We start from the raw sequence: 225800 nt of genomic DNA, 5'->3' as shown, positions 1-225800 counted from the left end.
TATCGAAACGAACATCCCCAGCATAATCGTTAACCGACGCGCTCAACTGGGCTGGTTGCGCATTCAATTCGGCCTTCAACATCTCTGGATCAGTGGTCGCACAGGATACGAGGAAAAAGGAACTTGCAAAAACACAGCTAGCGGCAATGTTTGTTCTGGATTTCTGCACACTCGGTTGTTGTTTCATGCGAGCCATCCGGAGCCTTGCTGACTAAATGCGTTTATACCGCCGTTGACCATTGGTCAATTTATTGCACAGCGAGGGCTGGATAGCGCACATCGCCCGGGGCGCAAGTTTCGTTTCTTCTTCGAATCTCGAAGATGCTTTCACGAAGCAAAAAGGATTTCCTCCACATCAGCTCCGATAAAGCCCTCACTTGACAGACAAAAGCGGCGGACGATCACATGCGATTTGTGTCTGTGTGCAAGGTCCAGGCGCTAACAGCAGCGTATAAATTTTTGCCCCAATTTGCGTTGCGGCATCTGCGAACACCTTGGCTGGATCACTTCCGACATGGGCTCCACTCAGTCATCAGAACACGATTGTCCCATGCCCGCAAATCCACCAGAAGGTTGCAGACGGTGAACACCCTCGGGGTTCGCATTGCTCCAGCGTTGGAATTGCACAACGACAGGGCGGCCCTCTGTATCCACCGTGACATCTACGGACTGCGCAATACCTACGGACATCATGCTATACCGAGCAGTGTTTTCGTCCACAGCCTCCCTTTTGACATTTGGCCCCGGAAACAACGCTGCCGGTGTCCAGATCGCCGCCTCGTCAACATAGCGACCAAAGTCCGATCTTGTGTGATCGGTTTTTGCCGCAAAACGGGCCACCGGGACCAATCCAGCCAGAAACGTGTCCAGTGTCCGCTGTCTGATCCCGACACTCGCATCAGCTCAGACCCGCCCGACATCTTCCACACAAAGCCCACCGGGGCGGCGAGCACCTGCGACGCATGCATATTCATGTAGCCGGGGGCGTCTTTTGTCCCGAGACTGAATTGTCCTTGCATCTCGATCTCTGCAACCGTCAGGAGTGGCGTGCCCTCCATAATTGCGAAGTTAAAATACCGACGCGCTGGTTCAGGAAGGTCGGCGACCATATCGGGTTCAAAGTGGAGCGGAGCGTTTGGCTACAACGCGAGCAACCGAGCCATTTCCGCCGCGTCTGCACGGTGATCCATCATACGCCGTAAGCTCATGAAAACTGCACCAATGGCGACACAGACAAAGAGGATAGCAATCAGTTCTAGCACGAAGGCTGCCTCCTCGGTTTCCTGCTACACCGGAAACTAGCTTGCATGTCGAATTGTGGAATGCGGACACAATGCGCTACGAGGAAATCGGTCAGTATGGGCTCTGAGCCGCCTTGTGGCGCGATCACCGGCTGACCGGTTTTAGCAAACGAACAGCTGCTCCGACCGTTCGCCCGGCTCTGTATCGGGTGGTTACCCTTCTTTGCAGATTAGCCCATCGGGTCCTGCAACTTGCCAACGGCAAGAGCGGGCGAAGGTGATACCTCCGCCCGCTCAAATCGTTTATTCCGCCGCTTCGCTGGCGGCCATGCCGGCCTTGTCGCGGGCACTGTCGCGATAAAGCGCCTTGGTCAGCGACACCATCATCAGGCCCATGACCATGGTGAACGGCAGGGCACCGATGATCATCGCGCTTTTCAGCGCCTCCATCGGATCGGCTCCACCGTTATTCTTCCCTGCAATCAAGAGCGTGCCGATAACCGCGGTTAGGATTAGACCCCAGACGACCTTGTGCTTGTTGCCGACATTCTGGTCGCCTCCAGACATGATCGTGTTCATCACCAGGATTCCACTATCGGCCGAGGTCACTAGGAAGGTCATGATCAGCACGACGCACATGATCGTCAGCGCCGACAAAAGCCCGCCCTCAATCATCTGTCCGAGTGTCACAAACAACTTGTTGGTGTTGGACGCCCCGATAATCGCACCGTTTGCACCGCCGGTCAGTTCCAGGTCGATGGCCGTGGCGCCCAGAATAGTCATCCAGGCGAAACACACCATCGCCGGAGCGAAGACGCAGCCCAGAATGAACTCGCGTACGGTGCGCCCCTTCGAGATACGCGCCAAGAACAGTCCCACAAAGGGCGAGAATGCAATCCACCAGGCCCAGTAGAACGTAGTCCAGCCGGCTTGCCAGCCAAACTGTCGCCCTTGCTCGCCTGCGGTGTAGACCGCGGCCAGTGTCGCATCGTCCAGCTCGGCCGCAGCGCCTTCCAGCCCCGACTTGAAGCCGTCGAAGCTACCCCATGCATTGGTTGCGCCACCGATCAGATCATCGGCCAGCGGCTTGGCTGCCTCTGGCAATCCAGATGCAAAGGCATCGGCGGATTGCGGCCCATAGGCACCGAAGCTTAGCGAAACGAACTGGATGATGTAGTCAACGAGTGCGCTGGCATAGGTGGTCATCGCAAACAAAAACGATCCGAACAGAACGAAGGTGAATAGCAGGATCAGCGACAGAACCAGATTGAGGTTCGACAGGTATTTGACCCCGCGCCCCACGCCCGAGACCGCTGAAATGATCGACAGGCCCATGATGCACAAAAGGCCAGCAACCAAGCCAACTGTACCTGGTTTCGGTACATCGCCGGTCATGTCCATCAACCATTCGCTTCCAGTGATCGCATAGACACCATCGATGAACTGGCTGACACCAAAGCCGATAGTGACCGACACGCCCAGAATGGTGGCAACCACGCCCAGAACGTCGACCACGTGGCCAACAAAACCGTTCACGAACCGACCCAGAAGTGGCGTCAAAGCCGAGCGGATGGTAAGCGGCATATCTCGGGTATATGCGTAGTAGGCCAGGCTCAGGCCAGTCACGACATAGATGGCCCAGGCGTGAAAGCCATAATGCAGAAATGTATAGCGATAGGCCGAGATCAGCGCCTCTTCGGTGTTCGGCGCGACCTCCTGACCGACCGTCAGAGGGTTCGATCCCCAAAGACCCAGAGGTTCTGCTGTGGCAAAGACCATCAGGCCGACGCCCAAACCAGCTCCGAACATCATCGAAAACCATGAGAAATTTGAGAACTCGGGGGCTTCGCCCTCGCGTCCCATTCTTCTTTTTCCGGTTTGCGGCAGGATTGCGATAACCGCGAGAAAAAAGGCAAACAGCCCAACGATGATAATATAGAAGGAGTTGAAGCTTTCTAGCAGCTGCCAGTTGAGGCTGCCCAGAGTTCCGTTGGCGTTCGCTGGCCAGACCAGCGCCCAGATAACCAGTGCGATCATGATCCCTTTGCTGATCAAGGCAATCTCAACGCTGTGCCCCTCGTAAAAGCCGGACGCGGCCCTTCGGACCTCAACCGCAGTGAATGGTGGCTGGATAGACATTCTGTTCTCCTCGTGCTCCCTGTAACCACAATCGATGGCAACACTGCGGTTGCGGCGCTTCTCCCTTACCGCCGAGTGGTAGGACGAATGCGACACCTCGCCGCATTTTGCCTAGATCCACCCGATTTCACCTTATTCGAGCAATGCCCAAACTCATCGTGGCCGCCAACGGGGCGTTCCACTGGGTCGCATCAATCCCTGCCATTGGTCGCCACGGTCTCGTTCGCGTTTCAGACTAACGATGGCAAAACGCGGTTCAGGAACGGGCTCGCTTCCGCTGCGCTCCTTGTTCATTTTTCCTTTCGGAACTTTAGCGACCCTAAACCCGCGTTTTGGACGAGCTTTGCTGCCTTGCTCAATTTGGCGTGCAGTTTTCTCAGGCTCCAATTGAACGGATGCCGACACTGTAACTCCAACAGAACGGCCTTCCGGGGCATCCTCGAGCTCGACAAAAAGGCATCTGGCAATTGCACCTCGCTGAAAGCACTTTGGAAAACAACACGTAGCTTTCACAGAGAGCACCCGTTGCGGAAACTCAGGAACATTCCAACTGCGAAAACTGATCTGAATGCCCGTTTGGCAAAAAGGTTTCCTCAATTTGGCCAGCCATCATTGCCCGACGTCACTGGTTGCCCTACCGTTTCCGAATGTCCTACCTTCCGCAGACAGCGACAAACCGGCCAAGTTCTTTTTTACAAGGAGAAAAAATTGAAACGGCTTTCTTCAATCCTGATGGCATTACCCGCATTGTGCATTGGCCTGTCCACTGCAACAGCGGAGGAAATCGTACATGATGCCGAATTCTACGTTTTGCAGGCACAGAACGGCGAGGCTTGGGCAACCGAAGATGCCGGCCTTCAGGCGAGACTTGCGGAACTGCGCGAAAAACACGGAACGCCCCCCAACCTGATCCACATCATGTGGGACGACACCGCCTATGGCGACCTTGGCATGCCGGGGATCCAGGCGGTTCGTGGGCTTGATACACCAAACATCAATGCCCTGGCCGAAGAAGGCATGATGTTTACCCGGATGTACACCGAAGTGGGCTGCACTCCCAGCCGTGCCGCAGCCGCCACCGGGCGACTTGCGGTTCGTGCCGGCATGTACAACATCGGCATGCTGCAGGAGAGCCACGGTCTTGCCGCCGAAGAGGTCACGCTTGGCGAAGTTCTGGGAGCAGCGGGCTATGCCACCGCATTCTACGGCAAATGGCACCTCGGCGATATCGAGGAGAGCTATCCCCACAACCAAGGGTATGATGAGGCGCTCTTTACCGGCTACAATCAGATCCTGTCGCTGAATACCCGCGAAGCCGAACAGGGCAATGCCTCGATCGGCTTGTTCGAGGACATGCTCATCGAAGATCCTTACAAGCTGGATGACACGTTCATTACCAAAGACTGGGTAATGGTGGCCGAAGGCACGGCGGGCGGCGAAACTCTGCAGTGGGGTGACAACTCCACGGAAACCTATGAAGCGATTGATGGCGAAGGGCTTGAACGCATGTTCTCCTTCATGGAGCGCAATGTCGAAGCGGGCAAACCGTTCTATGTCGCGAACTGGCCGATCATGGCGAACTTCATGCCCATTCGCCCGAAATGCACCCGGGCACGTGCGCTCCTTCAGAATGGCCTGCAATGCACCATTGATCCGATGATAGCAGATATCCGTGCCAAGCTCGAAGAGCTGGGTATTGCTGAAAACACCCTGATCGTGGCTATGGCTGACAACGGCCCGATGTCGCACAACCCGCCCCCGGGCACAGGCTTTGCCGAAACCATCTTCCGCGGTGGCAAAGGTGACTTCCTCGAAGGTGGCGTGCGCGTGCCGGCCTTTGCTGTCTGGCCCAGCGTTATCGAACCCGGCTCCATGCCGAGTGACATGATCCATATCACCGACCTGTTCACCACCTTCGCCAGCCTTGGCGGCGCAATGGACCAGATCCCGACCGATCGCGTGATCGACGGCATCGACCAGACCGCGCTGCTGTTGAACGGTGATACGGCCGGACGTCGTGATTATACCTTCACCTATGCTGGCCCCACTCTGGGTGCCGTTGTGAAAGGCGACTACAAGCGCCACATGATCTCGCCCGACCCGGTGGGTGAAGCGAGCGGTATTCCGGCAGCCTTCTATTTCCTGCCGTCAGACCCGCGCGAGGTGCAGCCCATGCTGACAAACCTCATCCACTTGAAACGCCCGTTCAACCGGATGGTCTTGCGTCACAACCTGTGGAAGGAAAAGTATCCGGATCGCCCGGAAAAGCACGGAATCCCGTGGACCGGAATTGCCAATGCCTCCGAGCAGCTCAAGCGTGAGCAGAACCCGCAGCTTGTGCTCAAGGACCTGCCATTTGATCCGCTGGAATACATCGAACATCTGGATGAACTCCCGTTCGATCCCAACGGTGATCCGAGCATCGGCCAATAAACTCTGTTCCCCGCCTTTAACAAAGGCGGGGAACTTCTTTTGGGGGGTGTCATGGACCGCCGAGATTTCCTGAAATCCGGATCTGCCGGACTGGCTGTTTCAACCGTCCTTCCAAACGGTGTCTTTAGTGCGTCGCCAGATCCTCTGAGGCTTGAAGTGTCCAGCTATCTTTTGGATCGCACAGCGGCCCTTTTTGACGGGCGGGTTCAGATCGAAGGCGTAGAAGCGACTTTCTTTGAAGATACCATAGGCCAGATGAACTCTGCCCTGTTTTCGGGGACAGGAACCAGGGCGATCAGCGAAGTCGGCCTGCATCCCTACATTCTGGCCTTTGCAAATGAAGGGTTTCGCGACTATGCTCTTCTGCCGGTCCCATTGCTCCGTCAATTCAGGCACAAGAGTATCTTCGTGCACGCAGAGGCCGGGATAAATTCACCCAAGGATCTCAAGGGACGGCGAATTGGTACACCGGGCTATTCCTCGACGTCTTTGACATGGATCAGGGGCATCCTTGAGGACGAATATGGTCTAGCACCCACCGACGTCACTTGGGTGATTGCAAACAAGGACAGCTCTGCCAGCGAAGCCGGGGCCATTTCCGCGCAGGAAATGGTGCTGACTGATGGGCTTGATATCGAGAGCGGCCCTCCCGGGCTAGACGAAAGTCAGCTATTGCTAACGGGTGAGGTTGATGCCTTGTTTCATGCCGCAACGCCGGCTGCATTCCTCGAAGGTGACCCCAGCGTTGTCCGCTTGTTCGAGGACGTCAGAGGTGTCGAGCAGAACTACTTTGAACGAACGGGCATCTTCCCGATCATGCACGTGCTCTCGATCAATCGCGCAGTAGCAGAAGCCAATCCATGGCTGCCAAAGGCGGTGTTCCAGGCCTACTCACAGGCCAAACAGGCCGCGTACCGTGAGAAGGATCGCCTGACATGGGCAACAGACATGCTGCCATGGTACGGGGCGGAACTTGAAGCCACACGCCACCTTATGGGGCGCAACTTTTATCCCTACGGGTTCGAGGCCAACCGCAAGACGTTTGAGACGCTATTTGAGTATTCGCACAAACAAGGGCTGGCATCACGCGTGCTGACCGCCGAAGAAGTCTTTCTTCCGGGGACTTTGGCGTTCTCCGAATAGCCGGACCGATTGTACGGGTTGGTGCTGCTATCCAGACCTACATCATGTCAGCCGCGCATTCGCAAAAAGCACCCTGCTGCCTCTGTCCAAGTTCAGAAACCAAATGCGAAGCCGTATAGCGCACTGAATCAAGCGGTCTTCGAGCATTATTCGTTTTCAGTCACGGGGATTGTCGATAACGAACGAAGAAGGCTCAAAGGCTTCGGCAACTGTATTCAGCGCGCGAACGCTGGGGGTTAATTCTCGACTCGCCTTTCGCGCACCAAGCGGGCTTAAATGCGCTATGCCATTTGCACCAAACGTCTTCAGACATACTCCTGCGTTGCGCGGCCGGATCACACCGCCGGATGAATCCGAATTGCGGTTTGGCCAAGACAGATTTGACGAACTCGACGTGCAGGCAAAGGAAGAAGGCTGGCCGGCAGGTTGGCGGATGGATCACGACGCCCGCGAGGAAAACAGGCAACAAGTGCTTGCCGGTAGAATGCTCTCGGATCTTTGGGTATTCGCTTACGGGTCGCTGATCTGGGATCCAGCTGTGCAAGTGGATGAATACCGCTACGGCTCGCTGAACGGATGGCACCGCAGTTTCTGCATGCGCCTCAACGGTGGGCGCGGCAGCCACGAAAAGCCTGGATTGATGGCCGCGCTCGATGAAGGCGGGTATTGCGACGGAGTGGTGTTTCGCATCCCCGCAGCGCTGGTGGACGCAGAAACGCGCTTCATGTGGCGGCGGGAAATGTTTTCGGGATCCTATTGCCCGATCTTCCAAAGCGTCGAGACGCCCCAGGGCGAGGTCGACGCACTGACCTTCGTGATGGATCGGGACAGTCATCTGTATCTGCCGGATCTCGCTGAAGAAGTAGCCGCCCGGATGATTGCAAACGCAGAAGGCGCGCTAGGACCGAATTTCCACTATCTCGACACGCTCGTCCGCCATCTCGATGAACTTGGCATCACCGATGACAACATGCACAGGCTGTACGCCATAGCAACCGCTTGCCGGACGGAGAGCGGATAAATCGCCAGCATGATCACTGACCGCTAGACTGCAAGAAAACCTTAGAGCGCCAGATCGATGTTCATGGCCTGCGGCTTGCCTTGGCGCGCCCGTGTCAGAACGGGTATCAAATTTCCAAGTTCGGCCTTACACTCAATGTCGAGCAGTGTCCCGGAACGCGAAGAGATCGTGCGACATGATTGAGAAACACGACCGGGTCAGGCAACCCGATCCGCAGAGTCACAAATATCCACCAAGGCCAGATGACGGTCTTCCCCTGCTGGGCAGCATGCTGGCATTCGCCGGAAACCAGTTGGTGTATCCTGTTGAAGTCACACGAAAATATGGAGATATCGTCGATATGAACCTTGCTGGCTGGCGCACTTGGCTTGTCAGCGACATGGACGCGCTTGAACAAATCCTTGTCCGGGACCACGGCAAGTTCATAAAGGCGCCACTGATCTGGAGGCAGATCACCGCCGTGTTCGGCAAAGGGCTGCTGTCGAGTGATGGAAAGCTCTGGCAACACCAGCGCCGCCTCGCCGCGCCGCATTTCACTCCCAAGCGAGTTCAGGACTATGACTCCCTGATCGTGTCGCTTGCGCAAAAGGCCGTCGACCGCTGGCCAGAGCAACAGACGTTCGACATTCATCCTGACATGATGAACCTGATGCTTCGCATCGTCATGGGCACCGTTTTTGACGCCGATGCCGAATCCGAAGTCGAGATCATGGAACGTGCCCTCAACCTGCTTCTCGAGGAAATGTCTTACCGTTTCCGGCGACCGTTGCTGATACCTGACTGGGTGCCGCTGGCCTCGAACCGGCGTTATCTAAAGGCGATTGGCGAAATTGATGGCGTCGTGGACCGCCTCATTCAGGAACGCCACAAAAACGGAACCGAAGGTCGCACAGATTACCTGTCTGCGTTGATGGCCTCTGTCGATGAGAACGGCCAGAAAATGCCGGACAGGCAGATACGCGACGAAGCCGTGACCGTTCTTCTTGCCGGCCATGAGACCACCGCGCTCACCATGACGTGGGCCTTCTATCTTCTCGGCCAGCACCCAAAGATCCAGTGCAAGGTCATCGCCGAAATTGACGCGGTGCTCGAAGGCCGGGATGCGGGCAGCGCAGACATGCCCGACCTTCCGTTCACCCAAGCCGTCATCCTGGAATCGATGCGATTGTATCCGGCGGGGTGGATGTTCGGCCGCGAAGCGATAGAAGACTGTGAAATCAATGGCTATCACTGTCCCAAAGGGACACAGATCCTGATCGCACCATGGGTGCTTCACCGGGATGCACGGCACTTTGACAACCCCGAAGAGTTCAGGCCCGAACGGTGGCTCGACGGTCTCGCCCAGCGGCTCCCACGTTATGCGTTTCTTCCATTCGGTGGTGGGCCCAGAACCTGTATTGGCAACAGCCTCGCGTTGCTCGAGACCACGCTTTCTCTGGCAACGATCCTGCAACGCGGAACAATTGAGTGGCAGGGCGAGAAACCGGTCCAGCCCTACCCATCGGCGACGCTCATTCCGCAGGGGGGTGTTCACGTCACCTTCACGCGACACACACGCAAGGATAGGCGCGCAGAAGAACCCTCGGCAGTTTCAGCGCACGCAAAAACAACTAGCAGAGCCTACCCGGCCCAGCAGTCACGACATTGATGACAGGAAAGGATCGTGGACTGGGCAACCTTTGCCGGCCACCGTCGTGAACACTCAGCCTTGGCGCTCAGCTTCCATCTGCTCCAGCATCCTGCGGGCACGCTTACATTGCAGTTTGTCACGCAGGGGGCTGTCGGGATCGACGTCCTTGCTGCACACAACACATTTGTCAGCGCCTGAAATCGCGTTCAGACCGCCACAGCTGCCCTTGATCGTCTTTCCCATGAGAACGACGCCGAGGCTCATGCCACCCATGACCAAAATCAGCAGGATGAATGCGAGAAGAAAAGTGCTCATGTCAGTTTTCCCGTTTCTGCGGCTTCAGTTCTTGTCCAGCTCAGCCTTGAAGGCACTGCTTTGCATGATGACATAAGCATTATCATCGCCACCTTCAGCACGCGAGATGAAGAATACCGCCAGTTTGTTGGCTTCGGCAATCTCCAGACCGCGTTTTTGTCCAAGCGCCAGCATGGCCGTGGCCCATGCATCGGCCATCATTGCGTCATCGGCAAGCACCGTAACCGATGTTGTGCGATGCGTAATCGGTCGCCCGGTCGTAGGGTCTATGATGTGAGAATACCGGACCCCGTCCTGTTCAAAGAAATTCCTGTAGTCTCCGGACGTCGCCATACCGCGGTCGCTGACTGGCACGATAAGCTGAACGCCCTGCGCAGCGGGGTCCGGCCGTTCGATACCAATCCTCCAGGCTTCGCCCTTGTCATTCTCGCCGCGGGTCACGAGATCGCCGCCGATCTCAACCATGTAGTTTTCGACCCCAGCAGTCTGAAGCGTGCTCGCCACGGCATCGATGCCATAGCCCTTGGCGATGGCTGACAGGTTGATCCCGACGCTGGCCTCAGCTTTAGCCAAAGTCCCTGCATCCGCATCAAGATTCAGAAGTTTCTCCTGTCCGACACCTGCCAATGCTGCCTCGATATCGGCATCTGATGGCACCGGATCCTCTGGCTTGCGCGGGCCAAAGCCCCATAGTTCGATCAGAGGGCCAAGGGTGACGTCAAAAAGCCCGCCGCTCTGCTCATGCACAACATTGGCCGCTGAAATCACAGCCGCGAATTCTGCCGAAACCTGCTGCGGCTCGGTGCTCTCGGAGGCGGAGAAAACGGAAACTTCGGAATTGGGATCCCAGTTCGACATTTTGGCGTTAACTGCCGCAAGGGTTTCTTCGACCGAAACGCTCAGACTGGCCTCGTCAAGGTCTTCGCCGATGGCAGTGATATGATAAGTCGTGCCCATCGTCTCGCCGGACAGTTGAACGACCTCGGGCTCCGAGTCGAAAAGACAGCCGGGAAGGAACAATAGAAGGGTCAGGGCGGACCAGCGTTTCATTAGTATTTTTCTCCGGGAAACCGTTGCCGAGGCATATGCCAGCACCCCAACTGCGTGTCAAACGTGGCATCAGACCTTGAGCGGCAGAAATGCCAAGGCCAGCAGCCCAATCGCGGCAGGGACACCAAAGAACCAAGCACGCCGTTGCCAGCCCGGCAGTTTGTCTTTCCAGGCAAGGCGAAAGCGATGTCCACAGACGACAACCACAAAAAAAATCAAAGCTCCGCTGAAAGGAGTCAAATGGAGTGCCTGCAAGGGTCTGTTTTCCTTTAATTTACCGGATCTTTTCCGAGTTGGACAAAATGCACTCTGGCAAGCCGCTCACGCAACGTTAAGGTAGTGTCATAGCATCATCGCAAGGAGAAGAGGAGACCTGCGGATGGCACCAAGCTCATACCAAGCCCCAAAGCGTGGGGACAAGGCCGGCAAGACTACTTACAGCCAATCGGTCGAGTCGAATTTGTCGCACACGCAGAGCACGGTAGAAAAGTTGCTCGAAGGCAAGGGGGATGCGGTCTTTGCGGTGCGCCCTAACGACACGATCGCCGACGTCGTGGGAATTCTGAAAGAAAAGCGGATCGGCGCTGTTGTGGTAACCGACCAGAACGGGGTTCTGCAGGGTATCCTTTCGGAACGCGACATTGTGCGGCGCATGGCCGAGACACCCGGCCAAACACTGCCGCAATCGGTCGAGGACCTGATGACCAGCGACGTGCAGACATGCGCTCCTGACTACCTGCTGATGGACATTCTCAAAACCATGACCGAAGGACGATTCCGCCACATGCCTGTTCTGAAAGACGGCAATCTGTGCGGCATGATCACAATCGGGGACGTGGTGAATTTCCGCTTGCAAGAGCTGGAATACGAAGCCCTGAAACTAAAGCAAATGATCGTCGGCTAAGCGACTGGCGCGGCGGATCACCCCATCGGTCCGCCGCCTGCTTCCTGCAATTGTTCCAGAAATGCCAGCAGATCTTCAGCAGCGGCCAACGGTTCCATTTTGCGCTTGATCGCGGCCCCATAGACTTTCCACATTTTGGCACGCATTGCGGCACCTTCTTTGGTGATTTGCAGCGTCTTGCCGCGTCGGTCCTTTTCAAGCACCGTTTCCCGGATCATGCCCCGCTCCACCATCTGGTTCAGGATCCGAGACAGGTTGGACTGCTCGAACAGCAGCTTATCTGTCAGTTCGTAAGCGCGGACCCCTTCCGCGCCGGATATCTCAATCCCCCATAGCACATCATACCATCGCAAAGACGGAAGCCCCTTGTCGCGCAACTCTGCCTCCATTTCGCGATGCGCGAGGCGGTGCGCCCTATTCAGTAGGATCCAGATCTCAGTTTCGCGTTTTGTCGGCGTCATGGTCATCACGAATTGGCGAGCCGCTCGGCTTGCGGGTGTTGATGTGTAGAGTATCCCAACTAGATGCTGTAGCATCTAGTTGGGATACGGCTCTGCTGAACCATAAAGATCAACCGAAACCCGATTCAACACCGAACAGGAAGGACATGGTTATGAACAAGTTCGCCCCCCTCCTCACCGCCGCGCTGCTGGCCGCGCCCCCGACCTTGGCAGCCACTTACAAGACCGATCAGGGCCATACCGAAGTTCACTTCGGCTGGAGCCATGCCGGAGTGTCAATGCAAAGCGGCGAATTCACCGTGGTCGACGGCACACTGGTCCTCGACCCCGAAAACGTCGAAGCTGCCACCCTAAACGTCACCGTCCAGACCAACAGTGTCTCAACCGGCTTCAAACCGCTGGATGATCACTTGTCCAGCGCCGATTTCCTCGAGGTCGAAACATATCCTGAAATCACCTTTGTCAGCACCGGCGTCGAGCAAACCGGGGAAAACACCGCCAACGTGACCGGAGATCTGACGATCCACGGCACGACCCTGCCAGTGACCTTGGAAACGACAATGACTCATTTAGGCCCACACCCACTGGGTGGTGCCATCGAGTATTATCAGGGCGAATGGGCCGCGTTCTCTGCAAGTGCGACACTCGACCATTTGGCTTTCGGTGTCGGTCCTTTCTCGACCGGGCCAATCTCGATCAGGATCGTAAGCGAGTTGAAAGCTACCCAGTAACCCAAACAAAAAGGACCCGCGTTGCATTCGCATCGCGGGCCATTAATTGTTTTACCGTTTGGATCAGCCGCCGAAATCGTCGAGCATGATGTCTTCGCGGTCCACACCCAGATCCAGCAGCATGTTGATGACCGACTGGTTCATGATCGGTGGGCCACACATGTAGAATTCACAATCCTCAGGCGCCGGGTGGTTCTTGAGGTATTCCTCAAAGAGCACGTTGTGAATAAACCCGGTGTAACCGTCCCAGTCGTCGCCAGGTTGCGGGTCGCTCAGCGCCACATGCCACTCGAAGTTCGGGTTCTCAGCAGCCAGCCCGTCGAAATCCTCGACAAAGAACATCTCGCGCTTCGACCGCGCACCATACCAGAAGCTGATCTTGCGCTTCGAGTTCAGACGCTTGAGCTGATCAAAGATGTGGCTGCGCATCGGCGCCATGCCGGCACCACCACCGATAAAGACCATCTCTTTCTCTGTGTCACGGGCAAAGAACTCGCCAAACGGACCGGAGATAGTGACCTTGTCGCCCGGCTTGAGGTTAAAGATGTACGATGACATCAGGCCCGGCGGGATACCTTCCGACCCGGGAGGCGGTGAAGCTACGCGGACATTCAGCATGATCATGCCGCGTTCCTCGGGGTAGTTCGCCATCGAGTAAGCCCGTTCAATCGGCTCGGTCAACGTGGACTTGTACTGCCAGAGATTGAACTTGTCCCAGTCCTCTCGATATTCTTCTTCGACATCGAAATCTGTGTAGGAGAGCTGGTGCGGAGGCGCGGCAATCTGAATGTAACCACCGGCGCGGAAGTTGACATCCTCGCCTTCAGGCAGTTTCAGAACCAGCGCCTTGATAAAGGTCGCAACGTTCTCGTTCGACACAACCTCGCATTCCCATTTCTTCACACCAAAGACTTCTTCGGGAACTTCGATGTTCATGTCCTGCTTGACTGCGACCTGACAGGACAGCCGGTCACCGCAAGCAGCTTCGCGTTTGGTGATGTGGCTTTCCTCGGTTGGCAGGATCGACCCGCCGCCGGAATGCACACGAACCCGGCATTGTGCGCAGGTTCCGCCGCCGCCACAGGCCGAAGGAACAAAAAGTTTCTGTTCGGCCAGTGTCTGCAGCAGTTTGCCACCTGCCGGAACCGAGATGGTCTTTTCACCATTGATGGTGATGTCCACGTTGCCTGTCGATACCAGCCGTGACCGGGCCGCCATAATGATAGCAACCAGGGCCAGAACGATCAGGGTGAAGAGGACTACGCCAAGGCTAAACGTTTCCATTGCCGCCCCCTTACAGTTTGACGCCCGAGAAGGACATGAAGGCTAGCGCCATCAGTCCCGCGGTGATGAATGTGATGCCAAGCCCCTGCAGTCCGTCCGGCACATCGCTGTATTTCAGCTTTTCGCGCACACCCGCCATCGCGGTAATTGCCAGCGCCCAGCCAAAACCGGAAGACAGGCCATAAGTGGTGGCCTCGGCAAAATTGTAGTCGCGTTCCACCATGAACAACGAGCCACCGAGAATGGCGCAGTTCACAGTGATCAGCGGCAGGAAAATCCCCAGCGCGTTGTAGAGCGGCGGAAAGAACTTATCGAGCACCATTTCGAGGATCTGCACCATCGCGGCGATGACCCCGATATAGGTGATCAGCCCGAGAAAAGTCAGGTCGACATTGCCAAAACCGGCCCACTCCAGCGCGCCGGGCTTCAGCAGCCCATTGAGCAGCAGGTTATTGGTCGGCACTGTGATGGCCTGCACGACCATCACCGAGATGCCCAACCCCAGCGCAGTCGAGATCTTCTTGGACACGGCGATGAACGTACACATGCCAAGAAAGAAGGACAGAGCCAGGTTTTCAACAAATATGGCCTTTACGGCCAGTGAGATCAGCTCTTCCATCAGTGAGCCTCCACCGACTGGATCTTGTATTCACGTTCTTCAACCTGATTGGGTTTCCAGGTTCGGAAGGCCCAGATGATCAGGCCGATGATGAAGAACGCCGAGGGCGGCAGCAAAAGCATGCCGTTAGGCACATACCAACCGCCATTGTTCACGGTTTGCAGGATGGTCACGCCAAAAAGCGAGCCCGATCCGAACAGCTCGCGGATCACGCCGACCAGCATCAGGATCAGGCCATAGCCAAGACCATTGCCGATACCGTCGATGAACGAAGCCACCGGTGGGTTCTTCATGGCAAAGGCTTCGGCGCGGCCCATAACGATGCAGTTCGTGATGATCAGACCAACAAAAACCGACAGGGTTTTGGAAATCTCAAAGGCATAGGCCTTGAGGATCTGGTCCACGAGGATCACCAGCGAAGCGATGATCACCATTTGCACGATGATCCTGATCGAGCCGGGAATGTGGTTCCGCAGGATCGATATGAAGAACGACGAAAACGACGTTACGAAGGTCACGGCAAGCGCCATCACAAAAGCCACCTGCAACGAGGAGGTAACGGCCAGCGCCGAACAGATCCCCAGAACCTGAAGCGTGATCGGGTTGTTGTCGACCAGTGGATCGACCAGCATTTCCTTCTTGGTCTGGGCCATCAGATCTCTCCTGCTTGCAACTTGGCGAGGAAGGGGGCGTAACCTTGGTCACCCATCCAGAACTTAACCAGATTGTCGACGCCAACCGTGGTCAGGGTCGCGCCGGCGAGCCCATCGACATAATAGTCCGGACCGGCCGCAGACTGCGTCTTGGCCACCGTGATCTGCAAGTCGCCATTGTCGTCACGCAGCTTCTTGCCGTTCCAGAGCGCCTTCCAGCGCGGGTTGTCGACCTCGGCGCCCAGTCCCGGGGTTTCGCCATGCTGGTAGAACTGAAGACCGAAGATGTCGTTTCCGTTCGCTTCGAGCGCGATGAAACCATACAGCGTCGACCACAGGCCATATCCGTGAATCGGCAGGATCACCTTGTCCAGCGCGCCGCTCTCATTCTTCAGCAGATAGACGGTGCGGAACTTCGACTGTCGCCCTATTCCGGCCGGATCGTCGCTCAGGGCACGGCCCAGTTCGGGATCGCTGGCAGCGGCAAGGTCGTCAAAAGTGGCAGCATCGAACTGGTCGGTGAAAGCGCCGGATTCCAGTTCCAAAACACGCGGCTCAAACGCGGCGAAAGCTTCGGAAACATTCATTCCGGGTTCATAAACACCCGCCACCTGCAACACGTTGAGCTGCTTGTCCCGCAGCTTGTTGGCCTCCTGCACCGGGCGCAGGGAAACCGCTGCGGCCGAAACAATCATAGAGGCAAACAGGCAAAGCGACACCGCCACAAAGATAGTCTTGGGCACCGAATCTGCCGGCATTGCGAGAAAACGGCCGATGAGGCCCTTGTTGTCAGCTTCAGACACGACGCGCCCTCCGTTTGATGTTCGCCTGAACGACAAAATGGTCGATCAGCGGGGCAAAGACGTTACCGAACAGGATCGCGAGCATCATGCCTTCGGGGAAGGCTGGGTTGATGACCCGGATCAGCACAACCATCACACCGATCAGGGCGCCATAGATGTAGCGGCCCGTGTTGGTGTGCGAGGCCGAAACCGGTTCGGTCACCATGAACACAAGCCCAAAGGCATACCCCCCCAGAACGAGGTGCCAGTACCAGGGCATGGCGAACATCGGGTTGGTATCGGAGCCGATCACGTTGAGCAGCAGCGAAAAGCCGATCATCCCGCCCAGGCACCCGAGGATCAGCCGGAAGTTCGCGATCCTGGTGGTCAGCAGGAAGATCAGGCCTAGCGCACAGGCCAGCGTAGATGTTTCCCCAAAGCTGCCTTGAATGGTGCCATAAAACGCGCTCATCCATGTAATGCCTTCGGAGGCCAGTTGCTGGTAGCCATCTGCTGCGGACACAGCCAGCGCAGTTGCGCCCGAGAACCCGTCAACCGGGGTCCAGATCGCGTCACCCGACATGTTGGCCGGATAGGCAAAGTAGAGAAAGGCCCGCCCCACCAGCGCAGGGTTGAGGAAGTTCTTGCCGGTGCCGCCAAACACTTCCTTGCCGATCACAACCCCAAAGGAAATTCCCAGAGCGACCTGCCACAGCGGAGCCGAGGCGGGCATAATCAGCGTGTAGAGCATCGACGTGACAAGGAAGCCCTCGTTCACCTCATGGCCCCGTACCGTAGCGAACAGCACCTCCCAGATGCCGCCCACTACCAGTGTTGTCACGTAGATCGGCAGGAAATACAGGAAACCATGCGCAAAATTACCGAACAGGCTTGCCGGATCCTGCGAGATGCCCAACATCTGCAAGATCGCGATCCGCCAGCCGGTCGCGGCCTCAGGGCCCATCGCAGCCAGCGCCGAGTTGGCCTGATACCCGGTGTTCCACATACCAAACAGGATGCAGGGGATCGTCGCAATAACCACGTAGGTCATGATCCGCTTCATATCCACATACGAGCGGGCATGCGGCGCGACGGAGGTTACTGTCTTGGGCGTATAGATGAAGCTCTCGACCATCTCGTAGATGGGAAAGAGCTTCTCGTACTTGCCGCCCTTGGTGAAGTTCGGTTCGATCCGATCAAAGAAGCTGCGCAAACCCATGAGGCTCAGCCCTCCTTTTCAATCTTGGACAGGCTGTCGCGCAGCGCCAGCCCATATTCATACTTGGCCGGACAGGCAAAACCGACAAGGCCGAGATCCTCTTCGTCCAGTTCCAGCGCACCCAGCGCCTGGGCCTGATCCGTATCCATAACCAGAAGCGCACGCAGCAGCTGAGTCGGCAGGTAGTCCTGCGGCATCAGCTGCTCGAACGTGCCTGTCGGCACCATGGCGCGACGTCCGCCGTTGAGGTTACTGGTCAGGGCATAAAGCTTGCGCGAGAACGCCGAGCCCAGAACGGGCTGAACCGCATATTTCGACGGCATTGGCCGGATCCACCCCATCGGGATCTGGTCGGCATCTTCGCGGATCAACGTGATCTGACGCGCGAACCGTCCCAGAAATGCCTCGGGACCATGCGCATGTCGGCCCGACAGGATCGAGCCCGAGATAACGCGGACCGTGCCGTCAACCGACACTTCGTCTGCAGTCAGTTCATCGGTGGAGGCGCCCATCACGGTGCGGATCAGGCGCGGCTGGCGCGCAGCCGGCCCGGAGATCGCCACGATGATATTGGGATCCAGATGCCCGGTCAGTATGAGCCGGCCTATGGCAATGATATCCTGATATCCAACGGTCCAGACCTGCGATTCAGCAGTCAGCGGATGCAGAAAATGAATGTGCGTGCCGGCAAGACCAGCCGGATGCGGACCGTCGAAACTCGCCGCTTCGACGCCCGGCAGATCCGAGCCCGGTAGAGCATCGCCCGGCTTCTGGCACAGCCATGTCGTGCCTTCGGTCAGGGTGGAAACCGCCTTCAAACCTGCCGCAAATGCCTCTCCTGCTTCGGAAATGATCAAAGCTGCGTCGGCGGACAGCGGTTCACTTTCCATAGCGGTGACGAAAATCGCCTGCGGTGCATCACCCGGTTTTGGCATCTTGGAATATGGGCGCGTGCGGAAAGAGGTCCACAAGCCAGCGGCGCACAGCTTTTCGGTCAAGCCTTCGGCCGTGTCGGCATTGCCGACCGCCGAAAAATCCAGCCCGGCGTCATTCACATCGCTGACTTCGATCACGACGCTCTGCAACACGCGGCGCGCGCCCCGGTTGATTGCAACCACCTTGCCCGTCATCGGGGCGACCATCATCGCCTCCTCGGCATCCTTGTTGCAGAAGAGCGGTGTGCCACGGCGCACCTCATCCCCTTCTTTCACCAGCATACGGGGTTTCAATCCGATAAAATCCGCACCCAGAACGGCAACAGACCGATATTCCGGACCAGGTTGGACCTTTTGCTCAGGGGCGCCGGTCACCGGCAGGTCCAACCCCTTTTTCAATGTGTAGTTCTGCATGTCAGCGTCGTTCTTCCGAGCCCGCGTCCCAGTTCGGCGCAACCAGAAGTTTCGGCCACACCAGCTTCGCAAACCACAGCCTGCAACAAGACGCCGTCGCCCCGGACGGGGCGGGCATCACGCTGATCATTCTCCGGTTTGCTGCTGCTTTTATGCGGCGAACGGCTCGAACGCAAACCTGCATTTTGCAAAAAATCGCGGAATTCCCCAATTTCCTATCGAAATGGCCAAAGTGACGCAGGTGACCTCGTGTCTGCACAGAACCGCTGCAGGCTATGGCTTTGTCCGCTTCCCAATAGGCCGAGGGGCCGATCGGCAATGCCAATTCACGTAGGATCAGTGAACAAGATTTTTGACATCTTCATTGGAATTTTGACAATCGGTTTTATCGAAGCGGTAACTGGAGGCAAAAATGAAAAAACTCGCGCTCGCCCTGATTTGTCTGGGGCAACCATTGATGGCGCAGGAGATGTCTTGGCCCTATTGCATCGGGAACATGTCAGAAGCCATCAAAAGCCAAAAAGGCTTTGCCTCTTCTGTGACTTTTCTGATGGCGCAGGATGCGATTGCTGATGAACGCGCGCCGGCAGAACTGCGTCAGCGCGTGCGGGTTGATGCCGCAGAAGCAGAAGCTGCGATCCACACTCTGATGATGGGGCTTGCGGACTACTGCGAGACACTGCGCAAGTAAGCGACCCCGGAACAGCGTTCAAATAAAAGGGGCGCCCCGAAGGACGCCCCTGTTGTCACACTGCCGGTGATCAATCGACGATGGCATTCAGCGTTGCGCTTGGCCGCATCACCGCAGCCGTCTTGGCAGGATCGGTGTGATAGTATCCGCCCAGATCCACAGGCTTGCCCTGAACCGCGGCCAGTTCGGCCAGAATAGCCTGTTCACCGTCCGCCAACGCCTGAGCGATGGGCGCGAAATGCGCCGCCAGTTCGGCATCTTCGCTCTGCGCTGCCAGTGCCTCGGCCCAGTAGCGGGCAAACCAGTAGTGGCTGTCGCGGTTATCAGGCTCTCCGACCTTGCGCGACGGTGAGCGATTATCGTCAAGGATGCCTTGTGTGGCCGCTTCGGCTGCCTGCCCAAGAATACCCGCCTTGGCATTGCCCTGCGCATCGGCAAGGAAGTTCAGCGATTCACCCAGAGCGCAGAACTCACCCATCGAGTCCCAGCGCAGGTGATTCTCGCTCTGCAACTGCTGAACATGCTTGGGCGCCGATCCACCGGCCCCGGTTTCGAACAGACCGCCACCGTTCATCAGCTTGACGATCGACAGCATCTTGGCGGATGTGCCAAGTTCGAGGATCGGGAACAAGTCGGTCAGGTAATCCCGTAACACGTTGCCGGTGATGGCAATGCTATCGTCACCGGCAGTAATCGTCTTCAACGATTGAGCAGTTGCTTCACGCGGCGCCAGAATCTGAAATTTGTCAGCCACACCCGCAGCTTCGAGCGCACGCGTCACATATTTGATCAGCTCTGCATCGTGGGCCCGGTTGGCGTCCAGCCAGAAAATGGCTTCGGATCCGGTCAGGCGCTGCCGATCCGTTGCCAGCTGGATCCAGTTCTCGATCGGTGCCTTCTTGACAGTGCAGGAACGCCAGATATCGCCAGCTTCGACGTCATGGGAATGCAGCGTTTCGCCATTGGCCAGCACGATACGGATGACGCCGTCAGCAGGTGCCTCGAACGTGGTGGGGTGCGAGCCGTATTCTTCGGCCTTCTGGGCCATCAACCCGACATTGGCCACCGCACCCGCCTTGGTCACGTCCAGCGCACCATTGGCTTTGAAGAAGTTGATGGATTCGTCATAGACGGTCGAATAGCAGCGGTCGGGGATCACGCAATTGGTGTCGCCCTTGGCGCCGGTTTCGTCCCAACCCTTGCCGCCGGCCCGGATCACCGCTGGCATCGAAGCATCGATGATGACATCCGATGGCACGTGAAGGTTGGTGATGCCGCGATCGGAGTCGACCATGTACATCGACGGGCGTTCGCCATTCACCGCCTCAATCGCAGCCATGATGCCAGCGTGGCCTTTGACCCGCTCAAGGAGATCACCCATTCCGGAGTTGGGGTTGACGCCGAGCTCGGCCAGTTCATCACCGAACTGCTCAAACACAGGGGCCAGCCATGCTTTGACCGCGTAACCAAAGATGATCGGGTCCGATACCTTCATCATCGTTGCCTTCATGTGCAGCGAGAACATGGTGCCGTCTTTCTTGGTGTCCTCGATCGCTGCGGACAGGAATGCCGACAAAGCTTTCACCGACATGAAAGTCGCGTCGGTGACGGTGCCTTCTTCGAGCGGCCAGCCGTCTTTCAGCACAGTGACAGCGCCGTCTTTGCCGACAAATTCGATCTTCGCTTCACCGGCCTGTGCGCCAGAGATCGTTGCCGATTTTTCGTTTGCGTAGAAGTCGTTGCCCGGCATCGAGCTGACTTTGGTTTTGCTGCTCGCCTCCCAAGTCCCCATAGAGTGCGGGTTTGCCCGGGCAAAGTTCTTCACGGCGCGGGCGGCGCGGCGGTCCGAATTTCCTTCACGCAGAACCGGATTCACAGCCGATCCCTTGATCGCGTCATACCGGGCGCGAACAGCCTTTTCTTCGTCGGTCGACGGTTCTTCGGGATAGGCCGGAATGTTATAACCCTTGGCCTGCAATTCCTCGATCGCCGCAACCAGTTGCGGAACCGACGCCGAAATATTCGGCAACTTGATGACATTGGCCTCAGGCGTTTTTACAAGGTCGCCAAGGATGGCCAGATCATCCGACTGGCGCTGCGCCTCGGTCAGGTTTTCCGGAAAAGTCGAAATGATCCGCCCCGCCAGCGAGATGTCGCGGGTTCCCACCTCGAGATCGGCCGCCGAAGCAAAGCTGCGGATGATCGGAAGCAGTGACGCGCTGGCCAGTTCCGGCGCTTCGTCTACAATGGTATACAATATGTCGGGGCGCGATTTTTCAGCCATTTCATTCCTACCTTTTTTTATTCCTGGAAGCCTGTTGTGACCCTGTGCAGCTACGCGACAGTCCTATCCCGTGTGACATGCCCGCCATCTGAAACATCTGGTCACGATTCCGGCGACTCAAGCGGACAGCGTTCCTGTAAATCACCAGAGCCGAAGGATCAATTCTCGAGCCACCCCGAATTGCCGAGCAAATTGACGCGGGTTGGGTAAATGGGGCCCGAATTGCGTTCCGAATCCCTAGCGTCCTACACTTGCTCAAATTTCGCCGGGGCTTTGAAACTCTGCCTCGTCGGGATCTACCCGCCCCGAAGACGCTGCATGAGATAGACCTCGCTGTCGGGACCGACCGGGGCCGTCAGGTCACTGGCGATAACCCGACCATCCACCGCCACGGACACGCCCGCGTCGATGGGCTCCTGCAGTTGCGGGTGCACGCGGACCAAAGCCTGCAGGACCTCACCCACGGTGGTGGCTTCGACCTCCACCGTTTCCCTGCCCCCGATCAGAGACCGGAGGCCAGACCAGAGATGAACCTCAACCATCGCCTTTGAGAGCAGCCAGAATACGTGGCGGCGACATCGGAAGGCGGCGCATCCGGACACCTGCCGCGTTCGACACCGCGTTGGCGATTGCAGCCAAGGGCGGCACAATCCCGGTTTCCCCGACCCCGCGCACACCAAAGGGGTGACCCGGGTTTGGCACCTCGACAATCACCGTGTCGATCATCGGCAGATCGCTGGCCACCGGAATTCGATAATCGAGAAACACCGCGTTTTGCAGGCAACCGTCGTCGCCATAGATATATTCCTCGTTCAGCGCCCATCCGATACCCTGTGCGGCGCCGCCCTGATACTGACCTTCCACATAGGTCGGGTGGATTGCCTTCCCGGCGTCCTGAATGACCGTGTAACGGGTCACCGAGGTTTTGCCGGTTTCCGGATCAACTTCGGCATCAACAATATGCGTGCCGAACGAAACGCCAGCACCATCGGGGGTCGCCTCAAAATGGCCGGATATTGGTCCGCCGGTGCTCCCCATCTTCCGGGTAATCTCGGCCAGAGGAAGCGGGTCGAAATCGCCTGCGTTCGGACCTGAAGGCACCGCGCATCCGTCTTCCCACTTCACAGCTTCCTCAGGAATTCCCCACTTGACTGCTGCCCGTTGGCACAATTGCCCGACAGCATGACGGGCGGCCTTGATGGTCGCCAGACCGCTGGCATATGTCACCCGCGATCCGTGGCTTACGTCGTTGTAGCCGAGCGTCGCGGTATCCGCGACGGTCACCCGGATATTCTCATAGGGAATGCCCAGAACTTCGGCCGCCATCAGCGCCATGGACGCCCTGGATCCACCGATATCCGGCGTCCCCACCATCAGGTTCGCCGAACCGTCCTCGCTCAACGCCAGCGATACCGAGGTTTCGCCTCCGTGGTTGAACCAGAACCCGCAGGAGATCCCGCGTCCCTGCCCTGGCTTCAGCGGAGCCGAATAGTGCGGGTGCGCCTTTGCCGCTTCGAGAGTTTCAACAAGGCCGATCCGATCGTAGCGAGGGCCGTAGCTGGCCTTGCTGCCTTCGTGGGCCGCATTTTTCAGACGCACCTCGACCGGATCGAGGCCCAGTTGGTTGCACAGCTCGTCTATGACCGATTCCACGGCAAAAGCCCCCATCGGGGCGCCCGGTGCCCGGTAAGCTGCCTGTTTCGGGCGGTTCGCCAAAACGTCATAGCCCACCTGCCGCACGTTTGTCAGGTTGTAGGGCGCAAAAGCGCACATCGCAGTGAATTCACACGGGGCGCCGGGAAACGCCCCCCCCTGCAGCCGGAAGGTGCCTTCGGCAGCAGTAATGGTGCCGTCCTTTTTCATGCCGATCTTTACGTCCATCGATGCCGAAGACGTTGGCCCGGTCGAGCGGAACACCTCGGACCGGCTCATAACCAGTTTGACCGGGCGATTGGCCTTGCGCGACAGCGCCAGTGCCACAGGTTCGATGAAAACTGTGGTCTTGCCGCCAAATCCGCCGCCGATTTCCGAGGCGGTCACCCGCAACTGTGCGGTCTCCATACCCAGCAGTGCAGCACAGGTTTTCTGCACGATCCAGTGACCTTGTGTGCAACACCAGAGCTCACCTTTGCCGTCATTCCCCATCGAGGCAAGGCAAGCATGCGGTTCGATATATCCCTGATGCGTGGCCTCGGTTTCAAAGTGATCCTCGATCACCAGATCGGCTTCGGCAAACCCGGCTTCGACATCACCGTGCCCGCTTTCGTGATAACGAACGACATTGGGGTGCAGGCCTTCGGGCACCGAATGATCGGCCGTTCCCTCGCGGATGATAGGCGCGCCATCCTGCATCGCTTTGTCTACGTCGGTGACGTGGGGCAGCACCTCATACTCGACCTCGATCAGTTTCAGAGCATCCCGTGCTGCCAGAGCTGATGTCGCTGCTACGGCCGCTACGGCGTGCCCGTCATACAAGGCCTTCTCTCCGGCCATGACGTTTTCGAGCACATTCCAGAACTCTCCCTTCAACCCGGCTTCAAAGGCAAGATCTTTCGAGAAATCGGCACGGGTAACCACCGCTTTGACGTCCTTCAGTGCCTCTGCTTTCGAGGTGTCGATCCGAACGATCCGCGCATGGGCATGCGGCGATCGCAGAACTGCGCCATGCAGCATACCGGGTGCCTGTGCATCGGCGCCGAATTTGGCCCGACCTGTGACCTTGTCGAGCCCATCGGGGCGGTCGGGGCGGGTTCCTACAAATTTGAAGTCGGATTTACGATCGTCCAGAGCCATCAGACAGCCTCCCGCATTTCGGCCGCAGTATCCATCACCGCGCGAATGATCTTGTCATACCCGGTGCAGCGGCAAAGATTGCCTGCCAGCCAGAACCGGACTTCCTCTTCGGTCGGATCAGGATTCCTTTCCAGCAGCGACTTGGCCGCTACAAGGATACCCGGCGTGCAGATCCCGCATTGCAGAGCCGCATACTCAATGAATTTCTTTTGCAGCGGATGCAAAGCGTCCCCATCGGCGATGCCTTCGACAGTGCCGACATCCTTGCCTTCGGCCTCGACACCGAGAACAAGGCACGAGCACACCAGCCGCCCGTCGAGCGTAACCGAACATGCGCCACAGTCACCGGTGCCACATCCCTCTTTGGCGCCAGTCAGGTCGAGTTTGTCACGGAGGCAATCAAGCAGTGTTTCGCGCGGATCGCAGAGAAACTCGACCGCATCACCATTGACGGTTGTGGAAACGTGTATCTTGCTCATCCGTGATGTCCTTCGATGATCTCACCCTTGGCACGGGCATAGGCAATCTTGGCGGTGCGCTTGGCCAGCACCCCAGCAACTTCGGTGCGGAACGCGATGGTTCCACGCTTGTCGTCAATCGGGCTGCAGGCCGCCGAGGCCGCAGCCGCCAGCGCATCCAGAGCGGCATCGTCCAGCGTCGTGCCGACGATGGCCTTGGCGCAATCCTCTACCAGCAGCACGGTTGGCGCGACCGCACCGAGCGAAACGCGGGCCTCAGTGATGACATCGCCATCCAACTTGAGGTTCACTGCACATCCGACAACGGCAATGTCCATCTCGGTGCGCGGAATGAACCGCAGATAGGCATCCCCGGCGTTTTCACCACGGGCGGGCACATGAACAGCCGAAAGCACCTCACCCTTGGCCAGCGATGTTCGACCGGGACCTGTCGGCACCTGCTCCACCGCAAGCTCGCGCGTTCCGTTCGGGCCGGTCACCGAAACGGTGACGCCGGCGGCAACCATTGCGGGCACCGAGTCAGCAGCCGGAGAAGCGTTACACAGGTTACCGGCCAGCGTTGCCCGACCCTGTACCTGAGTCGAGCCGATCAGATCCATCGCCTCAACCAGACCGGGCCAGTCACGAACCAGATCTGCCTGTTCGCTCATCTCGGCACCAGAGGAGGCCACACCGATTGTCCAGCTTCCATCAGAATTGCGGGCGATATCGTGTACGCCGTCGATCTTCTTGATGTCGATGACCGTGTCGGGGGTTACGATATCTGCGCGCAGCTGAACGAGCACATCGGTGCCACCAGCCAAGAAACGGGTCACGCCCGTTGCGTCTGCGGCCAGCGCCGAGGCTTCGGCGAAACTGGCGGGGCTATGGTATTGCATTGATCTACCTCACACCTGTTGATCAGGTTTACCCGTTGGGAATTGCCAGCGACGTTAGACCAGCCCAAAGCCTCCGTCCATGCACAGGTGACACGAATTTCGCAAGGTCATGTCGCGAACAGTCGGCCCTGTGTCGTTTGCAAGAAACCCGAAAGAAAAAGTGCCATCTCCTCCAGCGGCCCGGCGAACCAGCTATTGCGCTACGACAATTCTCCTCTGTTCCGGGCGCCCCATGGAGATGAGAAAAGGCTCGGCATTCTGCCGGCGTTGAAACTCGGTCTTTTGTGTAAGTCCCAGCCATCCGGCGAGGCAAAGCGACTGGGCCACGGCGCCGCCAAGCGTTGCTCCGGGACCGGTGACAATGAAGAGATCAGGTGCGAATTCCCGCGCAACGGTCTGAACCGCTTGTGTGAAATCATAAGTTTCCGTCACCTGATGTCCAAACGTGTAGTCCCGAAGTCCGCCAAGATCACAGGCCCCCGGCCACCAGATCTTGCCCCGGCCATCGATCATCGGCACGCCCGGCTGCTGGAACATCTCCTGCCCCAGACGGGCCCGGCCCATGGACGCCACAGGCGCCTGCAAGCTGGTGTGAAAGGCGGCATGATTTGCCAATCGCATCGGGAAACGCTCTTGCACCACCGGCTGAGAAGCCTCAAAGGCGCTCAGCCCGGCTTCGTTTCCGGCCAGTACCAACATTCCCCCAAGATCAATCGAAAGCGCCAGATCCTGCCCGTCAATCGAGTTGATCCGGGCCATTTCCGCCAACAACTCCGCCTTGCGCGCCGGTGCATCGGCCCAATCCTCTCCGATGAACGGATAGACCAGTTGCCCGCCAATCAGGTTCTCCTGCATCAGCGTTCCCATGGTGTTGACGACTTTGAACCCGTCTTCTGGACCGAGTGCGCCTGCTGCAGCCAGAGCACTGTACCAGCCCATCGAGTTTCCGGTGACCGCCACCACTTCGATATCACTTGCCAACGCCCGGACATCGGCCAGCGAAGCCGCATAGATCAGCGGCGAAGCAATATCACCGCGCGAATACTTGGACACCGAAAAACGCGCGGACGCGTCCAAAGAGGTCACTCCCTCCTGCCCCGTTTCGGTCCGGATGGCGTCGAAACGGCGGAACAACTCAAGTTGATCCTCATGGTTGCGATGCAGATACCCCAACTCAGGCTTGTTGTAAGTCCCTCGCCCGGGGCAGATCACGACGGCAGTACGGGTCATGATCCGTCTCCGCACAGAGTAAGGGCCGCTGCAACAATTCCATCCTTTGACGGGAGCGGAACCGCATAGGCCGGGCCTGTGGCGATAAAACAATCCTCCGCCGCGATACGTGCCGTGGAGTGCATCGAGTGTTCGGCAAACAGTGCCATCAGAGCTTCGGACTGACTTCCGGTGCGACGGCACTCATCCACGATCAGGACATGCCGGCATCCCTCAGTGGCCGCCAACAGCGCCTCTGTCGGCAACGGAGCCAGCCAGCGCAGGTCGACGATCCGCGTGCCCAGACCAGCGGCCTGTAGTTCCGGCAAGGCCTGTTTCGATAGAAAGTGTCCGTTGCCGTAGGTGACAATTGCCAGATCCGTTCCCTCACCGTGCACACCAACCTCGCCCAATCCAATCCGCTGATCCAGCGATGGATAGGTGGTCATCCAGCCGGAATCCTGATCCTTGTGCAGATCGCGCATCGGATAGAGCGCGATGGGCTCTAGAAAAACCACGACGCGCTGCTCCTCGCGCGCCAGCCGGACACACTCCCGCAGCAGCTGCGCGGCATCCGAACCGGTCGAAGGGCAGGCAATGACCACGCCGGGAATGTCCCGAAGAACGGCAAGGGAATTGTCGTTGTGGAAATGACCTCCGAAACCCTTCTGATATCCGAGCCCGGCAATCCGGAGCACCATTGGGTTGCTGAACTGGCCGTTGGAGAAAAACGGCAATGTTGCCGCTTCGCCGCGAATTTGATCCTCCGCGTTGTGAAGGTAGGCGAGGAACTGTATCTCTGGGATCGGCACGAAACCGTTATGCCCCATACCAATCGCCAGCCCCAGAATAGATTGCTCGTCAAGCAGCGTGTCGATCACCCGGTCAGGTCCAAAGCGGGATTGCAGTTTCTGGGTGACACCATAAACGCCCCCCTTGCGGCCGACATCCTCGCCCATGCAGACGATTTCGCCATGCTCCAGCATCAGGTCCGTCAGCGCCCAGTTGATCAGGCGGTTCATCGGCTGCGGGTCTTTCATTGCTTTCAAATCCGCTCCGAACGTCGCGGCGCGGGTTTCTTCATCCGGTCCGTTTGTCGGCTTGCAGTCGCGCTTTGGCGGGATGAGGCTTGCCCGAACTTCGTCGGCACTTGCCAGATGGGGGCGGGTTGCGGCCTCGGCCGCGATCCGTTCAGTGCGGGCACAGGTATCCTGATAGACCTTCAGAGCAGCAGCCGGTTCCAATGCGCCCGCTTCCTGCATCAGACGCACCGAATGCAGCAGGGGGTCGTTCCCCTCATCCGCTTCGACTTCGGCTTTGCTAAGGTAGGTTGTCGGCACATCCGCTCCGGCATGCCCGTAAAGGCGCACTGTTTCGAGATGCAGGAAGGCCGGCTTGCGTCGGTTTCGCACATAGTCGGCGGCCTCGCTTGCCACCGTGAATGTCTCGAACATGTCGAGACCGTTGGCCTTGAAATACTTGATCCCGGGGCGATGCTCCATCGACAGCTGGATCCAGCCATTCGGCGTTTTGGTTGAAATGCCGATCCCGTTGTCCTCGCAGACAAAGAGCAGGGGCAGCGGCGTGGACTGGATGCTGGTCCAACCCGCCGTGTTGATCGCACCCTGCGCCGTAGAGTGGTTGGCCGACGCGTCCCCGAACGAACACATGGCGATTGCGTCCAAAGGCAGTTGCCGGTGTTCGGGACTGCGCCGCCGTGCAGCGCCGATCGAATAGGCTGCTCCCACCGCCTTGGGCAGATGGCTGGCAATGGTCGAGGTTTGCGGCGGGATCATCAGCGCCTTTGACCCGAGAACCTTGTGACGCCCGCCGGAAGTCGGATCCTCGCTTGAACAGGCAAAACTCAGCAGCATGTCCCAGGCAATTTGCTGGCCCCCTTCGATCTCAGCCACCTGATCGGAACGGGCAATCTGAAATGCCGCGTCCCGATAGTGCAGAAATGCGATATCGGATGGGCGCAGGGCGCGAGCCACGGCCGCCATTCCCTCGTGGCCGGACGACCCGATGGTATAAAACCCCTGTCCCGCCGCCTGCATCGCCCGACTGGTGCGATCCAGAGCCCGGCTGAGAACCTGCGCATGAAAAAGGGAGACCGCCTCATGCGGGCGCAATCCGGGGCGGGGCGGAGCACCGGCGGGCAGGTCACCCGAGGCAACACGGCTCAGAAAATTCTGGTGGACGATTTCGGCGCGATCCATGGCCCATATCTCCGTCGGTCAAAGCACGGCTACTGCGCGGGCAATCCGCTGCAAACCCAGCTCAAGTGTTTCTGTTGCATAGGCGAAAGAAAGGCGCAAATGCCCCGGCATGCCAAAGGCCCGCCCTGGCACCAGCGCGACCCCCTCGCTTTCTAACAAATGCTGGCAGAACGCACTGTCTTCCGGCATTGGCTCGGGGCAGCGTGGAAAAGCATAGAACGCCCCGTCCGGCCACGCACATTCAAGGCCCGCAGCGTTCAGGGACGCAACCACCAAATCCCGTCGATGACCAAGCACGGTACGCCGCTCGGCCAGCAGTTTCTGTGGGCCTGTGACCGCAGCCAGCGTAGCCGCCTGAGCGATGGAACAAGCGCCAGAAGTGATCTGACCCTGAACCGCCACCATCGCCTTTATCAGTGGGCGGGGGCCGAGGCCCCAGCCGATCCGCCATCCGGTCATGGAGTAGGCTTTCGAAACACCATTCACGGTCAGGGTTCGGTCGACCAACTCGGGCACAGCCCGGGCAAAAGGGGCAAACGGTGCGTAGGAAAGATGCTGATAGATCTCGTCCGAGATGACCCAGACATGCGGGTTGTCCATCAACACCTTTCCCAATCCCCGCAACTCATCGCGGGAATAGACCGCCCCCGTTGGATTGGACGGCGAATTCAAAAGCAGCCACCGGCTGCGGGGTGTAATCGCTGCCTCCAGCTGTTCGGGTCTCAGCTTGAACCCACGACAAGCCGAGCATCTCAGGATAACCGGCACGCCACCGGCCAGCCGAACCATGTCGGCATAGCTTGTCCAGAAGGGTGCGGGAATGATGACTTCGTCGCCCTGGTTCAGGGTGGCAAGGAACGCCCCAGCCAACACCTGTTTGGCACCGGTCGATACGATCACGTTGTCAGCGTCCGCGTCGGCCTCCGCAGCAATCACGGAACGGAGCGCCGAAATGCCCGCCGTCGCCGGGTATCGTGTCTGACCTTCCCGGGCGGCGCGGTGCGCGGCTTCGACCACATGCGGCGGCGTTGCAAAGTCGGGTTCGCCTGTGCTCAGCGCGATCACATCCCGGCCTTGGGCTTTTAGGTCTGCGGCTCTCTCGCTGATCTGCACGATCTCGGACAGCTCGATCCCGTCCAACCGGCTAGCCTTACGAAAGTCGGGGCCTTTCACTTTCATCATACCCATTTCGAAAATCTTTCCGTCACTGAGGTCAGTCAGTGTACAAATCACGCTGGAGCGCGAAAGAAGCCAGTGATAAATCATCACCAAGGCATGAGGAAAAATCATATGATGGCGCCGCGTCGGGTTTTGCCCTCGATATCTTCGCTTTTGGCTCTCGAAGCCGTTGACCGGTTGGGCAGCGCGACTGCCGCGGCCGATGAGCTATCCCTTACGCAAAGCGCCATCAGCAGACAGTTGAAAACGATGGAAGAGCAGTTGGGTGTCAATCTGATCCAGCGACAGCAGATGCGGTTGACCCTTACACCCGCAGCAAAAGACTACGTGGCTCAGGCCCGGAGCGCCCTGCAGCAACTCACGCAAGCCTCGCTCAAGCTCAAGGCCAACCCGACCGGCGGTGCTCTGGACTTGTCGATTTTGCCTGCCTTCGGGATGCACTGGCTTGCGCCACGCCTACAGGATTTTGCCCGGGCGCACCCAGAAGTTTCGATCAACCTCAACACCCGACTGGCACCATTCGACTTTGCCCTGGAACATTTCGATGCCGCGATCCACTTTGGTCAGCAGGACTGGCCCGGTGTCAATTACCTCCACATCATGCGCGAAGAGGTGCTGCCCGTTTGCGCTCCAGATCTTCGCCCTGACGCAGAAACAGATGCAGGCTGGTTTCTGTCGGCTCCACTCCTTCATCTCGACACCAGACCAGACGCTTGGGAGCAGTGGTTCGCTGCCCAGGATCAGGCCGCACCTCGAAAACGCGGAATGCTGTTTGACCAGTTTTCCACGATGATGCAGGCAACCATCCACGGGCTGGGCGTCGCATTGCTGCCAAGCTATCTGATCGCCGATGAGCCTGCGAAGGGCCGGTTGGTTCCCGCGTGGCAGGGGCCGCCCGTCAGCCTTGGCAGCTATTACCTTGTCTGGCCTCAAGACCGAACGATTTCGGCGCCGCTGTTATCTTTCCGAAACTGGCTGGCACAGCAGGTGCAAACAGGGTGACCAGATATCCCGACCGCGACTAAGCGAGTTCAAAAATTCGCCGCGTTTAGTATCTTTTCAGAGATATTAATGGAGAGGAGAATTTGATGATGAGATTTCTGGGTGTTGTTTCGGTCTGCATCCTGACTCTGGGAACTCACGCCATGGCGCAGGATATCAGTGCAGGCTCAAGGGTAACCGTGAATTCAGATTGGCATTCAAAGAACGGCGGCCCCTACAGCCCGAAAATCGTTTCCTGCAAGTCGTGTTCAAGGATTTCGGGGTCGTGTATCTATTCAACCCCGGGGGCAAAGGGACATTTCACGATATGAATGGCAAGAAAACGGGCAATTTCACGTGGTCTCAATAGCCGGAAGCAAACCGGACAATGGTTCGGCCTGACCGAACCATTGTTATCCCTTTGCGAACGCGATCGCGGCGGGCGTGAACCACCGCCAGCAGGCTTAGATATCCATCGAGCGGGCGATGAGTTCCTTCATCACCTCGTTGGTCCCGCCATAGATCATCTGCACCCGGGCGTCGGCATATAGCCGCGCGATCGGGTATTCCATCATAAAACCGTAGCCGCCGAACAGCTGCAGACACTCATGCATGATTTCATTCTGCACCTCTGAGCCCCAATATTTGACCATCGAGGCAGTCGAGGCGTCCAGTTCGCCCTTCTCCAGTTTTGCGATGCAGTCATTCACAAAGCTGCGCAGCACTTCGGCCTTGGTCTTGCATTCCGCCAGCTTGAACCGGGTGTTCTGGAAATCCATGACCCGTTGCCCGAACGCCTTTCGTTCCTGAACGTATTTCACGGTTTCGGCGATGGCAAAGTCAATCGCGCCCAGCGCCATGATACCGATGGTCAGACGCTCCCACGGCAGTTGCTTCATTAACTGGTAGAAGCCCTGCCCTTCTTCCGGACCAATGAGATTGGTCATCGGGACCTTTACGTCTTCGAAGAACAGCTCGGCGGTGTCGTTGGCCTTCATCCCCAGTTTCTTGAGGTTGCGTCCGCGGCGGAATCCTTCCGCCCCTTCGGTCTCGACTGCAATCAGCGAGACGCCGCGTGCGCCCTCGCTCTTGTCGGTCTTGGCCACCACGATCACCAGATCGGCAGTCTGACCGTTGGTGATAAAGATCTTGGAACCGTTGATCCGATAGGAATTGCCGTCTTTCTCGGCAGTGGTGCGCACCGATTGCAGGTCTGACCCAGTGCCCGGTTCGGTCATGGCGATGGCACCAACCATCTCGCCCGACGCCAGCTTGGGCAGCCATTTCGCCTTCTGGTCCTCGCTGCCATAGGCCGTGATATAGTGGGTCACGATCGACTGGATGCCATAGCCCCATCCCGCGTCCCCTCGCGAGGTCTGCTCATAGATGGTGACCGCGTCAAAACCCATGCCGCCGCCAACGCCGCCATATTCCTCGGAGATCGCCCCGGCCATCAGCCCGGTTTCGCCGGCCTTGTTCCAGAAACCGCGATCAACAACTCCATTGTCGATCCATGTTTCGATATTCGGGACCAGTTCATCGTCGAGAAAGCGGCCTGCCATCTCGGAGAACATCTTGTGCTCGTCGGTCACCCAACTTGCTGCGCTGGAAAAAAGAGTCATGACTCGCTCCTCGGATTCTGGGGTTGGGCGCAGGCTATCCGTAGCTTCGATTCCCGCCAATGCGGGTGACGCCGCGTCTCAGCGGCGCAAACGCAACGTCCATTAGCCTCTCCACTGCACGCACCGCCTAACTGAAGTCACACCTCAACGCGGTGGCGCAGCCCTTTGACCGGCGGAGTTTCCGGCCCTCCCGCAAAGCACTGCGCAATCGACATCCATTCGACTGCAACAACCCCAGATACATCGAGCGAGGTATCCCCAACGTTTCTGGTTTGCGTCACAACCTGTGCAAATTCCACTGCCGATCCCCGGATCAGATCCGCACCGGGGTCGCCGAACTCCCAAAGGGTCCCCGAGGGCGCGGTCAGTTCAAGACGCGGCATGCTCTCGGGCGGTTCCTTTCCGTGCACTTTGTAGGCCCATCCGAACGTGTTCACGCCAAGAACAACGATGTTTCGAATTCTGTCATGCTCCTGTCGCTTGACGCCGAGAATGTCGAAAACCTCCTGGCCATGTGCCCAAGTCTCCATTTGCCGCGCCGTGATCGACGAGCGCACCGACATTTCCGGCCCCGCCCATTTTACCCGTTGCTTAGGATCGAGCTCAGCCCAAGTACTGCCGATATGAGAATAGAGCTCGCGCCATGCATCGCGCAGGTCATCCCCCCGTTCGGCGATCATTTCGTTTTCGGTCACGCGAAAGCCTTTGCTCTGAATACCCGCAAACGTTCGCGCCAGTCGTTCCTGAAATGCCGCTTCGTCGGTCAGGGACAAATCCGCCATGCCGTTCCAGAAATGCAGGTGCACCAGCACGTCGTCGAGGGTCCAGCCTTTGAACTGTGTCACCGTCTGCCATTGTTCGCCGTGGACATTTGTCAAAACCGCGTGCAGCGCCTCGCTTTCTTCAAAGAAATCCCTCGCCTGTTCCATTACGGCCCCTCCAATGTCGCCATCAGCCGCTCGGCGGCCTCCAGATAATCCTGTTTGAATTCCTGAACCACGGCACCGGCCGATGTCATCTGGTTCATCAGACCAACCCCCTGCCCGACCCAATAGGTCGCCAGATCCGCCGCGCCATCGTGGCCGCTCTCGGCCAATTTTTCGATCTTGCCCAGCGCCGGTTCCGAAATCAGAGTCTGAAACGGCATCGGCAACGGGTTTGGCCCCTGCTCGTCCCAGGCTTCGGTCCACACCGACCGCAACTGGCGCGAGGTCTTTCCGGTGCGCGACCGCGACCTCACCGTATCGGCGGATGAGGCCTCCAACATTTTCCGTTTGATTACCTCCCCGGGTTCTCCCTCGGCGGTGGTCAGCCAGACAGAGCCGCACCACGCCCCGGCCGCCCCCATCGCCATCGCCGCTGCCATTTGCCGGCCGGTGACGATGCCACCTGCGGCGAGAACCGGTGTATTACCAGCGATAGAAACCACCTCGGGCACCAGAACCAAGGTAGAGATCTCGCCGCAATGTCCCCCGGCCTCGCCGCCAGCCGCGACCAGAATGTCGACGCCTGCCGCAACCTGCCGCTCGGCATGCTTTTTCGAGCCCACCAATGCCGCCACCGGAACGCCAGCTTCACGCGCACGGTCAAGCATGATTTTTGGCGGTGTGCCCAGCGCATTCGCGATCAGACGGATCGGGAAGGAAAAGGCCACGTCCAGCATTTCCTGCGCGCCGCCGCTGTTGAGATTGCGCGAGAAATGCAGCATCGCCTTGCGCCGCTCGTCCAGGTCGTCCGACGCGATCCCCTGCTGCGCAAGCACGGTTTCGGCGAACTTCAGATGCTCCGCGGGCAACCCACCGAGCAACTGTTCGTCCGACGGACCCTCGCCCTGTCGCTGAATCGATGTCGGCACGATCAGGTCCACCCCATAGGGCTTCCCGTCGCATTGCGCATCAATCCATTCCAGCTCGGTTCTGAGCTGCTCGGGCGTATACATCACCGCCCCGAAAACCCCCATGCCACCTGCGCGGCTGACCGCAGCAACGACATCGCGGCAATGACTGAAGGCAAACAAGGGGAACTCGATACCCAACTGGCGGCATAGTTCAGAGTTCATGTCTCACCCCTCTTCGATTTCAATCATCATGTCGCCGGCAGCAAGCTGCTGTCCGACGGTGACATGAGCCGCCCTCACCACGCCCGACACCGTAGCCACAATCTGGTGCTGCATCTTCATTGCCTCCAGCACGGCGAGGACATCTCCGCTGGCAACGCTGTCGCCCGGCTCAACTTTCATCTCCAGAACCAGACCGGGCATCGGCGCCGTCACGTTCCCGCTGTTTTCACTTGAGTCCTCCTGCACCCCGGCGCGCAACCGGCGCACTGCCAGCCGTTCTGCGCCTATGGCAAATTTCACCTCGTCACCTGACACCTGCGCTACGGCCCTGTGCCGTGCGCCGTTGATACGGGCGGTGAGGTGCGGCATCTCACCCGTAAGCCAAATGTCGAACATGTCTTCGCCGATCTGAACCAGCCATCCCGAGCAGGTCGCCGACACGGCAGCCGCAAATTCCGTTTCGCCGGTCACAAGGTTGACCCTGCGTGGCAGAACCCGGGCGCTGGACCAGTTGAGCTGATCCTGGGATACAAACCCAGCCCGGGAAAGCGCCCGCTCCCGTTCATCCTGCATCAAGATCGCAAGCGCCAGCGCGACATGTTCCCGCGCTGGCGCCTCATGGGGGAAACCGTCCGGGTAAGATCGCTCAAGTAACCCGGTCGTCGCTTCGGCTGCGGCAAACTCGGGCTGTTCAAGGACATCCGCCAGAAAAGCCGTGTTTGTGGTCATTCCCAAAAGAACGGTGTTTTTCACCGCCTTGACCAACCGTGACCGCGCGGCCTCGCGCGTCGAGCCATGGGCAATGATCTTGGCCAGCATCGGGTCATAGAACGGAGAAACCTCCTGACCTTCGCAGATCCCCGCATCCACCCGAACACCCTGCCCGCGAGCGGGATGCCAAAGGTCCACCCTGCCAGTTGCCGGCAGATAGGAATTTGACGGGTCTTCGGCATAGAGCCGCACTTCGATCGCGTGGCCCTCGATCCTGACCTCATCTTGCGAAATGGGGAGCGGAGCTCCCTGAGCAACCATGATCTGCAGCGCGACCAGATCCTGTCCCGTGACCATTTCGGTGACCGGATGCTCGACCTGAAGCCGCGTATTCATTTCAAGGAAATAATAGTCGCCGGAGGCATCCAGCAGGAATTCAACCGTTCCCGCACCGTGATAATTCACGGCCTGCGCTGCATTGACTGCGGCGGCTCCCATGCGGGCCCGAAGATCTTCGGCCATTACCGGGCAAGGAGCTTCTTCAACGACCTTCTGATGACGTCGCTGAACCGAGCAGTCCCTTTCTCCGAGATGGACGGTATATCCATGACAATCAGCAAAGATCTGAAACTCTACGTGCCGGGGTTCGATGATCGCTTTCTCAAGGATTAACTCCCCAGACCCAAAGGCATTTTCCGCCTCGGATCGGGCCAAAGCCAACGCATTCGGAAGCTCTGCAGCAGTGAATACAAGTCGCATGCCCCGGCCGCCTCCGCCTGCGGCGGCCTTGACCATGATCGGAAAACCTATTTCTGCCGCGGCCTGACCCAGCGCCGCGTCAGATTGATCGGCCCCTTCGTAGCCGGGCACGCAAGGTACACCGACGGAGATCATCAGCCTCTTGGCTTCGGCCTTATTGCCCATAATCCTGATCGCATCGGCGGTTGGACCAATGAAGACCATACCGGCAGCTTGGACTGCTTCGGCAAATTCAGCGTTCTCGGATAGAAAGCCGTAGCCCGGGTGGATCGCACCCGCCCCGGTATCACGCGCGACGTCCAAAATGCGGTCAGGGTTGAGATAACTCTCGGAAACCGGACCCTCTCCGATCAGCACGGCTTCGTCTGCCATTTGCACATGTGGGGCATGGGCGTCCGCATTGGTGTATACGGCCACGGTGCGCAATCCGAGCTCCTGCGCCGTGCGGATCACACGTGCAGCGATCTCACCGCGATTGGCTACCAGTATCGTGTCGAAAGCCATCACTCACTCTCCGCCCATTGGGGTTTGCGTTTATCAAGAAATGCCGCAATGCCCTCGCGGGCTTCATTGGACAGCATCGCGTCCGCGAAACATTCGGCCGCTGTCTTCCGCTGCTCCTTGCGCGTTTGGTTCGGAATCGTGGCGATCTGACGCTTGAGCGCGGCAAGCGCGCCCGGAGCAATGCCGGCCATTTGCCGACGCAACCCGACAAGGGCATCATTCATGTCACCCGGCGGGACCAACTGATCCACCAGTCCGACGCTGCAAGCCCCCTCACCTGAAACCGTGTCGCCCATCAGCATCATCCTGCGTCCGTGGCGCGCGCCCAATCGCGCCAGCACGAACGGAGCAATCTGCGCCGGCGTCACTCCAATTCGCACCTCGCTGATCCCGAACCGGGCGTCGTCTTCGGCAACCACGTAGTCACCACAGCAGGCCAGCCCGAACCCACCGGCCATCGCTGCCCCCTCAACGGCCATAACGGTGAATTGCGGCAGCCCCGATACAGCGTCGAATAGATCGGCGGCCCTCAGACTGAGACCGATCACCTCATCCTTGGTTACGGTTCCCTGAAGCAGCCCCTGAAAGGCCTTCAGATCACCGCCGGCGCAAAAGATGCCGCCCTGCCCGCGGAAGATTACCCCGCGCATGTCGCTGTTCTGAAGAGCAACGCACAAGGCAATCAATGCCTCGACGCGCTCGGCCGTCAGCGGGTTGCGACGCTCGGGTGTATTGAACCAGGCGGTCAGCCAATCTCCGTTATGATCGAGGTGCAACTGATCCGAAACCGGAAGCATCAGAACCTCGCCACGCCGTAAGTGCCGGGTATTGCCGATCTTGCGCGACCCTCTAACGCTGTTTCCAGACAGAAACCGAGCACGCGGCGCGTATCGCGGGGGTCGATGACCCCATGGTCAAGGCATCGACCCGAGGTGTAGAACGCCCCCGCCTGCCGGTCAAAATGCGTCGCGATGAGCTTGCTCTGCTGGGCAAGGCGCTCCTCGTCAACCGGCTCACCCTTCCGTTTGGCACCAACGCGGGCGACCATCTCCATCGTACCCGCAGCCTGCTCACCACCCATGACGCCGGTGGTCGCGTTGGGCCAGGCGAACAGGAAATCCGGCTCGTAGGCAAAGCCGCTCATGCCGTAGTTTCCAGCCCCGAAACTTGCGCCGATGTAGAGCGTGATCCGTGGCACATCGACCGAAGTAACAGCCTGGATCATCTTTGCTCCGTGCTTGATCATCCCGGCATGTTCATATGCGGTTCCGACCATGAAACCGGTGGTGTTGTTAAGAAAGATCAGCGGCGCATCCGCCTGCCCGCACAATTGAATGAATTGCGCCGCCTTGGTGGCTCCGGCCGGGTCGATGGGACCATTGTTGCCTATGATGCCAACAGCGATGCCGTTGATCGTCGCCTGCAGGCAAACGGTCGAAACGCCGTAGCGCGGTTTGAAATCTTCGAACTCGGAGCCATCGACAATTCGCGCCACGACTTCACGAACATCGTACGGAACCCGGTAGTCGGTGGGCACAACACCAGCGATATCATCGACCGCGAGGCGCGGCTCATCGAACGCGGCCACTTTGCGGATTGGCAGCCGCTTGTTCCAGTCGAGCCGGGCAAGCACGTCGCGGGCCATCTCGACGCCGTGCGCGTCGTCTTCGACCAGGTACTCCACCAACCCGGAAACCGAGGCATGCATCTCGGATCCGCCCAGTTCCCGGTCATCAGCCCTTTCACCGGTGGCGGCATGCACCAGCGCCGCACCGGCCAAGGCAGCCATACCGTTCTTTTTCACGCCCACGACATAGTCTGCGAGTCCCGGCATGTAGGCCCCGCCAGCGGTGGAGGGGCCATGCAGCACAGCAATATTCGGGATCCCTGCCGCCGAGAGTCGCGCCAGATTGCGAAACAGCCTGCCGCCATTGGCCCAAAGCTCGACCTTATATTCCATCAGGTTCGCACCGGCACTTTCCACAAGATGCAGAAACGGAAGCTTGTGCCGCAACGCCAGGTCCTGCGCGCTGAGAAAGGCCGCGCCGGTCATCTCGACCATAGCGCCCGCCTTGATACCGCTGTCATCGACCACAACCACACAGCGCACACCCGAGACAAATCCGATCCCGGCGATCACCGCCGCACCCGGCACTGATTTCTCCGGGTTTGGGCTGTCAACCAGATAACCGGCCAGACTGTGCAACTGAAGGAACGGCATCCCCGGATCGAGCAGGCGCGCAAGCCGTTCGCGCGGGGTGATCTGACCGCGCGCCTCCATCCGCTCGCGGCGTTTCTCGCTCAGTTCGACGGGGCGGGCTTCAAGGTGTCTGAGTTCGTCAACGAGCGCCAGCATATCGGCGCGGTTCTTTGCGAAACTCTCGCTGTCCCGGACAACCTGACTGACAAATCCCATCCAATTTCCTCCTCAGGAATTCACGATCAGCCCGACCGGAATCTTGACCGGAAGGGACAGGAGTTTCTGGGCAAAGGCCTTGCCCTGCGCGTCATTTCTGAGCGAAGCAATACCGCCCCCGCCTAGTACACGCGTCATCACGATGTTCATTGAATCGGAACCCGGCAGGTAGAACCGGCGCACCTCACCATTCAGTTCGTCGGCAAAAACTCCGGCAATCGCATCAGGCGTCAAAGCCGCCCAGACATACGGCAGATAGGCCCCCCGCCGGGCAATCACTCCGATATTGGCGCTATCCCCCTTGTCACCCGAACGCGCCCAGGCGAGATCCTCCAGCGGGCGTTCGACTACTTCGCCTGCATATTCCCCCACAGGTGGTTCACGAGCGGGTTCTGGTATCACCTCCCGCACAGGCGGAACCGGTGGATCATAAGCCACGTCTGCCTCGTTCAGCGTTACGCTAATTTGCGGAGCGGAGGCATCTACGAGAAACGAAAACAACGCGACAACGGGTGATGGTTTCGGCCGCCCACCTCCGGTAAAGAAATGCAGCCCGGGCGGCGTCGCCAATGCGCCGCCGATCAACGCCTTCAGGAACACGCCGACTGCGCGGGGGTCCTCGTGGCGAACCGCAGCCTTGAACGCAATCTCTTCGTAGGCGCCGTTCCCCTGTCTTCCCCCGAAAGCCTCAAACGATACTTCGCGAAAATCCTCCGCACCCATCCGCCCAAGCGTTTGCCGTGCCCGGTCCAATCCGGCCTGCGCAAAGACTTTTGCCTTGGTGCGCGCATCGCGACCATTCATCTGGAAAACCATCCCGGCGCGATATCCATCGACCCACGTTGCCGAAACCTTCAGTTTGCCAGTCGGTGCATGGCCCCTTGCGCCAGAGACCCGCACCCTGTCAGGCCCCTCCTGCACAATCTCAACGTCGAGGAAATCGCACACCACATCGGGCAGAACATAGGCACGGGGATCGCCGATCTCGTAAAGCATCTGTTCGGTCACCGAAGCCGGGCTCACCACTCCGGTTGTTCCCTCCGGCTTGGTCAGCACCATCGTTCCGTCGCCGGAAACTTCGGCGATCGGGTATCCGATCAACGCCAAGTCCCCGGCTTCTTCCCAATCGGTGAAATTGCCACCGGTGGACTGCGGCCCGCATTCCAGCAGATGACCAGTAAGAGATCCTGCGGCCAGAAGGTCGTGATCTGCGTGTGTCCAGCCATGATGGTGCATGCAGGCCGCCAATGTCAGCGCGCTGTCGACGCAACGGCCCGTGATCACGATATCGGCGCCTGCGCTCAGAGCCGCCACGATCGGTCCTGCCCCTAGATAGGCATTGATCGAGGCAATCTTTTCGACAGACGGCATCGGCGCGCCCGAGAACATTTCGGACATGCCGGAAAACTCATTGGCCCGGTCCAGCAGGTCGTCCCCATCCACCACCGCCACTTGCAGCGACAGACCGGCCTCGGCAATCCTTGCCCGCAGGGCTTCGGCGCATGCCATCGGGTTGACCCCTCCGGCATTGGACAGAACCTTGACGCCAGCCTCAGCGATCGACTGCAGGTTCGGCGTCATCGCATCGGTCACGAAGTCGGTTGCATATCCCAGCCCGGAATCCTTGCGACGCGCGCGGGCCATGATCGACATCGTGATTTCAGCCAGGTAATCGTAGACCAGCACGTCGACCCCGGCGCCTTGTAGTTGCGCTGTGGCATGGGGTGCCTCACCCCAGAAACCGCTGGCTCCTCCGATCCGCAAAGGCTGTGCCACGTCACGTCCTTTTCATCCTACCGACAGCCTCTATTTACAGACCGCCCGTTCTGTTTGTAGGGTCACATCAACTCCCCGGTCAACGGGGATGCCCGAAAGCGACGCCACGGAACTGATGAACAAAGCCCCGAAACCCGTCCCGCAGGACCAGCGGTCACAGGCTACGCAGGCACGGATCTGCAAGGCCGCAATCACTTGCCTCGACCGGTTGGGCTATGCCGAAACCACGTTTGCGACCATTCAGGCCGAGGCAGGCGTTTCACGCGGGGCAATCACCCACCATTTTCCCAACCGTCAGACGCTGGTCGCGGCCACCGCGAGGGACCTTCTGGCCAATGCGCTGGGACCCGTTGAACGCCCTGATCCGGAGGAGGCCCCGACGCCGGTTCGCCAGTTGATCCTGAACGCCTGGGAAAAGGTTGTGAACTCGGCAGGCGGGCGCGCCTTCGTCGAAATCCTGGTGGCCTGCCGTACCGACACCGAACTCTACCAGTTGCTTGAAGACCATCTGCGCGAATGGGATCGGGTCAGCCGACAGTCTATCTCGCACCTCTACTCCGGGAACGGAAACGTCCCTGACGATGCCGAAATTCTCTGGTCGATCGCCCGGAACTTTCTGCGCGGGCTGATCCTGCATGAGAATTTCACCGAAGATCCCGCCTATCTGGCCCGCATGGTCGCGCGGTTCGCAGACATGATGGAAACCCAGCTTTCGCCGAAGGAACTCCAATGACCTGTCCATCGCCTTTCATGACACCCGAACGGGACGCGTTTCGATCCAATCTTTCGAGGTTCTTCGACAGCGAAGTGAAACCGCATCTTGAGGACTGGGAGGCCCAAGGCAATGTGCCATGGCAGATGCACGAAAAAGTCGCCGAACTGGGAGTATTCGGCTTCGGCATCGAGGAAAAATACGGCGGCCTCGGATTTGACGATGCCTTCATGCGGGCCGACTATGCCGAACTCGCCTTTGGCTGCGGTGCTTCAGGCTTTGCCGCCGCAGTGGGCGGGCGCATGATCTCGATCGGACCGATCGCCAAGCTGGCCCCTGAGGACTTCAAGACGAGCGTTCTGCCGGACATCATCGCCGGTCGGATCAGTTCGTCGCTTGCCATCACCGAACCCGGGGGCGGATCCGATGTGGCAAATCTTTCGACACGGGCCGAACGAAAGGGCCGCGGCTGGGCCCTGAACGGGGCCAAGGCCTTCATCACGGGCGGAATGGAATCACAATGGTTCGTGGTCGGCGCCCGCACCGGCGGCGCCGGGCTGGGCGGCATTTCCCTCTTTCTCGTCGAGGCCGGCACACCCGGCTTCACCCGCACGCCCCTTGGCCGCAAGATGGGCTGGCACTGTTCGGAACAGGCGATGCTGCATTTTGATGACTGCGCGGTTCCGGAGGCTGCCTTGATCGGGCCTGAAAACAAGGGATTTCTGGCCATCATGAACAACTTCAACTACGAACGGCTAGCCATGGTTGCCGGATCGCTGGGCATGATGCGGATCTGCTACGAGTCGTCTCTCGAATGGGCTCGCGAAAGAAAAACCTTTGGCCAGAAACTTGTCGAACATCAGGTGATCGCTCACAAATTCGCCGAGATGTCGGCAAAGATCGACATGATCGAGGCCTATCTCGAGCGCATCTGCTGGGCGATAAACCAAGGGCTGATGCCAGCGGCCGAGATTGCCAAGGCAAAAGTACAGGCAACGAAATCTCTCGAATTTGTGGCTTCGGAGGGCATGCAAATCTTTGGCGGCGCGGGTTACCTGACCGGCAACCCGGTAGAACGGGTCTGGCGCGAGGTCAAAGTCATGGCGATCGGCGGCGGGTCCGAAGAAATTATGCGCGACCTCGCCGTTCGGCAGATGGGGCTGGCCGGGCAGTAATCTGCTGAACAAGTGGGATTTCGAATGGCTACGCCACGTCACAAATGAAATGCCGTTACTGTCCTGTTGGTAAATCATCCCGCCAGCCCATACGCTCCGCGGAAATCGGATCAGGAGGAGAGACGATGGCAACGCCCGCCTATATTTTTGACGCTGTCCGCACCCCGCGCTCTCGCGGCAAGAAAGACGGAACCCTGCATGAAGTGAAGCCGATCCAGCTGGCGGCCGGCCTGCTGCGCGAATTGCAGAGGCGGCACGATCTCGACACCTCCCGCGTCGGCGACGTGATGCTGGGCTGCACCGCCGCCGTCGGCGATCAGGGCGCCTGTGTCGCCAAGGCCGCCGTGCAGGCGGCCCATTGGGACGAGGCAGTGCCCGGGGTGCAGCTGGATCGGTTCTGCGCCTCTGGACTGGAGGCGGTGAACATGGCTGCCGCCAAGGTGGGCTCGGACCAGGAAGATCTGGTTGTCGCCGGCGGGGTCGAATCCATGAGCCGCATCCCGATGCTCTCGGGCGGTGGTGCGATGTTCTCCGACCCTGAATTCGTAGCCGACCAGAACTCTGCTCCGCAAGGCATCGGCGCTGACCTGATTGCCACCATCGACGGATACTCTCGCGAGGATGTGGACGCCTTCGCCGTCGAAAGCCAGAAACGTGCGGCCAAGGCCAGAGACAATGGCTGGTTCGACCGCTCGGTGGTGCCGGTGATGGACGAGAACGGCCTCACCATTCTGGAACGCGACGACTACATCAAACCCGACACGGACATGCAGAAGCTGGGTGCGCTCAACCCGTCCTTCGCACAGATGGGCGGCTTCGGCTTTGACGATATGGCATTGGCGAAATACCCGCAGGTCACACGGATCAACCATGTGCACACACCCGGCAATTCCTCGGGCATCGTGGATGGGTCTTCGGCGGTGATGATCGGGTCTGAAAGGGCAGGCAAGGATCTGGGGCTCGAGCCCCGTGCCCGCGTCGTCTCGGCCACCGTTATTTCCACCGACCCTGTGATCATGCTGGCCGGTCCCGGACCGGCGGCGCAGAAATGTCTCGACAAGGCCGGGCTCAAAGTCTCGGACATCGACATCTGGGAGATCAACGAAGCCTTTGCGTCCGTCGCGCTGCGCTACATGAAGGATCTCGATATCGACCACGAGATCACCAACGTGAATGGCGGGGCCATCGCCATGGGCCACCCGCTGGGCGCCACCGGCGGCATGCTGGTGTCGACCGTGCTGGACGAGCTGGAGCGCCGCGACGCCAAGCGCGCGATGATCTCGCTCTGTGTCGGTGGCGGCATGGGTATCTCGACCCTGATCGAGCGTCTTTGAGGAGAGAACACGATGGGTGAATTCGCATATCACAAGGACGCCGACGGCATCGTCACCATCACCATGGACATGGACGGGCCGGTCAATACGATGAACGCGCAGTTCTGGCCGCTGTTTTCCGACACGATGGACCGGATCAAGGCTGAAACAGACCTGAAAGGGGTGATCTGGACCTCGGCCAAGGACACATTCTTTGCCGGCGGCGATCTCAACATGCTGAAAAGCATCGAGCCCGACGGGGTCGGGGAGCTGTTCAACTCGGTCGAGGCCGCCAAGGCCATCATGCGGCAGCAGGAGAAACTGCCTGTTCCCGTGGTGGCCGCGATCAACGGCGTGGCGCTCGGCGGCGGGTTCGAGATCTGTCTTGCCTGCAATTACCGGATCGCCGCCGACAATCCCAAAACCAAGATCGGGCTGCCCGAAGTCACTTTGGGTCTGCTGCCCGGTGGCGGTGGCGTTGTCCGCATGACCTATCTGCTCGGACTTGAAGGCGCGATGCCCTTCCTGCTCGAAGGCCGTCAGGTCTCCCCCGACAAGGCGCTCAAAGCGGGGCTGGTCCACGAGGTGGTTCCCGCCGACCAGCTGCTGAGCCGTGCAAGGGAGTACATCCTGTCGGTTCAGGGCGATGCCGCGGCGGCAACTCAGCCCTGGGACAGCAAAGGCTACCGGATCCCTGGCGGACCTTCGACCTCGCCCAAGATGATGACGCAGATCGCGGGCGCCTCAGCGATGCTGTTCAAGAAGACCCGGGGGCTGATGCCCGCGCCGGTGAAAATCCTCGATATCATGACCGAGGCCGCGGGCAAGCTCGATTTCGACACCGCCCAGCGCTATGAGAGCCGGAAATTCGTATCTCTGACCCCGCTGGCCACCACCAAGAACATGATCGAAACCCTGTTTTTCGGCATGAACAAGGTCAATGGCGGCGCCAGCCGTCCCAAGGATGTGCCGCGCTCCAAAGTTGAGCGTCTTGGCATTCTTGGTGCAGGCATGATGGGTCAGGGCATCACCTATTCCGCCGCCATGGCCGGAATTCCGGTTGTGCTCAAGGACATGTCGATTGAGGCCGCCGAGCGCGGCAAGGCGTATACCGCCGGCCTGCTCGACAAGCGCGTCAAGAGGGGCCGAATGACCGAGGAACAGCGCAACGCGGTTCTGGCCCTTATCACCCCCACTGACAAAGCCGAGGACATAAAGGGCTGCGACCTGATCATCGAGGCGGTTTTCGAACAGATCGACGTCAAGGACAAGGTTCTCGCCGAGCACGAGGCGCTGCTGGCCGAGGGCGGCATCTGGGGCTCCAATACCTCGACCCTGCCAATCACCCGCCTGGCGACCGGATCTGCCAAGCCGGAAAACTTCGTTGGCCTGCATTTCTTTTCACCGGTCGACAAGATGCCGCTTCTGGAAATCATTGCCGGCGACGAGACCTCGGACGAAACGCTGGCCCGCGCCTTCGACTTTGCGCAACAGATCCGTAAGACGCCGATCATCGTCGGTGACAGCACCGGATTCTACACTTCGCGCACAATCGGCACCAAGATCATCGAAGCGGTGGAGCTGGTGGCCGAGGGCCATGACCCGGTGCGGGTCGACAACCTGTCGCGCCTGACCGGCATGCCCACTGGAATGCTGTCGCTGCTCGATGAAGTGCAGATCAAACTGGTCGTCGACATCTACAATACGCAGGTGGAGATGGGTCTGCTTGATCCTGAACAGGAGCAGAACCCGCGCGCCCGCGCCATGCTGGCCGAAATGCTGTCGCAGCATGGCCGCCATGGACGCGCAACCGGAAAGGGGTTCTACGACTATTCCGAAGCCGGCAAAACGGTCTGGTCCGGGCTGGAGGCATGGCGCGATCAGAACGCGGAGATCCCGGATCAGGACATTCAGGATCGCATCCTGTTTCGTGCCGTTTTGGAGAGCCTGCGCTGTCTCGAAGAGGGCGTTTTGCGCACAGTCGCGGACGGCAATGTTGGCTCGATCCTCGGGATCGGCGCGCCAGTGCAGACCGGCGGTTACATCCAGTTCGTCAACACCTACGGGCTGGACCGTTTCCTCGCACGCTGTGAGGAGCTGGCCGGGGCATATGGCCCGCGATTTGCCCCGCCGGAAATCCTGAAACGGCATGTGGCAGACGGCAAGGCCTTTGCCTAAGTAAACCGGGGGTGCCCCATCGGGCGCCCCTCCCCCGGTCAAAAAAACGCGTGAGCACACCGATCCCCCGATCGCGACCGTTACGATCCGGCACAATGCCCGCATCGACCAAGACAATGCACTTGGCCAAAACTCACAAGCAATTGCAGAGTTTCGAGCCTGTTTAACGCTTCAACTGGCTAAGTTTGGGAGGTGAACCCAGAACTGGTTAATTGAGGAGTTAGCCTTGGAATTTCTGTTAGTCACTTTCGTTTTCGCCGGCGTTCTGATCCTGGTCTTCAGATCAGGCCACTCAAAGAAAGACCGGGCGGCAATGACACCGCCCACACCGCGGCAGCAACGCGCACGAGCGACTGATGCCCAGAAATCGCGCTTCGACGAGCGGAGTTCGAGACATCTGACCCAAAGCCGCGTGGTGTCCGGGCCTGCATGGGTTGTTGATGGGGATACGGTGAAAATAAGGCGACAACAGATACGGCTTTTCGGGATCGATGCTCCCGAGCTCAACCACCCCTACGGAAAGAAAGCAAAATGGGAGCTGCACAGACTGTGCAAAGGACAAGCAATCAGAGCTGAAATCACCGACAAGGATGATTATGGCCGGGTTGTCGCTCGGTGTTACCTTCCAGACGGGCGAGATCTCTCTGCTGAAATGGTCAAGCTGGGAATGGCAATAGATTGGCCAAAGTTTTCAAGCGGAAAGTACAAAGACCTGGAAACGCCCGACGCGAGAAAGAAGCTCTTTCTCGCCGATGCTCGCCAAAATGGCCGAATGCACGTATGGAAAGAGTTCGAAGAAACGCAGCAGAAAACGCCCGCAACGCAATATCCGACATAGCAACGGCATTAATCCGGCGGAGACGGCTCCGCCGGACTTGGCGCAAGAAATCTCACCCCATCCACCGCCTTACCGGGGCATTGCTCTCTTCCAGCGGCTGCGTCACCACATCCACCAGCGTCGGCCCGTCATGGGCTACGGCCTGCGCCAGAACCCGGTCCAGATCCGCCGGATCCTGAACCCGCCAGCTCTTGACCCCATAGGCCGAGGCGATGGCCGCATGATCGGTACGCCCGAAATCCACGTTGTAGTAACGTGCGTCCTTGTCGGCGAATTGGCTGGCCTTGATCCATCCGAAATTCGCGTTCGAGAACACCACGTAAGTGATCGGCGCGCGCGACCGACAGACGGTTTCCAGTTCACCCACTGTGAACCCGAACGACCCATCCCCCATCAGCGCGACGGTCTTGGACGCGGGCCGCCCATACCACGCTCCCAGCGCTGCCGAGAGCGAATAGCCCAACGCCCCATGCGCCCGGTTGGTGATGAAATGCCGACCCGGTTTCGGCAACTGGTAATAGGCCGAGAAATAGGGGCAGCTGGTGCCGGGATCGGACACCACCGTGGCATCCTCGGGCAGCACCTTCAGCAACGCGCGGATCACCCGTTCCGGCCGGATCGGCGCCTGATCGGACAGCGCCAGCTTGTCGAATATCTCGAACTTTCGTTTCTTCTTTTCCTCCACTGCTGCCGCGCCGCCAAAGGTGTCGGCACCTTGATCGCGCGCATCAAGCACTGCGTTCACCTCGGCCAGCGCCAACCTCAGATCGCCTACCACCGCGACCTCGGTGCGGTAATTGGCGTTCATCACCATCGGGTCATTGTCAAAATGCACGATCCGCGTGCCCGGCTTTGGCGCTTCCCAACGCGCTGTTGTAGTCGAGCCAGCCCGGCAACCCATGAACACCACCAGGTCGGCCGCCTCCATCATCTCCCAGGTTTCGTCGGTCCCGCCGTTTGAACCCACGACACCAAGACAGTTGGGATGCGTCTCGGCCAAGGATCCCTGCCCCGAAATCGAAGTGGCGACCGGAATATCCAGCCGCTTTGCCAGCCGGTCCAACTCCTCCATCGCGCCTGCGATCACCACGCCGCCGCCGCAGACGATCAGCGGGTTCTTCGCGGAACAAATGGCCTCAACCGCCGCCTGCGCCGCGCCCGACTGTGGCGCCTGGGGATAGGCCGGATAGCTGGCCGTGGCCGGATCGGCCCAGATATCGGACACCTCGACCGCGTCATACTGAACGTCATAGGGCAGCCCGATATGCGCCGCGCCCGATCGCCCGGTGGTCATGGCCCGGAACGCCGCGCGCACCATGCGCGGGATGTGATCGGCACGGCTGACCACCGTGTTCCACTTGGTCAGCGGCGCCATCAACGCCTCCTGATTGACCTCGGTCAGCGGGTACTTGCCGTAAGAGGCCACCGAGATGTCTGTGGTGATCCCCAGCACCGCATAGGAGCTTTCCGAGGCTTCGATCAACCCCGGCAGGATATAGGTCGCACCGCCACCCGACGGACCCTCGGCCACACCAACCCGGCCCGTCACCCGCGAATAGCCGTCCGCCATGTAGGTGGCACTGCGCTCATCCCGTGTCAGCACATGGGTGATCGCGTGATCCAGCCGCAGCATCGCGTCGTAAAATGGCAGCGTGGTATCTCCGCACAGCCCAAAGATGTGCCGCACCCCCTGCTCTTCCAGCATGCGAACCATCGCCTCGGCGCCATTCATCTGGTTGCTCATGCGGGCCTCCGGTTTTCTGCGTTCAAAATTGTATACAGCCTTGCATCATATCTTGCGCACATGTCAATACCGCACTAGTCTCGCAACCAAAGAGGAGTGGAAATGGCAAAATCCGAAAGCAACGTGGACCGGATCTATGATGCGCTCAGGCGCATGGCGGCGGATTTTGCCTTCAAGCCGGACGCCCGGATCAACGAAAGCGCGCTGGCCGCGGAACTGGACGCGTCGCGCACTCCGATCCGTGAGGCGCTGAACAGGCTGGTGGCCGAAGGGTTCCTGACGTTCCGATCAGGGCGCGGGTTTTTCTGCCGTTCCCTGTCGCCCGAGCTGGTCATGGATCTTTATGAAGCCCGTGTCGCGGTCGAGATCGAAGCGGTGCGACTGGCCTGCGAACGCGGCAGCAATTCAGATATTTCCGCGCTGCAACAGGACCTCGCCGAGATCGCGCCCGACTACACTCCGGAGGCCGATCCCGAGAAACTGCTGGCGATGGACGAGCTGTTTCACCTCCGGCTCTGCGCACTGTCGCGCAATGCGGAATTGGCGCGTATGCTCACAAACCTTAACGACCGGATCCGGTATCTGCGTCTGATCGATCTGCGCCGGTTGCGCGAAACCGCTCCGGACGGGCAGAGTATGGTCTCAGCTCATCGCAGCATTCTCGACGCCGTGGCCCGCCGCAATGCGAAAGAAGCCGCAACCCGGATGCGCGCCCATATCGAGCGCCGCCGAGACAGTGCCACGCAGGCCGTGCGCGAGGCCTATGCCCAGCTTTACGTTCCCGATCTCTGAGGTTCCCATGGCCCTTGATCCAGCTTCGACACAGTCCGGCGGAAAAACAATCTACGGCGCGACCGTTGGCATCCTGATGCTCGAGACCCGATTTCCCCGTATCCCCGGAGATATGGGCAACGCCCTGACATGGCCCTTCCCGGTCCAGTATCGCGTGGTTCGCGGCGCTTCGCCTGACAAAGTGGTGCGCGGCGACCCGACCGAACTGCTGGACGCCTTCATCGAAGCCGGCCGCGATCTCGTCGCGTCGGGCTGCGATGGCATCACTACGAATTGCGGGTTCCTCGCCCTTGTTCAGAATGAATTGCGCACCGCACTCGGCGTGCCGGTGGTCACCTCGTCGCTGATGCAGGTGCCAATGGTTCAGGCCCTGTTACCGCGAGGAAAACAAACGGTAATTCTGACCATTTCCAAGGCTACGCTGACAAAGGCGCATCTCGTTGCTGCCGGTGTGTCGGTCGACACGCCGATTTATGGAACCGACCAGGGCCGCTGCTTTACGCGGGATGTACTGGGTGACGCGCCCCGGATCGACTTTGATGCGTGCAGACTCGACATGCTGGCCGCAGCGGACGAGATCCTCAAATGCACTCCTGATGCCGGAGCGATCGTGCTGGAATGCACCAACATGGTCCCCTACGCCGCCGACATTCGGAAACGGACAGGGTTACCGGTCTATTCGATTTACTCGATGATCAATTGGTTTCAAGCTGGACTGCTGCCCCGGCGCTTCCCGTCCGGGCTGGACGATCCCCGCGTCTAGCGGTCGCTGCTAGCCATCCATCCGGAACATCGCCTCAAGCCCGGCGGCGCTGAATTCGATCAACTGCTCAAGCCGCAGTTCCCCTGCACCGGGGCTGAGGGCCTCGACCCGCCAGCTGGTGTTGAGGTGGGCCAGCATCGCGGCCACCGAATAGACTTGCCCGGTGGCAATCCACTCTCGGTCGATTTCGGGATAGAGGGCGCAGATCTCGTCAATGAACCGTCCGGCAGTAGGGTCAAAACACTCTGCCGCGATCCAGCGCCAGCGCGGATCCGCCGAGACATGCGCAACGAGCCTGCCATAGGCAAGCCAGTGGGCGCCTTCATTCTGCGCCAGTGAAACATACGGTCGGATAAAGCAGTCAAGCAGAGCCCGCAGCGTCACATCACCGCGCGCTTTCAGTGTCTCAAGGTTTTCGAGACGGATCCGCGCAAGATCGTTGGCCCGGCGGGCGACTGTCTGATGAAACAGTTCTTCCTTGCCGCCCCCGTGATGATGCACCAGACCGACCTGAACCCCGGCCAGTGCCGCGATGTCCCGAATAGAAGCACCCTCGAATCCTCGCTCGGCAAAAACCTGCTCGGCCGCATCCAGGATTCGGGCCCGGGTTTGCAGCGAACGGGCCGACGGCGCTCTTTTCCTTTGTTTTTCCACCTAGAATTCCTTTTGTTGATTCCAGCTTGCCTTATTTTGAACGATCGTTCAAGTTAAGCGGCAACAGGGAGGAAACATGACGGATACGCGCGCGGCATTTGCCCTGATCGGGGCAGGTCCGATGGGGCTTGCTATGGCTAAGGTGCTCAAGGAACAGGGCATCGCCTTTCAGGGATTCGAACTGCACTCGGATGTGGGTGGGCTTTGGGACATCGATGGCCCGAAATCCACAATGTACGAAACTGCGCATCTGATCTCTTCCAAGAAGATGACCGAATTCACCGACTTCCCGATGGAGGAAAAGGTTGCGGAGTATCCGTCTCACAGAGATCTCAAGGGTTACTTTCACGACTTTGCCGAGCGCTATGGGCTGCGGGAGCATTATAGATTTAACGCCGAGGTTCTGCACACTGAACCGTTGGGCAGTCCGGGCGACGGATGGCGTGTGACATGGCGCGACGCAGATGGTGAGCATAACGCGGAATTTGCCGGTGTCATGATTGCCAACGGCACGCTCTCGGAGCCAAACATGCCGGAGTTTCCCGGCCAGTTCGACGGAGAGTTGATCCATTCATCAGCCTACCGCTACCCGTCGCAGTTTGACGGCAAGAGGGTGCTGATCGTCGGCGCGGGCAACTCAGGCTGCGACATCGCCGTCGATGCCATCCACCACGCCAAACGCTGCGACCTGTCGATGCGGCGCGGGTATTACTTCGTTCCGAAATACGTTTTCGGCAAACCTGCCGACACGATGGGCGGGATGATCCAGTTGCCGATGTGGATCAAGCGCCGCATCGACGGGCTCATACTGCGATGGTTCGTGGGCGACCCTCAGAAATACGGGTTTCCCAAGCCAGACTATCAACTCTACGAGAGCCATCCGGTCGTCAATTCTCTGGTCCTGTATCACGCCGGTCACGGAGACCTGCGAATCCGCGCCGACATCGAGCGGTTCGAAGGCAGCACAGTGCATTTCCGGGATGGCTCCAGCGATGACTATGACATGGTTCTCGCCGCGACAGGCTATCGTCTGCACTATCCCTTCATCGACCAAGACCTGCTGAATTGGCAGGGAGACGCACCGCATCTCTATCTCAATGCCATCCACCCCGGGCGCGACGATCTTTTCATCCTTGGCATGGTCGAGGCTAGCGGCCTTGGCTGGCAGGGCCGGCACGAACAGGCCGAGATGGTGGCCCGATATATCAAAGGTCTGCGCGGCGGTTGCCCCGTGGCGAAAGAGCTGAAAGCTGAAAAATCTGCCGAGTTCGATCGCGCCACAGGTGGCATGAACTATCTGGAACTGGCCCGCATGGCCTACTACGTCGACAAAGCGACCTATCGCAAGGCGGTCACCGGCTGGATCGACAAGTTCAGGAAGGCGGCGGCATGACTGGCATCGACGACGTCACGCTGAACTTCAGCCCTGCCTCGCTTACACTGCTGAACGCGATCCTTGCCGTCGTGATGTTTTCCATCGCCATTGATCTGCACCCGCGCGACTTCGACCGTCTGCGCCGGGCTCCGAAACCATTGATCGTTGGGCTTTGTTCTCAATTCGTGGTGCTGCCTGTGATGACCTTCGCGCTGGTCTGGTTGACCCAACCACGGCCGTCAATCGCGCTCGGGCTGATCCTTGTTGCGGCCTGCCCCGGCGGCAATATCTCGAACTTCATCACGCATCGTGCAGGCGGGAACGCCGCGCTTTCGGTGTCAATGACCGCTTTTGCCACGATCAGCGCCATCGTGATGACACCCATTAACATCGCGCTTTGGGGCGGCTTGTATCCGCCGACCCGCGAAATCTTGCAAAAGACCGCCATCGACCCGGTGCAAATCGCGATCACCGTGGGGCTCATGCTGATCCTGCCCCTGATTCTCGGGGTTCAACTCCACATGCGCAAACCGGAACTGACACGTCGCCTGCGTCAGCCCCTTCAATACCTGTCGATGGGAATTTTCGTAGCATTCATTGTACTCGCTCTGGCTGCCAATTGGGGGTTTTTCCTCAACTTCGCCGGAGCCGTTGCCGGGCTTGTGATCCTTCACAACGCCCTGGCGCTTGGGGGCGGCTGGGTTGTGGCCACTCTGACCCGGCTGTCCCCTTTCAATCGCCGCGCGGTGACAATTGAAACCGGCATCCAGAACTCGGGCCTCGGGCTGGTCCTGATCTTTGCGTTTTTTGGCGGTTTGGGTGGAATGGCCGTGGTCGCGGCCTTCTGGGGTATCTGGCACGCCATCTCGGGGATCGGGCTGGCCATGCTGATGTCACGCACCGAGGCCGCGCACGATGCGCCAAAGGGGGCCATGACATGACCCGGATCCTGATCACCGGAGCCGCAGGCATGGTCGGGCGGGCATTGCTTGCCGAGCTTGACGGTATGCAGGTCTTTGCCACCGACATCGCCCGCCCCGACAATTTGCCGGAAACAATGGCCTTTCACCGGATGGACGTTACCACCGGCGACCCCGACCGGGTGATTGCAAAGATCCAACCCGAGGTCATCGTGCATCTTGCGTCGATCGTCACCTCACCCAAAGGCGCAGACCGCTCGTTTGCCTACAAGGTCGATGTCGAAGGCACCCAAAAGGTTCTGACCGCCGCGCTTAACCATGGCGTGCGCCGTCTTGTGGTCACTTCGTCCGGTGCGGCCTACGGCTATCATCCGGACAACCCGGAGCCATTGCGTGAATGCGATCCGCTGCGGGGGAATCCCGAGTTTGCCTATTCCGACCACAAACGCCAAGTCGAGGAAATGCTGGCCAAGGCCCGCAGCTGTTCCCCGCATCTTGAGCAGGTGATCCTGCGGGTCGGCACGGTTCTGGGTGCCGAAACCGAGAACCAGATTACCGCATTGTTTCGGAAACCCCGCCTGCTGGCGGTGAACGGCAGCGAAAGCCCGTTCGTGTTCATCTGGACCCGCGATCTGGCCCGCATACTTGCCCGGGCCGCCACTGACGGGCCGGCGGGCATTTACAATGTCGCCGGCGACGGGGCGATGGGTGTATCCGATCTGGCCCATGCCATGAACAAACCGGTGCTCCGCCTCCCGGCATGGTGCCTGAAAACCGCGCTGAAACTGGCTCGGCCTCTTGGTTTGTCTCGATACGGCCCCGAACAGGTGCGGTTCCTGCAATACAGACCGGTTCTTGACAATTCGGCATTGAAATCCCGGTTCGGCTATGAGCCGGAGAAATCCAGCGCCGAAGTGTTCGACCTGTGGCGCAGGCAGGCAGGTCTGTGAAAACCGCCGTGATCTCTGGAGGCGCAGGTGGTTTGGGCCGGGCGCTGGATGCGGCTCTGCAGGAACGTGGCTGGCGTGTCATCCTGATCGACATCGACATATCGATACTGGAGCCGACTGAAACCCGTATTCCGATCCGCTGCGACCTGACCGATGCAAAAGACCTCGAAGCGGCCATGTCGCAGGTCATGGCCCTGACAGACCGGGTCGACCTTGCCGTCTACAATGCCGGTATCACTCAGATCGGAGCCTTTGAGACAACTGACGACGAAAGTCACCGCAAGGTTTTCGAAGTCAACTACTTTGGCGCTGTCTCGATGGCGCGTGCGCTGCTGCCGGCTGTCCGCACAGCCAAAGGAACGCATCTGGCAATTTCCTCGGTTTCGGGGTTCTCTCCGCTGTATCACCGCACGGCTTATGCGGCCTCGAAACATGCGCTTGAAGGCTTCTTCAAGTCCCTTCGCTCCGAGGAAAGGCCCTATGGAGTCGATACATTGATTGCCGCTCCATCCTTCGTCGCGACCAACCTCGGCAATGATCAGCGCCAGCCGGACGGAACTGCCCGGCCGGGCTCTGCTACAGACGGGATGGACTACATGAGCCCGGAGAACGCCGCGCGCGACATTCTGCGCGGTTACGACAAGCGCCGACCCATGACCCCAATCGGCCGGATCGCCCGCGCTGCATGGTGGCTCAACCGTGCCGCGCCGACGCTCTATCAACGGATCATGGAGCGTCGGATCGACGGAAGATAGCCAATCACAGGCAATACATACCGCCGGGGCCGCCGGGCCGCCAAAGCCGGAACATTGCATTGGCTGCAGATGCAGAAAAATGGCCTCTGCCCCTTGACCTTCCAGTCACGGGAACCCCCATGTAAAGCTTAGAATTGCAAGGAGCGAGTCGCATGGGCGTGCCCGGCACAACCAAACTTCAAATCACCGGCATGGGATGCGCGTCCTGTGTGGGCCGGGTTGAAAAGGCCCTCGCAGCCGTTTCCGGGGTAGAAACCGCTGAGGTGAATTTTGCCACCCGCTCGGCCGAAATTGTGCATGACCGGACAACTTTGCTTACGGATCTGAGCGCTGCACTCGACGAGGCGGGCTATCCCGCCGCCTTGCTCGAAACGGAGTTTACAGTTGAGGGCCTCAACTGTGCGTCCTGCGTGCGCCGCGCCGAAACCGCGCTGGTCGCCGCGCACGGGGTTGTTGAGGGAACCGTGAACCTCGCCACGAAAACGGCCCATGTCCGCTATGCCCGCGGGGCGACGACCCCTCAGGAAATTGGCGAAGCCCTGACCGCAAGCGGTTACCCGGCTCATCCACGCGGAACGGTTAAGGACGACTCTGCAGACGATCACGAGATAAACGACCTTGCCCACGCGACTCTGATCGCTGCTCTGCTGGCCCTGCCCGTTTTCGTTCTGGAAATGGGCGGTCATATGATTCCCGCCTTTCACCATTGGGTGCAGGCCAACATTGGCGACCAGACCAGCAAGCTTGTCCAGTTCGCCCTGACCACCGCAATTCTGCTCGGTCCCGGAAGGATCTTTTTGGCCAAGGGGCTGCCGGCGCTGCGGCGGGGGGCGCCCGACATGAACTCCCTGGTCGCTCTGGGGACAAGCGCAGCCTATGCCTACTCGGTTATCGCGACCTTTTTCCCGTCCCTGCTTCCGGCTGGCACGGCCAATGTCTACTTTGAGGCGGCCGCTGTCATTGTCGTCCTGATCCTTCTCGGCCGCCTTCTTGAAGCGCGTGCCAAGGGGCGCACCGGGGCAGCAATTCGCGCTCTGGTTGGCTTGCAGCCACAGACCGCTCAGGTGGAAAAGGGTAAAGAGGTCCTGGATCTGCCGCTGGGCGAGATTGCGCAGGGGGACGTGCTGCGCCTGCGCCCCGGCGAAAGGATCGCTGTCGATGGTGTGGTGCTTGAGGGCCGGTCGCATGTGGATGAAAGCATGATTACCGGCGAACCAATACCGGTGGCGAAAGGCAAAGGAGACCAGTTGATTGCAGGCACGGTGAATGGCACAGGGGCCATGCGCCTGCGCGCAACCGAAGTGGGTGCAGGGACGGTGCTGGCAAGGATCATCAGGATGGTCGAGCAGGCACAGGGCTCCAAACTGCCTATTCAGGCCTTGGTGGACCGCGTGGCCGCCGTGTTCGTTCCTGCGGTCATGGGCATCGCCGCATTGACCGTGCTGGTCTGGATGGTGTTCGGACCGGATCCTGCGCTGTCGATGGCACTGGTTGCCGGTGTCTCGGTTCTTATCATTGCCTGCCCCTGTGCAATGGGGCTGGCCACGCCGACGTCGATCATGGTGGGCACCGGGCGCGCCGCCGAACTCGGTGTGCTGTTCCGCAAGGGCGACGCCCTGCAGGCGCTGCAATCCGTAAAGGTCGTGGCCTTTGATAAAACCGGAACGTTGACCCTCGGTGAACCCACTTTGACCGACCTTCTTCCGGCTGAAGGAGTCGACGCCGACTCCGTGCTGCGCTTCGCCGCCGCGGCCGAGGTTTCCTCAGAGCATCCGATCGCCCGCGCTATCACCGCCGCTTACCACGGAGATCTGCCTCTGGCGGAGGACGTCGAGGCAGTGACCGGAATGGGGTTGCAAGCCCGCGTCGAAGGACATGACGTGCTGATCGGAGCCAAACGCCTGATGCGCGCGCATCACATTGACCCGGGTACGCTGGCAACCCAAGCCGAGCGTCTGGGGGCTGCCGGAAAGTCCCCTCTGTTTGTTGCAATCGACGGGCAGATCGAAGCCGTCATTGCAGTTTCCGACCCGATCAAGCCCGGAGCCCCCGAAGCCATCGCCGCACTAAAAGCTCAAGGCTTTCAGGTTGCGATGATTACCGGCGATGCAAAAGGCGCGGCAAATGCAATCGCCGCACAACTGGGCATAGACCATGTCACCGCCGAGGTTCTCCCCGGTGGCAAGGTCGAAGCGCTGGATGCCTTGCGTTCGGAACATGGCAACCTTGCCTTTGTCGGCGACGGCATCAATGACGCGCCAGCTCTGGCCTCCGCCGATGTGGGCATCGCGATCGGAACCGGCACGGATGTGGCGATCGAAGCCGCCGATGTTGTTTTGATTTCGGGCGACCTTCAGGCTGTTCTCAGGGGTTTCGCCATCAGTCGCCAGACCATGCGCAACATCAAGCAGAATCTTGTCTGGGCCTTTGGCTACAACATACTGCTGATCCCCGTGGCGGCGGGAATTCTGGTGCCCTTTGGCGGTCCGTTGCTGTCTCCGGCGCTGGCAGCGGGCGCGATGGCACTGTCGAGCGTGTTTGTCGTCACAAATGCTCTGCGCCTGCGCTGGGTCGGACAGCAACCAGAGCCCACAGGCCCAGAACCACCCCTTGCCGCCGCGCCGGCCGAGTAAAGGAAGGATCTGTCAATGAATATCGGAGACGTCGCCTCGCGTTCGGGTTTGCCAGCCAAGACCATCCGCTACTACGAAGAAATCGGGTTGATCTCACCAAAGCGCAGCGCAAACGGCTATCGGGCGTTTGCCGAAAACGACCTGCACAAGCTCGCCTTTCTGGGCCGCGCCCGGGCGCTGGGTTTCACGATCGAGGATTGTCGCACCTTGCTGGGACTCTACGAGGACGACACACGTCACAGTTCGGACGTCAAACGTGTGGCCCGGGATCATCTGGCCCGGATCGAAGCCAAGATCGCCGATCTGCAATCCATGAGAGATACGCTGACCCATCTGGTCGATGCCTGCGCCGGTGATGACCGGCCCGATTGCCCGATTCTGAACGATCTTGGCGGCGAAACCTGATCGGCGGACCAAGGTGGGTTGCCCTTTGCCGCGCGCTTTGGTTTGACTCCCCCGGACAGTTTCGTGCCGTTGCCGAATTGAGCTGCGGACAACAGAAGGATCGACCAATGGCAAAACTCGCGTTTCTTGGCCTCGGCGTCATGGGTTACCCGATGGCAGGGCACCTTCAGGCCGCCGGGCATGACGTCACCGTCTACAACCGCACCGTCGCCAAGTCCGAAGCCTGGGTTGCCCAGTATGGCGGCGCCATGGAGACAACCCCGCGCGCCGCTGCGGAAGGCGCAGATTTCGTCATGGCCTGTGTTGGCAATGACGACGATCTGCGCAGCGTCTGCATCGGCAAGGATGGCGCGTTTCAGGGTATGAAACCGGGCTCCGTCTTTGTTGATCACACCACGGTTTCGGCAAAAGTTACGCGCGAGCTTTGTGACGCAGGAAAAACCACCGGTATCGCCTTCGTCGATGCGCCGATCTCGGGCGGTCAGGCTGGCGCAGAAAACGGCATCCTGTCGATCATGTGCGGCGGCGATGCCTCTGCCTATGACGCCGCCGAGCCGGTGATGGCTGCCTATTCCCGGATCTGCCGCCGGATCGGTGACAGCGGCGCGGGGCAGATGACCAAGATGTGCAACCAGATCGCCATTGCAGGGTTGGTTCAAGGCCTGAGCGAGGCGCTTCACTTTGCCGAAAAGGCAGGTCTGGACGGCCGCGCGGTTGTCGAAGTGATCAGTCAGGGTGCAGCCGGTAGCTGGCAAATGTCGAACCGATACGAAACCATGCTGGACGACCATTTCGAGCATGGTTTCGCTGTCGATTGGATGCGCAAGGATCTGGGGATCTGTCTCGATACAGCAGATGAAACCGGCGCCTCGCTGCCGGTAACTGCCCTTGTGGATCAGTTCTACAAGGACGTTCAGAAACTGGGCGGCGGGCGGTGGGATACATCCTCGTTGATCAAGCGCCTTAGGGCGATGGGCTAAACTGCGCCTCAGCCACAGCGTTGCTTGTTTGGAGTTGATACCGCACGACGCTGAGGCGGCTTTGCACATCCTGACGAAAGGGCATCCCGGGCATGTTGGACCTTGAAGCATATTGGGCAGAGATGCTGCGGCAGAACTGGGGTTTTTCTGCTGATCTGTCGCGCCTCGACGGTGAATTCGATCTGAACTTTCTGGCCGAAGCCGCAAACGGAAATGGATATGTGCTCAAGGTCATGCGTCCGGGTTGCGAAACGGCGCTTGTCGACATGCAGGTCAAAGCGCTGAATCATATCGCGTCCGCAGCACCCGGCTTGCCATTTCCGCGAACTGTGGCGGCCCTTGACGGCGAAAGACTGCTGACCCTATCGGATGACAGCGGAGATCGGCGGCTGGTCTGGTTGCAAGAGCGTCTACCCGGGCGGTGCTATGCCAAGGCAGCACCAAAAACCGATGCTCTGATCCTGAAACTGGGGCGTGTTCTGGGCGCCACCGACAGAGCGCTGGCTGACTTTTCCCACGAAGGGCTGGAACGCGAATTCAAATGGAACCTGACACGCGCCGAATGGGTGCGGGACCAGCTAGACTGCGTATCCGATCCCGACAAACGCGCGGTCCTGACAAAGATCTGCGAAGAGTATTCCCAGACCTATGACAAACTGGCCGAACTGCCGGTTCAGGCCATCCACAATGACGCCAACGACTACAACATTCTCGTTGAGGGCGAACTGGGAGAGCCACGATCGGTCTCGGGGCTGATTGATCTTGGGGACATGTGCGCAGCTCCGCGCGTTTGCGAACTGGCGATCGCAGGTGCCTATGTCGTGCTGGATCATCCAAAGCCCGAGCGGGCTCTGACGGCGCTGGTTCGTGGATATCATGCGGCCAATCGGCTGAATCCCGAAGAGGTGGATCTGGTTTGGCCTCTCTTGCAGATGCGGCTGGCGGTTTCGGTGGTCAATTCGACACTGATGGCGGCGAAAAACCCCGAAGATCCCTATGTGACCATCAGTCAGGCCCCGGCTTGGCGGTTTCTCGATAACACCTCCGTCAATGGCGGTCTGATGCCAGCCCGCCTTCGCGCAGCCTGCGGGATGCCCGTAACGGATCGGGCGGAACGGGTGCATGCCTTTCTCAAGGCGCAGCGCGGGCAGTTTGCACCACTGATCGGAGAAGGTCTGGATACCGCCCCGATGGGGTCCCTGTCGGTGGAAAACTCAGTTTGGCCGCAGAACCCGTTCCATATGCCGCTAGAAGAGGCAGCACAGGTCGGGGCAGAGTTTGGCGAAGGGATCTGGCTGGGTTACTACAACGAACCCCGGCTGATCTATGCCGAGCCGGCGTTTCGCAAGGGTCCTTGGAAGGCAAGTGACAGGCGCACTGTGCATCTGGCAGTGGATGTGTTCGCCCAGGCCGGCACTCGCCTGTATGCCCCGCTGGCGGGAAAGGTCGAAGCGGTTGAGAACCGAACCGGGCACCTTGACTATGGCGGGGTCGTCATTCTGCGCCACCAGACGCCCGAGGGAGACCCGTTTTTCACACTGTATGGGCATCTGAACCCGGAATGTCTCACCCGCCTGAAACCCGGAGATCCGGTCGCCGCCGGATCTGAATTTGCCAAATTCGGGGACGCCTCGGAAAATGGGGGCTGGGCGCCGCATGTGCATTTCCAGCTGGCGATGACAACGGCAGGCATGGAAGCGGACTGGCCCGGCGTCGGCGATCCGGACGAGCTGGAATTTTGGCATGCCATCTGCCCAAATCCGGCGGCGCTTCTGAATCTGCCGGATGAGAAACTGTTTTACCAGCCAACCGACAAGGCCCGAATCCTCGCCGGTCGGCAGGCCCACTTTGGCGGAAATCTCTCGCTGACCTATGACGACCCGGTCATGCTCGTCAGGGGATGGAAACACCACCTGTTTGACGAATGGGGCCGGCCCTATCTGGATGCCTACAACAACGTGCCGCATGTGGGTCATGCGCATCCGCGCATTCAGGCCGTCGCAGCAGACCAGCTGAAACGGATGAACTCGAACACCCGTTACTTGCATCCGGCACAGGTGGCCTTCGCCGAAAAGGTTCTGTCGAAACTTCCAGATCATCTGGAAATCTGTTTCTTCGTCAATTCAGGTACCGAGGCGAACGAGCTGGCCTTACGCCTGGCCCGCGCCCATACCGGCGCCAAGGGTATCGTCACGCCCGATCACGGTTATCATGGCAACACCACTGGCGCGATTGATATCTCTGCCTACAAATTTAACGCAGCCGGTGGTGTCGGGCAGGCCGACTGGGTTGAGCTGGTCGAAGTGGCCGATGACTTTCGGGGAAGCTTTGGCCGCGATGACCCGGCCAGAGCGCAGAAATTCGCTAACCTTGTGGACCCTGCGATCGAAGCCCTGAAGGCAAAAGGCCACGGGGTAGCAGGCTTTGTTGCCGAGACTTTTCCGTCCGTCGGTGGACAGATCATTCCGCCCAAAGGGTATCTACCGGCCGTTTATGAAAAGATCCGCGCCGCAGGCGGCATTTGCATCGCGGACGAAGTTCAGACAGGCCTTGGCCGTTTGGGCGAATACTATTTCGGGTTTGAGCATCAGCGGGCACTGCCTGACATCGTGGTCATGGGGAAACCCATCGGCAACGGACATCCGCTTGGCGTGCTGGTGACCACAAGGAAAATCGCCGAGAGCTTTGCCCAAGGGCCGGAATTCTTCTCGACCTTTGGCGGTTCGACCTTGTCCTGCCGGATTGGCAAAGAGGTTCTGGACATCGTCGATGACGAAGGGTTGCAGGCAAACGCCCGAACCATGGGCGACCGCCTCATTGCCGGCTTGCGCACCATTGAGCACGAGATTCCCTGTGTCGGCGACGTGCGTGGGATGGGGCTGTTTCTGGGCGTGGAATTGGTCAACCCCGACGGCACTGAGGGCACCGAAATCTGTCGGTACATCAAGAACCGGATGCGCGACCACCGAATCCTGATCGGGTCAGAGGGGCCAAAGGACAACATCCTGAAGATCCGCCCTCCTCTGACAATCGAAGCAGAAGACGTTGACATGATCCTGTGGACATTGCGCACAGTTCTGGAGGAAGTCGGCGACTACGCGCTTCCGCTTGATCCCGGATGCAGCCATCATCACGGAATTGGCTGCGACTGCTGCTGAGACCTGCGCGGCTTTTCACCTCCGGATCGTTTCGTTGCAATCGACGGGCACGCCGGTCAAGTCGCGCCCTGTCGCATTTCATTCATAGAGACCGATACCAGCTCAATGTAGCAAGGCCGGACGCATCGACCCGGCCCCCGCAGACGCGAAACTGGCAGCCCGATCGCGCATGACTTGGTCGCGACGCAACGCCAGCCCGAACTGTTCCGCCAGCCCTGCCAGATATGGCGCCATGTCCGGGCGCACCAGCAGGGCCGCGAACAGGGTCGCATCCTCTCTGTCGCCCATTGAAGCGGAATGAACCATGGCTGCGAAACAAGCCTCGTCCGCCCCCAGACAGGCACAGGTCACGCCATGCCGGACAAACGGACGGCGGCCGTGGCTCATACAGGCCTGACAGATCTGAGACAGGCAGGCTTCTCCGGCTGATCGTTCCGGCTCATCATCTGAGCCGCGCTGGTCCCAGCCGCGCAAAGCCCGGACTGCCTCGATCTCGACCGGAGACAGATCCCCGACATGGCCAACCGTGCGGCCGCCCCGCGCGATATCAGTACCGTTCATTTCGTCAGGATCAGTTTGCCGGCGCGGGTTATCCGCAAGGTGTAGAGCTGATCGCCCAAGGCGATATGGGCAAGGTTGCCGCCCGCTGTCAGGTCTTCGGCCCGGTGGGCGGGCAACATGGGAATCGGTGTGCCATGCAATTGGTCGGTCAGATGGGCCGTCATTTCTTACGCCTCTCGGAGTCTGGTGTCATCGGCAACAATACAGTGCGTGCCGATTGGATGGTCAGGATGAAACTCTGGCTGACCCGGTTCGGGCTGGCTGCGAACACTAAATATCTGACTAAAAGAATCGGATTTGTCAAGTTGCCCTGATTTTCGTTTTAATTCATATTTATGAATGTTAGAATGTGGAGCCGGTATTGAGGAGGACACACCGATGACACTTACAAGAAGAAGGCTGCTGATGGGCGCCGGCGCCGGAATTGCACTTGGCAGCGGTCCTGCAAGATCCCTTTGGGCGGAAACCGGGATTGATCTTGGTTCCATGCGGATCAGCAGCTTGTCCGACGGTCATCTCGTCCTACCACCCGAGTTCATTTTTGCTCCGATGCCGAAGGACGAACTCGGGCCTGTGCTCACTGAATTCGGGATCGGCAACGGCCCGCTCACACCCGACTGCAATGTAACCCTGATGCAGGATGGCGGGCGGGTCGTTCTGTTCGACACCGGCTCCGGGACCGCATTTCAGGAGAGCGCCGGCAAATTGCTGGATGCGCTGGACGCCGCAGGCGTTGCTCCTGAGGATGTCACCCATGTGGTCTTCACCCATGGTCACCCCGATCACCTGTGGGGGGTACTCGACGAGTTCGAGGATCCGTTGTTCTACGAGGCCGAGCACATGATCGGTAAAGCCGAATGGGATTTCTGGACCGATCCGAACACCGTCAACGATATCGGCGACGCACGCACCACGATGGCGGTCGGCGCGAAACGACGACTGGAGGCCATGGAAGACGCGATTACCTTTTTCGAGGACGGTGAAGAGATCCTGCCGGGCATCGCAGCGCGAGCGACCTTTGGCCATACCCCCGGCCACATGGCATTCGAGTTGCGTTCCGGCAGCGAGTCGGTGATGGTCGTCGGCGATGCTATTGGCAATCATCATGTTGCCTTTGCGCGCCCCGGCTGGAACTCCGGTTCCGATCAGGATCAGGGCACCGCTGCGGAGACACGGGTCGGCCTTTTGGACCAACTCTCTTCGGAGCAAATGCTGATGATCGGATTTCACCTGCCGCATGGCGGGATTGGTCGAGTTGAACGCAAGGGCGACGGATATCTCTTTGTCCCCGAGGGCACCTGAACCGCGCCCTCCGATTTCTGGAGTTGCAGCGCGTGCACGGATCCTTGAAGCGCCCCCATCGGGGCAACATTGTTTTCGACCTCGACGGAACACTGGTGGATAGCGCGCCTGACATTCAGGCTGCGGTCAACCGCATGCTGGAAGGGGTCGGGGCAGAGCTGCTGGATATCGCCACCACAGTTTCCTTCATTGGAAACGGTCTACCAAAGCTGGTCGAACGGACGATCCGCGCAAGGGGGCTGCCGATAGAACGGCATGCTGAACTGACCCGGGTAACGTTGGCCCACTACAATCGCGCCGCCACCGAGGCAACCCGACCCTATGCGGGTGTTGCGGAGGCACTGACAAGGCTCAAAGCCGAAGGCTACTCGCTCGGTATCTGCACCAACAAACCCAAGGCCCCTGCCCGATCCGTGCTTGCGGGTCTGGATTTATCGGGGTTCTTCGATGTCGTGATAGGCGGAGACACCCTGAGTACCCGCAAACCGGATCCGGCCATGCTGAATGTTGCGTTCGACGCCCTGCCAAATGGGGCCGGGGTCTATGTCGGTGACAGCGAAGTAGATGCGGAAACAGCCCACCGGGCCGGGATCCCTTTTCTCTTGTTTACAGAAGGATATCGGAAATCAGCCGTCGAAGAGCTTCCGCATCAGGCCCGGTTTGCCGAGTTTACAGCGCTTCCGGCGCTGGTTGGTAAGATCATGGGGCATTCTCCGGCCTGAAACCGGGAAAGGGATTCGCTGACAATCCGCGCATGTCGCGGGATCCTCTTCACGAGTCCGGCAGCATTTGCTGAGTAATCTTTTTGCGCACGTCATCGGGCCAGGGCAACGGGCGCCCCAACCTTGCGACATGCACAAGCACAGCAGAAACCGATAACCGCAACTCGTCACCACAATGGGCGGTCATCTGGTACTGCAGGCTTGTGCGGCCGAGCTTCGTCGGCGTCAGACAAAAGACCAGCATATCTCCGTGCAGGCTAGGTGCAGTGAATTTCGTTTCGATCTGCAAGGTCGGCGCACCGTTTTCCTTCACAAGCTTCTCGAACGGCAGATCAAGGGTTTGCGCAAACCAGTCTTCGACAACGTCATTGATCATCTCGAAATAGCGGGGGAAAAAGACTATCCCCGCCGGGTCACAGTGTCGAAACCGAACCCGCATTTTTGTTGTGAATGCCATTTTCGGCCTCCTCTGCCACGTCAGTGAATACCGTAAATCGCAGGCGCTCACTTGCCCAGAGCAGCCTCGCTTTTTGCGGTTGCGTTGGGCATAGTTCAGGTGAATTCACCTTTTGTGGACACCCTTATGTCACGCCGTCACTACGATCTTCCGCCGTTGACCGCTCTGGCCGCGTTCGAAGCCGCAGCCCGCCTGCTCAGCTTCAAGGATGCTGCTCGAGAGTTGGGTGTCACACCGGGTGCCGTCAGCCACCAGATCCGCGGTCTAGAGGCGGAACTGGGCTTGCGCCTGTTCGACCGTCGCCATCGGGGCGTTGCACTGACCGAAGCAGGACATGACCTTTCGACCTGCATGCAGGACGCATTCTCCAACGTGTCTGCGACCCTCCAACGGTTGCGCGGCCCGCAAGGTGTGACTGTCGGATCGACCTCGGCGGTTTCGTCGCTCTGGTTGGCTCCGGCGGTTGCCCGGTTCTGGCGCGAAAACGGCGAAATCGCCGTTCATCAGGTGACATCCGACCATGGGTTTCAGCGATCAATAATTCCGGACATCTTCATCAGGTATGGGCCAGAAGACCGAAAGGGTTGGAACCAAACACCTCTTTTCCGGGATCAATTGCACCCTGTTGGCTCCCCTGACCACGCAAGCGGCGACATGCCGCTCGATAAACTGGCGACGCAGCGATTGATCCATCTGGAATCCGATGACCGAAGCTGGACGACTTGGCCTGACTGGTTCCGGGCTCTGGGTTACGACGGCCCTATCGCCTCTGGGATCCGCGTCAACAACTACACCATCGCCCTGCAAGCCGCGCGCGAGGGGGCCGGGATCGTTCTCGGGTGGCAGCGGCTGATCCAACCCCTGCTCGCACGCGGGCTGCTGGTACCGCTGGGGCGTCATTCACTGGCGGCCCCCCACCGGTTCCACCTAATTTCCCGTACGGGAGCAGACCTGTCGCCGGACGCCCTCCTGCTTCGCGATTTTCTGTTGCGCGACGTGGCCATATTTTCGCATGAGGTCAACTCACCCGATGGCGAAGATTTCTGATATTGCGCCGCTCCGGGGTCAGCCCCACTGTCTCTCAACTCATCCACCGCCATCAGGGATCAGGTTAGATGGAAAACGGAACCGAACTCGACCAAGTCATGACCGGTATCAACCAAGCGAAGGGGTTGTCCAACGCGCATTACATCGATCGTGACACCTTCGAGGAGGAAAAACGCGCTGTTCTGTTCGCAAGCTGGTCCGGCGTTGGTTTCGGCAAGGATGTCCCCGAGCCCGGCGATGCCAAACCGGTCGATTTTCTTGGCATGCCTCTTCTGATGGTGCGGGATCGGGATGGCAGCCTGAACGTGTTCCAGAACACCTGCCGACATCGCGGCATGATCCTTGTCGAAGAACCCCGCAAGATCGAGGGCGCCATCCGTTGCCCCTATCACAGTTGGTGCTATGCCCTGAACGGCGAGCTGCGCTCGACACCACATGTCGGCGGCCCCGGTCAGAACAGGCACGACGATGTCAACCGCTCGGACCTGGGGTTGGTTCAGGTCAGGTCGCACGTCTGGCGGGATGTAGTGTTCGTCAATGTCGACGGCACGGCGGATCCGTTCGAAATCGTGCATGCCGATCTGCTCGATCGCTGGTCCGAGTTCGAACAGCCGAACTTTCACGGCGGTGAAAGCGCATCATTCAAGCTTGAGGTAAAGAGCAACTGGAAACTGGCTGTCGAAAACTACTGCGAAAGCTATCACCTGCCATGGGTTCACCCAGGCCTGAACAGTTATTCCCGTCTCGAAGATCACTATCACATCGAAAAACCCCGCGAGTACTCCGGTCAGGGCACCTTGGTTTACCGGCAATTGAAGGGCGAAGCGAACGAGGTGTTCCCGGACTATGAAGGGCTCAGCGATAAATGGGACGAAGGGGCAGAGTATATTGCGATTTATCCCAACGTGTTGCTGGGTGTTCACCGCGATCACAGCTATGCCATCCTTCTGGAGCCGAGGGATCTGGATCACACGGTAGAGCATGTCGAAATCTATTATGCGGCTCCACCGAAACAGACACCCGAACTGCAGAGCCTGCGTGACAAGAACGCTGAACTTTGGAGAGGCGTTTTTGAAGAGGATGTTTTCGTTGTTGAGGGCATGCAGCGTGGGCGACACGGCATGCTGTTTGACGGGGGCAGGTTCTCTCCGGTGATGGATGGCCCGACACACCTGTTTCACGATTGGGTTGCATCCCGGCTGGCTGTGGCCCGCGCTGGCTGACGTCATGGATCTGGCCGAGATCGAAGCGGCCTTGCTGGCCGCCCATGCAGCCGAAGATCTGGAGAAGCTGGTTGCTCTCTATGTCCGGGCCGCAGATCTTCACGAAGCGGCCCAAGACGCCGATGCGGCCGGGTTCTACCTCACCCATGCCTTTGTTTACGCGCTGGAGCTCGGCCTGCCCGAAGCGAAGCACCTGAATCGGCGACTCGCGGAACAGGGGCGCGCGGATTTGCTGACGTTCTGAGAACGCAAGGGAAAGGCGGGGGGAACTGGCCTCGATGCGGGCGATGCAGGAATGCCCCTTGAACAAGAACAAAAACAGATCAAACTCCGACGGGTCAGAAGGAATCGCCAATGCCCTATGCCCACTCGGACAAAACCATGCCTCTCGTGAACGCACCGGCCCCGGACGTCCGCTCGCGCCCAAAACTGGAGGGTGGCAGGAAATTCGTCATGCACACGGAATTCGATCCGGCCGGCGACCAACCCACGGCAATTGCCGAACTGTCTCAGGGTGTCGTGGACGGGGAACGCGATCAGGTTCTTCTGGGCGCCACCGGCACCGGCAAAACCTTCACCATGGCGAAAGTCATCGCCGAGACCCAGCGCCCTGCAATCATCCTTGCGCCCAACAAGACATTGGCGGCACAGCTTTATGGGGAGTTCAAGGGCTTCTTCCCCGAAAACTCGGTTGAGTACTTCGTTTCATACTATGACTATTACCAGCCCGAGGCCTATGTGCCGCGCAGCGATACCTACATAGAAAAAGAATCGCAGATCAACGAACAGATCGACCGGATGCGCCACTCGGCCACGCGGGCGCTGCTGGAACGCGACGACGTGATCATCGTGGCCTCGGTCTCGTGCATTTACGGTATCGGTTCGGTCGAAACCTATGGGGCGATGACGCAGGATCTGAAGGCCGGCGGCGAATATGATCAACGTCAGGTGATTGCAGATCTGGTGGCGCAGCAATACCGGCGCAACGATCAGGCCTTTCAGCGCGGCAGTTTCCGCGTGCGCGGCGACGTTCTGGAAATCTGGCCCGCACACTTGGAAGACAGGGCATGGCGGCTTTCCTTCTTTGGTGAAGAACTGGAAGCAATTACCGAGTTCGACCCCCTGACCGGCGAAAAAACCGACACGTTCGAGCAGATCCGGGTTTATGCCAATTCTCACTACGTGACGCCCAAGCCTACGATGCAGCAGGCCATTGTCGGCATCAAAAAGGAACTGCGCCAGCGGCTCGATCAGCTTGTCGGAGAAGGCAAACTGCTGGAAGCACAGCGGCTGGAGCAGCGCACAAACTTTGATCTGGAGATGCTGGAAGCCACCGGTGTCTGCAACGGTATCGAAAACTACTCGCGCTATCTGACGGGTCGCGCTCCCGGTGAACCGCCCCCGACCCTGTTCGAGTTCATCCCAGATCATGCCATTGTCTTTGCAGATGAATCTCATGTTTCTGTGCCTCAGATCGGCGGCATGTATCGGGGAGACTACCGGCGCAAATTCACGCTGGCCGAACATGGGTTTCGCCTGCCCTCGTGCATGGACAACCGCCCCCTCAAGTTCGAGGAATGGGACGCCATGCGCCCGCAATCGGTGTTTGTGTCTGCAACTCCGGCGGGATGGGAACTGGACCAGACCGGGGGCGTTTTTACCGAACAGGTGATCCGGCCCACCGGGCTGTTGGACCCAGAAGTGGAAATCCGGCCAGTGGAGATGCAGGTCGACGATCTGCTCGACGAGGTTCGCAAAGTCGCCGAAAACGGATACCGGACTCTGGTGACCACGCTGACCAAACGGATGGCCGAGGACCTGACAGAATACCTGCACGAGCAAGGCATCAAGGTTCGCTACATGCATTCGGACATCGACACGCTTGAGCGTATTGAGATCCTGCGCGACCTGCGCCTTGGCGCCTTTGATGTGCTTGTCGGTATCAACCTGCTGCGCGAGGGGCTCGACATCCCCGAATGCGGGCTGGTCGCCATTCTGGATGCCGACAAAGAGGGGTTCCTGCGCTCCGAAACCTCATTGGTCCAGACCATCGGCCGCGCAGCCCGCAACGCTGATGGCCGCGTCATCATGTATGCCGACCGGATAACCGGGTCGATGGAACGCGCGCTGAATGAAACCAACCGCCGACGCGAGAAACAGATCGCCTATAACGAGGCGCATGGAATTACGCCCGAAACGGTGAGGAAGAATGTCGAAGACGTTCTGGCTGGGCTCTACGAAGGCGACACGGATATGAGCCGGGTCACCGCGAAGGTCGACAAACCGATGCACGGTGCCAACCTCGAAGCGCATCTTGATGGTTTGCGCAACGACATGCGCAAGGCTGCGGAGAACCTCGAGTTCGAAGAGGCCGCGAGAATCCGCGACGAGATAAAGCGATTGGAGGCGGTGGATCTGGCCGTTGCCGACGATCCGATGGCGCGGCAATGGGCCGTGGAAAAAGCCGCCGAGGATGCCGTAAAGTCGAAAGGCCGGTCCACAGCAGGGCGGCCGGGCCAACGCGGCGGGAACGTGAAAAGGCGGCGGCGGTAAATGGTTCCAGACCGCCCGAGTAATTTGCGAATGCTGGATCCGGCATATACTTGTTGGTCAGAAATCGAAGGAAAATGGCCGTGAAAACAATTATGTCTGCAGTGGCCGGGTTGACCATTGCCTTTGCTGCGCCCGCTTTCGGGCAATCGGCTCAGGAGCGCGTGGACGAAACTGCGGCCGCCGTGAATGCCGCGGTGATCGAACATGGTCTGGCCCCTGTCACCGAGGTCGACCATGCCCGACTTGCCGCCGCCGAGGGTGTGGAAATGCCGCCTTCGCGCGTTTCGATATTCTCGGACCCCGAGATCAATTCACGGCTTTTGCGACAAAACGTTCGGGCCGGTCTGGATTTGCCGTTCCGGGTCTTGTCATTCTCTCAAGACGGCGCGCCATCAGCCATTTATACGTCGTCGAGCTTTCTGAGGCTCCGGCATGTGCTGGACGACACGGATGCATTGGCAGCCTTTGATGATCGTCTGACACCTGTTCTTGGCGCAATAGCGAACCCGGAGCCAAGGCCCGTGCCCACAACTGGGCTGACCCGCGACTTTGGCATCATCGAACTTCGTAGTTCTCACGACACATCAATCACTGTCAGCAAGCTCAAGGCAACGATATCAGCCCAGCCCGACACGGTTTGGTTCGGTGAAATGGACTTCTCCGCACAGGCAAAAGCTTCCGGTGCCGACATCGTGCCTGCAGTTCTCCTGCTCTTTGGCGGCCCCGCGCCTGGCGGTGTTGCGATGGCTGATTTTCCGTCCATCGGCATCGACGCCTTTTGTCAAAAACTGCTGGTCTATGCGTCACCCGATGGTGGGTCTGTTGTGATCTTCAACGACATCGCTGCAATGGCGGAATTGCACTATGGCAGGTCGGCTCCCCCGCATGCCGCACTGAATGAACGCCTGACCGCGACATTCTCAGCGGCAATCAAATAGAACCGCAGAGCGGAGCAGGACAGAACTCAAAACCTTCCCTTCGTGTTTTCTTGGCAGCGAATGGTGCCCGCCCAGCGGGACTGTGGGTCTGGACATCAGATCAGGGCAGCGGCTTTTCCATCAGCAGCCAGTTCAAGGCGGTGGTGTCCCATCCCGCCTTGACAATCGGTTCGGAAGCCGTCGTGGCGTAGCCACGCCTATCGTAAAAGGAAATCGCCTGCAGATTGGTATCCACGACCACCAGGGAGATCCGGTTTTTTTCCCCACGCCGAGCCAGATCCTCAGCCATTCCCATCAATCGGGTGCCAAGCCCCTGCCCGGCAAATGCAGGAGCCGTCGCCAACCCATGCAGATACCAGGTTCCGGCGGCTTTAGAGAACAGCCTGATCAGCGGCTTCAACATGTCATCCATCCCGGGGACATGCGGGTTTGGCGTATCTGCCATCGGGTATGAGATCAACATCGCCGCAACTGAGTCATTTAGGTCCGCGACGATCATGTTCCCTTCCTCGATGAATGCACCCTGCGCCCGGCGTCCGAAGTCATCCGCTGTTTCGCCCGGCTCCGATAGTCTTTGCCACAACTCCTCTACAAATCCGGGAACTGTTTGCCTGGCAAGGGGAAGAACCTGCTCAAGGTCCTCAGCCATTGCCTTCCTGAATGGTGCTGTCAGATGGGTGTCCTGTTCATCCATTGTTGGGTTCGCATTGTGTCGTTCCACCTCAATCCTATCACGGGCGCTCAGATCTGACCGAGGCGGCGGTGTCGGCAGGTGTCGAAATCTTCATTCACTTGCCAGATCGGTCAAGACATAGACCAAGTTTGTTCCAGAAAAACCCTTGAACTCGCAATCGACTCTTGTCGCGTTCAGGTCAGGAACGACCTGATTGAATTCTTCTGAGCACACGGCGAATACGTTCTGCTTCGATGCTTCCTCCAGCATGCGGGATGCGAAATTCACCGTCGGGCCGATCGCCGTGAAGTCCATGCGGTCGCCGCTGCCGACATTTCCAAAGAACAGATCCCCCAGATGCAGGGAGGCCCGAAACTGAATCGGTGTCGCCTCCACTTGCTTTGACAACACACTGCGGGCGCGCTCGATGGCCTGAATGGCCGCGAGCGCTGCACCCTCTTGGGCCGTTAGATCATCGGGAGTGTGGAAAATGGCCAGAACGCCATCGCCGATAAATTTCAGGATTTCACCATTGTTCTCACCAACAGACCGGTCAACCGCCGCAAAGAAGCGATTCAGTACCTTCAACACGTCTTCTGCGGCAAATGTGTTGGAAATGTCCGTGAACCCTGCAATGTCCGCAAACAGGATCACGGCTGAGATTTTCTCTCCGTCCCCCAGCCCTATACTGCCGTTGAGAACCTTTTCACTGGCAATTTCACCGACATAGGTTGCCAGTGTCATCTGCTTGTCGCGCCGTTCGGTAAAGTATTCCTTTATCCGGGCAAGCGGCGCCTGCAAACGCCGTAGCGCGAGAACCTGCTCTTCACTGAAACCACCCGCCGATTGGGTTCCGGCCTCCAGACAACCTGAAACGGTTCCATCTACATTGAAGAGAGGAAGAAAAATGAAGTCGGTGTATTTCCCCGCTTTGTAGCCATCGCGCTGTGCTCTGGCCACATCGGGGTCGTCATCGTTGAATCGGTAGCGCAGCATTCGCTGCGAAGAAACACAGGCGTATTGAGCGGTGGACAGGAAATCCCCATCATCCATGAAATCGCGGTTCATTGTCTGAACCCTCACGCCTTTTCTCTTGGACCAGATCGTGCGGATCCCGCGAAAGCCCGCATTAAGAAAGATGCCATTGACGACAAACGCATCCAGCGGCACGCCGGTTGCCATCAAACGGATCGCACATTCCTGAACGATCTCGTCCAACTCCTTTGGCGGTTGGGCACCCGTGATCAACCAATTGATCGTCGAAGATAGCTTCTGCTGATTGATCATGCTCGACCCCGCCCATGCTGCCTTAAGCTGCACCGCAGGTCACAACGAAACAAGGCAGAAGTTCCACCGATCCTCGGATCAGTCGCTTCCTGCCTCGCTTTGTTCTTGCCTATTCTTGGGTGACTTGGACCCTAGCGCACCACGTGGACGGCACATGCCGCGTGCCGGACCACCTGAGACGCGGTCGATCCGAGCAACAAATCCTGCATGCCGGGGCGATGGGACGCGATGATGATCAGGTCGGGTTTGTGTTCGTCCGCCCAATCAAGGATCGACCGGCCAGAGTGCCCTTCGATCACAATCGCCTTCCCGTTTGGAACCTTCGCCGCCATCGCATCCAGTTCTCTCTGAATCGCCTGCCGGGTTTCCGCCAGGTAGTCGGCTGGCATGTACGAGACAGCATAACCGGGAATATGCTCCACAACATGCAGCAGCGTGATATTCGCCTCGGGCGTGGCCAGCAATTGCGCAAGTTTCAGCGGCGCAGTGGTGTCACGTTCGGAATCAAACGAAATCGGTACGAGAATGTTGTGATACATATCGCAGCTCCTTTGAAGTTGTTTGCAGTATAGCCGGAATTCAGGGTCAGGCGCCTTGATCCGTGTCATACCGGATCTGGCGGCGGTTCAGTGAGATCATTGCCCGTTGCACGCTGTTAATCAAACGTGCCGACAACCTCATACATGACAGGTTCGAAACTGCGGCATAGCTCGTTTATCCGGCGGTTTCGCTCGCGCATTTCCGGTGAGCGCAGCATCGCCTGGAAATCCTCGCGGCGTTTCCACTGCGAATAGTTGGCAATGCGGGTCTGGGCGTCGTTTACGTGCAACCCCGCCGAAATGAATCCGGGCTGCTTGGAAATAAAGCCTGAGTAGGCGTCTGTCAGCGCATCTAGTAGATCCTGACAAGTGCCGGGCGTCATTTCGAAAGTGGTGATAACGGTTTGAATCTCAGCGTCCTGAGCGATTTTTGGCATCGTTTCCTCCTTCTGCGATGCCCAGCCTATCACAGCTTTTTCAAAGTGCTCTCGATTTCCATCCGCAATTTCTGAACTTCGTCATGGGCCGGTCCTTTGGGTGCCTCGAGCGCGGCTTTTCCCTGTCCCAATGTCTCGGCATAGACAACGCGGTTTGCCATCGGTGTCTCGGCAAGAGCCGCATCCAGTTGGCCAGCCTGTTCCAGAACATCCGCTGCCAGTCGCGTGCCGGGTCGGGCGCGGGTCATCACAAGCATGGCCGGGCGATGTTCACGGTCTGCGAGATGCAGAACGGCCTCGACGGCCCACAGATCCAGATGCGAAGTCGCCACCGGAACCAGAACCAGATCAGCCTCCCGCAGTGCCGGGCGCAGATCGCTGTCGGCTTTTGGTGGTGTGTCTATGATTACGATATCATTCGCTTCGGAAAGCTTGCGCACCTCATATCCGACACCCCAGGCCGAAGCGGTTGAAAACTCGATATCCGGCTCGCCCAATCTGTCGATACGGGCCATAAACCAGCGCCCTGCGCTGCCCTGAGGATCCGTATCCATCAGGGCGACCGATTTTCCGGCCTTCGAAAAGGCAACTGCAAGATTCACGGCTAGCGTGGTCTTTCCAGCGCCACCTTTCTGCTGTGCGATGGTTATAACATAGCCCATGCTTCGGCCTTTTTACTTGTTGCAGTGGCGCAAACTAGTCGCGTCACCGCGCGACGCAAGCGCAGACCCGGATAGCGGCGGATAGGCCGCAGATGGCCACTAATCCTGGCATGCTTCCCGGTTTACAGGTCGTTAACCATCAGTAGCCATGATCGTGCCGGATGCAGGCAGATTGAGGTGTGGCGGTGCGGGGATTGCTATTTCTATCCTTGCCATTCATGGCCTTGCTGCAGCCGGCTTATGCTGGGGCATGGCTGAGAGAACCCGGAACAGCATTTCTTGCAGCAACGATGACCGCACGGTCCGATCCCAACCTTCCTGGCACCAGTTCTACACTTTATGCAGAATATGGGCTGTGGCCCGCTCTGACACTGGGACTGGACATCAATGAACACGGTAATCTAACCGGACACGCGCTCGCTTTCCTGCGCCTGCCTATGGCGAGAAACCTCAACGACTGGTCTTTGGCGATTGAATTGGCAGCAGGAGCGGATCACATCGGGCCAGACTGGGCCAGAATGCAAAAACTCACTCTTTCCGCCGGGCGCGGGTTTCAATCGCCTTGGGGCAATGGATGGTTTTTAGTGGATACGGCGTTTGAATATCGCTCTGGCCTCGGGCAAGCGATCTACAAACTTGACACGACTCTCGGTCTTTCGACCGGGTCGAAACTTCGCCCCCTCCTGCAGATCGAAACTTCCCAGATCAAAGAAGGTGAATTTTTCTGGACGGTCACTCCCTCGCTGATGTTCGATTGGAAAGACACGACATGGCTCATAGGCTTTGAACGGAAATCTATCCAAAGCGGTGTTGGAGTGAAACTGGGGCTGTGGCAGACGTTCTGATCCGCTATCCATGAGTCGGAACCATATGGCGACCCAACGGAGCCCCCAATGCCATCCCCGATCCGCCCAACTGATGACGCTGCCCGTGAAATGGCCCGGAAACTGCTGACGCGATCCAGATCTGCGGTTCTGGCGGTAAACGACGATGGCTGGCCCACGGTCAGCCGGGTCGCTTTCGGGCTTGATGACGATGGCGTACCCGTGTCGCTGGTATCGGAACTCTCCGGTCACACCACAGTGCTGCGCTCCTGTCCCGAATGCTCCCTCCTTATAGGTGAACCCGGTCCAAAGGGTGATCCGCTGACGCATCCGCGTCTGGCTCTAAAGGTTCGTGCAACGTTGATCGACCACGATGCATCAGGCTATGACAAATTGGCCGCGCATTACCTGCGCGACCATCCCAAGGCCAAACTGTATATCGGGTTCGCCGATTTTCACTTTGTCCGTTTCAACCCGCTATCGGCATTCCTGAATGGCGGGTTCGGCAAGGCATTCAGGCTTTCACCGGAAGATCTCCATTTCCCTGACTGATCACTTGTCGATTCGAAGTGTTGCCGTGACCTTGCCGCTAACCGGCTTGGACCAATGCACCGAAATTGCATCCTTACCCGCACCCTGCTCCAGATCCAGATACGGCATCATGAACTCGATCCCATTACCACTGTTGCGCACGGGCTCGATGGCCGTCACGCTGTCCACCCCGCGCGCGCGTCCACCAAACGGCAATCGCGAGCCAGAACCGACCGTCCAGGTCTGGGCGACCGTCAACTGGTCGTGATGCACACGCAGTGGGTTTGCCGTGGCAAGACTGACGCCATGAAACGAGTTCGCTGCGAAAGTGATGTTCTTGTGACGGTTTCCATCTAGCGAGGAAAAGCTCGAATCAACCCGGTCGACCCGGTCTATGTAACCGTTTATCGAACGGAACTTATTGCCCGTAACCGTCAACCCGTTTAGAAAATGCCCGGCCCCGTGCGGTTTGATCACGATGTAGCTGAACCAGGGCGCCACCGATCCCGACAAGAATACGTTGTCGGTAATGCTCATCGCACTGAACGAAAACCCGGACACGAATTCTGGAGTAGCGTCGCGCTCATTCGTCCACTCCACAAAAGAGTTATCAATGTAGTTACCGGAAATCGCGGTGCTGGTATAAGCGCTCGCGATCACGATACCGGCCGTTCGCACCCCGTTCTGAACACCGTCGCCCTGAAAGAAATGGTTGCCGAGCACCACGTTGTTACTGCCGGCAAGGATTGCGAAATGCCGAAACCGGGTTGCCCGGTTGTGCCGCAACTTCACATCGTTCGCGTTGGTGTTCACCGCGATCGAAACCCGGTCGTCAACATTCAACCCATCCTCTGATGACAGAAACTGACAATTGTCGATCAACATCCCCTGACACCCCTCTCCGATCGAGGTGATGCCTCTGTCCTTAGGCCGGCTGATGTAACTGTGCTGCATCTGAAATGTGGCACCCGCCGGAGCAAGCCGGACACCGCTGCACCGGCCGTTGCACTGCAACTCCAACCCTGCCAGTTCGAATTTGCTGAGCTTGTTGAACCCAGAGAAATCCAACAAATATTTATACGAAGTGAAGGTGAACACCTGAGTTCCCGCCGCATCAAATAGTGGGGCGTTTAGGGTGACTTCACCAGTGCTGGGATCTCGGGACTTCACGTAGATCTCACGACCAACCCCACTCCCGGAAACAAGGCTGCCGACCGGAATGCTCGCCACATTGGCGACGTTCCTCAACTTGCGGGAATCGGAGGAGTCGTATGTCGCCTGAGACGTGAACACCTGAGTGTTCCACGCCGGACTCTCCAGTGCTTCAAGCTGGCCGTTGCGGATCACCCGGCGGGTTTCATAGCTCGTCTTGTTGGGGACGAAGCCCTGCATGTCCAAGGGCGCGTTCAATTGGATTTTCCGACCACCCATATCAAGCGATTCATGATCGGTGTTGTTCAGAAGCGCCTGAAAGGCTTTCCCAAAGGCCACGGCTTCGTCGCCGAAGGCATCAATGTAAGTCGGCAGATCAAAGTTTTTCGTACACAGCAACATCGCATCCGACGGCATGGTGACTCGGCCGCCAAACCGCACAGGATTCGCCAAAGAAACCGTCTGCCCCAGAAAAAAGGTTCCGCGCGGCACCCAGATTTCGCGCCCGCCGCCCGCTGCGGAATCTGCAGCTTCAAAGGCTGCCGTGTCATCCGTTACCCCGTCACCAACAGCGCCAAAATCCCGCACGTCGACCATGTTCAACATGTCGCGCAGGAAAACACTCGTAACGTCAGTGATCTGTATGTCGTCAATTCGGACGATGCCGCCGTTCTGCCCGGTCAGATCCAGCCCGAAATGGCCAAAGATTGCCCCATCGCCCCAAACCATGTCCACGCCCCCGCGAAGCCCGGTGCCGACGATCGCTGAAACTTCTACCACGTCTCCATAGCTGGTCAGCGTCACAGATGGCCCGGTTTCGTCCAAACCGCTGACATGGTTGCCGCCAGACCCGCCGGCCCAACCTGCTATGCGTACAGACGGCAGCGACCCGCTGATGGCTTTGACGCGAGCCTTGATCTGTAAATAACAACCCGGCAGGAGCTGCGTCTGCCCGATGAAACGCAACTTTTGGACCGAACTGGTTTTTTGCAATTCCAGGCACCCGCCAAAGTCCTGATCCGCCGGCACGATCACCGCGTTGGCAGCGTTTTCGTAGCTGTCAGACCCAGGTGTGCCGTCGCCACTGGACCAGACATCCAGACCGTCCGCAAACGCGGGCGGCATGAACTGAATTCCGTCGGTAATTGCCTTGTTCATGGTGTTCCCTTTCCCAATTGCACCCGCGGCTCTGACCACTGGACGCGCAGAATAATCCCCGCTCCGGGTCTGACCCGGACGCGGGAACTGGGGGTAAGGGGAATGAGTTAACCCGGGCTCAAGGCACCGTCACGACAGGCGTTGCTCAACTTCGGGATCAAGCTGCCTCATCCTGCGGCGGCAACAGGTGTACCGCGTTGATTTTCCATTCATTATCAAGATCAAGCATTTGATAATCCAATAGGTGCACGCGACCTGTGCTGTCGGTGATCATGACCTTCTGCCACAAGGATCCGGCTATTTCGCGCAGCTCTAGAAAGCGTATTTCAGATGGTCGCCACACCATTGGGTAGCCATTTCGAACCATCTGGCCGAACCGCTCCGCTGTTCCGAAAATGCCTTGGATTCCCGGGCTGGCATAGGAAAACGCGGCGTTGAAATCATCACGCTGAAAGGCCTCGATCTGGCCGTTGATCTTGGATTCTATTTCAGAATTCTGAGCCGCTGCACTGACTGACAGTGCCAGCCAAATGCACAACCCGAATATGTAGTGTCGCATGGCTCTCTCCCTGCTTTCAGGAGAGAGCTAGCGCAACACCGTTGCAGTTCAATCCGAGGCCAGTTCGCCAGCCAGCGCCTTGTCGATCAGAGCGATGGTTTCCGGCACCCCATAGAGTGCGATGAACCCTCCGAACCTTGGCCCCTGAGACGCCCCAAGCAACACTTCGTACAGGGCCGTGAACCAACTCCGCAGCGGGTCGAACCGTTCCCGGCCTACCGCATATACAACCGATTGCAGCGCCTCGTCCTCGATCGGCCCGTCATAGCCGCTCAGCATATCGCGCAGCAAGGCCAGGGCTTCCCGTTCCGCATCGGTGGGTGCCCGATAGGTGCGGGTCGGTTTCACGAAATCGTTGAAGTACCGCACAGCAAAGCCGGCAGCCTGATCGAGATCAGGATGCGTCTCGGCTGAAGCATCAGGCGCATAGCGTCGAATGAACCCCCAGAGCGCATCCTTGTCTTCAGCCCCGGAAACAGAGGCAAGGTTCAGCAGCATGCCAAATGGCACAATCAGGGTCGACTCCGGGACATCTCCGCCGTGGATATGCCAAACCGGGTTGTTGAGCTGAGCCTTCAGTTCCTGTCCCGGGAACGCACGCAACTGCTGGTGATATTCGTCCACAGCTTTGGGGATCACGTCAAAGAACAACCGCTTGGCCGTCTTTGGCTTCTGATACATGAAATACGACAGGCTCTCCGGCGCGGCATAGGTCAGCCACTCCTCCATCGACAGACCATTGCCTTTCGACTTTGAGATCTTCTGGCCGTTTTCGTCGTTGAACAACTCATAGCTGAGGCTCTCGGGCGGCTGCTTTCCCAGCGCTCGGCAAATCTTAGTCGACTGGGTCACAGAGTCGATCAGATCCTTGCCCGACATCTCGTAATCGACCCCCAGCGCCGCCCAGCGCATCGCCCAGTCCGGTTTCCACTGCATTTTGACGTTGCCCCCGGTGACCGGGATCTCAACCCGCTCGCCGTCCGGTTCTTCGTAGACGATCGTGCCTTTCGCGACATTCCGTTCCAGCGTCGGCACCTGCAGCACATGGCCTGTCTTGGGGCTGACCGGCAGGAAGCATGAATACGTTTCTCGCCGTTCCGGCCCAAGCGTCGGCAGCATGATTTCCTGGATTTTGTCAAACCGCTCCAGAGCTATCAGCAACATCTCGTCGAACCTGCCGCTGGTGTAATAGTCCGTGGCCGAGGCAAATTCGTATTCGAACCCAAAACTGTCCAGAAAATCGCACAGCATCGCGTTGTTGTGCTGGGCAAAACCCTCATGTGTGCCAAACGGATCGCGCACCTTGGTCAGCGGCAGATGCAGATCTTCCTTCAGCTCCTCCTGCATCGGAACATTGGTCGGAACCTTCCGGAAACCGTCCATGTCGTCCGAGAAACAAATTAGCTTGGTTGGAATATCGGAAATCTGTTCAAATGCATGGCGCACCATCGAAGTCCGCGCGACTTCGCCAAATGTGCCGATATGCGGAAGGCCGGATGGCCCGTATCCTGTCTGAAACAGGACATATCCTTTTTCCGGGGGCGCATTCCGATACCGTTTGAGCACCCGCCGCGCCTCTTCGAAAGGCCAGGCCTTGGACGCAACAGCGGTTTCACGCAATTCGGACATGTCATTCTCCAACGGGAAAGGATCTCGATCGCCCCATGCAATCGACCCGGCCCCTCCTATTGTGCCAGTGCAGCATGAGTCAACAAACCAAGCCGCCGCGCTCCAAAGTTTTCGATGGCGCACAAAAAAACCCTAAGGCTTCCCGCGTCAGGAAACAGTAGAACTTTCCTCCGGAGTCAAACGGTCGACCGGGCCGCAGCGAAGGATTGACGCAAAAACCCGAACCGGGTGTTGAACCCTTCCTTGCGGCTCCGTATCGTGCACAGGCAGAAAACGGCAATCAGGACAGGACAATGACCGAGACGCCTACCCATCCGATGACACCTCAGGATTGCCTCGTGGCGATCATGGTTGCTGTCTCAGCTTCGGATGAAAACATCCGCACCGCCGAATTGGTCAAGATCCAATCCGCTGTGAACATGCTTCCGGTTTTTGCCAATTACGACATAGACCGCATACAACGTGTGTCGCAAACCGTGTTTGATCTTTTCGAACAGGAAGACGGGCTGGACGCATTGTTTGGTCTGATCCGCGGTGACCTGCCGGAGCGGCTGCATGAAACCGCCTATGCGCTGGCCTGTGACGTGGCAGCTGCCGATGGGTCACTGGCCGAGCCAGAACTGAGACTGCTCGAAGAAATCCGCCACGAGCTAAACATTGACCGCCTGCATGCAGCCGGGATCGAACGTGGGGCTCGCGCGCGCCACGTGGTCTGATCGCGCGTCGCTGGTCTGACGGTCAACTACCATAGACTCGCCCCCAGCGCTCAATGAGTGCCTGCTGGAGCCTTTTCGATTGCCGGTTCCACGCTCTTGCACCCTCGGGGCGTTCCCGATCTGCACGCTTGATCCGCGACCGGGTCTTGGTGTCCGCCGTGAATATGGCAAAGGCCATTTCGGTGCCGTCGCCAGCAGTCATGTAGCCACCCAGCCCGGACACGAAATTCAACGTCCCGGTTTTGGCATCCACTCGGATCGAGTGTGATTTGTCGACCCGCCCCTTGGAATCCCGCATCGGAAACGTCTTGAGCAGAGGGCGCAGGTCGACGGTTTTTCGCGCCGCCACCAGCGCTCCAACCAGATCCTGCGGCGTCATGCGTGAAGCGTCCCCGAGCCCCGAATGGTCAACCAGCCGTGTGCCGGACATTCCATAGCGAGTCGCGGCCCAACTGCTCATCTCCTGACCCGAAGCCCGAAGGTTGGCGGGCTTTTTCCCACGCGCGACGGTCGCCGACATTCCGACCATTTCGGCGGTAAGGTTGTTGGAGTACTTCAACATGTTCTGGACGATTTTCTGCAAATCTACGCTCTCATGAACCGCCAAAACCTGACCACCCTTCGGCAGAACCCGTGTTGTTTTGGCCGCTTTCAAAACAATCCCGTTCGAACGTGCCAATGTGCGGAATACGTCCCCTGCATAGGCGGCCGGCTTACGAACCGGCAACCACCGCGCGCCTCCCTTGCCCAAAGCTCCGCTTGCCACGGTCCACTGGTCGCGTCCCTGCTTGTCGGCATAGGTGTACACAGGCAGCGACCTCTTCATGACTTTCATCCGGGCAATGTCCACCTGCGGGCGGTATTTCTCGGTTCTTGCGTCCATTGCCACCGAGTAACCTTGCCCCGAGCGTTTCCACTCGAAATGCACGCGGTTGAAGTTCAGGGCGATCCCCGACACTGCCGGGCTGTATCCGACATGATCCGGTTGATCGGGGTCGATGCTGGCAACAAAAGGAAGCGCCCCGTCACAAACCTTGAATTCACCGCGGACCTCCCGCACACCCGCAGCCTTGAGGTTTGCCGCAAGGCGCGCCAACCCATCCGTGTCCAGCGTCGGGTCGCCGCCGCCCAGCAGTATAAGATCACCTTGAACAACCCCGTTTGCCACCCCCCCGGTTGCCACCAAACTGGTCTCGAACCGATAAGAAGCACCGAGCGTTTCCAGCGCATAAAGCGCAGTCAATGCCTTTGCTACACTGGCTGGCGGCAATCCCTTTCCACCGCCCAGTGCCTCCAGTTCCAACCCGGTCTCGGCATGAGCCACTGCGCAGACGACCTCTCCCCGCAGGCCTGCCCTTGCGACAACGGATTCGACTCCGCCCGATGCCAGTTTCACCGCGCGTGCACTGCGCGGTTGCGGTCTCAGAGACGTGGCCGGTGCGTTCGCCCACGCGGTTCCAACAGGGATCAACGCGGACAAGCCGCTCAGAAAAACTCGGCGGGTTAGTTTTGCGGTCATGCTTCGATTAAATGGCAGTCAATCAAGTCAGACAAGCGCCCATTTTCATGTTTTTCTCACCTGTCGCAGCAAGGACTCTGAGCAGCATCAGCGACTGGAAACCCAAGTACCCTTCTCGCGGATTGCAGTCGAACTGTGCGGCATCATAGGCATGTTAACGAAACACCATGCCGGTGCCTCTGCGCGGCCCAGCATGTGAGACGCCTGCCCGTCCAGCCTGAATTGCCTGTAGATCTGAGCGGCCGGAGACATGCGGGCAGAGATTCGATCACCCGGGCGAGCCACAACCCCTACTGGAACCGAGTCCAGAATCTGACGCCAACGGTCCCAATTGTGGAACTGCGCAAGGTTGTCCGCGCCCATGATCCACACAAACCGCACGCCGGGGCACCGGGCCTGCAACGCATCTAGGGTGTCAATTGTTGCCCGGGTACCCAGTTGCTCTTCGATCCCGGTCACCTTGACCCTCGGATGTTGCATCAGGCTTCTGGCCGCGGCCAGCCGCTGCTCCAGCGGAGCCGGACCCCGCTCCTTGAGCGGGTTGCCCGGGCTGACCAACCACCACACCGCATCGAGGCCAAACTTCTTGAGAGACGTCCGGGTAACGTGAACATGACCCTCATGCGGCGGATCAAAAGACCCGCCGAACAGACCGATGCGCTGTCCGGGACGTGCAAAAGGAACTCCGTTTCTCATCGGACCGTTGATGCACCTAAACCGCCCGGAAAATCAATCGACGGAATGCTTACAGCTGTCCCGGATCGCCGGTCTCATTCAACGCCGCATATTGCCCTTGCCCGGCTCTGTGGATAGACAACGGCGTCGATCACATCCAAGCCCGGAGCAAACCATGGCCGCCTATCAATATGTCTACCACATGCAGGGTGTCTCCAAGACCTATCCCGGTGGCAAGAAATGCTTTGAGAATATCCACCTAAGTTTTCTGCCCGGCGTAAAGATCGGTGTGGTCGGCGTAAACGGCGCCGGTAAATCCACCCTGATGAAGATCATGGCCGGTCTCGACACCGATTTCACCGGCGAGGCTTGGGCCGCAGAGGGCGCCAAGGTCGGGTATCTGCCGCAGGAACCCGAGCTCGACCCAAACCTTTCGGTGCGCGACAATGTCATGCTCGGCGTAGCCGCCAAAAAGGCCAAACTGGACCGGTTCAACGAACTGGCGATGAACTATTCGGACGAGACCGCCGACGAAATGGCGCAGTTGCAAGACGAGATCGACAGCCAGAATCTCTGGGATCTCGACAGTCAGGTCGACGTATCGATGGAGGCGCTGCGTTGTCCGCCCGACGATGCCGATGTCGCGACACTTTCGGGTGGTGAGAAACGCCGCGTCGCGCTCTGCAAACTTCTGCTGGAAGCACCTGACATGCTGCTTTTGGACGAACCGACCAACCACCTTGACGCCGAGACCATCGCTTGGTTGCAACAGCACCTGATCGACTACAAGGGCACCATCCTGATCGTCACCCACGACCGCTATTTCCTCGATGATATCACCGGCTGGATCCTCGAACTCGACCGCGGCCGCGGCATCCCCTACGAAGGAAACTACTCCGCGTGGCTGGAACAAAAGGCCAAGCGGCTGGAACAGGAAGCCCGCGAGGACAAGGCCAAGCAGAAGACACTGGAACGCGAGCTGGAATGGATGCGTCAAGGCCAGAAGGCGCGTCAGGCCAAGTCCAAGGCCCGGATCGCCGCCTACAACGAAATGGCCAACCAGTCCGAACGCGAAAAGCTATCCCGCGCTCAGATCATCATCCCGAACGGCCCGCGCCTGGGCAGCAAAGTAATCGAGGTGGAAAACCTCGCCAAGCACATGGGCGACAAGCAGTTGATCGAGGATCTGACCTTCTCGCTGCCGCCCGGCGGCATCGTCGGCGTGATCGGCCCGAACGGTGCGGGTAAATCCACGCTGTTTAAGATGCTGACCGGTCAGGAAGAGCCCGATTCGGGCAGGATCGAACTGGGCGACACGGTGAAACTCTCCTATGTCGATCAGTCCCGTGATGATCTGGCCGACAATGACACCGTGTGGGAGGCCATCTCGGGCGGGGCGGAACTGATCGAACTGGGCGACGCTCAGGTCAACTCCCGCGCCTATTGCTCGTCGTTCAACTTCAAGGGTGGCGACCAGCAAAAAAAGGTCTCGCTTCTCTCGGGCGGTGAACGCAACCGCGTCCACATGGCGCGCCTGCTGAAAGAAGGCGGCAACGTCATCCTGCTCGACGAACCTACCAACGACCTTGACGTGGAAACCCTCCGCGCTTTGGAAGACGCACTCGTAGATTTCGCCGGTTGCGCCGTGGTCATCTCGCACGACCGCTTCTTCCTCGACCGCATCTGCACGCACATCCTCGCCTTTGAGGGCGATGCCCACGTGGAATGGTTCGAGGGCAATTTCGAGGACTACGAAGAGGACAAGAAGCGCCGCCTGGGACCGGACGCGCTGGAACCCAAGCGGTTGAAGCACAAAAAGTTCGTTCGATAAATCGCTCCGCGAATCGCGACCGGGTGCGAGGCAGCGTCTGCGCAAGCAGGCGCGTTCGCATCACGACTCACTCGAATCCTGCAACGCGCACTGCACTCACTGAACTTCAACCCTCCGCCTGCATCTTCCCTCCCGTCGCGACATACGTTCCGGGTCTGACACGCCCGGCGCATCAGGAAACGGGCCCCTGCTGGCACCAGGGGTGCATTTGACAGCTATCATGGCGCGGGAGAGATCCCGTTCCTTCTTCCGACTGGCGGCGCCGCCTTTCTTATCAGGCAATCTCCGGCACCAGACAGGACATATCAGGCACATGGGGCAAGCTAGCCCTAAAAACCCCGGCGGCCGAAGGGCGGCTCGGGCCGTCAGAGTTCGGCCACGACCTCGCCCTTCATCTCGCCGGTCAGGCGCGAGAAATCTTCGGTATGGACCTTCTCCCGCACTGCGGCGATCGCGGCTTCGGCGGCATCCCGCGTGGCGCCGTCCGGCCATTCCGTTATCGCGGCACTGGTGCGCTCGCTGGTGCGCACGACTGTAATCCGTGTCGCGCCCAACGCCTTGAGCGCCGGCATCCTCTTGTCCAGAATACTTCCCAGCGTGAGGTCGTAATCGGCCCCGTCCGCATTTTCCCAGGTGGTGATCGTCACATAGCGCATCTTTCCCTCCCCTATTCATGTTGCGGTAGGGCAAGTCTAGCAAATCCCTGAAGATTTGTCCGGGTCCGACAGCAGGATCTCGAAACCTGCACTTGTCAGACGGCTCTCTGACTGCCATATCTCTCGGTGCTAACGTTTTTCTATTTCGACCACTGTCTCCGTCCTCCGGCATTCAGTCTATCGATACAGACGACGACGCCGGGCTGCCGCAATCACGTGGGCAGCAAAAATAAAGGAGACCACGGATATGCCCAGCGGTACCGTGAAATGGTTCAACACCACTAAAGGCTTCGGCTTCATCGCACCTGACGAAGGTGGCAAAGACGTGTTTGTACACATCTCTGCTGTCGAGCGTTCGGGCCTGACCGGCCTGGCCGACAACCAGAAAGTCACGTACGAGCTGCGCGCCGGCCGTGACGGCCGCGAAAGCGCCGACGATATTGCTCTGGCCTAAGGCCTGCAGCCGGACGGGCCGCTCGGCCCGTCCAACCCACTTTCCAATTCTATCCCTGAACCCAGCCGACAATCTGCCCCGCGCGCATTGCACCAGACTGGCGTTTTTTCTCCTTACCTCGCTCAAAGGCCACCATGGTCGGAATACCGCGGATGCGATATCGTCCGCCGGTTGACTGGTGTTTCTGAGTGTCCAGTTTTACCAGACGCGCTTTGCCATTGAGGGATTTCGCAGCCTTGGCGAATTCGGGCGCCATCATCTTGCACGGCCCGCACCACGGTGCCCAGAAATCCACCACAAGCGGTAAATCGTCGTTCCGTGCTGCTTTCTCCAGCCGGGCTGGATCCACGTCCACAGCTTGCCCGGTCATCAACCCTACGCCACATTTTCCGCATTTCGGGTCCGATGAGAGTTTTGCGTCAGGCACGCGATTCAATTGGCCACAGCCAAGGCAGGTCAGGGTCTTGTCGCCCACTGATATCCTCCTCCGACGAGTTCGCAGTTAACATTCCAAAAATCAGATAGGTCTAGAAGCGCCCCGCTGCAAGCACCTAGCTTTCGACCGGTCTTGGTCGTCCGTGTTCGTCGATGGCCACAAAGGTGAACACCGCTTCTGTCACCTTTTCCCGGCCACCATGACGTTCTCGCAATGCCCATGCTTCAATCTCGATCGCCATTGATGTCCGCCCGATCCTCTGCACGTGGCTGTATATGCACAAAACGTCGCCCACACCGACCGGTCGAATGAACTTCATCGCATCCACTGCCACGGTTGCCACCCGCCCCCGGGCGCGGGCCCCGGCGGTGATCCCGGCGGCAATGTCCATCTGGCTCAGCACCCAGCCGCCAAATATGTCGCCGTTCACATTCACATCCTTGGGCATCGCCAAGGTGCGCAGAGTCAGCTCGCCCTGCGGTTGGATCTCATCCATATTCATTTCTCCTTGCTGTTGTGCCCAGTAAAGCGGGCCGAACCGGCCACCGCAACGTTCATCCGGCTCTTTACGGCCTGATGTTCAAATGTGTCACCTGTGTTCTGGGAGCCGCAGACTGAACATCACTTTTCCGAGACTTCCGCCAAATCCGTTGACCACCACGGGGCCGACCCCGACAATATGCTTTACGATTAACCAGTTCAGAGGCCGACCATGCTTACCCGCCGCTCCTTTCTTGCCGCAACGGCTGCCGCCAGTGCCTTGCCGCAGGTAGCATCGGCCAAAAAGGCGACCGAATTCGACCCAACCCCGCAAGAGGTTCGTATCAAGAAACACTATGAGCCGGGGCACCTGCTGATCCTGCCGCGCTCATTCTACCTTTATTTTGTGACCGAGCCTCGGAAGGCGATCCGCTATGGATGTGGGGTCGGCAAGGCCGGACTCGAGTTTTCTGGCTCGGCGACAATCGACGTCAAAAAGGAATGGCCGACATGGCGCCCGACGCAGGAAATGATCGAGCGCGACCCACGGACTTACGCCAAGTTCGTCGACAATGACTACATTCAACCCGGCGGACCCGAAAATCCGCTCGGCGCCCGTGCGCTGTACCTGTTCCAGAACGGTGTCGACACCTATTTCCGGATCCATGGCACCACACAGCCGCAGACGATCGGTCAGGCTGCCTCGAACGGGTGTATTCGAATGCTGAACGAACATGTCATCCACCTGTACGAACGCGTTCCGATCGGCACACACGTCACCGTTCTCTAGGTGGCGCTCGGTGTGGCAAGATCCATACTCACGGAGAGCCGCGTGATCCTTGCCCTCGCCCTGCTCCTGACCGCTTGCGTGTTTCAGCCGCTGGGGACCTATCTGCCACCACCGCCCGAACAGGTCGAGCGGGTCAAGGCGCGCTTCGCGCCGCTGCAACAGCTGTCTTTCGCCGCCCAATATGAGTATTGTGGCTACCTCGGACGGGCAGAGGACCAGACCCCCACCTTTACCGAGATGGTGCGCGGTGGCCATGACGGCTGCACGCCGAATTTGCCAAAACCGGGCATCACCCCGATCGCGTCGCTTCACACGCACGGCTCATACGATCCCGACGTTCCCGCCGAGTTTCCGACCGTCCGCGACATGGAGAGTGACCGGTTCGAAGGGGTGAACGGCTATATCGCAACCCCCGGAGGGCGGCTCTGGTATATCGACAGTCGCGCGATGGTTGCCGTTCAGCTATGCGGTTTGGGTTGCTTGCCACAGGATCCTGAGTTTCACGCCGGCGACGATGGTGAAATCGCCGAACGTTATACGTACGCAGAGTTGAAAGAGCTGGAGAGCGTGTTCTGAACGTCTTCGCCGGAAACGGCCTTACGGGCCGGACCAATCCACGCCCTTTGCCAGTTCGATATCCAACAAACCATCAGGCCAGGGCACCATCAGGGAAGAAACAGTTTCGGGAATACCCGTCAGCCAAAGCGGCACGTCTTCGGGGTGCAACAATACCCCCATTCTATGATGAACCCGGTCGACATCGGCATTTGGCGGGCAGGTCACAGTTGCCAACTGCAAAACCTCCTGCCCCCCCGGTGCAATCCATTTATCGGTGATGCAGGCAAAGTAAAGGAACCCACCGGCTTTCGGGGACAGCCGCCACGCGGTCTTGGCTCTGGCCTTCCCTGTCCATTCATACCAGCCATTGACCGGCAGAACCGCCCGGCCTGTGCCGGAAAAGGCGCTCTTTCCGAACAATGTCTCCGAACGCGCGTTGATGATGGTCTCCATCACCGGTCGTCCGCGTGCATTGACCCGCCCCACGGGGATCAGGCCCCAACGCATCCGCTGCCACCCGCGCGGAGAAAGCGCACAAACCTCCTGGCCGGGCTGAATGTTGAAACGCGGTGAATCCGGCGCCAGGTCGCCCAGCGCCGGCCCAAGTTCAGCAGCCGCTGCGGAGAGAGACTCAGTCAAAAATAATCGTCCCGGCATCCTCTTTGCCTCATTCAACGGACGCGATCAGTTTCAGAACATGCGGTCCTAACGCGGTTACGATTCGGGTCACACCTTCCGAATTTGGGTGAATTCCGTCATTCTGCATCAAGCTGCGCGCCGCCTCGGGGTCTCCACCGGCGTTCAGCCCCGCGAAAAAATTTTCTGCGTAGAATGTTCCGAACTTTTTCGACAAGTCCGGATAGATCGCTTCAAAATCCTCTTTGTAGACCGCCCCATAGTTGCCCGGCGCCTGCAACCCGACCAGCAACACGGCTACCTCGGCGGCCTCTGCAGCGCTCAAAATTGTTTCCAGATTATCCCGCGCAACCGCAGGTTCGATCCCGCGCAACACATCGTTGCCACCCAAAGCCACAATCATCGCGTCCACCTCGGGCGTGAGCGTCCAGGCCACTCGTGCCGCGCCTCCTGCCGTGGTATCACCGGAAACTCCGGCGTTGATCAGCTCCGCATCAACCCCCTGATCCAAAAGCCAACGCTCAAGCTGAGGCACAAAACCCTCTTCGGGTGGCAACCCGTAGCCCTGCGTAAGACTATCTCCCAGGGCGGCCACAGTGACCGGTCCGGCTGTTGCCGCAGCGCCCCACAAAACAGAAACCAGAACCAGCATGACCTTGCGCATGAACATTGGCGCTCCATATCCAAAGAACAGACTTTTCAGGGAACCGCGCCCGTGACGACTCCAATACTCTCCCTCAAAGATGCGACTTTGTCGCTGGATGGCAATGCCGGACGTGTGGACATCCTTCATGGCATTACGCTGGACGTTGCCAAAAGCGAGACCTTGGGTCTGGTCGGCCCATCCGGATCCGGCAAGTCTTCGCTGTTGATGCTAATGGGTGGACTTGAACAGGCCAGCGGCGGAACGATCACTGCGCTGGGAAATGATCTGACCGCAATGGATGAGGACGCACTGGCCAGATTCCGCCGCGACCATATGGGGGTGGTGTTCCAGAGTTTTCACCTGATCCCCACCATGACCGCTCTCGAAAACGTTGCCACGCCGCTTGAGCTGGCAGGTCATCGCGACGCCTTCGACCGCGCCGCCGACGAGTTGCAGACCGTTGGGCTGTCCCATCGGGCAGGTCACTATCCCGCACAGCTTTCCGGAGGCGAACAGCAACGGGTGGCACTGGCTCGTGCCTCTGCGCCGCGCCCGCATATCTTGCTGGCGGACGAACCCACGGGCAATCTGGACGAGACCAACGGCAGCGCAATCATGGATCTGCTGTTCGGTCTGCGTGACCGACACGGCGCAACTTTGGTCCTGGTGACGCATTCCAACGCGCTCGCGCAGAGATGTGACCGCGTGGTCCGGCTGCGGGACGGGCGCATCGCTGAAACAGATCAGCAAGAGGCCGCGGAATGAGCCTGGGTCTTGCCGCCCGGTTTGCCCGTCGCGAACTGCGTGGAGGACTGCGAGGTTTCCGCATCTTTTTAGCATGCCTTGCGCTGGGCGTAGCAGCCATCGCCACCGTCGGCAGCGTTCGCTCGGGCATCGAAGCCGGATTGACCCGCGAAGGCGCTGCCCTTCTCGGCGGGGATGCCGAAATGGAGTTCACCTATCGTTTCGCATCGCAACCTGAACGCGACTGGATGCAGGACACGGCACAGACCGTTTCGGAAACCGTGGATTTCCGCTCGATGGCCGTGGTGGAACGTGATGGGCAGACCGAACGCGGCCTGACCCAGATCAAGGCTGTCGATACCGCTTACCCTTTGATTGGAAAGGTGGGGCTTGAACCTAATATCTCCCTGCCCGATGCACTGTCCGGCAAGGATGGAGTTCCCGGTGCGGTCATGGAACGGGTGCTGATTGACCGGCTCGGTCTGAAGCCCGGCAACCACTTCCGGCTCGGAGAACAGGACTTTGTACTCATGGCAATGCTCACCCATGAACCGGACGGCGCCGCCGCCGGTTTTGCGTTGGGCCCGCGAACCATCGTCGCCACCGAGGATCTGTCGGCCTCGGGGTTACTTGCCCCCGGCACACTATTTTCAACCCGCTACAGGCTCGATCTACCCGAAGGAGCAGATCTTCCAACCGTCGCAAACGAAGCACAATCCCGGTTTGAGGAATCCGGCCTGCGCTGGACCGACGCTCGCAACGGCGCACCCGGTGTTGCGGAATTTGTAGCCCGCCTTGGTGCCTTTTTGATCCTCGTGGGCCTCTCGGGTCTCGCAGTTGGCGGCATTGGTGTTTCGGCGGCTGTGCGCAGCTATCTCGACAATAAAACCTCGGTCATTGCGACTTTGCGCACGTTGGGCGCGGATCGGGCCACGATATTCCAGACCTATTTCCTGCAGGTCGGAGTGCTCTCGCTGGTGGGTATCGTCCTTGGACTCGCCCTGGGCGGGTTTGTTCCGATCCTGCTGGGGCCGCTGATCGAAGCGCGCTTGCCGATACCTGCAGTCTTTGCTCTCTATCCCGCTCCGCTCGCCGAGGCCGCGCTCTATGGCGTGCTGACCGCACTGATCTTTACCCTCTGGCCCCTTGCCCGAACCGAAGAGGTCCGCGCCGCCTCCTTGTTCCGCGACGCCTTGGCGGCGACAAGGTTGCTGCCGTCGCCCCGATACCTGATCTCCATTGCGGCAGGTCTTGCCGTTTTGGTCGGCACCGCTGCCTATTTCAGCGGCTCGGCCGAGTTGACACTCTGGACCACTGGCGGACTTGCGGCAGCGTTGCTGCTATTGGCAATCATGGCATGGGTCGCTCGCCGACTGGCGCGCATGTCTAGCAAGACTTCGCGCGGAAAGCCGGCCTTTCGCTGGGCGCTTGCGGCAATCTCCAGCCCCCGCGAAGGCGCCGGTTCGGTTGTGCTGTCGCTCGGACTAGGGCTGTCGGTTCTTGCGGCAGTCGGGCAGATCGACGGCACTCTGCGCAATGCAATCTCGGGCAACCTGCCTGATGTCGCGCCGTCGTACTTCTTTGTCGATATCCAGAAGGACCAGATGCCGGGCTTCGAAAACAGGCTGACTGGCGACCCTGCGGTCAGCCGCATCGAAAGCGCGCCGATGTTGCGAGGCATCATAACCCGTATCAACGATCGTCCCGCACGCGAAGTGGCCGGTGAGCACTGGGTACTCCAGGGCGACCGTGGTGTCACCTACTCTGACAGCAAACCGGCCAATGCCACACTGACGCAGGGCGAATGGTGGCCCGAGGACTATTCCGGTCCACCTCTGATCAGTTTCGCCGCCGAAGAAGGCGCTGAAATGGGACTGTCGCTGGGCGATCGACTGACAGTGAACATTCTCGGGCGCGACATCACCGCTGAAATAGCCTCTTTCCGCGAAGTCGATTTCTCGACCGCAGGAATGGGCTTCATTCTAGCCATGAATCCCGGAGCGCTTCAGGGTGCACCACACAGTTTCATTGCAACCGTATACGCCGAAGAACAGGCCGAAGCCGCGATCCTGCGCGACCTCGCCGGCCAGTTTCCCAACATCACCGCAATTCGGGTTCGTGACGCCATCGACCGGGTATCGGGTATGCTGGCCGGTCTCGCCGCCGCGACGTCCTATGGCGCCGGCGCTGCGCTACTGACCGGTTTTCTGGTGCTCATCGGCGCCGCTGCGGCCGGGGAGCAGGCCCGCACCTATGAAGCAGCCGTTCTCAAGACACTGGGCGCCGCCCGCAACCGTATCCTGCTCAGCTTCGCCTTGCGGGCGGTTCTGTTGGGAGCCGCCGCCGGCGTTGTCGCACTCGGAGCCGGAATCGGCGCCGGCTGGGCGGTCAGCACCTATGTTCTGGATACCGAGTTCAGCGTGATATGGAGCTCAGCGCTGGCCATCGTGTTGGGAGGAATCGCCGCCACGCTTACGGCCGGGCTGCTGTTCGCTTGGCGCCCGCTGGCCGCCAGACCCGCACATGTTCTGCGGGCCCGGGAGTAGCGGCGGGACAGATCAGCGGGTGCAGCTCACCGGCTGCAGCAGCTTCATAAGGTCAAAATTGTCGCAGATCAGGGATTCAAGCGTCAGCGCGTCAAGCGAATCGTAAAACGCATGCGCTGCATCAGCCAGGGCCACACGCAAACGGCAGGCATCTGTCAGCGGACAGGTGTTGTCGGCATCGGCAAAACACTCAGCAATGGGCAAACCGCCTTCGATCAGCCGAAACACTTCTCCGATCCGGATCTGATCGGCTGGTCGAGCAAGGGTCATCCCCCCATTTCGCCCCCTTTGAGTGTTCAGAAAATCAAGTTGACTCAACTGGTTGATGACCTGAGCCAGATGGTTCTCAGAGATGTTGCAGCACTCTGCGATCTCCGCCTTGGTCACCAGACGATCCTTGTTTGCTGCACAGTACATCAAAAGACGAATTGCGATATTCGTCCGTTTTGTGATCCGCATCTCCACCCTCCTGAGGTCGCCTTGATGCCCGACCATTGCACAACGCCCTAAAAACCGGTTTGACATACATCAATCGCAGTTTCGGCAGGAACCGTATCCGCATGACAGCCACCCCCTATTTCTTTGGTTACGGAAGCCTCGTAAACGGGGCCACCCACGACTTTCCCGATCTCCAACCCGCCCGCCTGAAAGGATGGCGGCGCGCCTGGCGTCATACGGATCTGCGCCCGGTTGCGTTCCTGACCGCGATCCCCGACCCAGATACCGAAATCGACGGCATGATCGCCCATGTACCCAATGATGACTGGTCGGCTCTGGACCAGCGAGAATGGGCCTATGACCGGATTCCCGCCACCGGCTCGATCACTCACCCGATCAAGCATCCTGTGGAAATCGCTGTTTATGCGGTCCCACCCAATCGACAGGCGGAACCCTCGAACCGACATCCGGTGCTGCTGAGCTATCTCGACGTCGTGGTTCAGGGTTACCTGCGGAACTATGGAGTTGAGGGCGCACGCCGTTTTTTTGAAACCACCGACGGATGGGATGCGCCCGTGCTCGACGACCGGATAGAGCCCCGGTATCCGCGCCATCAGCAACTACGGCCCGAGGAAACGAATTTCGTTGATCGGGAGCTTGCCTGCCGCACTCGCGTGATCTCTGCTGCCGATCTTGCAGCGATCCGGGGCGCAGACAATGCGTAGAAGGCACACCAAAAATGGGCGTGCCGCTCAAACGGACGCGCCCCTCATTGTTGTCGCGACCGAGAGAACCTAACCGCGCGCCTTGATCACCTGCAGCAGTGGCAGCAAAGCCGCCATTTCCGGCCCGCGCTCCTGCCCCGTCAGCGCCTTGCGCAATGGCATGAACAGCCCTTTACCCTTGCGCCCGGTGGCCTGCTTCACGGCTTGTGTCCACGCGCTCCAACTGTCGCCATCAAGCTGGCCTTCGGGCAGCAAGGCCATTGCCTCGGCGATAAAGTCCCGATCCTCGTCAGCGATCATCGGGTCGGCGCCATCCCGACAAAGCGCCCACCACCCCTCTAGGTCGTTCAGGGTTTGGATGTTCCCACGCGCCATCAACCAGAATGCCCCTGCCAGATCGCCGGGCACGCCGATGGCCTCAAGCCGATCTGCAACGGCACTTTCTGTCAGCGTCTGCAGGTAATGCGCCGTCAAAGGAAACAGATCCTGCACATCGAACTTTGTCGGCGCGGTGCCAAACCGGGCCACATCGAACCCGTCGATCAGTTCGGCCATTTCGGAACGCAGTTCGACCGGATCCGACGATCCCAGCCGCGCCATCAGGCTCAGCAATGCCATCGGCTGAACGCCCTGCTCGCGCAGGTCGCGCAACGCCAGCGTGCCCAGCCGCTTCGACAATGCTTCGCCCTGCGGGCCCGTCAGGAGCGAATGATGTGCGAACCGTGGATGCCCATGGCCAAGAGCGGCCATAATCTGAATTTGCGTCGCGGTGTTGGTCACGTGGTCCGATCCACGCACGACGTCGGTGACGCCCATATCGGTATCGTCTACTACCGAGGCCAGCGTATAAAGCACTTGCCCGTCGCCCCGGATCAAAACCGGGTCAGAGACACTGGCGGCATCGATGGAAATATCGCCGAGAATCCCATCGTTCCATTCAATCCGCTGGTGATCCAGCTTGAAGCGCCAGACACCGTTGCCGCGCTCGGCGCGCAGCGCCTCCCGGTCGGCTTCAGACAGGCTCAGGGCCGCGCGATCATAGACCGGCGGCTTGCCCATATTGAGTTGCTTCTTGCGCTTCAGATCCAGTTCCGTCGGAGTTTCGAATGCCTCGTAGAACCGCCCAATCCCACGCAGTTGGTCGGCTGCCTCGGCATACATATCCAAACGCTCGGACTGGCGTTCGACCCGATCCCAATGCAGGCCCAGCCACTCCAGATCCTGTTTGATCGCATCGACGTATTCCTCTTTCGACCGCTCCGGGTCGGTGTCGTCGATACGCAGGATGAATGTGCCGCCAGCCTTTCTGGCAATCAGGTAATTCATCAAGGCAGTGCGCAGGTTACCCACATGGATGTAACCGGTGGGCGACGGGGCAAATCGGGTGGTGGTCATCTCGGTCTCCTGTTGGAGCGGCTCTTGTCACAGCGGAGGGGCTTTGTCCAGCAATCCAGATCCACCGGTATGGGGTTCCGCTTTTACTGCTGTTGGCCGGCCCCGAGGAGTCGGGGCTATGTCGGTTCGACCGGCCAGATACCGTTCAGGTCATCAAGCCCGGTTCGGATCAGTTCTCCCAGGACCTCCAGGTCAATATCGGCAAGCTTGTTGACATACAGGCAGGATTTTCCGGTTCTGTGTTTGCCCAGTCCGGCAAGGATTTTGGAATAGTCTGAATAACCCGGCATTATATAGATGGAAAACGCCGCTTTGCGTGGCGCAAATCCGGTGGCAAGGAAATCGCCTTCGCGGCCCGAAGCATAGCGATAGTGATACCGGCCGTACCCAACGATGGATGCCCCCCAGATAACCGGCTCGTATCCTGTGACCTGCCTGAACAGCCTGTCGAGTTCTCTGGCTTCGTCCGCACGCCGCGCCGGGTTGATCGCATCGAGGAACACACCGATATCCGTCGACGTAGCCTGTGTCTTGTTTGCATTCTTGGTCCCGCTTCTAGATTGCGCGCTCATCGGATCGCCTCCTCCCTGGCCCATGCGATGCTAGCAGCCTAACATACTGTGCTTTTGCGCACAGTTAGCCCGGCACCTCTGCACGGTTTTCCTTTCACCCTGCTGCGCTACCTCACCGAAAGGAAAACAACACGGAGGATACGCAATGACATTCAATCTGACCCGCCGCGCTGCATTGACCGGAGCGGCAGCCTTGCCGCTCGCAACCGCTGCGACACCTTCTCTTGCAGCGGGTCACGGCGGACACGCGCCCGCCAGCAATGCCCGCACCTTCAAGCTGGGCGGCATGTCGGTGACAACGCTGCTGGATGGAAATTTCCCGCGGGACGGAGTGCGCGAGATCTTTGGAGGCGGCGCCTCGGAAGAGGAATTCGCACAGGTCTCGGCCGAGAATTTCATCCCCGCCGACGTAACGCAATTCTACTTCACCCCGACGCTTATCGACAGCGGTTCGGAACTGGTTCTGTTCGATACCGGTCTCGGCAAGGGCGGTATTCAGGCCGCACTGGCCGAAGCGGGTGTCACTCCCGAAGCCATCGATGTAGTTGTCCTGACCCATATGCACCCCGATCACATTGGCGGGATGATGACCGATGGCTCCCCGAGCTTTCCCAATGCCCGCTATGTCACCGCGTCGACCGAATACGATTTCTGGGCGGCGATGGATGCCGGAAACCGGGTCGGGGACCTGGTTGCCAAGAACGTGACCCCGCTGGCCGAAAAGATGAGCTTCATCAAGGATGGTGGCGAAGTGGCCCCCGGCATCACTGCCATGGCCGCATTTGGTCACACACCGGGGCATATGACCTACATGGTCGAAAGCGACGGACAACAGCTGGTTCTGACCGCAGATCTGGCAAACCATTACGTATGGTCCTTCGCGCGCCCCGATTGGGAGGTCAAATTCGACATGGACAAGGTTGCCGCGACCGCTTCACGCCGAAAGGTGCTGGGAATGCTGGCTGCGGACAAGGTGCCGATGATCGGATACCACATGCCGTTCCCGGCCGCAGGCTTCGTCGAGCCCCGAGGCGACGGGTTCCGCTTTGTTCCAGTCAGTTATCAAATGATGGGTTAAGATCAGCAGCCGGGGTCGGGTGCGACCCTGCTGCCATCCGTAAATCGCGACAGGCGAAACGGGTGCGGGTCCACTACAGGGGCCGCACCCGTAATCAGGTCGGCGACCAACCGACCCGCGCCCGGTCCGATGCCAAACCCGTGTCCTGAAAAGCCGGTCGCAACGAACATTCCCTGCAGTGCATCAACCGGAGAGATCACCGGGATTGCATCCGGAGTGACATCGATCAGGCCGGCCCAGCTCTGTACGATCTCGGCCTTTTCAAGAACCGGAAAGCCCTTGCGTGCAGCATCCCATGCAAGGCGCAATGACCGTTCCGACGGGGCTGGATCAAGAATTCGGCAATTTTCGAACGGTGTTATCTCATCTGGCCGCCATCTCCGCGCCTGCGCTGCTTCCTCGCGCCAACGGCGGGACAGGCGAAACCGCAGCGAACGCCATTCCTGCCGATAGGAATTGAGAAACCTGTAGCCAATTCGGAGACTGTCAGGCACCAGATCGACGGTATTGTCGTTGGCGCCGGCAATCGTATACCCGCCATCGGCGCGCTTGCGCATCGCAAAGCCTCCGGACTTTACCGAAAGCTCGGGCCCACCCGCGACCGGCGAACTGCGCATCACCGTGTTCAGAACCTTGAGCTGCGGCAGAGCAATTCCGGCGTTACCAGCAAACAGCCGCGACCATGCCCCTCCGGCCAGAACCACCGCCCGGCAGGCAACACGGCCGCGCTCGGTCACGACGCCGGCAAGCCGCCCGCCTTCGACATCCAGCGTTCGGACCGCGCAACTGGTCATGATCCGGGCTCCCGCGGCACGGGCTCCCAAGGCAATCGCGGAAACCGCCCTGTGTGGCTCAACGCATCCGTCCATGGGCGTGTATAGTGCACCCTTTAATTTCATCTGATGCCCGGGCAGCAATTGGTCCAGCGCTGCACCCGAGACCATTCGGCACTCGACCTCGTGAGGATGCAGATGACGGGCCCATTGCTCGTATCGCGCAAAATCCCGGTCGCTGCCGACAGTAAACACGTTGCCTGTCCGCCTGTAGCCTGTCGCGTGCCCGGTGCGCGCGTCCAGCCCTTCCCAAATTCGGGTCGCCTCAAGCATCAGAGGGATCTCTCTTGGGTCGCGGCGCGAGATCCGAACCCAGCCCCAGTTACGCGAACTTTGCTCGCCTCCGATCTGACCTTTTTCGCACAGCAGGACAGACAATCCGCGCTCGGCCAGTTCCAATGCCGCCGACACGCCGACAATGCCGCCACCGATCACCACGACATCGACGGTTTTCGGAAGGTTCAAATCAGATTGAAAAGGCGCAAGAACGGGCCCGGGCATAAAAGTTCCTGAAAAATGGCAGCGACTTCATCAGACGCGCCCCGTTCTGAAACGCAAATACCAAATCTTCAAAGACCCTGATCCGTTGCGCTGTGTTGCCCCGCCGCCATGTCTGGCTGGGTTTCGGCCGCGCGACTCACATTTCGCGCGCTTGAGCCGCCAGTTTTTCAAATGGATCCTGATCCATCTTGGCGTGGCGGGGCTGATCCTCATCCATCAGCGGCAGCCCGATCCTTTCGCGCCAGCTGTCCGGCAAAACCCGCAAGGCCGCATCAATGCGCCGGGCCATCCGGTCCCTAAAGGCCAAAACCCGGGCGGCCGAATCTGGCGCCATCCTTTCGAACCGCAAAAAGGCCGCCTCGGAGATTTCCGAATACCGGTCTGGACCGACCGTAAGGTAGGCGACCGCAAAGGCAGACAATCCGAGAAACACCAGAACAGGGATCAGCAGCGGTGAATAAATGAAAATGGCGACCACAAGGATCAACGCGCTGTGCCACCAATGCGGTTCATAGGTTATCCGTCGGCGGCGCGCGCCGGTCGCATCTGCCGGCGCGTCGGACTGAGGCGGGGCGCTCTCTCCCGCCCCGGACCCCAACCGTCCCCCGGGCAGTTCCATGTCCACTTTATGTTGTTCACGCGCCGAGTATGCCTCGGGCATATCTCCCGCGTCTTGCCGGGTGCCCCCACCCAGATCGACCTTGGCCTTGCCGCGTTTCAAAATCACTTTGGTTCTGGCTGAGCCCGCCAAGCGGCGCTTCACAGGTTCCGGATCGGTTTCGTCAACGAACAGATTGCGGATCGCCTGATCGGTCTCCGCCTCATCGACCTCCTGACATGAGGCCTGAATGGGATCCAGTTCATCGTATAAAGATGGCTTCGAGCTGGGCATGGCGATAGCTCCGACAGTGTTTCATCCACGAACGTCCACGCGGTCTGCCGCCGCTTCAGGAGTGGCCCGTACTGCTCGAAACGAGGGCTTTGTTTCCGCCCCGTCGCCTGTCATGTGTCATTTTCGCCGCAAATTGGGCGGCCATTGGGCGAGAATGCGGCAAAATCCGGGCATACACCGCCCTGTCATCAACAAAACGCCAGTTTCGGCGGAATTCAGCCGCGGTCGCGCCAGCGGTTGACCATCGGATAGCGCCGGTCGAGCCAGAACGAACGTTTGGTGAGCCGCGCACCGGGCGCCGACTGAAACCTTTTGTATTCGCTGATATAGATCAGGTGCTCGACCCGCCGAGCTGTTTCTCCGTCGAACCCGGCGGCCACGCAATCAGCGATGGATCCATCCTGATCGACGAGAATATCGAGAATGGCGTCCAGTTCCGGGTAGTCAGGCAGGCTGTCGCTGTCCTTCTGGTCGTCGCGCAACTCTGCGCTGGGCGGCTTGTCGATAACGGAGGGTCGGATTACCTCCCCTTCCGGTCCGTTCATCCAGTTCCGGTGATTGGCATTGCGCCAGCGACAGGTCTCGAACACACGGGTCTTGTAGAGATCTTTGATCGGATTGTAACCGCCATTCATGTCACCATAAATGGTGGCGTAGCCCACTGCCACTTCCGACTTGTTGCCTGTCGTCAGCAACATCTCTCCGAACTTGTTGGACAGCGCCATCAGCAAGAGCCCGCGCAGGCGGGACTGAATGTTTTCCTCGGTCAGGTCCGGTGCCAGCCCGTCAAACAGCGGCGCAAGCGTGTTGGTCACAGCGGCCCTGCTTTCGGAGATCGGCAGATAGTCATATTTCACGCCCAGCGCCTGAGCGACCGCCTCGGCGTCATCCAGAGACTCCTGCGAGGTGTATTCCGAGGGGAGCATCACGCAGCGCACATTCTCAGCACCCAGCGCATCGACCGCAATAGCCGCCACCAGAGCCGAGTCGACGCCGCCAGACAGACCCAGAACCACCTTGCCGAAACCATTTTTTCGCATGTAGTCGCGCAGAGCTTCGACCATCACACGGTAATCCTGCTCCCAGACGTCAGGCAACGGGGCCTCATTGCCCGGCAGAATGCACCAACCCTCATCACCGCGTTCAAGGTCAACATGGGTGATTGCTTCATCGAATACAGGCATCCGAAAGGCCAGTTCGCCACCCGGGTTTAATCCGAAGGTCGCACCGTCAAAGACCTGATCATCCTGCCCGCCGACCATGTTGAGATAGATCAGCGGGAGACCGGTCTCGATTACACGTGCGACCATGTGATTGAGACGGACATCCATCTTGTCCCGGAAGTAAGGAGATCCGTTGGGCACAAGAAGAAACTCGGCACCGGTCTCGGCCAGAGTCTCAGCCACGTCTTCGTGCCAGCTGTCCTCGCAGATCGGAGACCCGATGCGGGTATTGCCAACCGAATAAGGCCCGCCCAGCGGGCCAGCATCAAAGATACGGACCTCGTCGAACACGGTTTCGTTCGGCAGGTGGTGCTTGAGCGACTTTGAGGCGATCTTGCCGCCCTTGAGGATCAGGTAGGCGTTGTAGAGCTTGCCGTCTTCGACCCAAGGCCCGCCGATTGCCAGTGCTGGCCCGTCCGCGCAAGAGGCTGCCAAAGTTTCGACTTCGGCAATCGCGGCGCGGTGGAAAACCGGCTTCGTCACCAGATCCTGAGTGTTGTACCCGGTGATGAACATCTCGGGCAACGCCACCAGATCGGCGCCTGCGGCCTTGCCTTGCTCCCATGCCTGCCGCGCTTTTGCGGCATTGCCGGACAGATCGCCGACAACCGGGTTGAGCTGCGCCAGAGTGATGCGGAAACGATCGGCCATACTGCCCTCTTGCCCATACAGTCTCACGCCATTTACCAGATCGTGGCCCGAGGAAAAGAGTTATACCGCAAAAGACGTTGCCCCCTTCGCGCTGCTCGCCTAGTTTCAAGGCGCCGCGCAAGGGTTTAGGCAACAGGGCATACAGGAACAGTCATGACAGGTATCCGCAGCGCATCGACACTTACCGGAGTTCTCCTGAGCACCGCACTTCTGGCCGCGATCGCCACAGGCCCCGTCCATGCGCAGAACGAACAGGTTCTCACCACACAGGATGAGATCGGCGGCGTCTACGAGGGCACCTTCCGAGGCGGTCTCCAGCATGGGACAGGAACTTATCGGCTTCCAAATGGCTATGAATATACCGGTGACTGGGTCGACGGAGAAATCCTCGGTCGCGGTGTTGCGCGCTTCCCGAACGGTTCGATCTACGAAGGCGAGTTCGCCAAGGGCAAACCCGAGGGTGTCGGCAAGATCGTCTTTTCCGACGGCGGTACCTACGAAGGAGACTGGAAAGACGGCGTAATCAATGGCGGCGGGATTGCGGTCTACGCAAATGGCGTTCGATACGAAGGTGGATTTCTGAACGCTCAGCATCATGGCAGCGGCGTGATGCAAAGCCCCGGCGGCTATGTCTATGATGGCGAATGGGTCGACGGGCAGAAACAGGGCAAGGCCAAGGTCACCTATCCCGACGGGGCAATCTACGAAGGTGAAATCCTCGCCGGGCAGCGTCACGGAGAGGGCAGCCTGACCCTGCCGGACGGGCTGACCTATGTGGGCCTCTGGGCCGACAACCAGATCAGCGGGCATGGTCGGCTAACCCAACCCAATGGCGATGTCTACGAAGGCGATCTGGTAGCCGGCCGCCGCGAGGGCCAGGGCAAGGTGATCTATGCCAACGGTGATGTCTACCAAGGCAGCTTTGCCGATGACCGGCGGCAGGGTTCGGGCACTTTCACCGGCACCGACGGCTATATCTACACTGGCGATTGGGTCGCAGGGCAAATCGAGGGACAGGGGCTCGTAACCTATCCTGACGGGTCGATCTACGAAGGAAACTTCAGCGCCGATCTCGCCGATGGAAAGGGCAAGATCACCTATCCCGACGGATCCAGCTACGAAGGGGATTGGCTGGCCGGAGTGATCGAAGGCGAAGGCACGGCGGTCTACGCAAACGGCATCGTCTACAAAGGTCAGTTCAGAGATGCGAGAAATCATGGCAAGGGTGTGATGACCTATGCCGATGGTTACCGCTACGAAGGTGATTGGGAGGACGGCCAACGCCATGGGCTGGGCGTCGCGACCTATGCCGACGGATCGGTTTATTCCGGGCAGTTCGTTGACGGCCAGCGTCATGGCGAAGGTGAAATCGTGATGGCAAACGGCTTCCGCTACGAAGGGCAGTGGGAAGACGGCGAAATCTCGGGGCGGGGAACAGCCACCTACGCAAATGGCGATGTTTATGAAGGCATGTTCCGCAAGGGCAAGCGGCAGGGCGAAGGCACCATGCGCTATGCCAGCGGGCAGGAGGAAACCGGGACCTGGGACAATGGTGCCCTGACCTCGGACGACGACCCCGCCTCGGACGGCTGATCCGCGCTGGCCGTCAATTCCTGGTCATTCTCCTGACGGGCACTCAGGCCACACACCATCTTGAATTTGCTCAATCGGATCAATTTCCCGCTTCCCATTATCGTGCGGGATCCGTATAAATCGACGCCATGACACGTCACGCGCATATCCATTTTCAGACCGCTGCTCACAGCGCGTCGCTGCGTGGCCTCCTGCTCCTAGTCCGCCTCTGAGCGTGCCCTAAGGCGCGCCCGCTCAGAGGAGACGCATCGCGCGCCATCAGGCTTTAGGACAGAAACGAGAGTGATACCAAAATGACCAATTCCACGGAAGCAGCCCGCGACGACTCGCGCGTCTTGATCTTTGACACGACCCTGCGCGACGGTGAGCAAAGCCCCGGCGCCACAATGACCCACGACGAAAAGCTGGAGATTGCCGAGCTTCTCGACGACATGGGCGTGGATATTATCGAAGCCGGGTTTCCGATCGCCTCCGAGGGCGATTTCAAGGCCGTCAGCGAGATTGCTGCGCGCTCCAAGAATTCCCGCATCTGCGGGCTTGCCCGCGCCAACTTTGCCGATATCGACCGCTGCTGGGAAGCCGTCAAAGGTGCCGGGAAGAACCGGATTCACACCTTTATCGGCACCTCGCCCCTGCATCGGGCCATTCCAGACCTGACCATGGACGAGATGGCCGACAAGATCCATGAGACTGTCAGCCATGCCCGCAATCTCTGCGAGAACGTACAGTGGTCGCCGATGGATGCCACGCGCACCGAATGGGATTACCTGTGCCGAGTGATCGAAATCGCCATCAAGGCCGGCGCCACGACAATCAACATTCCAGACACAGTGGGCTATACCGCTCCGGTGGAAAGCGCCGACCTGATCAAACGCCTGATCGAAACGGTTCCGGGGGCTGACGAAGTGGTCTTTGCCACCCATTGCCACAACGATCTCGGCATGGCGACCGCCAACGCACTCGCTGCCGTTGCTGGCGGCGCTCGACAGATCGAATGCACGATCAACGGGTTGGGCGAACGCGCCGGTAACACCGCGCTGGAAGAGGTGGTTATGGCGCTGAAAACCCGCCATGACATCATGCCGTGGCACACCGGGATCGACACGTCCAAGATCATGCACATCTCGCGCCGGGTCTCGACAGTGTCCGGCTTTCCAGTGCAGTTCAACAAGGCCATCGTTGGCAAGAATGCCTTTGCCCATGAAAGCGGCATCCATCAGGACGGAATGCTGAAGAACCGCGAGAATTTCGAGATCATGCGCCCCGAGGATATCGGCCTGTCCGGCACCTCGCTGCCGCTCGGCAAACACTCGGGCCGTGCCGCCCTGCGCGACAAGCTGGAGACCCTTGGCTTCGAAGTCGGAGACAATCAGCTCAAGGACATCTTTGTTCGGTTCAAGGAACTGGCGGACCGCAAGAAAGAGGTGTTCGACGATGACATCATTGCCCTGATGCATTCGGGCGAGGATGCCGAAAATGACTTTCTGCAGCTGGTCTCGATGAAAGTTGTCTGCGGCACAGGCGGCCCGGCGGAATCGACCGTGGAAATGGAGATTGACGGCAAGGATGTGTCGGCCACAGAACAGGGCGATGGCCCGGTTGACGCGACCTTCAAGGCAATCCGCAACCTGTATCCGACCGACGCGCATCTGCAGCTCTATCAGGTGCACGCGGTGACCGAGGGCACCGATGCGCAGGCCACAGTTTCGGTCCGGCTTGAAGAGGACGGCATGATCGCCACCGGCCAGTCGGCAAATACCGACACGGTCGTGGCCTCAGCCAAGGCCTATACCAATGCGCTGAACCGCCTGATCGTGCGCCGAGCCAAAGCCGGACCGGGCACCGATGCACGCGAGATTTCCTACAAGGATCTCACCTGAGGGACCGAGAACCGAGCGGGTTTAAACGGGCTGGGTAATCCACCAGCCCATGCCGTAGATGTTGAACCGACACAGGTCCGCCCTCAGCTTGGTGGGCTTTTGCCACTACATGCTCCCGAGGATTTCCTCGAGAGCATGTTCAAATTAAAAAGTTGGCCTTGGTGTAACTCCGGTCAAAGTCTGCTCAGCGGACAAAACGCCGTACGCTGCGACTACCAGAATGGTGGTATCGTGACGTCGTCCAGTCGGTACATGGATGGCGCTCAAGCGCTTGATCAGCTGTTCGGTAGTTAGGGTGTGTAATGGTCCAGCCCGATGTAAATCCAAGGGCTGGTGGCCAGGTTGACAGCTCACCTCGAGCGGTACAGTATTTATATTTTTTGGGGAAATTGGAAAGGGATTGGAGGAAAATGATTAGGCTTGCGACAGTAATCGTGGCCGCATCTACACTTTTTGTTAATGCGACTGAGGCCACAGCGGAAAACTGGAAACGTATCAAGACCGAGGCTGACTTCATGAACATAGTGGTCGGGAAATCCCTGAGCGGCGATTTTGGTAAAGCGAAAATCAAAGCTAACGGGACTGGAAGCGGCAAGACCACTCGAGGCCAATACAAAATCAATTGGGTATGGGACAATGGTCGATATTGCCGGAATTTTCGGTTTGGCAACAAAGAGCCGACAGGCACCATCTGTGCGCACATCGATGTAGCAGGCAATAAGGTCCAGTTCAGCAATACTAGCGGTAAAAAAACCGTCAGCGTCTGGACAATGAAATAGAGTCCCACTGGATTCAATTCCATGGAGGCTGCCTATCTTCTCCCTACATGATGGTCAGAACGTGTGCTTCAGGCACTTGATCTGCGTCCAAGTGTGCCCGAAACGTAAATGGAGAAATTCCAATTCAGCGGCATGGAAACAGCGGCTGTACACAGCATTCTATGCCCATTGCGAGTGGCTGCTTCGGGCTCGCAGCAGACATCAGTCGACTTTCGTCAGATGTCTGCCTCTCGAAACACAGGATCTGTTCGCTTGGATCCTATCGCATCATTTCTTAACATATGTCGCATGGGCTGGGGGTAATCCAGCCCGTTTTCTTTTGTGTATGCGCGAGACCTCTGCTCTATCCCGGACCTGCCTGGCGTAGCCCAAGCTAACTGAAATGGGACAACCAAATCTCAGTGCGATGCTGGTCGCGTGCTCCATACGCCTTGATTGCCGCGAACACGTCACGGAAATCTGGCGTCGAATGGTCTTCCGCCAAATCGGCTATCCGCATCGTATACCACGCGGTAATGCCCCCCTCGGGTGTTTCCGAAAATCTAGGGAAAGCCGGTTTCGCCAATTGATCGGCCCGCCACAATTCCGGCAAAGACGGCTCGAGAACCAAAGCCCTGGCAAGCCCAACAACATCAATCGAACCATAGGCAATTGCGTTTTCTGCCTGCGCGCGCGTTTTGAATCCGCCAGTCAGCATCAGCGGCTTGGTGGTCAACGTTCGGGCATGCTTGGCGAACTCAAGAAAGTAAGGACCACGCCCTGCACCATCCGACGCGGATTTCGCCCCCGGAAAGTAAGTGCCGCCGCTGATGTCGATCAGATCCACCGAGCTCATCTCCAGCGCGGACACGACCTTGAGCGCGTCGCTTTCCGAGAACCCGCCTTCCAGCTGATCCGAAGAATTAAGCTTCACTCCAATTGGAAACCCCGGCCCGACCGCAGCCCGAATTGCCCCGATCGTGTCGATCAGCGGTCGCATGCGGTTCTCGATTGGTCCGCCAAAATCGTCGCGCCTTTGGTTGAACAGTGGCGAAAGAAACTGGCTCAGCAGGAAACCATGTGCCGCGTGAACCTGCACCCCGCCAAAACCAGCCTGCTGCGCCATTCGAGCCGTGGCCGCGAACCCTTCCGGCAGGCGTTCGATTTCGTCTCGTTCCATCTTCTCGCAACGCAACCCCGGAAGGTCGAGCGCGCTCGGGCCCTTTGGTGTGCTGGTCGGTTCATAAGCCAGCGCTCCGGCGTGACCGAGCTGCAGCCAGAGCTGGGCTCCACCGCCTGCCCCGTGTCTGGCGAGTTCCTTGAACCGGTCAAGATCAGCTGCTTGGTTCAACACAAGATTGCCCGGCTTCTCGGCAAAACCCGGGTCACCCTGCACCTCGCCAATTATGGACAAGGCCACGCCACCCTCAGCCCATCGCCGATACAGCCTGAATTGCTCGGTTGTCGGATGACCTGTTCCATCACCCAATGAATCAGACATTGCCGACTTGGCAATCCGGTTGTTCAACACCACACCGCAAGGCAATGACAGCGGTTCGAACAACACCGAACCTCTTTCAGATTCGGATTTTTGGACCTTGTCGTTCTCCAACTTGCCAGACCTCCGGTGCGACATCCGCCGCTGTTTCAACGCATTCGGGTGCTCCGACCGGCCGAAATGCAGCCTGCATCCGGGAATTTGCCGGGTTCAATCCAGCGTGCCGTCACCGTCCCGATCAGCACCTTCGAAATCCTTGCGGATCTGGGCGTCGTATTCGCCCTTGGTGATGGTGCCGCTGCCATTGATATCGGTTGCGTCAAAGATATCCTTGCTCATAAAACTTTCGGTTTCAGAGCGTTCCAACCTACCGTTCTGATTGGTGTCCATACCACCAAAAAGCGTGTTCATACGCTCGTTGAATTCGTCGAAGCTCACGGTGCCATCGCCATCGCCATCCAGCAAAAGCAGCGCCTCGCCGGGCATGGTCTCGGCAAAAGCAACTGTCGACAGAGTGAGGGTCGAGAAGAGGGCAATTGTCATGGGCTTCATATCAATTCCTCTCAGCAGTTCATCGCCCGGACGGCGGTTGCGCCGCCGGCAAAGGCACCTGCCGCCGTGGCGATGGTCTGGCCGGTGCCGCCACCGAACCTGTTGCCGATTGCGCCGCCAATTGCAGCCCCGGTCAGGGTGCCACCGACACATGCGACTTCGTGCTGCGTCGGGTTTTGAGGGGCGCAGGCCGCCGCGGTTACGAGAACCGCTGCCAGCGCAGAAAACTTAATAATAGTGGTCAATATGCTATCCCCCAGTTCGATACTTGCACCGTCAAGTTATGCACCCAACGGATCTTTGCAACCGCCGCACACCCGAGGCGAATGGAATGTGCCAAAGATCGCTTGCGGGCAGTCACCCCAACGCCTGATACAACTGGTCTAGCTTCTTGCCTTCCTCTGCAATCCCGTAAGGTGCATTGATCACGAAAAGGCCCGATCCAATCATCCGGTGCCCTGCTCGCACGGGCGAGAAGCGGACCTCATGGCGGAAACCGCCGGGTAACGCCTGCGCTTCCAGTTTTTCCAACATTGGCAGGTGCGCGTCTGTCGTCAGGATTGGATACCAAAGCGCGATGACACCGACATTCCATTTGCGGTGCAGTTTCGTGATGCGCGCAGACATGGCGGAATAGTCGTCTGATGTCTCATAGCTCGGATCAATCAGCATCAACCCGCGGCGCGGAACAGGCGGTGTCAAGGACTGCGCAAGCGCATATCCATCCTCACGATAGACCTTGGCGCCATAAGGCCGCATGGCAGCCGCCAGCGCCGCATGTTCTCGCGGATGCAATTCGGCCAGATGCAGGCTGTCGCCCGGGCGCAGCAACTCGGCCGCCAGAACGGGTGATCCGGGATACGCCGTCTCGCCATGTTTTGCCCGCACCTGCTCAAGCGCCTCAAGCAGCGGGTGCCCTTCATCGAGCATTCCCTCAGCAAGCAGGCGGCTGATCCCAGCCTTGGCTTCGCCGGTCTTGACCGCCTCGGCTGCATCGAGGTGATACAGGCCTCGCCCGGAATGTGTTTCGATGTAGCTGAGCGGTTTGTCCTTCCGGGTCAGATATTTCAGCATCCATGCCAAAAATGCGTGTTTCTGCACGTCAGCCAGGTTCCCGGCGTGGTAAATGTGTTGATATGAGAGCATGATGCCTTTTACCCTGCCGATACGTGAGGCGAAAACGTGCTGAACTATTTGGATTCGGCCCTTTTACATAAGACCGCCGCACCCTATAAGTCTGACGTCCCTCGTCCATCGAGTCGTGGGCAAAATCAAGAATTTTGGCAAGCAGGATCACAACAACATGGCGATCTTTGGTAGTCTGGGCGGCCTGTTCACTGCGGACATGGCAATTGACCTGGGGACTGCGAACACGCTGGTCTATGTAAAGGGCCGCGGGGTGATCCTGTCGGAACCCTCAGTGGTGGCCTATCACGTGAAGGACGGTCAGAAGAAAGTTCTGGCCGTGGGCGAAGACGCAAAGCTCATGCTGGGCCGCACTCCCGGCAGCATTGAGGCGATCCGCCCGATGCGCGAAGGGGTGATCGCGGACTTCGACACCGCCGAGGAAATGATCAAGCACTTTATCCGCAAGGTGCATAAGCGCTCGACCTTCTCAAAGCCCAAGATCATCGTCTGCGTTCCACATGGCGCGACTCCGGTGGAAAAACGCGCGATCCGCCAATCGGTTCTGTCTGCAGGCGCCCGCCGTGCGGGCCTGATTGCCGAGCCGATTGCAGCCGCCATCGGGGCGGGTATGCCGATCACCGATCCGACCGGAAACATGGTTGTCGATATCGGCGGCGGAACCACTGAAGTTGCCGTCCTGTCGCTGGGCGACATCGTTTATGCCCGATCGGTCCGCGTTGGCGGCGACCGCATGGACGAGGCGATCATTTCTTATCTGCGCCGTCAGCAGAACCTACTGGTGGGTGAATCCACCGCCGAGCGTATCAAGACCTCGATCGGTACTGCACGGATGCCCGATGACGGGCGAGGTCAGTCGATGCAGATCCGCGGTCGCGACCTGCTGAACGGCGTTCCGAAAGAGATCGAGATCAGCCAGGCGCAGGTTGCCGAAGCGCTGGCCGAACCGGTTCAGCAGATCTGCGAAGCGGTGATGACCGCGCTGGAAACCACCCCGCCGGATCTGGCCGCCGATATTGTCGACCGGGGCGTGATGCTCACCGGCGGCGGCGCGCTCCTGGGCGATCTGGATCTGGCGCTGCGCGAACAGACCGGGCTGGCGGTTTCCATTGCCGATGAAAGCCTGAACTGCGTGGCCCTGGGCACCGGCAAGGCGCTGGAATACGAAAAGCAGCTGCGCCACGCGATTGACTACGACAGCTAAGGGGCGCAGGCTCGACCCAGCGGGAAATCAACCCCGCAGGGTTTAGACCCGAGCTGCGCCGAAAGGAGATCCTTGGCCAAGGACCGCTCACAGCGCGAGGAATACGGAGCCCCCCTGCGCCGTCTCCTTCTGGGGGTGATCCTGCTGTGTCTGCTTGGCATCTTCCTTGTCTGGCGCATCGACAGCCCCCGGGTCGAAAGGTTTCGCGCGCAAGTTACAGACCGAGTCGTTCCCTCGATGGACTGGGCCATGGTTCCGGTGACGGCGACCATCAATCTTGTCCGGGATTTCCAGAGCTATCATCGCCTGTCCGAACAAAACCGCGAACTGCGTAGCGAACTGCGTCAGATGCGAGCATGGAAAGAGGCGGCCCTCCAACTCGAACAGGAAAACGCGCGGTTGCTGGACCTCAACAACGTGCGACTGGATCCTCGGCTGACCTTCATAACCGGCGTGGTGATGGCCGACAGTGGGTCTCCCTTTCGGCAATCAGTGCTGCTGAATGTCGGAGCACGGGATGGAATTGTCGACGGCTGGGCCGCGATGGACGGGATCGGGCTGGTCGGCCGGATCTCGGGCGTTGGACGCAACACCGCACGGGTGATCCTGCTGACCGACGCGGCCAGCTCGGTTCCTGCAACCATCCAGCCTTCGGGCCAGACCGCGCTAGTGGCCGGCGACAACACCGCAGCACCCGTGATCGATTTCCTCGAAAACCCCGACATGGTTCGCCCCGGCGACCGGGTCGTCAGTTCCGGAGATGGCGGCGTGTTTCCCGCCGGACTGCTGATTGGACAGGTCGCAGCGTCACCCACCGGGCGGCTTCGCGTGCGCTTGTCGGCAGATTACGAACGGCTCGAATTCTTGCGGGTGTTGCGCCATCATGGCTCGGTGCCGATTGATGATCCGGGCGGGATCGTCGGGCCGGTGCGTGCGGTTCCCCATCCCGGCGGAGCCGACGCTCCGAAAACAGAAGAGGAGGCCCGCAATGAGTGAACGCGCGCCTTCGCGGATCTGGGCCATGCGGTTGGTTTATCTCGGTCTGGCACTTCTGATCATGTTCTTTCATCTGCTGCCGCTTGAAACAGTGCCCCGACGCCTTGCCCCACCGGACCTGCTTATTGCCTTCACCTTCGCATGGTCGCTACGGCGGCCCGATTTCGTTCCGATACTCAGTGTCGCTTTGGTAATGCTTCTGGCTGATCTGCTGTTCGGGCGCCCGCCCGGCCTGCTGTCGTCGTTGGTCGTCATCGGCGCGGCCTATCTGCGTGGCAGTTCCGCGGGCATGAGCGATGCAAGCTTTGTGGGCGAATGGTTGTCCGTTGGGGCCGTTCTGGTGGCGGTCACACTTTTGAACCGGGTGATCCTAGGCCTGTTTCTTGTGCAGCAAGCCCCGCTCTGGCTGACACTGAGCCAGTTGGTTCTGACCGTTCTGGTCTATCCGCTTGTAGCGTTCGCAACGCAGTACCTGTTGGGTGTTCGCAAACTGGCACCCTCGGATGCCGAGGCCTTTGGAGGTCGGGCATGAAACACAATCCGCGCGAGCTTCAACAAACTCACCGCCTGCTGACGCGACGCTCTCTTGTGCTGGGCGGCATGCAGGCTGCCTTTGTCGGCGGGTTGGCTATGCGAATGAGGTTCATGCAGGTTGATCAGGCTGACGAGTTTCGTCTGTTGGCCGAAGAAAACCGCGTCAACATCCGCCTGATCCCCCCGTCACGCGGCGAGATCTTTGACCGTAACGGCAAGATCATCGGGCAGAATTCGCCGTCTTACCGGATCGTGATCGTACCCGAAGATGCCGGCGATGTTGACAAGGTGATTGCAGACCTGTCGCAACTGATCCCTCTGGACGGCGAAGATCTGGAACGCGCCCGCACCGAAATGCGTCGCTCGCCGCCGTTTCTCCCGATCACGCTGGCTGACCAGATCCGCTGGGAGGATATCTCGAAAGTCGCGGTGAATGCCCCGGCCCTGCCCGGCATCACCCCCGAAGTGGGTCTGATCCGCGTCTATCCCCGTGGTGATGCCTTTGCCCATGTGGTCGGCTATGTCGGCCCGGTCAGTGACTATGATCTCAAACAGCTCGAGGATCCCGAACCCGTGCTGCGCATTCCGCGCTTTCAGATCGGCAAGGTCGGTCTGGAAGCCAAGCGCGAAAGCCTGTTGCGCGGCAAGGCCGGCGCCAAACGGGTCGAGGTCAATGCCGCAGGGCGTGTCATGCGGGAACTTGACCGGCGCGAAGGCCAGCCCGGCGCCGATCTGCAGATCACCATCGACGCGGATCTGCAAAGCTATGTTCAGGCAAGGCTGGGCAAGGAAAGCGCCGCCGCAGTCGTCATTGATTGTGAAACCGGTGACATGCGGGCCTGTGTTTCGGCTCCCGGCTATGATCCCAACCTTTTTGTGCGGGGCATTTCGGTTGCCGACTACCGCAGTTTGCAGGACGACCCCTATCGGCCGCTGGCGAATAAGTCAGTTCAGGGCACATATCCGCCCGGCTCAACGTTCAAGATGGTGACCGCGCTGGCCGCGCTCGAGGCCGGAATTGTCGGACCGGACGATACCGTCTATTGTCCCGGTTTCCTGAAAGTCGGCAGCCGCCGGTTTCACTGCTGGAAACGTGGTGGCCACGGCTATGTCGACCTGAACACTTCGCTAAAGCGCAGCTGCGACGTCTACTACTACGACGTGGCGCTCAAGGTCGGGATCGACCGGATTTCGGAAATGGCCAACCGGTTGGGACTGGGTGTCCGCCACGACCTTCCAATGTCCGCTGTCGCCCGAGGCCTGACCCCGAACCGCGACTGGAAGGTTCGCGTGCATGACGAAGAGTGGCTGGTCGGCGACACGGCGAACTCTTCGATCGGCCAGGGTTTCATGCTGGCATCACCCATGCAGCTGGCGGTCATGTCCGCGCGCATCGCCACTGGCCGAAGCGTCACGCCCCGGCTGGTAAAATCCATTGGCGGCGTTGAACAACCTTCGGGTGCCGGCGAGCCGATGGGCATAAATGAAAACAACCTGCGCCGGATTCGCAGGGCAATGTATTCGGTCAGCAATGACCGGCGCGGAACGGCCTATGGCAGCCGCATCATCGAGGATGCCTATCGGCTCGCCGGCAAGACCGGAACCAGCCAGGTGCGCAACATCACCGCCGCAGAACGCGCCGCCGGCGTGATCCGGAACAGCGACCTTCCATGGGAGCGGCGCGACCACGCTCTGTTCGTCTGCTTCGCCCCTTACGACAATCCGAAATACGCGGTCTCGGTGGTGGTCGAGCATGGCGGCGGCGGTTCAAAAGCGGCCGCCCCTCTGGCGCGCGATATCATGTTGCAGGCGCTCTATGAAGGACCGCCACCGCTGGAAGCCTATCCGGCGAAAGACCGCGAAAGGATCAAGGAACTGCAGGAGCGCCTGGAGCGCGAGCGCCCCGACCTGCGCCGCTCGGGGAGCGACCGGGCATGAGTTATCTTGAGTATAACGTCAAACACACGCCGACGGGCATCCGCAAGATTCTCTATCTCAACTGGCCACTCACTCTGCTTCTGATCTCCGTCGCTGGTGTTGGCTTCCTCATGCTTTATTCGGTTGCCGGCGGATCATTCACACCGTGGGCAGAACCGCAGATGAAGCGATTTGTCATGGGCTTGACCGTCATGCTTATCGTGGCAATGGTGCCAATCTGGTTCTGGCGCAACATGGCTGTTGTTGCTTACGCATTGTCGATCGTGCTGCTGATCGCCGTTGAACTGGTCGGCACCGTCGGCATGGGCGCCCAGCGGTGGATCGACCTCGGTTTCATGCGACTGCAACCTTCGGAGCTGACCAAGATCACGTTGGTGATGTTGCTGGCCGCATATTACGACTGGCTGCCTGCCAACAAGACCTCGCGTCCGATCTGGGTGCTGATCCCGGTCGTCATGATCCTTTTTCCGACCTTTCTTGTTTTGCGACAGCCAGATCTTGGAACGTCGATCCTGCTATTGGCTGCTGGCGGCGGGTTGATGTTTCTTGCGGGCGTGCACTGGGCCTATTTCGCCGCGGTCATTGCAGCGGGGGTGGGGCTGGTGACGGCCGTGTTCAAAAGCCGGGGCACGGATTGGCAATTGCTGAAAGACTACCAGTACCGCCGCATCGACACCTTCCTTGATCCTTCAACAGACCCGCTGGGCGCTGGATATCATATCACCCAATCAAAGATCGCACTGGGATCCGGTGGCTGGACCGGGCGCGGCTTTATGCAAGGAACCCAATCGCGGTTGAATTTCCTGCCGGAGAAGCACACCGATTTTATTTTCACTACGCTGGCCGAAGAGTTCGGCTTTCTCGGCGGATTTTCTCTGCTTGGTCTTTACACGCTGATCATTGTTTTCTGCACCGCCACGGCGCTTGCCACCCGGGACCGGTTTTCAAGTCTGGTGACGCTCGGGATTGCGCTCAACTTCTTCCTGTTCTTTGCCGTCAACATGTCGATGGTCATGGGGCTGGCACCCGTCGTGGGCGTGCCGCTGCCAATGGTCAGCTATGGCGGGTCGGCAATGCTGGTGCTGATGGTGGCCTTTGGTATCGTCCAAAGCGCCCATGTCCACCGGCCCCGAGCACCCGTCACATAAGGAATACCCATGCCCGTCAATGTGCTGTTTTCCGCCCGACCCGCAATCTGGCCGGACTATGAGCCGCTCTTGCGCCGCTATTTCACCGAGGCGGGACTGGACGTGGTTCTTGCCACTGACCTGTCCGCCGCCGAGGTGGATTATGTGGTCTACGCGCCCAGTTCGGGGCTGCATGATTTCACGCCCTTCACCCGGCTCAAAGCTATTCTCAGTCTGTGGGCCGGTGTCGAAAGCATAACCGGAAATCCAACCCTCAAGGTGCCGCTGGCACGGATGGTCGACCATGGTCTGACCCAAGGGATGACCGAATGGGTCACCGGGCACGTGTTGCGCCACCACCTCGGTATGGATGCCCATATCGTTAACCCCGACCATCTCTGGCAACCCGCGCCGCCACCGCTGGCAAGCGACCGCCGGGTCACGATTCTGGGCCTTGGCGCGTTGGGTGCAGCATCCGCACAAGCGCTGGCAAATCTGGGGTTCAGGGTAACGGGTTGGAGCCGCCGTGCCAAAGACATCCCCGGCATCACCTGCCTGAACGGTCAGGCGGGTCTCGACGAGGCCCTGAAGAGTGCCGAGATCATCGTGCTGCTACTTCCGGACACCCCGGCAACGGAAAACACCCTGAACGCGGACAGGTTGGCATTGCCAGCTCCGGGCGCATTCGTGATCAATCCCGGCCGCGGACCGTTGATCGACGACGAGGCCCTGCTGGCTGCGCTGGACAGTGGCCAGATCGGCCATGCCACGCTGGACGTGTTCCGGGTAGAGCCGCTGCCATCGGACCACCCGTACTGGGCCCATCCGAAGGTCACCGTGACCCCACACATCTCGTCAGAGACCAGACCGGTGACTGCCGCACAGGTGATCGTCGAAAATATCCGTCGCGGCGAGGCCGGCGAAGCTCTGCTGCATCTGGTTGACCGGGAAACCGGTTACTAGGCTCCGGGCGGGATCGGCGTCAGGCGCTGAAACTCGGCGTAGAGGCGTCAGGTGATCCCGACAAGGTGGTTATCCCAGCGGATCCCGGAAGCGATGCTGCCGATTTCCCCAATCATGCCGAACCGCAGCAATTCGCCCGCTCCGGTGGATGCAGCAAACCCCGCGCCACGCCGGCACAGACCGCAGATATCAGCGCGTTTGACAATACGATGCAATTCGCCAGAAGCCGCATCATACAGTTCAACCCGACCGCCACGGGGCGAGGACACGCCGACAATCGAACCATCACCAGAGAAGGCAACACTGCCACCATAACCGTGCATCGGTCGGCTGCTTCCAATGGCTCGCAGCGCCTTACCACGGCGATGAAGCGCGAGCACCGGAGGTGCATTGTGACGTTCGCCCTGCCACTGAAGCGCAACACCAACAAGACCGTCTTCTCGAACATCCAGATGGCGGATCGAGTTCTTGTGCCGATCAGGATCAAAGCTGACCTGTTCAAGGACCTCGCCCGTGCGGCTCAGATAACTCAGGTTGGGCCGCATATCCGGCAGATTCAGTTTGGCGCGGCCGGTATCGGGATGGGTTTCGATCCCTCCATTGGCAACGACCAGCACATCGCCTCCGGGCATAAGGCGGATGTCGTGGGGGCCAATGCCACCCGAAGGAAACTCGGCCACGCGGCGATACACTGCATCTGTCTTCCAGACGCCGATCACCCCCTGCCCGGCCTCATAATCGTTCTCGGATGTAAACAGCCAGTCGCCGTCTGCCGAGAAGCAACCGTGACCATAGAAATGGCGGCCATTCGGGCTGGAAAGTTCCGTCAGGACCGCACCGTTCCGACAGTCGAGAACCAAGGCAAACCTGCCCGGTCGGCGGGCAAAGGCCACCGCTTCCGGACGTTGAGGATGGGCGCAGGCCGCATGCCCCCGGGCCGGGATCGGATGCCGAAACAGGATTGCCCCGGCTTCATCCAGACCGAACAGATAGTTCTGACCATCCACCGTCTGACCTGCCGTCAGGAAATCCGGAGCCCCGGCATCGGCCCAGCTGCTGCGTGGTGCCATCCCCGCAGCCATCATCCCGGCCAGAAATTTTCGACGCGAGGGCATCTCAGTCGCCATCCAGCGAATTGAACCCGGCAGCGACGCCGAGCGAGGGACCCAGTCGGGACTGGGCGATCTGGCGGATTTCGTTGATGCGTTGCTGCAGCGCCTCAACCCGTATTCGACCCGTTGGCGTCGCCACTCCGGCAAAGACGGGATCATCAAGCGCTTCGGCCTCTTCCAGCGCGCGCCGGAATGCGGCATCCAAGTCCCGGGTAAGATCCGTATCGCCCTCAGCCAACGCTGTGGCCAGATCCTGCAATGCGATGACCGAGATCACAACATGGGCCAGAGACTGCCCCGACCGCCGGGCTTCGGCGCGCTTGGGGCGAGGTTTGTCAATTGACCCCAGCGGCCTTCCCAAACGAAGATCGGCATTGATTTGCAGGCCGGTCAGCACAGCCTTGAACAGTTCCTGCGTGGCTTCTTCTATAGTTTGGTATGGCCCGTCGGGTGTCGGGTTTCGCAGCAGGTCGGCGTGGCTTGTGGCCCATTCGTCCGCGATCGCCCCCGCAATCCGGGCCGCGTTTGCCGCAATTGCCCGGACCATCGCACAGCGACAGGCCGGATCGCCCAGCTCCTTCATTCGGGCGTCGAACAGCATGTATTCCAGCGCATAAAGACCCTGCACCGCGACCGAGACCTGCGAAAAACTGTCCGGATCATCAATCACCGGATCGGCTGCGCTCAGCAATGCAGCTAGGGTCTTGGACGTTTGGGCGCGCGGCTCGGGCCAAAAGGCCAGCGCAAAGCCGCGATTGTCTTTCTCGACCGGACCAAAGCGCAGGTGACTGATGCGCGTCCAGTCTGCAAACGCTGACAGGAACGCGGTTTGGAGAGTTTCTGACCCGGGATCGCAATCCGCCTGCGCAGCGGCGTCCAGCGCGGTGGTCGACGTTGCCAGGGCCGCCATATCCGGCAGAATCTGCGTTTCGATGATGCTGTCGACCCGGTCTGCATGGGCGACAGGCGCAACAAGAACAAGGGCGGCGGTCAGAATGACCCGGATCATCACAGGCTCTCCAGAAAGCGGATCAGAGCCGCGCGATCTGTAGGAGGCATCGCAATCACCGTCGCGCGGTGCGGGGCCGCCTCTCCGCCATGCCACAGAACGGCCTCCAGCAGCGACCGCGCACGTCCGTCGTGCAGAAAACGGGTATGGTCGCTGACCTGCCCGGTGCGTCCGATACCCCAAAGTGGTGCGGTGCGCCATTCTGTCGACGCGATGTTGCCGGACAAGTCCCTGTCAGCCAATCCCGGCCCCATGTCATGAAGCAACAGATCAGAATAGGGCCAGATCAGCTGAAAGCTTTGTTCGGGCTGTCCCGGAAGGCGATGCGTCACAAATTTAGGCGTATGGCAGGCAATGCATCCCGTCTCGTAGAATACGGCTTTGCCGCGCAGCACCTGCGGGTCTCCGATTGCTTCGCGGGCCGGGACGGCGAGGTTTCTGCCGTAGAAGGTCACAAGCTCCAGCGCCTCTCGGTCCAATTCCTGCTCCCGCTCATCTCCATCGCCGTGCGGAGCGGACCGGCAACCCCGCTGGACAATGCTGCAATCCCCCCACGGGTCCGGCAATAGCGGTGTGGAAATCCCGATATCCATTGCAAACGCCGATGCAGTCTGGTCGATCAGCGTTGCGATCTCGGATCGCCAGCCAAAGCGACCGGGCATCATCCGCTGCTGGTCATCGGACCAGACAAGCGGCGCCCGGCCAGAGATGGCGTCTCCGTCCAAGTCGTCCGGGTCGGCGGCGGACAGAATTTCCCCGGTTGGTATCGCCTCCAGCAGACCTAGCCCGATCATTGGCGGCGCAATTCGTGGGCTCAGAACTGTTTCCGGGGAAAGCTGTCCGTGCCCCGGTCCGTGAATTTCATAAGCGGGGATTTGAAGACGGGCCGTTTCACCACCTGACAGAGTAATGATTTCCTCGGTATAGGCCACGGTCAACCGGCCTTCGGAAGCATGCCCCGGTAACCCGAATTCCTGAACCTGGCGTCCGTAGACGGGGTGCGGCCGATAGGTGCCGGCACCCGATGGCAGGCTGACCCGGGCCACCATCGAAAGGGCGCTGTCGTCTGGCCCCTCCGGGGGATGCCCGCGGCCGTCGCGAATATGGCAACTCTGGCAGGCGCGCGCGTTGAACAACGGCCCCAGCCCGTCAGATGCTTTGGTCGACGATGGCGCAGACACCCAGAGCTTTTCGAACAGCGCCTTGCCGAGCTGGAAGTCCAGCTCGCGCTCGAACTCCATGTTGGCCGAGGGTTGAGAAAATGCGTCCGCGTCATCGCGCGCCGGAATCGTCGCGGCCCCTGCCGGCAGATCCTCGAACGGTTCCGGAACAGAAAAATCGGTGGCCGCCCGGGTCACAGCGACGGTTCGGGATGCCTCATCTTCTGTGCGGGGCAATGGAAACAGATGATCGTCCCGAACCTGCGCGGCCGCCGTCGCCGCGCCCCAGAGCGCGAAGATCATCAGAACCGGAAATGACCGATCAGGGCAAATCATCTTTAGCTGCCTTTGCTCAACCAAGCCGGGAATGCCGCGGCCCACCGCCACCGCAGGGTATTATCCACCAGTACAAGGAAAAACCAGTGCAATCTGGCCGGAAAATTTCAGCCCTGAAGGTTCATTCCGGCTCCACTGTGAGCCTGTTTTTTTACACGGCAAGTTTTGAGATGCCCCGGTGCCGAGACTTGGTTTCGGGCAAAGCACCGGGGATGTGATCGCTTACTGGAACACCGCCGACGGGTTATCAAGACTGTCGGAGCCTTCGACCTCAAGCTCGTCAAGGCCCAGCGCGACAACGATACGCTGGATAGTCCGTGTCTGGTCGGTCAATGCGGTGACCCCGGCCATGATCAGCGCTTCGCCTCCAGCGTTTCCGCGTTCCAGCATCTGGTCATAGGCGAAACCGGCCTCGGCCGCCGTTTTGATCCGGCCAAGATTGCGCATGGTCTCCGAAAGCTTTGTAATCATTTCAACGTCCAGATCGGAATCGACCGACGCCACCAGTTCGGACAACGAGGGGCCGCTGACAATCTCGCCATTCACCCGGACATAGGTGCCTAGATAGACGTTCTGGATCCCCAATCCGTCATAGTAATGGCTGTTGTGGGTGTTGTCCGAGAAGCAATCATGCTCTTCTTCGGCATCATTGAGCATAAGCCCCAGGCGCATCCGCTCGCCGGCCTGTTCGCCGTAGGACAGCGAACCCATGCCGGTCAGAATTGCCGTCAACCCGACGCTCTCATCCTCGGTTACGGCCTTGCGCGCGGCGCCGTCCCCGGCCCACTGCTCCGAGATCCAGTCGAGATCGGACACCAGTAGGGTTGTCGTCGCCTTCAGGTAGTCACCGCGACGGTCGCAATTGCCACCGGTGCAATCATCGCCGGTTGCATAATCGGTCCAGGGCCGGTTGCCCGCCCCGGTTCCGTGTCCATTCAGGTCTTGCCCCCAAAGCAGGAACTCGATGGCGTGATAGCCCGTGGCAACATTGGCTTCGACCTCATCCGCCTCGTGCAGCGTTTCAGCCAGAAGCTCCGGCGTTATTTCGGTGGCATCGATCTGCTTTCCGGACAGCTCAAAAACAGGATTTGCGATAACGTTCAGAACGGCAAGTTCGTTGTCGTCAGTCGGTCCGCCATATGATCCATCGACATAGTCGATCAGGCCTTCGTCCAACGGCCATGCGTTTACCTTGCCCTCCCAATCATCGACGATTGGGTTGCCAAAGCGAAATACCTCGGACTGCTGGTAAGGCACACGCGCTTTCAGCCATGCAGCACGGGCTGCGTGAAGTGCCTCGGCCGAAGGCGCAGCCAGCAGAATATCCACAGCCGCTTCAAGATCGCGGGCGGTTGCGGCGCTATCTTGATATGTCGCCTGGGCTATATCTGCATAGGTGTTCAGCACCTCGGCCCGTTCGACTGCCAGTGCAGACGTGCCAAATGCGGCGCCCAATGCCGATGTCCAAAACAGTCGTGATTTCATCCAACTCGTCCTTGTCAGTATCCGTAGGCCGGGCAGCAGGCAGCCAACCCGATAAACCAATCGCCTCCGTTTCCACATCGGAAAGGAACACGGGGATTACATGACTAAAAAACTCAGGAACGTCAATCCGACAAATTTTGTCAGATTAAAATTGTAGCCGACCCTAAACAGTGCCGCTAGGAAACTTGGCCACTTCGACGCCGCCGCCTTCAAGACAGGTGCGAACGGAAGCGGCGATCTGAACAGCAGTTGGTGTATCCCCGTGCAGGCAGATCGTGTCTATCGAGGTTTCCAGGCGCTTGCCGCTTTCGGTGATGATCGCACCCTCCTGCACCATGTTCAGAATGCGTGGGCCTGCCACGTCAGGGTCGTGGATCACGGCCCCGGGCAGAGAGCGATCCACCAGCGTGCCGTCGTCATTGTAGGCACGATCGGCAAAGATCTCGCCGACCCAGTTGCAGCCAAGCTGACGCGCCGCCGCCTCTTGTCTGGTGACGGCTAGGACCATGATGATGATATCCGGATCCACGTCCAGCGCACCGCGATAACAGGCAAGCGCCATTTCCTCATCGACCGAGCACATGTTGGCCAGCGCTCCATGCAGTTTCAGGTGGCGAACGCGCGTACCAAGCGCCGCCGCCATTCCCTGGGCCGCACCCAGTTGGAAACGCACCAGATTGCGCAGGGTATCGAGCGGCACTTTCATGTTCCGTCTGCCAAATCCCTGAAGATCCGGGAACCCCGGATGCGCTCCGATCCCGACGCCATTCTCGGCGGCAAGGGCCATGGTCCGAGCCATGACATCGGGATCGCCGGCATGAAACCCGCAGGCAATGTTGGCCGACGTAATGATCCTGAGCAGGCTTTCATCGTCGCCCATTTTCCAAGGTCCAAAACTCTCACCCATATCGGCGTTAAGATCCACACTCGGCATGGTTCAATCTCCCGGTTCGGTGGCAGAGATCACTCCGCCTACTAATTGGTAGGACAGCAGGTCCGGCATGTCGTTTGGATCACGCACCTGCGGCTCGGGTCGGCCCGGTAGCTTAACAAGATCCCGCTGAAAGGCTTCGTGCAGGGTCAGGGCATCAGGCAACGAGACAAATCGAAAGCGGATCTGGGCGCCCGGCTGCGCCTGCGCCGCACGCGGAATATCGCAAGGCAGCACCGTGGCAATCCGGGGATATCCTCCTGTTGTCTGGCATTCAGGCAGCAGAATGAACGGATTCCCCGTCCCGGTCATCTGGATGTCACCGGGCGTGATGACCTCGGAAAGAATGTTGAGCTGTCCGGACGCCGAAAACCCTTCGCCATCGCTTTCCAGCTGCATGCCCATCCGGTTTGCACGCGGACCGCGCCGGAAAATCGTCTCCTCAAACCGGGCCAGCGTATCGGGGCTGAAAAGTCCGGTCTGAAAACTCTTCAACACGCGCAAGGTGCCGCCCGAGAACCGATCGTCGACAGGCAGCATCATCCCGATGCGGTCCCCTCCGTCAGGAAGGGTCGGTAGTATGTCTCCTTGCTGCACGACCGTTCCCAGATGGGCGGCGAGATGGGTGGACCGGGAGTGCAACATCTCGGCAACGCCGACTCCTCCGCCCAGATGCAGGTAGCCGTAACTGCCCCGCCGGACGGCCCCGATGGTCAATCGCTGACCCTTTCCAAGCATATGAGATGTATTCCAGACCACCGGGACAGCATCGATACTGGCCAGCATCGGCGCGCCAGTCAGGGCAATGCGAGTGTCCTGCAACGCTTCGAATGATCCGCCCATACCGGCCATTTCCAACGCGGCAAGCCCCGGATCCTGACCGAGAAGAGTCGCGCCCTCGTGCAACGCCAGCAGATCGGCAGCACCGGACCGTGACAGACCCTGGTCAAGAAAACCCTCTCGCCCCATGTCCTGCACGGTACATGCCGGTCCTATGTCGAGGACGCGCAAGCTCATGCCGGGATCTCCTGAACCTCTGCACCACCATTTCCGTCAGTGGCAGACCTGCGGATGCGCGCAAACTCGGCTGGGGATACCGACTCGAACAGCATCTCGTCACCCGGGTTCAAGGGAAAGGCGTGATCCTGTTCCGGGCGAAAGCAGCGAAACGCGGTCTGCCCCACATGCCGCCAGCCCGTAGGTGTTGGGCCGGAAAACAGGACAAACTGGGAAATTGCCAGCACAAGCGCCCCTTCGGGCACCATCGGCGTCAGCTCTTTGAGCCGTGGAATGTTAAACTCGGCACCCAACGGGCCGAGATAGGGCTGTCCGGGCGCAAAACCGATGGTCAGAACCCGGACGCGGGACTGCCCCAGACGGTTCACGGCCTCTTCGACGGAAAGACCGGCAGCTTGGGCTGCATCCTCCAGTTGCGGTGCCAGATCGGTTCCGTAAACGGTGGGCACGCGCCACAGGCGTCGACCTGCCGGTAAGGACGCCTCGTACCAGTTGCGCTCTCCCAACAGATCGCGCAGCCGCGTTTCGATTTCGGAGTGCGGAACGCGTAGCGGATCGAACCGCAGGTAGGCCGATGCCAGCGACGTGGAGGTTTCCGAGACCGCACTCCAGCCCGCCGCCTGCACAGCCCCGCGAAACGCCAGCGCAGCCCTGTTGGCAGGTTCTGTCATCTGGTCGGAAAAGGTCACCAGCATTCCGTCCAGCCCGACATGCCGCACAAGCGGAAAGCGATGATCAGCCTGCGTCATAGAACCTCCGCAACAATGTCGGAGTCAGATACATCGGGAACTGATAACAGCCAAGGAAGATCAACAAGGGGTCGGATGTCTCTGGCGGCAATGCCACGAAGAACAATGCGAAATTCCGGTTTCCCGCGACGATCGCGGTTGGAACGGCATCAGGCTGCCCGCCCGCCCGCAGGATCAAGTAGGTTGCAATCTGCAGGCCAAAGTTGACGGCAAAGGCTGCCGCAAGCCAAAAGGCCAAATTGGACGGATCCTGTTCATAAGCCGGACGCACGGCCGACATCAGGCCCACGACGATAACGGCCAGGGCGATGGCGGTCAGCCCGTCGGTGGCCCGCCTGCCCCGTTCGCCAAGCCGTGGAAAACCCCAGTGACGCAATGCGAAACCCATCAGAGCTGCCGCCAATATGACGACCAGCAGTCGAGCCGCCGCAACGAGAACCGCGTCGAGCGCCCCAAACTGGGGCAACTGGGCGAAGATCGGGATGCAGGTCAGCGGCAGAGCGGCAGTGCCAAGGATCAGCAACCGCAGCGCCGGCGCCGGATCATGCCCCAGCAGAATGGAAAAATTGGCGGCTCCGGTCACCGACGGAGCAGCAAGCATCAGTGTTACCGCCAGAGCAAGCGGGGTGAACGGAAGGCCCGCGACACCGATGCCGGCCACGAACAGCAAAGGCAAGGCCAGTTGCAGCGCGACTACCGTGACCGAAGTGCGTGCAACTGCGGCGACGTTGTCCACAGTTTCCCGCGGACCAATGCGGAATGCTGTCAGAAAAAGTAAAATCGCCACCATCTGAGGGATCCACGGCCGCAAGGCCGTTGCCAATCCCGGCAATGCGATCCCGGCAACGAGGCCGGCGATCAGAACCAGCTTGCCATGTCGGGCAACGAACAATAGAGGCCCGAGCCCCGTCATGTCTGCACTGGTCCCGGAGATCCGGACAGTGGGACAGCGGCCCGACCCTGTCCGGCACGGGGCACAAAACCTATGATCTTGTCATGTGTCGGGCGCATCTCCGCCCTACCCGCCTCCGGGCGCCTGCCGGATATTGTCGGGGAGCCATGTAGCGATTTCGGGGAAGGTGATAAGCACAAAAACCATCAGCACCATAATGAGGAACATCGGGAAGGCGGCCCGGGCAATGAAGCCCATTTCATGGTGGGTCATGCCTTGCAGCACGAACAGGTTGAACCCGATCGGCGGCGTGATCTGCGCCATCTCGACCACGACCACGATGAAGATGCCGAACCAGATCAGGTCAATCCCGGCTTCGCGCACCATCGGCTCGACGACGGCCATGGTCAGCACAACCGAGGATATCCCGTCAAGGAACATTCCCAGAATGATATAGAACACGAGCAGAACCATCAGCAGCTGGAACTTTGTCAGCTCAAGCTGCGCAATCAGGTCGGCCAGCCCACGCGGTAATCCGGTGAACCCCATCGACAGCGACAGAAAGGCTGCGCCGGCGAGGATCAGGGCAATCATCGCACTTGTGCGCGTGGCCCCCATCAGGCTTTCGGTGAAACTCTGCCAGCTGAGCGAACCCTGAGAAGCGGCGAGGACCAAGCCGCCAATCACGCCGAAGGCAGCGGCCTCGGTCGCGGTGGCATAACCCAGATACATCGACCCGATCACGACAAGGATCAGGCAGATCACGGGTAGCAGAAAGCGCGAATTCGCAATGCGCTGGCCAAAAGTCAGGGGCGGTTCCGGGGCCGGATTCCAATCGCGGGACACCCGGCTTTTGATGGCGACATAGGCCATGAACATGGCGGCCAGAACCAGGCCAGGCAGGATCCCGGCAAAGAACAGCTTTGAAATGCTTTCATTGATCGTCACGCCATAAACGATGAGGGTCAACGAAGGCGGAATCATAAGACCCAGCGTCGCCGCCCCCGCCAAGGTTCCGATGATCATCGGCTCGGGATATTTCCGTTTGCGTAGTTCGGGGATCGACATTTTCCCGACTGTCGTGAGCGTTGCCGCCGAAGAGCCCGACACCGCTGCGAACACCGTGCAACCCACGATGTTGGTATGCACGAGCCCGCCGGGCAACCGCGCCATCCACGGAGCCAGACCGCGGAACATGTCTTCGGAGAGGCGGGTCCGATACAGGATCTCTCCCATCCAGATAAACAGCGGCAGCGCCGTCAGGGTCCACGAGGACGACGCCGTCCAGATTGTTGTCAGCATCACGTCGCCAACCGGCCGGGTCGTGAATAGCTCCATCCCGACCCAGGCTACGCCCATCAGGGCCAGTCCAACCCAGACGCCAGTGCCGAGCAATAGGAACAATACGAAGAGAAACAGAGTAATAATCGAGAAGTCTTCCATGTCTCACTCCCCAAAGCTCTGATCGACGAGATCGCGGCGGATCCGATGATCCCCCTTGAAAATTAGGCTAAGAAGATTGTCCGTCAGCGCGATCGCAAAAATGATCGCCCCCAGAAGCATCACCGATTGCGGGATCCACAGTGCGGTCCGGTCCTGCCCTTGGCTAATATCGTTGAACTTCCAGGACCAGTAGACGAATTTTCTACCATACCAGACAAAGTACCATGCGATTGCCGAACCGACGGCAAAGCACCAGATGTTCAGGATCCGGTTTGCTGCGGGGCCAACCGCATTGAGCAGGATCGACACCCGGATATGAGCGCCCCGGTTCAATGCGTTGGCAAACGCAAGAAACGACGCCGCAGCCATCGCATAACCCGCGTAGTCGGGCGCTCCGGGAAACACTTCGCCTGTCCACCGGGCGACCATCTGCACCACGATCAGGGCCAGAATAGTGATAAGGCACAAGGCAGCAAGGATTCCTGAGCCCAAGTAAAGCGCATCCAAGGCGCGCCGCAGCTGTTTCATGACGCTTCCCTTTCCGAGAAACTGGCGTTGCAACGAAGCTCCAGAGCCCCGTATGCGAAGTCCGGATCACACACCCCCGGGAACCTACCCGGAGCCGGTCTGGCTCCGGGTATTGGATCAATTGTGCGAATTACTGGGCAGCCTTGAAGGCATCGACGATGGACTTGCCCTCATCGCCGGCGGCTTCAAGCCACTCGGCTGTCATGGTGGCACCAATCTCCTGCAATTCTCCCTTCATCGTATCGCTGGCTGGGGCCACGTTCATGCCTCCGTCACGCAATCCCTGAAGGGTAAAACCGGTGTATTCCTTGGCCCGCCATGTACCGGCATATTCCGCCATTCCGGCGCATGCGGTGACAACCGCCTTGTTTGCGTCTGAAACACCGGACCAGACCTCGCTGTTCACCATGATGTAGTTGCGCGGCAACCAGGCATCGACCTCATAAAAGTAGTTCAGACTTTCCCAAACCTTGCGGTCATAGCCAGTGGCACCCGAACTGACCATTGAATCGGCCACGCCGGTCGCAAAGGCCTGGCTGATCTCGGCGGCTTCGATGGTGACCGGCAACATCCCTGTCAGCTCGGCCAGCCGCGCCGTTGCGTTGTTGTATGAACGGAACTTGATGCCCTTCATGTCGGCGACCGAGTTCACCTCGTCGCGGAAATACAGCCCCTGCGGTGGCCACGGGACAGAATAAAGCAGCGTCAGGTTCTGCTCTGCGAGCACCTTTTCCAACGCAGGCTTGGCCGCCGTCCAGAGCTTGTCAGCATCATCAAAGGACGTCGCAAGGAACGGGATCGAGTCCACGCCAAAAATTGCATTTTCGTTCTGGTGACCAGACAAAAGACGTTCGCCAATCGGAACCTGCCCTGTCTGGATCGCGCGCTTGATCTGCGCGCCGGGGAATAGCGAACCGGAAGGATGGGTGACGATTTCGATCTCACCCTGCGTTCCGGTGGTGACGCAATTCGCAAATTCCGCACCCGTCACCGAATGAAAATTGGAGCCGGAATAGGCCATCGGCATATCCCATTTCTCTGCCATTGCAGGCATTGCCGTGGTCGCGGTCAGGGCCGTGGCGGCCATCAATTTTGCTAGTTTCTTCATCTTGTTCTCCCTGGTTTGGTATTTTAGTTCAGCGGCTCTTTTTATTTCCGGCCTTCGTGTAGCGTGCCGGTGAATAGACGTTTAGGTCAACATTCGGTGTGCGGCCCGAAATCAGCTGAGCCACGATCCGGCCTGTTTTTGGACCTCCGGTCAGCCCGACATGGTGATGACCGAAGGCGGTAAATGCGCCTCTGAGATGGGGCAGTTCTCCGATCACGGGGATCGAGTCTGCGGGCGCCGGGCGGTGGCCGAGCCATTCCGTGACATGGCTGGCCCGCAGCTGCGGAAAAACGGCGGCCGCATTTCTGCGCAGCAGATCCAGTGGTGCATCCGAGGCGCCAGCCTCGAGCCCGCCGAATTCCACCACGCCCGCCAACCGCAAACGGCCTTCCATCGGCGTCGCAACAAACTTCCGAGCCGCCACCATAACCGGTGATCTCGGCATGACGGACGGCTCCCAGAATTCAAGGTGATAACCTCTCTCGGATTCCAGCGGGACATCCAGCCCGAGCTTTTTGGTCAGCCCGCCCGACCAGACTCCGGCGGCGATCACTGCGGCATCGCAGGCTATGGTCTGCCCCCCTGCGCGAACCCCGGTCACCTGACCGTTCTCCCGAACCAGATCCTCGACGTCGGCGCGGATCACCTTGCCGCCCTGTGCCTCCAGATGCTTCGCAAGATCCTTTACGTATCGTCCGGGATCGGTGATCCGTCCGTGATCCTTCAGACGCGCAGCAAAGGTCAGATCCTCGGCAAAAACCGGGTCGTAATCGCGAAACGCCGCCGCTTCCAACTCATCCCAGACAAAGCCGTTCTTACGCCTAAGATCCCAGCCAAACCCGTCTTCGGTATAGTGCGCCCGGTCATTGTAGATGAAAAGGTAATCGGACGGGACGATCCACTTTTCAGCCCCTGTTCCGTTCGCCAAAGCCAGATGATCATTCAGGCTGTCTCCGACGATGGGCGTCAGCGCCGCGGCCGTTCTGGCCGCATCCTCGGCATTCGCGCGACGCATATACTTTAGCAGCCACGGCATCAGGCGCGGCAGATATCCCCAGCGCAGGAACAGCGGTTGATCCTTGCCGAGCAACATCTTCGGTGCCTTCAGCATGAGACCGGGCGTCGTGACCGGCACCACCGAGCAACTGGCAAGAATGCCTCCATTGCCATAAGAAGTGCCTTCGGCTGGACCTTCCCTATCGATCAGGATCACCTTAAGACCATCCCGCTGAAGCCATATCGCCGTGGATACCCCGACGATCCCGGCCCCGACGATGGCGACGGTTTTGGGGTCCTCAATCATGCGGCGGCCCTGTGCTGCGAATAGTGATTGATCCGGTCGACGTCCGGGACCGGGCCAAGACCGGGCCCATCCGGCACGATTACCTGTCCGTTATGGATCTCGAACGGCGATTGCAGGATGTCTTCTTTGAGAAAATACTTGGCTTGGTAAAATTCGCAGCCCAGCGTGATTTCGGGCGTGGACGCGATCATATGCGTGCCGGCAAGATGCGCCAAACCAGCCTCGAACATGTCTCCGCCATAGGCCGTCAAACCATTGGCCGCGGCGATCCGGGCAACCGTCTGGGCGCGAGACAAACCACCGGACTTCATTATCTTGACCGAAACGCCGTCGCAGATTCCTTCGCGCGCGGCGCGGATCATATCCTCGGGGCCAAACACACTTTCGTCGGCCAGCAAAGGCACGCTGATCAGATCCCTGAGTCGGGCCATCATGTCGAAATGATAATGGCGCACAGGCTGCTCGATGAAATCGGGTTCGAACTCCGCCACATCCCTGACCTGTGAAATGGCCTGTTCAATCCCGAGGCCCTGATTGTAATCCACGCGTACGCGAAACTCCGGAAAATCCTGAGCAATCCGCTCCAGCCGCATGATGTCAAATGCATGGTCCCGGAACCCGGTCTTGACTTTGATCAGCCCGACCTTGTCGGCCCTTAGCCTCTCCAGCAACGCAACGTCGGCCGCGAAATCTGGGTTTGCAATGGAGCAGCTGAGCGGGATCGCATCGCGGCACTTGCCGCCCAAGAGCGCCCAGACCGGCAGGCTCGAGATACGACCCGCGAGGTCAAGCAAAGCCGTTTCCAGCGCCGCCTTTGCCTCTGTGCAATGTGCGACGGCACGGTCGGCATCGGCCATGATCGCTGTCCGGTCGCCGACCCTCCGCCCTGTCACCAACGGCCGAAGATAGCGATCGAGCGCAGCAAAGCTGGCCTCGGGCGTGCCTGTGAAAACCGACCACGGAGAGGCCTCGCCCCAACCCTGGGTGCCGCTCTCGGCCGTCAACCGAAGGACAACGACCTCGCACGAACCTTCGACACGGCCGATCCCGTGGTCGCGGGCGGATACCACCGGCAGTGACAGATGCCACAGATCGAACCCTGTAATGGTCTGCAAAAGTTCCGACATCGCGCTTCCCTCGTGACGCAACGGAAGTGTGCGAAAGCGGAGCCATCATTTCAAATACTAAGATTTTCCCCCAGCATCATTTTTTGTGATACATGTCGGCATGGCATCGAACTTTCGACAATATCAGGCGTTCCACGCCATCATTGATACCGGAACAGTCACCGGGGCCGCAGAACTTCTGGGCGTATCGCAGCCGGCCATCTCGAACCTGCTAGCGCAACTGGAACGGTCCACCCGGCTGAACCTGTTTGAGCGCAACCGCGGACGGCTGGTCCCCACACCCGAGGCGATTGTGCTCTATGAGGAAATCGACACGGTCGTGCGGGGCCTCGACCATGTCAATCAGGCCGTGGTGGACTTGCAGAACCAGAAAGCAGGCCAGTTGCAGGTCGCCACCAATCACGCGATGGCTTTTGGCTTCATGCCGGGCGAAATCCGGAAGTTCGCGGCGGACAAGCCGAATCTGACCATTGCCTTTCAGTCTCAGTATTCGGCGAAAGTTCAGGAATGGGTTATGGCCGGGCTGTTCGAGATCGGAATCTGCGAGTTGCCGGTGCGCCATGACGGGCTGGATCAGCAGCCTTTCTTCTTCGAGATCATGTGTGCGTTGCCCGAAGATAGCCCTCTGGCAGACCACGAGGTGCTGACGCCCGAGCATCTGGATGGCTTCCCGTTCATTGTCATGGGGGGCGACCACATGGTGAACCGCAGGGCCAGAGAGGCGTTTCACGCAGTCGGAGCGCATCTGCGCATTCGCTGCCAGACGGACCTGTTCCGGAACTCGCTGAACATGGTGAAACAAGGGCTCGGCGCCACGTTGGTTGACCCTTTCAACCTGTCAAGTGACGACGGGCGCGGCTATGTCCTGCGCCGGTTCCGTCCGCAGATCCTTCTGGATATCGCCATCGTTACCGCGAGGGGGCGGCCGCTTTCGGCAATCGGTGCGAATTTCATGGCTCAGGTGGCGCGGAACATGGAAAAAATGGCGGTTCAGTCTCGCCCGTCTGGGTCATCCGGCGCATCGGGGTTGGGAACCGGATCATAGCCATCTCCCCCCAAGGGATGGCATCTGCCGATCCGTTTGGCCGCCAACCACGAGCCTTTGAGTGCGCCGTGTTTCTCCAACGCCTCGAGCGCATAGGCCGAACAGGTTGGCTGATACCGGCAATTGAATCCAACCCAAGGCGAAAAGATCAACCGATAAGCGCGCACAGGCAGAGCCACGATATGCGCCAGCAGGTTCATCTGCGATCGGCCTTTCGGTTCTTGTTTGAATGCAGTTTGCGCAACGCGTAGCGTAAATCGTCCAGCATCAGCTCGAATGGACGTGCTGCCGTCTTGTCCCGCGCGCCAATGAGCACATAGTCCCAGCCATCGTGGCCAAGTTCGGGCAGGACAATTCGCGCGGCTGCGCGCAAACGCCGCTTGCTCCGGTTGCGGGCCACCGCGTTGCCGACCTTTTTGGAACAGGTAAAACCGACGCGAATACCGCTCGCCTCGCCATCATTTCGGAGTCTGGCCTGAACCAGCATCGAGGCCGCTCCCTGCCGGCGCGCCCTGGCGGCCTTGAGAAAATCGGGCCGTTTGGCAAGGGTAGAGATCTGGGTCGGGGCCGTCTGCGCATCAGGCGCGCAAACGGACGCCGCCGGGGGCGAATTCCCCTGGTTGGCCTTGCCATCCATGGGAGCCTCCGGCGGCGTCATGTTCGTTTAGATCGCAGTGGCGCGGGCCGACTGACGCTTAGGCGCTCAGCGACTTGCGGCCGCGGGCGCGGCGTGCGTTCAGGATCTTGCGTCCGGCTTTGGTGGCCATACGCGAACGGAAACCGTGGCGGCGTTTGCGAACCAGGTTAGAAGGCTGAAAGGTGCGTTTCATCGCTCCGTCTCCAATTTCTTGCGGTCGGGTTCGGCGCGGATTCGCCTGCCCGTGGTGTTCGAAGCCCGTCCTCTACTGCCTGCCGGGCGGTAAGTCAAACCCTGTCCGGCGAATTTCACCGGGTTTTGCAACAAAATACGCGATCGGCCAGTGGAAAGGTTTCAATTTCATTGTGGAGTGCCGGATTCCCTCACGAAACACAATGACATGATCAAGGCCGCGTGAAGACCCTGTTGCTTTACCTCTGTCCGGCGCATCTTGGACCACAGGATGGACAGCAACCAAGACGAAACACGAAACCGGATGGCCGAGACAACCGACAACTCAGGGCGCAGCTCCACTCGCCACCTGCCCTTGATTGTGATTCTCTGCGTCGCCGTCATCGGGGCATTTACGCTGCGGGACTTCCTCAGCTTTGAGACCCTGCGCGACAACCGGGAGGCACTGCTTGCCTACAGAGATGCCCATTTCCTGGGTATGGTGGTGGCTTTCGTCGGGGCATACATTCTGATTGTGATCTTTTCGTTGCCGGGCGCGGCCGTATTCTCGATGGCCGGAGGGTTTCTCTTCGGCCTTGCACTGGGGACCGTTCTCAACATCACATCTGCCACGATCGGGGCAGCAATCATCTTTCTCGCCGCCCGGGCAGGATTGGGAGAATCCATGTCGGCGCGCCTGGAGGCGTCGGAAGGCACGATCAAAAAACTCAAGACGGCCTTACACGAAAACGAGATTCCGGTGCTGTTCCTGTTGCGGCTGGTGCCGGTAGTGCCATTTTTTGCCGCCAACCTGGTTCCCGCGCTGGTTGGCGTCAGTTTTCGGAACTATCTGCTGACGACGGCGATTGGCATCATCCCCGGCGGTATCGTCTTTACCTGGATCGGCGTGGGGCTGGGTGAAGTGTTTGACCGCGGCGGAACCCCGGACTTGTCGCTGCTGCGAGAGCCATATGTGATCGGGCCGATCATCGGGCTATGTATACTCGCAGCGCTTCCATTGGTCATTAGGGCCGTCCGCGGCAGAAAAGAGATCTGATCCATGAACCGGATAAAAACCGACATCCTGGTAATCGGAGCCGGGTCAGGTGGCTTGTCGGTCGCCGCAGGCGCAAGCCAGATGGGAGCAGACGTGACCCTGCTGGAAGGTCACGAGATGGGTGGCGATTGCCTGAATTTCGGCTGTGTTCCTTCCAAAGCGCTGATTGCCAGCGGGAAAGCCGCCCATGCACAGGCCAGTTCCGCGCCGTTCGGCGTGACCAATGTGGCACCGAACGTGGACTACGCCGCCGCAAAGGATCATGTTCATGACGTGATCGCACAGATTGCCCCCGTCGATAGCCAGGAACGGTTTGAAAGCCTGGGCGTGCGCGTCATACGAGAATACGGAACTTTCCTATCCCGGACCGAAGTTCAGGCCGGCGACCACGTGATTTCGGCCCGCCGCATCGTAATCGCGACCGGGTCTTCGCCGCTGGTTCCACCCATTCCCGGTTTGGAGGATGTGCCGTTCGAGACAAACGAGACCATTTTCGAGCTGCGGGAAAAACCTGGACATCTGCTGATTGTCGGAGGCGGCCCCATCGGCATCGAAATGGCCCAGGCGCACGTCCGGCTGGGCTGCAAGGTGACGGTGATCGAGGGTGAAAGGGCGATGGGTAAGGATGACCCCGAAGCCGTAAAGGCCGTGCTCGATACTCTCCGCGACGAAGGCGTGGAAATCGCCGAAGGCGCAATGGTCGCGAGAATTCTGGGTTCAGCCGGTGCAATTGAGATCGAAACGGCTGATGGCCGCAGCTTCGTCGGCAGTCACCTCTTAATGGCAGTGGGGCGCAAACCCAACATCGAACGGTTGAACCTCGCAGCCGCTGGCATCGAGACCACGCCAGTTGGTATCAGGGTCGATGACGGGCTGCGCACAACCAACCGCAGGATCTATGCAATTGGCGACGTGGCAGGTGGGATGCAGTTCACCCACATGGCGGGATACCACGCCGGTGTCATCATTCGCTCTGCCCTGTTCGGCCTGCCCTCGACCATCCGCACGGCACATATCCCGTGGGCCACCTATACAGAGCCAGAGCTTTCGCAGGTCGGAATGACCGACGTGCAGGCACGTGAGGCGCATGGCGATAAGTTGGAAATCGTCCGTTTCGACTACGCCCATAACGACCGCGCCATTGCCGAACGCAAGACCAAGGGCTTCATCAAGGTCATGGTTGTTCGCGGCCGCCCGGTCGGGGCCACAATTGTCGGGCATCAGGCAGGCGAATTGGCGAATTTGTGGTCACTTGCACTCGCCAATAAGCTGAAGATGAGTCAGATTGCAGCCATGGTCTCGCCCTACCCGACGATTGGTGAAATCAACAAGCGCGCCGCTGGAGCATATTTTTCTCCGCGGCTTTTTGAGAGTGACATGGTGAAACGTGCGGTCAGGTTCGTTCAACGCTGGCTCCCCTGATCGGAAAAGGACAAGATGCTGAATTCGCTTTCTGGCCGCTTTCTGATCCTGACGACCGTGTTCGTCATGCTGGCCGAAGTGCTGATCTTTGTCCCTTCGATCGCGCGCTTTCGCGAAGACTACTTGCTGAACCGGCTGGAACGGGCGCAGATCGCTTCGTTGGCATTGCTGGCCGATGACATGTTGGGCGAGGCGCTTGAGGCTGAACTGCTGGCAAATGCGGGCGTGTTTAACGTGGTGCTGCGGCGGGACGAGATCCGGCAGCTGATGCTGGCTTCACCGATTCCGGGGCAGATCTCAGGCACATATGATCTGCGTGACGCGCCCGCCTGGGTGCTGATCCGCGATGCAATGGTGCGGCTGTCCACTCCGGGAAATGCGATTATCCGGGTCATCGGGGAACCGGTTCGTGATGCCGGCCTGCTGATCGAAGTCACCATGGAAACTGAACCGCTGCGGATGGCGATGATCGACTACGGTCTTCGGATCCTGATGCTGTCGCTGGTTATCTCGGTAATAACGGCAGGCCTGCTGTTTCTTGCGGTCCGGGCATTTCTGGTGCGTCCGATCAAGGGCGTTGTCGGCTACATGCAACGCTATGCTCAGGCGCCCGAGGACGGGCGGGGAATCATCGAGCCGAGTGCAGGCGTGCGTGAATTGAGAGAGGCAGAGGAAGCTCTGCAAATGCTGCAGATTGATCTGACCCACGCATTGAAACAGCGCGAAAGATTGGCGCAGCTGGGCGAGGCCGTGGCCAAGGTCAGCCATGACCTGCGCAACATCCTGACATCGGCTCAACTCTTTACCGACCGGATCGAAAGCAGCGAGGACCCGCTCGTTCGCCGTCTGGCGCCAAAACTGGTCAATTCGATCACCCGCGCTGTGTCGCTTTGTGAAAGCACGCTGGCCTTCGGTCGCGCCGAAGAACCCGCGCCGACACTGACGATGGTCAGGCTGCACGATCTGGTGGTCGATGTCGTCGCCTCGGAGCGGCTGGCATTAACGTCGAACGACGTGGAGATCGTCAGTACCGTCCCCGAAGATCTGGTTCTGCGCGCCGACCCCGAGCAGCTGTTTCGGGTCATCCTAAACCTTGTGCGAAATGGTCGTCAGGCGCTGGCAGCCACTGGCAAGCCCGGTTCGGTTTCCGTTCATGCCAGCGATGAAGACGATAATTGGCGAATTGTGGTCGCCGACACCGGCCCCGGCTTGCCCACGAAAACTCAGGAACATCTTTTTGCTCCGTTTCAGGGCACAGTGCGCAAAGGCGGGACCGGTTTGGGCCTCGCAATCTCAGCCGAACTGGTCCGAGGCCACGGCGGCACCCTGACGCTGAAAGAAACCGGCCCCGAGGGAACTCGCTTTGAAATCCTGCTTCCCAAAGGCGATGGAACGATTTGAGCGTTTTCTCTGCTTTTAGGGGTTGCACCCCTCCGGAACGAAGTCTAAATAGCGCCTCACCAAGTGGACCGATAGCTCAGCTGGATAGAGTACTTGACTACGAATCAAGGGGTCGGGGGTTCGAATCCTCCTCGGTCCGCCACTTTCACCTTGGAATAACAACATGTTACGCGCTGGGCGCACTTGATTGATGTGCGACTCGTTTGTCCAAGGCAACTCTGAGGCTACCCCTGGCTCAGAAAATCAGCAGAATTGGGCTAGGTTCGACCCATGCCGACTGATCAGTCCTGACCGCGATACGAAGAAACGGCATACCGTCGAGGCCCGACTCGCGATGCATCGCCAACCGGGTCACAGCGCCTCGCCGCTTACCCTGTATATCTCGGGCCAGAAGTCGGCCGGCTCGACCGGCATCATGTTGGCGCAGAAGGCTTCGAACAATGGCCGTATCGGCGGGTGCTGATTGTCGGGATTGTAGTCCTCTTCGAGAAACACCAAGTCGCCGGGCTTGGCGCGACGGCGCAGCCAGACGACCGCCGGCCCCATTCCCTTGCGGCCTCGGACGGTGGTGCCGTTGCAGTAGTAGTCGATGCGGCCGCAGGTGCGGCGGCAGAGCGCGAACTTAGCCATGGTTCTGATACCTCCACATGACGGCCCACACCTCGTGCAGGGCGTCGAGGTAGACACCGTCGAAGTGTCGGGCGGTCTCGGCCTTGAAGTTGGTCGCCTGCATGGTGCGGATGCGGTCGGCCACCAGTTCGGCCAGTTCCTCACGCGGGAGGGTCAGCCTGTAGCGGTAGTCAGCATCGGGTGTTGTTTGAATGGGGTGGCCGGGAAAGTATCGGCGCAGGTGGTCGGCGTCTCGGGCGCGGACCATGATTTGAGATGGGTCATCGCGATGGACGACAGCAGAGATGAAGCCATCGGCTTCGGTGAATAGCCACATGGGCGATCCTTTCGATTGTTGGAGGGACCGTGCATGTAGGGTGCATAACAGGATATTCAGTAACTGGCCCAAGGTCGGGTATGCGGACGAAGCCACTCGATGCCGATGCACCGAAACTTCCCAATTCAAGGCCAGCAAATCGCTGGACAATTCGCGGCAGCGCAGCATGACTTCCCTAAACCGGACGTTCATGTGGTCAAATCGGCCGAAATACAAACCGGCCGTTCGCTGCGCCAGTGCCCGATGACCGAGTCGCGGGACAAACCTGCCCGATGCGATTGCAGCAAAGCTTGGGACCAAACTCCGGTCGAGACGTTGACCGAGATTTCGCGGTGCAGCACAGTTTCCCCAAAGCCGTCATTCACTACAATCAGTTTGCCCGAAATCGAAACCGGTCGCCTCATGCGGCTACTTAGACTATCTCAATTGCAGACCAAGCCAAGTTGAAAGCCGGTACTTCGAGCGCTTCGTAGATCAGGCTGCATTGTGAACAACACATCCCGGTCCGGCACAATCGGGAATGTCTCTGATTTTAAGGCGATGGGGCGGCCAAGAAATTCACTGGGTCAATTGCTGTTACCCGCTTTTGGGATAGGCTTCACTGTCTAGTATTCGGATACGAGAGTATCCACGTTCCAGAAATCCGCACTTAACCAAACGCGAAACAGCGCGTTGTACCGTCGGTACAGACAGCCCGGTTTGGGCCGCCATTTCCTGGTTAGTGATGTCGACCCAGCCATCAGTCCGAACCGAGTAGTCCGCCATGACGCGGAGGCGCAGGGCAATCCGCTGCTCCGCTGATTCACCTGTCAGCGCCAACAGTAAGCGAAGCGCAACCTTGAGGTTCTGGCGGTTCAACTCGTAGAAACTCTTGTAAAACTCTGGGTTTTTCTTGACCAGGCGCCGGACTCGCTGTGCCGGGACATTGACCGCAGTAACATCAGCGCGGACGTCGATCGAAACCATTCCGGGTTTGCCAGACAGTGCGGCCAGATCCCCAAGCCAATAGCCAGTTCCAAATGGCGAGAAGGGCACGAGAACACCGTCTTCGCGCGGAAAACTCAGCAAAATCGACCCTTCGACAATACCGAACAAACCGGCTCCGGGGTCGCCGACATGGAAAATCTGTTCGCCACATCGAGCATGGACCAGGCGCGACTCGGCTTCGAGAGCCGCCTGCATCTTTTTGTTGATCCGCGAAAACCATCCGCGCGATCTCAACACTTCAAATGCACGCGCACGATCCCTCATGCGACGTAACGATTTTGGCGTAAGGCCAGCAACATGATCGCTACGAGAGTTCATTTTGGCTCAGAAAACATTATCAAATGATCATTTTCAATACTTGATGTCCGGATATTTTCGAAACGCAGAGGGCGATGTCCCCTCTGCACGATCAACCAGTTTCAGGTGGTGACACCCTCGAGTACGGACATTGTCCGTTTTCAACGTCCCGAATTCCAGGGGCGAACTGGGGACTGTGTGCCAGCCAGCAGGGCGTGTCTGTTGTCGGAAATGAGGAAAGAATGGGCAAGGCAGCTTGTAGACTGGATTGCGAACCGGCAACGGCATTGGGGCTGGTGGAGACCCGGGTAGCATCGACCTGGTCAATCCGCATCTGCTTGCCTGCCCAATACTCAACCGCTGAGCAGGGTCTCAAAGAGATCCGTCGCGCAACAAGATGAGAGGTTTCATGAAAACAAATCGGTTTTTTGCTTCCACACTGGTGCTATGCGCCGGACTGGTAGCTGGTTCATCAGTGTTCGCGCAGGACAAGCCGAACATCCTTATCATCATGGGCGACGATGTCGGCATTCCAAACATCAGCGTCTACAGCCACGGGATGATGGGTTACCAGACGCCGAATATCGACCGGATCGCACGCGAAGGGGTGATGTTCACAGATTACTACGGCGAACAATCCTGCACTGCCGGTCGCGCTGCCTTCATGCTTGGTCAGAGCGTGATTCGCACGGGTCTGACCAAAGTGGGCCTCCCGGGCGCAAACTTCGGTATTCGCCCGGAAGATCCGACGATGGCCGAACTGCTAAAGAGCATGGGGTATGCAACAGGCCAGTTCGGAAAGAACCACTTTGGCGATCTGGATGAGCATCTGCCCACCAATCACGGCTTCGACGAATTCTTTGGCAACCTCTATCACCTCGATAGTGAGGAAGAGCCAGAAAACGAGGTCTATCCCAAGGAACCGGAGTTTCGTGAGCGTTATGGCCCGCGAGGCGTGATACAGTCTTCTGCCGACGGCGCGATCAACGACACGGGACCACTGACTTCGAAGCGCATGGAAACCGTGGATGACGAATTCATGGCGGCCGCGCTCGACTTCGTGGATCGTCAGCATGAACAGGAAAAACCCTGGTTCGTTTGGTTCAATTCCACCCGTATGCATTTCTGGACCCATGTGCGCGAAGAGAACCGCGGTCGATCGGGACTCAATGAATATGCCGACGGGATGCTGGAACTGGATGACCATGTGGGCATCTGGCTCCACAAGCTGGAAGAACTGGGTGTGGCCGACAATACATTGGTGCTGTTCACCACCGACAACGGAGTACACCAGGCGACCTGGCCTGATGGTGGCGTGACCCCGTTCCGCAACGAGAAAACCACCAACTGGGAAGGCGGCTTTCGCATCCCAGCCATGGCGCGATTTCCCGGCCGGATCCCCGAGGGCCTGATCGTCAATGACGTGTTCTCGCACATGGACTGGTTTCCCACGATCCTGAAATACGCGGGCGATCCGGACATCAAACAGAAGCTTCTGGAAGGTCACACAGCCAACGGCAAGGACTTCAAGGTGCATCTGGACGGCTACGACATGACCTCGCTGCTGGCCGGCGACGACGTCGAGAACCCGCGCAAGTACTTCGTCTACTCGACGGATGGCGGCGAAGTCTCTGCGATCCGGTTCGATGACCGCTGGAAGGCGATGTACATGATCCAGAATTATGAAGGCTCCGAGGTCTGGGTTCGCAAGCTGGAAAAGCTCAAGGCACCGGTTGTGTGGGACTTGCGGATGGACCCGTTCGAAAGGGCGGACACTTCCAACAATTTCTGGACACTCTGGAGCGAGCGGGTGTTCCAGCTCGCACAGGCTGCCCGCTATGTGCAGGAGTTCGCCGCGACGTTCGAAGAGTTCCCCCGTCGCCAGTATCCTGCCACCTGGGGCATCGAAAAGCTGACAGCGCAAATAAAATAGCAAGATCCATGGCGCCCCGGACGACTGATTTGCCAAGCCGGGACGCCAACCCAACTCCATCAACACACCAAAGGAGAAGTACTGTGAGCAATCTGGCCATAATTGTTTTTGAAGGCCGTCATACAGCAGACGAAGCACTGATGCGTCTGATGAAGATGGAAAACGAGTGGGAAGTCGATTTGTATGACGTGATCGTCGTGTCACGCGATCAGGGCGGGCAGATCCGCATCCGCAATTCGGACACCCTGACAGCCGAGGGCTATCTGGGTGGCGCCGGCCTGGGTGGGCTGACCGGTATGATGCTGGGGGCTTTGGCCGGCAATCCTGCCGCCGGCCTGCTGGCAGGAGGTCTGGTCGGTGCCAGTACCGGTCTGCTGGCCGGCGCGTTGGACGACGCCGATCAGGAAGACGCGCTGGCGATCCGCCTGGGTGGCAAACTGAAGCCCGACACATCTGCGCTGGCAATGATCGGCTGGACCAGCCGCCCAACCAAGGTTCTCAATGAGTTGGAAGGGCTTAAGGGAGAAGTGATCGAATCTTCACTTTCGGTCAGTGACGAAAAGGCATTGCGGGCCGCCTTGTCCAAATCCTGACACCACTTAGGGCGGGGACCGGTTGCATGGGTTTCACCACGCAACCGGTATCCCTTCTCACCCAATGAGAGGCGCAGCCAGGGGTGTGCAAGTCAGCACAGATGGCACTTCACACTGTTTGATCCCCAACCAACCCACCTGGAGAGGCCGCAACCATGACGAAAGACGACAAAGATCTTCAGCAAAGCTGGGGATGGTTTCTTGCCCTTGGCATACTACTGTGCATAGCCGGTGGATCGGCATGGCTGGCACCAGTTATGACTGGATTTGTGCTGGAGCAGGTTATCGGCGCAGCGCTACTGGTGGCTGGCGTGTTCGGGCTGGTTCAGGTTTTCATGACCGGCGAAGGCTGGAATGCTCGGATGACCTATCTCATCCTTGGCGGGTTCAATGCCCTTGCCGGGCTGGCGCTCCTGTTTCATCCGTTCGACGGCCTCCTAGCGATCACCTTGGTTCTGATCGTAGCCTTTTTCGTCAACGGCCTGATTCGGATTGCCGTCGGCGTTATGGCTCGGCCCGAAAGCGGCTCGGGCTGGATGATCTTCGCCGGCGCGCTGTCAGTGCTGCTGTCGGGCTATCTGATGATGCTCTATCCGGAGATCAGTTCGGTACTGACCGGGGTTGTGGCGGGCTGTCTGCTTGTCAGCGAAGGGGCCGGGTATATCCGGTTTGCCTACGGGCTGAAAAGTGGCCAGTCCATGCAGCCGTGAGGTGGCCAGGGCACGGCGCTGACGCATTTGCTCCTGCGGGCGTGCCGACAAACGGTCGGGCATGCAGACAATAGGCTGGAAATGAGTACCCGGGTGGGTGTGGATTGACACATCCTACCTGCCAAAGCGGGTTTGCAGAAAAGGCATGATCGTAAAGAAAGCGGAGCAATCCTCATGTGGCCCAGAACACTCCTTTCCATTCTTCTGAATGCAACCTTAGTATCTCTTTGTGCGTGGTTTGCCTGCGGCGGGCCTGCTCAGGCTCAGTCGGGGGCCGATGCTAGCGCACAGGCCAACAACCCGCTTGCGGATATCACCGCCTTCAACATTCAGAACTATTTCATCGACGAGTTCACCGGCCCGGGCACCGAGAGCGGCAATCAGTTCGTCCTGCGCTTTGCCCAGCCGTTCAGCCTCGGGAACAGCAAGTGGCTGCTCCGGGCATCACTGCCCTTCAACAGTTTCCCTGTTGGCCCCGGCGGTTCAAAGATCAACGGCCTCGGCGACATTGACGTCTTTGCCGCCTATCTCTTTGATACCGGAAATCCAGCCGTCAGCTTCGGGCTCGGCCCACAGATCGTGGCGCCGACGGCCAGGAACGGGCTCGGTCCGGACCAATGGCAGGTAGGCCTTGCAAATGTTTTCTTCGACGGGCGCTCGCCGAAGTTCCAGTACGGCTACCTGCTGACATGGCGCGGTGGCGTCGGGAATACCAACGGCAACCCGCGTGTGAGCCTCGGAGCCCTGCAACCGTTTGCCTTTTTTCAGCTCGGTGGCGGTTGGTATACCGGCGGCGCGCCGATCTGGACCTACAACTTTCGCAACGACAACTATTCGGTGCCACTGGGCATACGTCTGGGCAAGGTTGTCAAGCGCAACAACACGGTCTTCAACTTCTTTGTCGAGCCGCAATGGTCAATTGCCCACCGAGGCGTCGGACAGCCAAAGAAACAAGTCTACTTCGCTGTGAATATGCAATTCACCGGCAAGTAGTCGAAGACAGTACTAGAGACCGAACCGTTGTCTCACTGGTGTGTTCGCCGAATCGCTGATGTTGGCCCAATCACTGCGCTTTTTGGGCGTCGATAATTTCAAGCTAATGACTCCGACGTTCGCTTCCCTGACGCTCAATGTCAGTGTACCGAATGACTGCTCTGTCCTCAGCGCGAACGTCGGCAACTGAAAGCACGCTTCGTCTTGGAGCGAACGGCCGCATTTACTGCTGCAGGGCAACCGATGTTTCGATTGGTCACGTTGCTGCATTTGCGAACCCTCGAATCAAGGCACTTCCGCATTGGGCTCACAGCCGACTTGCGGCGACGCGGCAGTACGAACCTGAAACGTGCTCTGACAGCAGCCACTCGCAACGCTCAGGTTTTCCCATTTCTTCAACAGGCTAGCTTACAGAGCAGCCCTTCGACGGCCGGAAGCGGTCGGAAAGCGAATTGGGGCTGAATGACGACCTCGAGCCCGGAGCAGACACCGGATAGCGGCTCAGAAAACGACAGTAGGTAGTCCGCTTAGGCACGTCCAAGCTTGGAAGGAGAACACGTTTCATCCGTCTGACCGTGGATGTGCCGACGCACCCGAAGAACAGCAAAATCCTAACTGGAACGACGATACTCGCGCGGCGATTTTCCCGTTTGTGTTCGAAAGAACCGCGCAAAATGAGACGGGTCTGAGTAACCGAAGCTCTGAGATATTGCGCTGACGCTTTCGCCACGAAGAAGCGCCGCTTTGGCTACTTCTACGCGCAGGCGACGCAACTCACGCGCCGGCGTAGTTCCGGCACTTTTGAGCGCCTTCTCAAGCATCGGGGCCGCCAACCCAACGACCGGTGCAATGTGCTCGGCTTTCAAGTCGAGGCGCGATAGAAGTGGGAGCGCAGCCGACCGGAATGCGATTACTGCAGAGGCTTCAGATCGCATTTGGCTCAATTGCTGGTCGTCCGCCAATTCGCGCAAATCGAGATTGAAGGGCTCGAAGAGCCAGGCAGCCGGAAAATGGACTTCAAAGGCTCCGGACCTTTTACGTTCTAAACGCATACCATAAGGCCGAAAAGGCATCGCATCTGGAAAGCGGGTGCGAATTGTGACTTGTTCAGGGTCCCAATTCTTGCCAGCTGCAGCGTAGAAAAACCGAGCGAACTGAGCGGCACCACTTCCCTCCGCGTGTTTCGGGCTGGCTTTAGAATTGGTCAACCGCTCAACTGCAAAGACAGCGTTCTGACCAGTTATGGTCAGGGAGTATCGGATGGAATTTGACAGGTTGGGGACATCCGAAATGAAGATTTGAAGGAACTCGCCAAAGGTACGCGCCTCCGTGGCAGCCCGATGGAAAGGTGGCCAACCGGCAAGGCTTTGTCGCTCACCCACATGAAAACCTAGGTGCGGGTCTGCAGCGGCATCTGAAAGCGCGTTGAGCAGCCGATACACCACATCGGCGTGAACAAACTTGCCGGGATCATTCAGTGCGTTTGCTTCAAGAGCAAATTCCTCAAGCGCGCCGCGAGCGCTAATCCCCAATCGCCCCACGTAGTCTACAAACGGCTTAACTAAAGCAAGCCGCATGTAGCCGAACGCTGGATCGGACTTCTCAGACTGGGCCAAACCGTACGCCTTTTTCCTGTATTCATTATTCTTGGTTCAATCGGGTCAATACCGATCATTTATTTTGCAAGAAAGTAAATTTTTGACACAAAACTGGTCGGACAGATCGTTGATAGCGGGCTAGACTTCAAAAAAAACGCGTTGGAAAGAGTTGGAAGGGAACGTCATGAAAAGCTCGAAAATCGCAGTCGGATTGTTTGCCGTTTCCGCGGTGATCGCTGGCCCTGCGCTGTCTCAGGACGAACAACGCCAGGTTCTGTTTATCGGCTGCAACGTGTTCGACGGGGTTTCGGAAAGTCTGACCGAAGGGCGCAACGTACTGGTTGAGGGTAACCTTATCGCCTCCATCGGGGACGCTTCGCTGTCCACCGAGGGCGCGACCGTAATCGATTGCGATGGGCGTACTCTAATGCCCGGTCTTATTGATGCTCACACTCATCTCTATATGAATATGCCGGGCGGTGTCGGCGGCATGGAGGGCGGCACGTGGGACGAAATCGGTCCGCGTTCTGTACATATGGCCAATGAATATCTGTATAGCGGCTTTACATCCGTGCGCGAAATGGGCGGCGGCGGGTCGGGTCTGAAGAAGACCGTCGATGCGGGACTGGTTGATGGTCCGCGCATATACCCCAGCGGAGCCTTTGTGTCGCAAACATCGGGTCACGGTGATCTTCGCAACGCGTCCCAGCGCAACCCGAATTTGCCGCCCTATCCAAACGACAGCAATGCGCAACGGCTCGGCATCACATATGTCGCTGACGGTGTAGATGGCGTCATGACGGCTGTACGGCAGAACCTGTCACAGGGAGCCACCCAGATAAAGCTGATGGCGGGCGGCGGCGTCGCCTCGATCCTCGATCCGCTGCACACACTGCAGTACCAGCCGGAAGAACTTGACGCAGCCGTACGTGTGGCAGCCGATTGGGACACATACGTCGCTGTTCATGTTTTCTCGGATGAGGGAATTATGCGGGCTGTTGAGGCCGGTGTGAAAAGCATCGAACACGGCTTTTTTGCCAGTCGTGAAACGCTTCAGTTGATGAAAGACAAGGATGTTTTTCTCGTCTCTCAAATGACTGGTATTTCGCCCTACCTCGAACAGAACCCTGGGCTTCAAACCAAGACCAACCAGGCGAAGCTTGCTCTTGCAACAGACTTGTCCAAGGATTTCGTTGAAAACGTCAAAGCGATCAAGCCGAAAATGGCGTTCCAGACTGATGTTGTTTTTGCCACCTCGGAACTGCTTCGCTCACAACTCGACTACGAAAAGTGGTTCCACGCGGAACTCTTTGGAAACCACGCGATGCTAGTCGCGGCAACCTCATCTGCTGGGGAACTTCTGGCATACTCCGGAAAGGCCAATCCCTACCTCGACGGACCGCTCGGTGTGATCGAGGAAGGTGCCTACGCAGATATCCTCATCGTCGACGGAAATCCTCTTGAAGACATCAGTGTCATCGGTGGCAATGAGAAATGGTACGACGCTGAACCACGTTCTCGCGACATCCTGACGATGCGGCTCATCATGAAGGACGGCGTGGTCTACAAGAACACGTTGAACTGACTGGCTCGCGACCAAGGATCAATTGCGTTTTTGGCGCATCTATCGCACCCATGTTTGAAGGGCGGCTTTGTCCGCACAGCAGACGTCCAGCCGGTTCTTCGGTGCTGCACAGCGGCTAATGACTGCTTGGAGCCCATTCTTTCCGATGCCGCCGTGTGACGCAAACGGCTGCTTTTTGGGCTCGGCGCTTTTCGAACGAATGTTCGAGCACATATGAAGGTGAACGGCGAAATGGCGATCTCGCTTCCCATCCGCGGGAGCAACCGAACTAGTCCAGATGCGAGAACATGGGCTGTCCCCCCACACCAACTTGAGCCCGAAGAATGTTGCCGGTGTCAGACTCCGTGATGAACAGCTCTGAGTTCTCTAGACCGCCAAAGGCAAGGTTCGTCGTTGTCATTCCTGTCGCGCTCTTGATCCGGAATGTTGGCTCTCCAGCGCGTGTGAATCCCCATACACAGCCATTTCCTGCGTGCGCGACCCAAAGACCACCCGATTGATCAAGCGCCATACCATCAGGGCCAGAAAGGCCACCCGATATTTGAAGGAAAATGCCCACCTTTGAAACGGTGCCGTCAGCCATAAGTGGAAGACGCCAAATGCTGTTTCCGCGCGTCATGGCGACATACAGTGTGTCTTCGTGTTCGTTCAGGACCAGTCCGTTGGGGCTCTGACCGGTGTCGATCAGCAATTCTAAGTGGTTCGACTCCAAGTCATAGCGGTAAACACGCCCGTTGGGCATGTGCATGCCGCTTTGGCCCTGATCTATAAAATACAGGCGACCCTGGCTATCGAATACGAGATCGTTGCAACCCCGAAAATGCTCTGAGTGACGGTGCCAGACAACTGGTTCGACTTGTCCGTTTTGCGGGTCAAGACGCAAGATGCCGTTCTTGTAGTCAGCCAGGAAAATGCTGCCGTCGCGATGGATCTTTAGACCATTTGGCCATCCATCATATTGGGTCACAAGTGCCCACTCACCGGCGGGAGATATGCGGAATATGCGTCCATAGGGAATATCGGTTACCCAAAGGTTGCCATCAACGTCGAAGCTCGGCCCCTCAAGGAAACTATCAATTTGGCGGCCTGGTTTGTTTGCTGCGGCCCATTCAGGAGAGGTGTTCGCGACGCGAAACTCATCGGGCATGGAGGTCCATACAGGCGCATCAATGATCTTAGGGGCAGGATACAGTGACATTTCGGTCTCCTTAAGACGAAATGAGTTTGGTCAGGCGTGCGCTGCTTTGCATTAGTGCATTGGCGAAGTCGTCTTGCTTAGCGGTTTCAAATCGAGTGATTAGGCCGGAAAGAGAAAGCGCTCCAACCAATCGGCCCGACCTGGCAAAAACCGGGACCGATACGGCAGCAACCTCGGGATCCCGTTCCCCAAGAGACAAGGCAAACCCGTTCTTCCTGATCGTGACGGCTTCGCCAAAATCATCATCGGAATAGGCCAGCAGAACCTTCCCGCTGGCGCCCCGTTCCAGTGGCATATTTGCCCCCTCTTCGATCGTGTGGCGGATGGCTCGGGTCGGCTCAGTACGATAAGGACAAACGTGACTATCTCCCTCGCGAATACAGACTGACGCAGTCTCTTTCGCTTCTTCGCAAAGAGTCTTGAGCTCAGGTCGCAATACATCGGCAAGATCAAAGCTCTGCCGATAGCACGATCCCAGGCCGTGTTGACAAAAGGGATTCACATCAGGCTCTGAGCATGATTCAAGCTGGTATCTACGATGGAGACCAGCTGGCACGAGACTTGATGTCGGACGAGGAGTGGGCGTTCTTTGAACAGTTCATTCTTTCCGTCCGCGCCCCGAACGGGCGCAAGCCAACCGACCACCGCCTTGTTCTTGATGGCGTTTTCTGGATAGCACGTACCGGCGCGCCGTGGCGGGACCTTCCTGAAGAGTTCGGGAAATGGTCGATTGTCTATCGACAGTTCCGGCGCTGGACGCTTGCAGGGCTATGGGAACAGATCCTGGAGGCGCTGACTGAGAGCAGGATTGTTCCTGACGCGCTTCAGATGGTCGACAGCACCGTGGTTCGCGCCCATCATCAGGCAGCGGGCGCTAAAGGGGGACTCCACGACAGGGTTTTGGCCGCTCAAATGGTGGCTTCACGACCAAGATCCATCTCCGGGTGAATGCCGCCGGACTGCCGATGCGAATTGACATCACGCCCGGCCAGACGTTCGATTATCGCGGCTTAAATCTCATCATGGACGACAATCTGCCGGAACCTTTGGTGCTGCTGGCCGACAAGGGGTACGATGCCGACAGTATTCGCGACGATATGCGCAGCCGAAACATCCAACCGGTAATTCCCATGCGGAGGTCGCGAAAGAAGCCTGTTGGTGTTGATCGCCCACTGTATCGACTGCGCAATCTGGTTGAGAGATGCTTCAACAAGCTGAAGAACGCCCGCCGCGTCGCGACACGTTACGACAAGACCGCCGAAAGCTTCCTCGGCTTCGTCGACATCACGTCAGTCCGCCTGTGGCTTCGCCATTTGTCAACATGATCTAAGCCGATGATTGGCCGATAGTTTCAATGCCCGCTTTGCTGAGCCGATCTATGGATTGGGCCCGCCAAAAGCCCTCTTTGACCGATGCTGCGCTGAACATAAATGTCTGCCATGGATGCAGGCCGCCGAGGATTTGCTGAGGGCCGCACTTTCTAGAGAGCCTTTCGGAAGATCACTTTGTCATCACCCTCTGCCCAAAAATCCCGGATGCGCGCCTCTTCATCATGACCGTTTTGGGCATAGAACTTGCGCGTGAGTGCGAAGCCGTCTGTGCCGGACGTGTCAACGATCAGGATACGCTGCCCTTTGTCTTTCAGATACTGCTCTGCTGCGCTGACCAACGCAGCGCCTAGACGTTTGCCCTGCATGTCGGGTCGCACTGCAAGTGCGAGCATGTTCCAAGTCCTGTCCGCCAGGTCTTCAGGGACCGTGTAGCACAGTCCTACGGCCTCGCCGTCGCAATGGCATGTCAGCCAAAAGGCATCCGTTTCCCCTGACAACGCAGGTGCAAGCATGTCCGGAAGCATCTCACTTGGAAACAGCTCCGTGCCGTCGAGCACCCTCTGAAGGTTCGGGATATCTTCTGAAGTGGTTTGTTTGATTATTGGGCTTGTCATTTTCTGAATGTCCTTCTCGGTTGAAGCATTGCAGGCTTACGGAGCGAATTCCTAGCCGAGGGACGCGGTAGCGGCATCCATTATAGAACTTGACGAACTGCTGCTCGTTCAGGCGGTCAATGAGCATTATCGAGAAATATACTAGTTCCACTTCGCCAAATTATCGCCGTTTTGGCAGGTCTGATTTCCCATGCGACATGTCACTGATGACGCGCAGGTCAAGCGCCGCAGTTGCTTGCCACGGGTGACTTGCCATGAGGCCACCTTGAGCGAGGTAAGAGAGACCCGTTCGTAATATCGACCCACGTGCCATCGAGAGCCCGGCCCGTCTCGAATGGCCTGCCCAAATGGTTGCCCGAATTTCTGCGGGAACTTCATCGGACGCAGGGTTCATGTGTGCCTCTGGCCATCCGCCCTGAAGGCAGGACAGGAGAGTCAGAACGTCGGGAGCAGCGCCAGAGGTTTGCGTATGGCAGCGCCGTTCACTCGCCTCAAAGAAAATTGTCACTATTGACAAAGTATTTTGACTCCCCAAATATTGTCATAACTGACAAATTAAGGCGCGCCGATGCGATTTCTCAGACTTCTCTCAACAGCAGTTCTTACCGCCATTGGCTTCGCAGCGCTGGCACAATCCTCCGGCACCGCGGCGCTTTCGGTGACTGTTGACGGGTTGCGAAATAACAATGGCACGGTGATCGTGGCGGCCTTTGATCAGGCCAAGGCGTTTGAGGCGATGGATATGGCCAAAGCTGCGGCCATAGCCCAGATTCCCGCATCCGGACCAAAGGTTGCGGTTACCTTTCACAACCTGCCGCGTGGCTCTTATGCCTTTGCTGCGCTGCATGACGAAAACCTGGATGGTGATCTGGGAATGAACGGTGATGTGCCGACCGAAGGCTACGCCTTTGCTGCAATGGGGCGGCGCGGCTTGCCTTCGAAATTCGAGGACGCTTCAGTTGCCGCTGGCGGAGCGGCCCACTCGATCCTCCGACTGAAATATTGGAACTGACATGGCGGGACGTCCATCAAATCGTGACGAACGCTATTCGCAAGTCATGCAGGCGCTGGTGCGATGCGTGGCGCGGTTCGGGTTGGAGGGCGCATCTCTGACCCAGATTGCCGCCGAAGCCGGGCTAAGCCGTCCACTGATCAGGCACCACCTCGGCAATCGGGAGGACATGATTGCGGCGCTACAGGATTTTGTTCTGGATAAGTTTGACAAAGATACCGAGCTGCTGATCGCAGCCCTGCCCGAAACAGGGGCAGCCACAGCACTGGTCGATTACCTGTTCTCGGACACTGCCGAATCGTCTCCGGACATGGTGCTTGCCTTTGCCGCGCTGACAGCGCGCGCAGCCGAAGACGCGGATCTACGCGCCGCCTGTCGCAAGTCAGCGCTGAATTTCGAAGCCGAAATCGCCAAGGCCCTGCGCAAGAGCTTTCCAAAAGCCGAACCTCATGCGGTCGATACCGCTGCGCACGGCATCGTTGCACTGTACATGAACACCGCGTCCCTGGCGCCCTTGGATATGCCGCAGGGTTGGGCACACACCGGGCATGCCATTGCGCAGAGCCTTCTGGAAAGACTGGAGGATCACGAATGAAGCAGATCCGAGTGCTTAACTACCTCGCCTTCGCCATGCTGATGGTCACAACATTTCTTGGCTACCAGTCGCTGTGGGGGCTGCTGTTTCTCTACTGGACGATTCAGAGCTATCAGACGGGCTATGCATTCCTGCTGTCCGATGTGGCCCGCGTAGACGACCCGATCCTCTACTGGCTGATCCTGATGGCATGGACCATTTTTGGCATCCTGCTGGTGATGGCTGACTTTCTGCCCGGCTGGAATTGATAACAATTCAAGGACATCCAGTGACACGATTGCTACACCTGTTGCCTGTCGAGGCCTACACCTCGCAGGAGTGGTTCGACCGCGAGATGCGCGACATTTTTTCTAAGACCTGGCGCTACGCGGGGTTCATGGAGGACATCAGCGAACCCGGCCAATACCTCGCCGTTCAGGCAGGGTTGAACAACATATTTGTGGTGATGGGTCGCGACCACCGACTGCGGGCCTTTCACAACATCTGCCGTCACCGGGGTACGCAGCTAATCCGGGCCGTCGGAAAAACGCAAAAGGCGTTGACCTGCCCTTATCACGACTGGACCTATGATCTTGAAGGCAACCTGATATCGGTTCCCGAAGAACAGGAGGAATTTGGCTCGGTGGATAAGTCATGCCTCGGCCTGAAACCGGCCAAGGTGGATATCTGGAAGTCGATGATCTTTGTTCATCCTGACCCCGACGCTCCCTCACTCGCCGAGTGGTTCGGGCCCGTAGAACCACATATCGGCCCGCATGTTCCCGAAGAATTGGTTGAATACCCAGACCTCAACAACAGCTATGAGATCAAGGCGAACTGGAAGATCGTGGTCGAGAACTACATCGACGTCTACCACCTGAGCCATCTGCACTCGAACACGCTTCAGATGTATGATCACAAGGCGGCCAGATATCATTGGCAGGGCCCTCATTACATGTTCTGGGAACCTCCGGTTGAGGCATTCCTGAAGGATCAGGACGCCAAGCTGATTGCGCCGCGCGTGATACCGACGGACATGAATGGCGCCTGGGTGCCAATGCTGTTCCCGGGCATCGGGCTGGCGGCATCCGAAGATGGCTGGAACATATTCATTGTCGAACCGCTTGGCACTGAACTGACCCGCGTTAGCAACCGCGGGCGGGTTTCCAACAGTTCGGACTGGGAGTTTGCCACGCAGTCCATGAAATCCTCCGGTTTCTGGACCAAATTCGGTCTCGGCGGAAAATACGAAGCCCATGACGCCATGAGCGAAGACGATCCGATGATCGCAGGCGATTTCACCGGAGAGGATATCTATGCCTGTGAACAACAGCAGAAATCGCTGAAATCGCCTTATTTCGAGGTAGGTCCAGCCGCCGTCGGCGAAAGCCCCGTGGTCGACCACCAAAAGGTCATTCTGGATTGGCTGGGTGAGGCCGAATGAGCTCGCGCAATTTCCACCCCCTGACAGTTCTGGACACCCGCGAGGAAATTGGCGGCATTGCTAAGACAGTCATGTTTGACGTGCCCGATTCCTTGCGCGAAACCTTTTCGTGGCGGCCGGGTCAGCATCTGTCGCTCCGGCTCACTGTTGATGGTGAGGAACAGCGTCGCAGCTATTCGATCTCGTCCTCACCCTTCACCGGTGACCCGCTGCGGATAACTGTGAAGCGGGTTTCGGACGGTGTGGTCAGCAATCATATCAATGACAACGTGCAAACGGGTGACGTGATCGACGTCATGCCGCCGTTTGGCGGGTTCTGTCTGGATCCCGGCGCAACGGCGCGACGCACGCATTACTTCTTTGGCGCGGGCTCAGGCATAACGCCTCTTTTTGCAATGCTAAGCTCGGTCATGGCGGCAGAACCCGCTTCGTTTGCACATTTGGCCTACGGCAACACCAATGAAAAGGCCATTCTACTGCAGGATGAGCTAAACGCCGTCTGGCAAGACAACCGCGAACGGATGACGATCCATCATGTCTTTTCCAAACCCGGCTTCTGGTCCAATGCGGATTACTGGCGCAAAGGTATTATCGACAAACCTGCGATCGAGGCGTTTATTGTCGAAAACCCGCCTTATGCACAGGACGCACAGTATTACATCTGCGGTCCGGGAGCGATGAACAATGCGGTCAGGGAAGCGCTGATGTCGCTGGACGTGCCTTCGAACCGCATCCACATGGAAAGCTATGGGGCCGCAACCGAACCAGACACCAGCGTTCAGGGCATCGCCGCAACCGCACATATCACTCTCGGCGGCACTCAGCATACGGTAGACGTAGCCCAGGGGCAGACGGTTCTGGATGCCGCCAGTTTAGCGGGTATGAAACCACCCTTTTCCTGCCAGTCAGGAGTTTGCGGAGCGTGCCGCGCCAAACTTTCCAGCGGGACAGTTCATATGCGCTCGCGTATGGCGCTCGAGGATGCGGATATCGCCAACGGGACGATCCTGACTTGCCAGTCGCTGCCGACCTCGGAGGCCCTGACACTCAGCTACGAGTGACAAGATCAAAAGCGGCGAAACCGAAACGATCAGACAGTTTTCCCTAGGCCAATTGGAACAAAGTTCTTAGTCTCTGATGAGTCGGCTGAGGGGATCCAGCCGATGGGTTTCCGGTTTTGGTGAGAAAAACGTGCTTCAGGACTACGTCACGGACATCCGAAAGGGCGTTCGAAATCTCCTTTTTAACTGCGCCGGCGCGTCGACCGGGGATCGGGTGCTGCTCGCCTACGAACCATCCCGTCTGGGATACTTTGATCGTGATATCGTTCGTGACGTTTCAGAACACGCCCGGCAGCTAGGAATGTCAGTCGAGGCGCAGGATGTCGGTTACTCTCCGCAATCACCTGGATTGTCGGGTGATCTTCTTGGGCGCCTCGATCAATTTGACGTCGTTGTATTCCTGTCCCGACTGGGTGATCAACTCAGGTTCTCGAACATGCCTGAAGGACCCAAATTCGTCATTTGTTTCACCTTGAACAGCCAGCTTCTCGGCTCGTCATTCGGAACTTCCGATTACCGAGGGTTCGTTGAGCTGAAATCTCTTGTCGACCGGCATTTGATCGCCGCTAGCCAGATCACCCTGACATGCCCGGCGGGCACATTTGTCGAGGGAAGAGCCCCGGCAAACACGGCGCGATTGGAAGACACGTCTTCGGTCAGGTTTCCGTTGTCGGTGTTTTCGCCAGTCCCGGCAGCCGGTTTCTCTGGACGGGTCGCATTGGGTGGTTTTCTCACGGGAACCGGTTCGCGCTACTATGAGGATTACACAACCGAATTCGAGGGTCAGGTTTTTGCAGTTCTGGAACAAGGTCGCCTCACCGGTTTTGACGGTCCGGCCCGGGATGTGGCGCTGGCGAACGCGCAGTATGACCGGGTGGCAGGACTTTTCGGGATCGACCGCAACTTTGTGCATTCCTGGCACGCGGGCATTCATCCCGGATGCGGATTTCCGTGGCCCCTGAAGGACAATTTCGAGCGATGGGGCGGATCAGCTTTCGGCAACCCGCGCATTCTGCATTTCCATACCTGCGGGGCATATGCGCCAGGTGAAATCTCGTGGAACACGTTCGATCCGGACATCGACATTGACGGTACCCCGGTCTGGGAAAACGGCCATTTCCATCCGGAAAGATTGCCGGGCGGCGCCGAGATCCTCACCAGATACCCAAACGTCGTCGAAGTGTTCGAAGATCCCGACCGGAACATTGGCCTGAATGACCACATTTAGGGTTTGCGATTGCTCGACGCCGACTGCCCGTCACAACAAAATGCAAGCATTCACGCCTCGAAATGAGCTTTGCTCCTCTGCTTTCGCTTCAGACCTTTATTCAATGGCACAGGGCGCGGCAACGGGCCCACCTTGTCTCTCTGGCTTAGTCGATTTCCAACAGTCGCATGAGAATACCGGCGGTTTTTTGCCGGGTTTCTGTTAGCCCCTTTAAAGTTCAAATCACATCGCCGACAAACCCGGTGAGTATTCGATCGGGCAGTTTGACTTCTTGCAGAACAACGTTCGCAAAACGAATAGAATTTGGCCGCGCTTGTCTGGCGCCGCCCGAACCGCAGTTGCGCTGGGGCTGCTCAGTCTTGTCTCTGCATGCGCTCAAAGCCCGAACTACGGGACACTCAACCCGGAACGTCAGTCGATGGCTCTGCAGGAGGTCGCACAAAAGCGATCCCGGGGGCAAAGGGTGTGGTGCGTGCCCTACGCACGAAGTCTCAGTGGCATCGAGATTCGCGGTAACGCCAAAGACTGGTGGGGCAAGGCGCGCAACACGTATGAGCGGAGTTCCGAACCGGCTGTCGGTTCAGTGATGTCGTTTCGAGCCACCCGCGGCATGCCACTAGGCCATGTGGCGGTCGTGTCCGGCATTGTTAGCGATCGGGAGATCGTGGTTAACCACGCCAACTGGCACCGCAATAAGGTATCGCTGAAAATGGGCGTCAAAGACGTGTCCAAAAACAACGACTGGACGCTGGTTCGGGTCGAAAGCCAGCCGGGCCAATATGGCAATTTCTACCCGGTGAACGGATTTATTTATCCGAACGTGGGCGGGTAGCCTGATCCATATTCTCTTTGCGTTTGTCGGAAAACGCACCGAACTCCGCTGCAATCGCCGCTGCTGCGGCCGCGAGGAGTTCTGCGCCCAATTTCGGCGTTGCCAAAGCGGAGTGCGATCCAACGCGGCCGTCAGGGAAATCCAAACGATGTTGCTCCGGTGGGCCGTGGCGGTCGCCGCTATGTGCGCGAATGTATTCGTGGTCCAGCTTTCTCGGAGGGGACGATGCCAGCCCTTCAGGCTTTGGACCAAACAGTGCCTGAGTGATCGCAACTTCGGATGGTGTGGCGTGCATACCTTCCCACGTTCCGAACATGTTGCTCCGCAACTCGGCGACAGATCGCGGAGCCCACCAACTCTGAACCTGCACTGACCCAAGTGGCAAATTTTCAATCGCTGCTGCGATTGGCGCCAGGTTGGCACCGTGCCCGTTTACCACGAAGACGCCTTTGAAGCCCTGATCCAGAAGTCCTTGGCACACTTGCTGAACCAAGGCCTGCGTCAGATCAGGTGAAATGGAAACCGTGCCGGGAAACGCTGTATTGAACGGTGCGGGGGTATAGGCGATCTCGGGCGCCACTATGGCATCACACTGGTCGGCAGCGCAGCGGGCAACTTCTGTGGCACAAATCGTATCGGTTCCGATCAGCCCCATAGGTCCATGTTGTTCGGTTGATCCTATAGGCAACATGACACAGACACCGCAGATCAGGCGCTGCTCCAGCTCCGGCCATGTCATCTGGCTAAGCTGCATTTGCCTTCTTTCTCCGAACTGAAACCTGAAAACCCGACACCCGCACGGAAAAACGGCGGACCGATCCTCGGTCCGCCGCCTTGATTGTTTGGGTTACAGGCCCCACTTGGCCTTGTTTTCCTCGAAGAACCCCTTGGCCGTCTTCAGCTTGACCCAGTTGTTCACGTAGTTGATCCAGACTTGGTCGGTCTGCGGCAATAGCATGGCGATCGGGGAAGGCGCGCGCGGACCCGCCTCTGGCACACGTACGACACCAAATTTTTCTTCGAGCGTCGATCCTTCGATGTTGGAGGTAATGAAGACATCCGCCCGGCCCGCCAGAACTTCCTGATAACCGCGCGCCGGTGCTTCGACCACCTTGATATCGGCGTTTGGGAACCACTCGCGCACCAGTTTCTCAAAGGTCGTGCCCAGCGTCGTTGCTACTTTCACGCCCGGCTGGTTGATCGAGTCATACCCCGAGAAGTTTCCGGCCTTTTCGGCTGTCGTGAATGGGAAAATCTCAACCGAAATATAGCTTTCCGAAAACCCGGCCGCCTTCATACGGGGCGGGGAAATTGATGCTGACCCGGTGATGTGATACTGGCCTGCCACCACTCCATTCACGAGCGTTTTCCAGTCGGTAGGAACGAACTCGACCTCGACGCCAAGGTCGTTGGCCAGCTCGGTCATGATGTCGATGTCAAATCCCTTGTAGCTGTTGGTGGCCGGATCCCGGACCGTCATCGGATTCCAGTCGCCGGTTGTTCCGACTTTCAGAACCCCCGAGTTCAGAATGTCATTCAATGCTGATTGCGCGCTGGCCGCCCCCGCAAGTGCCAGTCCGATTGCTGCAATCGCAGCGGTTCTAAAGAGCCGTTTCATGAGATTTCCCCTATTGGTGACGCGTATTATTTTCTTTGACAAAGCATAGTTACTTGAGGCGATACGTAAATCAAGTAAGCTCGGCTCTGGCGTTGAAGCATCAACAAAGGGCGGGGAGCTGGATGAGCGAGACAGCGATAGAGCTGATCGACGTGAACAAATGGTTCGGCGATTTTCACGTTCTCAAAGACATCAATCTGACCGTTGGGGCCGGCGAAAAAGTCGTTATTTGCGGGCCTTCGGGTTCAGGAAAGTCCACCGTTGTCCGCTGCATAAACCGGCTGGAAGAGCATCAGTCGGGCACTATCCGCCTTTATGGGAACGAATTGGCCAACGACGCGAAATCCGTCACCTCCATTCAGGGTGAGGTCGGGATGGTCTTTCAGCAGTTCAACCTGTTTCCCCATCTGAGCGTTCTGGATAATCTGACACTTGGGCCGATGAAGGCCCGTGGATTGAGCCGGGCCGAGGCCGAAAGCCGTGCGCGTCACTATCTAGAGCGGGTTCGCATTCCCGATCAGGCTGACAAGATGCCCAAACAGCTTTCTGGGGGACAGCAGCAGAGGGTCGCGATTGCCCGATCGCTGTGCATGGAACCCAAAGTTCTTCTGTTTGACGAGCCGACATCGGCACTCGACCCCGAAATGATCTCCGAAGTACTTGACGTGATGGTCGAACTCGCCCGGGACGGCATGACAATGGTTGTGGTAACCCACGAGATGGGTTTCGCCCGGAAGGTCGCCGATCAGATGGTGTTCATGGATCAGGGCGAAATCGTCGAGAAGGCCTCGCCAGACGCGTTTTTCGGCGCTCCCAGAACGCAGCGCTGCCAGACGTTTCTCAGTCAGATTCTACAGCATTAGGAGGTGATGATGAAAAAGCTGATCCTTCTGCTGCCTGTTGCTCTCCTGCTCACAGGATGTTCCGGTTCGGCGAATTGGGGCTGGTATGTGATCGACCCAAGAACCCCTGCCGGTTGGACGAACATCAAATTCCTGATCTCGGGCATGGGTGCGACGATCGCGATATCGGTTATCGCAGCCGCGATCTCGATCGTTATCGGCCTGCTGGTGGCCCTGCCTGGTCAATCCGACAACAGATGGCTGCGCCTGATAAACCGGATATACGTCGAATTCATCCGGTCCATCCCCCTGCTTCCGATGCTGTTCTGGGTGTTTTACGGGCTGCCGATCATTTTCAAATCCATGGGTCTGAATATACCGATTGACCCGTTTTGGGGCGCAATCATCACTCTGGCGATCTCGGACAGCGCCTTTACGGCGGAAATCTATCGGTCCGGCATTCAGTCGATCGCGCGGGGGCAAACCGAGGCGGCCCAGACGATCGGGCTTAACTACTATCAGACCATGCGCTACGTGGTTCTGCCACAGGCGATCCGCCGCATTCTGCCACCCTTGGCAAACCAGTTCATCTATATCGTAAAGATGAGCGCCTTTGCGTCTGTGATCGGGATGCAGGAACTGACGCGCCGAGCCAACGAACTTGTCGTGACCGAGTATCGCCCGCTGGAAATCTATTCATTACTTATCGTCGAGTATCTGGTGTTAGTTCTTATCATCAGCGCCGGTGTTCGGTGGCTGGAACGTAAAATGGGATCAGACGAACGCATCTGACGGAGGTATGCATGGATTGGCAGAAGTTCATGGCCGAAACCGAGGCCAACATCGCGACACTCAACAAGGAAATCCCCGACACCGTGCGCGGGTTCGGAATAATGGGCAGAGCAGCAAAAACCGAAGGTGCTCTGAGCGAAAAAACCAAGGAGTTCATGGCCCTCGGCATAGCCATCGCGACCCGCTGTGACAGTTGCATCGGATTTCACGTTCGGGCTCTGGTCAGGCTTGAAGCCACACGCGAGGAGTTTTGCGAAGCCCTTGCGATGGCGACATATATGGGTGGTGGTCCGTCATATACGTTCAGCGCCAAGGCGCTGAAGGCGTTTGACCTGTACTCCCAGGAAGGCCCAACGACATGAGACCCGATCTGGCGGGCTCGACCGGCTTCATTCACGATTGTTGGTATGTTGCGGGCCGGTCCGAGGATTTCGGCCGTGAACTGACGGCCCTGAAAATGCTCGACGAAGAAATCGTGTTGTTTCGGGACACCGCGGGCCGGCCGGTCGCGTTGGAGGATGCCTGCCCGCATCGCAAGCTGCCCCTGTCGCGCGGGACAATCGAGGGCGATCACGTTGTCTGCGGCTATCATGGGCTGACCTTTGACTGCACGGGCGAGTGCGTGATTGCACCCACCCAACTGGACAATCCGCCCCGGCGCGCCGCCGTTCACGCCTATCCGGCGGAGGACCGATGGGGATTTCTCTGGCTGTGGATGGGTGATCCGGATGATGCGGATCCCAATCGGATCATAAACATTCCCAACTTTGACAATCGGCAATGGGGCCGAACGCCTAAAGGCGCGATGGCGATGGAAAGCCACTACCTCTACATCATTGACAACCTGCTGGACCCAAGCCACGTCGCATGGGTTCACCTGACGTCCTTTGCGGGTGCCGGAACAGACAACAAGCCGCTTGATCTCGAAGAAATCGACGATGGCGTGGTCGTGTCCCGCTGGATTCTCGATGAGCCCGCACCGCCATATTACAAGGACATGCTGCCATTCGGACCGACCTGCGACCGCAAACAGCACTATGAATGCCGCCTGCCCTCCACCGCGATCAACATGTCCGTCTACACTCCTTCCGGCGAGGGAGGGTCCGGCAAGCCGCTGTCCGAAAATGCGTTCATCAACATTTCGTACAATTTCATCACGCCGGTGGATGGAACATCTTCCCGATACTTCTGGTTCCAGCATCGGAACATGCATGCCGATGACACCGCCCTGTCTGAACGGATGTTCGAAGGCGCAAAAATTGCCTTTCAGGAAGACAAGGATGTTCTGGAGTTTGTTCACAAAGGCATGGCGCGGCGTAAGAGCAGCTATCTGAACCTCGCGCTCGACGCAGGCGCGATGCGTTTTCGCAACCGCGTGGCCAAGGCCATTGAAGCACAGCCGAGGGATGCCCAAGGAGACAATCCATGACCGCTTGGATCAAAATGATAACAGACGAAGAGGCGGGTCCGCGCCTCAGGGAACTGCTTGATCATTCGCGAACACCCCACGGCACCGTAGACACCGTCATGCGGGTGCATTCCCTGCGTCCGGAAACGATGAACGGTCATGTCACCCTATACCGGTCGGTCCTGCATTCGGACGACAACAAGCTGCCGTTCTGGTTTCTGGAAGTTGTCGCCAGCTACACGTCGATCCTGAATGACTGCACCTATTCGCTCACACATCATTTCATGAACGTGCGCAATCTGCTGAAAGATCAGCCCCGCAGCGACCGGATATTCATGGCTTTGAAAGCGCATTGTCCCGAGGACGAGTTTGACGGCAAGGAACTGGCGCTCCTCAGATACGCGGCGAAACTCACCACCGATGTCGGCAAGATGGTGGAATCGGATTTCGAAGCGCTGAAAATCGCAGGATGTGATGATGGGGAAATCCTCGAAGTCAATCAGGTCTGCGCCTATTTCAACTATTCAAATCGTTTGCTGAACGGTCTCGGCTGCACCACCGACGGCGATCAGATCGGATATTACACGGGTGACTGATCGCTGGCCGAACGGCCATCCCGACTTTCCTCTGGTTGTTTCGATACCTCCGGCAAGTGGCCAATTCGCGCGTGCATTGGACCGCTAGGTTCTGGAGTACCAACGATTGTAGGGCATAAGCTGTCGGGCCAAGCAACACGGAGTGCATTGCATACCTGATACTTTGGGTCGATATCGACGCGATAGAATCTAACTGGCAAATCTTCCAAGCAACTTGCAGATGCGACACCCAAGGGCTACCCGAAGGTGCTGCATTGAGAACCCTTGGGCGAATTGCCTGCATTTTCTGCTGAACCCCCAATGGCTTCATGCCAAAGTGATGCAAGATTGACGGAGACAGGATGATGCCCGAGAGCACACGCAGCGAACTGATGCTGACAATGTCCATCGCTTTCGCGATGATCCTGATCAGTAGTGGCGCATTTTATGCCTTATCACATCTGAGCGACGAAAAGGCTGGCGATACGGCAGGCGCCTTGTCGACGATGGGATTGTCGATCTTTGTGCTGATACAGCTCTGGCTCTACTCGACCAAGGCCAGCCGCGCGAGGTCGAAACTGATCCTGATGGGCGTTTCCTTCATTCAGGTTGTCCCATTTCTGTTTGCTGCTGTTTATGGGTCTTTTGGCTACTACGACCTTTGTGTTCTGGGCGCGAAACAGCCCAATGACGTGCTCTATTTCAGCTACGTGACGTTCACCACACTTGGGTTCGGAGACCTCCAGCCCGTCGGGTACTGCCGGGCCATTTCCGTCGCCGAAGCGATTTGCGGTTACATTCTACTGGGTTTGTTCGTGGCAGCAGCAGTGGGCGTTTACTCGCGCAACCACGGCCCTGGTCACGGCTAGGCCTGTGCAAGCCTTCTTGTCGGATGGTGCCTGTTCCAGTAAAGCCGCCCCATGCTGGACAACGATTCCGATATCCACCCACTGTTTGCCGGGGCGCCCTCGACCACCGAGTTCAAAAAGCTGCGCAAACGCATCGTGCGTTACACCCGCGAGGCAGTCGAACAATATGGCATGATCGAGCGCGGCGCACGCTGGCTGGTCTGCCTGTCAGGCGGCAAGGACAGTTACACCCTTCTGGCTGTCCTGCATGAACTAAAGTGGCGCGGGTTGTTGCCGGTCGACCTGCTGGCCTGCAATCTCGATCAGGGGCAACCCGGTTTTCCGGCGACGGTGTTGCCCGAGTTTCTGGAACGAATGGGTGTCCCGCACCGGATCGAGTATCAGGATACCTATTCGGTCGTCATGGACAAGGTGCCGGAAGGGCGGACCTATTGCGCGCTCTGTTCCCGCCTGCGGCGCGGAAACCTGTACCGCATCGCCCGCGAAGAGGGCTGTTCGGCGGTGGTCTTGGGCCATCACAGGGATGACATTCTCGAAACCTTTTTTATGAACCTCTTTCACGGAGGCCGGCTGGCCACCATGCCGCCGAAACTGGTGAACGAAGAGGGTGATCTGTTTGTCTATCGCCCGCTTGCCCACGTGGCCGAGGCGGATTGCGAAAAGTTCGCGCAATCTATGAATTACCCGATCATCCCCTGTGATCTATGCGGCAGCCAGGACGGGTTGCAGCGCCAGCAAGTGAAGCAGATTCTCGATGGTTGGGAGAGAAACAACCCGGGTCGCCGGCAGGTCATGTTCCGGGCGCTGATGAACGCGCGCCCGTCCCACTTGCTCGATCCAAAACTGTTCGATTTTGCCGGCCTGCAGCGCGAGTCCCGGCTGGACTTCGCGGAAAATCCTGACAATTCAGAGCAAATACCCCAGCTGCGTTAACGTCGGGGTCAGATCCAAGGGCTACCTTCCCGCAACGCTCGCAGCGTTCACGGTGAAAGGTCAACCCATGCGAATCGTCAAGTCTGCAAAACTCAGCCACCTCCGCCATGACCTCACAACAGTTTTGACCGGCCCGCCGGTTCTGGCCTTCCTTCCGGCCATAACCTTGGGCGCCTTCTGGTTTGGTGGAGAGCCTGCGCTGGTCGTGACGTCCTTGGGATTGCCGCTTGTTTTTGCTCTGACAGGCGCGTTCGGCCGCCCGGCACCCGGCGATGGGATGCTGCGGGACATGGCCACTGGCTTGTTGATGCGGGATGGATTCGAAATCGTGCTGGATCGCGACTTCAGGGCGGCACAGTCCAACGGCCTCAGATCAGCCTGTTTCCTGATCGAGCTGGACGGGTTCGATGACCTAATCAAATCCCACGGAAGATCCGCTGCAGATCTCGTGGCCCGCCGCATGGGAGAGCGCATCCTGTCAGCCCTCCGGGATGGCGATACCGTCGCCCGGCTGAGCGACAGCCAGTATGCGATTTGCCTGCGGCCCACCCGACAAATGGATCTCGAACTATGCATACAGCTGGCCGGCAGGCTTCAGGCCACGGTGGAAGACCCGGTCTCGCTGGATGGGCTGTCCGTCTACGTTTCCGGTTCAATCGGGTTCTGTCAGCACAGTGTCTGCCCCGGCGAGGACAGTGCGGCATGGCTTGATGCAGCAGCCACGGCGCTGAACGAAGCTGTCGTACACGGTCCGTCCTCCATCCGGGCGTTCTCGCCAGATTTGCAGCACAAGGCCCGTGCCCGGAGCGAGCTGCACGAAGAAATCGAAACGGCATTGGAAAGCGGCCAGATACAGCCGTGGTATCAACCACAGATTTCCACAGATACCGGCGACATAACCGGCTTCGAAGCTCTGGCGCGTTGGGCACATCCGACACGCGGTCTGATCGCTCCCGATCGGTTTCTTCCCGCTCTAGAAGAAGCCGGGCTGATGGAGCGATTGGGACAGGTCATGCTCTACCATGCCCTGACCGCCCTCAAGGCATGGGACAGCGCAGGGGCCGAAGTGCCGCGCGTCGGCGTCAACTTCGCTACCCAGGAACTCCTGAACCCGCGCCTTGCCGAGCGCATCCAATGGGAGCTTGACCGCTTCGAACTGACCCCGGACAGATTGTCGATAGAGGTTCTGGAAACCGTTGTCAGCGACACTCCTGATGATATTATAACCCGCAACATCGCGGAACTGGGCAGGATAGGTTGCCGCATTGATCTAGACGACTTTGGCACAGGCCATGCCTCGATCGCGGCAATCCGGCGCTTTGCCATATCACGCATCAAGATCGACCGGTCTTTTGTCATGAAGGCCGACCGGGACCCTGAACAACAGCGAATGATCACTGCAATCCTGACGATGGCAGAGCGGCTTGATCTAGAAACACTGGCCGAGGGCGTCGAGACTGTGGGCGAACATGCGGTACTTGCACAACTCGGATGCGGGCATGTTCAGGGCTTTGGAATTGGCCGACCGATGCCATTCGACCAGACTCTGGACTGGGCCGCCGCACACCGTGCGAAACTGCAGGAAACTCCTCGCATAAGTGGAAAAAATGGATGAAACCGGCCGCAAACTGCGGGAACCCCCAAATATGAAGGGGCATTCTGGGGTGATTCCACTTGACGTTTGGGGCTGCACTCTGTTGAACCCACCGATGTAATTCATCGTATAAGGTGGCTGTCCCAAATGGACGATCAGAACAAGAATCTCATCCTTGCAACCGCGCTCAGCTTTGTCGTGATCCTTGTCTGGTTCGTTCTATTCCCACCACCGGAACCCACTGAGACACCACCGGTCGAACAGGCTGCCCTGACCACCCCAGAATCGCAGGTCGCCACCGCCCCCAGTGTGGCAGAGACTCAAGCCGGCACAGGCCAAGTCGTCGCGGAACCCGAATCTGATGCGCCGCGTGTACAGATCGAAACGCCGCGCCTGACCGGGAGTATCTCGTTGCAGGGTGGTCGGATCGACGACCTGTCGCTTAAAGACTATCGTGAAACGATCGAGCCCGGCGCGGATATCGTCAAGATGCTATCGCCAGTTGGCAGTCCATCGGCCTATTACGCACTTTATGGCTGGGCTCCCGGTACCGGGGTTTCGCTGGAGGACGTCCCCGGCGCCAATACCCTTTGGTCCGTTGAAAAGGGAGAGACCCTTGGGGTCGGATCCCCGGTCACGCTCCGCTGGGACAATGGAAGTGGCCTCATATTTCGACGCACGATCTCGGTCGACGAAAACTATATGTTTGACGTCGAGCAATCCGTCGAGAACACCTCGTCCGCCGCCGCGAGCCTTGCCCCGTATGGTGTACTTGCCCGCCACGGGACCGGTGAAGACGCCGACCTACCCGGGCTGAAAAACTTCTTCATTCTGCATGAAGGTGTCGTTGGAATGGCCGACGGCACGCTTGAGGAAATCGACTATTCCAAGATGCGCGATTTTGAGATCGACGCGAATGAAGGTGCGCAGGCCGAAGTTTTTCAGGTCACCGAAAACGGATGGATCGGCTTTACCGACCACTATTGGATGACCACGCTGATCCCGGAGCCCGGTTCCAAGTTCAAATCGGTTGCCAAATTCGACAACCGCCGAAAGATCTACCAGACCGAAACCGTGCTACCGACCCTCACCGTGGCACCAGGCGCCACCGAGACAACGTCAACCCGCTTGTTTGCTGGCGCCAAGGAATGGGGAACCATCCGCGAATACCAGAAAGAAGGGATCCAGGGTTATCTCGACAGCATCGACTGGGGCTGGTTCTTTTTCCTGACCAAGCCGATCTTCTGGCTTTTGCACGAGATCAACAAACTGACCGGAAACATGGGTTGGTCGATCATCGGGTTGACCCTGATTCTCAAGGCGATCCTGTTCCCGTTGGCCTACAAATCCTACGTTTCGATGGCCAAGATGAAAGAGCTGCAACCGCAGATGGAGGCGCTGAAAGAAGCTGCCGGTGACGACCGCCAGAAGATGCAGCAAGGCATGATGGAGCTCTACAAGAAAGAAAAGGTGAACCCCGCTGCCGGTTGTCTGCCGATCCTGCTCCAGATCCCGATCTTCTTTTCGCTCTACAAGGTGATTTTTGTTACCATCGAATTGCGCCATGCGGCCTGGTTCGGTCCGTTCCAGGATCTCAGTGCACCGGATCCGACATCGATAATGAACCTGTTTGGCCTGCTCCCCTTTGATGGACCGGTTCCGGGCTCGTTGCTGGCGCTGATCTTCATCGGTATCCTGCCGCTCTTGCTGGGTATCTCGATGTGGATCCAACAAAAGCTCAACCCGGCACCGACCGATCCGACACAACAGATGATCTTCGCGTGGATGCCTTGGGTCTTCATGTTCATGCTGGGCGGGTTCGCGAGCGGCCTTGTTGTTTACTGGATTTCCAACAACGTGATCACGTTCACCCAGCAATACCTGATCATGCGCAGTCAGGGTTATACGCCGGATGTGTTCGGAAACATCAAATCAAGCTTCAAACGCGGTCGGAAACCTGACGCAAAGTGACCGCGCAGATTGCAATTTCACGCCCCTCGGTCACTATCCGGGGGGCGTGTGCTTTTGGCGGATCGTCAAGGTGACGGCCCGCAGTGGCGCAGCTGACGACGTGAGGATCCTGCCGTGACGAACCTGCCCTTTCCGCTTGCCGAAGACCCCGATGAATCGACCCGTGAAAACGGCCGTCTGCTGTTTGCCGGCCAGTCCGAATTTCTCAAGGGAGTGGTGGCCATGTCCGGCCTACCTGCGGCAGACCGGATCGAGGTCTGCTTTGCAGGCCGCTCGAATGTCGGCAAGTCCAGCCTTATCAACGCCCTGACCGGAACCAAAGGCCTTGCCCGCGCCTCGAATACGCCCGGCCGGACGCAGGAGATCAATTTCTTCACCCAAGGCCCGGAGCTTTATCTCGTAGACCTGCCCGGATATGGCTATGCCAATGCGCCGCTGGCCGTGGTCGAGAAATGGCAGAGACTGCTGAAGCAGTATCTGAGCGGACGCCAGACACTGCGCCGGGCCTTTGTCCTGATCGACAGCCGCCACGGGGTAAAGAAGGTCGACGAGGAGATCATGAAGCTGCTCGATACAAGTGCGGTGACCTTCCAATGCGTTTTGACAAAGGCGGACAAGGTGAAAGCCAAGGACCGCGAAAAGGTTCTGTCGCAGGTGCGCGATGCCTTGTCCAAGCATCCTGCGGCCTTTCCCGAGATCGTTCTGACATCGTCGGAAAAGGGCGATGGTATCCCGACATTGCGGGCCATTATTGCCGGGTTAGAGTAGGCCCGCGTTCTGTCGCACTTGGCAGCCCCGTGCAAAACGCATAACACGGTGAGCCAGAGGGAACGTAGCTATGAAGAAACAGCGCATGAACCGGGATTGGATTGCCACCGCCGCCACACTATCGAGTGCCCTGCCCTATCTGCAGCGGTATGACGGAGCCACAGTCGTCATCAAGTTGGGCGGCCACGCGATGGGCTCGGACGAGGCGATGGAAAGCTTTGCCCGCGACGTGGTGTTGTTACGGCAGGTCGGCGTCAATCCCGTGATTGTTCACGGGGGCGGCCCCATGATCAATGCGATGCTCAAAAAGCTCGACATCCAGTCCGAATTCGTGGGCGGCAAGCGGGTGACGGATGCAGCCACGGTCGAAGTGGTTGAGATGGTTCTGTCTGGCGTGGTCAACAAGCGCATCGTTCAAGCCATCAACGCGCAGGGCGGGCAGGCGGTTGGCCTTTCGGGGAAAGATGCCAACCTGATGATCTGCAGCCAGACGGATGCGTCGCTGGGCTTTGTCGGAACCCCGACCGAAATGAACCCGCAACTGCTGCGTGATCTCTTCTCGCATGATGTCATCCCGGTCATTGCACCGCTTGGTGCCGGAAAGAACGGCGAAACTTTCAATATTAACGGCGATACGGCAGCCGGAGCCATTGCCTCTGCGCTCAAGGCGGATCGTTTGCTGCTGTTGACTGATGTTTCCGGCGTAAAGAATGCCGCAGGTGAGGTCGTTACCGAACTCAAAACCGGGCAGATCCGGGAAATGACCCGCGACGGAACCATCGCCGGTGGAATGATACCCAAGACCGAAACCGCGCTGGATGCCATCCATGGTGGCGTGCGCGCCGTCGTCATTTTGGATGGCCGGGCTCCAAATGCTGTTTTGCTTGAGCTGTTTACCGAACATGGCGCGGGCTCTCTGATCCGCCCGGATTGATCACAAATCTTCTACGTTGATGTATCGGGACTTGCGACACCCATTCACATGCCTAAATGTGAATGCATGGAATACTCGTCGCTCCTCCGCCTTGCCGTGTTCGCCGGTCTTTTTGTGCTGTTCGCTCTAGCCGAGACCTTGGCTCCACGCCGATCCCGCAGCTACCCACGCGGACGGCGTTGGCTAACCAACCTTTCGATCACCGTGATCAACACGCTCACTTTGCGGGCGCTGGCCTTGGGCATGCCGCTTTTGGCAATCGGAGCTGCAATGGATGCGCAATCCCATGGCTGGGGTTTGTTCAACATACTGGGTTGGCCTGCTTGGCTCGAGATTTGTTTGTCGATCCTGATCCTTGATTTTGCGATCTGGGCGCAGCACTTGATAACACACAAACTGCCGATTCTGTGGCGATTGCACCGAGTGCACCATGCAGACCGGGATTTTGACGTAACCACTGCCGTCCGCTTTCACCCGGTCGAGATTGCCCTGTCTATGCTGCTCAAGATCGGTCTTGTCTATCTTCTGGGTCCCAGCGTCCTTGCCGTTGTTCTGTTCGAAATCCTGTTGAACGGGACCGCTCTGTTCAATCACTCCAATCTGAGGTTACCTCTTTCGGTCGACGCCGTTATACGCAAGATTCTGGTGACACCCGACATGCACCGGGTTCATCATTCGGTGCACCGCACCGAGCATGACAGCAACTACGGCTTTGCCCTATCAATTTGGGATCGGATGATGGGAACCTACATCGCGCAACCGTCGGAGGGACACGAAGACATGAAGATCGGTCTGCACTGGCAAGATGACCGCCCCAACCGGCTGGGTTGGAGCCTTGCGCTCCCGTTTCGGCGCAAATGAGCATCGCAACCATCGAGCAAGCCGCAAATTCGGCGGGCCTGCTTTTCATGGGCGCATCCAACCCCCAAGAGCCGCATGGCCTGGACGACAGGTCTGGCACGTTGGTTTTGTTGGGAACCGGGAGAGGTTTCTGGCCGGTGTTTACCCGATCCGACGAATATCTTGACGGGCAACCTCATCCCGTTGACCGATGGTCCAAGCGCATTGTTTCAGGCATTGCCCGGCAGTTTCGGGCGAGTTGCAGCTTTCCCTCTGACGGCCCGCCCTATCCTCCGTTCATAAGCTGGGCCCTCGGCACCGGACGGTTCCACACCAGCCCGGTCGGCATGCTTGTGCATGATGAGGTCGGATTGATGATTTCCTTGCGCGGGGCACTTCATTTCAACGAGATTCTGTCGCTACCCGACACAGAACAAACCTCACCCTGTATCGACTGCCCAGCGCCATGCAGCACTGCTTGTCCCGTTGGCGCATTGAGGCAGGACAGCTATGATGTCAAAGCCTGTCGCGGCTGTCTGGACCAACCCCAAGGCGCTGCATGTATGACTGATGGCTGCGCTGCGCGACTTGCCTGTCCACTCAGCGCAGGGGCTGGACGGACACCCGCTCAAAGCGCCTTACATATGAAAGCCTTTCACCCGCGATGACCCTGATCCTGATCCTGACGCGCCACGCCAAATCCAGCTGGGATACCCCCGGCCTGCCCGATCACGATCGACCGCTCAACAAACGCGGGCGAAACTCAGCCACCGCCATAGGAATATGGCTTCGCGAGAATGGGTGGACGCCGGACGAGCTGCTGTCTTCTTCGTCTGCAAGAACTCGCGAGACCTGGGATCGCATGGGGTTTAGTGCCACGGATACAACCTTTACCCGCGCGCTCTATCACGCAAGTTCGACTGCTATGCTTGACGTATTATACGGTGCAAGCGGAAAAACGGTTATGATGCTCGGCCACAATCCGGGGATCACCGGGTTCGCCGCTGATCTCGTGGAGACAGCTCCCAACCACCCCCGCTTTTTTGACTATCCGACCTGCGCCACGACAGTGATGGAATTCCCGTGCGAATCCTGGCAAGACGTGCAACCGCATTCCGGCAAGGTACTGGGATTTACCGTTCCTCGTGATCTCGTCACCTGACAATTGCGCAAGCAATCCCGAGGTGACAGGACGCGGCAGGAACCATATTCGGTTGCCTGCCAATCGGAAGGGCCTGTCCAGAAGTTGTACATGCAAAAGAAAAGGCCGGGATCCTGCCCGGCCTCATCCAGTTTCGTGATTTCATTCAGTGTCCGAGGATCTGGCTCAGGAACAGTTTTGTCCTGTCAGATTGCGGATTGTTGAAGAATTCTTCGGGCTCGTTCTGTTCGACGATTTGACCGGCATCCATGAAGATCACGCGGTTTGCCACCTGGCGGGCAAAACCCATCTCGTGGGTCACACACAGCATGGTCATGCCTTCCTCGGCCAGTTCGATCATGGTGTCGAGCACCTCTTTGATCATCTCCGGATCAAGCGCCGAAGTCGGTTCGTCGAACAGCATGATCCGCGGCATCATGCAAAGCGAACGGGCAATCGCAACCCGCTGCTGCTGACCACCCGACAACTGGCCGGGATACTTGTCGGCCTGCTCCGGAATCTTGACCTTTTCAAGGAAGTGCATCGCCCGTTCTTCGGCCTCTTTTCGGGGCGTCTTGCGCACCCAGATCGGGGCCAGCGTGCAGTTCTCGAGGATCGTCAGATGCGGGAACAGGTTGAAGTGCTGGAACACCATGCCGACTTCTGAACGGATCTTATCGATGTTCTTCAGGTCATTCGACAGTTCGGTACCATCCACCACGATCCTGCCCTGTTGGTGTTCTTCCAGCGCGTTCAGGCAGCGGATCAATGTGGATTTTCCCGATCCCGACGGCCCCGCGATCACGATCCGCTCGCCCTGATTGACGGTCAGATTAATGTCGCGCAGCACATGGAAGCTGCCATACCACTTGTTCATATTGGTGATTTCGATGGCGACCTCGTCGCTCACCGTCATTTTGGAACGGTCAATTTGACGTTCTACGGAAAGTTCAGACATAGGTTGAACTCCTTAACGATGGCCAGTCTGAAGCTTGCGCTCCAGATACATGGAATAGCGGGACATGCCGAAGCACACGATGAAGAACAGCACCGCGATGAACGCGAAGAGTTCCCAATAGATGCCAATCCAGGCGGTGTCGGCACGGATAGCGTTGGCAAGACCGATCACATCGAACAGGCCGATGATCGACACCAGCGTGGTATCCTTGAAGATCCCGATGAAGGTGCTCACGATGCCGGGAATCGAGATCTTGAGCGCCTGAGGCATGATGATCAGGCGCTGTGCCTGCCAGTAGTTGAGACCAAGCGAGTCAGCCCCCTCGTACTGGCCGCGCGGCAACGCCGCCAGACCGCCCCGGATCACTTCTGCCATATAGGCAGCCGAGAACAGGGTCATCATGATCATCACTCTCAGGATGATGTCAAAGTTGGTACCGGGCGGTAGGAACACGTTGAGCAGCAGTGAGGCCACGAACAACAGCGTGATCAGCGGCACACCCCGGATGAACTCGATGAACCCGACACAAAAGTACTTGATGATCATCAGGTCGGACTGGCGCCCAAGAGCAAGCACAACGCCGATCGGCAGCGATACACCAATGGCAACAACACCAAGCAGGATAGCCAGCATGAAACCGCCGAATTGCCGGCTTTCAACGCTCTCGATCGCCAGAGGAATGATCGAGGAGAGCGCCGAGGAAACCGGACCGGACAGGAGCAGCCACCACGCAAAGGCAGCAACCACGGCCGCAATAGTCGCGATCAGTGTTCCGGCCATATCGGTCACGAACTTGACCACCAGATAGCCGATGACAAAGCCCATTGCGGCGCAGATCGGACCCCAGATCGACCCGCCCCAAAGTAGCCAAGGCATCAGGAAAGGGTAGATTGCAGTGAGGTACAGGAGCTTGTTGGAAACCCTGTCGGCAAACAGAACCGGCGCCAGCGCAGCGAACAGCAGAAGCAGGGCCAGAATCGGACGCCAATAGAGCGCCTTGGGATAGAAACCGAACAGGAGCTGCAGCCACCGGTCCGAAATCACACCCCAGCAGGCATGGCCATGGGTGGACCCCCAGCGTTCGATCATGATCTCGCGGCATTCACTCAGTGACGGCGCGTTGACCGACAAGAAGACCCAGGGAAGCACTCCGGCGAGCACGTAGTAGATCGCCCCCAGAGAAACCACGGTCAGGATCGAGTTCATCCAGTTTGAGAACAGGTTGTGCCGAACCCAGCCAAGAACCCCGACCTCCGAGGCCGGCGGTGCCCGTTCGGGGAGCATTTCCGTGCGGACGAAAGAAATATCACTCATATCACCGCTCCACCAATTTGACGCGTTCGTTGTACCAGTTCATCACCGCCGAGATGCTCAGCGAGATCATCAGATAAACAAGCATGAGAAGCAGAACACATTCCAGTTCACGCCCGGTCTGGTTCATGGTGATACCACCAAGGGTGCCGGTGATATCCATGTAGCCAACCGCGATCGCCAGCGACGAGTTCTTGGTCAGGTTCAGGTAGTTCGAAATCATCGGCGGAATGATAACCCGCAGAGCCTGCGGCAGGATTACCAGCCGCATAGTGCGTCCCGAACGCAAGCCCAAAGCCGAAGCAGCCTCGGTCTGGCCCTTGGAGATAGCAAGAATACCCGCTCTCACAATCTCGGCGATAAACGCCGCAGTGTAGAGAGAGAGTGCAAGCCATAGCGCAATCAGAGAATTTCGAAGATGCGTGCCGCCCTTGAAGTTAAATCCCTTCAGCTCCGGATATCCAAGGTGAAAGCCCAGAGCGATCAAAAGGATGATGGTCGGTCCGAACAGAAGGCCGATCAGAATGTGCCACGTTTTGGGGCGATCGCCGGTGGATTCCTGAACGTTGTTCGCCCAAGCTACGGTTTTGCGCATTCCCCAGATGCTGAGCCCCAGAACCACCAGAATGGCAATAAGGTCCAGCGAAACGTCAAAGCGAAGCGCGCTGTCTCCGAACAGGTGGATGTTGCCCAAGCTACGCGAAAAGAGCGGCTCGGGGATATAGACACCGCGATTGGTAACCGCGACCGACCCCCACAGATCCATGGTTTCGGTGGCATTCTCTCCGCGGAACGCTTTGGGTGACGGCAGGCTCTCGATCAGGATGGCCATTGCCAACACGATCCAAAGCAGAACCGGCACGTTCCGGAACATCTCGACATAGACCGTCATGATCCGTGCGACCAGCCAGTTCGATGACAGCCGCAGAACACCGACAAACACACCGACGACCGTCGCCGTTACGCAGCCAAGGAAAGCAACCACAAGCGTGTTCAGCAATCCGATGAAAGCGGCGCGAAGGTGAAGATCGCGACTGTCATATTCCAGAAGCCGCTGGTTGATGTCATAGCTTGCTGGCTCCTGAAGGAACCCGAAACCGACTTCTTTGCCCAACGTGTTGAGATTGATGATCGTGTTGTTGATCAGCCAAGCTGCCAACAGCATGAAACCGATCATCGCGATAACCTGGATTGTGGCTGATCGATACCGCGTATCGTAGAGGAGCATGGACAGCCGGAACTGCTCCTTTGGCGGGTCAGTGAGAGTCGTCATGACCTATGTGTTTCCCCGTAGCCCCGGTCTTTCCCCTTCGGCGAAGTTGATCTTCGCTCCCGAAGACCGGGCTGTTCTCCCTGATAATGCAAAAAGGGCGCAGGAGTTTCCTGCGCCCTTTCTGCGGTTATTTTAGCGGAACGGCGGCGAGTAGAGCAGGCCGCCTTCGGTCCATTGTGCGTTCAGGCCGCGAGCCAGACCGATCGGAGTGTCTTCGCCGATGTTCTTGGCAAAGATCTCACCATAGTTGCCACCGGCCATGATTGCGCGCTTGGCCCAATCGGCGTCGAGACCCAGCATTTCGCCCAGGGTGCCTTCGGTGCCGAGCAGACGACGGATTTCCGGGTTATCGGTGCTTTCGGCCATTTCGCCGATGTTTGCCGAGGTCACACCCAGCTCTTCTGCCGAGATCAGCGCGTTCAGAGTCCAGCGAACAACGTCGCCCCACTCGTTGTCGCCATGACGGACCAGCGGGCCGAGCGGCTCCTTGGAGATGATTTCCGGCAGGATCACGTGATCGCCGGGATTCTCGAACGAAGCGCGGGTCGCGGCAAGGCCCGATGCGTCAGTCGTGTAGACGTCGCATGCGCCAGCCAGATACTGCTGCTGACCTTCGGCGTTGGTTTCGATCGGGACCGGCTCGTAGCTGATGTTGTTCGAGCGGAAAAAGTCCGCCAGGTTCAGCTCGGTCGTGGTGCCGGTCTGGATACAAACGGTGGCACCGTCGAGTTCTTTTGCCGATCCAACACCCAGTTCTTTCGGAGCGATAAAGCCCTGGCCATCATAGTAGTTGATGCCAACGAATTCGAACTTGAGGTCCACGTCGCGCGAGAACGTCCAGGTGGTGTTGCGCGCCAGCATGTCGATTTCGCCCGAAGCGAGAGCGGTGAAGCGCGTTTTGCCGGTCGTGGGAACGAATTCCACAGCAGTCGGATCGTTCAGAACCGCAGCTGCAACGGCGCGGCACACGGCCACGTCAAAACCATTCCATTCCCCGTTCGAATCCGGCGCTGCGAAGCCAACCAGACCCGTGGTCACGCCGCAGTTCAGTTTGCCGCGCGCCTTAACGTCGTCCATCGTGCCCGCTGCCGCAGCACCGGCAGCAAGACCGGCGACGGTCAGCGCGCCCAAAAATACGGATTTCTTCATTTTTACCTCTTCCTGATGTTCCACCCCCTGTGGGGCGGTTTATCCGGCGCGAGTAGACGCCGGTGTAGACACCGTAGTAGGGACCCCCCCCTTACTCGGTGCGCCGAGTTTGGGCGCAATCATCAACAAACGTCAAGACTTGGATCAGGGAAATCAATGGTTCTGCATATGCTTGACCCAAGGGCAGCCCCCCTAAATTTGGGCTGCGCGGCTCATTATGCGAGGTCGTAGAACCGTTTAGCGTGCAGAAATGCCTGCCGTTTCAACTCGGCCTGCTGCGTCGCTTCCTCGTCTTCGCCCCACAGCTCTTCCTGCCATTTCTCGTCAAGACGCGACAAAGACCAGATTTCGTCGGCGCCACGCCAACCCCGAGCCGCGGCGAAACCAAGGATCAATGAGCCGGACAGGCTTACCAGATCGTGAAAGGCCGCGAGCCTAAAATCATCAAGCGCGTGCACCGCGGCAGACAAGGATTGCAAAGCCGAGCTATCCTGCGGCGCATGAATCACGCCGACCCGCGGTTCAAGTCGAACACCGAATTCCGTTGTCGCCCAATCCAGCACCGGATCCCATTGATCCGCCTGTCGCCTGTTGAGCGCCTCGGGTGAGTCCGCCCGATAGCACAGCAGATCCGAATCACCGTAAGCCGCCAGCATCTCGGCAACTTCGTCATGCTGCACGCTGACCTTGTCGATGGCAGCGTTGGCCGAGCGCGTCACCGGCATGGTTTCAGGATTGACCTCTTTCTCCTGCGCGTCCCATTCGGCCGCGGCCGCTTCGGCCATTGGCCGGGTCGGCAGGATCAACGCTGCCTTGGCCGGTGTCTTTACCCGTCGACCGTCTAGCTCAACGGTGAAACCGCCATCGGCTTCGACAACTGCACTACCCTTCCAGAAGCGTTTCGGTTTCCAATCACTCATTGTTTCACATCCAGATCATTGGCTGAGGACCTGACGGATTGCAGGTGGCAATTCATCAAATCTATCGACTACGCAAACTGCGCGATGCAGGTCTAAAGGAGGGTGATATCCCCAGCTGACCCCGATGCCCTTCACCCCGGCGGCGGCGGCCATATCCATGTCAAAGCTGGTATCGCCGATCATAACGGTCTGGCCTGTTTCGACTCCGGTTTCTGCACGTGCTGTCTCGATCATCGACGGGTGCGGTTTCGACGGATGAAAATCCGCCACCTGACGGGTGACAAAGAAACGTTCCAGCCCATGTGCCTCGATCAGGGCATCCAGCCCCCGTTTCGACTTTCCCGTCGCGACACCGAGGAGGATATCGGGAACCGAATGCAATGTTTCCAACACATCCAGAGCGCCGGGATACAGAGGGGAATGTGATGCACCCTGCTGCTGGCGTTGCGCAAAATAGGACTCCTTGTAAGCGACAACGAGGCGTTGATGGACGGCCGCGTCACTGTTCGGAGCCAAGCTCGCCATGGCCTGCGGCAAGGACAGACCGACAATTGACAGGATCGCCTTGCGCGCAGGCACCGCCATGTTGATCGCGTCAAATGCACCGGTCATGGCCGACACGATGCTGGCCTGACTGTCCACCAAAGTGCCATCCACGTCGAAGAGCACCAATTGCAGCGGATTGCTCACAGCAATCCCTCAAAAGGATCGTCCTCGGCCAGATCCTCGCTCCACCCGAATGTCTGCCAGCTTTCTTTCATGTGATCCGGCAAGGGGGCCGTCACGGTGATCATCTTGCGGGTAACCGGATGCTCGAAAGACAGGCGACGCGCATGTAGATGCAGTTTCTTGGAAATGATTCCGCCAAGCTGCGCCCCCCAGCCATCGCCGAGATTTTCCTGCCCTGAACCGCCATACTTTCCGTCGCCGATGATCGGATGGCCCATGCCGGCCATATGCGCCCTGAGCTGATGTGTACGCCCGGTTACCGGCTCCATCGCCACCCAAGATGCACGCCCGGCCACCCGAAACAGTGTGGCATACAGTGTGTGCGCCCGCTTGGCGCCCGGTGTGTCATCAATCTCGCCGGGATGGATCGCGATCATCTTTTCACCTTCGCCACGTTTTCCGTGGCCCGGTGCTTTCACCAGCCCGGTCTTGATCTCGCCCAGATAGGGTGTCGGAACACCTGCCACCAGAGCCCAGTAGATCTTGCGGGTGTTTCGGTGGCGGAAGGCGGCCGTCAAACCCTTGGCAGCTTCGCGGGTGCGCCCCATGACAAGCGCGCCGGTCGTGTCTTTGTCGAGCCTGTGAACAAGGCGCGGACTTTCGTCATATCCGAACCTCAGCGCCTCCGAGAGCCCATCCACATGGCGTGTCTGGCCACTTCCGCCCTGCACCGGAAGGCCCGCCGGTTTGTTCAGCACAAGCACGTCGTCGTCACGGTAGATCACGCAATCCCGGATCATCTTGGCGTCGGCGTCAGATACGGCGCGTTTCGGTGCGGCAGGTTTGTGGTCCGTGTCGGGCAGCGGCGGCACCCGGACAACCTGACCGACCTCCAACCGGGTCGACGCTTTCACCCTGCTGCCATCCACCCGCAACTCGCCCTTGCGGCACATCTTCTCGATCCGACCCTGGCTTACATGCGGATAGGCCCTGCGTAACCAGCGGTCCAGGCGCTGATCGCCGTCGCCGTCGCCAACGCTAATCATCTGAACACCACTCATGCCCATACTCCTCGAGCCAGAAAAAGTCCGGCGAACAATGCCCCGATCGAAAGGCCGACAGACAGCAGCACATACAGCGCGGCATGCCCCATTGCGCCGCGTTCATAGAGCGTCACCGCCTCAAGCGAAAACGCCGAAAAGGTGGTGAAGCCCCCCATGAAACCGGTCATGATCAGCGGGCTCAGATGGGTCAGACCGCGATGAGATGCGGCCACCACGAAGACACCCATCAGAAATGATCCCACGACGTTGACAAGGATGATGGCAATCGGGAATTCCTGCGGTCCGAACAAGCGCAGCACGCCCATTCCGGTCAGGAACCGCGCCATCGCCCCGGCCGCGCCACCAAGCGCTACGTGTATGAGTGCAGAAATCATGGGCGGTCTCTCGCGCGCACGGGCTGGGATGTCAAGTTTCCCGCGTCCCACCCCGGCTCGGCCCGGTCAGGATGCACTCTCACACGGTCAGGTCGCCGCCTGGCCGCTCTGCCTTTCGTCAGATATTCCCGAAATCCCCGTGACGCCCGGCACCGTCGCGGAATCGGCCGGCACCTGCCGTGCCTTCCCTTCTGATCGCTTCCAGCCCGTTAGCCCATTCCACCTTCAGTGCCTCGCGCACCGGCATGCCGCGCGTCTCGATGATGGAACGGCGGTCGGCTCGCACTGCTTCTTGCGGGAAGCGGGCGATTTCGCGGGCCATTGCTTCGGCGGCGGCGCGTGCTTCACCATGCGGCACCACCTGTTCCGCAAGCCCAATACGTGCGCATTCTTCGGCTTCGACCTTGCGCCCGGTCAAGGCGATTTCCAAGGCCTTGCCCTGCCCGACAAGACGCGGCAACCGAACTGAACCGCCATCCATCAGCGTGATCCCCCAGCGGCGGCAATACACGCCCAAGTAAGCGGTTTCGGCCATGACACGGATATCGCACCACAGTGCCAGTTCCATGCCGCCCGCAACAGCAGCGCCTTCGATGGCCCCGATAACCGGTTTCGAAAGCTCCATCCGTGATGGCCCCAAAGCGCCAGGCCCGACCGGCGCCGACCCGACCGGAAAGGCATGAGCTTCGAAATAGGCATCTCGCCTGTTCGGATCCGATAATGAGGAGGCAAGTTTCAGATCCCAACCGGCACAGAAATTGCCCCCCTTACCCCAGAACACCGCAACGTTCGCCGGCCCTTCTTCGAACGCAGCAAAGGCATCGACCAGAGCATGGGCGTGTTCAGTATCGACAGCATTTCGTGCATCCGGGCGGTCGTGCACAATGGTCCAGACGTCTGCGGATTTCTCTACTGATACAGGCATTCCAGTTTCCTCCCCGAAATTGAATGTCGAAAGGGAAACCACATCGCTGTCACAAGTCATCTGTGACGCCGGGTAGCGATGAACGCGACCCCGCGTCAGTCGTCCCGGCCGCGCTGTTCACGCAACCGCGCAAAATACGCGACGCGTTTTTTCAACTCGCGCTCAAAACCACGTTCGACTGGCTGGTAGAGAACCGGGCGTTTCATGCCTTCGGGGAAGTAGTTCTGGCCCGAGAATCCGTCCTCGGCATCGTGGTCATAGGCATAGCCCGACCCATAGCCCTGATCCTTCATCAGCGAAGTAGGAGCATTGAGGATATGCTTGGGCGGCGGTTCACTGCCCGATTGTTTGGCCAACCGCATCGCAGCCTTGTAGCCGACATAGGCGCCGTTCGATTTCGGGGCGAGCGCGATGTAGACCACGGCCTGTGCAAGTGCCAGTTCGCCCTCGGGACTGCCCAAACGTTCATAGACTTCCCAAGCATGCAGGCAATGTGTCTGTGCTTGTGGATCGGCAAGACCGATATCCTCGACCGCCATACGTGTGATACGGCGAGCAAGGAACCGGGGATCCTCGCCCCCTTGCAACATCCGCGCAAACCAATAGAGCGCCGCGTCCGGATCTGACCCACGCACAGATTTGTGCAGCGCTGATATCAAGTTGTAATGCTCATCACCCGACTTGTCATATTTGGTCGCTCGGCGCATGAGCCGCGAACCGAGTGCCTCAGAATCCAGCGGCTCCTTGACCTGCCACGCCGCGACCTGCTCAATCAGATTGAGCAATGCGCGGCCATCGCCATCGGCCATCTCAAACAACGCATCTCGGGCCGCAGGCGTCAAAGGCAGTTTACGATCCAGCTCCTTTTCAGCGCGTTGGGTCAGACGCTCAAGATCGGCAAGGCCCAATCGTTCCAGCACCAGAACCTGTGCCCGGCTCAGAACAGCGGCATTCAGTTCAAACGAGGGGTTCTCGGTTGTGGCCCCGACAAGAAGGATCGTCCCGTCCTCCATGTGCGGCAGAAATCCGTCCTGCTGGGCCTTGTTGAAGCGGTGGATCTCGTCAACGAAGAGGAGTGTCCCCTGCCCGTTCTGCCGACGGATTTTGGCCGCTTCGAACACTTTCTTCAGATCGGGAACACCGGTGAAGATCGCGCTGATCTGAACGAAATGCAGATCCGTTTCCTGCGCGAGAAGCCGGGCGATGGTGGTTTTTCCGACCCCCGGCGGACCCCAGAAGACAAGGCTGGAGAGCGAGCCAGAGGACAGCATCACCCCGAGCGGCGCCTCCGGCCCCAGAACCTGTTCCTGTCCGATGACTTCAGCCAGAGTTTTGGGGCGCAGCCGGTCAGCAAGCGGGCGCGGCGGCTCGACGTCATTCCCGCTTTCTGTGTGGAACAGATCGCCCATGAGTCAGAGCCGGAATCGCAAAGACATACGCTGACCGCGGCGCAACAGATCCACCTGGACCCATCGCCCAGGTCTGGTCAGAGCCTTGTCCGCATCCCGAGGGCGCAAGATTTCTTCGCCGTTTATTGCAGCCAGAATATCCCCCGGTTGCAATCCGGCCCGAGCTCCGAATGGGCCGGGGTCAAGGACGATCACCCCGTTTGCCATCAACGGCAGCCCAAACCGGGATATCACCGCAGGGTTCAGTCGCGCCACGGTCAGGCCAGGTAAAACCGTGCGATCGTCGAGTTCGGTCTCTTCCGACGGGGGCTCGTCCGGTGCAACGATCAGATCCACCTTTGCCTCATGCGCCCGGCCGCCGCGCAGGTGGGTCAGTCGGGAGGTTCCGCCAATCCCCGAGACGGACATGCGGAACTTCATTTCCGAAGGCGAGTTCACCTCTTCGCCATCCACATGTGTTATCACGTCACCGACCCTTAAACCGGCCGCGGACACCGGGCTTTCGGGATGCAGTTCCGAGATGACGACACCGACCGGCAAAGCCAGCCCCAGCGACTCGGCAATATCGGCGGTCATTGGCTGCCCAGCCATCCCCGCCCAAGGGCGTCGAAAGATCTCATTTCCGGATTTTGCCTGTTTTAGAAACTCGGCAACGAGATTGGCCGGAATTGCAAAGCCAATACCGTTTGATCCGCCAGACCGGCTGAGAATCGAAGTGTTGATACCAATCAGATCGCCATTCACGTCGATCAGGGCTCCTCCAGAGTTTCCGGGATTGATAGGTGCATCGGTCTGAATGAAATACCCCCGCGCATTGCCCGTAGCCGCACCAGATCGGGCCAAACCGGAAACGATTCCGGAACTGACGGTCTGCCCGACCCCAAAGGGGTTGCCGATTGCCAGAACCAGTTCGCCAACCTCAACCAGATCGGAATCACGCAGGGAAAGCGACGGCAGCTTGTCGGCATCCTCCAATCGGAGGATTGCGATATCGCTTTCTTCGTCCCCCAATACGACCTGAGCGCCAAACTCGCGTCGATCTGTGGTCACCACGCGAATCTCGGAGGCCATCCCGACGACATGGTAGTTCGAAACCACATAACCATCGTCCGACAGGATCACACCTGAACCGAGCGACCCGCGCTCACGTGGTCTGGGTGCGCCGAAACCACGAAAGAAGTCGCGGAAGAACGGGTCGGAAAAGAACGGGTTATCCTGCTCTTCGGTCACGATCTTGGCATAGATGTTCACCACCGCCGGAGCAGCGCGCTTGACCACAGGAGCAAACCCCAAGCCAATCTCGGCCTGCGATTGCGGAACCCGCGTTTCGGCTTGAGCCGGAACTGCCATCATCAAGGTCAGAAGCGAAAGCAGGATGCGAAACATGAGCCCCCCTTTGAACCCTTGCCAATGGGATATGCGGGGCCGATCGGTGGATTGCAAGCAACTTGCTGCGTCTGACGGATCGCTACAGGCATTGGCTTCTGTCAAAAAGAAAAGCCCCGCGCCTTCCGGCACGGGGCTGAAGATGGGTGCTTTACCCGACTTCTTATTCTTCGTCGGCGGCCACTTCTTCGGCAGCCACGCGCGCCTTGTCGGCCGCGCCCTTGGCGTCGGCATCGCGATCGACGAATTCGATGATCGCCATCGGAGCCATGTCACCATAACGGAAACCGGCCTTCATGATGCGGACATAGCCACCCTGACGGTCCTTGTAGCGCGGGCCCAGAACTTCAAACAGCTTTGCCACGTCCTTGTCTTCCTTCAGGCGCGAGGCGGCCTGGCGGCGGGCGTGCAGATCACCGCGCTTACCCAGAGTGATCAGCTTTTCGATGATCGGGCGCAGTTCCTTGGCCTTGGGCAGGGTGGTCTTGATCTGTTCATGTTCGATGAGCGATCCGGCCATGTTCGCAAACAGGGCCTTGCGGTGCTCATGGGTGCGGTTCAGGCGGCGATAGCCTCGTGCGTGACGCATTGTTCAATTCCTTCTTTCGAGTTTTGCTTTGTCTGGCTCCCGATGCGTGTCAGGAGCTCTCCTTGGGGCGGAGATGCCCATGCTTTCCCCGGCAACCCGGGCATTGTCGAAGACGCGTTTAGAACGCGTCTTCGAATTTCTTAGCGAGATCCTCGATGTTATCGGGCGGCCAGTCCTCGACATCCATGCCGAGGTGCAGGCCCATACCGGACAGCACTTCCTTGATCTCGTTCAGCGACTTACGGCCGAAGTTCGGAGTGCGTAGCATCTCGGCTTCGGTCTTCTGGATCAGGTCGCCAATATAAACGATGTTGTCGTTCTTCAGGCAGTTTGCCGAACGGACAGACAGTTCCAGTTCATCCACTTTCTTGAGCAGAAGCGGGTTGAACTCGAGCCCGTCATCCTCGTCCTGACGGCCAGCCGCTTCGGGCTCGTCGAAGTTGACGAAGATCGACAGCTGATCCTGAAGGATACGGGCAGCGAAAGCCACAGCGTCCTCTGGCGTGATCGAGCCGTCGGTTTCAATCTTCATGGTCAGCTTGTCATAATCCAGAACCTGCCCTTCACGGGTCGGCTGCACGTCATACGAGACCTTCTTGACCGGCGAATAGATCGCGTCGATCGGGATCAGGCCGATGGGTGCATCCTCAGGCTTGTTCTTGTCAGCGGAAACATAGCCCTTGCCGGTATTCACGGTCAGTTCCATGAACAGGTCAGCGCCGTCGTCGAGGTGGCAGATCACATGCTCGCGGTTCAGTACGTCGATACCGGCGCTTTCGCTGATATCACCTGCAGTCACCACAGCCGGACCCTTGGCATTGATCGAAAGGCGCTTGGGGCCTTCGACTTCCATGCGCAGGGCAACCTGCTTGAGGTTCAGGATGATGTCGGTCACGTCCTCGCGCACACCGGCGACCGAGGAAAACTCGTGGAGAACATTGTCGATCTGAACACTGGTGATGGCGCCGCCCTGAAGCGAGCTCATCAGAATGCGGCGCAGGGCGTTGCCCAGCGTCAGGCCAAAGCCACGTTCCAGCGGTTCGGCCACTACCGTGGCCTGACGAGCGGGATCATTGCCCGGCTTCACTTCCAGCTGGGTAGGCTTGATCAGTTCTGCCCAATTCTTGTGGATCATGCGTCCCTCCATTCCTGCCTGTGCCCCATGTCCATTGGCCCAGACGCCCGAGGTTTCAAAATGACGGACTGGGGCCGCGCAAAACACGTGGCCCCAGTAGGTGTTCTTTTTCGCTTAGACGCGGCGGCGCTTCGGCGGGCGGCAGCCATTGTGAGCAATCGGCGTCACGTCGCGGATCGACGTGATGTTGAAGCCCACGGCAGCCAATGCGCGCAGCGCAGATTCACGACCCGAACCGGGGCCCTGAACTTCGACTTCCAGCGTTTTGACGCCATGTTCCTGAGCCTTGCGGCCAGCATCTTCGGCGGCCAGCTGAGCAGCGTAAGGGGTCGATTTACGCGAACCCTTGAAGCCCATGGTGCCAGCGGACGACCACGAGATCGCGTTGCCCTGCACATCCGAGATCAGGATCTTGGTGTTGTTAAAGGTCGAGTTCACATGCGCCACGCCAGTGGCGATGTTCTTGCGTTCCTTACGACGAACGCGGGTTTTATCACGTGCCATTCTGTGCGCCCTCCCTTATTTCTTCTTGCCGGCGATCGGCTTCGCCGGGCCCTTGCGGGTGCGGGCGTTGGTGTGGGTGCGCTGACCGCGAACCGGCAGGTTGCGGCGGTGACGCAAGCCGCGGTAGCAACCCAGGTCCATCAGGCGCTTGATGTTCATCTGAACTTCACGGCGCAGGTCGCCTTCGACGGAATAGTTCTCGTCGATATGCTCGCGGATTTTCAGGACTTCGGCGTCGCTCAGTTCGTTTACACGACGAGAGGCCTCGATGCCGACGGCGTCACAGATCGCCTTGGCCGAGGTGTTACCGATTCCGGTGATATAGGTGAGGGCGATAGGTACCCGTTTGGCAGTCGGGATGTTTACGCCGGCAATACGTGCCACGTGTCACTTTCCTTTTCGTTGCGGTTCCGTAGCTCCAGAACCTTTTTTCACAACACTTGACCATGGCAGTGCCGCCAGAGGGTCCAGCATTTTCTGAGGTGCTCACGCGGGCAAACGAATCTGCCCGCAGGAATCATGTCCCTAAGGGATGGGGGTGGGTAGAGGCTTTTTGCGGGGCCGTCAACCCCTGCCCAACGCTACCCGAGAATAGCTTCGACCGAAGCGGTGACCTCGGTGATGTCGGACATGCCGTTTACCGGGCGAAGGTCACCCTTGGCATAATAGTATCCGATCAACGGAGAGGTCTTCTTGTAGTATTCCATCAGCCGGGTGCGCAGGCTTTCCGCATTGTCATCTGCGCGCCGCACCATCTCGGTGCCACCGCAGTTGTCGCAAACGCCTTCCTTGGTCGTCGGCTTGGTCTGGTCGTGATAGACCTCGCCACAGGTGCCACAGGTGAACCGGCCAGAAATTCGCGCGACAAGTGCTTCGTCATCGACACGGATTTCAATAACCGTGTGGAGCGACTGGCCCAGCTTGGCAAGCAAGGCGGCCAAGGCATCAGCCTGTGCAAGCGTGCGGGGGAAGCCGTCGAAAATGAAGCCTGCGCCTGCCTGAGAGGTCAGCTGTTCTTCGATCAGGCCTATCACAATCTCATCGGTCACGAGCTTGCCGGAATCCATGATCTCGGCAACTTTCTTCCCCATCTCGGTTCCGCTGGTCCGTGCTGCACGCAGCATGTCGCCGGTGCTGAGCTGGATCATGCCGCGGGTGTCGACAAGATGCCGAGCCTGGGTGCCTTTGCCCGCACCCGGCGGGCCCAACAGAATGATGTTCATCGACGAGACGGGCTCCGTTTACCGCGTTTCTTGCCGCCCTTACCGCGCAGCTGTGACTTCTCGATCAGCCCCTCATATTGGTGCGCAAGAAGATGGCTTTGCACCTGCTGGATTGTATCCATGGTGACCGAGACGATGATCAGTACCGACGTGCCGCCGAAATAGAATGGAATGGCGAACTGACCGCGCAGGATTTCCGGCAGAAGACACACTGCAGCCAGATAGCCGGAGCCCAGAACCAGCACGCGGTTCACAACGTATTCCAGATACTCGGCAGTCTTTTTGCCCGGACGGATACCCGGCACGAAACCGTTCTGGTTCTTCAGGTTGTCCGCCACGTCGTCGGGTTTGAACGAAACGTTGAACGTATAGAAATACGCGAAGAACACGATCATCGCCACGAAGAACAGAAGATACAGCGGCTGACCGGGACCGAAATTGGCGAGCAGCCAGGACATCACGGGTCCAGTGGCAGCGCCCGACGAAAAGGTCGAGATTGTCACCGGCAGAAGCAGCAGCGAGCTGGCGAAGATTGCCGGGATAACACCGGCCGGGTTGACCTTAACCGGCAGGTGGCTGGAGCCACCGTCATAGACCTTCATTCCCACCTGACGGCGCGGATACTGAATATGAATCTTGCGCAGAGCGCGTTCCATGAAGACCACGAACGTGATTGTGGCAACAACCATCAGGATCACCGCGACGATTACGGCCGGGCTCAGAGCACCGGACCGGCCCGAGGCGAAGAATTGGGCCAGAGCCGCAGGAACTTCGGCGATGATACCAACGAAGATAATCAGCGAAATACCGTTGCCGACCCCGCGGGCGGTGATCTGCTCGCCAAGCCACATCAGGAACATTGTGCCACCGACCAGTGTAATCATCGTCGACATGCGGAAGAACATGCCCGGATCGGTTGCGAGATCGCCCGATTCCAGCGAAACGGCGAGGCCATAGGCCTGAACGGTTGCCAGAGCCACGGTGCCGTAGCGGGTATACTGATTGATTTTCTTGCGGCCTTGCTCGCCTTCTTTCTTGAGTTGTTCAAGAGAAGGCACCATCGCCGTCAGCAGTTGCACGATGATCGAGGCCGAGATGTAGGGCATGATCCCAAGGGCAAAGATACCCATACGCCCCAGTGCGCCACCGGTAAACATCGAAACCATGCCACCGATACCCGCACCCGCAGACTCCATGAATTCCCGCAGGGCCGCACCGTCGATCCCGGGCACCGGAATGAAGGTACCAAGGCGGTAAACGATCAGTAGCCCAAGGGTGAACAGGATGCGGTTGCGCAGATCTGTGGCCTTGCCAAGAGCGGACCAACTTGTGTTTGCCGCCATTTGTTCTGCTGCTGATACCATCAATCGGTCTTTCTTATGCAAACACCGCCCGGAACCGTTTTCCGGCTCGGGCGGCATTTCAGGAAAACTTCAGGGTCTATGTAAGCGGGTCGAGGCCCGCTCACAAGCCATTACTCTGCCGCAGCAGCCTGCGTAACCTTCAGAGAACCACCCGCCTTCTCAACTGCCTCCACGGCAGCCTTCGAGGCACCGGTCACTTCAAGGTCGACCTTGGCAGTGATCTCACCTTTGGCAAGAATGCGGACACCGTCCAGTTTACGGCGTACGATGCCGGTTTCGACCAGCACGTCTTCGGTGATCGCGGACTTGGCGTCCAGCTTGCCGGCGTCGACGAACTTCTGGATCAGGCCAAGGTTCACAACGGCAAATGCCTTGCGGTTAGGCTTGTTGAAGCCACGCTTGGGCAGGCGCTGATAGAGCGGCATCTGGCCGCCTTCGTAGCCATTGATCGACACACCCGAACGGGATTTCTGGCCTTTAATACCACGGCCACCCATCTTGCCCTTGCCAGAGCCCGGACCGCGGCCAACGCGGGTGCGTTTCTTGGTGGCGCCAGGATTGTCGCGCAGTTCATGCAGTTTCATTTCGCTTCTCCTTTGCCGGATGTGACCCCCGAAGCGTGTTGGGCCAACCACGGCGTTTCTTGGTTTTGATTCTTGTGACCCGATGAGCCACCGGGAGCGTTTACACCCAAGACAAGTCACGATCAAGAGCCTGAAACGCTGCGAATGTGCTGCCGTCAGCTGCCCACAAAAAAGGGCGCCGCACCGGCGCCCGAAATTCGTTCTGTTGATCGGTTCAGCGGATTGCGCTTCGGGCGAGATCCATCAGGTCTGAACGGTGATACCCGAACTCTTTCAATTCATCATCCGACAGCGATTGCAGCTCGCCAAATGCCTGATCGAAAGACGCCCTGCGGGCGCGGGATGCCCTGAATGCATCATAGGCGGCGCGAACGCGGGCAAGCAGGTTGAAAGTTACCGGAGCGGTTGTGATTACATGTGCCATAGTCGTTTTCTTTCTACTGGCGATGCCGCAAAGCCCCATGCCCTGCGACCGGTTGTTTCTGGCAAATGAACTATGGTCGCGCAGGTTCTCCAACAATGCACAGTTCGGTCTTGCCGCTATGCAGAATCGGCATGGGTTATCTGTCCGGGTCCAAACGGAAAAACGCCCCCGGCTTCCCGGAGGCGTTTCCAAAATTCAGTCAACGAAGCTGCGTTCAGTCGCGCTCTTCGATGATTTCAACGAGATGCGGGATCTTGTTGACCATGCCGCGGACCGAGGGGGTATCCTCGAGCTCACGAGTCTTGTGCATCTTGTTCAGACCCAGACCAACCAGCGTTGCGCGCTGATCTGCGGGGCGACGGATCGGCGAGCCGATCTGCTTGACGACGATGGTTTTTGCCATGGTGGCGTCTCCTTACGCTTCAGCTGCTTCAGCGGCAGGTGCTTCATCCCGCTTGGGCAGGATGTCGGCAACCTTCTTACCACGACGCTGAGCCACAGACCGCGGCGACTGCTCTTTCTGCAGGCCGTTGATGGTGGCGCGGATCATGTTGTAAGGGTTCTGCGAGCCGATCGACTTGGACACAACGTCCTTGACGCCCAGCATTTCGAACACGGCACGCATCGGACCACCTGCGATGATTCCGGTACCTTCCGGGGCGGTCCGCATGACCACTTTGCCGGCGCCGTGACGACCTTCGATGTCGTGATGCAGAGTGCGGCCTTCTTTGAGCTGCACGCGGATCATCTGACGCTTGGCCTGCTCGGTTGCCTTGCGGATGGCCTCGGGCACTTCTTTCGCCTTGCCCTTACCAAAGCCGACACGGCCTTTCTGATCGCCTACGACAACCAGAGCTGCAAAGCCGAAACGCTTACCGCCCTTGACGGTTTTCGACACACGATTGATCGCAACCAGGCGATCTGCAAATTCCGGCGCTTCGTCGCGATCGCGACCACGGCCCCGGCGGTTTTCACGTTCTGCCATTGAGGCATCCCTTTCTCTGATGGCCCCCATTCGTTTTGTTTGGGCGCCGGTTTGTCCAATCCTAGTGCTCCTTCCGGTCGACCCGCCCCGCAAAGCGGACAGGCGCCAGAGCCCGGATCATCGGGGCGGCCCGAGGGCCACCCGCAGGTCCTTAGATCTTCAGCCCGCCTTCACGCGCGGCGTCGGCCAGAGCCTTCACCTTGCCGTGATACAGGAAGCCACCGCGGTCGAAATAAGCCTCGTCGACACCGGCCTTTTTGGCCCGTTCGGCGATAGCCGCGCCCACCTTGGAGGCCGCCTCGACGTTGTTCTTGCCAACCACGCCCAGATCTTTTTCCAGGGACGAGGCCGCTGCCAGAGTCACGCCGCGCACGTCGTCGATCAGCTGCACGGAGATGTTCTTGTTCGAACGGTGCACGCTGAGCCGGGGACGGCCTGCGTTGACTTTGCGGAGCTTGTTCCGAACGCGCAGACGGCGTTTCAGAAACAGTGTGCGTTTGCTGTTTGCCATTGTTAGCGTCCTTACTTCTTCTTGCCTTCTTTGCGGAAGATGTACTCGCCCTTGTACCGGATGCCCTTGCCTTTGTAAGGCTCGGGCTTCCGCCAGGCGCGGATCTCCGCAGCGACTTGACCGACTTTCTGTTCATCGATGCCTTCGACAACGATTTCGGTCTGCTTCGGCGCAGTGACGGTCACGCCTTCGGGCGCAACATAGTCAACGTCGTGGGACAGGCCGAGGTTCAGTTTCAGGGAGTTGCCCTGCATCTGGGCCCGGTAACCCACACCCTGGATCTCCAGCTCTTTCTTGAAGCCTTCGGTCACGCCGGTCACCAGATTGGCGACCATGGTGCGGGACATGCCCCACTGCTGGCGAGCCCGCTTGGACTTGCCGCGCGGATCAATCCTGACCACGTTGTCTTCGACCACGATGGTCACATCGTCGGTTGCAGTGAAGCTGCGGGTGCCCTTGGGACCCTTCACTTCGATGGTCTGGCCCGACACAGCAGCGGAAACGCCGCTGGGCAGCTCGACCGGTTTCTTACCAATACGAGACATTGCAGACCTCCTTAGAAGACGGTGCAGAGCACTTCGCCGCCAACATTGTTGGTGCGAGCGTTCGCGTCCGACATCACACCTTTCGGAGTGCTGACAATCGACACACCCAGACCCTGACGGACCTGCGGAATGTCATTGACGCCCATGTAAACGCGACGACCGGGCTTGGAAACCCGCTTCAGTTCGCGAATGACAGGTGCGCCTTCGTAGTATTTCAGGCTGATCTCGATGGCAGGATGACCGTTGGTTCCGGTCGTCTTTTCATAGCCACGGATGTAGCCCTCGTCCGCCAACACGTCCAGAACCCAACCACGCAGTTTCGAGGCGGGGGTCGATACGGTGCTCTTGCCACGCATCTGAGCGTTGCGGATACGGGTGAGCATATCGCCGATAGGATCGTTCATATCGTTCTCTCCCTTACCAGCTCGATTTCACCATGCCGGGGATCTGGCCATTCGAGCCCAGTTCCCGCAGCGCGATACGCGAAATTTTCAGCTTGCGGTAATACGCATGCGGACGACCGGTCAGCTGACAACGGTTGTGCAGACGTGTAGCCGAGCTGTTGCGCGGCAGTTTCGCCAGTTTCAGACGCGCTTTGAAACGCTCTTCCATCGGCTTGCTTTCGTCATTCGCGATCTCTTTGAGTTCGGCACGCTTTGCGGCATATTTGGCCACCAGGCGCTCGCGCTTCTTCTCGCGTTCGATCATGCTTTTCTTAGCCATGTTCTTTCCTTCCCGCGCTTAGCTGTTGAAGGGCATGTTGAATTGCTTCAACAGCGCCTTTGCTTCAGCGTCGGTATTCGCTGTGGTGGCAATTACGATGTCCAGACCCCATGCCTCGTCGACCTTGTCGAAATCGATTTCGGGGAACACGATGTGCTCTTTCATGCCCATGGCATAGTTGCCACGACCATCAAAAGAAGCACCCGAGACGCCGCGGAAGTCACGTACGCGCGGCAGCGCGATGGTGATCAGGCGATCAAGGAATTCGTACATCCGGTCACCGCGAAGGGTCACCTTGGCACCCATCGGCATGTCCTCGCGAACACGGAAGCCAGCAATCGACTTCTTGGCCTTGGTAACAAGCGCTTTCTGGCCAGCGATGGCGGTCAGGTCTTCCTGAGCCGACTTGGCCTTCTTGCTGTCCTTCACCGCTTCGGCACCACAACCGATGTTCAGAACGATTTTGTCCAGCTTCGGGATCATCATGTCGTTCTTGTAGCCGAACTCTTCTTTCAGAGCTGCGCGGATGGTTTCGACATACTGCGCCTTCAGACGCGGGGTATAGTTTGCGGAATCAAGCATCGATCACGTTCCCCGTGGTCTTGGCGAAACGAACCTTCTTGTCACCTTCCATACGGAAGCCGACGCGGGTTGCCTTGCCGTTCTTGTCCAGCAGAGCAAGGTTCGACAGGTCGACCGGCACGGCCTTGGGCAGGCGGCCACCTTGCGAAGTTTGCGACTGGCGGGTGTGACGGATGGCGACGTTCACGCCATCAACAACAGCTTTGCCGGCCTGCGGGTCTACGGAAGCAATGGTGCCTTCCTTGCCCTTGTCCTTGCCGGCCAGCACGACGACCTTGTCGCCTTTGCGGAGTTTAGCAGCCATGATTACAGCACCTCCGGAGCCAGCGAGATGATTTTCATGAAGTTCTTGCCGCGCAACTCACGAACAACCGGGCCAAAGATACGGGTACCGATCGGCTCGTTGTTGTTGTTGAGGATGACGGCTGCGTTGCGATCAAAACGGATCGCGGTACCGTCTTCGCGGCGGACTTCCTTGGCGGTGCGTACGACGACGGCCTTGCGGACGTCACCTTTTTTCACGCGGCCGCGCGGGATGGCTTCCTTCACCGAGACGACAATGATGTCGCCTACGGAGGCGTATTTACGCTTGGAACCACCCAGGACCTTGATGCACTGAACTCGGCGTGCGCCGGAGTTGTCAGCGACATCCAGATTGGTCTGCATCTGGATCATGTGGTTTCTCCCGACCTGTGGGGGCTGGTCTTGTTAGTTCCCCCAGGGTTTCGACAAATGGAAAAGCTCCGGGGGCTTACGCCTCCAGAACTTCCCAGCGTTTCGTCTTCGATTTCGGCGCGCATTCGATGATGCGTACTGAGTCGCCGACCTTGAAGGCGTTCTTTTCATCGTGAGCCCGGTATTTCTTGGACTTACGGATGGTTTTCTTCAGAACCGGATGCGTAAAGCGGCGCTCGACGGATACGGTTACGGTCTGTGCGTTGGCATCGCTGGTTACGGTGCCGGTAAGGATACGCTTGGGCATAGGATTACTCCTCCGATGCCGCAGCAGCGGCCTTTTCGTTCAGAATGGTTTTCACACGAGCAGCATTGCGGCGAGCCGCTTTGATGCCGGCAGTGTTTTCCAGCTGACCGGTCGCCTGTTGAAAGCGCAGGTTAAAGCTTTCTTTCTTCAGGTTGGCCAGTTCCTCGCGGAGCTGGTCCGGGGTCTTGTCACGCAGTTCTTGGGCGTTCATCGCCTTTTCCTTTGCTCAAAACACCAGAAGGCCCCTTTTCAGGGTCACCTTGGACCTGGTGGATGAATGATAGACATGCGAATCCCCCGACTCGGCCGGGGGAATGCAGGATGCCGCTCTATAGGGGGTTCAAATGGGGGTGGCAAGCGAAAGTTTCCATGAACCCGGCTGGAGCGGATTTCGGGGTTTCGATTTGCATGAGAACCGGGGGTTCAATCCCAACGATAGTTGAAGCTGACACTGATCCGTTCTTCCTCAGCCATATTCATTGGAACCTCGTGGCGTAGCCAGCTTTCCCAGAGCAGGACATCCCCTACTTCAGGCTTCACATAGATAAAGGGTTGTAACTCGCGGCGCGCGCCCTTGCGCCGAACCGGGGCTGCCATCATGCGGCCAGATCGCGGATCCTCAAGCTTTAGGGCGCTGGCGCCCTTGGGCATGGTTACATAGGTCGTGCCCGAGATTACACTATGCGGGTGAATGTGACTGGCGTGCATCCCACCTTCTGGCAAGATGTTGATCCAGAGATCTTCCAGTTTCAGTGCACGGTCGTCGAGATCGAACTCAAGATCTTCGGCAAAAGCGGCAACGTGGCGATCCAGCGACTTCACGAGATCCGCGAAGATCGGAAACCGCCAAGGCAAATCCGTCAGCGACGCATAGCTGGTGTAACCGGGATAACCATTCTGCTCGCACCACTCCTGTCCGGCTTCGTCATCCTCGGCGATAACAAGACAGGAACTTTCCAATTCTTCCGGATCGATCCTCGGATCGAACTCGGAAAGGACAGCATGATACAGGCGGGTTGCGAAAAGTGATTCAATCTGAGGCATGCCGCCCTGATACCCCACCTTTCAGGGCGGGGCGAGAAAGAGTTTCAGAATAAAAGGCCCGGAAACGAAAAGCCCCCGCCGGAGAAACCGGCGAGGGCAATCTTCGATAAGGCGGAGTTGGCACTCCGGCGACCTTACCAGTCTTCGCGAACCACGATACGGGTCTTGATCGGCAGCTTCATCGCGGCAAGGCGCAGAGCCTCACGGGCGATGCCGTCTTCGACGCCGTCGATTTCGAACATGACGCGGCCGGGCTTGACCTTGGCGGCCCAGAAATCCACCGAACCTTTACCTTTACCCATACGGACTTCGGTAGGCTTGGAGGTAACCGGGGTATCCGGGAAGATCCGGATCCAAACGCGGCCCTGACGTTTCATGTGACGGGTCATTGCACGACGTGCGGCTTCGATCTGACGGGCCGTTACGCGCTCCGGCTGGAGCGCCTTGAGGCCGTAGGTGCCGAAGTTCAGGTCGCTTCCGCCTTTTGCCAGGCCTTTGATCCGGCCCTTCTGCATCTTGCGGAATTTTGTACGCTTTGGTTGAAGCATGTCTCTCCCTCCTTAGCGGCGGCCACCGGCGCCACGCGGGGCCGGACCGTCCTGGAGTTCTTGTGCCTTGCGGTCACGTGCCTGAGGATCGTGCTCCATGATCTCACCTTTGAAGATCCAGACCTTGATCCCGATGATCCCGTAGGGCGTCATCGCTTCGGAATGCGCGTAATCGATGTCGGCACGCAGGGTATGCAGAGGCACACGGCCTTCGCGATACCATTCGGTCCGTGCGATTTCAGCACCGCCCAGACGACCAGCGACGTTCACCCGGATACCCAGGGCACCCATGCGCATGGCGTTCTGCACGGCACGCTTCATCGCGCGGCGGAAGGAAACACGACGTTCCAGCTGCTGAGCAATCGACTCTGCAACCAGCTGCGAATCCAGCTCGGGCTTGCGAACCTCGACGATGTTGAGGTGCAGTTCCGAGTCTGTCATTGCTGCCAGCTTCTTGCGGAGCACTTCGATGTCAGCGCCTTTCTTGCCGATGATCACGCCCGGGCGCGCTGTGTGAATGGTCACACGGCACTTCTTGTGCGGACGTTCGATGATCACGCGGGCGATGCCGGCCTGCTTGCATTCTTCCTTGACGAACTCGCGGATTTTCAAGTCCTCCAGCAGGAGGTTCCCGTAATCCTTGGTATCAGCGTACCAGCGGCTGTCCCAGGTGCGGTTGATCTGCAGGCGCATGCCGACCGGATTGACTTTATGTCCCATTAGGCTTGCTCCTCTACCTGACGCACCTTGATGGTGATCTCCGAGAACGGCTTCAAAATCTTGCCGAACCGGCCACGGGCCCGCGGACGACCGCGCTTCATGACCATGTTCTTGCCAACCCAGGCTTCGGCGACGATCAGTTCGTCGACGTCCAGGTTGTGATTGTTCTCGGCATTCGCGATGGCGGACTGAAGGCATTTCTTCACGTCCTGCGCTACCCGCTTGTTCGAGAAGGTCAGGTCGTTAAGAGCCTTTTCAACCTTCTGACCACGGATCATAGCAGCCACCAGGTTCAGTTTCTGCGGGCTGGTGCGAAGCATACGGGTCTTGGCCATTGCTTCGTTTTCAGCCACGCGGCGGGGGTTCTTTTCCTTGCCCATGACTTACTTCCGTTTCGCTTTTTTGTCGGCAGCATGCCCGTAATAGGTACGGGTCGGCGAGTATTCACCGAACTTCTGACCGATCATGTCTTCGCTGACCAGCACGGGAACGTGCTTGTGGCCGTTGTACACACCAAATGTCAGACCCACGAACTGGGGCAGAATGGTGGAACGACGCGACCAGATCTTGATGACTTCGTTGCGGCCCGATTCACGTGCAGCTTCGGCTTTCTTAAGCACGTAGCTGTCAACGAAAGGACCTTTCCATACAGAACGAGACATTTGTTAACGCCCCTTCTTCTTGGCGTGCCGCGAGCGGATGATCAGCTTGCTGGACGCTTTGTTCTTGTTGCGAGTGCGTGCACCCTTGGTCGGCTTACCCCACGGCGTAACCGGGTGACGGCCACCAGACGTCCGGCCTTCACCACCACCGTGCGGGTGGTCGATCGGGTTCATGACGACACCACGGACCGACGGACGAACGCCCTTGTGGCGCATACGACCGGCTTTACCGTAGTTCTGGTTCGAGTTGTCCGGGTTCGACACAGCACCTACGGTGGCCATGCATTCCTGACGGACCATGCGCAGTTCGCCCGAGCTCAGGCGGATCTGGGCATAGCCGCCGTCACGACCGACGAACTGGGCATAAGTGCCGGCTGCACGTGCGATCTGACCGCCCTTGCCGGGCTTCATCTCGATGTTGTGCACGATGGTACCGATCGGCATGCCCGAAAACGGCATTGCGTTGCCCGGCTTGATATCGGCCTTGGCAGCGGCGACTACGGTGTCACCAACAGCCAGACGCTGCGGCGCCAGGATGTAGGCGCGCTCGCCGTCGTCATATTTGACCAGTGCGATGAATGCGGTCCGGTTCGGGTCGTATTCGATCCGTTCGACGGTTGCCGCTACATCAAATTTGTTCCGTTTGAAGTCAACGATCCGGTAGAGACGCTTTGCGCCACCGCCACGGCGGCGAGAGGTGATCCGTCCGGTGTTGTTCCGGCCGCCCGATTTGGTCAGACCCTCAGTGAGAGATTTGACCGGACGCCCTTTCCAAAGCTCCGAACGGTCGATCAGCACCAGCCCGCGCTGGCCCGGCGTCGTCGGCTTGTACGACTTGAGTGCCATGCTTTCTGTCTTCCGTTTAGCGTGCAGGTCCTTAGGTTTTTGTCTTTGGACCCGCTATGTGTGAGGCCCCCGTAGGTGCCCAATCTTTAGGGCCCCGAAGGTCCCCGGTTAAATAGCAACCGGCCCCAGAACGAATCTGAGGCCGTGCGACTGGTGCGATATAGCCGGGAAGCGTCACCCTGTCCATATGCAGGCGACTCTTTTTCCAACTTAGCAACGACACGGCGGTTTTGGATGCCGGCTGCCCCAGAGAAGACACCAACTGGCTGGGCTTTTTCACCCAAAGCTCGACCTGATCCAAAGGTCAGAACTTTCCGTTGGTGTTCTTCCATTCTTTGCGAGGAACAATTGTCTCAATCGTGTCCCAGTGCTCGACAATCATTGAATTCTTGACGCGATACAAATCATAGAAACTCGTGTGCACGCCATTCAAGTGACCCTCGCATTGGCACAGCACGAAATTCCCTTCGGCAAGCACCAAGTGCAACTTGTCATACCAAATGGAAAACGCCGCCCCATCGGTCCTGAGCAACATTTTTTCCAATTCACCGATCCCGTCCGCGATCTCCGGGCTGTGCTGAATCAAATCCGACGCGACAAAATCCGTGAGGCGGCTCAGGTTTCGGTCAATCAGAACCTGCTCCACGTAGGTTCGGACAAGTGCGCGATTGGCTTCTGTCTTTTCAAGGTCTTCGATCGTGGTTTCTCCATCCAGCATTGAGCGCCCGGACGGGTTCGGCCCTTGCATAAGCTGGATGTTGTCCCAATGTTCGACGGCCTTATTTCCTTCGAAACGAAACACCTCGAATGCCACTCGCAGGCTGGAGAAGTCGTATTCGTTGTGGGCAAAGGCAAAATCACCGTCCTCGAACACCCGAACGAAAGTCACCTTGGGATCGGTTTTGGACAATCTGGCGAACAAGGTCGCCAGTCCTTCGCTTCCTTCGTGCGTCTGGGGATTGTGCTGAATGTACTTTTCTTCGTTCACAACCGCTGCCGCCGCAGCATCCCCGGATTCGATCCCTTTTAGCAACTTCTGAATCAGATCCCGCTTGGACATACGGTTCCCTCCCCTCGCCAACAGGCCTTACTCGACACGTTGGCCTGACATGTGCCCAAAAGAAAAGCCCCCCGCCTGAAGCGAGGGGCTCTTCGTTGTCTAACGCGAAAGCGGCGATCAGAGTCCGGTGGACACGTCGATCGTGTTGCCTTCTTCGAGGGTCACATAGGCCTTCTTCACGTCTTTGCGCTTGCCCAACTGGCCGCGGAAACGTTTGACCTTACCCTTAGTGATGGTGGTGTTGACCGCCTTGACCTTCACACCAAACAGCGCCTCGACGGCCTCTTTGATCTGGGGTTTGTTCGAGTCGATCGCCACTTCGAAAACAACCGCACCATTTTCGGATGCCATGGTCGATTTCTCGGTGATGATCGGCTTGCGGATCACATCATAGTGTTCTGCTTTAGCGCTCATTTCAGGCGAGCCTCCAGTGCTTCGACACCCGCTTTGGTGATCACCAGAGTGTCACGCTTGAGGATGTCATAGACGTTTGCGCCCATCGACGGCAGGATATCCAGACCTTCGATGTTCTTGGACGCTTTCAGGAACCCTTCGTTCACGGTGGCGCCGTCGATGACCAGAGCGCGCTTCCAGCCCAGGTTTGCAACCTGCTTGGCCAGAGCGGCAGTCTTGCCTTCTGCTTCGGCGTTTTCGATCACGACCAGCTCACCTGCCTTGGCCTTGGCCGACAGGGCGTGCTTGAGGCCCAGCTTACGGAACTTCTTGGTCAGCTCGTGGCCGTGGCTACGCGGGGTCGGGCCCTTGTAGATACCACCCTTGCGGAAGATCGGCGCGTTCCGGTCACCGTGGCGTGCGCCGCCGGTACCCTTCTGGCGATAGATCTTCTTTTTCGAGTAGGACGTTTCCGAACGGGTCTTGACCTTGTGGGTCCCAGCCTGCGCGTTGTTGCGCTGCCAGCGGACCACGCGGTGCAGGATGTCCGCACGCGGCTCCAGACCGAACAGATCTGCGTCGAGCTCGATGTTGCCGGCCTTGGCGCCGTCCAGTTTGATCACATCAAGTTTCATGCTTCACCACCTTCCGCGGCAGCTTCTTCCGCCGGTGCTTCGGTTGCAGCGCCTTTCAGGGCCGCCGGGAACGGCAGGCCTTCGGGGGCTTTCTTCTTGACGGCATCCTTGACGGTTACCCAGCCACCCTTGGAGCCGGGAACGGCGCCCTTGATGAAGACCAGGCCACGATCGGCGTCGGTCTTGACCACTTCGAGGTTCTGAGTGGTCACGCGGGCCGCACCCATGTGGCCAGCCATCTTCTTGCCTTTGAACACCTTGCCGGGATCCTGACACTGACCGGTCGAACCGTGCGAACGGTGCGAAATCGAAACACCGTGCGACGCGCGCAGGCCGCCGAAGTTGTGCCGCTTCATGGCACCGGCGAAACCTTTACCAATCGAGGTTCCGGTCACGTCCACTTTCTGGCCATCCAGAAAATGTTCAGCCGAGATTTCGGCGCCAACGTCGATCAGGCCGTCTTCGGAAACACGAAATTCCACCAGCTTCCGCTTGGGTTCAACTTTCGCGGCTGCGAAATGGCCACGCATCGCCTTCGAGACACGCTTGACCTTGGATGAACCGGCGCCGAGCTGAACAGCAGTATAGCCGTCCTTTTCGGTGGTGCGTTGGGCAACAACCTGCAGGCCGTCCAGCTCAAGAACGGTGACAGGGATCTGCTTGCCGTCTTCCATGAACAGCCGGGTCATGCCGACTTTCTTTGCGAGAATACCAGAGCGCATAATCTATACCCTCCGATCTTACGACTGCAGCTTGATCTCGACGTCCACGCCAGCGGCGAGGTCGAGCTTCATCAGCGCGTCCACGGTCTGGGGGGTCGGATCAACGATGTCGAGCAGACGCTTGTGCGTACGGATCTCGAACTGGTCGCGGGATTTCTTGTCAACGTGAGGTCCACGCAGAACGGTGAACTTCTCGATCTTGTTCGGCAGCGGGATCGGGCCACGGACATTGGCACCAGTGCGCTTGGCAGTGTTGACGATTTCTTGCGTGGACGCATCCAGCACACGATAGTCAAATGCCTTGAGCCGAATACGGATATTTTGGCTTTGCATAGTAACAGCCTTTTGTCAGGCGTTGAGGTTGAGAGGAGGACAGACGCGCATCGCCAACCCTCTTCGAACCCAAAAGGCGGGAATCACCCCGCCCAGACGTTCTTGATGAGAACTCGCGCGTATTAGTGGGGTTGGTGGGGTTTGGCAAGTGGGAATTACACGCTTACACGTTATTCAGAGCATAGCGGCTGCCTCGTCCGGCGAGCATATCTTTAGGTGCTCAAACCCCGACTTCCCTGTGAGCTTTTTCTCGAAGATTTTGTCACTGGTAACGAATACATCTCGCTTGTGGTGTTCATGCGCCCGGATCATTTGCCCATCACACCAAGCGTTGCGCCATTTCTTGCGATATTTGTTCAGTTCGTCATCGGAACATGGAGACACACTTGCAACATACTTCGATGAATTGAAATCAATGTTTGCAAACAATGCCTCGTGAAACTGTCGCTCACTTTCAACCATATTGTCACCTTCTATCAACGCACGATCAAAATAGCTAATGCCCAAGTACGCCATACCCAAGATGTGCGGTATATCGCTGAAGCCTGATTTGGCCAGCCTATCCTCAAAATCTTGATACGATTTCAAGTAGGAGGCACCCTCTTGTTTTCCGAGGCACTAACGGCGACAAAAAGCTGCGTCACAACGCCGTTTTCTATGAACGGCAATTATTGCCAATATTGAACGGCTACCGTCTCGGCTCAACTCCACGTCGATCAAACAGTTTGTGTCAAACGTAAATTTCAGCATCTCTCAACTCAAAAGAAAATGCCACCAGTGTAAGTGATAAGGAAAAGGCCGCCCCGTGTGGGACGGCCTTTCCAATTGTCTCACCGTGTTGCTCTCGGCAGATTTTCCTTTGGAAGATCGCCTGCCGCAACCGGGCGCGCTAGCGCGCCTTACTCGACGATTTTCGACACCACGCCAGCGCCGACGGTGCGGCCACCTTCGCGGATGGCGAAGCGCAGGCCGTTTTCCATGGCGATCGGCGCGATCAGCTCAACGCCAAACGACACGTTGTCGCCCGGCATAACCATCTCGGTGCCTTCGGCCAGGGTCACGGTGCCGGTCACGTCCGTGGTCCGGAAGTAGAACTGTGGACGGTAGTTCGCGAAGAACGGGGTGTGACGGCCGCCCTCTTCCTTGGTCAGGATATAGGCTTCGGCTTCGAACTTGGTGTGCGGTGTAACCGAACCCGGCTTACACAGAACCTGACCACGCTCAACACCGTCACGGTCAACGCCACGCAGCAGCGCGCCGATGTTGTCGCCCGCTTCGCCGCGGTCCAGCAGCTTGCGGAACATTTCCACGCCGGTGCAGGTGGTCTTGGTGGTGTCGCGGATGCCAACGATTTCAATCTCGTCGCCAACATTGATCACGCCACGCTCGACACGACCGGTCACAACGGTGCCGCGGCCCGAGATCGAGAACACGTCTTCGATCGGCATCAGGAACGGCTGGTCAACAGCACGCTCAGGGGTGTCGATGTAGTCATCAACAGCCGCCATCAGTTCCTTGATCTTCTCTTCGCCGATCTCCGGGTTGTTGCCTTCCATCGCCGCCAGAGCCGAACCCGCGATGATCGGGATATCGTCGCCGGGGTAGTCGTAGCTGGACAGCAGTTCGCGAACTTCCATCTCAACCAGTTCCAGAAGCTCTTCGTCGTCAACCTGGTCAACTTTGTTCAGGAACACAACCATCTTCGGGATGCCAACCTGGCGGCCCAGCAGGATGTGCTCGCGGGTCTGCGGCATCGGGCCGTCAGCGGCGTTCACAACCAGAATCGCGCCGTCCATCTGGGCAGCACCGGTGATCATGTTCTTGACGTAGTCGGCGTGGCCGGGGCAGTCGACATGCGCATAGTGGCGGTTGTCGGTCTCATACTCAACATGCGCCGTCGAGATGGTGATGCCGCGCGCCTTCTCTTCCGGCGCACCGTCAATCTGGTCATACGCCTTGAAGTCGCCAAAATACTTGGTGATTGCCGCGGTCAGCGTCGTCTTGCCGTGGTCAACGTGGCCAATCGTGCCAATGTTGACGTGCGGTTTTGTACGCTCAAACTTTTCCTTTGCCATGATGGCCTCCTTTGTCGATCAGGAGGAGCGCGAGTTTCGCGCTCCCCGGATTTATTGTTGATTAGGCGTATTTCGCCTGGATCTCGTCCGAAATGTTCTGCGGAACCGGATCGTAATGGTCGAACTGCATGGTGAACTGGGCACGGCCCGACGACATCGAACGCAGGGTGTTGATGTAGCCGAACATGTTCGCCAACGGCACGAACGCGTTGATTGCGATGGCATTGCCGCGCGGCTCCTGGCCCGACACCTGACCACGACGCGAGGTCAGATCGCCGATGATCCCGCCGGTGTATTCTTCCGGTGTGATCACTTCGACTTTCATGATCGGCTCGAGCAGCTTGGCACCGGCCTTCTTCATGCCTTCGCGCATGCCCATACGGGCAGCAATTTCAAAGGCCAGAACGCTGGAGTCCACGTCATGGAACTTACCGTCGATCAGAGCGACTTTGAAGTCGATCACGGGGAAGCCGGCCAGCGGGCCGCTATCCATGACGGACTTGATGCCTTTTTCGACACCGGGGATGTATTCCTTGGGAACAGCACCACCAACGATGCGGCTCTCGAACGAATAGCCTTCACCGGCTTCAGTCGGCGTGATGATCATCTTGACCTCGGCGAACTGACCCGAACCACCCGACTGCTTCTTGTGGGTGTAGGAGTGTTCGACCTCTTTCGAGATGGTCTCGCGATAGGCAACCTGCGGGGCACCGATGTTGGCCTCGACCTTGAACTCGCGCTTCAGACGATCCACCAGGATGTCCAGGTGAAGTTCGCCCATGCCCTTCATGATGGTCTGACCCGACTCCATGTCGGTCTCCACGCGGAAGGACGGGTCTTCGGCGGCCAGACGGGCCAGACCCTGGGACATTTTCTCCTGGTCACCCTTGGTTTTGGGCTCCACGGCAATCTCGATCACCGGATCCGGGAAGGTCATGGTTTCCAGAACCACCGGCTCCTTAGCATCGCAAAGGGTGTCACCGGTGGTGGTGTCTTTCAGACCCGCCAGCGCGATGATGTCACCTGCAAACGCTTCTTCGATCTCTTCCCGGTTGTTCGAGTGCATCATCATCATACGACCGATGCGCTCTTTCTTGCCTTTGGTCGAGTTCAGGATCGAGTCGCCTTTGTTCATGGTGCCCGAATAGATCCGGGTAAAGGTCAGCGAGCCGACAAAGGGGTCGTTCATGATCTTGAACGCCAGACCTGCAAACGGCATGTCGTCGTCTGCACGGCGAGCGATGTTTCGCTCTTCGGCCTCGTCGCCCGGCGCAAAGCCCATGTAATCCACGACGTCCAGCGGGCTGGGCAGATAGTCGATCACGGCATTGAGCAGCGGCTGAACACCTTTGTTCTTGAAGGCCGAACCACCCAGGACCGGAACGAAGTCCAGCGCCAGCGTGCCCTTGCGCAGCAGTTTGCGCAGGGTTTCGACGTCGGGCTCGTTGCCTTCCAGGTATTCCATCATGGCGTCGTCGTCTTGCTCGACGGCCGCTTCGACCATCTTGCCGCGCCATTCGTCAGCCATGTCCTTGAGGCTGTCGCGGATCGGAGCCTTGATCCAGGACGCACCCAGATCTTCGCCCTGCCACAGCCACTCTTCCATGGTGACCAGGTCAACCAGGCCTTCGAGTTCCGTCTCGGCGCCGATCGGAATGCCGACCGGAACGGCGCGAGCACCGGTGCGGTCTTCGATCATTGCAACGCAGTTGAAGAAGTCGGCGCCGATCTTGTCCATCTTGTTGACGAACACCATGCGCGGAACCTTGTAGCGGTCAGCCTGACGCCACACGGTTTCGGTCTGGGGTTCAACACCGGCGTTTGCGTCCAGAACGCAGACGGCACCGTCGAGCACGGCCAGCGAACGCTCGACTTCGATGGTGAAGTCAACGTGGCCGGGGGTGTCGATGATGTTCAGGCGGTGCTTGGGGGTTTCGGCGGTCTGGCCGTCCTCGGTGCGCTCCCAGAAGGTGGTGGTCGCAGCCGAAGTGATGGTGATACCGCGTTCCTGTTCCTGCTCCATCCAGTCCATGGTGGCTGCACCATCGTGCACCTCACCGATGTTGTGGGATTTGCCGGTATAATACAGGATGCGCTCCGAGCAGGTGGTCTTACCTGCATCGATATGCGCCATGATACCGAAGTTACGGTAATGTTCGAGCGTATATTCGCGTGCCATTGGTCTAAGCCTCTAAGGGGTTTACCAGCGATAGTGCGAGAAGGCCTTGTTGGCCTCTGCCATCTTGTGGGTGTCTTCGCGTTTCTTGACCGCGGTGCCACGGGACTGAACAGCGTCCAGCAGTTCGCCTGCAAGGCGCTCTTCCATGGTATTTTCGTTGCGGCCGCGCGAGGCGGTGATCAGCCAGCGAATGGCCAGAGCTTCGCGGCGCTCAGGACGCACCTCGACAGGAACCTGATAGGTTGCACCACCAACACGGCGCGAGCGAACCTCGACGCTCGGTTTGATGTTGTCGAGAGCTTCGTGGAACACTTCCACGGGAGCCCGCTTGACCTTGTTCTCAACGCGATCGAGCGCGTTGTAGACGATCGTTTCCGCGACCGATTTCTTACCATCGATCATCAGGTTGTTCATGAATTTGGTCAGAACCTTGTCGCCATACTTGGCGTCAGGCAGGACTTCGCGTTTTTCGGCGGCGTGACGACGGGACATCTCAGCCTCTCCTTCTTACTTGGGACGCTTCGCGCCGTACTTCGAACGACGCTGCTTACGGTCTTTGACGCCCTGGGTATCCAGAACACCGCGCAGGATGTGGTAACGCACACCGGGAAGGTCTTTTACACGACCGCCACGGATCAGAACCACCGAGTGCTCCTGCAGGTTGTGGCTTTCACCCGGGATGTACGAAATCACTTCGAACCCGTTGGTCAGGCGCACCTTGGCAACCTTCCGCATGGCCGAGTTCGGCTTCTTCGGTGTGGTGGTATACACGCGGGTGCAAACGCCGCGCTTCTGCGGGCACTGCTCCAGGTGCATGGACTTCGAACGTTTGACTTTCGGCTGCCGCGGCTTGCGGATCAGCTGTTGAATCGTTGGCATTCCGGTTCTTTCCCCGTTTCGCAACTCATGTCTCTGCACGCCGGAGCGTGCGGTTCAATCTTCAGCGCAATGCTTCCGCAAGCGCAAAAACCGCAATCGCTCCCATTCCGAGGTGAGACGACGCGGTGGATTAGCAGAGGATCGGGGCTGCAAAATTGCCCTGGATCTTGACCACTATTCTTCTGAAATCGACTGTCGGAGCGACCTCCGGTTGCCGAGATACGGGCGCGTATAGGGGGAGTCGCCGGAACTGTCAACAGCCTGTCGGGTGGTGGGTGTAAACCGTGCCTTTTCACCGGTACATGATTGCCGCGCTCCGGGCAATCCGATCACCCGGTTCTTGTCGGCCGCGGTACCAAACGCCATAGTCGTCAGACAGGTCAGCAATCGGACGGTTTCATGCAGGTTATCGGGCTCTGCCGGTTCTCCTACCCGGCAATCGGCGGGTTCCAGGTGCAACACGCGACCTCAGGGGAGCGCTCAGCCTATCTCTATCAACCGGCCCGCATGGAAGAAAGGTTTCGGCTGTTTGAGGCTGTGGCTCTGCCTTGCCTGCGTCATCAGACCGACCCCGATTTCACGATGCTTCTTCTTGTGGGCAACGACTTGCCGGCCTCCTACCTTCAACGGCTGGGTGATCTTGTATCTGACTTCCCGCAGATCCAAATCCTTTCCCGCCCTCCCGACGAGCACCGGCCAGTTATGAAAGAGTTGCTGAATGAGGCTCGACATGACATCGCTCGGCCCTGCCTGCAGTTTCGTTTTGATGACGATGATGCAATCTCCGTCGATTTCGTCGAACGGTTGCGACAGGTCGCCCGCGACTGTGCCCCATTATTGGAACAGTCGGGAACCGTCGCCATAGATTTCAACCGTGGCTTCAATGCGCGGTTCGACGCCGGAGGAATCCAAGCATCGGAAGAGGTTGTGCGACCCTACTTCACGGCTGCGCTTGGAATAGCCATTCGGGGAAATTGCAAGCTGTCGGTCATGAACTTTGCTCACCACAAGGTTCATAGGTTCATGCCGACCGTCACGTTCAGTGATTCACCGATGTGGGTGCGCAGCCACAATGGGTTCAACGATTCCCGCCAAGGCGCGGTCAAACCCGTCGAAATGACCCCTGCAACACCAGAGTTGGAAGGCGAGTTTTCGGCCCGATTCGCGATCGAGGCGTCGAAGGTGCGTCAGGTTTTTGCTTCAGCCTGAGATCTGACGCTCCCGGAACAGGGTAAACATGCCGGTGGCGACGACGATCGCGGCACCCGTCATGGTGACAGGGTCTGGCCAGTCGCTGAAGATCAGCCAGCCCAGAAGCAGCGCCCATACAAGGCTGGTGTAGCGGAAGGGTGCAATAAATGAAACTTCCCCCACGCGCATAACCGCAACGCTCAGAAGGTATCCCAGCAGTACAAATCCGGAGGCCGCCAATATCAAAAGCCCCAATCGCGGGGACATCGGCACCCATTCGACGGTTGTCGACGCAAGTCCGGACGCAAGGGTCACGGATACAGCAGTGGCAAGCGTTACGGTCATCGAGGGAACGTGCGGCCCCATTCTGCGGGTGATCAGGTCCCGAAAGGTTACACAGCAAACCGCGCCGAGCGCATATCCCGAATAAAGACTGAACCCCTCGGGACCGGGTCGGACAATCAGCAACATCCCGCAGAATCCAAACCCAATTGCAAGCAACCGACGCCATCCGACCTTTTCGCCGAAAAACAAGGCTGCGCCCAGCGTTACGGTCAGTGGCAACACCTGAAGAACCGCAGTCACATTGGCCAACGGCATGTGCATCAGGGCTGTAAGAAAGAAGTAGGTCGCCCCAACCTCGGACAAGCACCGCAGCCCAATCAGCCCCCAATCACCGCGATCAAATGACACGCGCAGCGCGCCCATATATCGCGCCAGAAGAAACACCCAGGTCGTGGTCAGAGCTCCCCTGATCACGATCAGCTGAAACAGCGGAACCTCCTGCCCCACTAGTTTCACGCACGCATCATTGATGGTGAAGGCCGCCATGCTGCCCATCATCAGAAGCGCACCACGCAAATTCGGAGACAGCCCGCTGCCCGGCCCGGCCATCTGACCGTTGGTCGAGCGGCTCATTCTCTTCTCCATCCTGTTTGGGGTATGAGATATCCCCGAATGGACATTTTTCGTAAGTGTGCCACGCGAGACTTTCAGTGAAATTGATCGGGCTCGGCAAGTCTTGGACAGACAAAACCCGCTTGGCAAGGCATGGACCCAAAAAGAAAAGCCCCGCAGAACCTGCGGGGCTTTTGATCGTCACTTGTAAGCCGTTCAGTCGCGGCTTTCCGGAATGTCGACGAGGTTTTCGAATTCCTCGTCGCCGATGATGTCGCCATCCATGACCGGGGCGGCCAGTGCCGCGGCGGCTTCGGCTTCCTCGCGGCGGGCTTCGATCACGACGTTGTCGCGCTTCTGGGCAAGAGCCCGGACCTGCTGGGTCGCGCCACCGGTGCCGGCCGGGATAAGGCGACCGACAATGACGTTCTCCTTGAGACCAACCAGCTTGTCCTTCTTGCCCTGCACCGATGCTTCGGTGAGCACGCGGGTGGTTTCCTGGAACGATGCTGCCGAGATGAACGAGCGAGTTTGCAACGAGGCCTTGGTGATGCCGAGCAGGATCGGTTCGCCCTGAGCCGGACGACCGCCTTTCGAAAGCGCCTTCTCGTTGGCCTGATCAAATTCCTGCTTGTCGACATGCTCACCCTTGAGCAGCGTGGTATCTCCACTGTCGTGGATTTCCCACTTTTGCAGCATCTGGCGGACGATGACTTCGATGTGCTTGTCGTTGATCTTCACACCTTGCAGGCGATAAACGTCCTGCACTTCGTCAATCATGTAGTCTGCCAAAGCCTCGACACCCATGATCGACAGGATGTCGTGAGGCGCGGGGTTGCCGTCCATGATATAGTCACCCTTTTGCACGAAGTCGCCTTCCTGCACCGGGATGTGCTTGCCCTTGGGCACCATGTACTCGACGGGCTCCAGCGACTCATCCGAAGGCTCGATCGAGATGCGGCGCTTGTTCTTGTAGTCGCGACCAAAGCGTACGTAACCATCGGCTTCGGCAATGATTGCGTGATCCTTGGGGCGACGTGCTTCGAACAGTTCGGCCACACGCGGCAGACCACCGGTGATGTCCTTGGTCTTGGCGCCTTCGCGCGGAATACGCGCAACAACGTCGCCGGCTTTGATCTTTTCGCCGTCTTCGCAAGACAGGATCGCATCCACGGACATCGGATAGTGCACCGGGTTGCCGGCATCATTGCGCACCGGTTCACCGTCTTCGCCAACAAGGATGATCTCTGGCTTGAGATCGTTGCCCTTGGGCGCAGCGCGCCAGTCGATGACGATCTTCTGGGTCATACCGGTTGCATCGTCAGTCTCGTCACGGACTGCGACGCCAGAAACCAGATCGACGTATTTGGCAGTTCCCGACTTCTCGGCGATGATCGGAAGGGTATATGGATCCCATTCGAACAGCTTGTCGCCGCGCGCTACATCCTGACCTTCTTTGACGAAGAGTTTGGAACCGTAGCCCAGCTTGAAGCTGGCGCGTTCCTCGCCCTGCTCGTTGAGGATCAGCAGCTTCATGTTCCGGCCCATCACCATGGTCTCGCCAGCTGCGTTCTCAAGAGTGTTGGCGTTTTCGAAGCTGATCTTGCCTTCCTGACCGGCTTCCTGGAATGACTGCTGACCACCCTGAGCGACGCCGCCAATGTGGAAGGTCCGCATGGTCAGCTGAGTTCCGGGTTCACCAATCGACTGCGCTGCAATGATGCCGACAGCCTCGCCCTGGTTGACCATGGTACCACGCGCAAGGTCGCGGCCATAGCACATGGCACAAACGCCATCCTCGGCTTCACAGGTCAGCGGCGAGCGAATGCGGGTGGACTGAACCGCCGCTTCTTCGATCGCATCAGCCATGCGTTCGTCGATCAACTGGCCGTTGGCCACCACAATCTCGTCGGTACCTGGCTTATAGATATCCTCGGCCGCAACACGGCCTAGAACACGCTCGGCCAGCGAAGCCACAACTTCACCGTCGTTGACGGCTGCCTCGGCAGTGATGGCGCGATCGGTTCCGCAGTCGTTCATACGCACGATGCAGTCCTGCGCCACATCAACCAGACGGCGGGTCAGATAACCCGAGTTCGCCGTTTTCAGAGCGGTATCCGACAGACCCTTACGGGCGCCGTGGGTGGAGTTGAAGTATTCAAGAACGGTCAGACCTTCCTTGAAGTTCGAGATGATCGGGGTCTCGATGATGTCGCCATTCGGCTTCGCCATCAGGCCACGCATCCCGCCCAGCTGTTTCATCTGAGTCACCGAGCCACGCGCACCGGAGTGGGCCATCATGTAGACCGAGTTCGGCTCCTGTTCGGCGCCAGAGTCGTCACGATCGGACGACGAGATGGTGCTCATCATCGCTTCGGTGACACGATCGTTACACTTCGACCATGCATCAACGACCTTGTTGTACTTTTCGCCCTGAGTGATCAGGCCGTCCATGTACTGCTGTTCAAAGTCTTTCACCTGACCGCGAGTTTCGTCGACGATGCCCCACTTGTCGTTGGGGATAACCATGTCATCCTTGCCGAAGGAAATCCCGGCGCGGAACGCTTCGCGGAAACCCATACCCATGATCTGGTCACAGAAGATGACCGACTCCTTCTGACCGCAATAGCGATAGACGGTGTCGATGACCTGCTGGACTTCTTTTTTCCGCAACAAACGGTTGACCAGTTCGAACGGTGCCTTGTTATTCATCGGCAGCAACGCGCCCAGACGCACACGGCCCGGAGTTGTTTCGAACCGCTTCTGAACTTCCAGTCCGTTCTCGTCGATCTGGGTGATCCGGGCGGTGATCTTCGAGTGAAGATGCACTTCGCCTGCATCCAGCGCATGCTGCACTTCTTCGATCGAGCCAAAGATCTTGCCTTCGCCGACCATGCCTTCGCGTTCCAGCGTGAGGTAGTAGAGGCCCAAAATCATATCCTGCGACGGAACGATGATCGGCGAACCGTTTGCTGGCGACAGAACGTTGTTTGTCGACATCATCAGAACACGCGCTTCCAGCTGGGCTTCCAGCGAAAGCGGAACGTGCACAGCCATCTGGTCACCGTCGAAGTCGGCGTTGAAAGCCGAGCAAACCAGCGGGTGCAGCTGGATTGCCTTGCCTTCGATCAGAGTGGGTTCGAAAGCCTGAATCCCCAGCCGGTGCAGCGTGGGCGCGCGGTTCAGAAGAACCGGGTGCTCGCGGATCACTTCGTCAAGAATATCCCAAACTTCGGGACGTTCCTTTTCCACCAGTTTCTTCGCCTGTTTCACGGTGCTGGACAGGCCCTTGGCCTCCAGCCGCGAATAGATGAACGGCTTGAACAGTTCGAGCGCCATCTTCTTGGGCAAGCCACACTGATGCAGCTTGAGTTCCGGTCCGGTCACGATGACCGAACGGCCCGAAAAGTCGACGCGCTTACCCAGAAGGTTCTGGCGGAACCGGCCCTGTTTGCCTTTCAGCATGTCCGAGAGCGATTTCAGCGGACGCTTGTTGGCGCCGGTGATCACGCGGCCACGTCGGCCGTTGTCGAACAGAGCGTCAACGGATTCCTGCAGCATCCGCTTTTCGTTACGGACGATGATGTCAGGTGCACGCAGTTCAATCAGGCGCTTGAGGCGATTGTTCCGATTGATGACCCGGCGATACAGGTCGTTCAGATCCGAAGTCGCGAAACGGCCACCATCCAGCGGCACCAGTGGGCGCAGTTCCGGCGGAATGACTGGAATCACGGTGAGAATCATCCACTCCGGGCGGTTGCCCGACTCGAGAAAGGATTCAACCACCTTCAGGCGCTTGATGATCTTCTTGGGCTTCAGTTCACCGGTGGCTTCCTTCAGGTCGGCCCGCAGCTGTTCCGCCTCGGATTCGAGGTCGATCGCGGCCAACATCTCGCGGATTGCCTCGGCGCCGATATTGGCGGTGAAGGCGTCCATGCCATAGGCGTCCTGTGCGTCCATGAACTCTTCTTCGGTCAGCATCTGGCCATAGGTCAGATCGGTCAGACCGGGCTCGATGACGACATAGTTTTCAAAGTAGAGAACCCGTTCCAGATCACGCAGGGTCATGTCCAGCATCAGGCCGATGCGGGACGGCAGCGATTTCAGGAACCAGATATGTGCAACAGGAGCGGCCAGTTCGATGTGGCCCATACGCTCGCGGCGCACTTTCTGGAGGGTAACTTCAACACCGCATTTTTCGCAAACAACGCCGCGATACTTCATGCGCTTGTATTTACCGCACAGGCATTCGTAGTCCTTGATCGGGCCAAAAATGCGTGCACAGAACAGGCCGTCACGCTCGGGCTTGAACGTACGGTAGTTGATGGTTTCGGGCTTCTTGATCTCACCATAGGACCAAGACAGGATCCGCTCGGGCGACGCCAGCGAGACCTTGATTTCGTCAAAGACCTTTTGCGGGGTCAGCGGGTTGAACGGGTTATTCGTCAGTTCCTGGTTCATTTTGATACCTCAAATTCGGGCGGTCGGTTGGGGATGGAGGAAGGCGCCGCAGAGCGCCGTCCGAAAGAACTTCGCAAAGTTCTTATTCCTCAACCTCCGCATCCAGGAGTTCCATGTTCAGGCCGAGGCCGCGGACTTCCTTAACCAGAACGTTGAACGATTCCGGTACGCCCGCTTCAAAGTTGTCCTCGCCCTTGACGATCGATTCATAGACCTTGGTCCGGCCTGCAACGTCATCCGACTTGACGGTCAGCATCTCCTGCAGGGTGTATGCAGCGCCGTAAGCTTCGAGAGCCCAGACCTCCATTTCCCCGAAACGCTGTCCACCGAATTGCGCCTTGCCGCCCAGCGGCTGCTGGGTCACGAGGCTGTACGGGCCGGTCGAACGCGCGTGGATCTTGTCGTCGACAAGGTGATGCAGCTTCAGCAGATACTTGATGCCGACGGTCACCGGTCGGGCAAACTGCTCACCGGTTCGACCATCAAACAGCACCGACTGGCCCGATGTGTCAAAGCCGGCACGTACCAGCGCGTCGTTCACATCAGCTTCTTTCGCGCCGTCAAAGACGGGCGTTGCAATCGGCACACCACGGGTCACGTTGCCAGCGGCTTCCAGCAGCTCGTCCTCGGAGAGGTTCGAGATGCCTTCGGCATACACATCGTCGCCATAAGCATGGCCCATTGCTTCACGCACCGGGGTCAGGTCGCCGGACCGGCGATACTCCTGAACCGCGTCGTCAATTTTCAGACCCAGGCCGCGCGCGGCCCAACCCATATGGGTTTCGAGGATCTGACCAACGTTCATACGCGAAGGAACGCCCAGCGGGTTCAGGCAGAAATCGACCGGAGTGCCATCTTCGAGGAACGGCATGTCCTCCATTGGCACCACTTTCGAGATCACGCCCTTGTTGCCGTGACGGCCGGCCATTTTGTCACCCGGCTGAAGCTTGCGCTTCACGGCGATGAAGACCTTGACCATCTTCATCACGCCCGGCGGCAGGTCGTCGCCGCGACGAACCTTTTCGACCTTGTCCTCGAAACGGGCATCCAATGCGCGCTTCTGCACCTCGTACTGTTCGTTGAGGGCTTCGACGATCTGTGCATCCTGCTCATCTTCCAGAGCCAGCTGCCACCACTGGCCACGCGTCAGCGTTTCCAGCAGCTCCTCGGTGATGACCGAACCTGCCTTGACGCCTTTGGGGCCTTTTACGGCGGTCTTGCCAAGGATCATGCCCTGCAGACGGGCATAGATGTTGCGGTCGAGAATCGCCAGTTCGTCGTCCCGGTCGCGGGCAAGACGTTCGACTTCCTCACGCTCGATCTGCAGCGCACGTTCGTCTTTCTCGACGCCGTGGCGGTTGAAGACGCGAACCTCCACAACCGTGCCGAAATCACCCGGCTTGACGCGCAGCGAGGTGTCGCGCACGTCGGATGCTTTCTCGCCGAAGATGGCACGCAGAAGCTTTTCTTCCGGTGTCATCGGGCTTTCACCTTTCGGCGTAATTTTACCGACAAGAATGTCGCCCGGCTCCACGTCCGCACCGATGTAAACGATGCCGGCCTCATCGAGGTTGCGCAGCGCTTCTTCACCGACATTCGGAATGTCACGAGTGATCTCTTCCGGGCCGAGCTTGGTGTCACGGGCAGCGACTTCGAATTCCTCGATATGCACGCTCGTGAACACGTCGTCACGCGCGATGCGCTCGGAGATCAGGATCGAGTCTTCGTAGTTGTAGCCGTTCCAGGGCATGAAGGCGACGACCACGTTCTTGCCAAGTGCAAGTTCACCCATATCGGTCGAGGGACCATCGGCAATGACCTCGCCCTTCTGAACGGTGTCACCCACCTTGATCAGCGGACGCTGGTTGATGCAGGTGTTCTGGTTCGACCGCTGGAACTTGCGCAGACGGTAGATGTCCACGCCAGCGTCACCCAGTTCCAGATCTTCTGTGGCCCGGATCACGATACGCTGGGCGTCGACTTGGTCGATGATACCTGCGCGCTTGGCCTGAATGGCCGCGCCGGAGTCGATGGCAACCTTTTCCTCAATACCGGTGCCAACCAGCGGCGCCTCGGCGCGCAGGAGCGGAACGGCCTGACGTTGCATGTTCGAACCCATCAGGGCGCGGTTGGCGTCGTCATTTTCGAGGAACGGAATCAGCGAGGCAGCCACCGAGACCAGCTGCTTGGGCGACACGTCGATCAGGTCGACATTCTCACGCGGGGCGAGGGTATAGTCACCGGCCTGACGGGTCGACACCAGATCGTTGATGAAGTTGCCATCATTGTCGAGGGTCGCGTTCGCCTGCGCCACGGTGTGGCGCATTTCCTCGGTCGCGGACATGTAGTGCACTTCGTCGGTGACATGCCCTTCCTTGACCACACGATAGGGTGTTTCGATAAAGCCGTATTTGTTCACGCGGGCAAAAGTTGCCAGCGAGTTGATCAGGCCAATGTTCGGACCTTCCGGCGTTTCAATCGGACACATCCGGCCGTAGTGGGTCGGATGAACGTCGCGCACCTCGAAACCTGCGCGCTCGCGGGTCAGACCGCCCGGCCCAAGAGCCGATAGTCGGCGCTTGTGGGTAACCTCAGAAAGCGGGTTGGTCTGGTCCATGAACTGGCTGAGCTGCGAGGAACCGAAGAATTCCCGGACCGCAGCTGCCGCCGGTTTGGCGTTGATAAGATCCTGCGGCATGACCGTGTCGATCTCGACCGAAGACATACGTTCCTTGATCGCGCGCTCCATGCGCAGCAGGCCAACGCGGTACTGGTTCTCCATCAGTTCACCGACAGAACGCACCCGGCGGTTGCCGAGGTGGTCGATGTCATCCACGTCGCCCTTGCCGTCGCGCAGCTCGACCAGCGCCTTGATGCAGGCGATGATGTCTTCCTTGCGCAAGGTGCGCTGGGTGTCCTCGGCGTCGAGGGCAAGGCGCATGTTCATCTTGACCCGGCCAACAGCCGACAGATCGTAGCGTTCGCTGTCGAAGAACAGGGTATCGAACAGAGCCGAAGCAGCTTCGACGGTGGGCGGTTCGCCCGGACGCATGACACGGTAGATGTCCATGAGCGCGGTTTCACGGTTCAGGTTTTTGTCCTGCGCCATCGTGTTGCGCATGTAGGGACCGACATTGATGTTGTCGATGTCGAGAACCGGAATGTCGGTGACGCCTGCATCGATCAACTCTTTCGCGGTGCCGCCGATCAGCTCGCCATCTTTGTCATACTCGAGTGTCAGCTCATCGCCGGCCTCGACATAGATGGCGCCCGTTTCCTCGTTGATGATGTCCTTGGCGACAAACTTGCCAACGATATGATCGAAGGGCACCAGCAGATTCGTGACAGTGCCTTCGTCAATCAGCTTTTTCACCGCGCGCGGCGTGACCTTCTTGCCAGCCTCGGCAATCACTTCGCCGGAAGCTGCATCAACCAGATCATAAGTCGGACGGGTGCCGCGGACGCGTTCCGGGAAGAACGGAGCGACCCAGCCCTTCTTCTTTTCCAGACGGTAGGACACGGTGTTGTAATAGGCATCCATGATGCTTTCCTGATCCAGCCCAAGGGCATAGAGCAGGGTCGTCACGGGCAGTTTACGGCGACGATCGATGCGGGCGAACACGATATCCTTGGCATCGAATTCGAAATCAAGCCAGCTGCCGCGATACGGGATGATACGGCAGGCAAAAAGCAGTTTGCCCGAGGAGTGAGTTTTGCCCTTGTCGTGGTCGAAGAATACGCCGGGGGAACGGTGCATTTGCGAAACGATAACCCGCTCTGTACCGTTCACGATGAAGGTGCCGTTGGGTGTCATCAACGGCATGTCGCCCATGAAGACATCCTGTTCTTTGATGTCCTTCACGCTCTTGGCGCCGGTATCCTCGTCCACATCAAATACGATGAGACGCAGGGTGACCTTCAGCGGGGCGCTGTAGGTCATATCGCGCTGCATGCATTCTTCAACATCGTATTTCGGCTTTTCCAGATCGTATTTCACGAACTCCAGAACAGAGGTTTCGTTGAAATCCTTGATCGGGAAAACCGACTGGAACACACCCATGATTCCTTCGCCGTCAGTCGGCTGCTCGGCATCGCCCGAGCGCAGGAACAGGTCATAGGAAGATTTTTGCACCTCGATGAGGTTCGGCATCTCCAGAACTTCACGGATTTTGCCGTAGTATTTACGAAGACGTTTCTGGCCAAGGAACGTTTGAGCCATGTCAGATGTCACCTTTTCAATTTCTCACCGGTCAAGGACGCCGCCGGGCTCTGGCGCCTTGGCCCTTCGAGACGACACGTCCGGATCAATTCATGGCCACCGTCCCGAGTGGCGGCCTCCCGATCCGCGAACCGCGCCTTAGAAAATGCCCCGGATCCCGAGGCTCTTTCTAAGACAGGTTCGGCTGGACCCGGAAATTTCCGGGCCCAGCCAAATTTTCTGACGCATCGATGATGCGCCTGCTGCCAGACTTAGGCCAGCTCGACTTCGGCGCCAGCTGCTTCCAGCTTGGCTTTGACGTCTTCTGCTTCGGCTTTGTCCACGCCTTCTTTGATCTTGCCGCCAGCTTCGACCAGTTCCTTGGCTTCTTTCAGGCCCAGGCCGGTGATGCCGCGAACTTCTTTGATGACGTTGATTTTCGAAGCGCCGGCGTTCTTCAGAACGACGTCGAATTCGGTCTTTTCCTCTTCGGCTGCACCGCCGGCATCGCCTGCCGCGCCAGCAACCATTACGGCGCCGCCAGCAGCGGGCTCGATGCCGTATTCGTCCTTGAGGATGGTTTTCAGTTCTTGTGCTTCCAGCAGGGTCAGACCAACGATCTCTTCTGCCAGTTTCTTCAGATCAGCCATTGTATCAGCTCTTTCCGTTTACAGTCATGTGTTCCAACGTGCGGGCATTTACCCTACGCAGGTCATTCAGTGCCAACCGCTTACGCAGCTTCCGCCTTCTCTTCGATGGTCGAAAGGATGCTTGCGATATTGCTTGCAGGTGCGCCAATCGCGCCGGCGATGTTCGAAGCGGGTGCGCCGATGCAGCCAACGATCGAGGAGATGAGTTCCTCGCGCGACGGCATTTTCGACACGGCTTCGACACCTTTGCGGTCCAGAGCGTTCTCGCCCATTGCACCGCCAAGGATTTCGAACTTCTTGTTCTCCTTGGCGAAGTCCTCGGCCACCTTGGCTGCTGCCACGGGGTCCTCGGAATAGGTCAGAACGGTCATCCCTGTCAGCAGGTCGGCCATGCTCTCACACGGCTTACCCTCAAGGGCGATTTTGGCGAGCCTGTTCTTGGCAACACGCACGGAACCGCCCGCTTCGCGTGCACGCGCGCGCAGGTCCTGCATTTCGGCAACTGTCAGACCGACGTAGTGAGAAACCACCACGACGCCAGAGCTTTCGAAGATCTGGCCGAGTTCCTCGACCACTTTCTCTTTCTGGGCTCTATCCACAGTTCTCTCCAAGTTTGGGATGATGGAACATCCCGGCTCATATTTGCCGTGGCCATAGCCTCGGCGTTCGGGTCCGTTTTTACGGGGTTGAGCCAAAAACCGCCCGAGGGTTTGAGCCCTCGAAATTCTTTGGTCTTTCCCGTCTCAGGCAGGAAATTAAGACCATTTTCATAGTCACCCACCGTCTTGGACGAAACGAAATAAAGCGCACGACGAATCGCACGCTTTATTCCGCACTGCTAACTAGGACAGTTCGCACCGGTTTCCAAGAGGTAAATCGACGAAATTGCTGCCTAGCCGGCTGCAACATTCCGTGAGGGCGAGCCGTTGCCTCTCATACGCTGAATCAACTGCTTGAGTTCGGTCGTCGAAACGTTCTCGGTGCGCGGCAGATAGAGAACATCGCAAAGATCGCGCAGATCGTCGAACTTGCCTTCCCAGTCATCGCCCATGGCAAAGAGATCCGCGTCGAACCGGACGATGTCTTCTCTTTTCTGCTCCCACGTATTCTCAGGGATCACCTGATCGACATAACGGCAGGATTCCAGCACCTCGACACGATGCGCATAAGGGATCGCCGTGGTCTTGCCCTTGAGTGTGTTGAACTCGTCGGTTGAGCAGGCGACGATTAGTTTGGAACCAAGATCGGCAAGACGGCGCAACAGCCTGACATGTCCGACATGGAACAGATCGAAAGTGCCGTAAGTGATAATCGTGTAGGGTTTCGCGTCGCTGCTCATGGTCACTCAACCGCCTCCAGAAAATCTTTGAACTTTTTGCGGGCCTGTGGCCACGGAAACTTGAAATAGGGATCTGGCTCCCGCCAGTTGGGACCATAGTTCTGTGCGAGCATCTTTTCGGGATCCGCCGGCATCGGTTCGCCGGAAACAGGACATGGTTTGAGTGGCAACACGTCGGCGCTGCCCAACTCTCCGGAAGTATGGGGATACACGAACACCTGGTCATCCTCGATCCAAGCCGGAAAGAGGTCGATCTCGCACCCGTTCGGAGATTTCAGCTTGTGGATGCCGCGGACGGTGTCGCCGTCAGTGTCGAAAACACCGATGACTCCCAGCTTGTCTTTCAGGCCGTTCCACTCAGCCGCAGCTTCAGCCGCAGAACTTGCATTGAGGACAAGGGCCAGATCAATGTCATCGTCGTGTTCGATGAAACGCCCGTCGCGCACCACACCCAGCAACGTCCCCGAATTCAGAAACACCTGATAACCGGCATCGTTCAGCGCTTTTACGTGGGCTCCAACCTGCCCCCACATTTCGTCATGATCGAGCGTCGCAAAGGTCGCTCGGTAGTACCCGTGGTTCGACAGTGTCCCCGTATCAAGATTGGATTTGAGCAATGCCTCGAACTGGTGGAACTTGTCCTCTTCGCCCTGCTCCCTACGGCGCTTGCGCAGTTTCTGCATGGCTCGCACAATCTTGGCCGGACGGATGCGGCCGACCACGCAGGTGGCAATCTGGGCTTCCAGAAACGCGATGCTCATCGGCCTCTTTTCGAGCGCCTTGAGTTCGCCGAAATAGCGCCACGGCTCGAATCCCTGCCCTTCGCCATGCAAGGCCGCAAAAGCCATCAGACGAATCTCGGCGATCCGCCTTGCACGCTCCTTGCGTGTCACCACTTGCTCACGTTCAATGACGGCCTTGTCGTCCAAGATCGTTCCCGATCCCTGCTATATTGCGTTTCTTCATCTCGGGTGCCCTTAGTTCGGGCCGACCGAAACCGGCTGCTCTTGTTTTTAGCAAGACCTAGCAGGGGGCTTGTCGATCGGGCAAACACTTATTGCAGGACGAGTAGCGAGCGTGCCTTTGGCGGCACAACATTCGTAAACTCAAAAAAAAAGCGGGGCACCCGATTTCGGGTGCCCCGCCAATAAAGTCTGCCGTGGTAACGGCGCCCGGGGTTACTCGCCGGATGCTTCGGCCACGTCCAGTGTCACGCCCGGGCCCATGGTGGAGCTCAGTGCGATCTTTTTCATGTAGGTGCCCTTGGCGCCAGTCGGTTTTGCTTTGGCGACGGCCGAAACAAATGCGCGGACGTTTTCGACCAGCTTGGCTTCGTCAAACGAAGCTTTGCCGACGCCTGCGTGCACGACGCCGCCCTTTTCGGCCTTGAACTGGACTTCACCGCCTTTGGCGGCTTCGACAGCAGCCTTCACGTCCATGGTCACGGTTCCGACCTTGGGGTTCGGCATCAAGTTGCGCGGGCCGAGGATCTTACCCAGGCGACCAACGACTGGCATCATGTCCGGGGTCGCGATGCAGCGATCGAACTCGATGGTGCCGCCCTGAATGGTTTCCATCAGGTCTTCAGCGCCGACGATGTCCGCACCGGCTTCCTTGGCTTCGTCGGCCTTGGGACCGCGGGCGAACACAGCAACTCGCATGGATTTACCTGTGCCGTTGGGCAGGCCGACAACGCCGCGAACCATCTGGTCAGCGTGACGGGTATCGACACCCAGGTTCAGGGCGATCTCGATGGTTTCGTCGAACTTGGCTTTGGCGTTGTTCTTGACCAGAGCAACTGCGTCTTCGACCGACAGGTTTTCCTTGCCAGCGAAGGCTTCGCGCGCGGCGCGGGTACGTTTACCGAGCTTTGCCATCTTACTTCACCTCAATACCCATGGAGCGGGCCGAGCCCAGGATGATCTGCATTGCGCCTTCGATGTCGTTGGCGTTCAGATCTTTCATTTTCGCTTCGGCGATTTCTTTCACCTGAGCCGCGGTCACGGTACCGACGGTCTCACGGCTGGGGTTGTTTGCACCCGATTTCACCTTGGCCGCCTTTTTCAGGTAGTAGGACGCCGGGGGCGTCTTGATGTCCATGGTAAAGGACTTGTCCTGATAGTAGGTGATCACGGTCGGGCACGGAGCGCCGGGCTCCATGTCTGCGGTCTTGGCGTTGAACGCCTTGCAGAATTCCATGATGTTGATGCCGCGCTGACCCAGCGCCGGACCAACCGGCGGAGAGGGGTTCGCTTGACCCGCAGGAACCTGCAGCTTCATCGTACCAGCAAGCTTCTTGGCCATCTGGTTTTCCTTTCAACGTGGACAGAACGCGTTCTGTCCGGTTTATGTTGCGTGGTCCGATGCAGGGTCGCGACCCTGACGATCTCCCACGAGAGAATCTCGCCCAAAGACGATAAGGGCGGCGTTTACGCCTGTTTTGGGGTGTTGGCAAGGGGCCAGTGGGCCGGATCGTGTGCATTGCGCAAACAGGCATATTCTTAATAGACGTTTCAAAAAATGCCCTGCGGCCCGGACAATCCTGAGTTCGCCTGCCGGCAATTCGTGAAGAGCCGCGCACTCTGCTATCATTGCAACATTTCCAATTTTGGCCAAGCCGGGTGAAGCTCATGACGGAGAACAGGACAGAGCGTCGACTTGCGGCGATCCTCGCCGCCGACGTTGTGGGCTACTCCGCCTTGATCGAACATGATGAAACCGGCACCCGGGCCCGACTCAATGCGGCGTTCGAAGAGATCATCGCTCCGTGTCTTGAGCGTCATCGCGGACGGCTGTTCAAGACAATGGGTGACGGGTATCTGGCTGAATTCGCGTCAGTCGTCGAAGCCGTCGAATGTGCATCGGCCATCCAAAAAAGCTTTGCCAAAGACAGCACCCTGACCCTGCGGATCGGGATCAATCTGGGTGACGTGATCGTCGAGGGAGATGATCTGCACGGAGAAGGGATCAATGTTGCAGCCCGGATCGAGGCGTTGGCAAAACCAGGCGGCATTGCCATCTCGCGGGCGGCGCGTGATCAGATCCGGGACAAACTGGATCTGACACTTCAAGATCTTGGTGAGTTTCAGGTAAAGAACATCGAACGCCCCATTCGTGTTTTTTACGTGGTCGACCCGAGCATGGAGTCCGAAACCACGCCGACGCCTACAGGCCGGTTTCGCATCAAAGAACTTGTTGTGACTGGGGTCGCATTGCTGGCTCTGATCTTGATCGGCTCCTTGGGCTGGGGTCGCTGGCGGGCCGGAGATGTAGAGGCCGCTTCTCTGGCTAGGATGCAACTGGTTTTGCCTGACAAGCCTTCGGTTGCAGTGCTTCCCTTCAAAACACTTTCCCAGGCCAAAGACGTTACGCTGCTGGCAAGAGCTGTCGGCGAGGATTTGACGCGCAGCCTCGCACGGGTCAGCGGGCTATTCGTGATTGCGAGCAGCTCGACGGAACAATACCGCGGCCAGAATGTCAGCCCCGCACAAGTGGCCGAAGCGCTGGGAGTGGCACATGTTGTGCGGGGTACTTTGCGCCACTCGGGCGAACGAGTTCGCGTTGATGTCGAGTTGATCGACGCTCTGTCAGGGCGGATAGTCTGGAGTGACCGTATCGAGCGTGCGTCAGAAGACGTTTTCGAACTTCAGGATTCGCTTGTCGAGCAACTCGCACAGCAATTCGCCGAGGACCTTAATCGTGTACAGGGCCAGCACCGGTTTACGGAAAACCCCGAAGCCTTCTTGCTGTGGGCACGTGCAGACGAGGCAAGCTGGATCAACACCCCCGCGTCTTTCCAGAGAGCGCGTACACTTGCCCGAGAAGCACTGGCGCTGGATCCGGCATTTGTCAGGGCCAAGGCACTGCTGGGATTTGTGGAAACGCAATCTGGCTACTTCCGGGTTGCAGACGACCCGAAACTTGCCCTTGGAACTGGACTTGATATCGGGCGAGAGGTGGTGCGGCTCGAGCCGAATGACTGGTATTCTCGCCAGGTGTTGGCGCAGTCGCTGTTGAACCTGCGTGACTACGAAGGCGCACTTGAAGAATTCAAGCGCGCGATGGAGCTTGAACCCGCCCATCCACATCTCTTGTCCCGGTCCGCGCTGGCGCTGATCTTTCTTGGACGGGGTGCTGAGGCCGAGGAATTGCTTCGCCTTTCTGTTCGGTTGAACCCGTTTCACAATTGGCTGGCAGACCAATTGCTGGGTCAGGCAATCTATCTTCAGGGACGCTACGCCGAAGCACTGGAACATCTGGAAATCGCACGCGCAAAGAATCCCCGTTTCATTGGAAACTTGTGGTGGCGTGCTGCCGCCTACGGTCAACTCGGAGAGGATGACAATGCGCTACAGACCGTCGAGGCCATCCTGCAGCGCATGCCCGACGCAAGTATTTCCACAAGCTTTATCCAGATCACAGATCCGATTGGACAAAAACGTTTTCAGGACGGCCTGCGTGCTGCCGGTCTTCCTGAATAGTGCAGGTGTCGAACACGGCAGTGGTGCCACCCATCGTTGAGCGCAAACGCCCGCTCGGAAACTACTTGATGTTCCGAAAATGAAATCGCCGCCACAGGTTTCCCCGGGCGGCGTTTTGAATCTTTTTGGCAGGTCAGCTCAAGTCTGTTTCGTGACCTGCGTGTAGTCCAGTTCAACCGGCGTTTCGCGGCCAAAGATCGAAACGGTAACTTTGAGCTTCTGGTTGTCGTCGTCGACCTCTTCGACCATGCCGTCGAAATCCTCGAACGGGCCATCGTTGACCTTGACCTTCTCACCCACTTCAAAGTGGATCAGGGTGCGCGGCGCTTCTTCGCCTTCCTGCACGCGGTTGAGGATCTGGTTCACCTCGGCATCGCGCATTGGCATGGGCCGCCCTTGTGGCCCAAGGAAACCTGTCACACGGTTGATCGAGCTGATCAGGTGATAGCCACGATCCGACATTTCCATATGCACCAGCACATAGCCGGGCATGAAACGGCGCTCAGTGGTGACTTTCTTGCCCCGGCGCACTTCGATCACCTCTTCGGTGGGCACCAGAACCTCGTCAATCTCATCCTCAAGGCCGTTCTCGGCGACCGAGGTACGGATCTGCTCCGCGATCTTCTTCTCGAAATTCGACAGCACGCTGACCGAATACCACCGTTTCGCCATGAGCCTTGTTGTCCTTGTCTCTCCGGTGACCCGATGGGCACCGCAATTCGTCCTGTTATCGCGCGATTGATCCACGCGGTCTCAACAAAAAGCGGCGCGCAACTCGAATCGCCGCACGCCCGCTTTGAGATTAGAGGCTGAACTACTCCCGAAACCCGATTGACGCAAGAGGGGATGCCGCTGGTCGCGTGCCCCTGCGCGGGCTGAGAGCCCGCCCCTTAGCCGAAAATCCCCAACACGATCTGCAAACCGTTGCGGATCAGCAAATCCACCAGTGCAAAGAACACAGCAGTCAGCGCGGCCATGATGAACACCATCACCGTGGTCAAAAGCACTTCGCGGCGGGTCGGCCAGACAACCTTGGCAACCTCGGCACGGACCTGCTGGATGAACTGGATCGGATTGGTGGTGGCCATTTGGCTCTCGTTCCTTTGCTAGCGACAGGCCGCACATAGCGGGGCTTGATGGCAAATTCAAGGCCATTCCCATCCGAAGCGCTGGCCGACACTCCGGCGAACGGGCTGTCTCGGGAAATGGCAGGGGCAGCAGGGTTCGAACCCGCGACCTACGGTTTTGGAGACCGTCGCTCTACCAACTGAGCTATACCCCTATCGTGGCGATGGAGATATGTCAGCGGCGCAGCGGACTCAAGACCCTTTTTACCGAATCCAGCCATTCAATTGCATATAAACAAGTTGCGCCACGCACCGGTTGCAGTAAGACATGCGCTGATCCGTAAAGAGGAACCGTTATGAGCCTGCGCAAGAAGATCGCCAACAGTGAGACCTTCCTGAACTGGGTGGCTCGGCGGGTTGCGGGCTATATCCGCATGGTGCATCGCAACACCCACTGGCAGCGTGTCGGCTATGAGGAACTGGATGCCCTTGCCGAATCCGGCGAGCCTGTGATCGTGGTGCTCTGGCATCAACGGCTTGCACAGTCGCCCTATTTTTTCCCGCTGGACAAGGCGTCGATCTGTTCGATCACCTCGGCTGCGCGTGCCGGCAGCATGGTTGGAAGGGTGCAGATGCTCTTTGGAATGGACACGATTGCCATGTCCAGCCACAAGCGCCATGTCGCCTTGTCGCGCGAGGTTCTCGGGAAAATGAAACAGGGTATCTCGATAGGCATCGCTGCCGACGGGCCAAGAGGGCCGGAGCGGATTTCCTCGACCGTGCCGCTGATCTGGGCACGCGCCTCGGGCAAACGCGTGTTTGGCATTACTTACTCTGCACGTCATGCATCTGAAATGAGCAGCTGGGACAGGCTTCTTCTGCCGCGCCCGTGGCGGAACGAAGGGGTTTTTCTGTGCCGGGAGTGGACGGAAACCGTGCCGCGCAAAGCAACCGAAGAACAGATCGAGGATCTGCGGTTGAGCCTGGAAAAGCATATGAACGACATTACGGCCGAGGCCGATCGGATGGTGGGTCGCGAACCCTGGTCGTCAGGTCAGTAAACTGGCAACAAGACAGGCGGCATCGTGCCCGACACCGCCTGCAACGGATTGTTTACTTGATCGGGTTTCGAGCCATGCGCCCTGTTTCTGGCACAGCGTCGAAACCAAGGTTGAAAGCGTCAGAGCTCGCAGGTCATATCTTTGCCGCAACACATCGGCGACTTGATCTTGCCCTCGCATTTCGGACAGCTCGAAATCTGCACCGAGCTTCCGTCTTCTTTTTCCAGCGTGCCGTTTACCAACGGCTCGTTGCAATCCGCACATGTAGCATTCACGCCCATGCCGCAGACGCCGCAGCGATAAGTTGCCATGTCTAACCTCCTGTTTCTGATTGCTTAAGGGTGAGGGAAACAAGACCTCGGGTCAATCACATTGCTGCTGAGGACAATGCGCGTAGCTGCCGGGAATGCCTTAAGCGCATTCCAGAAAAATGCGGACCGGCAGCCGTAGCGATGGTCGGATCTGCCGTTCTTTTGCGGACGATCGTTGCCCCGTCAATCGCGACGGGCGCAGTGATCGATCAGACGTTTGTCGACTCGGCGCAAAACTCGACTTATCTTTGGTTTCAACTCCAAACCAACCGAACACCAATTCAACAGGGAAACTCGATGATGCAATACACCAAAATTGCCACCGTGATGGCGGGCATATTCGCATTTGACGTAGCTTTGGCCCAGGACTTCAGCACCCGAACCGATCCCTCTGTCACGCCTTGGGTCGATCCTGACAACCCTCTGGTCATCCTGCGCGATCCAAATGATCCCAACGCCGAGTTTGAGTTTGGACGCAATTCGCTGCCCAATCCGGAACGCGAAGCCGGTCCCATCGACCTTCAGCGCTACGACCTGAATCCGTTTGGCTCGCAGTTTCCGACGATGTTCGGCATGCCAATTGCACTCAACAAGGAAGACCTGATCGCGGGCGACGTCGATATCGCGCTGGTTGGCTCAACCGCTGATAACAACGCGGTTCCAGGTACAGCATTCGGTCCCAATATTTTACGCGGGTTTATCCGCACAGCCGGTAAGCAGCTGGTCACCTCGCGCGGCGGCGGCAAGATGGAGCGCAGCCGCACCGGTGTCGTGGACATGTATCTGCACACCCATTTCAACGAAGTGAACGAGGTCGATTACGGCAACATCACCGTGAACCCGTTTGAAGTGGGGGCTACGACCGAAGAGATCCGGCGCGTCATCAACGAGATTTATGAGGGTGGCGCCAAGCCTGCCATGTTCGCCGGAAGCCATGATGGAATGTACGGGATGTTCCTTGCGACCGCCGATACCTATGGCCGGAAGAACTTTGGGGTCATTCACTTTGACAGCCACTATGACGCCATTCGCAATGGTCCGTTTGGCGCCTATGCCCATAACGGTAACGGGATTTCCAATGCGCTGATCTACGATGTCGTTGACGGTGGAGACATCATTCAGATTGGCATGACCTCATTTGGTCCTGGCGAAGAAGACCTTGACTGGCTGAACTCGCAGGGTGTTCGTTATCACTATGCCGCCGAGATCGAGCGGGACGGGTGGGACAAGGTCATTGAACGTGTCCTCGAAGAATCCAAGGACATGGGACAGATCCTGATCATGATCGATATCGACATTATCGCGTCGAATTATGTTCCCGGTACCGGGGGGCGCGAAGTGGATGGCATCACACCGCGCGAGATGGCCAGGATGATCCGGGCGCTTACCATTCAGCACAATGTGCTGGGCATAGATGTCGCGGAATATAATCCGCTGATGGACTCGCGCAGCTTCCAGACCGCCGAAGTTGTGATGTTTCTCTTGCGGAACTTCATCGCGGCTGAAGCTGCCAAGAAGCGCGGGATCACCGACCCGCTATACTATGCGCCAAGGCTCGTGAGAGACGAGTGATCACGATAGATATAGTTCCAAGCGTGGGCTCGAAGAGCTGGTCCGCTTCTGCAGAATATTCAGGCTTTGCGTAGTGCTGATCGCCGCTACTGTCGCAAGAAACCTTTTTCAAGTTCGGCAAGTTATCAAAAGGAAAAGGCCGCCCCGTGTGGGACGGCCTTTCCAATTGTCTCACCGTGTTGCTCTCGGCAGATTTTCCTTTGGAAGATCGCCTGCCGCAACCAGGCGCGCTAGCGCGCCTTACTCGACGATTTTCGACACCACGCCAGCGCCGACGGTGCGGCCACCTTCGCGGATGGCGAAGCGCAGGCCGTTTTCCATGGCGATCGGCGCGATCAGCTCAACGCCAAACGACACGTTGTCGCCCGGCATAACCATCTCGGTGCCTTCGGCCAGGGTCACGGTGCCGGTCACGTCCGTGGTCCGGAAGTAGAACTGTGGACGGTAGTTCGCGAAGAACGGGGTGTGACGGCCGCCCTCTTCCTTGGTCAGGATATAGGCTTCGGCTTCGAACTTGGTGTGCGGTGTAACCGAACCCGGCTTACACAGAACCTGACCACGCTCAACACCGTCACGGTCAACGCCACGCAGCAGCGCGCCGATGTTGTCGCCCGCTTCGCCGCGGTCCAGCAGCTTGCGGAACATTTCCACGCCGGTGCAGGTGGTCTTGGTGGTGTCGCGGATGCCAACGATTTCAATCTCGTCGCCAACATTGATCACGCCACGCTCGACACGACCGGTCACAACGGTGCCGCGGCCCGAGATCGAGAACACGTCTTCGATCGGCATCAGGAACGGCTGGTCAACAGCACGCTCAGGGGTGTCGATGTAGTCATCAACAGCCGCCATCAGTTCCTTGATCTTCTCTTCGCCGATCTCCGGGTTGTTGCCTTCCATCGCCGCCAGAGCCGAACCCGCGATGATCGGGATATCGTCGCCGGGGTAGTCGTAGCTGGACAGCAGTTCGCGAACTTCCATCTCAACCAGTTCCAGAAGCTCTTCGTCGTCAACCTGGTCAACTTTGTTCAGGAACACAACCATCTTCGGGATGCCAACCTGGCGGCCCAGCAGGATGTGCTCGCGGGTCTGCGGCATCGGGCCGTCAGCGGCGTTCACAACCAGAATCGCGCCGTCCATCTGGGCAGCACCGGTGATCATGTTCTTGACGTAGTCGGCGTGGCCGGGGCAGTCGACATGCGCATAGTGGCGGTTGTCGGTCTCATACTCAACATGCGCCGTCGAGATGGTGATGCCGCGCGCCTTCTCTTCCGGCGCACCGTCAATCTGGTCATACGCCTTGAAGTCGCCAAAATACTTGGTGATTGCCGCGGTCAGCGTCGTCTTGCCGTGGTCAACGTGGCCAATCGTGCCAATGTTGACGTGCGGTTTTGTACGCTCAAACTTTTCCTTTGCCAT

At 58.6% G+C, this 225800-nt stretch carries 227 protein-coding genes, 2 tRNA genes and 1 pseudogene (1 of these 230 running past the window's edge); 85 read left to right on the top strand and 145 right to left on the bottom strand.

Going from position 1 to position 225800, the window contains the following annotated elements; all coding sequences use genetic code 11:
- The 5 genes and pseudogenes from ACP15U_RS11095 to ACP15U_RS11075 form a co-directional block, all read right to left on the bottom strand.
- A protein-coding gene (locus tag ACP15U_RS11095) for a hypothetical protein (RefSeq protein ID WP_425045215.1) crosses the window boundary here: on the bottom strand, positions 1-187 show its beginning. Its footprint begins 680 nt before the window's first position; the window shows 187 of its 867 coding nt (coding positions 1-187); its start codon is at positions 185-187; its stop codon lies off the left edge, out of view.
- Between the two features lie 338 nt (positions 188-525).
- Complete coding sequence (locus tag ACP15U_RS11090; protein WP_425045214.1) at positions 526-840, bottom strand: DUF6544 family protein; 315 nt, start codon at positions 838-840, stop codon at positions 526-528.
- 95 nt (positions 841-935) lie between these two features.
- Positions 936-1109: pseudogene (locus ACP15U_RS11085) on the bottom strand (DUF6544 family protein); the annotation flags it as partial.
- 30 nt (positions 1110-1139) lie between these two features.
- On the bottom strand, positions 1140-1262 hold the full coding sequence (locus ACP15U_RS11080; protein ID WP_425045213.1) for a hypothetical protein: 123 nt from the start codon (positions 1260-1262) through the stop codon (positions 1140-1142).
- 282 nt (positions 1263-1544) lie between these two features.
- The gene (locus ACP15U_RS11075; protein WP_425045212.1) at positions 1545-3380 is read right to left on the bottom strand and encodes a BCCT family transporter; all 1836 of its coding nucleotides are present in this window, start codon (positions 3378-3380) and stop codon (positions 1545-1547) included.
- A gap of 708 nt (positions 3381-4088) precedes the next feature.
- Here ACP15U_RS11075 and ACP15U_RS11070 point away from each other — a divergent pair.
- The 4 genes from ACP15U_RS11070 to ACP15U_RS11055 all read left to right on the top strand — a co-directional run bounded on the left by ACP15U_RS11070 (position 4089) and on the right by ACP15U_RS11055 (position 9625).
- Positions 4089-5813: a sulfatase-like hydrolase/transferase gene (locus ACP15U_RS11070; RefSeq protein WP_425045211.1), complete on the top strand. Its 1725-nt coding sequence runs from the start codon at positions 4089-4091 to the stop codon at positions 5811-5813.
- 51 nt (positions 5814-5864) lie between these two features.
- The gene (locus tag ACP15U_RS11065) at positions 5865-6956 is read left to right on the top strand and encodes an ABC transporter substrate-binding protein (protein WP_425045210.1); all 1092 of its coding nucleotides are present in this window, start codon (positions 5865-5867) and stop codon (positions 6954-6956) included.
- Positions 6957-7239: 283 nt separating this feature from the next.
- Positions 7240-7977, top strand: a complete 738-nt coding sequence (locus ACP15U_RS11060) for a gamma-glutamylcyclotransferase (RefSeq protein ID WP_425045209.1) — start codon at positions 7240-7242, stop codon at positions 7975-7977.
- A gap of 175 nt (positions 7978-8152) precedes the next feature.
- The gene (locus tag ACP15U_RS11055; protein WP_425045208.1) at positions 8153-9625 is read left to right on the top strand and encodes a cytochrome P450; all 1473 of its coding nucleotides are present in this window, start codon (positions 8153-8155) and stop codon (positions 9623-9625) included.
- 54 nt (positions 9626-9679) lie between these two features.
- Here ACP15U_RS11055 and nqrM read toward each other — a convergent pair whose 3' ends face one another.
- Entirely contained in the window at positions 9680-9922 is a 243-nt protein-coding gene (gene nqrM, locus ACP15U_RS11050; protein ID WP_425045207.1) for a (Na+)-NQR maturation NqrM, read from the bottom strand.
- A gap of 24 nt (positions 9923-9946) precedes the next feature.
- A complete protein-coding gene (locus ACP15U_RS11045) occupies positions 9947-10972 on the bottom strand; it encodes an FAD:protein FMN transferase (protein ID WP_425045206.1) in 1026 nt (341 codons plus the stop codon).
- A gap of 379 nt (positions 10973-11351) precedes the next feature.
- Between ACP15U_RS11045 and ACP15U_RS11040 the strand changes: the two genes are divergently transcribed.
- Entirely contained in the window at positions 11352-11876 is a 525-nt protein-coding gene (locus tag ACP15U_RS11040; RefSeq protein WP_425045205.1) for a CBS domain-containing protein, read from the top strand.
- A 17-nt stretch (positions 11877-11893) separates the two neighbouring features.
- Here the strand turns inward: ACP15U_RS11040 and ACP15U_RS11035 are convergent, their stop codons facing one another.
- Positions 11894-12337: a MarR family winged helix-turn-helix transcriptional regulator gene (locus ACP15U_RS11035; RefSeq protein WP_425045204.1), complete on the bottom strand. Its 444-nt coding sequence runs from the start codon at positions 12335-12337 to the stop codon at positions 11894-11896.
- A gap of 152 nt (positions 12338-12489) precedes the next feature.
- On the opposite strand from ACP15U_RS11035, the gene ACP15U_RS11030 reads away from it, so the two are divergent.
- Complete coding sequence (locus tag ACP15U_RS11030; protein WP_425045203.1) at positions 12490-13068, top strand: YceI family protein; 579 nt, start codon at positions 12490-12492, stop codon at positions 13066-13068.
- A 63-nt stretch (positions 13069-13131) separates the two neighbouring features.
- Here ACP15U_RS11030 and nqrF read toward each other — a convergent pair whose 3' ends face one another.
- From nqrF to ACP15U_RS11000, 6 genes are read right to left on the bottom strand one after another with little or no spacing between them, the layout of a single operon-like run.
- A complete protein-coding gene (nqrF, locus tag ACP15U_RS11025; RefSeq protein ID WP_425045202.1) occupies positions 13132-14352 on the bottom strand; it encodes an NADH:ubiquinone reductase (Na(+)-transporting) subunit F in 1221 nt (406 codons plus the stop codon).
- Positions 14353-14362: 10 nt separating this feature from the next.
- A complete protein-coding gene (gene nqrE, locus ACP15U_RS11020) occupies positions 14363-14971 on the bottom strand; it encodes an NADH:ubiquinone reductase (Na(+)-transporting) subunit E (protein ID WP_425045201.1) in 609 nt (202 codons plus the stop codon).
- Positions 14971-15624, bottom strand: coding sequence for an NADH:ubiquinone reductase (Na(+)-transporting) subunit D (locus ACP15U_RS11015; protein ID WP_425045200.1), 654 nt, complete (start codon positions 15622-15624; stop codon positions 14971-14973). The genes nqrE and ACP15U_RS11015 overlap by 1 nt, the downstream gene beginning before the upstream one ends.
- Positions 15624-16427 (bottom strand): Na(+)-translocating NADH-quinone reductase subunit C, encoded by an 804-nt coding sequence (locus tag ACP15U_RS11010; RefSeq protein ID WP_425045199.1) that lies wholly within the window; start codon positions 16425-16427, stop codon positions 15624-15626. Before ACP15U_RS11010 ends, ACP15U_RS11015 begins: the two co-directional genes overlap by 1 nt.
- Complete coding sequence (locus ACP15U_RS11005; protein WP_425045198.1) at positions 16420-17625, bottom strand: NADH:ubiquinone reductase (Na(+)-transporting) subunit B; 1206 nt, start codon at positions 17623-17625, stop codon at positions 16420-16422. The genes ACP15U_RS11010 and ACP15U_RS11005 overlap by 8 nt, the downstream gene beginning before the upstream one ends.
- 5 nt (positions 17626-17630) lie before the next feature.
- Positions 17631-18974 (bottom strand): Na(+)-translocating NADH-quinone reductase subunit A, encoded by a 1344-nt coding sequence (locus ACP15U_RS11000; protein ID WP_425045197.1) that lies wholly within the window; start codon positions 18972-18974, stop codon positions 17631-17633.
- A 412-nt stretch (positions 18975-19386) separates the two neighbouring features.
- Here ACP15U_RS11000 and ACP15U_RS10995 point away from each other — a divergent pair, with 412 nt between their 5' ends.
- On the top strand, positions 19387-19665 hold the full coding sequence (locus ACP15U_RS10995) for a hypothetical protein (protein WP_425045196.1): 279 nt from the start codon (positions 19387-19389) through the stop codon (positions 19663-19665).
- A 70-nt stretch (positions 19666-19735) separates the two neighbouring features.
- Here the strand turns inward: ACP15U_RS10995 and ACP15U_RS10990 are convergent, their stop codons facing one another.
- The 8 genes from ACP15U_RS10990 to ACP15U_RS10955 form a co-directional block, all read right to left on the bottom strand.
- Positions 19736-21949, bottom strand: a complete 2214-nt coding sequence (locus ACP15U_RS10990; protein ID WP_425045195.1) for an NADP-dependent isocitrate dehydrogenase — start codon at positions 21947-21949, stop codon at positions 19736-19738.
- A 296-nt stretch (positions 21950-22245) separates the two neighbouring features.
- Positions 22246-22491, bottom strand: a complete 246-nt coding sequence (locus ACP15U_RS10985) for a MoaD/ThiS family protein (RefSeq protein ID WP_425045194.1) — start codon at positions 22489-22491, stop codon at positions 22246-22248.
- Positions 22484-24742, bottom strand: a complete 2259-nt coding sequence (locus ACP15U_RS10980; protein WP_425045193.1) for a xanthine dehydrogenase family protein molybdopterin-binding subunit — start codon at positions 24740-24742, stop codon at positions 22484-22486. The genes ACP15U_RS10985 and ACP15U_RS10980 overlap by 8 nt, the downstream gene beginning before the upstream one ends.
- Entirely contained in the window at positions 24742-25221 is a 480-nt protein-coding gene (locus ACP15U_RS10975) for a (2Fe-2S)-binding protein (protein WP_425045192.1), read from the bottom strand. The genes ACP15U_RS10980 and ACP15U_RS10975 overlap by 1 nt, the downstream gene beginning before the upstream one ends.
- The gene (locus tag ACP15U_RS10970) at positions 25218-26099 is read right to left on the bottom strand and encodes an FAD binding domain-containing protein (RefSeq protein WP_425045191.1); all 882 of its coding nucleotides are present in this window, start codon (positions 26097-26099) and stop codon (positions 25218-25220) included. Before ACP15U_RS10970 ends, ACP15U_RS10975 begins: the two co-directional genes overlap by 4 nt.
- Positions 26100-26291: 192 nt before the next feature.
- Entirely contained in the window at positions 26292-27329 is a 1038-nt protein-coding gene (locus tag ACP15U_RS10965; RefSeq protein WP_425045190.1) for an ACP S-malonyltransferase, read from the bottom strand.
- Positions 27326-29527 carry a thiamine pyrophosphate-dependent enzyme gene (locus ACP15U_RS10960; RefSeq protein ID WP_425045189.1) on the bottom strand — a complete coding sequence of 734 codons (2202 nt, stop codon included), beginning with the start codon at positions 29525-29527 and terminating at the stop codon, positions 27326-27328. Before ACP15U_RS10960 ends, ACP15U_RS10965 begins: the two co-directional genes overlap by 4 nt.
- A gap of 18 nt (positions 29528-29545) precedes the next feature.
- Positions 29546-30817: a pyridoxal phosphate-dependent aminotransferase gene (locus ACP15U_RS10955; RefSeq protein WP_425045188.1), complete on the bottom strand. Its 1272-nt coding sequence runs from the start codon at positions 30815-30817 to the stop codon at positions 29546-29548.
- Between ACP15U_RS10955 and ACP15U_RS10950 the strand changes: the two genes are divergently transcribed.
- The gene (locus ACP15U_RS10950) at positions 30818-31708 is read left to right on the top strand and encodes a LysR substrate-binding domain-containing protein (protein WP_425045187.1); all 891 of its coding nucleotides are present in this window, start codon (positions 30818-30820) and stop codon (positions 31706-31708) included.
- Positions 31709-32151: 443 nt separating this feature from the next.
- Here the strand turns inward: ACP15U_RS10950 and ACP15U_RS10945 are convergent, their stop codons facing one another.
- The 7 genes from ACP15U_RS10945 to ACP15U_RS10915 form a co-directional block, all read right to left on the bottom strand.
- Positions 32152-33309, bottom strand: a complete 1158-nt coding sequence (locus ACP15U_RS10945; RefSeq protein ID WP_425045186.1) for an acyl-CoA dehydrogenase family protein — start codon at positions 33307-33309, stop codon at positions 32152-32154.
- Positions 33310-33446: 137 nt separating this feature from the next.
- Positions 33447-34238, bottom strand: coding sequence for a TIGR03084 family metal-binding protein (locus ACP15U_RS10940; protein WP_425045185.1), 792 nt, complete (start codon positions 34236-34238; stop codon positions 33447-33449).
- Positions 34238-35368, bottom strand: a complete 1131-nt coding sequence (locus ACP15U_RS10935) for a nitronate monooxygenase (protein WP_425045184.1) — start codon at positions 35366-35368, stop codon at positions 34238-34240. Before ACP15U_RS10935 ends, ACP15U_RS10940 begins: the two co-directional genes overlap by 1 nt.
- A 3-nt stretch (positions 35369-35371) precedes the next feature.
- The gene (locus tag ACP15U_RS10930; protein WP_425045183.1) at positions 35372-37342 is read right to left on the bottom strand and encodes an acetyl/propionyl/methylcrotonyl-CoA carboxylase subunit alpha; all 1971 of its coding nucleotides are present in this window, start codon (positions 37340-37342) and stop codon (positions 35372-35374) included.
- Positions 37342-38139, bottom strand: coding sequence for an enoyl-CoA hydratase/isomerase family protein (locus tag ACP15U_RS10925; RefSeq protein WP_425045182.1), 798 nt, complete (start codon positions 38137-38139; stop codon positions 37342-37344). Before ACP15U_RS10925 ends, ACP15U_RS10930 begins: the two co-directional genes overlap by 1 nt.
- Positions 38139-39758 (bottom strand): acyl-CoA carboxylase subunit beta, encoded by a 1620-nt coding sequence (locus tag ACP15U_RS10920; protein WP_425045181.1) that lies wholly within the window; start codon positions 39756-39758, stop codon positions 38139-38141. The genes ACP15U_RS10925 and ACP15U_RS10920 overlap by 1 nt, the downstream gene beginning before the upstream one ends.
- A 12-nt stretch (positions 39759-39770) precedes the next feature.
- Positions 39771-41534, bottom strand: a complete 1764-nt coding sequence (locus ACP15U_RS10915; protein WP_425045180.1) for an acyclic terpene utilization AtuA family protein — start codon at positions 41532-41534, stop codon at positions 39771-39773.
- Between the two features lie 88 nt (positions 41535-41622).
- On the opposite strand from ACP15U_RS10915, the gene ACP15U_RS10910 reads away from it, so the two are divergent.
- The 5 genes from ACP15U_RS10910 to ACP15U_RS10890 all read left to right on the top strand — a co-directional run bounded on the left by ACP15U_RS10910 (position 41623) and on the right by ACP15U_RS10890 (position 47750).
- Positions 41623-42267: a TetR/AcrR family transcriptional regulator gene (locus ACP15U_RS10910; RefSeq protein ID WP_425045179.1), complete on the top strand. Its 645-nt coding sequence runs from the start codon at positions 41623-41625 to the stop codon at positions 42265-42267.
- A complete protein-coding gene (locus tag ACP15U_RS10905) occupies positions 42264-43421 on the top strand; it encodes an acyl-CoA dehydrogenase family protein (RefSeq protein WP_425045178.1) in 1158 nt (385 codons plus the stop codon). Before ACP15U_RS10910 ends, ACP15U_RS10905 begins: the two co-directional genes overlap by 4 nt.
- A 125-nt stretch (positions 43422-43546) precedes the next feature.
- Positions 43547-44755, top strand: a complete 1209-nt coding sequence (locus ACP15U_RS10900; protein ID WP_425045177.1) for an acetyl-CoA C-acetyltransferase — start codon at positions 43547-43549, stop codon at positions 44753-44755.
- Between the two features lie 12 nt (positions 44756-44767).
- Positions 44768-46912, top strand: a complete 2145-nt coding sequence (locus tag ACP15U_RS10895; protein WP_425045176.1) for a 3-hydroxyacyl-CoA dehydrogenase NAD-binding domain-containing protein — start codon at positions 44768-44770, stop codon at positions 46910-46912.
- Between the two features lie 313 nt (positions 46913-47225).
- The gene (locus ACP15U_RS10890; RefSeq protein WP_425045175.1) at positions 47226-47750 is read left to right on the top strand and encodes a thermonuclease family protein; all 525 of its coding nucleotides are present in this window, start codon (positions 47226-47228) and stop codon (positions 47748-47750) included.
- Positions 47751-47802: 52 nt separating this feature from the next.
- Here ACP15U_RS10890 and ACP15U_RS10885 read toward each other — a convergent pair whose 3' ends face one another.
- Positions 47803-49494, bottom strand: coding sequence for a thiamine pyrophosphate-binding protein (locus ACP15U_RS10885; RefSeq protein ID WP_425045174.1), 1692 nt, complete (start codon positions 49492-49494; stop codon positions 47803-47805).
- Between the two features lie 102 nt (positions 49495-49596).
- Here ACP15U_RS10885 and ACP15U_RS10880 point away from each other — a divergent pair, with 102 nt between their 5' ends.
- Positions 49597-50286, top strand: coding sequence for a GntR family transcriptional regulator (locus ACP15U_RS10880; RefSeq protein WP_425045173.1), 690 nt, complete (start codon positions 49597-49599; stop codon positions 50284-50286).
- Positions 50287-50293: 7 nt separating this feature from the next.
- Positions 50294-51049, top strand: a complete 756-nt coding sequence (locus tag ACP15U_RS10875) for an aspartate/glutamate racemase family protein (RefSeq protein WP_425045172.1) — start codon at positions 50294-50296, stop codon at positions 51047-51049.
- 9 nt (positions 51050-51058) lie between these two features.
- Here ACP15U_RS10875 and ACP15U_RS10870 read toward each other — a convergent pair whose 3' ends face one another.
- Positions 51059-51703 (bottom strand): TetR/AcrR family transcriptional regulator, encoded by a 645-nt coding sequence (locus ACP15U_RS10870; RefSeq protein WP_425045171.1) that lies wholly within the window; start codon positions 51701-51703, stop codon positions 51059-51061.
- Positions 51704-51779: 76 nt separating this feature from the next.
- On the opposite strand from ACP15U_RS10870, the gene ACP15U_RS10865 reads away from it, so the two are divergent.
- The 8 genes from ACP15U_RS10865 to ACP15U_RS10830 all read left to right on the top strand — a co-directional run bounded on the left by ACP15U_RS10865 (position 51780) and on the right by ACP15U_RS10830 (position 62879).
- On the top strand, positions 51780-53096 hold the full coding sequence (locus ACP15U_RS10865) for a flavin-containing monooxygenase (protein WP_425045170.1): 1317 nt from the start codon (positions 51780-51782) through the stop codon (positions 53094-53096).
- Complete coding sequence (locus ACP15U_RS10860; RefSeq protein ID WP_425045169.1) at positions 53093-54019, top strand: bile acid:sodium symporter family protein; 927 nt, start codon at positions 53093-53095, stop codon at positions 54017-54019. Before ACP15U_RS10865 ends, ACP15U_RS10860 begins: the two co-directional genes overlap by 4 nt.
- On the top strand, positions 54016-54948 hold the full coding sequence (locus ACP15U_RS10855) for an SDR family oxidoreductase (RefSeq protein ID WP_425045168.1): 933 nt from the start codon (positions 54016-54018) through the stop codon (positions 54946-54948). Before ACP15U_RS10860 ends, ACP15U_RS10855 begins: the two co-directional genes overlap by 4 nt.
- Entirely contained in the window at positions 54945-55703 is a 759-nt protein-coding gene (locus tag ACP15U_RS10850) for an SDR family NAD(P)-dependent oxidoreductase (RefSeq protein ID WP_425045167.1), read from the top strand. The genes ACP15U_RS10855 and ACP15U_RS10850 overlap by 4 nt, the downstream gene beginning before the upstream one ends.
- Before the next feature lie 152 nt (positions 55704-55855).
- Positions 55856-58336, top strand: coding sequence for a heavy metal translocating P-type ATPase (locus ACP15U_RS10845; protein ID WP_425045166.1), 2481 nt, complete (start codon positions 55856-55858; stop codon positions 58334-58336).
- A 15-nt stretch (positions 58337-58351) separates the two neighbouring features.
- Entirely contained in the window at positions 58352-58741 is a 390-nt protein-coding gene (gene cueR / locus ACP15U_RS10840; protein ID WP_425045165.1) for a Cu(I)-responsive transcriptional regulator, read from the top strand.
- A gap of 107 nt (positions 58742-58848) precedes the next feature.
- A complete protein-coding gene (locus ACP15U_RS10835; RefSeq protein WP_425045164.1) occupies positions 58849-59721 on the top strand; it encodes an NAD(P)-dependent oxidoreductase in 873 nt (290 codons plus the stop codon).
- A gap of 92 nt (positions 59722-59813) precedes the next feature.
- Positions 59814-62879: an aminotransferase class III-fold pyridoxal phosphate-dependent enzyme gene (locus tag ACP15U_RS10830; RefSeq protein WP_425045163.1), complete on the top strand. Its 3066-nt coding sequence runs from the start codon at positions 59814-59816 to the stop codon at positions 62877-62879.
- Positions 62880-62981: 102 nt separating this feature from the next.
- Here ACP15U_RS10830 and ACP15U_RS10825 read toward each other — a convergent pair whose 3' ends face one another.
- Complete coding sequence (locus ACP15U_RS10825; RefSeq protein ID WP_425045162.1) at positions 62982-63440, bottom strand: hypothetical protein; 459 nt, start codon at positions 63438-63440, stop codon at positions 62982-62984.
- On the bottom strand, positions 63437-63559 hold the full coding sequence (gene hemP, locus ACP15U_RS10820; protein WP_425045284.1) for a hemin uptake protein HemP: 123 nt from the start codon (positions 63557-63559) through the stop codon (positions 63437-63439). The genes ACP15U_RS10825 and hemP overlap by 4 nt, the downstream gene beginning before the upstream one ends.
- A gap of 259 nt (positions 63560-63818) precedes the next feature.
- On the opposite strand from hemP, the gene ACP15U_RS10815 reads away from it, so the two are divergent.
- Together ACP15U_RS10815 and gph are read left to right on the top strand one after the other, a co-directional pair.
- Complete coding sequence (locus ACP15U_RS10815) at positions 63819-64742, top strand: MBL fold metallo-hydrolase (RefSeq protein ID WP_425045161.1); 924 nt, start codon at positions 63819-63821, stop codon at positions 64740-64742.
- Positions 64743-64774: 32 nt separating this feature from the next.
- Positions 64775-65464, top strand: a complete 690-nt coding sequence (gph, locus tag ACP15U_RS10810) for a phosphoglycolate phosphatase (protein WP_425045160.1) — start codon at positions 64775-64777, stop codon at positions 65462-65464.
- A 49-nt stretch (positions 65465-65513) separates the two neighbouring features.
- On the opposite strand, the gene ACP15U_RS10805 is transcribed toward gph, so the two are convergent.
- A complete protein-coding gene (locus tag ACP15U_RS10805) occupies positions 65514-65921 on the bottom strand; it encodes an acyl-CoA thioesterase (protein ID WP_425045159.1) in 408 nt (135 codons plus the stop codon).
- A 51-nt stretch (positions 65922-65972) separates the two neighbouring features.
- On the opposite strand from ACP15U_RS10805, the gene ACP15U_RS10800 reads away from it, so the two are divergent.
- The 5 genes from ACP15U_RS10800 to ACP15U_RS10780 all read left to right on the top strand — a co-directional run bounded on the left by ACP15U_RS10800 (position 65973) and on the right by ACP15U_RS10780 (position 71682).
- A complete protein-coding gene (locus ACP15U_RS10800; protein WP_425045158.1) occupies positions 65973-66968 on the top strand; it encodes a LysR substrate-binding domain-containing protein in 996 nt (331 codons plus the stop codon).
- A gap of 68 nt (positions 66969-67036) precedes the next feature.
- The gene (locus ACP15U_RS10795) at positions 67037-68191 is read left to right on the top strand and encodes an aromatic ring-hydroxylating oxygenase subunit alpha (RefSeq protein ID WP_425045157.1); all 1155 of its coding nucleotides are present in this window, start codon (positions 67037-67039) and stop codon (positions 68189-68191) included.
- Positions 68192-68195: 4 nt separating this feature from the next.
- Positions 68196-68435: a hypothetical protein gene (locus ACP15U_RS10790; protein ID WP_425045156.1), complete on the top strand. Its 240-nt coding sequence runs from the start codon at positions 68196-68198 to the stop codon at positions 68433-68435.
- Between the two features lie 110 nt (positions 68436-68545).
- The gene (uvrB, locus tag ACP15U_RS10785) at positions 68546-70744 is read left to right on the top strand and encodes an excinuclease ABC subunit UvrB (protein ID WP_425045155.1); all 2199 of its coding nucleotides are present in this window, start codon (positions 68546-68548) and stop codon (positions 70742-70744) included.
- A gap of 80 nt (positions 70745-70824) precedes the next feature.
- A complete protein-coding gene (locus ACP15U_RS10780) occupies positions 70825-71682 on the top strand; it encodes a DUF302 domain-containing protein (RefSeq protein WP_425045154.1) in 858 nt (285 codons plus the stop codon).
- Between the two features lie 100 nt (positions 71683-71782).
- Here the strand turns inward: ACP15U_RS10780 and ACP15U_RS10775 are convergent, their stop codons facing one another.
- The 5 genes from ACP15U_RS10775 to parA all read right to left on the bottom strand — a co-directional run bounded on the left by ACP15U_RS10775 (position 71783) and on the right by parA (position 75280).
- Complete coding sequence (locus ACP15U_RS10775) at positions 71783-72331, bottom strand: GNAT family N-acetyltransferase (RefSeq protein WP_425045153.1); 549 nt, start codon at positions 72329-72331, stop codon at positions 71783-71785.
- Between the two features lie 135 nt (positions 72332-72466).
- Positions 72467-73642: an adenylate/guanylate cyclase domain-containing protein gene (locus ACP15U_RS10770; RefSeq protein ID WP_425045152.1), complete on the bottom strand. Its 1176-nt coding sequence runs from the start codon at positions 73640-73642 to the stop codon at positions 72467-72469.
- 131 nt (positions 73643-73773) lie between these two features.
- Positions 73774-74181 carry a universal stress protein gene (locus ACP15U_RS10765; RefSeq protein WP_425045151.1) on the bottom strand — a complete coding sequence of 136 codons (408 nt, stop codon included), beginning with the start codon at positions 74179-74181 and terminating at the stop codon, positions 73774-73776.
- A gap of 116 nt (positions 74182-74297) precedes the next feature.
- The gene (locus ACP15U_RS10760; RefSeq protein WP_425045150.1) at positions 74298-74618 is read right to left on the bottom strand and encodes an antibiotic biosynthesis monooxygenase family protein; all 321 of its coding nucleotides are present in this window, start codon (positions 74616-74618) and stop codon (positions 74298-74300) included.
- A 29-nt stretch (positions 74619-74647) separates the two neighbouring features.
- The gene (gene parA / locus ACP15U_RS10755) at positions 74648-75280 is read right to left on the bottom strand and encodes a ParA family partition ATPase (RefSeq protein ID WP_425045149.1); all 633 of its coding nucleotides are present in this window, start codon (positions 75278-75280) and stop codon (positions 74648-74650) included.
- Positions 75281-75474: 194 nt separating this feature from the next.
- Here parA and ACP15U_RS10750 point away from each other — a divergent pair, with 194 nt between their 5' ends.
- Together ACP15U_RS10750 and ACP15U_RS10745 are read left to right on the top strand one after the other, a co-directional pair.
- On the top strand, positions 75475-76125 hold the full coding sequence (locus ACP15U_RS10750; RefSeq protein ID WP_425045148.1) for a hypothetical protein: 651 nt from the start codon (positions 75475-75477) through the stop codon (positions 76123-76125).
- 48 nt (positions 76126-76173) lie between these two features.
- A complete protein-coding gene (locus ACP15U_RS10745) occupies positions 76174-76656 on the top strand; it encodes a HugZ family protein (protein ID WP_425045147.1) in 483 nt (160 codons plus the stop codon).
- Here ACP15U_RS10745 and ACP15U_RS10740 read toward each other — a convergent pair whose 3' ends face one another.
- From ACP15U_RS10740 to ACP15U_RS10730, 3 genes are all read right to left on the bottom strand, one after another.
- Positions 76657-78945, bottom strand: a complete 2289-nt coding sequence (locus ACP15U_RS10740; RefSeq protein ID WP_425045146.1) for a glycosyl hydrolase family 28-related protein — start codon at positions 78943-78945, stop codon at positions 76657-76659. It abuts the gene before it with no gap.
- A gap of 157 nt (positions 78946-79102) precedes the next feature.
- On the bottom strand, positions 79103-79504 hold the full coding sequence (locus ACP15U_RS10735) for a DUF4864 domain-containing protein (RefSeq protein WP_425045145.1): 402 nt from the start codon (positions 79502-79504) through the stop codon (positions 79103-79105).
- A gap of 48 nt (positions 79505-79552) precedes the next feature.
- Positions 79553-81133: a lysine--tRNA ligase gene (locus ACP15U_RS10730; protein ID WP_425045144.1), complete on the bottom strand. Its 1581-nt coding sequence runs from the start codon at positions 81131-81133 to the stop codon at positions 79553-79555.
- A 293-nt stretch (positions 81134-81426) separates the two neighbouring features.
- Between ACP15U_RS10730 and ACP15U_RS10725 the strand changes: the two genes are divergently transcribed.
- Positions 81427-81849, top strand: a complete 423-nt coding sequence (locus ACP15U_RS10725) for a tellurite resistance TerB family protein (protein WP_425045143.1) — start codon at positions 81427-81429, stop codon at positions 81847-81849.
- 22 nt (positions 81850-81871) lie between these two features.
- Here ACP15U_RS10725 and dacB read toward each other — a convergent pair whose 3' ends face one another.
- A complete protein-coding gene (gene dacB, locus ACP15U_RS10720) occupies positions 81872-83368 on the bottom strand; it encodes a D-alanyl-D-alanine carboxypeptidase/D-alanyl-D-alanine endopeptidase (protein WP_425045142.1) in 1497 nt (498 codons plus the stop codon).
- An 87-nt stretch (positions 83369-83455) separates the two neighbouring features.
- On the bottom strand, positions 83456-84064 hold the full coding sequence (locus ACP15U_RS10715) for a nicotinate-nucleotide adenylyltransferase (protein ID WP_425045141.1): 609 nt from the start codon (positions 84062-84064) through the stop codon (positions 83456-83458).
- A gap of 154 nt (positions 84065-84218) precedes the next feature.
- On the opposite strand from ACP15U_RS10715, the gene ettA reads away from it, so the two are divergent.
- The gene (ettA, locus tag ACP15U_RS10710) at positions 84219-85874 is read left to right on the top strand and encodes an energy-dependent translational throttle protein EttA (RefSeq protein WP_425045140.1); all 1656 of its coding nucleotides are present in this window, start codon (positions 84219-84221) and stop codon (positions 85872-85874) included.
- Positions 85875-86239: 365 nt separating this feature from the next.
- Here ettA and ACP15U_RS10705 read toward each other — a convergent pair whose 3' ends face one another.
- Positions 86240-86530, bottom strand: a complete 291-nt coding sequence (locus tag ACP15U_RS10705) for a hypothetical protein (RefSeq protein WP_425045139.1) — start codon at positions 86528-86530, stop codon at positions 86240-86242.
- Positions 86531-86777: 247 nt separating this feature from the next.
- Here ACP15U_RS10705 and ACP15U_RS10700 point away from each other — a divergent pair, with 247 nt between their 5' ends.
- Positions 86778-86984, top strand: coding sequence for a cold-shock protein (locus ACP15U_RS10700; protein WP_425045138.1), 207 nt, complete (start codon positions 86778-86780; stop codon positions 86982-86984).
- 49 nt (positions 86985-87033) lie between these two features.
- Here the strand turns inward: ACP15U_RS10700 and trxC are convergent, their stop codons facing one another.
- Complete coding sequence (trxC, locus tag ACP15U_RS10695; RefSeq protein WP_425045137.1) at positions 87034-87459, bottom strand: thioredoxin TrxC; 426 nt, start codon at positions 87457-87459, stop codon at positions 87034-87036.
- 76 nt (positions 87460-87535) lie between these two features.
- Positions 87536-87922, bottom strand: a complete 387-nt coding sequence (locus ACP15U_RS10690) for an acyl-CoA thioesterase (protein WP_425045136.1) — start codon at positions 87920-87922, stop codon at positions 87536-87538.
- A 210-nt stretch (positions 87923-88132) separates the two neighbouring features.
- On the opposite strand from ACP15U_RS10690, the gene ACP15U_RS10685 reads away from it, so the two are divergent.
- Positions 88133-88690: a L,D-transpeptidase gene (locus tag ACP15U_RS10685; protein WP_425045135.1), complete on the top strand. Its 558-nt coding sequence runs from the start codon at positions 88133-88135 to the stop codon at positions 88688-88690.
- Positions 88691-88732: 42 nt separating this feature from the next.
- Positions 88733-89266 (top strand): DUF4329 domain-containing protein, encoded by a 534-nt coding sequence (locus ACP15U_RS10680; protein WP_425045134.1) that lies wholly within the window; start codon positions 88733-88735, stop codon positions 89264-89266.
- A 21-nt stretch (positions 89267-89287) separates the two neighbouring features.
- Here ACP15U_RS10680 and ACP15U_RS10675 read toward each other — a convergent pair whose 3' ends face one another.
- A complete protein-coding gene (locus tag ACP15U_RS10675; protein WP_425045133.1) occupies positions 89288-89905 on the bottom strand; it encodes an SOS response-associated peptidase in 618 nt (205 codons plus the stop codon).
- A 10-nt stretch (positions 89906-89915) separates the two neighbouring features.
- The gene (locus tag ACP15U_RS10670) at positions 89916-90548 is read right to left on the bottom strand and encodes an arylesterase (protein ID WP_425045283.1); all 633 of its coding nucleotides are present in this window, start codon (positions 90546-90548) and stop codon (positions 89916-89918) included.
- 51 nt (positions 90549-90599) lie between these two features.
- Here ACP15U_RS10670 and ACP15U_RS10665 point away from each other — a divergent pair, with 51 nt between their 5' ends.
- A complete protein-coding gene (locus ACP15U_RS10665) occupies positions 90600-91295 on the top strand; it encodes an ABC transporter ATP-binding protein (RefSeq protein WP_425045132.1) in 696 nt (231 codons plus the stop codon).
- The gene (locus ACP15U_RS10660) at positions 91292-93820 is read left to right on the top strand and encodes an ABC transporter permease (RefSeq protein ID WP_425045131.1); all 2529 of its coding nucleotides are present in this window, start codon (positions 91292-91294) and stop codon (positions 93818-93820) included. The genes ACP15U_RS10665 and ACP15U_RS10660 overlap by 4 nt, the downstream gene beginning before the upstream one ends.
- Positions 93821-93832: 12 nt before the next feature.
- Here the strand turns inward: ACP15U_RS10660 and ACP15U_RS10655 are convergent, their stop codons facing one another.
- A complete protein-coding gene (locus ACP15U_RS10655; protein ID WP_425045130.1) occupies positions 93833-94279 on the bottom strand; it encodes an RrF2 family transcriptional regulator in 447 nt (148 codons plus the stop codon).
- Between the two features lie 101 nt (positions 94280-94380).
- Here ACP15U_RS10655 and ACP15U_RS10650 point away from each other — a divergent pair, with 101 nt between their 5' ends.
- Complete coding sequence (locus ACP15U_RS10650) at positions 94381-94983, top strand: gamma-glutamylcyclotransferase family protein (protein WP_425045129.1); 603 nt, start codon at positions 94381-94383, stop codon at positions 94981-94983.
- Between the two features lie 69 nt (positions 94984-95052).
- Here ACP15U_RS10650 and gltX read toward each other — a convergent pair whose 3' ends face one another.
- Both gltX and ACP15U_RS10640 read right to left on the bottom strand, forming a co-directional pair.
- A complete protein-coding gene (gene gltX / locus ACP15U_RS10645) occupies positions 95053-96378 on the bottom strand; it encodes a glutamate--tRNA ligase (RefSeq protein ID WP_425045128.1) in 1326 nt (441 codons plus the stop codon).
- Between the two features lie 116 nt (positions 96379-96494).
- Positions 96495-96950 (bottom strand): DUF1801 domain-containing protein, encoded by a 456-nt coding sequence (locus tag ACP15U_RS10640; protein ID WP_425045127.1) that lies wholly within the window; start codon positions 96948-96950, stop codon positions 96495-96497.
- A 145-nt stretch (positions 96951-97095) separates the two neighbouring features.
- On the opposite strand from ACP15U_RS10640, the gene ACP15U_RS10635 reads away from it, so the two are divergent.
- Positions 97096-98028: an MBL fold metallo-hydrolase gene (locus tag ACP15U_RS10635; RefSeq protein WP_425045126.1), complete on the top strand. Its 933-nt coding sequence runs from the start codon at positions 97096-97098 to the stop codon at positions 98026-98028.
- 2 nt (positions 98029-98030) lie between these two features.
- Here ACP15U_RS10635 and ACP15U_RS10630 read toward each other — a convergent pair whose 3' ends face one another.
- From ACP15U_RS10630 to ACP15U_RS10620, 3 genes are all read right to left on the bottom strand, one after another.
- Positions 98031-99362, bottom strand: coding sequence for an NAD(P)/FAD-dependent oxidoreductase (locus ACP15U_RS10630; RefSeq protein WP_425045125.1), 1332 nt, complete (start codon positions 99360-99362; stop codon positions 98031-98033).
- A gap of 136 nt (positions 99363-99498) precedes the next feature.
- Complete coding sequence (locus ACP15U_RS10625; RefSeq protein ID WP_425045124.1) at positions 99499-100254, bottom strand: hypothetical protein; 756 nt, start codon at positions 100252-100254, stop codon at positions 99499-99501.
- Between the two features lie 215 nt (positions 100255-100469).
- Entirely contained in the window at positions 100470-102128 is a 1659-nt protein-coding gene (locus ACP15U_RS10620; protein ID WP_425045123.1) for an NAD+ synthase, read from the bottom strand.
- A gap of 153 nt (positions 102129-102281) precedes the next feature.
- Here ACP15U_RS10620 and ACP15U_RS10615 point away from each other — a divergent pair, with 153 nt between their 5' ends.
- The 3 genes from ACP15U_RS10615 to ACP15U_RS10605 all read left to right on the top strand — a co-directional run bounded on the left by ACP15U_RS10615 (position 102282) and on the right by ACP15U_RS10605 (position 106380).
- Positions 102282-103721 (top strand): MORN repeat-containing protein, encoded by a 1440-nt coding sequence (locus ACP15U_RS10615; protein ID WP_425045122.1) that lies wholly within the window; start codon positions 102282-102284, stop codon positions 103719-103721.
- A gap of 293 nt (positions 103722-104014) precedes the next feature.
- The gene (locus ACP15U_RS10610) at positions 104015-105601 is read left to right on the top strand and encodes a 2-isopropylmalate synthase (protein ID WP_425045121.1); all 1587 of its coding nucleotides are present in this window, start codon (positions 104015-104017) and stop codon (positions 105599-105601) included.
- A 302-nt stretch (positions 105602-105903) separates the two neighbouring features.
- Positions 105904-106380, top strand: a complete 477-nt coding sequence (locus ACP15U_RS10605; protein ID WP_425045120.1) for a hypothetical protein — start codon at positions 105904-105906, stop codon at positions 106378-106380.
- A 373-nt stretch (positions 106381-106753) separates the two neighbouring features.
- Here the strand turns inward: ACP15U_RS10605 and ACP15U_RS10600 are convergent, their stop codons facing one another.
- The 4 genes from ACP15U_RS10600 to ACP15U_RS10585 all read right to left on the bottom strand — a co-directional run bounded on the left by ACP15U_RS10600 (position 106754) and on the right by ACP15U_RS10585 (position 109555).
- The gene (locus ACP15U_RS10600; protein ID WP_425045119.1) at positions 106754-107926 is read right to left on the bottom strand and encodes an NADH:flavin oxidoreductase/NADH oxidase family protein; all 1173 of its coding nucleotides are present in this window, start codon (positions 107924-107926) and stop codon (positions 106754-106756) included.
- Between the two features lie 141 nt (positions 107927-108067).
- Entirely contained in the window at positions 108068-108409 is a 342-nt protein-coding gene (locus ACP15U_RS10595; protein WP_425045118.1) for a hypothetical protein, read from the bottom strand.
- Positions 108410-108420: 11 nt separating this feature from the next.
- Positions 108421-108654, bottom strand: coding sequence for a glycine zipper 2TM domain-containing protein (locus ACP15U_RS10590; RefSeq protein ID WP_425045117.1), 234 nt, complete (start codon positions 108652-108654; stop codon positions 108421-108423).
- A 112-nt stretch (positions 108655-108766) separates the two neighbouring features.
- A complete protein-coding gene (locus ACP15U_RS10585; protein ID WP_425045116.1) occupies positions 108767-109555 on the bottom strand; it encodes a 23S rRNA (adenine(2030)-N(6))-methyltransferase RlmJ in 789 nt (262 codons plus the stop codon).
- 157 nt (positions 109556-109712) lie between these two features.
- On the opposite strand from ACP15U_RS10585, the gene ACP15U_RS10580 reads away from it, so the two are divergent.
- The 6 genes from ACP15U_RS10580 (at position 109713) to ACP15U_RS10555 (ending at position 116317) form a co-directional block, all read left to right on the top strand.
- Positions 109713-110759 carry a rod shape-determining protein gene (locus ACP15U_RS10580; protein ID WP_425045115.1) on the top strand — a complete coding sequence of 349 codons (1047 nt, stop codon included), beginning with the start codon at positions 109713-109715 and terminating at the stop codon, positions 110757-110759.
- A gap of 72 nt (positions 110760-110831) precedes the next feature.
- Positions 110832-111755 carry a rod shape-determining protein MreC gene (gene mreC / locus ACP15U_RS10575; protein ID WP_425045114.1) on the top strand — a complete coding sequence of 308 codons (924 nt, stop codon included), beginning with the start codon at positions 110832-110834 and terminating at the stop codon, positions 111753-111755.
- Entirely contained in the window at positions 111748-112287 is a 540-nt protein-coding gene (locus ACP15U_RS10570) for a rod shape-determining protein MreD (protein ID WP_425045113.1), read from the top strand. The genes mreC and ACP15U_RS10570 overlap by 8 nt, the downstream gene beginning before the upstream one ends.
- Positions 112284-114227 carry a penicillin-binding protein 2 gene (gene mrdA, locus ACP15U_RS10565; RefSeq protein ID WP_425045112.1) on the top strand — a complete coding sequence of 648 codons (1944 nt, stop codon included), beginning with the start codon at positions 112284-112286 and terminating at the stop codon, positions 114225-114227. The genes ACP15U_RS10570 and mrdA overlap by 4 nt, the downstream gene beginning before the upstream one ends.
- On the top strand, positions 114224-115375 hold the full coding sequence (rodA, locus tag ACP15U_RS10560) for a rod shape-determining protein RodA (protein ID WP_425045111.1): 1152 nt from the start codon (positions 114224-114226) through the stop codon (positions 115373-115375). Before mrdA ends, rodA begins: the two co-directional genes overlap by 4 nt.
- A gap of 9 nt (positions 115376-115384) precedes the next feature.
- Positions 115385-116317, top strand: a complete 933-nt coding sequence (locus ACP15U_RS10555; RefSeq protein ID WP_425045110.1) for a 2-hydroxyacid dehydrogenase — start codon at positions 115385-115387, stop codon at positions 116315-116317.
- 47 nt (positions 116318-116364) lie between these two features.
- Here the strand turns inward: ACP15U_RS10555 and ACP15U_RS10550 are convergent, their stop codons facing one another.
- The 13 genes from ACP15U_RS10550 to ACP15U_RS10490 all read right to left on the bottom strand — a co-directional run bounded on the left by ACP15U_RS10550 (position 116365) and on the right by ACP15U_RS10490 (position 130517).
- The gene (locus tag ACP15U_RS10550) at positions 116365-117432 is read right to left on the bottom strand and encodes a DUF1513 domain-containing protein (protein ID WP_425045109.1); all 1068 of its coding nucleotides are present in this window, start codon (positions 117430-117432) and stop codon (positions 116365-116367) included.
- A gap of 1 nt (position 117433) precedes the next feature.
- Complete coding sequence (locus ACP15U_RS10545) at positions 117434-118438, bottom strand: imelysin family protein (protein ID WP_425045108.1); 1005 nt, start codon at positions 118436-118438, stop codon at positions 117434-117436.
- Positions 118438-119934 (bottom strand): di-heme oxidoredictase family protein, encoded by a 1497-nt coding sequence (locus tag ACP15U_RS10540; protein ID WP_425045107.1) that lies wholly within the window; start codon positions 119932-119934, stop codon positions 118438-118440. Before ACP15U_RS10540 ends, ACP15U_RS10545 begins: the two co-directional genes overlap by 1 nt.
- A 222-nt stretch (positions 119935-120156) precedes the next feature.
- Positions 120157-121419, bottom strand: a complete 1263-nt coding sequence (locus ACP15U_RS10535) for an imelysin family protein (RefSeq protein ID WP_425045106.1) — start codon at positions 121417-121419, stop codon at positions 120157-120159.
- Between the two features lie 163 nt (positions 121420-121582).
- The gene (locus ACP15U_RS10530; protein WP_425045105.1) at positions 121583-122353 is read right to left on the bottom strand and encodes a LamB/YcsF family protein; all 771 of its coding nucleotides are present in this window, start codon (positions 122351-122353) and stop codon (positions 121583-121585) included.
- A gap of 3 nt (positions 122354-122356) precedes the next feature.
- Positions 122357-123367 (bottom strand): biotin-dependent carboxyltransferase family protein, encoded by a 1011-nt coding sequence (locus ACP15U_RS10525; RefSeq protein ID WP_425045104.1) that lies wholly within the window; start codon positions 123365-123367, stop codon positions 122357-122359.
- The gene (locus ACP15U_RS10520) at positions 123364-124116 is read right to left on the bottom strand and encodes a 5-oxoprolinase subunit B family protein (RefSeq protein WP_425045103.1); all 753 of its coding nucleotides are present in this window, start codon (positions 124114-124116) and stop codon (positions 123364-123366) included. The genes ACP15U_RS10525 and ACP15U_RS10520 overlap by 4 nt, the downstream gene beginning before the upstream one ends.
- Positions 124103-125029 carry a hypothetical protein gene (locus ACP15U_RS10515; RefSeq protein ID WP_425045102.1) on the bottom strand — a complete coding sequence of 309 codons (927 nt, stop codon included), beginning with the start codon at positions 125027-125029 and terminating at the stop codon, positions 124103-124105. The genes ACP15U_RS10520 and ACP15U_RS10515 overlap by 14 nt, the downstream gene beginning before the upstream one ends.
- A 105-nt stretch (positions 125030-125134) precedes the next feature.
- Positions 125135-126451: a TRAP transporter large permease gene (locus tag ACP15U_RS10510; RefSeq protein WP_425045101.1), complete on the bottom strand. Its 1317-nt coding sequence runs from the start codon at positions 126449-126451 to the stop codon at positions 125135-125137.
- A 3-nt stretch (positions 126452-126454) separates the two neighbouring features.
- Positions 126455-126979, bottom strand: coding sequence for a TRAP transporter small permease (locus ACP15U_RS10505; protein ID WP_425045100.1), 525 nt, complete (start codon positions 126977-126979; stop codon positions 126455-126457).
- Positions 126980-127109: 130 nt separating this feature from the next.
- On the bottom strand, positions 127110-128087 hold the full coding sequence (locus ACP15U_RS10500; RefSeq protein ID WP_425045099.1) for a TRAP transporter substrate-binding protein: 978 nt from the start codon (positions 128085-128087) through the stop codon (positions 127110-127112).
- A 28-nt stretch (positions 128088-128115) separates the two neighbouring features.
- Positions 128116-129390, bottom strand: a complete 1275-nt coding sequence (locus ACP15U_RS10495) for an NAD(P)/FAD-dependent oxidoreductase (protein WP_425045098.1) — start codon at positions 129388-129390, stop codon at positions 128116-128118.
- Positions 129387-130517 carry an enolase C-terminal domain-like protein gene (locus ACP15U_RS10490; protein WP_425045097.1) on the bottom strand — a complete coding sequence of 377 codons (1131 nt, stop codon included), beginning with the start codon at positions 130515-130517 and terminating at the stop codon, positions 129387-129389. The genes ACP15U_RS10495 and ACP15U_RS10490 overlap by 4 nt, the downstream gene beginning before the upstream one ends.
- A 100-nt stretch (positions 130518-130617) precedes the next feature.
- On the opposite strand from ACP15U_RS10490, the gene ACP15U_RS10485 reads away from it, so the two are divergent.
- A complete protein-coding gene (locus ACP15U_RS10485; protein WP_425045096.1) occupies positions 130618-131562 on the top strand; it encodes a LysR substrate-binding domain-containing protein in 945 nt (314 codons plus the stop codon).
- On the opposite strand, the gene yidD is transcribed toward ACP15U_RS10485, so the two are convergent.
- From yidD to rpmH, 3 genes are read right to left on the bottom strand one after another with little or no spacing between them, the layout of a single operon-like run.
- Positions 131508-131762: a membrane protein insertion efficiency factor YidD gene (gene yidD, locus ACP15U_RS10480; RefSeq protein ID WP_425045095.1), complete on the bottom strand. Its 255-nt coding sequence runs from the start codon at positions 131760-131762 to the stop codon at positions 131508-131510. The genes ACP15U_RS10485 and yidD overlap by 55 nt on opposite strands.
- On the bottom strand, positions 131759-132220 hold the full coding sequence (rnpA, locus tag ACP15U_RS10475) for a ribonuclease P protein component (protein ID WP_425045094.1): 462 nt from the start codon (positions 132218-132220) through the stop codon (positions 131759-131761). The genes yidD and rnpA overlap by 4 nt, the downstream gene beginning before the upstream one ends.
- A 37-nt stretch (positions 132221-132257) precedes the next feature.
- Entirely contained in the window at positions 132258-132392 is a 135-nt protein-coding gene (rpmH, locus tag ACP15U_RS10470) for a 50S ribosomal protein L34 (protein ID WP_072775959.1), read from the bottom strand.
- 303 nt (positions 132393-132695) lie between these two features.
- Here rpmH and ACP15U_RS10465 point away from each other — a divergent pair, with 303 nt between their 5' ends.
- The 4 genes from ACP15U_RS10465 to ACP15U_RS10450 all read left to right on the top strand — a co-directional run bounded on the left by ACP15U_RS10465 (position 132696) and on the right by ACP15U_RS10450 (position 136392).
- Complete coding sequence (locus ACP15U_RS10465; protein ID WP_425045282.1) at positions 132696-133427, top strand: TVP38/TMEM64 family protein; 732 nt, start codon at positions 132696-132698, stop codon at positions 133425-133427.
- Between the two features lie 3 nt (positions 133428-133430).
- On the top strand, positions 133431-134849 hold the full coding sequence (locus tag ACP15U_RS10460; RefSeq protein ID WP_425045093.1) for a dihydrolipoyl dehydrogenase family protein: 1419 nt from the start codon (positions 133431-133433) through the stop codon (positions 134847-134849).
- Positions 134850-134864: 15 nt separating this feature from the next.
- Complete coding sequence (locus ACP15U_RS10455) at positions 134865-136250, top strand: sensor histidine kinase (protein ID WP_425045092.1); 1386 nt, start codon at positions 134865-134867, stop codon at positions 136248-136250.
- A gap of 65 nt (positions 136251-136315) precedes the next feature.
- Positions 136316-136392 (top strand) — tRNA-Arg (locus ACP15U_RS10450).
- Between the two features lie 209 nt (positions 136393-136601).
- Here ACP15U_RS10450 and ACP15U_RS10445 read toward each other — a convergent pair.
- The 4 genes from ACP15U_RS10445 to ACP15U_RS10430 all read right to left on the bottom strand — a co-directional run bounded on the left by ACP15U_RS10445 (position 136602) and on the right by ACP15U_RS10430 (position 138501).
- Complete coding sequence (locus ACP15U_RS10445) at positions 136602-136880, bottom strand: hypothetical protein (protein WP_425045091.1); 279 nt, start codon at positions 136878-136880, stop codon at positions 136602-136604.
- Positions 136873-137196 carry a hypothetical protein gene (locus tag ACP15U_RS10440; protein ID WP_425045090.1) on the bottom strand — a complete coding sequence of 108 codons (324 nt, stop codon included), beginning with the start codon at positions 137194-137196 and terminating at the stop codon, positions 136873-136875. Before ACP15U_RS10440 ends, ACP15U_RS10445 begins: the two co-directional genes overlap by 8 nt.
- A gap of 188 nt (positions 137197-137384) precedes the next feature.
- Positions 137385-137600, bottom strand: a complete 216-nt coding sequence (locus ACP15U_RS10435; protein WP_425045089.1) for a hypothetical protein — start codon at positions 137598-137600, stop codon at positions 137385-137387.
- Positions 137601-137772: 172 nt separating this feature from the next.
- Positions 137773-138501, bottom strand: a complete 729-nt coding sequence (locus ACP15U_RS10430) for a Crp/Fnr family transcriptional regulator (protein WP_425045088.1) — start codon at positions 138499-138501, stop codon at positions 137773-137775.
- 388 nt (positions 138502-138889) lie between these two features.
- Here ACP15U_RS10430 and ACP15U_RS10425 point away from each other — a divergent pair, with 388 nt between their 5' ends.
- From ACP15U_RS10425 to ACP15U_RS10410, 4 genes are all read left to right on the top strand, one after another.
- The gene (locus ACP15U_RS10425) at positions 138890-140413 is read left to right on the top strand and encodes an arylsulfatase (protein WP_425045087.1); all 1524 of its coding nucleotides are present in this window, start codon (positions 138890-138892) and stop codon (positions 140411-140413) included.
- 83 nt (positions 140414-140496) lie between these two features.
- On the top strand, positions 140497-141006 hold the full coding sequence (locus ACP15U_RS10420; RefSeq protein WP_425045086.1) for a DUF1269 domain-containing protein: 510 nt from the start codon (positions 140497-140499) through the stop codon (positions 141004-141006).
- 155 nt (positions 141007-141161) lie between these two features.
- Complete coding sequence (locus ACP15U_RS10415; protein ID WP_425045085.1) at positions 141162-141716, top strand: HdeD family acid-resistance protein; 555 nt, start codon at positions 141162-141164, stop codon at positions 141714-141716.
- Positions 141717-141890: 174 nt separating this feature from the next.
- Positions 141891-142709, top strand: a complete 819-nt coding sequence (locus tag ACP15U_RS10410) for a hypothetical protein (RefSeq protein ID WP_425045084.1) — start codon at positions 141891-141893, stop codon at positions 142707-142709.
- 611 nt (positions 142710-143320) lie between these two features.
- Here the strand turns inward: ACP15U_RS10410 and ACP15U_RS10405 are convergent.
- A complete protein-coding gene (locus ACP15U_RS10405) occupies positions 143321-144325 on the bottom strand; it encodes a helix-turn-helix domain-containing protein (protein WP_425045083.1) in 1005 nt (334 codons plus the stop codon).
- Between the two features lie 166 nt (positions 144326-144491).
- Between ACP15U_RS10405 and ACP15U_RS10400 the strand changes: the two genes are divergently transcribed.
- A complete protein-coding gene (locus ACP15U_RS10400) occupies positions 144492-145892 on the top strand; it encodes an amidohydrolase family protein (protein WP_425045082.1) in 1401 nt (466 codons plus the stop codon).
- Between the two features lie 268 nt (positions 145893-146160).
- On the opposite strand, the gene ACP15U_RS10395 is transcribed toward ACP15U_RS10400, so the two are convergent.
- Positions 146161-147090: an SMP-30/gluconolactonase/LRE family protein gene (locus ACP15U_RS10395; protein ID WP_425045081.1), complete on the bottom strand. Its 930-nt coding sequence runs from the start codon at positions 147088-147090 to the stop codon at positions 146161-146163.
- Between the two features lie 10 nt (positions 147091-147100).
- On the bottom strand, positions 147101-147592 hold the full coding sequence (locus ACP15U_RS10390; protein WP_425045080.1) for an IclR family transcriptional regulator: 492 nt from the start codon (positions 147590-147592) through the stop codon (positions 147101-147103).
- Positions 147593-147606: 14 nt separating this feature from the next.
- On the opposite strand from ACP15U_RS10390, the gene ACP15U_RS10385 reads away from it, so the two are divergent.
- Positions 147607-148415 (top strand): IS5 family transposase gene (locus ACP15U_RS10385; RefSeq protein ID WP_425045079.1). Its coding sequence is split into 2 segments (ribosomal slippage): positions 147607-147967 and positions 147967-148415, totalling 810 coding nucleotides; the frame shifts between segments, so codons are not numbered across the junction.
- Positions 148416-148570: 155 nt separating this feature from the next.
- Here ACP15U_RS10385 and ACP15U_RS10380 read toward each other — a convergent pair.
- Positions 148571-149035 carry a GNAT family N-acetyltransferase gene (locus ACP15U_RS10380; RefSeq protein ID WP_425045078.1) on the bottom strand — a complete coding sequence of 155 codons (465 nt, stop codon included), beginning with the start codon at positions 149033-149035 and terminating at the stop codon, positions 148571-148573.
- Positions 149036-149603: 568 nt separating this feature from the next.
- On the opposite strand from ACP15U_RS10380, the gene ACP15U_RS10375 reads away from it, so the two are divergent.
- The 7 genes from ACP15U_RS10375 (at position 149604) to ACP15U_RS10345 (ending at position 155186) form a co-directional block, all read left to right on the top strand.
- On the top strand, positions 149604-150047 hold the full coding sequence (locus ACP15U_RS10375) for a DUF2141 domain-containing protein (RefSeq protein ID WP_425045077.1): 444 nt from the start codon (positions 149604-149606) through the stop codon (positions 150045-150047).
- 1 nt (position 150048) lies between these two features.
- On the top strand, positions 150049-150642 hold the full coding sequence (locus tag ACP15U_RS10370) for a TetR/AcrR family transcriptional regulator (RefSeq protein ID WP_425045076.1): 594 nt from the start codon (positions 150049-150051) through the stop codon (positions 150640-150642).
- The gene (locus ACP15U_RS10365) at positions 150639-150890 is read left to right on the top strand and encodes a hypothetical protein (protein WP_425045075.1); all 252 of its coding nucleotides are present in this window, start codon (positions 150639-150641) and stop codon (positions 150888-150890) included. The genes ACP15U_RS10370 and ACP15U_RS10365 overlap by 4 nt, the downstream gene beginning before the upstream one ends.
- A gap of 20 nt (positions 150891-150910) precedes the next feature.
- Complete coding sequence (locus tag ACP15U_RS10360) at positions 150911-152065, top strand: aromatic ring-hydroxylating oxygenase subunit alpha (RefSeq protein ID WP_425045074.1); 1155 nt, start codon at positions 150911-150913, stop codon at positions 152063-152065.
- On the top strand, positions 152062-153126 hold the full coding sequence (locus tag ACP15U_RS10355) for a 2Fe-2S iron-sulfur cluster-binding protein (protein ID WP_425045073.1): 1065 nt from the start codon (positions 152062-152064) through the stop codon (positions 153124-153126). The genes ACP15U_RS10360 and ACP15U_RS10355 overlap by 4 nt, the downstream gene beginning before the upstream one ends.
- Before the next feature lie 130 nt (positions 153127-153256).
- Entirely contained in the window at positions 153257-154354 is a 1098-nt protein-coding gene (locus ACP15U_RS10350; RefSeq protein WP_425045072.1) for a hypothetical protein, read from the top strand.
- Between the two features lie 472 nt (positions 154355-154826).
- Positions 154827-155186 carry a CHAP domain-containing protein gene (locus ACP15U_RS10345; protein ID WP_425045071.1) on the top strand — a complete coding sequence of 120 codons (360 nt, stop codon included), beginning with the start codon at positions 154827-154829 and terminating at the stop codon, positions 155184-155186.
- Here the strand turns inward: ACP15U_RS10345 and ACP15U_RS10340 are convergent.
- A complete protein-coding gene (locus ACP15U_RS10340; RefSeq protein ID WP_425045070.1) occupies positions 155161-155940 on the bottom strand; it encodes a creatininase family protein in 780 nt (259 codons plus the stop codon). The genes ACP15U_RS10345 and ACP15U_RS10340 overlap by 26 nt on opposite strands.
- A gap of 93 nt (positions 155941-156033) precedes the next feature.
- Positions 156034-156804 (bottom strand): transporter substrate-binding domain-containing protein, encoded by a 771-nt coding sequence (locus ACP15U_RS10335; protein WP_425045069.1) that lies wholly within the window; start codon positions 156802-156804, stop codon positions 156034-156036.
- A 122-nt stretch (positions 156805-156926) separates the two neighbouring features.
- Between ACP15U_RS10335 and ACP15U_RS10330 the strand changes: the two genes are divergently transcribed.
- The 13 genes from ACP15U_RS10330 (at position 156927) to ACP15U_RS10270 (ending at position 169492) form a co-directional block, all read left to right on the top strand.
- Complete coding sequence (locus ACP15U_RS10330; RefSeq protein ID WP_425045068.1) at positions 156927-157667, top strand: amino acid ABC transporter ATP-binding protein; 741 nt, start codon at positions 156927-156929, stop codon at positions 157665-157667.
- A gap of 9 nt (positions 157668-157676) precedes the next feature.
- A complete protein-coding gene (locus ACP15U_RS10325) occupies positions 157677-158438 on the top strand; it encodes an amino acid ABC transporter permease (RefSeq protein WP_425045067.1) in 762 nt (253 codons plus the stop codon).
- 11 nt (positions 158439-158449) lie between these two features.
- On the top strand, positions 158450-158800 hold the full coding sequence (locus tag ACP15U_RS10320) for a carboxymuconolactone decarboxylase family protein (RefSeq protein WP_425045066.1): 351 nt from the start codon (positions 158450-158452) through the stop codon (positions 158798-158800).
- Positions 158797-159867, top strand: a complete 1071-nt coding sequence (locus ACP15U_RS10315; protein ID WP_425045065.1) for a Rieske 2Fe-2S domain-containing protein — start codon at positions 158797-158799, stop codon at positions 159865-159867. The genes ACP15U_RS10320 and ACP15U_RS10315 overlap by 4 nt, the downstream gene beginning before the upstream one ends.
- Entirely contained in the window at positions 159864-160442 is a 579-nt protein-coding gene (locus ACP15U_RS10310) for a carboxymuconolactone decarboxylase family protein (protein ID WP_425045064.1), read from the top strand. Before ACP15U_RS10315 ends, ACP15U_RS10310 begins: the two co-directional genes overlap by 4 nt.
- Positions 160443-160786: 344 nt before the next feature.
- Complete coding sequence (locus ACP15U_RS10305) at positions 160787-161290, top strand: ion channel (protein WP_425045063.1); 504 nt, start codon at positions 160787-160789, stop codon at positions 161288-161290.
- Between the two features lie 51 nt (positions 161291-161341).
- Positions 161342-162223 (top strand): tRNA 2-thiocytidine(32) synthetase TtcA, encoded by an 882-nt coding sequence (gene ttcA / locus ACP15U_RS10300; RefSeq protein WP_425045062.1) that lies wholly within the window; start codon positions 161342-161344, stop codon positions 162221-162223.
- 67 nt (positions 162224-162290) lie between these two features.
- Positions 162291-163838 carry a putative bifunctional diguanylate cyclase/phosphodiesterase gene (locus ACP15U_RS10295; protein ID WP_425045061.1) on the top strand — a complete coding sequence of 516 codons (1548 nt, stop codon included), beginning with the start codon at positions 162291-162293 and terminating at the stop codon, positions 163836-163838.
- A 126-nt stretch (positions 163839-163964) separates the two neighbouring features.
- Positions 163965-165788: a membrane protein insertase YidC gene (gene yidC, locus ACP15U_RS10290; RefSeq protein ID WP_425045060.1), complete on the top strand. Its 1824-nt coding sequence runs from the start codon at positions 163965-163967 to the stop codon at positions 165786-165788.
- 114 nt (positions 165789-165902) lie between these two features.
- Positions 165903-166556, top strand: a complete 654-nt coding sequence (gene yihA, locus ACP15U_RS10285) for a ribosome biogenesis GTP-binding protein YihA/YsxC (protein ID WP_425045059.1) — start codon at positions 165903-165905, stop codon at positions 166554-166556.
- A gap of 70 nt (positions 166557-166626) precedes the next feature.
- Entirely contained in the window at positions 166627-167490 is an 864-nt protein-coding gene (gene argB, locus ACP15U_RS10280; RefSeq protein WP_425045058.1) for an acetylglutamate kinase, read from the top strand.
- Between the two features lie 66 nt (positions 167491-167556).
- Complete coding sequence (locus tag ACP15U_RS10275) at positions 167557-168351, top strand: sterol desaturase family protein (protein ID WP_425045057.1); 795 nt, start codon at positions 167557-167559, stop codon at positions 168349-168351.
- Between the two features lie 643 nt (positions 168352-168994).
- Complete coding sequence (locus ACP15U_RS10270; RefSeq protein WP_425045056.1) at positions 168995-169492, top strand: SixA phosphatase family protein; 498 nt, start codon at positions 168995-168997, stop codon at positions 169490-169492.
- Positions 169493-169637: 145 nt separating this feature from the next.
- Here the strand turns inward: ACP15U_RS10270 and ACP15U_RS10265 are convergent, their stop codons facing one another.
- The 46 genes from ACP15U_RS10265 to rpsL form a co-directional block, all read right to left on the bottom strand.
- Positions 169638-170429 (bottom strand): amino acid ABC transporter ATP-binding protein, encoded by a 792-nt coding sequence (locus tag ACP15U_RS10265; protein ID WP_425045055.1) that lies wholly within the window; start codon positions 170427-170429, stop codon positions 169638-169640.
- A 12-nt stretch (positions 170430-170441) separates the two neighbouring features.
- Positions 170442-171743: an amino acid ABC transporter permease gene (locus tag ACP15U_RS10260; RefSeq protein WP_425045054.1), complete on the bottom strand. Its 1302-nt coding sequence runs from the start codon at positions 171741-171743 to the stop codon at positions 170442-170444.
- Position 171744: 1 nt separating this feature from the next.
- Positions 171745-173013 (bottom strand): amino acid ABC transporter permease, encoded by a 1269-nt coding sequence (locus tag ACP15U_RS10255; RefSeq protein ID WP_425045053.1) that lies wholly within the window; start codon positions 173011-173013, stop codon positions 171745-171747.
- A gap of 132 nt (positions 173014-173145) precedes the next feature.
- On the bottom strand, positions 173146-174162 hold the full coding sequence (locus ACP15U_RS10250; protein ID WP_425045052.1) for an amino acid ABC transporter substrate-binding protein: 1017 nt from the start codon (positions 174160-174162) through the stop codon (positions 173146-173148).
- Positions 174163-174377: 215 nt separating this feature from the next.
- A complete protein-coding gene (locus tag ACP15U_RS10245) occupies positions 174378-175082 on the bottom strand; it encodes an ATP12 family chaperone protein (RefSeq protein ID WP_425045051.1) in 705 nt (234 codons plus the stop codon).
- Between the two features lie 15 nt (positions 175083-175097).
- Positions 175098-175772, bottom strand: coding sequence for an HAD-IA family hydrolase (locus ACP15U_RS10240; protein ID WP_425045050.1), 675 nt, complete (start codon positions 175770-175772; stop codon positions 175098-175100).
- On the bottom strand, positions 175769-176812 hold the full coding sequence (locus ACP15U_RS10235) for an RluA family pseudouridine synthase (protein WP_425045049.1): 1044 nt from the start codon (positions 176810-176812) through the stop codon (positions 175769-175771). Before ACP15U_RS10235 ends, ACP15U_RS10240 begins: the two co-directional genes overlap by 4 nt.
- On the bottom strand, positions 176809-177189 hold the full coding sequence (gene crcB / locus ACP15U_RS10230; protein WP_425045048.1) for a fluoride efflux transporter CrcB: 381 nt from the start codon (positions 177187-177189) through the stop codon (positions 176809-176811). Before crcB ends, ACP15U_RS10235 begins: the two co-directional genes overlap by 4 nt.
- Positions 177190-177307: 118 nt before the next feature.
- Positions 177308-178114, bottom strand: coding sequence for a crotonase/enoyl-CoA hydratase family protein (locus ACP15U_RS10225; RefSeq protein ID WP_425045047.1), 807 nt, complete (start codon positions 178112-178114; stop codon positions 177308-177310).
- A gap of 95 nt (positions 178115-178209) precedes the next feature.
- Positions 178210-179523: a replication-associated recombination protein A gene (locus ACP15U_RS10220; RefSeq protein WP_425045046.1), complete on the bottom strand. Its 1314-nt coding sequence runs from the start codon at positions 179521-179523 to the stop codon at positions 178210-178212.
- 3 nt (positions 179524-179526) lie between these two features.
- Positions 179527-180909, bottom strand: a complete 1383-nt coding sequence (locus ACP15U_RS10215) for a trypsin-like peptidase domain-containing protein (protein ID WP_425045045.1) — start codon at positions 180907-180909, stop codon at positions 179527-179529.
- 163 nt (positions 180910-181072) lie between these two features.
- Complete coding sequence (gene rplQ, locus ACP15U_RS10210; RefSeq protein WP_425045044.1) at positions 181073-181498, bottom strand: 50S ribosomal protein L17; 426 nt, start codon at positions 181496-181498, stop codon at positions 181073-181075.
- 118 nt (positions 181499-181616) lie between these two features.
- Entirely contained in the window at positions 181617-182633 is a 1017-nt protein-coding gene (locus tag ACP15U_RS10205) for a DNA-directed RNA polymerase subunit alpha (RefSeq protein WP_425045043.1), read from the bottom strand.
- A gap of 114 nt (positions 182634-182747) precedes the next feature.
- Positions 182748-183137, bottom strand: coding sequence for a 30S ribosomal protein S11 (gene rpsK / locus ACP15U_RS10200; protein WP_425045042.1), 390 nt, complete (start codon positions 183135-183137; stop codon positions 182748-182750).
- Positions 183138-183152: 15 nt separating this feature from the next.
- Positions 183153-183521: a 30S ribosomal protein S13 gene (gene rpsM, locus ACP15U_RS10195; protein WP_425045041.1), complete on the bottom strand. Its 369-nt coding sequence runs from the start codon at positions 183519-183521 to the stop codon at positions 183153-183155.
- Positions 183522-183718: 197 nt separating this feature from the next.
- Positions 183719-184360, bottom strand: a complete 642-nt coding sequence (locus tag ACP15U_RS10190) for an adenylate kinase (RefSeq protein ID WP_425045040.1) — start codon at positions 184358-184360, stop codon at positions 183719-183721.
- Positions 184357-185724 (bottom strand): preprotein translocase subunit SecY, encoded by a 1368-nt coding sequence (secY, locus tag ACP15U_RS10185; protein WP_425045039.1) that lies wholly within the window; start codon positions 185722-185724, stop codon positions 184357-184359. Before secY ends, ACP15U_RS10190 begins: the two co-directional genes overlap by 4 nt.
- A gap of 110 nt (positions 185725-185834) precedes the next feature.
- Positions 185835-186308, bottom strand: coding sequence for a 50S ribosomal protein L15 (gene rplO, locus ACP15U_RS10180; RefSeq protein WP_425045038.1), 474 nt, complete (start codon positions 186306-186308; stop codon positions 185835-185837).
- Positions 186309-186522: 214 nt separating this feature from the next.
- Complete coding sequence (locus ACP15U_RS10175; RefSeq protein WP_425045037.1) at positions 186523-186732, bottom strand: hypothetical protein; 210 nt, start codon at positions 186730-186732, stop codon at positions 186523-186525.
- Between the two features lie 214 nt (positions 186733-186946).
- Positions 186947-187135 carry a 50S ribosomal protein L30 gene (gene rpmD, locus ACP15U_RS10170; RefSeq protein WP_008559881.1) on the bottom strand — a complete coding sequence of 63 codons (189 nt, stop codon included), beginning with the start codon at positions 187133-187135 and terminating at the stop codon, positions 186947-186949.
- Between the two features lie 12 nt (positions 187136-187147).
- The gene (rpsE, locus tag ACP15U_RS10165; RefSeq protein ID WP_425045036.1) at positions 187148-187717 is read right to left on the bottom strand and encodes a 30S ribosomal protein S5; all 570 of its coding nucleotides are present in this window, start codon (positions 187715-187717) and stop codon (positions 187148-187150) included.
- A gap of 151 nt (positions 187718-187868) precedes the next feature.
- Positions 187869-188228, bottom strand: coding sequence for a 50S ribosomal protein L18 (gene rplR, locus ACP15U_RS10160; RefSeq protein WP_425045035.1), 360 nt, complete (start codon positions 188226-188228; stop codon positions 187869-187871).
- Positions 188229-188239: 11 nt separating this feature from the next.
- Positions 188240-188773, bottom strand: coding sequence for a 50S ribosomal protein L6 (gene rplF, locus ACP15U_RS10155; RefSeq protein WP_425045034.1), 534 nt, complete (start codon positions 188771-188773; stop codon positions 188240-188242).
- 11 nt (positions 188774-188784) lie between these two features.
- Positions 188785-189177 (bottom strand): 30S ribosomal protein S8, encoded by a 393-nt coding sequence (rpsH, locus tag ACP15U_RS10150; RefSeq protein WP_425045033.1) that lies wholly within the window; start codon positions 189175-189177, stop codon positions 188785-188787.
- 13 nt (positions 189178-189190) lie between these two features.
- Positions 189191-189496, bottom strand: coding sequence for a 30S ribosomal protein S14 (gene rpsN, locus ACP15U_RS10145; protein ID WP_425045032.1), 306 nt, complete (start codon positions 189494-189496; stop codon positions 189191-189193).
- An 18-nt stretch (positions 189497-189514) separates the two neighbouring features.
- Positions 189515-190078, bottom strand: a complete 564-nt coding sequence (gene rplE / locus ACP15U_RS10140; RefSeq protein WP_425045031.1) for a 50S ribosomal protein L5 — start codon at positions 190076-190078, stop codon at positions 189515-189517.
- Positions 190071-190382, bottom strand: coding sequence for a 50S ribosomal protein L24 (rplX, locus tag ACP15U_RS10135; RefSeq protein WP_425045030.1), 312 nt, complete (start codon positions 190380-190382; stop codon positions 190071-190073). Before rplX ends, rplE begins: the two co-directional genes overlap by 8 nt.
- A gap of 2 nt (positions 190383-190384) precedes the next feature.
- Entirely contained in the window at positions 190385-190753 is a 369-nt protein-coding gene (rplN, locus tag ACP15U_RS10130) for a 50S ribosomal protein L14 (protein ID WP_039523372.1), read from the bottom strand.
- A gap of 76 nt (positions 190754-190829) precedes the next feature.
- Positions 190830-191060, bottom strand: a complete 231-nt coding sequence (gene rpsQ / locus ACP15U_RS10125; protein ID WP_024088546.1) for a 30S ribosomal protein S17 — start codon at positions 191058-191060, stop codon at positions 190830-190832.
- Positions 191061-191064: 4 nt separating this feature from the next.
- Positions 191065-191271: a 50S ribosomal protein L29 gene (rpmC, locus tag ACP15U_RS10120; RefSeq protein ID WP_010437082.1), complete on the bottom strand. Its 207-nt coding sequence runs from the start codon at positions 191269-191271 to the stop codon at positions 191065-191067.
- Positions 191272-191483: 212 nt separating this feature from the next.
- On the bottom strand, positions 191484-192104 hold the full coding sequence (locus tag ACP15U_RS10115; protein WP_425045029.1) for a 2OG-Fe(II) oxygenase family protein: 621 nt from the start codon (positions 192102-192104) through the stop codon (positions 191484-191486).
- Positions 192105-192238: 134 nt separating this feature from the next.
- Entirely contained in the window at positions 192239-192652 is a 414-nt protein-coding gene (gene rplP, locus ACP15U_RS10110) for a 50S ribosomal protein L16 (RefSeq protein WP_425045028.1), read from the bottom strand.
- Between the two features lie 12 nt (positions 192653-192664).
- A complete protein-coding gene (gene rpsC, locus ACP15U_RS10105) occupies positions 192665-193372 on the bottom strand; it encodes a 30S ribosomal protein S3 (protein ID WP_425045027.1) in 708 nt (235 codons plus the stop codon).
- A complete protein-coding gene (rplV, locus tag ACP15U_RS10100) occupies positions 193372-193752 on the bottom strand; it encodes a 50S ribosomal protein L22 (RefSeq protein ID WP_425045026.1) in 381 nt (126 codons plus the stop codon). Before rplV ends, rpsC begins: the two co-directional genes overlap by 1 nt.
- A 3-nt stretch (positions 193753-193755) precedes the next feature.
- The gene (gene rpsS, locus ACP15U_RS10095; protein WP_425045025.1) at positions 193756-194034 is read right to left on the bottom strand and encodes a 30S ribosomal protein S19; all 279 of its coding nucleotides are present in this window, start codon (positions 194032-194034) and stop codon (positions 193756-193758) included.
- 3 nt (positions 194035-194037) lie between these two features.
- A complete protein-coding gene (rplB, locus tag ACP15U_RS10090) occupies positions 194038-194880 on the bottom strand; it encodes a 50S ribosomal protein L2 (RefSeq protein ID WP_425045024.1) in 843 nt (280 codons plus the stop codon).
- Between the two features lie 304 nt (positions 194881-195184).
- Entirely contained in the window at positions 195185-195940 is a 756-nt protein-coding gene (locus tag ACP15U_RS10085; protein WP_425045023.1) for a nuclear transport factor 2 family protein, read from the bottom strand.
- Between the two features lie 117 nt (positions 195941-196057).
- Positions 196058-196354, bottom strand: coding sequence for a 50S ribosomal protein L23 (locus tag ACP15U_RS10080; RefSeq protein ID WP_425045022.1), 297 nt, complete (start codon positions 196352-196354; stop codon positions 196058-196060).
- On the bottom strand, positions 196351-196968 hold the full coding sequence (gene rplD, locus ACP15U_RS10075; protein WP_425045021.1) for a 50S ribosomal protein L4: 618 nt from the start codon (positions 196966-196968) through the stop codon (positions 196351-196353). Before rplD ends, ACP15U_RS10080 begins: the two co-directional genes overlap by 4 nt.
- Positions 196965-197690 carry a 50S ribosomal protein L3 gene (gene rplC / locus ACP15U_RS10070; protein ID WP_425045020.1) on the bottom strand — a complete coding sequence of 242 codons (726 nt, stop codon included), beginning with the start codon at positions 197688-197690 and terminating at the stop codon, positions 196965-196967. Before rplC ends, rplD begins: the two co-directional genes overlap by 4 nt.
- A gap of 18 nt (positions 197691-197708) precedes the next feature.
- Complete coding sequence (gene rpsJ, locus ACP15U_RS10065; protein WP_008756422.1) at positions 197709-198023, bottom strand: 30S ribosomal protein S10; 315 nt, start codon at positions 198021-198023, stop codon at positions 197709-197711.
- A gap of 174 nt (positions 198024-198197) precedes the next feature.
- Entirely contained in the window at positions 198198-198611 is a 414-nt protein-coding gene (locus tag ACP15U_RS10060; RefSeq protein WP_425045019.1) for a hypothetical protein, read from the bottom strand.
- Between the two features lie 311 nt (positions 198612-198922).
- A complete protein-coding gene (tuf, locus tag ACP15U_RS10055) occupies positions 198923-200098 on the bottom strand; it encodes an elongation factor Tu (RefSeq protein ID WP_425045001.1) in 1176 nt (391 codons plus the stop codon).
- Positions 200099-200159: 61 nt separating this feature from the next.
- Positions 200160-202277, bottom strand: coding sequence for an elongation factor G (gene fusA / locus ACP15U_RS10050; protein WP_425045018.1), 2118 nt, complete (start codon positions 202275-202277; stop codon positions 200160-200162).
- A 21-nt stretch (positions 202278-202298) separates the two neighbouring features.
- On the bottom strand, positions 202299-202769 hold the full coding sequence (gene rpsG / locus ACP15U_RS10045) for a 30S ribosomal protein S7 (RefSeq protein WP_425045017.1): 471 nt from the start codon (positions 202767-202769) through the stop codon (positions 202299-202301).
- A 15-nt stretch (positions 202770-202784) separates the two neighbouring features.
- Complete coding sequence (gene rpsL / locus ACP15U_RS10040) at positions 202785-203156, bottom strand: 30S ribosomal protein S12 (protein WP_005621086.1); 372 nt, start codon at positions 203154-203156, stop codon at positions 202785-202787.
- A 399-nt stretch (positions 203157-203555) separates the two neighbouring features.
- Between rpsL and ACP15U_RS10035 the strand changes: the two genes are divergently transcribed.
- Complete coding sequence (locus ACP15U_RS10035) at positions 203556-204365, top strand: putative rhamnosyl transferase (protein ID WP_425045016.1); 810 nt, start codon at positions 203556-203558, stop codon at positions 204363-204365.
- Here the strand turns inward: ACP15U_RS10035 and ACP15U_RS10030 are convergent.
- From ACP15U_RS10030 to rplK, 9 genes are all read right to left on the bottom strand, one after another.
- Positions 204357-205265: a DMT family transporter gene (locus tag ACP15U_RS10030; protein ID WP_425045015.1), complete on the bottom strand. Its 909-nt coding sequence runs from the start codon at positions 205263-205265 to the stop codon at positions 204357-204359. The genes ACP15U_RS10035 and ACP15U_RS10030 overlap by 9 nt on opposite strands.
- Before the next feature lie 195 nt (positions 205266-205460).
- The gene (gene rpoC, locus ACP15U_RS10025) at positions 205461-209705 is read right to left on the bottom strand and encodes a DNA-directed RNA polymerase subunit beta' (RefSeq protein WP_425045014.1); all 4245 of its coding nucleotides are present in this window, start codon (positions 209703-209705) and stop codon (positions 205461-205463) included.
- Between the two features lie 82 nt (positions 209706-209787).
- Positions 209788-213924 carry a DNA-directed RNA polymerase subunit beta gene (rpoB, locus tag ACP15U_RS10020; protein ID WP_425045013.1) on the bottom strand — a complete coding sequence of 1379 codons (4137 nt, stop codon included), beginning with the start codon at positions 213922-213924 and terminating at the stop codon, positions 209788-209790.
- 251 nt (positions 213925-214175) lie between these two features.
- A complete protein-coding gene (rplL, locus tag ACP15U_RS10015) occupies positions 214176-214553 on the bottom strand; it encodes a 50S ribosomal protein L7/L12 (protein ID WP_425045012.1) in 378 nt (125 codons plus the stop codon).
- A gap of 80 nt (positions 214554-214633) precedes the next feature.
- Positions 214634-215152: a 50S ribosomal protein L10 gene (rplJ, locus tag ACP15U_RS10010; RefSeq protein WP_425045011.1), complete on the bottom strand. Its 519-nt coding sequence runs from the start codon at positions 215150-215152 to the stop codon at positions 214634-214636.
- 293 nt (positions 215153-215445) lie between these two features.
- Positions 215446-215892 carry an adenylyltransferase/cytidyltransferase family protein gene (locus ACP15U_RS10005; protein WP_425045281.1) on the bottom strand — a complete coding sequence of 149 codons (447 nt, stop codon included), beginning with the start codon at positions 215890-215892 and terminating at the stop codon, positions 215446-215448.
- 2 nt (positions 215893-215894) lie between these two features.
- Positions 215895-216821, bottom strand: a complete 927-nt coding sequence (locus ACP15U_RS10000) for a LicD family protein (protein ID WP_425045010.1) — start codon at positions 216819-216821, stop codon at positions 215895-215897.
- 249 nt (positions 216822-217070) lie between these two features.
- On the bottom strand, positions 217071-217769 hold the full coding sequence (gene rplA / locus ACP15U_RS09995) for a 50S ribosomal protein L1 (protein WP_425045009.1): 699 nt from the start codon (positions 217767-217769) through the stop codon (positions 217071-217073).
- 1 nt (position 217770) lies between these two features.
- Complete coding sequence (gene rplK / locus ACP15U_RS09990; RefSeq protein WP_425045008.1) at positions 217771-218196, bottom strand: 50S ribosomal protein L11; 426 nt, start codon at positions 218194-218196, stop codon at positions 217771-217773.
- Positions 218197-218522: 326 nt separating this feature from the next.
- Here rplK and ACP15U_RS09985 point away from each other — a divergent pair, with 326 nt between their 5' ends.
- Positions 218523-220373: an adenylate/guanylate cyclase domain-containing protein gene (locus tag ACP15U_RS09985; RefSeq protein WP_425045007.1), complete on the top strand. Its 1851-nt coding sequence runs from the start codon at positions 218523-218525 to the stop codon at positions 220371-220373.
- Between the two features lie 138 nt (positions 220374-220511).
- Here the strand turns inward: ACP15U_RS09985 and nusG are convergent, their stop codons facing one another.
- The 3 genes from nusG to ACP15U_RS09970 form a co-directional block, all read right to left on the bottom strand.
- Positions 220512-221045: a transcription termination/antitermination protein NusG gene (gene nusG / locus ACP15U_RS09980; RefSeq protein ID WP_425045006.1), complete on the bottom strand. Its 534-nt coding sequence runs from the start codon at positions 221043-221045 to the stop codon at positions 220512-220514.
- A gap of 218 nt (positions 221046-221263) precedes the next feature.
- A complete protein-coding gene (gene secE, locus ACP15U_RS09975) occupies positions 221264-221461 on the bottom strand; it encodes a preprotein translocase subunit SecE (RefSeq protein WP_425045005.1) in 198 nt (65 codons plus the stop codon).
- Between the two features lie 118 nt (positions 221462-221579).
- Positions 221580-221655, bottom strand: a tRNA-Trp gene (locus ACP15U_RS09970).
- 141 nt (positions 221656-221796) lie between these two features.
- Between ACP15U_RS09970 and ACP15U_RS09965 the strand changes: the two genes are divergently transcribed.
- Positions 221797-222501 carry a lysophospholipid acyltransferase family protein gene (locus tag ACP15U_RS09965; RefSeq protein WP_425045004.1) on the top strand — a complete coding sequence of 235 codons (705 nt, stop codon included), beginning with the start codon at positions 221797-221799 and terminating at the stop codon, positions 222499-222501.
- A 119-nt stretch (positions 222502-222620) separates the two neighbouring features.
- Here ACP15U_RS09965 and ACP15U_RS09960 read toward each other — a convergent pair whose 3' ends face one another.
- Entirely contained in the window at positions 222621-222812 is a 192-nt protein-coding gene (locus ACP15U_RS09960; protein WP_425045003.1) for a hypothetical protein, read from the bottom strand.
- A gap of 300 nt (positions 222813-223112) precedes the next feature.
- On the opposite strand from ACP15U_RS09960, the gene ACP15U_RS09955 reads away from it, so the two are divergent.
- On the top strand, positions 223113-224384 hold the full coding sequence (locus ACP15U_RS09955) for an arginase family protein (RefSeq protein WP_425045002.1): 1272 nt from the start codon (positions 223113-223115) through the stop codon (positions 224382-224384).
- Positions 224385-224624: 240 nt separating this feature from the next.
- On the opposite strand, the gene tuf (ACP15U_RS09950) is transcribed toward ACP15U_RS09955, so the two are convergent.
- Positions 224625-225800: elongation factor Tu (gene tuf, locus ACP15U_RS09950; protein WP_425045001.1), on the bottom strand; the 1176-nt coding region annotated here is incomplete at its 5' end.

It is taken from the genome of Primorskyibacter sp. S87, from assembly GCF_049801055.1.
In the GTDB taxonomy this organism is placed as follows: domain Bacteria; phylum Pseudomonadota; class Alphaproteobacteria; order Rhodobacterales; family Rhodobacteraceae; genus JBNAGF01.
This window is presented reverse-complemented; position numbering and strand designations above follow the sequence as displayed.

Excerpts from the sequence above, each read along its gene's own strand:
- ACP15U_RS11075 (WP_425045212.1), bottom strand. The coding sequence starts at position 3,380 with ATGTCTATCCAGCCACCATTCACTGCGGTTGAGGTCCGAAGGGCCGCG.
- ACP15U_RS11065 (WP_425045210.1), top strand. The coding sequence starts at position 5,865 with ATGGACCGCCGAGATTTCCTGAAATCCGGATCTGCCGGACTGGCTGTT.
- ACP15U_RS11060 (WP_425045209.1), top strand. The coding sequence starts at position 7,240 with ATGCCATTTGCACCAAACGTCTTCAGACATACTCCTGCGTTGCGCGGC.
- ACP15U_RS11055 (WP_425045208.1), top strand. The coding sequence starts at position 8,153 with ATGATTGAGAAACACGACCGGGTCAGGCAACCCGATCCGCAGAGTCAC.
- nqrM (WP_425045207.1), bottom strand. The coding sequence starts at position 9,922 with ATGAGCACTTTTCTTCTCGCATTCATCCTGCTGATTTTGGTCATGGGT.
- ACP15U_RS11045 (WP_425045206.1), bottom strand. The coding sequence starts at position 10,972 with ATGAAACGCTGGTCCGCCCTGACCCTTCTATTGTTCCTTCCCGGCTGT.
- ACP15U_RS11040 (WP_425045205.1), top strand. The coding sequence starts at position 11,352 with ATGGCACCAAGCTCATACCAAGCCCCAAAGCGTGGGGACAAGGCCGGC.
- ACP15U_RS11035 (WP_425045204.1), bottom strand. The coding sequence starts at position 12,337 with ATGACGCCGACAAAACGCGAAACTGAGATCTGGATCCTACTGAATAGG.
- ACP15U_RS11030 (WP_425045203.1), top strand. The coding sequence starts at position 12,490 with ATGAACAAGTTCGCCCCCCTCCTCACCGCCGCGCTGCTGGCCGCGCCC.
- nqrF (WP_425045202.1), bottom strand. The coding sequence starts at position 14,352 with ATGGAAACGTTTAGCCTTGGCGTAGTCCTCTTCACCCTGATCGTTCTG.
- nqrE (WP_425045201.1), bottom strand. The coding sequence starts at position 14,971 with ATGGAAGAGCTGATCTCACTGGCCGTAAAGGCCATATTTGTTGAAAAC.
- ACP15U_RS11015 (WP_425045200.1), bottom strand. The coding sequence starts at position 15,624 with ATGGCCCAGACCAAGAAGGAAATGCTGGTCGATCCACTGGTCGACAAC.
- ACP15U_RS11005 (WP_425045198.1), bottom strand. The coding sequence starts at position 17,625 with ATGGGTTTGCGCAGCTTCTTTGATCGGATCGAACCGAACTTCACCAAG.
- ACP15U_RS11000 (WP_425045197.1), bottom strand. The coding sequence starts at position 18,974 with ATGCAGAACTACACATTGAAAAAGGGGTTGGACCTGCCGGTGACCGGC.
- ACP15U_RS10995 (WP_425045196.1), top strand. The coding sequence starts at position 19,387 with ATGAAAAAACTCGCGCTCGCCCTGATTTGTCTGGGGCAACCATTGATG.
- ACP15U_RS10990 (WP_425045195.1), bottom strand. The coding sequence starts at position 21,949 with ATGGCTGAAAAATCGCGCCCCGACATATTGTATACCATTGTAGACGAA.
- ACP15U_RS10985 (WP_425045194.1), bottom strand. The coding sequence starts at position 22,491 with ATGGTTGAGGTTCATCTCTGGTCTGGCCTCCGGTCTCTGATCGGGGGC.
- ACP15U_RS10980 (WP_425045193.1), bottom strand. The coding sequence starts at position 24,742 with ATGGCTCTGGACGATCGTAAATCCGACTTCAAATTTGTAGGAACCCGC.
- ACP15U_RS10975 (WP_425045192.1), bottom strand. The coding sequence starts at position 25,221 with ATGAGCAAGATACACGTTTCCACAACCGTCAATGGTGATGCGGTCGAG.
- ACP15U_RS10970 (WP_425045191.1), bottom strand. The coding sequence starts at position 26,099 with ATGCAATACCATAGCCCCGCCAGTTTCGCCGAAGCCTCGGCGCTGGCC.
- ACP15U_RS10965 (WP_425045190.1), bottom strand. The coding sequence starts at position 27,329 with ATGACCCGTACTGCCGTCGTGATCTGCCCCGGGCGAGGGACTTACAAC.
- ACP15U_RS10960 (WP_425045189.1), bottom strand. The coding sequence starts at position 29,527 with ATGGATCGCGCCGAAATCGTCCACCAGAATTTTCTGAGCCGTGTTGCC.
- ACP15U_RS10955 (WP_425045188.1), bottom strand. The coding sequence starts at position 30,817 with ATGATTTTTCCTCATGCCTTGGTGATGATTTATCACTGGCTTCTTTCG.
- ACP15U_RS10950 (WP_425045187.1), top strand. The coding sequence starts at position 30,818 with ATGATGGCGCCGCGTCGGGTTTTGCCCTCGATATCTTCGCTTTTGGCT.
- ACP15U_RS10945 (WP_425045186.1), bottom strand. The coding sequence starts at position 33,309 with ATGACTCTTTTTTCCAGCGCAGCAAGTTGGGTGACCGACGAGCACAAG.
- ACP15U_RS10940 (WP_425045185.1), bottom strand. The coding sequence starts at position 34,238 with ATGGAACAGGCGAGGGATTTCTTTGAAGAAAGCGAGGCGCTGCACGCG.
- ACP15U_RS10935 (WP_425045184.1), bottom strand. The coding sequence starts at position 35,368 with ATGAACTCTGAACTATGCCGCCAGTTGGGTATCGAGTTCCCCTTGTTT.
- ACP15U_RS10930 (WP_425045183.1), bottom strand. The coding sequence starts at position 37,342 with ATGGCTTTCGACACGATACTGGTAGCCAATCGCGGTGAGATCGCTGCA.
- ACP15U_RS10925 (WP_425045182.1), bottom strand. The coding sequence starts at position 38,139 with ATGCTTCCGGTTTCGGATCAGTTGCACCTCGATCATAACGGAGATTGG.
- ACP15U_RS10920 (WP_425045181.1), bottom strand. The coding sequence starts at position 39,758 with ATGGGATTTGTCAGTCAGGTTGTCCGGGACAGCGAGAGTTTCGCAAAG.
- ACP15U_RS10910 (WP_425045179.1), top strand. The coding sequence starts at position 41,623 with ATGCCCGAAAGCGACGCCACGGAACTGATGAACAAAGCCCCGAAACCC.
- ACP15U_RS10905 (WP_425045178.1), top strand. The coding sequence starts at position 42,264 with ATGACCTGTCCATCGCCTTTCATGACACCCGAACGGGACGCGTTTCGA.
- ACP15U_RS10900 (WP_425045177.1), top strand. The coding sequence starts at position 43,547 with ATGGCAACGCCCGCCTATATTTTTGACGCTGTCCGCACCCCGCGCTCT.
- ACP15U_RS10895 (WP_425045176.1), top strand. The coding sequence starts at position 44,768 with ATGGGTGAATTCGCATATCACAAGGACGCCGACGGCATCGTCACCATC.
- ACP15U_RS10890 (WP_425045175.1), top strand. The coding sequence starts at position 47,226 with ATGACACCGCCCACACCGCGGCAGCAACGCGCACGAGCGACTGATGCC.
- ACP15U_RS10885 (WP_425045174.1), bottom strand. The coding sequence starts at position 49,494 with ATGAGCAACCAGATGAATGGCGCCGAGGCGATGGTTCGCATGCTGGAA.
- ACP15U_RS10880 (WP_425045173.1), top strand. The coding sequence starts at position 49,597 with ATGGCAAAATCCGAAAGCAACGTGGACCGGATCTATGATGCGCTCAGG.
- ACP15U_RS10875 (WP_425045172.1), top strand. The coding sequence starts at position 50,294 with ATGGCCCTTGATCCAGCTTCGACACAGTCCGGCGGAAAAACAATCTAC.
- ACP15U_RS10865 (WP_425045170.1), top strand. The coding sequence starts at position 51,780 with ATGACGGATACGCGCGCGGCATTTGCCCTGATCGGGGCAGGTCCGATG.
- ACP15U_RS10860 (WP_425045169.1), top strand. The coding sequence starts at position 53,093 with ATGACTGGCATCGACGACGTCACGCTGAACTTCAGCCCTGCCTCGCTT.
- ACP15U_RS10855 (WP_425045168.1), top strand. The coding sequence starts at position 54,016 with ATGACCCGGATCCTGATCACCGGAGCCGCAGGCATGGTCGGGCGGGCA.
- ACP15U_RS10845 (WP_425045166.1), top strand. The coding sequence starts at position 55,856 with ATGGGCGTGCCCGGCACAACCAAACTTCAAATCACCGGCATGGGATGC.
- cueR (WP_425045165.1), top strand. The coding sequence starts at position 58,352 with ATGAATATCGGAGACGTCGCCTCGCGTTCGGGTTTGCCAGCCAAGACC.
- ACP15U_RS10835 (WP_425045164.1), top strand. The coding sequence starts at position 58,849 with ATGGCAAAACTCGCGTTTCTTGGCCTCGGCGTCATGGGTTACCCGATG.
- ACP15U_RS10830 (WP_425045163.1), top strand. The coding sequence starts at position 59,814 with ATGTTGGACCTTGAAGCATATTGGGCAGAGATGCTGCGGCAGAACTGG.
- ACP15U_RS10825 (WP_425045162.1), bottom strand. The coding sequence starts at position 63,440 with ATGAACGGTACTGATATCGCGCGGGGCGGCCGCACGGTTGGCCATGTC.
- hemP (WP_425045284.1), bottom strand. The coding sequence starts at position 63,559 with ATGTTGCCCGCCCACCGGGCCGAAGACCTGACAGCGGGCGGCAACCTT.
- ACP15U_RS10815 (WP_425045161.1), top strand. The coding sequence starts at position 63,819 with ATGACACTTACAAGAAGAAGGCTGCTGATGGGCGCCGGCGCCGGAATT.
- ACP15U_RS10805 (WP_425045159.1), bottom strand. The coding sequence starts at position 65,921 with ATGGCATTCACAACAAAAATGCGGGTTCGGTTTCGACACTGTGACCCG.
- ACP15U_RS10795 (WP_425045157.1), top strand. The coding sequence starts at position 67,037 with ATGGAAAACGGAACCGAACTCGACCAAGTCATGACCGGTATCAACCAA.
- ACP15U_RS10790 (WP_425045156.1), top strand. The coding sequence starts at position 68,196 with ATGGATCTGGCCGAGATCGAAGCGGCCTTGCTGGCCGCCCATGCAGCC.
- uvrB (WP_425045155.1), top strand. The coding sequence starts at position 68,546 with ATGCCCTATGCCCACTCGGACAAAACCATGCCTCTCGTGAACGCACCG.
- ACP15U_RS10775 (WP_425045153.1), bottom strand. The coding sequence starts at position 72,331 with ATGGCTGAGGACCTTGAGCAGGTTCTTCCCCTTGCCAGGCAAACAGTT.
- ACP15U_RS10770 (WP_425045152.1), bottom strand. The coding sequence starts at position 73,642 with ATGATCAATCAGCAGAAGCTATCTTCGACGATCAATTGGTTGATCACG.
- ACP15U_RS10765 (WP_425045151.1), bottom strand. The coding sequence starts at position 74,181 with ATGTATCACAACATTCTCGTACCGATTTCGTTTGATTCCGAACGTGAC.
- ACP15U_RS10760 (WP_425045150.1), bottom strand. The coding sequence starts at position 74,618 with ATGCCAAAAATCGCTCAGGACGCTGAGATTCAAACCGTTATCACCACT.
- parA (WP_425045149.1), bottom strand. The coding sequence starts at position 75,280 with ATGGGCTATGTTATAACCATCGCACAGCAGAAAGGTGGCGCTGGAAAG.
- ACP15U_RS10745 (WP_425045147.1), top strand. The coding sequence starts at position 76,174 with ATGCCATCCCCGATCCGCCCAACTGATGACGCTGCCCGTGAAATGGCC.
- ACP15U_RS10740 (WP_425045146.1), bottom strand. The coding sequence starts at position 78,945 with ATGAACAAGGCAATTACCGACGGAATTCAGTTCATGCCGCCCGCGTTT.
- ACP15U_RS10735 (WP_425045145.1), bottom strand. The coding sequence starts at position 79,504 with ATGCGACACTACATATTCGGGTTGTGCATTTGGCTGGCACTGTCAGTC.
- ACP15U_RS10730 (WP_425045144.1), bottom strand. The coding sequence starts at position 81,133 with ATGTCCGAATTGCGTGAAACCGCTGTTGCGTCCAAGGCCTGGCCTTTC.
- ACP15U_RS10725 (WP_425045143.1), top strand. The coding sequence starts at position 81,427 with ATGACCGAGACGCCTACCCATCCGATGACACCTCAGGATTGCCTCGTG.
- dacB (WP_425045142.1), bottom strand. The coding sequence starts at position 83,368 with ATGACCGCAAAACTAACCCGCCGAGTTTTTCTGAGCGGCTTGTCCGCG.
- ACP15U_RS10715 (WP_425045141.1), bottom strand. The coding sequence starts at position 84,064 with ATGAGAAACGGAGTTCCTTTTGCACGTCCCGGACAGCGCATCGGTCTG.
- ettA (WP_425045140.1), top strand. The coding sequence starts at position 84,219 with ATGGCCGCCTATCAATATGTCTACCACATGCAGGGTGTCTCCAAGACC.
- ACP15U_RS10705 (WP_425045139.1), bottom strand. The coding sequence starts at position 86,530 with ATGCGCTATGTGACGATCACCACCTGGGAAAATGCGGACGGGGCCGAT.
- ACP15U_RS10700 (WP_425045138.1), top strand. The coding sequence starts at position 86,778 with ATGCCCAGCGGTACCGTGAAATGGTTCAACACCACTAAAGGCTTCGGC.
- ACP15U_RS10690 (WP_425045136.1), bottom strand. The coding sequence starts at position 87,922 with ATGAATATGGATGAGATCCAACCGCAGGGCGAGCTGACTCTGCGCACC.
- ACP15U_RS10685 (WP_425045135.1), top strand. The coding sequence starts at position 88,133 with ATGCTTACCCGCCGCTCCTTTCTTGCCGCAACGGCTGCCGCCAGTGCC.
- ACP15U_RS10675 (WP_425045133.1), bottom strand. The coding sequence starts at position 89,905 with ATGCCGGGACGATTATTTTTGACTGAGTCTCTCTCCGCAGCGGCTGCT.
- ACP15U_RS10670 (WP_425045283.1), bottom strand. The coding sequence starts at position 90,548 with ATGCGCAAGGTCATGCTGGTTCTGGTTTCTGTTTTGTGGGGCGCTGCG.
- ACP15U_RS10660 (WP_425045131.1), top strand. The coding sequence starts at position 91,292 with ATGAGCCTGGGTCTTGCCGCCCGGTTTGCCCGTCGCGAACTGCGTGGA.
- ACP15U_RS10655 (WP_425045130.1), bottom strand. The coding sequence starts at position 94,279 with ATGCGGATCACAAAACGGACGAATATCGCAATTCGTCTTTTGATGTAC.
- ACP15U_RS10650 (WP_425045129.1), top strand. The coding sequence starts at position 94,381 with ATGACAGCCACCCCCTATTTCTTTGGTTACGGAAGCCTCGTAAACGGG.
- gltX (WP_425045128.1), bottom strand. The coding sequence starts at position 96,378 with ATGACCACCACCCGATTTGCCCCGTCGCCCACCGGTTACATCCATGTG.
- ACP15U_RS10640 (WP_425045127.1), bottom strand. The coding sequence starts at position 96,950 with ATGAGCGCGCAATCTAGAAGCGGGACCAAGAATGCAAACAAGACACAG.
- ACP15U_RS10635 (WP_425045126.1), top strand. The coding sequence starts at position 97,096 with ATGACATTCAATCTGACCCGCCGCGCTGCATTGACCGGAGCGGCAGCC.
- ACP15U_RS10630 (WP_425045125.1), bottom strand. The coding sequence starts at position 99,362 with ATGCCCGGGCCCGTTCTTGCGCCTTTTCAATCTGATTTGAACCTTCCG.
- ACP15U_RS10625 (WP_425045124.1), bottom strand. The coding sequence starts at position 100,254 with ATGCCCAGCTCGAAGCCATCTTTATACGATGAACTGGATCCCATTCAG.
- ACP15U_RS10620 (WP_425045123.1), bottom strand. The coding sequence starts at position 102,128 with ATGGCCGATCGTTTCCGCATCACTCTGGCGCAGCTCAACCCGGTTGTC.
- ACP15U_RS10615 (WP_425045122.1), top strand. The coding sequence starts at position 102,282 with ATGACAGGTATCCGCAGCGCATCGACACTTACCGGAGTTCTCCTGAGC.
- ACP15U_RS10610 (WP_425045121.1), top strand. The coding sequence starts at position 104,015 with ATGACCAATTCCACGGAAGCAGCCCGCGACGACTCGCGCGTCTTGATC.
- ACP15U_RS10605 (WP_425045120.1), top strand. The coding sequence starts at position 105,904 with ATGGTCCAGCCCGATGTAAATCCAAGGGCTGGTGGCCAGGTTGACAGC.
- ACP15U_RS10595 (WP_425045118.1), bottom strand. The coding sequence starts at position 108,409 with ATGAAGCCCATGACAATTGCCCTCTTCTCGACCCTCACTCTGTCGACA.
- ACP15U_RS10585 (WP_425045116.1), bottom strand. The coding sequence starts at position 109,555 with ATGCTCTCATATCAACACATTTACCACGCCGGGAACCTGGCTGACGTG.
- ACP15U_RS10580 (WP_425045115.1), top strand. The coding sequence starts at position 109,713 with ATGGCGATCTTTGGTAGTCTGGGCGGCCTGTTCACTGCGGACATGGCA.
- ACP15U_RS10570 (WP_425045113.1), top strand. The coding sequence starts at position 111,748 with ATGAGTGAACGCGCGCCTTCGCGGATCTGGGCCATGCGGTTGGTTTAT.
- mrdA (WP_425045112.1), top strand. The coding sequence starts at position 112,284 with ATGAAACACAATCCGCGCGAGCTTCAACAAACTCACCGCCTGCTGACG.
- rodA (WP_425045111.1), top strand. The coding sequence starts at position 114,224 with ATGAGTTATCTTGAGTATAACGTCAAACACACGCCGACGGGCATCCGC.
- ACP15U_RS10555 (WP_425045110.1), top strand. The coding sequence starts at position 115,385 with ATGCCCGTCAATGTGCTGTTTTCCGCCCGACCCGCAATCTGGCCGGAC.
- ACP15U_RS10550 (WP_425045109.1), bottom strand. The coding sequence starts at position 117,432 with ATGCCCTCGCGTCGAAAATTTCTGGCCGGGATGATGGCTGCGGGGATG.
- ACP15U_RS10545 (WP_425045108.1), bottom strand. The coding sequence starts at position 118,438 with ATGATCCGGGTCATTCTGACCGCCGCCCTTGTTCTTGTTGCGCCTGTC.
- ACP15U_RS10540 (WP_425045107.1), bottom strand. The coding sequence starts at position 119,934 with ATGATTTGCCCTGATCGGTCATTTCCGGTTCTGATGATCTTCGCGCTC.
- ACP15U_RS10535 (WP_425045106.1), bottom strand. The coding sequence starts at position 121,419 with ATGAAATCACGACTGTTTTGGACATCGGCATTGGGCGCCGCATTTGGC.
- ACP15U_RS10530 (WP_425045105.1), bottom strand. The coding sequence starts at position 122,353 with ATGCCGAGTGTGGATCTTAACGCCGATATGGGTGAGAGTTTTGGACCT.
- ACP15U_RS10525 (WP_425045104.1), bottom strand. The coding sequence starts at position 123,367 with ATGAGCTTGCGCGTCCTCGACATAGGACCGGCATGTACCGTGCAGGAC.
- ACP15U_RS10520 (WP_425045103.1), bottom strand. The coding sequence starts at position 124,116 with ATGACGCAGGCTGATCATCGCTTTCCGCTTGTGCGGCATGTCGGGCTG.
- ACP15U_RS10515 (WP_425045102.1), bottom strand. The coding sequence starts at position 125,029 with ATGACGGGGCTCGGGCCTCTATTGTTCGTTGCCCGACATGGCAAGCTG.
- ACP15U_RS10510 (WP_425045101.1), bottom strand. The coding sequence starts at position 126,451 with ATGGAAGACTTCTCGATTATTACTCTGTTTCTCTTCGTATTGTTCCTA.
- ACP15U_RS10505 (WP_425045100.1), bottom strand. The coding sequence starts at position 126,979 with ATGAAACAGCTGCGGCGCGCCTTGGATGCGCTTTACTTGGGCTCAGGA.
- ACP15U_RS10500 (WP_425045099.1), bottom strand. The coding sequence starts at position 128,087 with ATGAAGAAACTAGCAAAATTGATGGCCGCCACGGCCCTGACCGCGACC.
- ACP15U_RS10495 (WP_425045098.1), bottom strand. The coding sequence starts at position 129,390 with ATGATTGAGGACCCCAAAACCGTCGCCATCGTCGGGGCCGGGATCGTC.
- ACP15U_RS10490 (WP_425045097.1), bottom strand. The coding sequence starts at position 130,517 with ATGTCGGAACTTTTGCAGACCATTACAGGGTTCGATCTGTGGCATCTG.
- ACP15U_RS10485 (WP_425045096.1), top strand. The coding sequence starts at position 130,618 with ATGGCATCGAACTTTCGACAATATCAGGCGTTCCACGCCATCATTGAT.
- yidD (WP_425045095.1), bottom strand. The coding sequence starts at position 131,762 with ATGAACCTGCTGGCGCATATCGTGGCTCTGCCTGTGCGCGCTTATCGG.
- rnpA (WP_425045094.1), bottom strand. The coding sequence starts at position 132,220 with ATGACGCCGCCGGAGGCTCCCATGGATGGCAAGGCCAACCAGGGGAAT.
- rpmH (WP_072775959.1), bottom strand. The coding sequence starts at position 132,392 with ATGAAACGCACCTTTCAGCCTTCTAACCTGGTTCGCAAACGCCGCCAC.
- ACP15U_RS10465 (WP_425045282.1), top strand. The coding sequence starts at position 132,696 with ATGGCCGAGACAACCGACAACTCAGGGCGCAGCTCCACTCGCCACCTG.
- ACP15U_RS10460 (WP_425045093.1), top strand. The coding sequence starts at position 133,431 with ATGAACCGGATAAAAACCGACATCCTGGTAATCGGAGCCGGGTCAGGT.
- ACP15U_RS10455 (WP_425045092.1), top strand. The coding sequence starts at position 134,865 with ATGCTGAATTCGCTTTCTGGCCGCTTTCTGATCCTGACGACCGTGTTC.
- ACP15U_RS10445 (WP_425045091.1), bottom strand. The coding sequence starts at position 136,880 with ATGGCTAAGTTCGCGCTCTGCCGCCGCACCTGCGGCCGCATCGACTAC.
- ACP15U_RS10440 (WP_425045090.1), bottom strand. The coding sequence starts at position 137,196 with ATGTGGCTATTCACCGAAGCCGATGGCTTCATCTCTGCTGTCGTCCAT.
- ACP15U_RS10435 (WP_425045089.1), bottom strand. The coding sequence starts at position 137,600 with ATGAGGCGACCGGTTTCGATTTCGGGCAAACTGATTGTAGTGAATGAC.
- ACP15U_RS10430 (WP_425045088.1), bottom strand. The coding sequence starts at position 138,501 with ATGAACTCTCGTAGCGATCATGTTGCTGGCCTTACGCCAAAATCGTTA.
- ACP15U_RS10425 (WP_425045087.1), top strand. The coding sequence starts at position 138,890 with ATGAAAACAAATCGGTTTTTTGCTTCCACACTGGTGCTATGCGCCGGA.
- ACP15U_RS10415 (WP_425045085.1), top strand. The coding sequence starts at position 141,162 with ATGACGAAAGACGACAAAGATCTTCAGCAAAGCTGGGGATGGTTTCTT.
- ACP15U_RS10410 (WP_425045084.1), top strand. The coding sequence starts at position 141,891 with ATGTGGCCCAGAACACTCCTTTCCATTCTTCTGAATGCAACCTTAGTA.
- ACP15U_RS10400 (WP_425045082.1), top strand. The coding sequence starts at position 144,492 with ATGAAAAGCTCGAAAATCGCAGTCGGATTGTTTGCCGTTTCCGCGGTG.
- ACP15U_RS10395 (WP_425045081.1), bottom strand. The coding sequence starts at position 147,090 with ATGTCACTGTATCCTGCCCCTAAGATCATTGATGCGCCTGTATGGACC.
- ACP15U_RS10380 (WP_425045078.1), bottom strand. The coding sequence starts at position 149,035 with ATGACAAGCCCAATAATCAAACAAACCACTTCAGAAGATATCCCGAAC.
- ACP15U_RS10375 (WP_425045077.1), top strand. The coding sequence starts at position 149,604 with ATGCGATTTCTCAGACTTCTCTCAACAGCAGTTCTTACCGCCATTGGC.
- ACP15U_RS10370 (WP_425045076.1), top strand. The coding sequence starts at position 150,049 with ATGGCGGGACGTCCATCAAATCGTGACGAACGCTATTCGCAAGTCATG.
- ACP15U_RS10365 (WP_425045075.1), top strand. The coding sequence starts at position 150,639 with ATGAAGCAGATCCGAGTGCTTAACTACCTCGCCTTCGCCATGCTGATG.
- ACP15U_RS10355 (WP_425045073.1), top strand. The coding sequence starts at position 152,062 with ATGAGCTCGCGCAATTTCCACCCCCTGACAGTTCTGGACACCCGCGAG.
- ACP15U_RS10340 (WP_425045070.1), bottom strand. The coding sequence starts at position 155,940 with ATGCAGCTTAGCCAGATGACATGGCCGGAGCTGGAGCAGCGCCTGATC.
- ACP15U_RS10335 (WP_425045069.1), bottom strand. The coding sequence starts at position 156,804 with ATGAAACGGCTCTTTAGAACCGCTGCGATTGCAGCAATCGGACTGGCA.
- ACP15U_RS10330 (WP_425045068.1), top strand. The coding sequence starts at position 156,927 with ATGAGCGAGACAGCGATAGAGCTGATCGACGTGAACAAATGGTTCGGC.
- ACP15U_RS10325 (WP_425045067.1), top strand. The coding sequence starts at position 157,677 with ATGAAAAAGCTGATCCTTCTGCTGCCTGTTGCTCTCCTGCTCACAGGA.
- ACP15U_RS10320 (WP_425045066.1), top strand. The coding sequence starts at position 158,450 with ATGGATTGGCAGAAGTTCATGGCCGAAACCGAGGCCAACATCGCGACA.
- ACP15U_RS10315 (WP_425045065.1), top strand. The coding sequence starts at position 158,797 with ATGAGACCCGATCTGGCGGGCTCGACCGGCTTCATTCACGATTGTTGG.
- ACP15U_RS10310 (WP_425045064.1), top strand. The coding sequence starts at position 159,864 with ATGACCGCTTGGATCAAAATGATAACAGACGAAGAGGCGGGTCCGCGC.
- ACP15U_RS10305 (WP_425045063.1), top strand. The coding sequence starts at position 160,787 with ATGCCCGAGAGCACACGCAGCGAACTGATGCTGACAATGTCCATCGCT.
- ttcA (WP_425045062.1), top strand. The coding sequence starts at position 161,342 with ATGCTGGACAACGATTCCGATATCCACCCACTGTTTGCCGGGGCGCCC.
- ACP15U_RS10295 (WP_425045061.1), top strand. The coding sequence starts at position 162,291 with ATGCGAATCGTCAAGTCTGCAAAACTCAGCCACCTCCGCCATGACCTC.
- yidC (WP_425045060.1), top strand. The coding sequence starts at position 163,965 with ATGGACGATCAGAACAAGAATCTCATCCTTGCAACCGCGCTCAGCTTT.
- argB (WP_425045058.1), top strand. The coding sequence starts at position 166,627 with ATGAAGAAACAGCGCATGAACCGGGATTGGATTGCCACCGCCGCCACA.
- ACP15U_RS10275 (WP_425045057.1), top strand. The coding sequence starts at position 167,557 with ATGGAATACTCGTCGCTCCTCCGCCTTGCCGTGTTCGCCGGTCTTTTT.
- ACP15U_RS10270 (WP_425045056.1), top strand. The coding sequence starts at position 168,995 with ATGACCCTGATCCTGATCCTGACGCGCCACGCCAAATCCAGCTGGGAT.
- ACP15U_RS10265 (WP_425045055.1), bottom strand. The coding sequence starts at position 170,429 with ATGTCTGAACTTTCCGTAGAACGTCAAATTGACCGTTCCAAAATGACG.
- ACP15U_RS10260 (WP_425045054.1), bottom strand. The coding sequence starts at position 171,743 with ATGAGTGATATTTCTTTCGTCCGCACGGAAATGCTCCCCGAACGGGCA.
- ACP15U_RS10255 (WP_425045053.1), bottom strand. The coding sequence starts at position 173,013 with ATGACGACTCTCACTGACCCGCCAAAGGAGCAGTTCCGGCTGTCCATG.
- ACP15U_RS10250 (WP_425045052.1), bottom strand. The coding sequence starts at position 174,162 with ATGAAGAAATCCGTATTTTTGGGCGCGCTGACCGTCGCCGGTCTTGCT.
- ACP15U_RS10245 (WP_425045051.1), bottom strand. The coding sequence starts at position 175,082 with ATGAGTGATTGGAAACCGAAACGCTTCTGGAAGGGTAGTGCAGTTGTC.
- ACP15U_RS10235 (WP_425045049.1), bottom strand. The coding sequence starts at position 176,812 with ATGAGTGGTGTTCAGATGATTAGCGTTGGCGACGGCGACGGCGATCAG.
- crcB (WP_425045048.1), bottom strand. The coding sequence starts at position 177,189 with ATGATTTCTGCACTCATACACGTAGCGCTTGGTGGCGCGGCCGGGGCG.
- ACP15U_RS10225 (WP_425045047.1), bottom strand. The coding sequence starts at position 178,114 with ATGCCTGTATCAGTAGAGAAATCCGCAGACGTCTGGACCATTGTGCAC.
- ACP15U_RS10220 (WP_425045046.1), bottom strand. The coding sequence starts at position 179,523 with ATGGGCGATCTGTTCCACACAGAAAGCGGGAATGACGTCGAGCCGCCG.
- ACP15U_RS10215 (WP_425045045.1), bottom strand. The coding sequence starts at position 180,909 with ATGTTTCGCATCCTGCTTTCGCTTCTGACCTTGATGATGGCAGTTCCG.
- rplQ (WP_425045044.1), bottom strand. The coding sequence starts at position 181,498 with ATGCGTCACGCACGAGGCTATCGCCGCCTGAACCGCACCCATGAGCAC.
- ACP15U_RS10205 (WP_425045043.1), bottom strand. The coding sequence starts at position 182,633 with ATGATCCACAAGAATTGGGCAGAACTGATCAAGCCTACCCAGCTGGAA.
- rpsK (WP_425045042.1), bottom strand. The coding sequence starts at position 183,137 with ATGGCACGTGATAAAACCCGCGTTCGTCGTAAGGAACGCAAGAACATC.
- ACP15U_RS10190 (WP_425045040.1), bottom strand. The coding sequence starts at position 184,360 with ATGAACATCATTCTGTTGGGCCCGCCGGGTGCGGGCAAAGGCACCCAG.
- secY (WP_425045039.1), bottom strand. The coding sequence starts at position 185,724 with ATGGTATCAGCAGCAGAACAAATGGCGGCAAACACAAGTTGGTCCGCT.
- rplO (WP_425045038.1), bottom strand. The coding sequence starts at position 186,308 with ATGAAACTGCATGAACTGCGCGACAATCCTGGCGCCACCAAGAAACGC.
- ACP15U_RS10175 (WP_425045037.1), bottom strand. The coding sequence starts at position 186,732 with ATGGCACATGTAATCACAACCGCTCCGGTAACTTTCAACCTGCTTGCC.
- rpmD (WP_008559881.1), bottom strand. The coding sequence starts at position 187,135 with ATGGCAAAAACCATCGTCGTCAAGCAGATCGGCTCGCCGATCCGTCGC.
- rpsE (WP_425045036.1), bottom strand. The coding sequence starts at position 187,717 with ATGGCAGAACGTGAAAACCGCCGGGGCCGTGGTCGCGATCGCGACGAA.
- rplR (WP_425045035.1), bottom strand. The coding sequence starts at position 188,228 with ATGGCAAACAGCAAACGCACACTGTTTCTGAAACGCCGTCTGCGCGTT.
- rplF (WP_425045034.1), bottom strand. The coding sequence starts at position 188,773 with ATGTCTCGTATTGGTAAGAAACCGGTCGAGCTGCCCAGCGGCGTTTCC.
- rpsH (WP_425045033.1), bottom strand. The coding sequence starts at position 189,177 with ATGAACGATCCTATCGGCGATATGCTCACCCGTATCCGCAACGCTCAG.
- rpsN (WP_425045032.1), bottom strand. The coding sequence starts at position 189,496 with ATGGCTAAGAAAAGCATGATCGAACGCGAGAAGAAGCGCGAGCGCCTG.
- rplE (WP_425045031.1), bottom strand. The coding sequence starts at position 190,078 with ATGCTTGATTCCGCAAACTATACCCCGCGTCTGAAGGCGCAGTATGTC.
- rplX (WP_425045030.1), bottom strand. The coding sequence starts at position 190,382 with ATGGCTGCTAAACTCCGCAAAGGCGACAAGGTCGTCGTGCTGGCCGGC.
- rplN (WP_039523372.1), bottom strand. The coding sequence starts at position 190,753 with ATGATCCAGATGCAGACCAATCTGGATGTCGCTGACAACTCCGGCGCA.
- rpsQ (WP_024088546.1), bottom strand. The coding sequence starts at position 191,060 with ATGCCCAAGCGTATCCTTACCGGCACCGTAACCAGCGATGCCAACGCA.
- rpmC (WP_010437082.1), bottom strand. The coding sequence starts at position 191,271 with ATGAACGCCCAAGAACTGCGTGACAAGACCCCGGACCAGCTCCGCGAG.
- ACP15U_RS10115 (WP_425045029.1), bottom strand. The coding sequence starts at position 192,104 with ATGCCTCAGATTGAATCACTTTTCGCAACCCGCCTGTATCATGCTGTC.
- rplP (WP_425045028.1), bottom strand. The coding sequence starts at position 192,652 with ATGCTTCAACCAAAGCGTACAAAATTCCGCAAGATGCAGAAGGGCCGG.
- rpsC (WP_425045027.1), bottom strand. The coding sequence starts at position 193,372 with ATGGGACATAAAGTCAATCCGGTCGGCATGCGCCTGCAGATCAACCGC.
- rplV (WP_425045026.1), bottom strand. The coding sequence starts at position 193,752 with ATGGGCAAGGAAAAGAACCCCCGCCGCGTGGCTGAAAACGAAGCAATG.
- rpsS (WP_425045025.1), bottom strand. The coding sequence starts at position 194,034 with ATGTCTCGTTCTGTATGGAAAGGTCCTTTCGTTGACAGCTACGTGCTT.
- rplB (WP_425045024.1), bottom strand. The coding sequence starts at position 194,880 with ATGGCACTCAAGTCGTACAAGCCGACGACGCCGGGCCAGCGCGGGCTG.
- ACP15U_RS10085 (WP_425045023.1), bottom strand. The coding sequence starts at position 195,940 with ATGTCCAAGCGGGATCTGATTCAGAAGTTGCTAAAAGGGATCGAATCC.
- ACP15U_RS10080 (WP_425045022.1), bottom strand. The coding sequence starts at position 196,354 with ATGAGCGCTAAAGCAGAACACTATGATGTGATCCGCAAGCCGATCATC.
- rplD (WP_425045021.1), bottom strand. The coding sequence starts at position 196,968 with ATGAAACTTGATGTGATCAAACTGGACGGCGCCAAGGCCGGCAACATC.
- rplC (WP_425045020.1), bottom strand. The coding sequence starts at position 197,690 with ATGCGCTCTGGTATTCTCGCAAAGAAAGTCGGCATGACCCGGCTGTTC.
- rpsJ (WP_008756422.1), bottom strand. The coding sequence starts at position 198,023 with ATGCAAAGCCAAAATATCCGTATTCGGCTCAAGGCATTTGACTATCGT.
- tuf (WP_425045001.1), bottom strand. The coding sequence starts at position 200,098 with ATGGCAAAGGAAAAGTTTGAGCGTACAAAACCGCACGTCAACATTGGC.
- fusA (WP_425045018.1), bottom strand. The coding sequence starts at position 202,277 with ATGGCACGCGAATATACGCTCGAACATTACCGTAACTTCGGTATCATG.
- rpsG (WP_425045017.1), bottom strand. The coding sequence starts at position 202,769 with ATGTCCCGTCGTCACGCCGCCGAAAAACGCGAAGTCCTGCCTGACGCC.
- rpsL (WP_005621086.1), bottom strand. The coding sequence starts at position 203,156 with ATGCCAACGATTCAACAGCTGATCCGCAAGCCGCGGCAGCCGAAAGTC.
- ACP15U_RS10035 (WP_425045016.1), top strand. The coding sequence starts at position 203,556 with ATGCAGGTTATCGGGCTCTGCCGGTTCTCCTACCCGGCAATCGGCGGG.
- ACP15U_RS10030 (WP_425045015.1), bottom strand. The coding sequence starts at position 205,265 with ATGAGCCGCTCGACCAACGGTCAGATGGCCGGGCCGGGCAGCGGGCTG.
- rpoC (WP_425045014.1), bottom strand. The coding sequence starts at position 209,705 with ATGAACCAGGAACTGACGAATAACCCGTTCAACCCGCTGACCCCGCAA.
- rpoB (WP_425045013.1), bottom strand. The coding sequence starts at position 213,924 with ATGGCTCAAACGTTCCTTGGCCAGAAACGTCTTCGTAAATACTACGGC.
- rplL (WP_425045012.1), bottom strand. The coding sequence starts at position 214,553 with ATGGCTGATCTGAAGAAACTGGCAGAAGAGATCGTTGGTCTGACCCTG.
- ACP15U_RS10005 (WP_425045281.1), bottom strand. The coding sequence starts at position 215,892 with ATGAGCAGCGACGCGAAACCCTACACGATTATCACTTACGGCACTTTC.
- rplA (WP_425045009.1), bottom strand. The coding sequence starts at position 217,769 with ATGGCAAAGCTCGGTAAACGTACCCGCGCCGCGCGCGAAGCCTTCGCT.
- rplK (WP_425045008.1), bottom strand. The coding sequence starts at position 218,196 with ATGGCCAAGAAGCTTGCTGGTACGATGAAGCTGCAGGTTCCTGCGGGT.
- ACP15U_RS09985 (WP_425045007.1), top strand. The coding sequence starts at position 218,523 with ATGACGGAGAACAGGACAGAGCGTCGACTTGCGGCGATCCTCGCCGCC.
- nusG (WP_425045006.1), bottom strand. The coding sequence starts at position 221,045 with ATGGCGAAACGGTGGTATTCGGTCAGCGTGCTGTCGAATTTCGAGAAG.
- secE (WP_425045005.1), bottom strand. The coding sequence starts at position 221,461 with ATGGCCACCACCAATCCGATCCAGTTCATCCAGCAGGTCCGTGCCGAG.
- ACP15U_RS09965 (WP_425045004.1), top strand. The coding sequence starts at position 221,797 with ATGAGCCTGCGCAAGAAGATCGCCAACAGTGAGACCTTCCTGAACTGG.
- ACP15U_RS09960 (WP_425045003.1), bottom strand. The coding sequence starts at position 222,812 with ATGGCAACTTATCGCTGCGGCGTCTGCGGCATGGGCGTGAATGCTACA.
- ACP15U_RS09955 (WP_425045002.1), top strand. The coding sequence starts at position 223,113 with ATGCAATACACCAAAATTGCCACCGTGATGGCGGGCATATTCGCATTT.